At 70.4% G+C, this 220,138-nt stretch carries 234 protein-coding genes, 3 tRNA genes, 2 rRNA genes and 3 pseudogenes (2 of these 242 only partly in view); 86 read left to right on the top strand and 156 right to left on the bottom strand.

The window, feature by feature from the left end; all coding sequences use genetic code 11:
* Nucleotides 1-492, top strand: the 3' portion of a protein-coding gene (locus ACVW2K_RS15545) for a LysR family substrate-binding domain-containing protein (RefSeq protein WP_028638319.1). Its footprint begins 102 nt before the window's first position; only the last 492 of its 594 coding nucleotides appear in the window; its start codon lies off the left edge, out of view; its stop codon occupies nt 490-492.
* 15 nt (nt 493-507) lie between these two features.
* On the opposite strand, the gene ACVW2K_RS15540 is transcribed toward ACVW2K_RS15545, so the two are convergent.
* Entirely contained in the window at nt 508-1,947 is a 1,440-nt protein-coding gene (locus ACVW2K_RS15540) for a GuaB1 family IMP dehydrogenase-related protein (protein ID WP_457203135.1), read from the bottom strand.
* 11 nt (nt 1,948-1,958) lie between these two features.
* Nucleotides 1,959-2,309: an ankyrin repeat domain-containing protein gene (locus ACVW2K_RS15535; protein ID WP_457203134.1), complete on the bottom strand. Its 351-nt coding sequence runs from the start codon at nt 2,307-2,309 to the stop codon at nt 1,959-1,961.
* A gap of 26 nt (nt 2,310-2,335) precedes the next feature.
* Between ACVW2K_RS15535 and galK the strand changes: the two genes are divergently transcribed.
* The 3 genes from galK (at nt 2,336) to ACVW2K_RS15520 (ending at nt 6,126) form a co-directional block, all read left to right on the top strand.
* Nucleotides 2,336-3,502, top strand: coding sequence for a galactokinase (galK, locus tag ACVW2K_RS15530; RefSeq protein WP_457203133.1), 1,167 nt, complete (start codon nt 2,336-2,338; stop codon nt 3,500-3,502).
* 550 nt (nt 3,503-4,052) lie between these two features.
* Nucleotides 4,053-4,724 (top strand): hypothetical protein, encoded by a 672-nt coding sequence (locus tag ACVW2K_RS15525; protein WP_457203132.1) that lies wholly within the window; start codon nt 4,053-4,055, stop codon nt 4,722-4,724.
* A 37-nt stretch (nt 4,725-4,761) separates the two neighbouring features.
* Entirely contained in the window at nt 4,762-6,126 is a 1,365-nt protein-coding gene (locus ACVW2K_RS15520) for an LLM class flavin-dependent oxidoreductase (RefSeq protein WP_457204077.1), read from the top strand.
* A 1-nt stretch (nt 6,127) separates the two neighbouring features.
* Here ACVW2K_RS15520 and ACVW2K_RS15515 read toward each other — a convergent pair whose 3' ends face one another.
* Entirely contained in the window at nt 6,128-7,342 is a 1,215-nt protein-coding gene (locus ACVW2K_RS15515) for an acyl-CoA dehydrogenase family protein (protein WP_457203131.1), read from the bottom strand.
* Nucleotides 7,342-8,706 carry an acyl-CoA dehydrogenase family protein gene (locus tag ACVW2K_RS15510; RefSeq protein WP_457203130.1) on the bottom strand — a complete coding sequence of 455 codons (1,365 nt, stop codon included), beginning with the start codon at nt 8,704-8,706 and terminating at the stop codon, nt 7,342-7,344. The genes ACVW2K_RS15515 and ACVW2K_RS15510 overlap by 1 nt, the downstream gene beginning before the upstream one ends.
* Before the next feature lie 80 nt (nt 8,707-8,786).
* Here ACVW2K_RS15510 and def point away from each other — a divergent pair, with 80 nt between their 5' ends.
* Together def and ACVW2K_RS15500 are read left to right on the top strand one after the other, a co-directional pair.
* On the top strand, nt 8,787-9,362 hold the full coding sequence (gene def / locus ACVW2K_RS15505) for a peptide deformylase (protein WP_028638327.1): 576 nt from the start codon (nt 8,787-8,789) through the stop codon (nt 9,360-9,362).
* A gap of 46 nt (nt 9,363-9,408) precedes the next feature.
* Complete coding sequence (locus ACVW2K_RS15500; RefSeq protein WP_028638328.1) at nt 9,409-10,536, top strand: magnesium and cobalt transport protein CorA; 1,128 nt, start codon at nt 9,409-9,411, stop codon at nt 10,534-10,536.
* Between the two features lie 43 nt (nt 10,537-10,579).
* Here the strand turns inward: ACVW2K_RS15500 and ACVW2K_RS15495 are convergent, their stop codons facing one another.
* Together ACVW2K_RS15495 and cobA are read right to left on the bottom strand one after the other, a co-directional pair.
* Nucleotides 10,580-11,383 (bottom strand): TrmH family RNA methyltransferase, encoded by an 804-nt coding sequence (locus ACVW2K_RS15495; RefSeq protein WP_457203129.1) that lies wholly within the window; start codon nt 11,381-11,383, stop codon nt 10,580-10,582.
* Nucleotides 11,383-12,606 carry a uroporphyrinogen-III C-methyltransferase gene (cobA, locus tag ACVW2K_RS15490; protein WP_457203128.1) on the bottom strand — a complete coding sequence of 408 codons (1,224 nt, stop codon included), beginning with the start codon at nt 12,604-12,606 and terminating at the stop codon, nt 11,383-11,385. Before cobA ends, ACVW2K_RS15495 begins: the two co-directional genes overlap by 1 nt.
* Before the next feature lie 95 nt (nt 12,607-12,701).
* On the opposite strand from cobA, the gene ACVW2K_RS15485 reads away from it, so the two are divergent.
* Genes ACVW2K_RS15485 through ACVW2K_RS15470 form a run of 4 tightly spaced genes read left to right on the top strand, consistent with a single transcriptional unit; the run spans nt 12,702 to nt 16,248 of the window.
* On the top strand, nt 12,702-13,229 hold the full coding sequence (locus ACVW2K_RS15485; protein WP_457203127.1) for a YbhB/YbcL family Raf kinase inhibitor-like protein: 528 nt from the start codon (nt 12,702-12,704) through the stop codon (nt 13,227-13,229).
* 15 nt (nt 13,230-13,244) lie between these two features.
* Nucleotides 13,245-13,919: a hypothetical protein gene (locus ACVW2K_RS15480; RefSeq protein ID WP_457203126.1), complete on the top strand. Its 675-nt coding sequence runs from the start codon at nt 13,245-13,247 to the stop codon at nt 13,917-13,919.
* A complete protein-coding gene (locus ACVW2K_RS15475; protein WP_197025368.1) occupies nt 13,916-15,202 on the top strand; it encodes a glutamine synthetase family protein in 1,287 nt (428 codons plus the stop codon). The genes ACVW2K_RS15480 and ACVW2K_RS15475 overlap by 4 nt, the downstream gene beginning before the upstream one ends.
* Nucleotides 15,190-16,248 carry an amidohydrolase family protein gene (locus ACVW2K_RS15470; RefSeq protein ID WP_028638334.1) on the top strand — a complete coding sequence of 353 codons (1,059 nt, stop codon included), beginning with the start codon at nt 15,190-15,192 and terminating at the stop codon, nt 16,246-16,248. Before ACVW2K_RS15475 ends, ACVW2K_RS15470 begins: the two co-directional genes overlap by 13 nt.
* An 8-nt stretch (nt 16,249-16,256) precedes the next feature.
* Here the strand turns inward: ACVW2K_RS15470 and ACVW2K_RS15465 are convergent, their stop codons facing one another.
* Together ACVW2K_RS15465 and ACVW2K_RS15460 are read right to left on the bottom strand one after the other, a co-directional pair.
* Entirely contained in the window at nt 16,257-16,853 is a 597-nt protein-coding gene (locus tag ACVW2K_RS15465; protein ID WP_028638335.1) for an FMN reductase, read from the bottom strand.
* A complete protein-coding gene (locus tag ACVW2K_RS15460) occupies nt 16,850-17,974 on the bottom strand; it encodes an LLM class flavin-dependent oxidoreductase (protein WP_457203125.1) in 1,125 nt (374 codons plus the stop codon). The genes ACVW2K_RS15465 and ACVW2K_RS15460 overlap by 4 nt, the downstream gene beginning before the upstream one ends.
* Before the next feature lie 89 nt (nt 17,975-18,063).
* On the opposite strand from ACVW2K_RS15460, the gene ACVW2K_RS15455 reads away from it, so the two are divergent.
* Nucleotides 18,064-18,642 carry a hypothetical protein gene (locus ACVW2K_RS15455; RefSeq protein WP_028638337.1) on the top strand — a complete coding sequence of 193 codons (579 nt, stop codon included), beginning with the start codon at nt 18,064-18,066 and terminating at the stop codon, nt 18,640-18,642.
* On the opposite strand, the gene ACVW2K_RS15450 is transcribed toward ACVW2K_RS15455, so the two are convergent.
* The gene (locus tag ACVW2K_RS15450) at nt 18,620-19,228 is read right to left on the bottom strand and encodes a class F sortase (protein WP_457203124.1); all 609 of its coding nucleotides are present in this window, start codon (nt 19,226-19,228) and stop codon (nt 18,620-18,622) included. The genes ACVW2K_RS15455 and ACVW2K_RS15450 overlap by 23 nt on opposite strands.
* Nucleotides 19,221-20,201 (bottom strand): hypothetical protein, encoded by a 981-nt coding sequence (locus ACVW2K_RS15445; RefSeq protein WP_457203123.1) that lies wholly within the window; start codon nt 20,199-20,201, stop codon nt 19,221-19,223. Before ACVW2K_RS15445 ends, ACVW2K_RS15450 begins: the two co-directional genes overlap by 8 nt.
* Nucleotides 20,202-20,504: 303 nt before the next feature.
* Here ACVW2K_RS15445 and ACVW2K_RS15440 point away from each other — a divergent pair, with 303 nt between their 5' ends.
* Nucleotides 20,505-21,278, top strand: a complete 774-nt coding sequence (locus tag ACVW2K_RS15440) for a chitosanase (protein ID WP_457203122.1) — start codon at nt 20,505-20,507, stop codon at nt 21,276-21,278.
* A 36-nt stretch (nt 21,279-21,314) separates the two neighbouring features.
* Here the strand turns inward: ACVW2K_RS15440 and ACVW2K_RS15435 are convergent, their stop codons facing one another.
* Nucleotides 21,315-21,893 (bottom strand): TetR/AcrR family transcriptional regulator, encoded by a 579-nt coding sequence (locus ACVW2K_RS15435; RefSeq protein ID WP_457203121.1) that lies wholly within the window; start codon nt 21,891-21,893, stop codon nt 21,315-21,317.
* A 137-nt stretch (nt 21,894-22,030) separates the two neighbouring features.
* Between ACVW2K_RS15435 and ACVW2K_RS15430 the strand changes: the two genes are divergently transcribed.
* Entirely contained in the window at nt 22,031-22,828 is a 798-nt protein-coding gene (locus tag ACVW2K_RS15430) for an alpha/beta hydrolase (protein WP_457203120.1), read from the top strand.
* 3 nt (nt 22,829-22,831) lie between these two features.
* Nucleotides 22,832-23,599: an SDR family NAD(P)-dependent oxidoreductase gene (locus tag ACVW2K_RS15425; RefSeq protein ID WP_028638343.1), complete on the top strand. Its 768-nt coding sequence runs from the start codon at nt 22,832-22,834 to the stop codon at nt 23,597-23,599.
* 3 nt (nt 23,600-23,602) lie between these two features.
* Here ACVW2K_RS15425 and ACVW2K_RS15420 read toward each other — a convergent pair whose 3' ends face one another.
* The 4 genes from ACVW2K_RS15420 to ACVW2K_RS15405 form a co-directional block, all read right to left on the bottom strand.
* Entirely contained in the window at nt 23,603-23,866 is a 264-nt protein-coding gene (locus tag ACVW2K_RS15420) for a hypothetical protein (RefSeq protein WP_028638344.1), read from the bottom strand.
* Between the two features lie 254 nt (nt 23,867-24,120).
* Nucleotides 24,121-26,505 (bottom strand): GcvT family protein, encoded by a 2,385-nt coding sequence (locus ACVW2K_RS15415; protein ID WP_457203119.1) that lies wholly within the window; start codon nt 26,503-26,505, stop codon nt 24,121-24,123.
* Complete coding sequence (locus ACVW2K_RS15410; RefSeq protein ID WP_457203118.1) at nt 26,498-27,400, bottom strand: phosphotransferase; 903 nt, start codon at nt 27,398-27,400, stop codon at nt 26,498-26,500. Before ACVW2K_RS15410 ends, ACVW2K_RS15415 begins: the two co-directional genes overlap by 8 nt.
* A gap of 15 nt (nt 27,401-27,415) precedes the next feature.
* Nucleotides 27,416-28,999, bottom strand: coding sequence for an amino acid permease (locus tag ACVW2K_RS15405; RefSeq protein ID WP_457203117.1), 1,584 nt, complete (start codon nt 28,997-28,999; stop codon nt 27,416-27,418).
* A gap of 132 nt (nt 29,000-29,131) precedes the next feature.
* On the opposite strand from ACVW2K_RS15405, the gene ACVW2K_RS15400 reads away from it, so the two are divergent.
* The 7 genes from ACVW2K_RS15400 (at nt 29,132) to ACVW2K_RS15370 (ending at nt 35,858) form a co-directional block, all read left to right on the top strand.
* Nucleotides 29,132-29,872 (top strand): FadR/GntR family transcriptional regulator, encoded by a 741-nt coding sequence (locus ACVW2K_RS15400; RefSeq protein WP_457203116.1) that lies wholly within the window; start codon nt 29,132-29,134, stop codon nt 29,870-29,872.
* A 19-nt stretch (nt 29,873-29,891) separates the two neighbouring features.
* On the top strand, nt 29,892-31,271 hold the full coding sequence (locus tag ACVW2K_RS15395; protein WP_457203115.1) for a glutamine synthetase family protein: 1,380 nt from the start codon (nt 29,892-29,894) through the stop codon (nt 31,269-31,271).
* Nucleotides 31,272-32,633, top strand: coding sequence for an aldehyde dehydrogenase family protein (locus tag ACVW2K_RS15390; protein ID WP_457203114.1), 1,362 nt, complete (start codon nt 31,272-31,274; stop codon nt 32,631-32,633).
* 111 nt (nt 32,634-32,744) lie between these two features.
* The gene (locus tag ACVW2K_RS15385; protein ID WP_457203113.1) at nt 32,745-33,524 is read left to right on the top strand and encodes a 3-oxoacyl-ACP reductase; all 780 of its coding nucleotides are present in this window, start codon (nt 32,745-32,747) and stop codon (nt 33,522-33,524) included.
* A complete protein-coding gene (locus tag ACVW2K_RS15380; RefSeq protein ID WP_457203112.1) occupies nt 33,521-34,234 on the top strand; it encodes a gamma-glutamyl-gamma-aminobutyrate hydrolase family protein in 714 nt (237 codons plus the stop codon). The genes ACVW2K_RS15385 and ACVW2K_RS15380 overlap by 4 nt, the downstream gene beginning before the upstream one ends.
* Nucleotides 34,231-34,896: a glycerophosphodiester phosphodiesterase gene (locus ACVW2K_RS15375; protein ID WP_051549378.1), complete on the top strand. Its 666-nt coding sequence runs from the start codon at nt 34,231-34,233 to the stop codon at nt 34,894-34,896. Before ACVW2K_RS15380 ends, ACVW2K_RS15375 begins: the two co-directional genes overlap by 4 nt.
* The gene (locus tag ACVW2K_RS15370) at nt 34,893-35,858 is read left to right on the top strand and encodes an alpha/beta hydrolase (protein WP_457203111.1); all 966 of its coding nucleotides are present in this window, start codon (nt 34,893-34,895) and stop codon (nt 35,856-35,858) included. The genes ACVW2K_RS15375 and ACVW2K_RS15370 overlap by 4 nt, the downstream gene beginning before the upstream one ends.
* Before the next feature lie 75 nt (nt 35,859-35,933).
* On the opposite strand, the gene ACVW2K_RS15365 is transcribed toward ACVW2K_RS15370, so the two are convergent.
* A complete protein-coding gene (locus ACVW2K_RS15365; RefSeq protein ID WP_457203110.1) occupies nt 35,934-36,593 on the bottom strand; it encodes a nitroreductase family protein in 660 nt (219 codons plus the stop codon).
* A gap of 37 nt (nt 36,594-36,630) precedes the next feature.
* Here ACVW2K_RS15365 and ACVW2K_RS15360 point away from each other — a divergent pair, with 37 nt between their 5' ends.
* Nucleotides 36,631-36,987, top strand: a complete 357-nt coding sequence (locus ACVW2K_RS15360) for a DUF4267 domain-containing protein (protein WP_197025370.1) — start codon at nt 36,631-36,633, stop codon at nt 36,985-36,987.
* 9 nt (nt 36,988-36,996) lie between these two features.
* Here ACVW2K_RS15360 and ACVW2K_RS15355 read toward each other — a convergent pair whose 3' ends face one another.
* The 4 genes from ACVW2K_RS15355 to ACVW2K_RS15340 are packed head-to-tail and all read right to left on the bottom strand — an operon-like array spanning nt 36,997 to nt 40,174.
* Nucleotides 36,997-37,761, bottom strand: a complete 765-nt coding sequence (locus ACVW2K_RS15355; RefSeq protein WP_457203109.1) for a sulfite exporter TauE/SafE family protein — start codon at nt 37,759-37,761, stop codon at nt 36,997-36,999.
* Nucleotides 37,758-38,888 carry an SPFH domain-containing protein gene (locus ACVW2K_RS15350; protein WP_457203108.1) on the bottom strand — a complete coding sequence of 377 codons (1,131 nt, stop codon included), beginning with the start codon at nt 38,886-38,888 and terminating at the stop codon, nt 37,758-37,760. Before ACVW2K_RS15350 ends, ACVW2K_RS15355 begins: the two co-directional genes overlap by 4 nt.
* Nucleotides 38,889-38,908: 20 nt before the next feature.
* Nucleotides 38,909-39,370: an NfeD family protein gene (locus tag ACVW2K_RS15345; RefSeq protein WP_457203107.1), complete on the bottom strand. Its 462-nt coding sequence runs from the start codon at nt 39,368-39,370 to the stop codon at nt 38,909-38,911.
* A 9-nt stretch (nt 39,371-39,379) separates the two neighbouring features.
* Nucleotides 39,380-40,174, bottom strand: coding sequence for an ABC transporter ATP-binding protein (locus ACVW2K_RS15340; RefSeq protein WP_028638358.1), 795 nt, complete (start codon nt 40,172-40,174; stop codon nt 39,380-39,382).
* A 53-nt stretch (nt 40,175-40,227) separates the two neighbouring features.
* On the opposite strand from ACVW2K_RS15340, the gene ACVW2K_RS15335 reads away from it, so the two are divergent.
* Together ACVW2K_RS15335 and serB are read left to right on the top strand one after the other, a co-directional pair.
* Nucleotides 40,228-40,962 carry a hypothetical protein gene (locus ACVW2K_RS15335; RefSeq protein WP_457203106.1) on the top strand — a complete coding sequence of 245 codons (735 nt, stop codon included), beginning with the start codon at nt 40,228-40,230 and terminating at the stop codon, nt 40,960-40,962.
* Nucleotides 40,963-40,997: 35 nt separating this feature from the next.
* Nucleotides 40,998-42,212 (top strand): phosphoserine phosphatase SerB, encoded by a 1,215-nt coding sequence (serB, locus tag ACVW2K_RS15330; protein ID WP_036571183.1) that lies wholly within the window; start codon nt 40,998-41,000, stop codon nt 42,210-42,212.
* Nucleotides 42,213-42,345: 133 nt separating this feature from the next.
* Here the strand turns inward: serB and ACVW2K_RS15325 are convergent, their stop codons facing one another.
* From ACVW2K_RS15325 to ACVW2K_RS15310, 4 genes are read right to left on the bottom strand one after another with little or no spacing between them, the layout of a single operon-like run.
* Nucleotides 42,346-42,858, bottom strand: coding sequence for a SixA phosphatase family protein (locus ACVW2K_RS15325; RefSeq protein ID WP_457203105.1), 513 nt, complete (start codon nt 42,856-42,858; stop codon nt 42,346-42,348).
* Nucleotides 42,855-43,637 carry an enoyl-ACP reductase FabI gene (gene fabI, locus ACVW2K_RS15320; protein ID WP_457203104.1) on the bottom strand — a complete coding sequence of 261 codons (783 nt, stop codon included), beginning with the start codon at nt 43,635-43,637 and terminating at the stop codon, nt 42,855-42,857. Before fabI ends, ACVW2K_RS15325 begins: the two co-directional genes overlap by 4 nt.
* Before the next feature lies 1 nt (nt 43,638).
* A complete protein-coding gene (fabG, locus tag ACVW2K_RS15315) occupies nt 43,639-44,370 on the bottom strand; it encodes a 3-oxoacyl-ACP reductase FabG (protein WP_197025371.1) in 732 nt (243 codons plus the stop codon).
* A 38-nt stretch (nt 44,371-44,408) separates the two neighbouring features.
* Entirely contained in the window at nt 44,409-44,621 is a 213-nt protein-coding gene (locus ACVW2K_RS15310; protein WP_028638364.1) for a dodecin, read from the bottom strand.
* 30 nt (nt 44,622-44,651) lie between these two features.
* On the opposite strand from ACVW2K_RS15310, the gene ACVW2K_RS15305 reads away from it, so the two are divergent.
* On the top strand, nt 44,652-44,984 hold the full coding sequence (locus ACVW2K_RS15305) for a DUF3099 domain-containing protein (RefSeq protein WP_457203103.1): 333 nt from the start codon (nt 44,652-44,654) through the stop codon (nt 44,982-44,984).
* 133 nt (nt 44,985-45,117) lie between these two features.
* The gene (locus ACVW2K_RS15300) at nt 45,118-45,306 is read left to right on the top strand and encodes a hypothetical protein (RefSeq protein ID WP_028638365.1); all 189 of its coding nucleotides are present in this window, start codon (nt 45,118-45,120) and stop codon (nt 45,304-45,306) included.
* Between the two features lie 28 nt (nt 45,307-45,334).
* Here ACVW2K_RS15300 and moaA read toward each other — a convergent pair whose 3' ends face one another.
* A complete protein-coding gene (gene moaA, locus ACVW2K_RS15295; protein ID WP_028638366.1) occupies nt 45,335-46,330 on the bottom strand; it encodes a GTP 3',8-cyclase MoaA in 996 nt (331 codons plus the stop codon).
* Between the two features lie 44 nt (nt 46,331-46,374).
* Here moaA and ACVW2K_RS15290 point away from each other — a divergent pair, with 44 nt between their 5' ends.
* Nucleotides 46,375-47,343 (top strand): SURF1 family cytochrome oxidase biogenesis protein, encoded by a 969-nt coding sequence (locus ACVW2K_RS15290; protein ID WP_457203102.1) that lies wholly within the window; start codon nt 46,375-46,377, stop codon nt 47,341-47,343.
* On the opposite strand, the gene ACVW2K_RS15285 is transcribed toward ACVW2K_RS15290, so the two are convergent.
* The 5 genes from ACVW2K_RS15285 to ACVW2K_RS15265 are packed head-to-tail and all read right to left on the bottom strand — an operon-like array spanning nt 47,229 to nt 53,034.
* A complete protein-coding gene (locus ACVW2K_RS15285; protein ID WP_457203101.1) occupies nt 47,229-47,975 on the bottom strand; it encodes an SDR family oxidoreductase in 747 nt (248 codons plus the stop codon). The two genes, ACVW2K_RS15290 and ACVW2K_RS15285, sit on opposite strands and share 115 nt — an antisense overlap.
* On the bottom strand, nt 47,960-49,840 hold the full coding sequence (locus tag ACVW2K_RS15280; protein ID WP_457204076.1) for an ABC transporter ATP-binding protein: 1,881 nt from the start codon (nt 49,838-49,840) through the stop codon (nt 47,960-47,962). Before ACVW2K_RS15280 ends, ACVW2K_RS15285 begins: the two co-directional genes overlap by 16 nt.
* 22 nt (nt 49,841-49,862) lie before the next feature.
* Entirely contained in the window at nt 49,863-50,651 is a 789-nt protein-coding gene (locus ACVW2K_RS15275; RefSeq protein WP_457203100.1) for an enoyl-CoA hydratase/isomerase family protein, read from the bottom strand.
* Between the two features lie 31 nt (nt 50,652-50,682).
* Nucleotides 50,683-51,402, bottom strand: a complete 720-nt coding sequence (locus ACVW2K_RS15270; RefSeq protein WP_457203099.1) for a maleylpyruvate isomerase N-terminal domain-containing protein — start codon at nt 51,400-51,402, stop codon at nt 50,683-50,685.
* Between the two features lie 33 nt (nt 51,403-51,435).
* Nucleotides 51,436-53,034, bottom strand: coding sequence for an ABC-F family ATP-binding cassette domain-containing protein (locus tag ACVW2K_RS15265; protein ID WP_028638371.1), 1,599 nt, complete (start codon nt 53,032-53,034; stop codon nt 51,436-51,438).
* Nucleotides 53,035-53,127: 93 nt separating this feature from the next.
* On the opposite strand from ACVW2K_RS15265, the gene ypfJ reads away from it, so the two are divergent.
* The gene (gene ypfJ, locus ACVW2K_RS15260) at nt 53,128-54,051 is read left to right on the top strand and encodes a KPN_02809 family neutral zinc metallopeptidase (RefSeq protein WP_457203098.1); all 924 of its coding nucleotides are present in this window, start codon (nt 53,128-53,130) and stop codon (nt 54,049-54,051) included.
* Here the strand turns inward: ypfJ and ACVW2K_RS15255 are convergent.
* Both ACVW2K_RS15255 and ACVW2K_RS15250 read right to left on the bottom strand, forming a co-directional pair.
* Nucleotides 54,048-54,953 (bottom strand): phosphotransferase, encoded by a 906-nt coding sequence (locus tag ACVW2K_RS15255; protein WP_457203097.1) that lies wholly within the window; start codon nt 54,951-54,953, stop codon nt 54,048-54,050. The two genes, ypfJ and ACVW2K_RS15255, sit on opposite strands and share 4 nt — an antisense overlap.
* Nucleotides 54,954-54,963: 10 nt before the next feature.
* Complete coding sequence (locus tag ACVW2K_RS15250) at nt 54,964-55,149, bottom strand: hypothetical protein (protein WP_457203096.1); 186 nt, start codon at nt 55,147-55,149, stop codon at nt 54,964-54,966.
* A gap of 150 nt (nt 55,150-55,299) precedes the next feature.
* Between ACVW2K_RS15250 and ACVW2K_RS15245 the strand changes: the two genes are divergently transcribed.
* A complete protein-coding gene (locus ACVW2K_RS15245) occupies nt 55,300-55,641 on the top strand; it encodes a MarR family transcriptional regulator (protein ID WP_197025372.1) in 342 nt (113 codons plus the stop codon).
* Here the strand turns inward: ACVW2K_RS15245 and ACVW2K_RS15240 are convergent.
* The 10 genes from ACVW2K_RS15240 to ACVW2K_RS15195 form a co-directional block, all read right to left on the bottom strand.
* A complete protein-coding gene (locus ACVW2K_RS15240; RefSeq protein WP_457203095.1) occupies nt 55,638-56,135 on the bottom strand; it encodes a metallophosphoesterase family protein in 498 nt (165 codons plus the stop codon). The genes ACVW2K_RS15245 and ACVW2K_RS15240 overlap by 4 nt on opposite strands.
* Nucleotides 56,132-56,737: an acVLRF1 family peptidyl-tRNA hydrolase gene (locus ACVW2K_RS15235; protein WP_457203094.1), complete on the bottom strand. Its 606-nt coding sequence runs from the start codon at nt 56,735-56,737 to the stop codon at nt 56,132-56,134. The genes ACVW2K_RS15240 and ACVW2K_RS15235 overlap by 4 nt, the downstream gene beginning before the upstream one ends.
* Before the next feature lie 48 nt (nt 56,738-56,785).
* A complete protein-coding gene (locus ACVW2K_RS15230; protein WP_028638376.1) occupies nt 56,786-57,160 on the bottom strand; it encodes a metal-sulfur cluster assembly factor in 375 nt (124 codons plus the stop codon).
* Nucleotides 57,153-57,608, bottom strand: coding sequence for a Fe-S cluster assembly sulfur transfer protein SufU (gene sufU, locus ACVW2K_RS15225; RefSeq protein ID WP_457203093.1), 456 nt, complete (start codon nt 57,606-57,608; stop codon nt 57,153-57,155). The genes ACVW2K_RS15230 and sufU overlap by 8 nt, the downstream gene beginning before the upstream one ends.
* A gap of 3 nt (nt 57,609-57,611) precedes the next feature.
* Nucleotides 57,612-58,862 (bottom strand): aminotransferase class V-fold PLP-dependent enzyme, encoded by a 1,251-nt coding sequence (locus ACVW2K_RS15220; RefSeq protein WP_028638378.1) that lies wholly within the window; start codon nt 58,860-58,862, stop codon nt 57,612-57,614.
* Nucleotides 58,863-58,864: 2 nt separating this feature from the next.
* Entirely contained in the window at nt 58,865-59,623 is a 759-nt protein-coding gene (sufC, locus tag ACVW2K_RS15215; protein WP_457203092.1) for a Fe-S cluster assembly ATPase SufC, read from the bottom strand.
* Nucleotides 59,620-59,955 (bottom strand): non-heme iron oxygenase ferredoxin subunit, encoded by a 336-nt coding sequence (locus ACVW2K_RS15210; protein WP_028638380.1) that lies wholly within the window; start codon nt 59,953-59,955, stop codon nt 59,620-59,622. Before ACVW2K_RS15210 ends, sufC begins: the two co-directional genes overlap by 4 nt.
* Nucleotides 59,955-61,136, bottom strand: coding sequence for a Fe-S cluster assembly protein SufD (gene sufD, locus ACVW2K_RS15205; protein ID WP_036570855.1), 1,182 nt, complete (start codon nt 61,134-61,136; stop codon nt 59,955-59,957). Before sufD ends, ACVW2K_RS15210 begins: the two co-directional genes overlap by 1 nt.
* Before the next feature lie 144 nt (nt 61,137-61,280).
* Nucleotides 61,281-62,699 carry a Fe-S cluster assembly protein SufB gene (sufB, locus tag ACVW2K_RS15200; RefSeq protein WP_028638382.1) on the bottom strand — a complete coding sequence of 473 codons (1,419 nt, stop codon included), beginning with the start codon at nt 62,697-62,699 and terminating at the stop codon, nt 61,281-61,283.
* Complete coding sequence (locus tag ACVW2K_RS15195) at nt 62,699-63,403, bottom strand: helix-turn-helix transcriptional regulator (protein WP_028638383.1); 705 nt, start codon at nt 63,401-63,403, stop codon at nt 62,699-62,701. Before ACVW2K_RS15195 ends, sufB begins: the two co-directional genes overlap by 1 nt.
* Before the next feature lie 117 nt (nt 63,404-63,520).
* Here ACVW2K_RS15195 and ACVW2K_RS15190 point away from each other — a divergent pair, with 117 nt between their 5' ends.
* The 3 genes from ACVW2K_RS15190 to ACVW2K_RS15180 are packed head-to-tail and all read left to right on the top strand — an operon-like array spanning nt 63,521 to nt 66,128.
* Nucleotides 63,521-64,468: an ABC transporter ATP-binding protein gene (locus ACVW2K_RS15190; protein WP_028638384.1), complete on the top strand. Its 948-nt coding sequence runs from the start codon at nt 63,521-63,523 to the stop codon at nt 64,466-64,468.
* A complete protein-coding gene (locus ACVW2K_RS15185) occupies nt 64,465-65,229 on the top strand; it encodes an ABC transporter permease (RefSeq protein ID WP_457203091.1) in 765 nt (254 codons plus the stop codon). Before ACVW2K_RS15190 ends, ACVW2K_RS15185 begins: the two co-directional genes overlap by 4 nt.
* A complete protein-coding gene (locus tag ACVW2K_RS15180) occupies nt 65,220-66,128 on the top strand; it encodes a COX15/CtaA family protein (RefSeq protein WP_457203090.1) in 909 nt (302 codons plus the stop codon). The genes ACVW2K_RS15185 and ACVW2K_RS15180 overlap by 10 nt, the downstream gene beginning before the upstream one ends.
* A gap of 114 nt (nt 66,129-66,242) precedes the next feature.
* On the opposite strand, the gene ACVW2K_RS15175 is transcribed toward ACVW2K_RS15180, so the two are convergent.
* Complete coding sequence (locus tag ACVW2K_RS15175; protein ID WP_457203089.1) at nt 66,243-67,274, bottom strand: heme o synthase; 1,032 nt, start codon at nt 67,272-67,274, stop codon at nt 66,243-66,245.
* Between the two features lie 98 nt (nt 67,275-67,372).
* On the opposite strand from ACVW2K_RS15175, the gene tkt reads away from it, so the two are divergent.
* The 6 genes from tkt to pgl are packed head-to-tail and all read left to right on the top strand — an operon-like array spanning nt 67,373 to nt 75,425.
* Nucleotides 67,373-69,406, top strand: a complete 2,034-nt coding sequence (gene tkt / locus ACVW2K_RS15170; RefSeq protein WP_231496266.1) for a transketolase — start codon at nt 67,373-67,375, stop codon at nt 69,404-69,406.
* A gap of 39 nt (nt 69,407-69,445) precedes the next feature.
* On the top strand, nt 69,446-70,552 hold the full coding sequence (gene tal, locus ACVW2K_RS15165; protein ID WP_457203088.1) for a transaldolase: 1,107 nt from the start codon (nt 69,446-69,448) through the stop codon (nt 70,550-70,552).
* Nucleotides 70,549-72,222, top strand: coding sequence for a glucose-6-phosphate isomerase (pgi, locus tag ACVW2K_RS15160; RefSeq protein ID WP_457203087.1), 1,674 nt, complete (start codon nt 70,549-70,551; stop codon nt 72,220-72,222). Before tal ends, pgi begins: the two co-directional genes overlap by 4 nt.
* Complete coding sequence (gene zwf / locus ACVW2K_RS15155; RefSeq protein ID WP_457203086.1) at nt 72,219-73,757, top strand: glucose-6-phosphate dehydrogenase; 1,539 nt, start codon at nt 72,219-72,221, stop codon at nt 73,755-73,757. Before pgi ends, zwf begins: the two co-directional genes overlap by 4 nt.
* Nucleotides 73,758-73,791: 34 nt before the next feature.
* Nucleotides 73,792-74,703 carry a glucose-6-phosphate dehydrogenase assembly protein OpcA gene (locus ACVW2K_RS15150; protein ID WP_457203085.1) on the top strand — a complete coding sequence of 304 codons (912 nt, stop codon included), beginning with the start codon at nt 73,792-73,794 and terminating at the stop codon, nt 74,701-74,703.
* On the top strand, nt 74,700-75,425 hold the full coding sequence (gene pgl, locus ACVW2K_RS15145) for a 6-phosphogluconolactonase (RefSeq protein ID WP_457203084.1): 726 nt from the start codon (nt 74,700-74,702) through the stop codon (nt 75,423-75,425). The genes ACVW2K_RS15150 and pgl overlap by 4 nt, the downstream gene beginning before the upstream one ends.
* A 7-nt stretch (nt 75,426-75,432) precedes the next feature.
* Here the strand turns inward: pgl and ACVW2K_RS15140 are convergent, their stop codons facing one another.
* The 11 genes and pseudogenes from ACVW2K_RS15140 to uvrA form a co-directional block, all read right to left on the bottom strand.
* Nucleotides 75,433-75,792 (bottom strand): RNA polymerase-binding protein RbpA, encoded by a 360-nt coding sequence (locus tag ACVW2K_RS15140; protein ID WP_028638392.1) that lies wholly within the window; start codon nt 75,790-75,792, stop codon nt 75,433-75,435.
* Nucleotides 75,793-75,816: 24 nt separating this feature from the next.
* Nucleotides 75,817-76,047 carry a preprotein translocase subunit SecG gene (secG, locus tag ACVW2K_RS15135; RefSeq protein ID WP_028638393.1) on the bottom strand — a complete coding sequence of 77 codons (231 nt, stop codon included), beginning with the start codon at nt 76,045-76,047 and terminating at the stop codon, nt 75,817-75,819.
* 31 nt (nt 76,048-76,078) lie between these two features.
* Nucleotides 76,079-76,876, bottom strand: coding sequence for a triose-phosphate isomerase (gene tpiA / locus ACVW2K_RS15130; protein WP_036570862.1), 798 nt, complete (start codon nt 76,874-76,876; stop codon nt 76,079-76,081).
* Entirely contained in the window at nt 76,876-78,075 is a 1,200-nt protein-coding gene (locus ACVW2K_RS15125) for a phosphoglycerate kinase (protein WP_457203083.1), read from the bottom strand. The genes tpiA and ACVW2K_RS15125 overlap by 1 nt, the downstream gene beginning before the upstream one ends.
* Nucleotides 78,076-78,077: 2 nt before the next feature.
* Nucleotides 78,078-79,076 (bottom strand): type I glyceraldehyde-3-phosphate dehydrogenase, encoded by a 999-nt coding sequence (gene gap, locus ACVW2K_RS15120; protein WP_028638396.1) that lies wholly within the window; start codon nt 79,074-79,076, stop codon nt 78,078-78,080.
* A gap of 129 nt (nt 79,077-79,205) precedes the next feature.
* A pseudogene (gene whiA / locus ACVW2K_RS15115) lies at nt 79,206-80,193 on the bottom strand (DNA-binding protein WhiA).
* A 51-nt stretch (nt 80,194-80,244) separates the two neighbouring features.
* On the bottom strand, nt 80,245-81,216 hold the full coding sequence (locus ACVW2K_RS15110) for a gluconeogenesis factor YvcK family protein (RefSeq protein ID WP_457203082.1): 972 nt from the start codon (nt 81,214-81,216) through the stop codon (nt 80,245-80,247).
* Nucleotides 81,216-82,100 carry an RNase adapter RapZ gene (gene rapZ / locus ACVW2K_RS15105; RefSeq protein WP_028638399.1) on the bottom strand — a complete coding sequence of 295 codons (885 nt, stop codon included), beginning with the start codon at nt 82,098-82,100 and terminating at the stop codon, nt 81,216-81,218. The genes ACVW2K_RS15110 and rapZ overlap by 1 nt, the downstream gene beginning before the upstream one ends.
* Nucleotides 82,100-84,091 carry an excinuclease ABC subunit UvrC gene (uvrC, locus tag ACVW2K_RS15100; RefSeq protein WP_028638400.1) on the bottom strand — a complete coding sequence of 664 codons (1,992 nt, stop codon included), beginning with the start codon at nt 84,089-84,091 and terminating at the stop codon, nt 82,100-82,102. The genes rapZ and uvrC overlap by 1 nt, the downstream gene beginning before the upstream one ends.
* Before the next feature lie 35 nt (nt 84,092-84,126).
* A complete protein-coding gene (locus ACVW2K_RS15095) occupies nt 84,127-84,534 on the bottom strand; it encodes a Rieske (2Fe-2S) protein (protein WP_028638401.1) in 408 nt (135 codons plus the stop codon).
* Between the two features lie 95 nt (nt 84,535-84,629).
* Entirely contained in the window at nt 84,630-87,653 is a 3,024-nt protein-coding gene (gene uvrA / locus ACVW2K_RS15090) for an excinuclease ABC subunit UvrA (RefSeq protein WP_028638402.1), read from the bottom strand.
* Between the two features lie 146 nt (nt 87,654-87,799).
* Here uvrA and ACVW2K_RS15085 point away from each other — a divergent pair, with 146 nt between their 5' ends.
* Together ACVW2K_RS15085 and ACVW2K_RS15080 are read left to right on the top strand one after the other, a co-directional pair.
* Nucleotides 87,800-88,486: a maleylpyruvate isomerase family mycothiol-dependent enzyme gene (locus ACVW2K_RS15085; RefSeq protein ID WP_457203081.1), complete on the top strand. Its 687-nt coding sequence runs from the start codon at nt 87,800-87,802 to the stop codon at nt 88,484-88,486.
* A 2-nt stretch (nt 88,487-88,488) separates the two neighbouring features.
* Complete coding sequence (locus tag ACVW2K_RS15080) at nt 88,489-89,163, top strand: MBL fold metallo-hydrolase (protein ID WP_457203080.1); 675 nt, start codon at nt 88,489-88,491, stop codon at nt 89,161-89,163.
* Nucleotides 89,164-89,422: 259 nt separating this feature from the next.
* Here the strand turns inward: ACVW2K_RS15080 and ACVW2K_RS15075 are convergent, their stop codons facing one another.
* From ACVW2K_RS15075 to ACVW2K_RS15060, 4 genes are all read right to left on the bottom strand, one after another.
* Complete coding sequence (locus ACVW2K_RS15075) at nt 89,423-90,106, bottom strand: hypothetical protein (RefSeq protein WP_457203079.1); 684 nt, start codon at nt 90,104-90,106, stop codon at nt 89,423-89,425.
* A 189-nt stretch (nt 90,107-90,295) separates the two neighbouring features.
* Complete coding sequence (locus tag ACVW2K_RS15070) at nt 90,296-91,399, bottom strand: ferredoxin--NADP reductase (RefSeq protein ID WP_028638406.1); 1,104 nt, start codon at nt 91,397-91,399, stop codon at nt 90,296-90,298.
* Between the two features lie 4 nt (nt 91,400-91,403).
* Complete coding sequence (locus ACVW2K_RS15065) at nt 91,404-91,697, bottom strand: hypothetical protein (protein WP_457203078.1); 294 nt, start codon at nt 91,695-91,697, stop codon at nt 91,404-91,406.
* The gene (locus tag ACVW2K_RS15060) at nt 91,697-92,887 is read right to left on the bottom strand and encodes a Rieske 2Fe-2S domain-containing protein (RefSeq protein ID WP_457203077.1); all 1,191 of its coding nucleotides are present in this window, start codon (nt 92,885-92,887) and stop codon (nt 91,697-91,699) included. The genes ACVW2K_RS15065 and ACVW2K_RS15060 overlap by 1 nt, the downstream gene beginning before the upstream one ends.
* A gap of 98 nt (nt 92,888-92,985) precedes the next feature.
* Between ACVW2K_RS15060 and ACVW2K_RS15055 the strand changes: the two genes are divergently transcribed.
* The 3 genes from ACVW2K_RS15055 to ACVW2K_RS15045 are packed head-to-tail and all read left to right on the top strand — an operon-like array spanning nt 92,986 to nt 96,873.
* On the top strand, nt 92,986-94,173 hold the full coding sequence (locus ACVW2K_RS15055; RefSeq protein ID WP_457203076.1) for an acyl-CoA dehydrogenase family protein: 1,188 nt from the start codon (nt 92,986-92,988) through the stop codon (nt 94,171-94,173).
* A 25-nt stretch (nt 94,174-94,198) separates the two neighbouring features.
* On the top strand, nt 94,199-95,311 hold the full coding sequence (locus tag ACVW2K_RS15050) for an acyl-CoA dehydrogenase family protein (RefSeq protein ID WP_457203075.1): 1,113 nt from the start codon (nt 94,199-94,201) through the stop codon (nt 95,309-95,311).
* On the top strand, nt 95,308-96,873 hold the full coding sequence (locus tag ACVW2K_RS15045; protein ID WP_457203074.1) for a long-chain-fatty-acid--CoA ligase: 1,566 nt from the start codon (nt 95,308-95,310) through the stop codon (nt 96,871-96,873). The genes ACVW2K_RS15050 and ACVW2K_RS15045 overlap by 4 nt, the downstream gene beginning before the upstream one ends.
* Before the next feature lie 158 nt (nt 96,874-97,031).
* On the opposite strand, the gene ACVW2K_RS15040 is transcribed toward ACVW2K_RS15045, so the two are convergent.
* Together ACVW2K_RS15040 and ACVW2K_RS15035 are read right to left on the bottom strand one after the other, a co-directional pair.
* Entirely contained in the window at nt 97,032-98,036 is a 1,005-nt protein-coding gene (locus ACVW2K_RS15040; RefSeq protein WP_457203073.1) for a DUF4185 domain-containing protein, read from the bottom strand.
* 12 nt (nt 98,037-98,048) lie between these two features.
* Complete coding sequence (locus ACVW2K_RS15035; protein ID WP_457203072.1) at nt 98,049-98,840, bottom strand: spermidine synthase; 792 nt, start codon at nt 98,838-98,840, stop codon at nt 98,049-98,051.
* A gap of 22 nt (nt 98,841-98,862) precedes the next feature.
* Here ACVW2K_RS15035 and ACVW2K_RS15030 point away from each other — a divergent pair, with 22 nt between their 5' ends.
* Genes ACVW2K_RS15030 through ACVW2K_RS15020 form a run of 3 tightly spaced genes read left to right on the top strand, consistent with a single transcriptional unit; the run spans nt 98,863 to nt 101,139 of the window.
* Nucleotides 98,863-99,423: an AAA family ATPase gene (locus tag ACVW2K_RS15030; protein WP_457203071.1), complete on the top strand. Its 561-nt coding sequence runs from the start codon at nt 98,863-98,865 to the stop codon at nt 99,421-99,423.
* A gap of 5 nt (nt 99,424-99,428) precedes the next feature.
* On the top strand, nt 99,429-100,448 hold the full coding sequence (cobT, locus tag ACVW2K_RS15025; RefSeq protein WP_457203070.1) for a nicotinate-nucleotide--dimethylbenzimidazole phosphoribosyltransferase: 1,020 nt from the start codon (nt 99,429-99,431) through the stop codon (nt 100,446-100,448).
* Entirely contained in the window at nt 100,441-101,139 is a 699-nt protein-coding gene (locus ACVW2K_RS15020) for an adenosylcobinamide-GDP ribazoletransferase (protein ID WP_457203069.1), read from the top strand. Before cobT ends, ACVW2K_RS15020 begins: the two co-directional genes overlap by 8 nt.
* A gap of 34 nt (nt 101,140-101,173) precedes the next feature.
* Here ACVW2K_RS15020 and cobU read toward each other — a convergent pair whose 3' ends face one another.
* Complete coding sequence (cobU, locus tag ACVW2K_RS15015; RefSeq protein ID WP_457203068.1) at nt 101,174-101,683, bottom strand: bifunctional adenosylcobinamide kinase/adenosylcobinamide-phosphate guanylyltransferase; 510 nt, start codon at nt 101,681-101,683, stop codon at nt 101,174-101,176.
* Nucleotides 101,680-103,173 carry a cobyric acid synthase gene (locus tag ACVW2K_RS15010; RefSeq protein WP_457203067.1) on the bottom strand — a complete coding sequence of 498 codons (1,494 nt, stop codon included), beginning with the start codon at nt 103,171-103,173 and terminating at the stop codon, nt 101,680-101,682. The genes cobU and ACVW2K_RS15010 overlap by 4 nt, the downstream gene beginning before the upstream one ends.
* A 90-nt stretch (nt 103,174-103,263) precedes the next feature.
* On the opposite strand from ACVW2K_RS15010, the gene ACVW2K_RS15005 reads away from it, so the two are divergent.
* From ACVW2K_RS15005 to ACVW2K_RS14990, 4 genes are read left to right on the top strand one after another with little or no spacing between them, the layout of a single operon-like run.
* Nucleotides 103,264-104,076, top strand: a complete 813-nt coding sequence (locus tag ACVW2K_RS15005) for a siderophore-interacting protein (RefSeq protein ID WP_457203066.1) — start codon at nt 103,264-103,266, stop codon at nt 104,074-104,076.
* A gap of 54 nt (nt 104,077-104,130) precedes the next feature.
* The gene (locus ACVW2K_RS15000) at nt 104,131-106,152 is read left to right on the top strand and encodes a phage holin family protein (protein ID WP_457203065.1); all 2,022 of its coding nucleotides are present in this window, start codon (nt 104,131-104,133) and stop codon (nt 106,150-106,152) included.
* On the top strand, nt 106,145-108,493 hold the full coding sequence (locus ACVW2K_RS14995; protein WP_457203064.1) for a lysylphosphatidylglycerol synthase domain-containing protein: 2,349 nt from the start codon (nt 106,145-106,147) through the stop codon (nt 108,491-108,493). The genes ACVW2K_RS15000 and ACVW2K_RS14995 overlap by 8 nt, the downstream gene beginning before the upstream one ends.
* 17 nt (nt 108,494-108,510) lie before the next feature.
* Nucleotides 108,511-110,115, top strand: coding sequence for an FMN-binding glutamate synthase family protein (locus tag ACVW2K_RS14990; RefSeq protein WP_457203063.1), 1,605 nt, complete (start codon nt 108,511-108,513; stop codon nt 110,113-110,115).
* Here ACVW2K_RS14990 and ACVW2K_RS14985 read toward each other — a convergent pair.
* From ACVW2K_RS14985 to ACVW2K_RS14970, 4 genes are all read right to left on the bottom strand, one after another.
* Nucleotides 110,106-111,254 (bottom strand): NDMA-dependent alcohol dehydrogenase, encoded by a 1,149-nt coding sequence (locus ACVW2K_RS14985; RefSeq protein ID WP_457203062.1) that lies wholly within the window; start codon nt 111,252-111,254, stop codon nt 110,106-110,108. The genes ACVW2K_RS14990 and ACVW2K_RS14985 overlap by 10 nt on opposite strands.
* A gap of 85 nt (nt 111,255-111,339) precedes the next feature.
* Complete coding sequence (locus tag ACVW2K_RS14980; RefSeq protein ID WP_457203061.1) at nt 111,340-112,071, bottom strand: SDR family NAD(P)-dependent oxidoreductase; 732 nt, start codon at nt 112,069-112,071, stop codon at nt 111,340-111,342.
* Nucleotides 112,068-112,592 carry a protein-tyrosine phosphatase family protein gene (locus ACVW2K_RS14975; protein ID WP_457203060.1) on the bottom strand — a complete coding sequence of 175 codons (525 nt, stop codon included), beginning with the start codon at nt 112,590-112,592 and terminating at the stop codon, nt 112,068-112,070. The genes ACVW2K_RS14980 and ACVW2K_RS14975 overlap by 4 nt, the downstream gene beginning before the upstream one ends.
* Nucleotides 112,593-112,652: 60 nt before the next feature.
* The gene (locus ACVW2K_RS14970; protein ID WP_457203059.1) at nt 112,653-112,874 is read right to left on the bottom strand and encodes a DUF2188 domain-containing protein; all 222 of its coding nucleotides are present in this window, start codon (nt 112,872-112,874) and stop codon (nt 112,653-112,655) included.
* Between the two features lie 268 nt (nt 112,875-113,142).
* Between ACVW2K_RS14970 and ACVW2K_RS14965 the strand changes: the two genes are divergently transcribed.
* On the top strand, nt 113,143-114,360 hold the full coding sequence (locus tag ACVW2K_RS14965) for a LuxR C-terminal-related transcriptional regulator (protein WP_457203058.1): 1,218 nt from the start codon (nt 113,143-113,145) through the stop codon (nt 114,358-114,360).
* On the opposite strand, the gene ACVW2K_RS14960 is transcribed toward ACVW2K_RS14965, so the two are convergent.
* The 10 genes from ACVW2K_RS14960 to ACVW2K_RS14915 all read right to left on the bottom strand — a co-directional run bounded on the left by ACVW2K_RS14960 (nt 114,310) and on the right by ACVW2K_RS14915 (nt 128,257).
* On the bottom strand, nt 114,310-114,579 hold the full coding sequence (locus ACVW2K_RS14960; RefSeq protein WP_457203057.1) for a hypothetical protein: 270 nt from the start codon (nt 114,577-114,579) through the stop codon (nt 114,310-114,312). The two genes, ACVW2K_RS14965 and ACVW2K_RS14960, sit on opposite strands and share 51 nt — an antisense overlap.
* A gap of 116 nt (nt 114,580-114,695) precedes the next feature.
* Nucleotides 114,696-119,405 carry an OmpL47-type beta-barrel domain-containing protein gene (locus ACVW2K_RS14955; RefSeq protein ID WP_457203056.1) on the bottom strand — a complete coding sequence of 1,570 codons (4,710 nt, stop codon included), beginning with the start codon at nt 119,403-119,405 and terminating at the stop codon, nt 114,696-114,698.
* A gap of 168 nt (nt 119,406-119,573) precedes the next feature.
* A complete protein-coding gene (locus ACVW2K_RS14950) occupies nt 119,574-120,359 on the bottom strand; it encodes a prepilin peptidase (protein WP_457203055.1) in 786 nt (261 codons plus the stop codon).
* Nucleotides 120,356-122,575, bottom strand: a complete 2,220-nt coding sequence (locus tag ACVW2K_RS14945; RefSeq protein WP_457203054.1) for a hypothetical protein — start codon at nt 122,573-122,575, stop codon at nt 120,356-120,358. The genes ACVW2K_RS14950 and ACVW2K_RS14945 overlap by 4 nt, the downstream gene beginning before the upstream one ends.
* The gene (locus ACVW2K_RS14940) at nt 122,572-123,279 is read right to left on the bottom strand and encodes a PulJ/GspJ family protein (protein ID WP_457203053.1); all 708 of its coding nucleotides are present in this window, start codon (nt 123,277-123,279) and stop codon (nt 122,572-122,574) included. The genes ACVW2K_RS14945 and ACVW2K_RS14940 overlap by 4 nt, the downstream gene beginning before the upstream one ends.
* The gene (locus ACVW2K_RS14935; RefSeq protein ID WP_457203052.1) at nt 123,270-123,770 is read right to left on the bottom strand and encodes a PulJ/GspJ family protein; all 501 of its coding nucleotides are present in this window, start codon (nt 123,768-123,770) and stop codon (nt 123,270-123,272) included. The genes ACVW2K_RS14940 and ACVW2K_RS14935 overlap by 10 nt, the downstream gene beginning before the upstream one ends.
* A 1-nt stretch (nt 123,771) precedes the next feature.
* A complete protein-coding gene (locus tag ACVW2K_RS14930; RefSeq protein WP_457203051.1) occupies nt 123,772-124,977 on the bottom strand; it encodes a type II secretion system F family protein in 1,206 nt (401 codons plus the stop codon).
* Between the two features lie 2 nt (nt 124,978-124,979).
* Entirely contained in the window at nt 124,980-126,719 is a 1,740-nt protein-coding gene (locus ACVW2K_RS14925) for a GspE/PulE family protein (protein ID WP_457203050.1), read from the bottom strand.
* 10 nt (nt 126,720-126,729) lie between these two features.
* Nucleotides 126,730-127,830, bottom strand: coding sequence for a type IV pilus twitching motility protein PilT (locus ACVW2K_RS14920; protein WP_457203049.1), 1,101 nt, complete (start codon nt 127,828-127,830; stop codon nt 126,730-126,732).
* 82 nt (nt 127,831-127,912) lie between these two features.
* Nucleotides 127,913-128,257, bottom strand: a complete 345-nt coding sequence (locus ACVW2K_RS14915) for a competence type IV pilus major pilin ComGC (protein ID WP_457203048.1) — start codon at nt 128,255-128,257, stop codon at nt 127,913-127,915.
* Nucleotides 128,258-128,516: 259 nt separating this feature from the next.
* Here ACVW2K_RS14915 and ACVW2K_RS14910 point away from each other — a divergent pair, with 259 nt between their 5' ends.
* Nucleotides 128,517-128,876 carry a hypothetical protein gene (locus tag ACVW2K_RS14910; RefSeq protein ID WP_457203047.1) on the top strand — a complete coding sequence of 120 codons (360 nt, stop codon included), beginning with the start codon at nt 128,517-128,519 and terminating at the stop codon, nt 128,874-128,876.
* A 403-nt stretch (nt 128,877-129,279) separates the two neighbouring features.
* Nucleotides 129,280-129,453: a hypothetical protein gene (locus tag ACVW2K_RS14905; protein ID WP_155992195.1), complete on the top strand. Its 174-nt coding sequence runs from the start codon at nt 129,280-129,282 to the stop codon at nt 129,451-129,453.
* 153 nt (nt 129,454-129,606) lie between these two features.
* On the opposite strand, the gene ACVW2K_RS14900 is transcribed toward ACVW2K_RS14905, so the two are convergent.
* Together ACVW2K_RS14900 and ACVW2K_RS14895 are read right to left on the bottom strand one after the other, a co-directional pair.
* The gene (locus ACVW2K_RS14900; RefSeq protein WP_457203046.1) at nt 129,607-130,179 is read right to left on the bottom strand and encodes a hypothetical protein; all 573 of its coding nucleotides are present in this window, start codon (nt 130,177-130,179) and stop codon (nt 129,607-129,609) included.
* Nucleotides 130,180-130,806: 627 nt separating this feature from the next.
* On the bottom strand, nt 130,807-131,157 hold the full coding sequence (locus ACVW2K_RS14895; protein WP_457203045.1) for a hypothetical protein: 351 nt from the start codon (nt 131,155-131,157) through the stop codon (nt 130,807-130,809).
* 169 nt (nt 131,158-131,326) lie between these two features.
* On the opposite strand from ACVW2K_RS14895, the gene ACVW2K_RS14890 reads away from it, so the two are divergent.
* On the top strand, nt 131,327-131,686 hold the full coding sequence (locus ACVW2K_RS14890; RefSeq protein WP_457203044.1) for a hypothetical protein: 360 nt from the start codon (nt 131,327-131,329) through the stop codon (nt 131,684-131,686).
* An 11-nt stretch (nt 131,687-131,697) separates the two neighbouring features.
* Here the strand turns inward: ACVW2K_RS14890 and ACVW2K_RS14885 are convergent, their stop codons facing one another.
* The 6 genes from ACVW2K_RS14885 to ACVW2K_RS14860 form a co-directional block, all read right to left on the bottom strand.
* Nucleotides 131,698-132,123, bottom strand: coding sequence for a hypothetical protein (locus tag ACVW2K_RS14885; protein WP_457203043.1), 426 nt, complete (start codon nt 132,121-132,123; stop codon nt 131,698-131,700).
* The gene (locus tag ACVW2K_RS14880; RefSeq protein ID WP_457203042.1) at nt 132,120-132,392 is read right to left on the bottom strand and encodes a hypothetical protein; all 273 of its coding nucleotides are present in this window, start codon (nt 132,390-132,392) and stop codon (nt 132,120-132,122) included. Before ACVW2K_RS14880 ends, ACVW2K_RS14885 begins: the two co-directional genes overlap by 4 nt.
* Before the next feature lie 699 nt (nt 132,393-133,091).
* A complete protein-coding gene (locus ACVW2K_RS14875; protein WP_457203041.1) occupies nt 133,092-133,340 on the bottom strand; it encodes a hypothetical protein in 249 nt (82 codons plus the stop codon).
* A gap of 421 nt (nt 133,341-133,761) precedes the next feature.
* The gene (locus ACVW2K_RS14870; protein WP_457203040.1) at nt 133,762-134,991 is read right to left on the bottom strand and encodes a glycoside hydrolase family 25 protein; all 1,230 of its coding nucleotides are present in this window, start codon (nt 134,989-134,991) and stop codon (nt 133,762-133,764) included.
* A gap of 179 nt (nt 134,992-135,170) precedes the next feature.
* Nucleotides 135,171-135,241: transfer RNA gene (locus tag ACVW2K_RS14865), tRNA-Arg, on the bottom strand.
* Nucleotides 135,242-135,262: 21 nt separating this feature from the next.
* Nucleotides 135,263-135,333 (bottom strand) — tRNA-Glu (locus ACVW2K_RS14860).
* A 111-nt stretch (nt 135,334-135,444) separates the two neighbouring features.
* Here ACVW2K_RS14860 and ACVW2K_RS14855 point away from each other — a divergent pair.
* A complete protein-coding gene (locus ACVW2K_RS14855) occupies nt 135,445-135,684 on the top strand; it encodes a transposase (protein ID WP_457203039.1) in 240 nt (79 codons plus the stop codon).
* Nucleotides 135,669-136,271, top strand: a complete 603-nt coding sequence (locus ACVW2K_RS14850) for a transposase (protein WP_457203038.1) — start codon at nt 135,669-135,671, stop codon at nt 136,269-136,271. Before ACVW2K_RS14855 ends, ACVW2K_RS14850 begins: the two co-directional genes overlap by 16 nt.
* Nucleotides 136,272-136,309: 38 nt before the next feature.
* On the opposite strand, the gene ACVW2K_RS14845 is transcribed toward ACVW2K_RS14850, so the two are convergent.
* The 9 genes from ACVW2K_RS14845 to ACVW2K_RS14805 all read right to left on the bottom strand — a co-directional run bounded on the left by ACVW2K_RS14845 (nt 136,310) and on the right by ACVW2K_RS14805 (nt 143,058).
* Nucleotides 136,310-136,771 (bottom strand): Imm26 family immunity protein, encoded by a 462-nt coding sequence (locus ACVW2K_RS14845; RefSeq protein WP_457203037.1) that lies wholly within the window; start codon nt 136,769-136,771, stop codon nt 136,310-136,312.
* A 444-nt stretch (nt 136,772-137,215) separates the two neighbouring features.
* Nucleotides 137,216-137,881: a hypothetical protein gene (locus tag ACVW2K_RS14840; protein ID WP_457203036.1), complete on the bottom strand. Its 666-nt coding sequence runs from the start codon at nt 137,879-137,881 to the stop codon at nt 137,216-137,218.
* Nucleotides 137,871-138,215 (bottom strand): PadR family transcriptional regulator, encoded by a 345-nt coding sequence (locus ACVW2K_RS14835; RefSeq protein ID WP_457204075.1) that lies wholly within the window; start codon nt 138,213-138,215, stop codon nt 137,871-137,873. Before ACVW2K_RS14835 ends, ACVW2K_RS14840 begins: the two co-directional genes overlap by 11 nt.
* An 829-nt stretch (nt 138,216-139,044) precedes the next feature.
* Nucleotides 139,045-139,374, bottom strand: coding sequence for a hypothetical protein (locus ACVW2K_RS14830; protein ID WP_457203035.1), 330 nt, complete (start codon nt 139,372-139,374; stop codon nt 139,045-139,047).
* A gap of 392 nt (nt 139,375-139,766) precedes the next feature.
* Nucleotides 139,767-140,093 carry a hypothetical protein gene (locus ACVW2K_RS14825; RefSeq protein WP_457203034.1) on the bottom strand — a complete coding sequence of 109 codons (327 nt, stop codon included), beginning with the start codon at nt 140,091-140,093 and terminating at the stop codon, nt 139,767-139,769.
* 203 nt (nt 140,094-140,296) lie between these two features.
* The gene (locus ACVW2K_RS14820) at nt 140,297-140,857 is read right to left on the bottom strand and encodes a hypothetical protein (RefSeq protein ID WP_457203033.1); all 561 of its coding nucleotides are present in this window, start codon (nt 140,855-140,857) and stop codon (nt 140,297-140,299) included.
* Between the two features lie 529 nt (nt 140,858-141,386).
* Nucleotides 141,387-141,635, bottom strand: coding sequence for an excalibur calcium-binding domain-containing protein (locus tag ACVW2K_RS14815; protein ID WP_457204074.1), 249 nt, complete (start codon nt 141,633-141,635; stop codon nt 141,387-141,389).
* Nucleotides 141,636-141,760: 125 nt separating this feature from the next.
* Complete coding sequence (locus tag ACVW2K_RS14810) at nt 141,761-141,883, bottom strand: hypothetical protein (protein ID WP_457203032.1); 123 nt, start codon at nt 141,881-141,883, stop codon at nt 141,761-141,763.
* Nucleotides 141,880-143,058, bottom strand: a complete 1,179-nt coding sequence (locus tag ACVW2K_RS14805; protein ID WP_457203031.1) for an IS30 family transposase — start codon at nt 143,056-143,058, stop codon at nt 141,880-141,882. The genes ACVW2K_RS14810 and ACVW2K_RS14805 overlap by 4 nt, the downstream gene beginning before the upstream one ends.
* Before the next feature lie 110 nt (nt 143,059-143,168).
* Here ACVW2K_RS14805 and ACVW2K_RS14800 point away from each other — a divergent pair, with 110 nt between their 5' ends.
* A complete protein-coding gene (locus ACVW2K_RS14800) occupies nt 143,169-143,435 on the top strand; it encodes a hypothetical protein (RefSeq protein WP_457203030.1) in 267 nt (88 codons plus the stop codon).
* A 460-nt stretch (nt 143,436-143,895) separates the two neighbouring features.
* Here the strand turns inward: ACVW2K_RS14800 and ACVW2K_RS14795 are convergent, their stop codons facing one another.
* Genes ACVW2K_RS14795 through ACVW2K_RS14785 form a run of 3 tightly spaced genes read right to left on the bottom strand, consistent with a single transcriptional unit; the run spans nt 143,896 to nt 146,098 of the window.
* Nucleotides 143,896-144,663 carry a class I SAM-dependent methyltransferase gene (locus tag ACVW2K_RS14795; protein ID WP_457203029.1) on the bottom strand — a complete coding sequence of 256 codons (768 nt, stop codon included), beginning with the start codon at nt 144,661-144,663 and terminating at the stop codon, nt 143,896-143,898.
* Nucleotides 144,664-144,701: 38 nt separating this feature from the next.
* A complete protein-coding gene (locus ACVW2K_RS14790; RefSeq protein WP_457203028.1) occupies nt 144,702-145,523 on the bottom strand; it encodes an IS5 family transposase in 822 nt (273 codons plus the stop codon).
* A gap of 50 nt (nt 145,524-145,573) precedes the next feature.
* On the bottom strand, nt 145,574-146,098 hold the full coding sequence (locus tag ACVW2K_RS14785) for a hypothetical protein (protein ID WP_457203027.1): 525 nt from the start codon (nt 146,096-146,098) through the stop codon (nt 145,574-145,576).
* Between the two features lie 412 nt (nt 146,099-146,510).
* Here ACVW2K_RS14785 and ACVW2K_RS14780 point away from each other — a divergent pair, with 412 nt between their 5' ends.
* The gene (locus ACVW2K_RS14780; RefSeq protein ID WP_457203026.1) at nt 146,511-147,464 is read left to right on the top strand and encodes a trypsin-like serine protease; all 954 of its coding nucleotides are present in this window, start codon (nt 146,511-146,513) and stop codon (nt 147,462-147,464) included.
* A 63-nt stretch (nt 147,465-147,527) separates the two neighbouring features.
* Here ACVW2K_RS14780 and ACVW2K_RS14775 read toward each other — a convergent pair whose 3' ends face one another.
* Entirely contained in the window at nt 147,528-147,818 is a 291-nt protein-coding gene (locus tag ACVW2K_RS14775) for an excalibur calcium-binding domain-containing protein (protein WP_457203025.1), read from the bottom strand.
* A 75-nt stretch (nt 147,819-147,893) separates the two neighbouring features.
* Nucleotides 147,894-149,006 (bottom strand): DUF4236 domain-containing protein, encoded by a 1,113-nt coding sequence (locus tag ACVW2K_RS14770; protein WP_457203024.1) that lies wholly within the window; start codon nt 149,004-149,006, stop codon nt 147,894-147,896.
* 349 nt (nt 149,007-149,355) lie between these two features.
* Here ACVW2K_RS14770 and ACVW2K_RS14765 point away from each other — a divergent pair, with 349 nt between their 5' ends.
* Nucleotides 149,356-149,991 (top strand): thermonuclease family protein, encoded by a 636-nt coding sequence (locus ACVW2K_RS14765; protein ID WP_457203023.1) that lies wholly within the window; start codon nt 149,356-149,358, stop codon nt 149,989-149,991.
* A gap of 187 nt (nt 149,992-150,178) precedes the next feature.
* On the opposite strand, the gene ACVW2K_RS14760 is transcribed toward ACVW2K_RS14765, so the two are convergent.
* From ACVW2K_RS14760 to ACVW2K_RS14750, 3 genes are read right to left on the bottom strand one after another with little or no spacing between them, the layout of a single operon-like run.
* Complete coding sequence (locus ACVW2K_RS14760) at nt 150,179-151,384, bottom strand: calcium-binding protein (RefSeq protein WP_457203022.1); 1,206 nt, start codon at nt 151,382-151,384, stop codon at nt 150,179-150,181.
* Nucleotides 151,335-152,387, bottom strand: a complete 1,053-nt coding sequence (locus ACVW2K_RS14755; RefSeq protein WP_457204073.1) for a sulfatase-like hydrolase/transferase — start codon at nt 152,385-152,387, stop codon at nt 151,335-151,337. The genes ACVW2K_RS14760 and ACVW2K_RS14755 overlap by 50 nt, the downstream gene beginning before the upstream one ends.
* Complete coding sequence (locus ACVW2K_RS14750; RefSeq protein ID WP_457203021.1) at nt 152,329-153,135, bottom strand: sulfatase-like hydrolase/transferase; 807 nt, start codon at nt 153,133-153,135, stop codon at nt 152,329-152,331. The genes ACVW2K_RS14755 and ACVW2K_RS14750 overlap by 59 nt, the downstream gene beginning before the upstream one ends.
* A 134-nt stretch (nt 153,136-153,269) precedes the next feature.
* On the opposite strand from ACVW2K_RS14750, the gene ACVW2K_RS14745 reads away from it, so the two are divergent.
* Nucleotides 153,270-154,121, top strand: coding sequence for a response regulator transcription factor (locus tag ACVW2K_RS14745; RefSeq protein ID WP_457203020.1), 852 nt, complete (start codon nt 153,270-153,272; stop codon nt 154,119-154,121).
* A gap of 54 nt (nt 154,122-154,175) precedes the next feature.
* Here the strand turns inward: ACVW2K_RS14745 and ACVW2K_RS14740 are convergent, their stop codons facing one another.
* Nucleotides 154,176-154,571 carry a hypothetical protein gene (locus tag ACVW2K_RS14740; RefSeq protein WP_457203019.1) on the bottom strand — a complete coding sequence of 132 codons (396 nt, stop codon included), beginning with the start codon at nt 154,569-154,571 and terminating at the stop codon, nt 154,176-154,178.
* 898 nt (nt 154,572-155,469) lie between these two features.
* Here ACVW2K_RS14740 and ACVW2K_RS14735 point away from each other — a divergent pair.
* The 3 genes and pseudogenes from ACVW2K_RS14735 to ACVW2K_RS14725 form a co-directional block, all read left to right on the top strand.
* Nucleotides 155,470-155,895 (top strand): annotated as a pseudogene (locus ACVW2K_RS14735) (transposase); the annotation flags it as partial.
* A 52-nt stretch (nt 155,896-155,947) separates the two neighbouring features.
* Nucleotides 155,948-157,300 (top strand): IS256 family transposase, encoded by a 1,353-nt coding sequence (locus ACVW2K_RS14730; protein WP_457203018.1) that lies wholly within the window; start codon nt 155,948-155,950, stop codon nt 157,298-157,300.
* Between the two features lie 37 nt (nt 157,301-157,337).
* Nucleotides 157,338-158,069: pseudogene (locus ACVW2K_RS14725) on the top strand (IS30 family transposase); the annotation flags it as partial.
* 211 nt (nt 158,070-158,280) lie between these two features.
* On the opposite strand, the gene ACVW2K_RS14720 reads toward ACVW2K_RS14725, so the two are convergent.
* Nucleotides 158,281-158,772 (bottom strand): MarR family winged helix-turn-helix transcriptional regulator, encoded by a 492-nt coding sequence (locus ACVW2K_RS14720; protein ID WP_457203017.1) that lies wholly within the window; start codon nt 158,770-158,772, stop codon nt 158,281-158,283.
* A 107-nt stretch (nt 158,773-158,879) separates the two neighbouring features.
* On the opposite strand from ACVW2K_RS14720, the gene ACVW2K_RS14715 reads away from it, so the two are divergent.
* Both ACVW2K_RS14715 and ACVW2K_RS14710 read left to right on the top strand, forming a co-directional pair.
* A complete protein-coding gene (locus ACVW2K_RS14715; protein WP_457203016.1) occupies nt 158,880-159,452 on the top strand; it encodes an NADPH-dependent F420 reductase in 573 nt (190 codons plus the stop codon).
* Between the two features lie 74 nt (nt 159,453-159,526).
* On the top strand, nt 159,527-160,438 hold the full coding sequence (locus ACVW2K_RS14710; protein ID WP_457203015.1) for a DODA-type extradiol aromatic ring-opening family dioxygenase: 912 nt from the start codon (nt 159,527-159,529) through the stop codon (nt 160,436-160,438).
* Between the two features lie 312 nt (nt 160,439-160,750).
* On the opposite strand, the gene ACVW2K_RS14705 is transcribed toward ACVW2K_RS14710, so the two are convergent.
* From ACVW2K_RS14705 to ACVW2K_RS14695, 3 genes are all read right to left on the bottom strand, one after another.
* A complete protein-coding gene (locus tag ACVW2K_RS14705; RefSeq protein ID WP_457203014.1) occupies nt 160,751-161,074 on the bottom strand; it encodes a hypothetical protein in 324 nt (107 codons plus the stop codon).
* A 109-nt stretch (nt 161,075-161,183) separates the two neighbouring features.
* A complete protein-coding gene (locus ACVW2K_RS14700; protein ID WP_457203013.1) occupies nt 161,184-161,498 on the bottom strand; it encodes a hypothetical protein in 315 nt (104 codons plus the stop codon).
* Nucleotides 161,499-161,792: 294 nt separating this feature from the next.
* Entirely contained in the window at nt 161,793-162,956 is a 1,164-nt protein-coding gene (locus ACVW2K_RS14695) for a hypothetical protein (protein WP_457203012.1), read from the bottom strand.
* Between the two features lie 219 nt (nt 162,957-163,175).
* Between ACVW2K_RS14695 and ACVW2K_RS14690 the strand changes: the two genes are divergently transcribed.
* A complete protein-coding gene (locus tag ACVW2K_RS14690; RefSeq protein WP_457203011.1) occupies nt 163,176-163,616 on the top strand; it encodes a hypothetical protein in 441 nt (146 codons plus the stop codon).
* A gap of 14 nt (nt 163,617-163,630) precedes the next feature.
* Here the strand turns inward: ACVW2K_RS14690 and ACVW2K_RS14685 are convergent, their stop codons facing one another.
* From ACVW2K_RS14685 to ACVW2K_RS14655, 7 genes are all read right to left on the bottom strand, one after another.
* Nucleotides 163,631-163,885 carry a hypothetical protein gene (locus ACVW2K_RS14685; RefSeq protein ID WP_457203010.1) on the bottom strand — a complete coding sequence of 85 codons (255 nt, stop codon included), beginning with the start codon at nt 163,883-163,885 and terminating at the stop codon, nt 163,631-163,633.
* A gap of 119 nt (nt 163,886-164,004) precedes the next feature.
* Nucleotides 164,005-164,223, bottom strand: a complete 219-nt coding sequence (locus tag ACVW2K_RS14680; protein ID WP_457203009.1) for a hypothetical protein — start codon at nt 164,221-164,223, stop codon at nt 164,005-164,007.
* 208 nt (nt 164,224-164,431) lie between these two features.
* Nucleotides 164,432-165,400 carry a hypothetical protein gene (locus tag ACVW2K_RS14675; RefSeq protein ID WP_457203008.1) on the bottom strand — a complete coding sequence of 323 codons (969 nt, stop codon included), beginning with the start codon at nt 165,398-165,400 and terminating at the stop codon, nt 164,432-164,434.
* 218 nt (nt 165,401-165,618) lie between these two features.
* Nucleotides 165,619-166,584, bottom strand: a complete 966-nt coding sequence (locus tag ACVW2K_RS14670) for an IS481 family transposase (protein WP_457204072.1) — start codon at nt 166,582-166,584, stop codon at nt 165,619-165,621.
* Nucleotides 166,585-166,703: 119 nt separating this feature from the next.
* Complete coding sequence (locus tag ACVW2K_RS14665) at nt 166,704-167,213, bottom strand: RNA polymerase sigma factor (protein WP_457204071.1); 510 nt, start codon at nt 167,211-167,213, stop codon at nt 166,704-166,706.
* Nucleotides 167,210-167,812 (bottom strand): hypothetical protein, encoded by a 603-nt coding sequence (locus ACVW2K_RS14660; RefSeq protein WP_457203007.1) that lies wholly within the window; start codon nt 167,810-167,812, stop codon nt 167,210-167,212. Before ACVW2K_RS14660 ends, ACVW2K_RS14665 begins: the two co-directional genes overlap by 4 nt.
* A 158-nt stretch (nt 167,813-167,970) precedes the next feature.
* Nucleotides 167,971-169,125, bottom strand: a complete 1,155-nt coding sequence (locus ACVW2K_RS14655; protein ID WP_457203006.1) for an IS30 family transposase — start codon at nt 169,123-169,125, stop codon at nt 167,971-167,973.
* Nucleotides 169,126-169,274: 149 nt separating this feature from the next.
* On the opposite strand from ACVW2K_RS14655, the gene ACVW2K_RS14650 reads away from it, so the two are divergent.
* From ACVW2K_RS14650 to ACVW2K_RS14630, 5 genes are all read left to right on the top strand, one after another.
* Nucleotides 169,275-169,619: a VOC family protein gene (locus ACVW2K_RS14650; RefSeq protein WP_457203005.1), complete on the top strand. Its 345-nt coding sequence runs from the start codon at nt 169,275-169,277 to the stop codon at nt 169,617-169,619.
* Nucleotides 169,620-169,885: 266 nt separating this feature from the next.
* Entirely contained in the window at nt 169,886-170,281 is a 396-nt protein-coding gene (locus ACVW2K_RS14645) for a hypothetical protein (RefSeq protein ID WP_457203004.1), read from the top strand.
* Nucleotides 170,282-170,658: 377 nt separating this feature from the next.
* On the top strand, nt 170,659-170,892 hold the full coding sequence (locus ACVW2K_RS14640; RefSeq protein ID WP_457203003.1) for a hypothetical protein: 234 nt from the start codon (nt 170,659-170,661) through the stop codon (nt 170,890-170,892).
* Nucleotides 170,889-171,812: a hypothetical protein gene (locus tag ACVW2K_RS14635; RefSeq protein ID WP_457203002.1), complete on the top strand. Its 924-nt coding sequence runs from the start codon at nt 170,889-170,891 to the stop codon at nt 171,810-171,812. The genes ACVW2K_RS14640 and ACVW2K_RS14635 overlap by 4 nt, the downstream gene beginning before the upstream one ends.
* A complete protein-coding gene (locus tag ACVW2K_RS14630; RefSeq protein WP_457203001.1) occupies nt 171,809-173,200 on the top strand; it encodes a DnaB-like helicase C-terminal domain-containing protein in 1,392 nt (463 codons plus the stop codon). The genes ACVW2K_RS14635 and ACVW2K_RS14630 overlap by 4 nt, the downstream gene beginning before the upstream one ends.
* 51 nt (nt 173,201-173,251) lie before the next feature.
* Here the strand turns inward: ACVW2K_RS14630 and ACVW2K_RS14625 are convergent, their stop codons facing one another.
* On the bottom strand, nt 173,252-173,497 hold the full coding sequence (locus ACVW2K_RS14625; RefSeq protein WP_457203000.1) for a hypothetical protein: 246 nt from the start codon (nt 173,495-173,497) through the stop codon (nt 173,252-173,254).
* A 195-nt stretch (nt 173,498-173,692) separates the two neighbouring features.
* On the opposite strand from ACVW2K_RS14625, the gene ACVW2K_RS14620 reads away from it, so the two are divergent.
* The 3 genes from ACVW2K_RS14620 to ACVW2K_RS14610 all read left to right on the top strand — a co-directional run bounded on the left by ACVW2K_RS14620 (nt 173,693) and on the right by ACVW2K_RS14610 (nt 175,291).
* Nucleotides 173,693-174,361: a hypothetical protein gene (locus ACVW2K_RS14620; RefSeq protein WP_457202999.1), complete on the top strand. Its 669-nt coding sequence runs from the start codon at nt 173,693-173,695 to the stop codon at nt 174,359-174,361.
* A 121-nt stretch (nt 174,362-174,482) separates the two neighbouring features.
* Nucleotides 174,483-174,686 (top strand): hypothetical protein, encoded by a 204-nt coding sequence (locus ACVW2K_RS14615; protein WP_457202998.1) that lies wholly within the window; start codon nt 174,483-174,485, stop codon nt 174,684-174,686.
* Between the two features lie 41 nt (nt 174,687-174,727).
* Complete coding sequence (locus ACVW2K_RS14610) at nt 174,728-175,291, top strand: hypothetical protein (RefSeq protein ID WP_457202997.1); 564 nt, start codon at nt 174,728-174,730, stop codon at nt 175,289-175,291.
* Nucleotides 175,292-175,346: 55 nt separating this feature from the next.
* Here ACVW2K_RS14610 and ACVW2K_RS14605 read toward each other — a convergent pair whose 3' ends face one another.
* Entirely contained in the window at nt 175,347-175,601 is a 255-nt protein-coding gene (locus tag ACVW2K_RS14605; protein ID WP_457202996.1) for a hypothetical protein, read from the bottom strand.
* A gap of 313 nt (nt 175,602-175,914) precedes the next feature.
* Here ACVW2K_RS14605 and ACVW2K_RS14600 point away from each other — a divergent pair, with 313 nt between their 5' ends.
* The 5 genes from ACVW2K_RS14600 to ACVW2K_RS14580 all read left to right on the top strand — a co-directional run bounded on the left by ACVW2K_RS14600 (nt 175,915) and on the right by ACVW2K_RS14580 (nt 179,564).
* Nucleotides 175,915-176,076, top strand: a complete 162-nt coding sequence (locus ACVW2K_RS14600; RefSeq protein WP_457202995.1) for a hypothetical protein — start codon at nt 175,915-175,917, stop codon at nt 176,074-176,076.
* Nucleotides 176,073-176,357 (top strand): hypothetical protein, encoded by a 285-nt coding sequence (locus ACVW2K_RS14595; protein ID WP_457202994.1) that lies wholly within the window; start codon nt 176,073-176,075, stop codon nt 176,355-176,357. The genes ACVW2K_RS14600 and ACVW2K_RS14595 overlap by 4 nt, the downstream gene beginning before the upstream one ends.
* A 401-nt stretch (nt 176,358-176,758) precedes the next feature.
* Entirely contained in the window at nt 176,759-178,120 is a 1,362-nt protein-coding gene (locus tag ACVW2K_RS14590) for a hypothetical protein (protein ID WP_457202993.1), read from the top strand.
* Nucleotides 178,117-178,398: a hypothetical protein gene (locus tag ACVW2K_RS14585; protein ID WP_457202992.1), complete on the top strand. Its 282-nt coding sequence runs from the start codon at nt 178,117-178,119 to the stop codon at nt 178,396-178,398. The genes ACVW2K_RS14590 and ACVW2K_RS14585 overlap by 4 nt, the downstream gene beginning before the upstream one ends.
* A gap of 293 nt (nt 178,399-178,691) precedes the next feature.
* Entirely contained in the window at nt 178,692-179,564 is an 873-nt protein-coding gene (locus tag ACVW2K_RS14580) for a hypothetical protein (RefSeq protein ID WP_457202991.1), read from the top strand.
* 139 nt (nt 179,565-179,703) lie between these two features.
* Here ACVW2K_RS14580 and ACVW2K_RS14575 read toward each other — a convergent pair whose 3' ends face one another.
* Nucleotides 179,704-179,994, bottom strand: coding sequence for a hypothetical protein (locus ACVW2K_RS14575; protein WP_457202990.1), 291 nt, complete (start codon nt 179,992-179,994; stop codon nt 179,704-179,706).
* Between the two features lie 298 nt (nt 179,995-180,292).
* Here ACVW2K_RS14575 and ACVW2K_RS14570 point away from each other — a divergent pair, with 298 nt between their 5' ends.
* Entirely contained in the window at nt 180,293-180,820 is a 528-nt protein-coding gene (locus ACVW2K_RS14570; RefSeq protein WP_457202989.1) for a hypothetical protein, read from the top strand.
* Here ACVW2K_RS14570 and ACVW2K_RS14565 read toward each other — a convergent pair.
* Nucleotides 180,744-181,187, bottom strand: coding sequence for a hypothetical protein (locus ACVW2K_RS14565; RefSeq protein ID WP_457202988.1), 444 nt, complete (start codon nt 181,185-181,187; stop codon nt 180,744-180,746). The genes ACVW2K_RS14570 and ACVW2K_RS14565 overlap by 77 nt on opposite strands.
* Before the next feature lie 67 nt (nt 181,188-181,254).
* Between ACVW2K_RS14565 and ACVW2K_RS14560 the strand changes: the two genes are divergently transcribed.
* Complete coding sequence (locus ACVW2K_RS14560; protein ID WP_457202987.1) at nt 181,255-181,647, top strand: hypothetical protein; 393 nt, start codon at nt 181,255-181,257, stop codon at nt 181,645-181,647.
* Nucleotides 181,648-181,730: 83 nt separating this feature from the next.
* Here the strand turns inward: ACVW2K_RS14560 and ACVW2K_RS14555 are convergent, their stop codons facing one another.
* The 7 genes from ACVW2K_RS14555 to ACVW2K_RS14525 all read right to left on the bottom strand — a co-directional run bounded on the left by ACVW2K_RS14555 (nt 181,731) and on the right by ACVW2K_RS14525 (nt 186,783).
* Nucleotides 181,731-181,979: a hypothetical protein gene (locus ACVW2K_RS14555; protein ID WP_457202986.1), complete on the bottom strand. Its 249-nt coding sequence runs from the start codon at nt 181,977-181,979 to the stop codon at nt 181,731-181,733.
* On the bottom strand, nt 181,976-182,158 hold the full coding sequence (locus ACVW2K_RS14550) for a hypothetical protein (protein WP_457202985.1): 183 nt from the start codon (nt 182,156-182,158) through the stop codon (nt 181,976-181,978). The genes ACVW2K_RS14555 and ACVW2K_RS14550 overlap by 4 nt, the downstream gene beginning before the upstream one ends.
* Nucleotides 182,159-182,612: 454 nt before the next feature.
* On the bottom strand, nt 182,613-185,456 hold the full coding sequence (locus ACVW2K_RS14545) for a class I SAM-dependent DNA methyltransferase (protein WP_457202984.1): 2,844 nt from the start codon (nt 185,454-185,456) through the stop codon (nt 182,613-182,615).
* A gap of 144 nt (nt 185,457-185,600) precedes the next feature.
* A complete protein-coding gene (locus ACVW2K_RS14540; RefSeq protein ID WP_457202983.1) occupies nt 185,601-185,930 on the bottom strand; it encodes a hypothetical protein in 330 nt (109 codons plus the stop codon).
* A 77-nt stretch (nt 185,931-186,007) separates the two neighbouring features.
* Nucleotides 186,008-186,181, bottom strand: coding sequence for a hypothetical protein (locus ACVW2K_RS14535; protein ID WP_457202982.1), 174 nt, complete (start codon nt 186,179-186,181; stop codon nt 186,008-186,010).
* Entirely contained in the window at nt 186,178-186,426 is a 249-nt protein-coding gene (locus tag ACVW2K_RS14530; protein ID WP_457202981.1) for a hypothetical protein, read from the bottom strand. Before ACVW2K_RS14530 ends, ACVW2K_RS14535 begins: the two co-directional genes overlap by 4 nt.
* Before the next feature lie 24 nt (nt 186,427-186,450).
* Entirely contained in the window at nt 186,451-186,783 is a 333-nt protein-coding gene (locus tag ACVW2K_RS14525) for a hypothetical protein (RefSeq protein ID WP_457202980.1), read from the bottom strand.
* A gap of 145 nt (nt 186,784-186,928) precedes the next feature.
* Here ACVW2K_RS14525 and ACVW2K_RS14520 point away from each other — a divergent pair, with 145 nt between their 5' ends.
* The gene (locus tag ACVW2K_RS14520) at nt 186,929-187,144 is read left to right on the top strand and encodes a helix-turn-helix transcriptional regulator (protein ID WP_457202979.1); all 216 of its coding nucleotides are present in this window, start codon (nt 186,929-186,931) and stop codon (nt 187,142-187,144) included.
* Nucleotides 187,144-188,364, top strand: coding sequence for a tyrosine-type recombinase/integrase (locus ACVW2K_RS14515; protein WP_457202978.1), 1,221 nt, complete (start codon nt 187,144-187,146; stop codon nt 188,362-188,364). The genes ACVW2K_RS14520 and ACVW2K_RS14515 overlap by 1 nt, the downstream gene beginning before the upstream one ends.
* A gap of 27 nt (nt 188,365-188,391) precedes the next feature.
* Here the strand turns inward: ACVW2K_RS14515 and ACVW2K_RS14510 are convergent, their stop codons facing one another.
* The 11 genes from ACVW2K_RS14510 to ACVW2K_RS14460 all read right to left on the bottom strand — a co-directional run bounded on the left by ACVW2K_RS14510 (nt 188,392) and on the right by ACVW2K_RS14460 (nt 196,461).
* On the bottom strand, nt 188,392-189,147 hold the full coding sequence (locus tag ACVW2K_RS14510) for a hypothetical protein (RefSeq protein WP_457202977.1): 756 nt from the start codon (nt 189,145-189,147) through the stop codon (nt 188,392-188,394).
* A gap of 153 nt (nt 189,148-189,300) precedes the next feature.
* Nucleotides 189,301-189,374, bottom strand: a tRNA-Pro gene (locus tag ACVW2K_RS14505).
* Between the two features lie 69 nt (nt 189,375-189,443).
* Nucleotides 189,444-189,968: a DinB family protein gene (locus tag ACVW2K_RS14500; protein WP_457202976.1), complete on the bottom strand. Its 525-nt coding sequence runs from the start codon at nt 189,966-189,968 to the stop codon at nt 189,444-189,446.
* A gap of 38 nt (nt 189,969-190,006) precedes the next feature.
* A complete protein-coding gene (locus ACVW2K_RS14495; RefSeq protein ID WP_457202975.1) occupies nt 190,007-190,951 on the bottom strand; it encodes a hypothetical protein in 945 nt (314 codons plus the stop codon).
* 21 nt (nt 190,952-190,972) lie between these two features.
* Nucleotides 190,973-192,325 (bottom strand): ribosome biogenesis GTPase Der, encoded by a 1,353-nt coding sequence (gene der, locus ACVW2K_RS14490; protein ID WP_028638441.1) that lies wholly within the window; start codon nt 192,323-192,325, stop codon nt 190,973-190,975.
* Nucleotides 192,322-193,089: a lysophospholipid acyltransferase family protein gene (locus tag ACVW2K_RS14485; RefSeq protein WP_457202974.1), complete on the bottom strand. Its 768-nt coding sequence runs from the start codon at nt 193,087-193,089 to the stop codon at nt 192,322-192,324. The genes der and ACVW2K_RS14485 overlap by 4 nt, the downstream gene beginning before the upstream one ends.
* Nucleotides 193,086-193,757, bottom strand: a complete 672-nt coding sequence (cmk, locus tag ACVW2K_RS14480) for a (d)CMP kinase (protein ID WP_457202973.1) — start codon at nt 193,755-193,757, stop codon at nt 193,086-193,088. The genes ACVW2K_RS14485 and cmk overlap by 4 nt, the downstream gene beginning before the upstream one ends.
* Nucleotides 193,758-193,768: 11 nt before the next feature.
* The gene (locus ACVW2K_RS14475) at nt 193,769-194,833 is read right to left on the bottom strand and encodes a prephenate dehydrogenase (protein WP_457202972.1); all 1,065 of its coding nucleotides are present in this window, start codon (nt 194,831-194,833) and stop codon (nt 193,769-193,771) included.
* The gene (gene aroH / locus ACVW2K_RS14470; protein WP_457202971.1) at nt 194,823-195,209 is read right to left on the bottom strand and encodes a chorismate mutase; all 387 of its coding nucleotides are present in this window, start codon (nt 195,207-195,209) and stop codon (nt 194,823-194,825) included. Before aroH ends, ACVW2K_RS14475 begins: the two co-directional genes overlap by 11 nt.
* Nucleotides 195,210-195,286: 77 nt before the next feature.
* Entirely contained in the window at nt 195,287-195,679 is a 393-nt protein-coding gene (locus ACVW2K_RS14465) for a VOC family protein (protein WP_457202970.1), read from the bottom strand.
* A 5-nt stretch (nt 195,680-195,684) separates the two neighbouring features.
* The gene (locus tag ACVW2K_RS14460; RefSeq protein ID WP_457202969.1) at nt 195,685-196,461 is read right to left on the bottom strand and encodes a helix-turn-helix domain-containing protein; all 777 of its coding nucleotides are present in this window, start codon (nt 196,459-196,461) and stop codon (nt 195,685-195,687) included.
* Nucleotides 196,462-196,604: 143 nt separating this feature from the next.
* Here ACVW2K_RS14460 and ACVW2K_RS14455 point away from each other — a divergent pair, with 143 nt between their 5' ends.
* Complete coding sequence (locus ACVW2K_RS14455) at nt 196,605-197,195, top strand: hypothetical protein (protein ID WP_457202968.1); 591 nt, start codon at nt 196,605-196,607, stop codon at nt 197,193-197,195.
* Here ACVW2K_RS14455 and ACVW2K_RS14450 read toward each other — a convergent pair.
* The 6 genes from ACVW2K_RS14450 to ACVW2K_RS14425 all read right to left on the bottom strand — a co-directional run bounded on the left by ACVW2K_RS14450 (nt 197,149) and on the right by ACVW2K_RS14425 (nt 201,298).
* The gene (locus tag ACVW2K_RS14450; RefSeq protein WP_457202967.1) at nt 197,149-197,907 is read right to left on the bottom strand and encodes a pseudouridine synthase; all 759 of its coding nucleotides are present in this window, start codon (nt 197,905-197,907) and stop codon (nt 197,149-197,151) included. The two genes, ACVW2K_RS14455 and ACVW2K_RS14450, sit on opposite strands and share 47 nt — an antisense overlap.
* Complete coding sequence (scpB, locus tag ACVW2K_RS14445; RefSeq protein WP_457202966.1) at nt 197,904-198,602, bottom strand: SMC-Scp complex subunit ScpB; 699 nt, start codon at nt 198,600-198,602, stop codon at nt 197,904-197,906. The genes ACVW2K_RS14450 and scpB overlap by 4 nt, the downstream gene beginning before the upstream one ends.
* The gene (locus tag ACVW2K_RS14440) at nt 198,586-199,449 is read right to left on the bottom strand and encodes a segregation and condensation protein A (protein ID WP_457202965.1); all 864 of its coding nucleotides are present in this window, start codon (nt 199,447-199,449) and stop codon (nt 198,586-198,588) included. Before ACVW2K_RS14440 ends, scpB begins: the two co-directional genes overlap by 17 nt.
* Nucleotides 199,446-199,793, bottom strand: coding sequence for a hypothetical protein (locus ACVW2K_RS14435; RefSeq protein ID WP_028638450.1), 348 nt, complete (start codon nt 199,791-199,793; stop codon nt 199,446-199,448). The genes ACVW2K_RS14440 and ACVW2K_RS14435 overlap by 4 nt, the downstream gene beginning before the upstream one ends.
* Nucleotides 199,778-200,593 (bottom strand): ParA family protein, encoded by an 816-nt coding sequence (locus ACVW2K_RS14430; protein WP_457204070.1) that lies wholly within the window; start codon nt 200,591-200,593, stop codon nt 199,778-199,780. Before ACVW2K_RS14430 ends, ACVW2K_RS14435 begins: the two co-directional genes overlap by 16 nt.
* 396 nt (nt 200,594-200,989) lie before the next feature.
* On the bottom strand, nt 200,990-201,298 hold the full coding sequence (locus tag ACVW2K_RS14425) for a GNAT family N-acetyltransferase (RefSeq protein ID WP_457202964.1): 309 nt from the start codon (nt 201,296-201,298) through the stop codon (nt 200,990-200,992).
* Between the two features lie 140 nt (nt 201,299-201,438).
* On the opposite strand from ACVW2K_RS14425, the gene ACVW2K_RS14420 reads away from it, so the two are divergent.
* Nucleotides 201,439-202,689: a glycosyl hydrolase gene (locus tag ACVW2K_RS14420; RefSeq protein WP_457202963.1), complete on the top strand. Its 1,251-nt coding sequence runs from the start codon at nt 201,439-201,441 to the stop codon at nt 202,687-202,689.
* A 95-nt stretch (nt 202,690-202,784) separates the two neighbouring features.
* On the opposite strand, the gene ACVW2K_RS14415 is transcribed toward ACVW2K_RS14420, so the two are convergent.
* From ACVW2K_RS14415 to ACVW2K_RS14360, 12 genes are all read right to left on the bottom strand, one after another.
* Entirely contained in the window at nt 202,785-205,295 is a 2,511-nt protein-coding gene (locus ACVW2K_RS14415) for a DEAD/DEAH box helicase (protein WP_457202962.1), read from the bottom strand.
* Nucleotides 205,296-205,393: 98 nt separating this feature from the next.
* Complete coding sequence (gene xerD / locus ACVW2K_RS14410) at nt 205,394-206,332, bottom strand: site-specific tyrosine recombinase XerD (protein ID WP_457202961.1); 939 nt, start codon at nt 206,330-206,332, stop codon at nt 205,394-205,396.
* A gap of 10 nt (nt 206,333-206,342) precedes the next feature.
* The gene (gene ald, locus ACVW2K_RS14405; RefSeq protein WP_457202960.1) at nt 206,343-207,467 is read right to left on the bottom strand and encodes an alanine dehydrogenase; all 1,125 of its coding nucleotides are present in this window, start codon (nt 207,465-207,467) and stop codon (nt 206,343-206,345) included.
* Nucleotides 207,464-208,096 carry an NUDIX domain-containing protein gene (locus ACVW2K_RS14400; RefSeq protein WP_051549389.1) on the bottom strand — a complete coding sequence of 211 codons (633 nt, stop codon included), beginning with the start codon at nt 208,094-208,096 and terminating at the stop codon, nt 207,464-207,466. The genes ald and ACVW2K_RS14400 overlap by 4 nt, the downstream gene beginning before the upstream one ends.
* Before the next feature lie 4 nt (nt 208,097-208,100).
* A complete protein-coding gene (locus ACVW2K_RS14395; RefSeq protein ID WP_028638456.1) occupies nt 208,101-209,804 on the bottom strand; it encodes a CTP synthase in 1,704 nt (567 codons plus the stop codon).
* A gap of 11 nt (nt 209,805-209,815) precedes the next feature.
* Nucleotides 209,816-210,682 (bottom strand): copper transporter, encoded by an 867-nt coding sequence (locus ACVW2K_RS14390; RefSeq protein ID WP_457202959.1) that lies wholly within the window; start codon nt 210,680-210,682, stop codon nt 209,816-209,818.
* Complete coding sequence (gene steA / locus ACVW2K_RS14385; protein ID WP_457202958.1) at nt 210,679-211,842, bottom strand: putative cytokinetic ring protein SteA; 1,164 nt, start codon at nt 211,840-211,842, stop codon at nt 210,679-210,681. The genes ACVW2K_RS14390 and steA overlap by 4 nt, the downstream gene beginning before the upstream one ends.
* A gap of 58 nt (nt 211,843-211,900) precedes the next feature.
* On the bottom strand, nt 211,901-213,586 hold the full coding sequence (recN, locus tag ACVW2K_RS14380) for a DNA repair protein RecN (RefSeq protein WP_457202957.1): 1,686 nt from the start codon (nt 213,584-213,586) through the stop codon (nt 211,901-211,903).
* Nucleotides 213,579-214,517, bottom strand: coding sequence for an NAD kinase (locus ACVW2K_RS14375; RefSeq protein WP_457202956.1), 939 nt, complete (start codon nt 214,515-214,517; stop codon nt 213,579-213,581). Before ACVW2K_RS14375 ends, recN begins: the two co-directional genes overlap by 8 nt.
* The gene (locus tag ACVW2K_RS14370) at nt 214,514-215,353 is read right to left on the bottom strand and encodes a TlyA family RNA methyltransferase (RefSeq protein ID WP_457202955.1); all 840 of its coding nucleotides are present in this window, start codon (nt 215,351-215,353) and stop codon (nt 214,514-214,516) included. Before ACVW2K_RS14370 ends, ACVW2K_RS14375 begins: the two co-directional genes overlap by 4 nt.
* 1 nt (nt 215,354) lies before the next feature.
* Nucleotides 215,355-215,555, bottom strand: coding sequence for a hypothetical protein (locus ACVW2K_RS14365; protein ID WP_028638461.1), 201 nt, complete (start codon nt 215,553-215,555; stop codon nt 215,355-215,357).
* Nucleotides 215,556-215,564: 9 nt separating this feature from the next.
* On the bottom strand, nt 215,565-216,515 hold the full coding sequence (locus tag ACVW2K_RS14360; protein WP_081790571.1) for an HAD-IIA family hydrolase: 951 nt from the start codon (nt 216,513-216,515) through the stop codon (nt 215,565-215,567).
* A gap of 95 nt (nt 216,516-216,610) precedes the next feature.
* Between ACVW2K_RS14360 and ACVW2K_RS14355 the strand changes: the two genes are divergently transcribed.
* Nucleotides 216,611-217,735, top strand: a complete 1,125-nt coding sequence (locus ACVW2K_RS14355) for a DUF1015 family protein (protein ID WP_457202954.1) — start codon at nt 216,611-216,613, stop codon at nt 217,733-217,735.
* Here the strand turns inward: ACVW2K_RS14355 and ACVW2K_RS14350 are convergent.
* The 3 genes from ACVW2K_RS14350 to ACVW2K_RS14340 form a co-directional block, all read right to left on the bottom strand.
* A complete protein-coding gene (locus ACVW2K_RS14350) occupies nt 217,710-218,036 on the bottom strand; it encodes a single-stranded DNA-binding protein (protein ID WP_028638464.1) in 327 nt (108 codons plus the stop codon). The genes ACVW2K_RS14355 and ACVW2K_RS14350 overlap by 26 nt on opposite strands.
* A 259-nt stretch (nt 218,037-218,295) precedes the next feature.
* Nucleotides 218,296-218,412: ribosomal RNA gene (gene rrf, locus ACVW2K_RS14345) — 5S ribosomal RNA — on the bottom strand.
* 109 nt (nt 218,413-218,521) lie between these two features.
* Nucleotides 218,522-220,138, bottom strand: a 23S ribosomal RNA gene (locus ACVW2K_RS14340) (it continues 1,534 nt past the right edge of the window).

The raw sequence follows: 220,138 nt of genomic DNA, 5'->3' as shown, positions 1-220,138 counted from the left end.
GAGCTGGTCCCGATCGAGGAGGACGCGCAGGAGGACCGGGTCCGTGACGGGACGCTGGACATGGCCCTGGTGCGACTCCCGGTCGACCGCGACGGGCTGCACCTGATCCCGCTCTACGAGGAGCTCCCGGTCGCCGTCCTGGGCACTGAGCACCTGCTCACCCTGGCCGACGAGGTCACCACGGCAGACCTGGCGGACGAGCAGCTGGTGCTCCCCGAGCGGTCCGGATGGCGGCCGGCGGCCGAGCAGCTGGCCTGGCCGGCGATGTCGGTCAGGGACGCGGTCGAGGTGGTCGCGAGCGGCACCGGCGTCGTCGTCGTGCCGATGTCGATCGCCCGCCTGCACCACCGCAGGGACGTGACGTTCCGCATCGTGACGGACCTGCCACCCACGACCGTCGGCCTGGCCTGGCTCGTCGACAACGACGACCCGTGGGTGCAGCGGTTCATCGGCATCGTCCGCGGACGCACGGAGCGCAGCTCCCGCGGCTGACCGCCCGGTGCCCGGCTAGCTCCAGCTGGTCGGCAGCGGCCGGCCCTCGTGGAAGCCCGCCGCCGACTGCACTCCGACGACCGCGCGCTCGTGGAGCTCCGCGAGCGAGGTCGCGCCGGCGTACGTGCACGCGGAGCGGACGCCGGAGCAGATCTGGTCGATCAGGTCCTCGACGCCCGGGCGGGCCGGGTCCAGGTACATCCGCGACGAGGAGATGCCCTCCTCGTAGAGGCCCTTCCGGGCCCGGTCGTAGGCCGACTCGCCGCTGGTCCGGTTCGCGACCGCCCGGGCCGAGGCCATCCCGAACGACACCTTGTAGGCACGGCCGTCGGAGTCGACCATCAGGTCGCCCGGCGACTCGTGGGTGCCGGCGAACCAGGAGCCGATCATCACGGCGGACGCCCCGGCCGCGAGCGCGAGCGCGACGTCGCGGGGGTGCCGTACCCCGCCGTCGGCCCAGACGTGCTTGCCGAGGGCGCCGGCGGCCGCGGCGCACTCGAGGACGGCGGAGAACTGCGGCCGGCCCACGCCGGTCATCATCCGGGTCGTGCACATCGCACCCGGACCGACGCCGACCTTGACGATGTCCGCGCCCGCCTCGATCAGCGCCCGGGTGCCGTCCGCGGACACGACGTTGCCCGCGGCGATCGGCACCTGGGGGTCGAGCCCGCGCACGACGCCCAGCGTCTCGATCATCCGCTCCTGGTGGCCGTGCGCGGTGTCGACGACGAGGCAGTCGACCCCAGCATCGAGCAACTCCTTGGCGCGCTGGGCGACCTCGCCGTTCACGCCCACCGCAGCGGCCACGCGCAGGCCGCCACCGTGGTCGACCGCGGGGTCGTAGAGGGTGGCGCGCAGCGCGCCGGTGCGGGTGAGCACGCCGAGGAGGGTGCCGTCGCCGTCGACCGCGACCGCCAGGTGCGCATGCGTCGCGTCGAGGCGGTCGAACGCCTCCCGCGGGTCGGCGTCCTCCTCGAGCAGCACGGCGATCGGCTGCATCACGTGCTGGACCTGGGCGAACCGGTCCACCTCGACGCAGTCGGACTCGGCGACCACGCCGACGGGCCGCCCGTCGCGCACGACGACGGCCGCGCGGTGCGCGCGCTTCGGGATCAGGGCGAGCGCCTCGGCGACGGTCTGGTCGGGCCGCAGCTCGATCGGGGTGTCGAAGACCAGGTGCCGCGACTTGACGAACTGCACGACGTCGGCGACCACGGAGACGGGGATGTCCTGCGGGATCACCGCGAGCCCGCCTCGGCGGGCGACGGTCTCCGCCATCCGCTTGCCGGCGATCGCGGTCATGTTGGCCACGACGAGCGGGAGCGTGGCACCCGTGCCGTCGCTGGTCGCCAGGTCGACGTCGTACCGGCTGGCGACCGCGGACCGCCGCGGGACCATGAAGACGTCGTCGTAGGTCAGGTCGTGGGGCGGGGTGTTCGCGTCGAGGAACTGCACGTCCGACGAGTCTACGTCGCGAGTGGCCGACCGACCGCTTCCGCGGTGGCGCGGGCGGAGGGCGTCCCGTGGTCGGGGTCGGCGCCGAGGCCGAGAAGGGTGCGCACGACCGCATCCCGCCGCTGGTGGACCGCCCCCGTGAGCGGCGACTGGCCGCGGTCGTTGAGGCGGTCGACGTCGGCGCCGCGCTCGGCCAGCTGCGCGACGAGGAGCTGGTGGCCGTGGTAGGCCGCCAGCGTGAGCAGCGTGTTGCCCTTGCCGTCGGTGAGGTTGACCGGCACCCCGGCGTCGACGTGCGCCAGCAGCGCGTCGGCGTTCCCCGTGCGGGCCATCTCGAAGAGGTCGTGGGCGAGCGGGTGCACGACCCCAGTATCCCTAGGCTGGGGCCATGCCGTACGTCGCTCCCGGGGATCCCACGTCGCTCGCGTCCGCTGCCGCCTCGGCCTTCGCTGCGGAGTACGGCGACTCCCCCGCCGTCGTCGGCCGTGCGCCGGGCCGCGTGAACCTGATCGGCGAGCACACCGACTACAACGGCGGCCTGGTGCTGCCGGTGGCGCTGCCGCACGCGACGTACGCCGCTGTCCGCCCCCGGACCGACGACGTGGTGCGGATCGCGAGCGTCGAGGAGTCGACGCCGTGGGCCGGCACCCTGTCGTCGCTGTCGACGGCCACCGGGTGGGCGGCGTACGCCGCCGGGGTCCTGTGGGCGCTGCGCGAGGCCGGTGTCGAGGTGCCGGGCGTGGACGTCCTGGTGCACGGCACGGTGCCCCTGGGTGCCGGGCTGTCGTCGTCCGCGGCGCTGGAGTGCTCGGTGGCCGTCGCCGCGTGCGCGGTCGCCGATGTGCCCCTGGACCGGCCGCTGGTGGTCGCGGCCTGCATCCGCGCGGAGACCGAGGTGGCCGGCGCCCCCACCGGGGGGATGGACCAGACGGTGTCGATGCTGGCGTCAACCGGGACTGCGCTGTTGATCGACTTCGAGACCCCGTCGTCGTCCTCGTCGCCGGTGGCGGTCGACCTGCCCCTGTCGGACGTGTCGCTGCTCGTCACGGACACCCGCGTCTCGCACGCGCTGAACGACGGCGGGTACGGCGCTCGGCGCGCGGACTGCGAGAAGGCCGCCGCCGCACTCGGCGTACCGTCCCTGCGGTCGGCGTCGCTCGCGGACGTCTCCTCGCTCACCGACGTGCGGGTGCGCCGCCGGGCCCGGCACGTCGTCAGCGAGATCGCCCGGGTGTCGGCCGTCGTCGGGGCGCTCTCCTCGGGCTCGTGGTCGGCGGTGGGTTCGCTGTTCGCCGAGTCGCACGCCTCGATGCGCGACGACTTCGAGATCTCGAGCGCCGAGCTCGACCTGGCCGTCTCGACCGCGGTCTCCGCCGGCGCGATCGGCGCCCGGATGACCGGCGGCGGCTTCGGCGGCTCCTCGATCGCGGCCGTCCCCACCTCCTCGGTCCCGGACGTCGTCGCCGCCATCGACGCGGCGTTCGCCGCTGCCGGGTTCCGCGCGCCGCAGCACCTGCTCGCCGAGCCCTCTGGTGCCGCCGCTGTCGTCTCCTGACGTCGCGGATTGGTCACCAACCGCAGATGGGGAGCCCTCCCACCTGCGGTTGGTGACCAATCCGCGTGCATTTCGTGCCCCGGGCGCAGGCCGGCGGTGCGCCAGCCACCGTTTCGTGGCCGAGAACGGTGGCCAGCTCACCGCCCGCCCGGATGACCCCGGCGATTGGTCACGAACCGCACGCGAACGGCCTAACAATCTGCGGTTGGTGACCAATCCGCGTGCATTTCGTGCCCCGGGCGCAGGCCGGCGGTGCGCCAGCCACCGTTTCGTGGCCGAGAACGGTGGCCAGGTCACCGCCCGCCCGGATGACCCCGGCGATTGGTCACGAACCGCACGCGAACGGCCCGAGAATCTGCGGTTGGTGACCAATGCGCGTGCAATTCGGGGCCCGGCACAGACGCCGCGGAGCCGAGCCGCTGGCGCCGTCACCGGCCCACGACCCGGTCCGACGAGTGATGTTCGAGACAACGGCGCAGCATGCCCGACGCCGATGGGTACATGCTTCAATCCAGACACGACCGTCTCCATCGATCGAAGGGAAGCCCTCGTGGCCAACAAGAGCCCGATCAACAAGCTCCAGGACACCGTCGTCGGCACCGTGAAGGCGGTGATGACCCACCCCGTCGGCACAGCCGGCAAGGCCGTGGGACAGGCGCGAGGGGCGGTACTGCTCGGGCGCACGGTCGCGGAGCAGGTCGGCAAGACCGCAGTCGGCGCGGTCGCGGGCCGTCTCGGCCACGGGGGGACTCAGCAAGACACGCAGCATGCGACCCAGCAGGCGCCGGCACCGGTGCGCTCCGTGACCCCGACGCCGCCGGTGAAGAAGGCTCCCCCGGCGAAGAAGGCCGACCGGACCACCCCGACGCGGCCGCCGGTGACCGATGTCGTCACCGACCTGGTCAAGGAGCAGGCCGCGCACCAGCCGGTGCCGGCGGCCACGGCCGAGCCGGTGACCTCGATCGACGCGACAGCGGACGTGGAGCACGTCGACGCCACCCCGGCGGACGTCGCGAAGAAGGTCGCGAGGAAGGCGCCGGCGACGAGGGCGCCGGCGAAGAAGACCGCTGCGAAGAAGACGCCGGGCAGGAAGACGACCCCGAGCGCCAAGCTTCCCACGCGCAAGGCAGCGCCGAAGAGCGCCGCCGAGGTCGTCGAGGACGCCGACCTGCCGAGCCCGATCGAGTCGATCGGCAGCAGCACCGACCCCGGGCAGGGCTGAGACGGCCGAGCGGCTCCCCGACCCGGCGCTCGTCGTCCTGGTCGGTGCCTCGGGCTCGGGCAAGTCGACGTGGGCGCGCGCCCGCTACCGCCGGGAGGAGGTCGTCTCCTCGGACGACCTCCGCGGCGTGGTCGGCAGCGGCGCGCACGACCTGGACGCCTCCGACGACGCCTTCGCACTGCTGGAGCGGATCGTCGACGCCCGTCTCGGCCGCGGGCTCACCACGGTGGTCGACACCCTGGGCCTCGACGACGTACGCCGGAGCCGCTGGCTCGAGGCTGCCCGCGCAGCCGGACTGCCGGCGGTCGCCGTGCTCCTGGACACGCCGGACGACCTGTGCCGGTCCCGCAACCGCGAGCGCGACCGGCCGGTGCCCGCGCCGGCCCTCGCGGCCCAGCTGAGGAAGGTCGCCGCGGTCGACCTCGCCGGCTGGCAGGTGGACCGCGTCCGACCGGGCAGTGTGCCCGAGCGTGACCCGGAGGTAGGTCTCAGGCCCACGACCGGTTCAGCGGAGCGCCGCAACAGCCAGGGGCTGCGGTTCGTGCTGCAGGTGGGCCGGTTCCCGTGGGGCGAGAGCCCGACGCCGTGGCTGACACAGGTCGCCACCGCGGCCGACGAGGCGGGCTTCGCCGGCCTCGCCCTGATGGACCACCTGATCCAGATCCCGCAGGTCGGGCGGGCGTGGGAGGCGATCCCCGAGCCGTGGGTGACGCTCGGCCTGCTCGCCGGGCTCGACACCCGGCTGGACCTCGGCACCCTCGTGACGCCCGTGACGTTCCGGGCACCCGGCATCACCGCCAAGGCCGCGGCCACCCTCGACGCACTCTCCGGCGGGCGCGCGTTCCTCGGGCTGGGGGCGGGCTGGTGGGCGCGGGAGCACGCGGCGTACGGCCTGCCGTTCCCGCCGCCCCGCGAGCGCCTCGACGAGGTCGAGCGCGCCATCGCGACGATGCGGGCACTGTGGGCACCCGGCACCAGGGCGGCGGCCGGACTCCCCGAGACCACGAGCTACCCGCGGCCGGCGCACGACATCCCGATCATCCTCGGCGGCTCCGGGGACCGGATGCTGAGCATCGCGCGGCAGTACGCGGACGCGGTCAACGTCCGCACCGAGCACGTCGACCGCGCGGTCGACGCGCTCGAGGGATCGGACGTGACGGTCACGGTCCTCGACCTGCCGACCGTCGGACGCGACCGCGAGGACGTGTGGGCCCGGGTGGAGCGGCTGCGCGGGAGCACCCCGGCCGCGGCGTACGCCGAGCGCACGCATGCCGGCACCCCGGCGGTACAGCGCGACCGCTACGGCGCGCTGGCGGCCCGGGGTGTCGACACGGTGTTCCTGGCCCTGGCCGACCTCGACGGTCCCGACGACCTCGAGCGGTTGGCGCCGCTCACCGCCTGACCTACTTGAGCTGGGCGCTGGTCAGCCCGAGCACGCGCCGGGCCACGATCAGCTGCTGGATCTGCTGGGTTCCCTCGAAGATGTCCAGGATCTTGGAGTCACGCGCCCACTTCTCGAGCAGCTCGCCCTCGGCGTACCCGACCGAGCCCGCGAGCTCCACGCACGACAGCGTGATGTCGGAGCCGACCCGGCCCGCCTTCGCCTTGGCCATCGAGGCCTCGAGCGAGTTCGGCCTGCGGTTGTCCGCCATCCACGCCGCCTGCAGCATCAGCAGGTGCGCGGCCTCCCAGTCCGCCTCCATCTGCAGGAACTTCGCGGCCGCCGCGTGCTGCGTGATCGCCGGGCGGTCGTAGTCGACCTCCACCCCGGCCGTCTCGAGCAGCTCGCGCGTGAGGTCCAGCGCCGCCCGCGCACAGCCGACCGCCATCGCGGCGACCAGCGGGCGGGTGTTGTCGAAGGTCGCCATCGCGCCGGCGAACCCCTGCTTGGTGTCGATCTCGGGCGACCCGAGGAGGTTGGCGGCCGGCACGCGGCAGTTCTCGAACCGGATCGTCGCCGTGTCGGACGCCTTGATCCCGAGCTTGTGCTCGAGCCGCTCGACGGTCATGCCGGGCGTGCCCTTCGGGACCACGAACGACTTGATCGCGGCCCGGCCCAGGTCCTTGTCGAGGGTCGCCCACACGACGACGGCGTCGGACCGCTCGCCGGAGGTCACGAAGATCTTCTCGCCGTTGAGGACGTACTCGTCGCCGTCCAGTACGGCGGTGGTGCGGATGTTCGCCGAGTCCGACCCGGTGTCCGGCTCGGTGATCGCCATCGACGCCCACACGCCGTCGAACCGCTCGTGCTGCTCGTTGTCGGCCACCGAGGCGATCGCGGAGTTCCCCAGGCCCTGGCGCGGCATCGAGAGCAGCAGTCCGACGTCGCCCCAGCACATCTCGGCGATCGACATCACCGAGGCCAGGTTGGTGCCGTTCTTCACGGAGCCGTCGTCCCCGTCCTCGCTGCGCTTCACCCCGGCCGCGCCCGCGCCCTCGCTCGCGCCGGACTCCGAGAGCCCGTCGATCATCGCGGCGAGCATGTCGAGCTCCTTGGGGTACGCGTGCTCGGCCTTGTCGTACTTGCGCGAGATCGGCCGCAGCATGTTCATCGCGACCTGGTGCGCCTGCCCGACCAGGGGCCGGAACTTCTTCGGGTCGTCCAGATTGATGGGCATCAGACAAGCACCGCACCTTCCATCACGCCGATCGCACGCAGGTCGCGGTACCACCGCTCCACCGGGTGCTCCTTCACGAACCCGTGACCCCCGAGCAGCTGGACGCCGTCGAGGCCGATCTGCATCCCCTTGTCCGCACACAGCCTCCGGGCCAGCGCGACCTCCCGGGCGAAGTCCTTGCCGGCGGCGGCCCGCGCCGCGGCCTTCCACGTCAGGAGCCGCATCGACTGCAGCTCGATCGCGGTGTTCGCGACCATGAACGCCACCGACTGTCGGTGCGCCACCGGCTCGCCGAACGCCTCGCGCTCCTTCACGTACGGCACCACGTAGTCGAGCACTGCCTGCCCGGTGCCGACGGCGAGCGCGCACCAGGCGAGCCGGGCGAGTCGCACGCACTCGGCGTACGTCGACCCGTCGGTCTCCCCCAGCACCGCGTCGGTCGGGACGTGCACGTCGGTGAGGTGGATCTTCGTGAGCCCGGCCGCCCGCACGCCCATGGCGGGGTCCGCCTCGACCTCGATCCCGACGGCCGAGGACTCGACGAGGAACAGCACCGGAGCGCCGTCGAGCGCCGCGCCGATGACGAACAGCTCGGCGTCGGCGCCCCGAGGGACGGCTGACTTCACGCCGTTCAGGACGAAGCCGTCGCCGGTCCGGGTCGCCGTCGTGGCCGGCGCCAGGACGTCGAAGAGGACGGTCGGCTCGGTGAGCGCGATCGCGGCCGCCGGGACGGCGCCGTCGGTGAACGCCGGCAGGTAGGTCTGCTGCTGCGCGTCGGTGCCCCACAGCCCGATCGCGGTCGCGACCGACCCGGGTGCGAGGGAGGCGACGGCCAGGCCCAGGTCGCCGTGCGCGAGCGCCTCGGCGACCAGCGTGCCGGCCATCGCGGACCGCTCCTCGGAGATGCCGCCGAGGGCCTCGGGCAGGCCGAGGATCGGCAGCCCGACCTCGAGCCCCGCCTTGAGCACCGCCTCCGGGGCCGCGCACGCCTCGTCGGCCTCGGCCGCGACCGGCCGGAGCACCTCCGACGCGAGCTCGCTGACGACGTCGACGAGCATCTGCTCGTCCTCGGTGGGGGTCAGGTCGAACACGCCGCGACCGGCGGTCGCCGCCGGTCGAGTGCCGGCCTTGCCCGCGTTGCCCGCCTTCGCGAACGTGCGGCTGGCGGCCGTGATGGTCTTGAACCCGCTGCGCGTCGTGGTGAACACGGCCTGCTCGGCCTGCTTGCGCAGGCCCACCCGGTCGAGCACGTCGCTGCGGGCGAGCCGGCTGAGTGCGGCGACGGCGTACCCGATCGGGTCGCGGCTCTCCTTGCTGGACAGCCCGTGCTTCCCGCCGGGCCGAAGGCTGTGGATCAGGGACATGCGGTCAATGTAACTCGGAGTTACACTCCCGGCTACAGCGGGCGTCGTGGAGCCGGTCACACGGTCGCTACGCTCCCCGCATGCCTGACCAGCCCTCCGGCCAGCTCCCCGACGGCGGCCACGTCCGCCCGATCACCCGCTGGGGCACTCCGGTCATGCACCGGCCCCAGCAGCGCGTGACGGCGTACGACGACGCGCTCCGTGCCCTGGCCGCCGACATGGTCGCCACCATGTACGCCGCGGACGGCGTGGGCCTGGCGGCCTGCCAGGTCGGCGAGGACGTCGCGATGTTCGTCTTCGACTGTCCCGACGAGTCCGGCGAGCACACCGCCGGCGTGGTCTGCAACCCGGTGCTGACCCTGCCCGAGGGGCGCGACCGGCACCTCGACGACGGCGACGAGGGCTGCCTGTCGTTCCCGGGCGCCTTCGTCGAGTGCGCGCGGCCCGACGTCGCGACCGTCACCGGCACCGGCCTCGACGGCGAGCCGGTCGAGTTCTCCGGCGACGGCCTGCTCGCCCGGTGCCTGCAGCACGAGACCGACCACACCAACGGCATCGTGTTCGGCGACCGACTGCCCAACAAGGCCCGCAAGAAGCTCGAGAAGGCGCACGAGAAGGCGGCCCCCGACTTCCCCGCGGAGTGGCCGGCCGGCTGACCTCGCGCCTATCCTGCTCGGGGGTCGAGCGGGAGGAGGTCCAGCCATGTCCGACCGTTCCTTCAAGCCGATCCGGTCGCTGACCGGACGGGTGCGCCGGCGTACCCCGGCGGCTCCCGGCGCCCCGCTCGCCGTCGAGCGGACCCAGGACCGGGTCAGCATGGTCGACAGCGCGATCTACGTCGCCGGCGACCGCGTCGACTCACCCGCCACCCTGGCCGACACGTTCCGCTCGCTGAGCGAGCACGACGACGCCGTCGCCTGGATCGGGCTGTACCGGCCGGACCAGCACGAGCTGGGCGAGCTGGCGGAGGAGTTCGACCTGCACGAGCTCGCGGTCGAGGACGCGATCGTCGCGCACCAGCGGCCGAAGCTGGAGCGGTACGACGAGACGCTGTTCGTGGTGCTCCGGGCGGCGCACTACGTCGACTCCCGCGAGGAGGTCGAGTTCGGCGAGGTCCACCTGTTCGTCGGCCCGGACTTCGTGATCACCGTCCGGCACTCCGAGTCGCCGGACCTGTCCGCCGTACGCCGCCGGCTGGAGTCGAACCCCGACCTGCTCGCCCTGGGCCCGGAGGCGATCCTCTACGCGATCCTGGACCGGATCGTCGACGGCTACCTCCCCGTCGTCGCGGGCCTCGAGAACGACATCGACGAGATCGAGACGGAGGTGTTCGGCAGCGACCCGCAGGTGTCGCGGCGCATCTACGAGCTGACCCGCGAGGTGATCGAGTTCCAGCGGGCGACCCGTCCGCTCGCGACGGTGCTGCGCAACCTGTCCGCCGGCTTCGCGAAGTACGGCACCGACGAGGAGCTCCAGCGCTACCTGCGTGACGTCGAGGACCACCTCACCCAGGTCATCGAGCAGGTCGACGGCTTCCGGCAGCTGCTCCGCGACATCCTGACCGTGAACGCGACCCTGGTCGCCCAGCGGCAGAACGAGGAGATGCGCGCGCTGTCGGAGGCGAGCATCGAGCAGAACGACGACGTCAAGCGGATCTCGGCCTGGGCGGCGATCCTGTTCGCCCCCACCCTGGTCGGCACCGTCTACGGCATGAACTTCGACCACATGCCCGAGCTGCACTGGGCCGGCGGCTACCCCTTCGCGCTGGTGCTGATGCTGATGGTCAGCGTCACGCTGTGGGCGGTCTTCAAGTTCCGCCGCTGGATTTGACGCCGAGTCGGCGCAGTCTCAGCTGAGACTGCGCCGACTCGGCTCAGCGGCGCGCGGTGACGTAGCAGGCGACGGCGGTGGCGGCGGCGACGTTGAGCGAGTCGATGCCCTCGGCCATCGGGATGATGGCGCGGCGGTCGGCGGTCTGCTCCCAGCGCTCCGACAGGCCGTGCCCCTCGGAGCCGAGCACGAGCGCCACGCGGTCCAGGCCGGCCACGGCCTGCTCGATGGGTACGGCGTCCGGGGCGAGCGTCAGCGCGATGGTGGTGAACCCGAGGACGGTGAGCGCCGGCAGGGCGCCGTACCAGTCCGGCAGGCGGGTCCAGGGCGTGGTGAACACGGCGCCCATGCCGACCTTGATGGAGCGGCGGTAGAGCGGGTCGGCGCACCGGGGCGCCAGCAGCGCGGCGTCGAAGCCGAGGGCGGCGCCGGAGCGGAAGATCGCGCCGACATTGGTGTGGTCGACGATGTCCTCGAGCACCAGGACCGAGCGCGCGCCGGAGAGCACCGACGACACCGACGGCAGGGGCAGCCGCTCCAGCGAAGCCAGCGCGCCGCGGTGGACGTGGAATCCCGTGACCTCCTCGGCGAGTGCCTCGGTGACGACGTAGCAGGGCGCATCAGAGCGCGCGAGCTCGTCCGAGAGCCCCTCGAGCCAGCGCGGCGCCATCAGGAACGAGCGTGGGGTGAAGCCCGCGGCCACCGCGCGACGGACCACCTTCTCCCCCTCGGCGAGGAACAGCCCGTGGGTCGCCTCGAGGTGCTTGCGGAGCTCGACGTCGCGCAGGTCGCGGTAGTCGGCGAGCCGGGGGTCGGCAGGGTCGGTGATCTCGACGAGGGTGGCCATCACGCAAAGTGTGCGGGATGGGCCACGGCGACGACCTCGCCGACCACGATGATCGCCGGCGGGCGCACCGCCTCCTCCGAGAGCCTCGCGGCGAGGGTCCCGAGCGTCGCGAGCACGGTCCGCTCCCCCGGCATCGTGCCCTCGGAGACCACCGCCACCGGCGTGGCCGGCGAGCGGCCGCCGGCGACGAGGGCGGTGGCGATCGCGGGCGCGTTCTCGACCGCCATCATCAGCACGACGGTGCCGGACATCGAGCCGATGGCGGTCCAGTTGACCTGGGACTCGGGGTGTCCCGGCGGCAGGTGACCGGAGACGACCGTGAACTCGTGGGCGACGCCGCGGTGGGTCACCGGGATGCCTGCCACGCCGGGGACGGCGATCGGGCTGGACAGCCCGGGCACCACGGTCACCGGCACCCCGGCCTCGCGGCAGGCGATGACCTCCTCGAAGCCGCGGCCGAAGACGAAGCTGTCGCCGCCCTTGAACCGCACCACCCGCTTGCCCTCGAGCGCCCGCGCGACGATGACGCGGTTGATCTCCTCCTGCTGGGCGGACCGGCCGCGCGGCAGCTTCGCCACGTCGATCAGCTCGACGTCCGCGGGCAGCTCGCCGAGCAGCTCGCGCGGCGCGAGCCGGTCGGCGACCACGACGTCCGCCTCGACGAGCGCCTTGCGACCGGCGACCGTCATCAGCTCGGGGTCTCCGGGCCCGCCGCCGACCAGCACCACGCCCGGCGACCGGTCGCGCTGGTGCCGGGCCACGATCGTGCCCTCGCGCAAGCCCTCGAGGATCTCGTCGCGGACCGCCGCGGAGCGCTGCGGCTCGCGCTGGCCGAGCACCGCGACCGTCACGCCGGCGTGCCGACCGACCGCCGGCGTCCAGGCCGACGCCCGGGTGGCGTCGTCGGAGCGGACGCAGAAGACCCGGCGTACCTCCGCCGAGGCGGAGACCTGCTCGTTGACCGTGCGGTCGTCGGTGGCCGCGATGACGTACCACGCCTCGTCGAGGTCGGCGTCCTGGAAGCCGCGCCGGTGCCACGTCACCTCACCGGAGCCGACCATGCCCTCGATCGCCGGTGTCACGTCGGGGCTGACCACGTGCACGTCGGCGCCCACCGCGATCAGCTGCGGGACCCGGCGCTGCGCGACGTGCCCGCCGCCCACGACGACGACGCGCCGTCCGCCCAGCCGCAGGCCGGAGGGGTACGTCGGGAAGTCGTCCATGACGCCATCATCGTGGCCCCGCTCCGCTCGACCGTGGCGCAGGCTCACCCTCCGGACTACGTTGAGGTCCAAGCGTCCGCCGAGATAGGAGTGCCATGAGCCTCGACCGTCCGGTCAGCCCGAACCCGTACGACCTGCTCCCCGCCGTCGCGTCCTTCACCGTCACCAGTACGGACGTCACCGACGGCCAGCCGCTCAAGGACGACCAGGTCGCGGCAGCGGGCAACACGTCACCGCAGCTCTCCTGGGAAGGAGCGCCCGAGGACACCCGGAGCTACACGGTCACCTGCTTCGACCCGGACGCGCCGACCCCGAGCGGCTTCTGGCACTGGGTCCTCGTCGACCTGCCCGCCGACATCACCTCGCTCGACGCCGGCGCCGGCGCCGAGGGCGCCGAGCTGCCGGGCAACGCGTTCATGTGCCGCAACGACGGCGGCTCGAAGGCGTTCATGGGCGCTGCTCCGCCGGAGGGTGACCAGGTGCACCGCTACTACTACGTCGTGCATGCGGTGAAGGAGGACTCCCTCGGGGTCGACTCCGACGCCTCGCCCGCCGTCGTCTCCTTCAACCTGGCGTTCAAGACCGCCGCCCGCGCGATCCTGCACGGCACCTACCAGCACTAGGCGCCCGGGACTCTCATGCGGACCGTCGCCGCCCTCGCACTCACCGCGGGCCTGCTCGTCGGCCTCCCGCAGTCCGCGCAGGCGCAGGAGAGCTGCAACGGCGACCCCGCCACCATCGTGGGCACGCCGGGCGCCGCGATCGTAGGCACCACCGACCGCGACGTGGTGGTGACGAACGGGGCCGCGTCCGTCGACACGCTCGCCGGCATCGACGTCGTCTGCGTGACCGGCGGCGTGCCCACGACCATGGAGGGCGGCCCCGGGCGGGACCGGGCCGTCGTCGCCGTCCCGGGCGGCTTCGTGCGGATGGACCTCGGTGCCGGCACCCTCTCCTCCGGCCCCGGCGGCGACGGCTCGCTGACCGGCTTCGAGGACGCGACCGTCCGCGCCCACGGCGCGTTGGTGGACGGGACCAGCGGCCCGAACGACATCCGGTGGAACCTCTGCACCGGCACCATCACCGCCCAGCGCGGGCCGGACAAGGTGACCTGGGCCGGCGGCGAGGACCTCTGCGTGGCGGGCGACCAACGGACGTGGGGCGCCTTCGGCGGTGGCGGCCAGGACCTCCTGATCGGCAGCCCGTGGGCCGACACCCTGGTCGGGGGGCGTGGTCACGACGTCGGCGACGGGCGTGGCGGCTTCGACCGGTGCCGCGTCGAGGTCGCGCGCAACTGCGAGAGCGACCGGTGAGCGAGCCCGTCCTCGTCGGCGGCTCGATCGTCGACATGGGCGGGGTGGCCCGGGCGAAGTACGTGCCGGCCGCCCGCCTGGACGCGTTCCGCGAGATCGGGATGGGTGCGTCGCCGTCGTGGAGCGTCTTCACCGTCGACGGGTCCGTCGCGTTCACCGACGACCTCGGCGTGGTCGGCGACCTCCGGATCCACATCGACCCCGCCGAGCTGCGCGACGTCGCGGACGGCATCGCCTGGGCGCCCGGGGACCTGCACCACCAGAACGGCGAGCCGTCCGCGATGTGTGCCCGCCACGTGCTGCGTCGCGCGGTCGAGGCCGCCTCCGGGGCCGGGCTCACGGCCCGGGTCGGCGCCGAGCTCGAGTGCACGCTGCTCGCCCCGGACGGCTCGCACGCGACGACAGCGGGGTGGGCGCCGTACGGGCTGCGCTCGTCGCTGGAGCAGGCGCCGTTCCTCGTCGACCTGGCCCGGTCGGCCCAGGCCGCCGGGCTCGGCCTCGAGCAGCTGCACATGGAGTACGGCCACGACCAGGTCGAGCTGTCGCTCTCCCCCACCGACCCGCTCGCGGCGGCCGACGACGTCGTCCTGGCTCGCCTGGTGATCGGGCGCACCGCGGAGCGGCACGGCATGCGCGTGTCGTTCTCGCCGTTGCCGTTCGCCGGCGAGGCCGGCAACGGTGCGCACCTGCACCTGTCCCTCGCGAACGCCGACGGGCCGGTGTTCTCGGGTGGGGACGGGCCCCACGGCCTGACCCCCGCCGGCGCGGCCGCGATCGCGGGGGTGCTCGCGACGCTGCCGGAGCTGATCGCGGTGTACGCCGGGTCGGCACTGTCCGAGCGACGGCTGGTGCCCGGCAACTGGGCGGGCGCCGCCCTCTGCTGGGGGCTCGAGAACCGCGAGGCGGCGGTCCGGCTCGTCGAAGCAGGTACGGGCACCGCACACGGCGCCAACATCGAGCTCAAGGTGGTGGACCCGAGCTCGAACCCGTACCTCGCGATCGCCGCATTCCTCGGCAGTGCCCGGCTCGGCGTCGAGCGCGGCCTCACGCCACCCGACGAGGTGTCGGTCGACCCGTCCGGTTCCGGACTCGACCTCGCCCTCCTTCCCCCACACCAGGGGGCGGCCCTGGACGCGCTGGCCGGGTCCGGGGTGGCGCGCGAGCTGCTCGGCGGTCCGGTCGTCGACGGGCTGCTCGCCGTCCGGCGGCACGAGGTCAGGACGTTCTCCGGTCTCACCCTCGCCGAGACCGCCGAAACCCTGCGGATGGCATGGAGCTGCTAGTCGAGCATCTCGGCTCCGTCGGGCTCGTCGACCACCACGTGCACGGCTGGTTCACCGAGCCCGGCGACCGCGCGGCCTTCGAGGAGGCGCTGAACGAGGGCGCGACCGGGCCGGTCTCCTCGGGCTTCGACCTGCCCATCGGGGTGGCGGTACGCCGCTGGTGCGCGCCGCTGCTCGGCCTGCCCGCCCTGACCACCTCGGACGAGTACTGGGAGGCACGCTCCGCCACGCCGTACGACGAGCTCGTGCGCACCTTCCTCACCGCCGCGGGCGTCGACCACTGGGTTGTCGACACCGGGCTCACGCCGGGGCTCGTGACCGATCCCGAGCCGCGGTCCGAGGTGATCCGCCTCGAGCTGCTGATGGAGCAGGTGCTGGGCGAGGACGACGTGGTCGGTGCGTTCCGGGAGCGGCTCGGCCGCGCGGTCGCCTCCGGCACCGTCGGCGCGAAGACGATCGCGGCGTACCGGTGCGGCCTCGAGATCGACTGGTCGCGTCCCGACGACGCCGACGTCGCCGCCCGGGCCCGTACGGCGAGCACTCGGGTGGTCGATCCGGTGCTGGTGGCCTTCGGCGCCCACGAGGCGGCCGCTCTCGGGCTCCCGCTGCAGGTGCACACCGGCTTCGGCGACCGCGACCTCGACCTGTCGGCGGCGAACCCGCTCCACCTGACGCCACTGATCCGTACGGTCAGCAGCCCGGTGCTATTGCTGCACTGCTACCCGTACCACCGGCAGGCCGGCTACCTGGCCCAGGCCTTCGAGCACGTCTTCTTCGACGTCGGCCTCGCGATCAACCACCTCGGCGCGCGGTCGGTCCAGCTGGTCGCAGAGGCGATGGACCTGGCGCCGTTCGGCAAGCAGCTCTACTCCTCAGACGCCTACGGGCTGCCCGAGCTGCACTTCCTCGGCTCGGTCCTGTGGCGGCGGGCGATGGGTGAGGTGATCGGCGGGTGGGTGCGCCGCGGCGACTGGTCGACCGACGACGCGATCCGGGTGGTCGACCTGATCGGCCGCGACAACGCCGCGCGGGTCTACGACCTGTGAGCCGGTCCTCAGGCCCCGCGGAGCAGGTCCTCGAACGGCGTGGGCTCCGCGAACTCGTCCTCGACGGTGCGGCTGCGCCGGCGCGGCGAGCCGTGCAGCAGCCCGACCAGCTCGCCGGCCGCGCGGTCGATGCGCTCGTCGAGACCGCGGTCGCCGAAGTCCTCGCTCGCGGCGAAGACGCCGGTCGGCACCACGGTCGCCCGCAGGTAGCTGAACAGCGGCCGCAGGGCGTGGTCGAGCACCAGCGAGTGCCGGGCGGTGCCCGCGGTGGCGGCGACCAGGACCGGGGTGCCCTCGAGAGCACTGGGATCCAGCACGTCGAAGAACGACTTGAAGAGCCCGGAATAGCTCGCGGAGAACACCGGCGTGACCACGATGAGCGCGTCCGCCCGGCGTACCGTCTCGAGCGCGTCGGCCAGCTCTCCGGTGGCGAAGCCGGTGAGCAGGTGGTCGGCCAGCGGGTGCGCAAGCGGGCGCAGCTCGATGACGTCTACCTCCACGGGCTCGTGCGCGGCGGCCACCGTGGCGGCCGCCAGCCGGTCGGCGAGCAGCCTGGTCGAGGACGGCACGCTCAGGCCGGCGCTGATCACGGCGATGCGGGTCATACGGATGCTCCTGTCACGTCGTCGACCGCGTGCACGGTCGTGTCGTGCGCGCCGCCCGCGGCCTCGACCAGCGAGGCGTGGGTGGGCGCGTCGGGGATGTGGGCGGGACGGCCCTCGGCGAAGCCCTTGCGCATGTCGGGCAGGATCTCGCCGAGCAGGTCCAGCTGCTCCAGCACGGTCTTCAGCGGCAGGCCCGCGTGGTCGACCAGGAACAGCTGACGCTGGTAGTGGCCGGCGTAGTCGCGGAACGACAGCGTGCGCTCCAGCACCTGCTGCGGCGACCCGACCGTCAGCGGGGTCGCCTCGGTGAAGTCCTCGAGCGACGGGCCGTGGCCGTAGACCGGGGCGTTGTCGAAGTACGGCCGGAACTCGTCCACCGCGTCCTGGCTGTTCCTCCGCATGAAGAACTGCCCACCCAGCCCGACGATCGCCGTGTCGGCGGGGCCGTGGCCGTAGTGCTCGAAGCGACGGCGGTACAGCTCCACCATCTGCTTCGTGTGGCTGGCCGGCCAGAAGATGTGGTTGTGGAAGAAGCCGTCGCCGTAGTACGCCGCCTGCTCGGCGATCTCGGGGCTGCGGATCGAGCCGTGCCACACGAACGGGGCGACGCCGTCCAGGGGCCGCGGCGTCGACGTGTAGCCCTGCAGCGGCGTGCGGAACTTGCCCTCCCAGTTGACGACGTCCTCGTCCCAGAGCCGGCGCAGCAGCGCGTAGTTCTCGATCGCGAGGTTGAGCCCCTGGCGGATGTCCTTGCCGAACCACGGGTAGACCGGGCCGGTGTTGCCGCGCCCCATCATCAGGTCGACCCGGCCGTCGGTCAGGTGCTGGAGCTTCGCGTAATCCTCGGCGATCAGCACCGGGTCCGTGGTCGTGATCAGCGTGGTCGCGGTCGACAGGATGATGTTCTCGGTCTTCGCGCCGACGTAGGCCAGCGTCGCCGTCGGGTTCGAGGCGATGAACGGCGGGTTGTGGTGCTCGCCGGTGGCGAACACGTCGAGCCCGACCTCCTCGGCCTTCTTCGCGATCTCGACGGTCGCCTTGATCCGCTCGTGCTCGGTCGGGGTGCGACCGGTCGTCGGGTCCGGCGTCACGTCACCGACGGTGAAGATGCCGATCTGCATGTCCGCTCACTGTCCTCTGGTGGTAGTTGAATTCCGAAGTATCTACGGAACGACCACGGCCCGCCGGGTATTCCTGCCACCATCCTCGCGTGCGCCGCTGCCCCGCCTGGGTCCCCCTCCTGGTCCTCGCCCTCACGGTGGGCCAGCTCGCCGTCGCCGAGTGGTGGCCCGGGATCGAGCGGTTCGCCGACAAGGCGTTCGGCGCCCGGCTGCTCGCCTATCCCCTGCTGATGCTCGTGGCACCTGCCTGCTGGTGGCTCGCCAACCGGCGCCGCGAACCGCGGCCCACCCCGCCGTACGGCGCGTTCACACTCGTGATGCTGCCGTTCCTGGTCGACGTGACCGGCAACAGCCTCGACCTCTACGACGCGGTCGTCTGGTGGGACGACGCCAACCACTTCGCGAACTGGTTCCTGCTGCTGACCGGGCTCGGGCTGCTGGTGTGCGGGGCCGTCCGACCGCGCTGGGCGGTCGTGCTCGTGGTCTGCGGGCTCGGCGCGATCCTGGCGATCGGCTGGGAGGTCGGTGAGTGGTGGACGTTCATCCGGCACGGCACCGAGCTCGACACGGCGTACGAGGACACGCTCGGCGACGAGGTGCTCGGCACGCTGGGCGCGCTGTGTGCCGCCCTGCTGGTGGCGCGGCTCAGCCGCGCGGCGTCGCGGTGACGACGACGTTGCTCAGGTAGGCCTCGCCGTTCCAGTCCTCGCAGGTGAGGACCACCAGCCGCCCGGGCACGGACTGGCTGAAGAGCCGGCGGGCGTCGTCGGCGATCCGCCCCTTGCGGTAGATGTGCACGCTCTGCACGGCATACCGGAGCGTCCCGTGGTCGGTCCGGACCACGATCGCGTCTCCGCGGCGCAGGTCCTCGAGGTCGTCGAGGGCGCCGCCGCCGGTGTGCACGGTGTGCCCGGCGATCAGCGCACTGCCCCGCCTCCCACCGGGCTCGGCGCCGTCGGCCCACCACCCGAGCGTCGTGGGGTCGCTGGGCGGGATCAGCGTGCGGCCGGGGGCGTGCACGGGCAGCACCGGCGCACTCACCTTCAGCGCCGGGATCTTCACCCGGTCGGGCGCGCCGGGCACCCGCTTCGCCACCTCGGGCCTCGCGGTGGTGCCCGTGAGGGGGGCGGGCTGCGGATCCGACGCGGGGTCCGCGGAGACGGCGCCGGTGGGCTGCGACCACCACACGAAAGCGCCCGCGGCGGCCAGGACCAGCCCGGCCGCCGCGGCGCCTGTGGTTCGAAGGTCAGGCACGGGTCCCGTTGCGGCGCACGAGGCCGGCACCGGCCAGCGTCAGCCCGCCGGCGACGGCCACCAGCGGCCACGGGGAACGCGCCCAGTCCGGCAGGGCCGAGGAGTCCTGGCCCGCGTCGACCGAGGTCGGGACGGCCGCCGTGTCGGCGGACGTGCCGGGGCTCGTCGCGGTCTCGGTGTCCGGAGCCGTCGCGGTGGCGGCCTCGACACCGCGGTCGCCGTTCGCGTGGTGACGGCCGCCGTTGGCGGCGTGGTGCGCGGAGACACCCTGGCCCGCGGCGGTGTCCGCCTCGCACGGGGCGACCCAGAAGACCTTGGTCTTCGTGTCGTTGCCGAGCGAGTACGGCGTCGCCACGGTGAGCTTCACGTGGTAGCCCTGCTTCGGGTGCGGCTCGCCACCACTGAAGCTCAGCGTGTACTGCTGCCGGCCGTCGAGGTCGGTCCCGCCCCCGGCCGGGTCGCCGCCGACGAAGACCTGGTCCGGAGAGGTGCCGCCGATCGTCACGTCGGAGGTCGGGGCCTGAGCGGCGAAGGCGACCGTCGAGACGACGTCCTGGCCCTCGTCGAAGCCGAACCACTCCACGTAGAACGTGCAACCGGGGTGCGGGTTGTTGCTCGGGTGGCCGACCGCGTCGCCGGGGCCGGCGATCTTCACCGTGCCGTTGTTGCCGGGCGGGTTGTGCCCCTCCTGCTGGCCGATGCCGTTCGATCCCCCGCTGCCGTTCCCGTTCCCAACGCCGCTGCCGTTCCCGTGGCCGTGGTCGGCCTGCTGACCCGGCGCGTGGGCATGACCGTAGGCGTGACCGTGGTGCTGGTGCTGCGCGTGCTCGTGCTGCGGACCCTTCGGGTGGTCCTTGGTCTGGCCGAGGTGCTTCCCGTGGTCCGTGTGGTCGGACTTCGGGTCAGCGGCCGCGGCGCCGGCGAGCGCACCGCACGACAGCGTCATCAGCGTCGCCGCGGAAGCGAGCGCCATGCCATGGTGTATCCGAGACTTGCTCATCATTGGTAGCTCCCTGGTCAGGGCCGCCCGTGGCAGCCGTGCAGTCCCCCTGCGCCGGGGTTGTTGCCGGACCTGGAGGGTCCTGAACATCGGTCTAGACCAGAAAGGGATCACGCGTAACCTCACGGCGGTTTCGTCGTACGGCGGTGTTGTGTCGGCCGACGGGTGGACCGGGCACCGACGAGCCGCTCGACGTGACCCCGCACTTCCACGGGTACGGAGCGTGCCGCGAGACCAGGACCCGCGCCGGGCCGGCCTGTGACTAGGGTCGACGGCATGCGGCGTGTCCTCCTCGGGGTCCTGCTCCTGCTGCTGGTCGCGCAGCCGGCGTACTCCGCACCGGCCGGCCTCGACCGGCCGGGGCGCAAGGAGATCGCGATGGAGCTGGTGTCCAGCGCGGAGAACTCCACGCTGAGGTGGCGGCGGCAGTACACCTACCTCGAGGACATCGGGGACGGCCGCGGCTACACCGGCGGGATCATCGGGTTCTGCTCGGGCACCGGTGACCTGCTGGTCGTCGTCCGCAGGTACACGAAGGCGCAGCCGGACAACCCGCTCGCGCGCTTCATCCCGGCACTGCGCCGGGTGAACGGGTCGGACTCGCACCGCGGCCTCGGCCAGCCGTTCGTCCGCGCGTGGCACCGCGCCGCGCACGACGCGGCGTTCCGGCGCGCCCAGGACGCCGAGCGTGACCGTGTCTACTTCGACCCGGCCGTGCGCCGGGCCAGGGCCGACGGGCTGCGCACCTTGGGCCAGTTCATCTACTACGACGCGATGGTGATGCACGGTCCGGGCAGCGACGCGTCGAGCTTCGGCGGGATCCGGCGTGCTGTGCTGCGGGTCGCCCGCACCCCTGCCGAGGGCGGCTCGGAAGGCCGGTACCTGAACGCGTTCCTCGACGCCCGCACGCGGGTGATGGAGCAGGAGGAGGCGCACTCGGACACCTCCCGGATCGACACCGAGCAGCGCCGGTTCCTCCGCGAGCGGAACTTCGGGCTGCGACCGCCGCTCACCTGGCACGTGTACGGCGATCGCTACCACATCGGCTGAGGCAACCGCGGTGGAGGCAGCCGTGCCGGCGGCGGGCTAGCGAGGCTGGGGCAGCCCACCGTCGATCAGGCCGTCCCAGGCACGCAGGAAGTCGTCGGCGAGCCGGTCGTTGCCGTCGAGCGCGCACGAGACGACCGCCCCCGTCCGCACCATCATCAGCTGCTCGGCGGCGGACCTCGGGTCGCGGTGGTCCAGGCGCCGCAGGAGCTCCTCGAGCTGCCCGGTGACCCAGCCCCTGATCTCGCGCGCATGCACACGTGAGGTGTGGGAGCCGGTGAACTCGGCCGAGGCGTTGATGAACGGGCAACCGCGCCGTACGGCGCCGAAGTCGTCGCGGGTGAGCACCTCGGCCAGCTCGGTGAGCGCCCCGCGCGGGTCGTCGGCATGCTGCTCGACGACGCTGGCGACCTGCGCGCGATCAGCGGCGGCCCTGCGATCGAGGTACGCCGCGATCAGGTCGTCCTTGGAGGGGAAGTGCCGGTAGAGCGTGACCCGGGTGACCCGGGACTCCGCGACGATCCGCTGGATGCCGACGGCGTGGATGCCCTCGTCGTAGAACAGCCGGTCGGCGGTCTGCAGGATGCGTTCGCGAGCCGGCAGGTCCGAACCCTTCATCGCCCGTCCACTCCTTCGTCTGTCGCCGTCGGCCCCGACGCTCTTGCCACGGCCGGCGGACCGCCCTACGTTAGCCAGCAGGCAGGTAGAACGATCGGTATACACCCTCCATCCTCCCCCGCGACGAAGGATCCGTCATGGCCGCTGACCACCCCGTCCTGTTCATCCACGGTCTCTGGCTGCACGCCCGGTCCTGGGACGACTGGGTCGAGCTCTTCGCGAAGGCGGGGTACGACGCCTCGGCGCCGGGCTGGCCAGGCGACCCGGAGACGGTCGAGGAGGCGCGCTCGCGGCCCGAGGAGATCGCGGACCACGGCATCGACGACGTGGTCGCGCACTACGCCGACATCATCGTCGGGATGCCGGTGAAGCCGATCCTGGTCGGACATTCGTTCGGTGGCATGATCGCGCAGCGGCTCCTGGGCGAGGACCTGGCGGCCGCGGCGATCGCGATCGACGCCGCCCAGATCAAGGGCGTCCTCCCGCTGCCGCTGTCGGCCCTGAAGGCGACGCTGCCGGTGTTCAAGAACCCGGCCAACAGGCACCGCGCCGTCTCGCTGACCGCCGAGCAGTTCCGGTTCGCGTTCGGCAACGCGATCCCCGAGGAGGAGTCGGACGCGCTCTTCGAGAGGTGGGCGATCCCGGCACCCGGCAAGCCGCTCTTCGAGGCCGCCGCGGCGAACTTCAACCCGCACTCGCCGGCCAAGGTCAACACCGAGAACTCCGGCCGGGGTCCGCTCCTGCTCGTCATGGGCGGCAAGGACCACACCGTGCCCGAGGCCGTCACCAGGTCCACGCTCAAGCAGTACCGGCACAGCGAGGCGGTCACCGACATCCTCGAGCTCGAGGACCGTGCCCACTCGCTGACCATCGACCACGGCTGGCGCGACGTCGCGGACGCCTGCCTGTCGTGGCTCGGCAAGCAGGGACTCTGACCGATGGATCTCGGGCTGGCCGGCCGGACCGCGGTCGTCACTGGCGCGAGCAAGGGCATCGGGCTGGCGATCACCCGCGCGCTGGCCGCAGAGGGAGTCACGGTCGTCGCAGGAGCGCTGCACGGCAGCGAGGAGCTGAGCGCGGTCGCCGGGGCACGTCCGGTCGCGGTCGACCTCACGACGCCGACCGGCCCGGCCGAGCTGGTCGCGGCCGCGGGCGACGCCGTCGACATCCTCGTCAACAACGTCGGGGCGGTGCGGGCGCGACTCGACGGCTTCGTCGCGCTCTCCGACGAGGAATGGGAGTGGTCGCTGACGATCAACTTCCTCGCCGCCGTCCGCACCATGAGGGCGGCGATCCCGCGGATGACCGGGCGGCCGGGGGCGAACATCGTGACGGTCAGCTCCGTCAACGCGTTCCTTCCCGATCCGGGCGTGCTCGACTACAGCGCGGCCAAGGGCGCGCTCAGCAACGTCTGCAAGTCGCTCTCGAAGGAGCTCGGCCCCGGCATCCGGGTCAACACGGTCAGTCCCGGCCCGGTGCGGACCGACCTGTGGCTGGGCAGCTCGGGCGTCGCCGCGACGGTGGGAGGCGCGAGCGGGAGCGATCCCGCCGACGTCGTACGCCGGCAGGAGGCCGCGGCTCCCTCGGGGCGGTTCACGCGACCCGAGGAGGTCGCCGACCTGGTGGTCTACCTGGCGAGCGACCGCGCCGCGAACATCACCGGCAGCGACGTCACGATCGACGGAGGCCTGATCACGACGCTCTGAGGATCATCCCTGTTCGCGACGCTCGTGCAGGCGCTGCTGGGCGGCCGGCAGGAAGGCCAGGCAGGGCGCCTCGGCGCCCGGGTGCTTCTCGACCAGGTGGAACGTCCACCGGTCCATCGCGGCCAGGTAGCCGTTGTCCGCGCCGGCACGATACGTCGACCAGGGCCGCTTGGTCCTGGTGAGGCACGTCGTGCAGGTGATCTTGTAGACGAACTGCCGGTCGCCGTCCAGGTCGATCCTGACCGTCGCCAGCGGACCGGCCTCCACGGAAGCCTTCCGCTCGCGCGCTGATCGGCTCGCCACCATCTCGTACCCCTGTCGTCCTCGGCAGGCGAGCCTACGCGGTGGCCCGTCGACCGGTGCCGCCGCTCGCGTGGCGTCGCCACGGCTTCACCATGGGATCCGGTCGGACCTGCACGTCCCACGGCGAGCACACCATGGCACGTGTCGGTTTCCCCGGAGACCGTGGTGAACCGACAGCAGCGCTGGCGCGACCCCACCCCAACAGCCCCCCAGGGCGGTCATGCCAACGGAGCGCGGAGAGAGCAGCGCACGGGATACCGCTCCCCCGCGACGTCGACCTCGAAACCACCGCCGGCGAGCCAGTCGCCGGTGACCGGACCGTCGTGGCGCAGGTAGGCGAGCCCGACGCTGGAGCCGACGGTCGCGCCCCAGGCTGCGCTGGTGACCTGGCCGGCGGGTACGCCGTCGCGCAGCACCAGCTCACCGCCCCACAGCATCGGCTCGGGTGACCCGACCACGAACGACACCAGCCGGCGGCGAGGGCCGGCCGCGGCCAGCCGATCACGGTGGTCCGACAACGCCGCGCGGCCCAGGAAGTCCTTCGACCCCGACAGCGCGGTCGCGAACACCAGCCCCGTCTCGACCGGCCCGAAATCCGGTGTGAGCTCACGGCCGAAGGCGCGGAAGCCCTTCTCGAGCCGGAGCGACTCGATGGCGTAGTAGCCGGCGTCGGTCGCGTCCAGGGCGTCGTACACGGCGCCGGCGTCACCGACGGGCACCAGGAGCTCCCAGCCCAGCTCGCCGACGTACGTCATCCGGGTGGCGCGCAGGTCGACGCCGGCCACCCGGACGACACGCGACGTGGCGAACGGGAAGCCCTCCTCCGACCAGTCGTCGCCCGACAGCGACGACAGCAGGGCGCGGGACCGTGGGCCCATGACGCCGAGCACGGCGTACCGCTCCGTGACATCGTCAGCCGGTACGCCGTGCCGCGCGAGCCAGTCGAGGTCGCGGATGGTGGTCGCCGAGCTGGAGACGAGGAGGAAGGACGAGGCGCCGGTCCGGGTGACGGTCAGGTCCGCCTCGTACGTCCCGCGCTCGTTGAGGAACGGTGTGTACACGCACTGCCCCACGGGCACGTCGACGTCGGCCGCGCACACCCATTGCAGCCCCTCGAGCGCGGACGGACCCGAGACGACGTACTTCGAGAAGGAGGTCTGGTCGAAGACCGCGACGTCGGTGCGGCAGGCGGCCTGCTCGGCGGCCGACCACGGGAGCCAAGACGGCTTGCCCCACGAGTACTCGAGGACCGGGCCGAAGACGTTGGGGCGCTCCCAGCCCATCCGGGTGCCGAAGAGCGCGCCCGCGCGACCCAGCCGGGAGTGGAGGGGCGAGGTGCGCTGGGGCCGACCGGACTCGAGCTCGCGGTTCGGCCACGGGAGCGCGTAGTGCAGCCCGAGCACCTCCGAGACCCGCGAGCGCAGCCAGCCGTTGTCGCCGTGGAACGGCGCGAACCGGCGTACGTCGACCGCGACCAGGTCGTCCTGTGGCTCACCGGCCACGATCCACTCGGCCAGTGCGCGCCCGGCGCCGCCGGCGGAGGCGATGCCGACCGAGTTGAAGCCGGCGCCGACGAAGTACCCCCGGGGTGACGGGGCCTCGCCCAGGAGGAACTGGTTGTCCGGGGTGAACGACTCCGGCCCGTTGTAGAACTTCCGGACCCCGGTCTCCTCCAGGGCCGGGACCCGCAGCACGGCCTCGTCCATGAGGACCGAGAAGTGGTCCCAGTCCTCCTCGAGGAGCTGGAACTCGAACGGGTACGGCAGGTCGTCGGGTGACCGCCACGGCTTCGCCTCGGGCTCGAAGCCACCCACCACGAGCCCTCCGGTCTCCTCCTTGAAGTACGTCCAGCCGTCGGGGTCGCGCATGATCGGCAGGTCCGGGTGCACACCTGGCACCGCCTCGGTCACGACGTAGAAGTGCTCGGCCGAGTGCAGAGGCACCGTCACGCCGGCCAGATCGCCGAGCGCCTTCGCCCACTGGCCGGCGCAGTTCACGACCACCTCGGCCTCGACGTCGCCCGCGTCGGTGCGCACGCCCGTCACGCGGCCGTCGGCGACCGGGAAGCCCATGACGCGCACCCGCTCGACGACCCGTGCACCGCCGCGCCGCGCGCCGCGCGCCAGCGACTGGGTGAGGTCGGCGGGGTTCACCTTCCCGTCCCCGGGCAGCCAGATGCCGCCGAGCAGGTCGTCCACGCGCATCGGCGGCCACAGCTCCTGGGCACGCTCGGGTGAGACGAGCTCGCAGGGCATGTCGTACGCGACCGCGTTGGCGGCCGTACGCCGCAGCTGCACCATCCGGTCCTCGGTGCGCGCGACGACGAGCCCGCCGACGTTGCGGTAGCCGGTCGCCAGCCCGGTCTCCGCCTCGAGCGAGGCGTACAGCTCCGCGGAGTACTGCACCAGCCGGGTGCCGCTCTCCGAGGCCCGAAGCGGGCCGACCAGCCCGGCTGCGTGCCAGGTTGTCCCGCACGACAGCGTGCCCTGCTCGAGCAGCAGCACGTCGGTCCAGCCGAGCCTGGTGAGGTGGTAGGCGACCGAGGTGCCGATGACACCGCCACCCACCACCACGACGCGGGCACGCGACGGTAGGTCAACCACGGGCGACATCCTCCAGCAGCCGGGGGAACGCCGGGCCTCGGAACGTCTCGACCGCCTTCTCGTAGCGGTCCGTCCCCCAGCCGCGGAAGTCGTACGCGATCGGGCTCGCGGCGGACTGGATGAATCCCCACAGAGACCAGCCGTACTCGCTGCACAGCATCTGCAGCAGCACCCGCGCGAGGTCGGCGCGCGTCGGCGCTCCGAAGTAGTGCGCGACGTACGCCTCGACCTGCTCGGGGGTGAAGCCGCACTCGGTCGCGGTGTTGCCGAGCTCGAAGCACGGGTCGTTGTTGCCGGAGTACTCGTAGTCGATCAGCCACACCTGCCGGCCGTCGTCGATGAAGTTCGCGGCCAGCAGGTCGTTGTTGCACGGCACCGTCGGCCGCGGCGCGACGGCGAGCGCCCGGCGCACGTCCTCCCACGCGGCCGCGTGGTCGTCGTACCCCTCGGGCAGCCAGTAGCCGTTCTCGCGGACCGTGCGCAGGTACGCCGCCTGCCGGGCGAACATGTCGAAGTCACCGGTGAACCGCGGACCGGCGTGCAGCCGCCGGCACGCGTCCGCCGCGCGCGCGAGGACCGGCGGCTCCGAGAACGACGGGTCGCTGAGTGCGTCGCCCTGCAGGTAGGTGATCACGAGCATGGACAGGTCCGGCCGGTACTCGACCACCTCCGCCCCCACGCCCGCGGCCGCCGCGGCCGCGGTGTTGTCCGCCTCGGCGTCCCGGTCGATGCCGAGGAGCGAGGCGTCGCCCTGCGACCACCGGACGACCAGGTCCAGCTCCCCGTCGTCGGTGGTGACGTGGAGGTTGCGGTTGGTCAGCCCGCCCGGGAGGTCCGAGACCCGCCAGGACCGCCCCGCCAGGCAGGCGAGGCGGTCCAGCGGTGGTACCCCCACGTGGTTGGTCGTCGGTCAGTCGTCGAAGGCGTCGACCACGGCCTGGTCGATCGTCTGGACCGGGCCGGTGAACCAGTTCTTCGCCGACACCGACCACCAGATCGCCAGCAGGAGCAGGACGCCGACGGTCATGATCGGCGCATAGTTGACGCTGGCCCAGTCGAACTCGTCGCGCCACGGCGCGCCGGCTGGGACGGTGGGCAGCATCAGCATGATGCCGACGACCAGGATCTCGACGACCGCCACGGGGTTCATCCACTTGTACTTGCTGCCGTTGTTCCAGCCGCCGACCTGGAACTTGTCGCCGTGGCGCCACCGCAGGAAGATCGGGATCGCGAACGAGAAGTACAGGCCGATGACCGACACCGAGACGACGGCGTAGAACGCGGTCGGGATGCCGTTCACGGACTTCAGCGCCGGCAGCGTGATGATGCCTCCGATCACGGCCGCGCAGACGACAGCGTTGACCGGCGTCCTGCGCGCGTTGACCTTGGACCACAGTCGCGAGCCGGGCACGGCGCGGTCCCGGCTGAAGGCGAACATCATCCGCGAGGTCGACGTGAGGCAGGCCGTGGCGCAGAAGAGCTGGGCGGAGGCGGAGATGAACAGCAGCGTCCCGGCCCAATTGGCCCCGAGGGACGCGTCGAAGACGTAGGCGACCCCACCGGCCGGGATGCTGGCGTAGTCGGGCTTCCCGTCGACCTGCGGGATCGCGAAGGTGACCGCGAGCAACAGCAGGTAGCCGCCGATCGCCGAGTAGAAGATCGACCGCCACAGCCCCTGGGCCGCGGCCTTCGCCGCGCCCTGCGTCTCCTCGGACAGGTGGACCGAGGCATCGAAGCCGGTGATCGTGTACTGCGTCAGGATGAAGCCGAACGGAATGATCACGAAGAAGAAGGCCAGCGAGCCGGTCGACCCGCCGTCCCAGCCCGAGCCGTTGAACTTGTCGGTGAAGACCTGGGACACGCTCAGGTGCTGGTCCGGGACGACCAGCAGGACGCCGATCAGGACCGCCGCACCGACGACGTGCCACCACACCGAGATGTTGTTGAGCAGCGCGAGCAGGTGGCTGGAGAAGATGTTGATCAGCGTGATGAGGGCGAGGATCACGACGAAGAACACGAAGATCCGGTTCAGGGAGAACGTGTCGTACCAGCCCCACTCGAGGAAGGTCAGCTCGAAGAACGTGGCGCACCCGTAGGCGACCGAGGCGGTGACCGCGACGAGCCCGATGAGGTTCAGCCAGCCGGTGAAGAAGCCCGCTCGCGCCCCACCGAGCTTGGAGGCCCAGTAGTAGATGCCGCCGGACGTCGGCATCGAGGAGACGAGCTCCGACATCGTGAAGCCGATGATCAGGATGAAGACCGAGATGATCGGCCAGGACCAGGAGATCGAGATCGGTCCACCGTTCGCGATGCCCGCGCCGTACGTCGTCAGACAGCCGGCGAGGATCGAGATGATCGAGAACGAGATCGCGAAGTTCGAGAAGCCGGACCAGGTCCGGGAGAGCTCCTGCTTGTAGCCGAGCTTGGCCAGGTGCTGCTCATCGGCGTTGAGGTGAGGATGGGGAGCCTCGACGGGCTCGTGCGCTTCGGGCATGCGACACACCTTCCGGGGCGATCGTGCGAATGTGAACCGGACGCTAGACCCCGCCCGATTCGGGTGTAAAGACATCCTGATAAAAATGGTATGAACTCAGACCATTGACACGTGCTCCGCACGATCCGAAGGATGACCCCCGTGACCGCTCCCGCCGAGCACCTCCCCGAGGCGGTGCTGCGCCCCGTGCGCGGGCACCACGCCTTCGAGGCGTGCGTGGAGCAGCTCGCCACGGCGATCCGACTGGGGGTCTACCCGCTCGGCACCGCCCTGCCGCCCGAGCGCGAGCTGGCCGCGATCCTGCAGGTCTCCCGGGCCACGCTGCGCGAGGCGATGGCCGCGCTGCGGGAGGCCGGACTGGTCGAGACCACACGTGGCCGCGGCGGCGGCACCGTCGTCACCCTCAAGCCCCGGACACCGTCTGCGAGAGCCGCGGCGCGGATCTCCCCCGAGCGGCGCCGGGACTGGCTCGACGCCCTCGAGTTCCGCCGCGTGGTCGAGCCCGGAGCGGCGTACCTCGCGGCGCGGATCCAGCCCGCCGGCGTACGCCGCGAGCAGCTGGAGCGAGCGCTCGCGGACGTGGATGCCGCTCGCAGGCCGGCCGCGCACCGGCAGGCCGACTCCCGGTTCCACCTGACCGTCGCCTCGCTCGCGGACTCGCCGCGCACGATCGAGGCGGTGACGTCGGTGCAGGCGACGCTGCACGAGATGCTGCTGGCGATCCCGGTGCTCGGCACCAACATCGCCCACTCGGACCGCCAGCACGCGGCGCTGGTGAAGGCGATCCTGGCCGGCGACGCCGACCGGGCCCGCCGCGTGATGGAAGAACACTGCGACGACACGGCCGCGCTGCTGCGCGGCCTCCTCGGATAGACCCCGACCAGGAGCTGGTGTGACCGAACTCCGCAACAACCGCCACCTGACCATCGAGCAGCTGCTCGACCGGATCGGCACCGGCAGGATCGACACGGTCGTCGTCGCGTTCACCGACATGCAGGGCCGGCTGCAGGGCAAGCGCCTGCACGGCCGGTACTTCGCCGACGTCGTCGTCCCGCACGGGACCGAGGGCTGCAACTACCTCCTCGCGGTCGACGTCGAGATGAACACCGTCGACGGCTACGCGATCTCCTCGTGGGAGAAGGGCTACGGCGACATGGAGTTCGTGCTCGACGAGCGCACGATCCGGGTGCTCACCCACCTGCCGGCGACGGCGATGGTGCAGTGCGACCTGGTCTGGCCGCCCGACGAGTCCGGGCAGCACTCCCCCGTGGTCCAGTCGCCGCGCGCGATCCTCCAGCGGCAGCTCGACCGGTGCGCCGAGAACGGCTGGCAGGCGCTCGCCGGGACCGAGCTGGAGTTCATCGCGTTCGACACGTCGTACGAGGAGGCGGGCCTCCGGCACTACCGCGACCTCACCCCGGTCAACCAGTACAACGTGGACTACTCGATCCTCGGCACCTCCCGGGTCGAGCCGCTGCTGCGGGCGATCCGGAACACCATGTACGACGCGGGTCTCGACGTCGAGGGCGCCAAGGGCGAGTGCAACTTCGGCCAGCACGAGATCGGCTTCCTGTACGCCGACGCGCTCACCACCGCCGACAACCACGCGGTCTACAAGACCGTCGCCAAGGAGATCGCCGCCCAGCAGGGCAAGTCGCTCACGTTCATGGCGAAGTACAACCAGCGCGAGGGCAGCTCCTGCCACATCCACCTGTCGCTGCGCGGCGAGGACGGCGACCTGGTGTTCTGGAAGGACGGCGCGCGGACGCCCCTGTACGACCACTTCGTGGCCGGGGTGCTGGCGACCGCGGCCGACTTCACGCTGCTCTACGCGCCGAACATCAACTCCTACAAGCGCTTCGCGGACGGTTCGTTCGCCCCGACCACGATCGCGTGGGGCCTCGACAACCGCACCTGCGCGCTGCGGCTCGTCGGCCACGGCGCCGGCGCCCGGATGGAGAACCGGATCCCCGGCGCCGACGTCAACCCCTACCTCGCGCTCGCCGCGATGCTCGCCGGCGGCCTGCACGGGATCGAGAACGAGCTGCCCCTGGAGCCGGAGCTGGTCGGGAACGCCTATCACTCCGCCAAGCCCAGGGTGCCGCACACGATGGGGGCCGCACGGGAGGCGTTCGTCGCGTCGAAGGCCGCGCGAATGGCCCTGGGCGACGAGGTCGTGGAGCACTACGCGAACATGGCCGCCGTCGAGCTCGCGGCGTACGACGCGGCCGTCACCGACTGGGAGCTGCACCGAGGGTTCGAGAGGCTGTAAGTGACTGCTGAGACCTACACGGTCATCAACCCGGCGACCGCGTCGCCGGTGACCGACGTCCACCTGGCCTCCGTCGCCGAGACGGATGCTGCCATCGAGGCCGCGCACGCGGCGTTCCCCGCGTGGCGGGCGATGCCGCCCGGCGAGCGCGCCACCCTGCTGCGCCGCTTCGCCGCGGTCGTGGACGCGCACGTCGAGGAGCTCGCCGAGCTCGAGGTGCGCAACGCCGGCCACACCTGGGGCAACGCGCGCTGGGAGGCGGGCAACGTCCGCGACTGCCTGAACTACTACTCCGGTGCTCCCGAGCGGCTCTTCGGGCGCCAGATCCCGGTCGCCGGCGGCGTGGACGTGACGTTCCACGAGCCGCTCGGCGTGGTCGGGATCATCGTGCCCTGGAACTTCCCGATGCCGATCGCCGGCTGGGGGTTCGCGCCGGCCCTGGCGGCCGGCAACACCGTCGTCCTCAAGCCGGCCGAGCTGACGCCACTGACGGCGATCCGGCTGGGCGAGCTCGCCCGCGAGGCCGGCCTGCCCGAGCACGTCCTCACCGTGATCCCCGGCAAGGGATCGGTGGTCGGGGAGCGGTTCGTGACGCACGAGCTGGTGCGCAAGGTGTGCTTCACCGGCTCCACCGAGGTGGGCAAGCGGATCATGGCCGGCTGCGCCGAGCAGGTGAAGCGGGTGACGCTCGAGCTCGGCGGGAAGAGCGCGAACATCGTGTTCGCGGACGCCGACATCGCAGCGGCCGCGGCCAGCGCGCCGTACGCCGTCTTCGACAACGCCGGCCAGGACTGCTGCGCCCGCTCGCGCATCCTGGTCGAGCGACCGGCGTACGACGAGTTCATCTCGAAGCTCCAGCCCGCGCTCGCGAGCCTGCGGGTGCTGGACCCGAGCGACGAGTCGTCCGAGATGGGCCCGCTGATCTCGGCACAGCAGAAGGCCACCGTCACCGGCTACCTCGACGGGGCGGAGGTCGCGTTCGCCGGCAGCGTCCCGGGTGGCGACGGCTTCTGGGTGCCGCCCTCGGTCGTGGCCGTGGACGACCCCGCCGCGCGGATCTGGCGCGAGGAGGTGTTCGGCCCGGTGGTGGCGGTGATGCCGTTCGACGACGAGGCCGACGCGGTCGCGAAGGCGAACGACACCGAGTACGGCCTGTCCGGGTCGATCTTCACCAACGACCTCGGCAAGGGTCTCCGGGTCGCCCGCGGCGTCGAGGCCGGCAACCTCAGCGTGAACTCGCACTCGTCGGTCCGCTACTGGACGCCGTTCGGTGGCTACAAGCAGTCCGGTCTCGGCCGGGAGCTCGGTCCGGACGCCCCGATGGCGTTCACCGAGGAGAAGAACGTCTTCATCGCTCACTAGGGGAGTCCGCGGGATCCCCGGTTAACCGGGGATCCCGGCACTTCTCGGGCGTTGCAACACCCCCGAAGTGCCAGAAGAGGCCGGGAAGTACCGAACCAGAGAGGTGCCAACGTGGCAGGGAGAATCCAGGACCGGGTCGCGGTCATCACCGGAGGCTGCTCCGGGATCGGGCTCGCGACGGTCGAGCGGTTCGTGCAGGAGGGCGCGAAGGTCGTCATCGGCGACATCGACGACGAGCGCGGGCACCAGCTCGCCGACCGGCTCGGCGGCGAGTCCGTCGCGACGTACGTGCACGTGGACGTGACGTCGAAGGAGGAGGTCGACGCCCTCTTCCGGACCGCGAAGGACACCTACGGCTCGGTCGACATCGCGTTCAACAACGCCGGGATCAGCCCGCCCGAGGACGACTCGATCCTGGACACGGACCTGGACGCGTGGCGCAAGGTGCAGGAGGTCAACCTGACGTCTGTGTACCTCTGCTGCAAGGCCGCGCTGCCGTACATGCTCGAGCAGGGCAGGGGCTCGATCATCAACACCGCGTCGTTCGTCGCGGTGATGGGGGCGGCCACCTCGCAGATCTCCTACTCCGCCTCGAAGGGCGGCGTGCTGTCGATGACGCGTGAGCTCGGCGTGCAGTTCGCACGTGAAGGCGTCCGCGTCAACGCGCTGTGCCCGGGGCCGGTCAACACGCCGCTGCTCCAGGACCTCTTCGCCAAGGACGCGGAGCGCGCGGCCCGGCGCCTCGTGCACGTGCCGATGGGTCGCTTCGGCGAGCCCGAGGAGATGGCGGCTGCCGTCCTGTTCCTCGCCTCCGACGACTCCTCGTTCATGACCGCCAACACGTTCCTGGTGGACGGCGGCATCTCCGGGGCCTACGTCACGCCGCTGTGAGCACGCCCCTCATCGGTCTCACGACCTACCGGGAACAGGCGGCCTGGGGCGTCTGGGACCAGCGGGCTGACCTGCTCCCGACGCAGTACGCCGCCGCGGTCGAGGCGACCGGCGGCGTACCGGTCCTGCTTCCTCCCGTGGGCCAGCCCGGCGCAGCGGACGCGGTCGTCGCCCGCCTCGACGGCCTGGTGATCAGCGGGGGTGCCGACGTGGACCCCGGCCGGTACGGCGAGGACGCGCACCCGAGGACGGCGAGCTGGCGCGCCGACCGCGACGCGTGGGAGTCGGCGCTGCTCGGCGCCGCCGGCGCCGCGGGGCTGCCGGTGCTCGGCGTCTGCCGCGGCATGCAGGTGATGGCCGTGCACGCGGGCGGCGTGCTGGACCAGCACGTGCCCGACCTCGTCGACCACGAGCAGCACTCCCCCGGCGGCGACGAGTTCGGCGCGATCACCGTGTCGACCGTCGCGGGCACCCGGCTGGCCGGCCTCGTGGGCGAGCGGCTGTCGGTGAACTGCCATCACCACCAGTCGGTGCGGAGCCACCCGGGGTTCGACGCCGTCGCCCACGCCGCGGATGGCACGCTGGAGGCCATGGAGGCACCCGGCCCGCGGTTCTGCGTCGGCGTCCAGTGGCACCCCGAGACCGCCGCGGACGTCGGCCTGCTGGCCGGGCTGGTCCGCGCGGCGGCGGCGTACGCGACCGGTCGATGACGCTCGTCAGCGCGCACCGCTGCCTCACGAGCGCGGACATCGAGGCCGCGATCGCACTGGGCGCGGACTACGTCGAGATCGACGTGCAGCGCACCGCGGACGGAGCGCTCGTGCTCCACCACGACCCGGTCGACGTGGCGCCGCCCGACGTGCTCCGGTACGCCGACGCGCTCGATCTGATCGCCGGCCGCAGCCGGGTGCACCTCGACCTGAAGTTCCGCGGCGACGAGGTCGCGGCCGTGGCGCTGGCCGTGGACCGGCTGGGCACGGACCGGATGCTGGTGACCACCGGCCACGACGACGGGGTGCGCGCCGTCCGCGACTGGTCGGACGCCCACGGGCACCACCTGATGGTGGGCCTGTCGCTGGGTCGCGGCGTGCCGGGGTTCGCGCTCTGGCAGATGGCGAAGGTGCGCGCCTCCGAGCTCTGGCCGGGGGTCCGCTACCGGCACTCGCGGGCGAACATCGTCGTCGCCCACCACTGGCTGGCCCGGCTGCGGGTGCGCCGGTTCGCCCGTCGGCACGGCCTGCCGCTGCTGGTCTGGACGGTCGACACACCGCGCTCCCTGGCGTACTGGATGCGCCCCGGCCGCGCCTGGTTGGTGACGTCCAACGAGCCGGCGGTGGCGCTCCGGCTCCGGGCTGACAGAATTTCGCCATGACCCGTGGAGCGTTCGACGAGCTCGTGCCCGACGTCCTGGGCGAGCCGTACCTGGCCGAGACCATCAGCCTCCCGCCCGACGAGGAGGGACCGGTCGTCGTCACGCTCGTCGTACGCCGGCCGCCGGAGCCCACCGGGCGGGCGGTCCTGCACGTGCACGGGTTCTGCGACTACTTCTTCCAGACCGACTACGCGGAGTGGTGGAACGAGCGCGGCTACGACTTCTACGCGGTCGACCTGCGCAAGTACGGCCGCTCCCTGCGTCCCCACCAGACGCCGAACTTCGTCACCGACCTGCGCCAGCACTTCCCCGACCTGGACGCGGCGTTCCAGCGGGTGGTCGAGCGCGACGGCCACGACCACGTCGTGATCAGCGCACACTCGACCGGCGGCCTGATCGCCGCGCTGTGGGCCGACGAACGCCGGCCCGCCATCGCTGGCATGGCGCTCAACTCGCCGTGGCTGGACATGCAGGGCGGCGCGATGATCCGCGGGATCGGGACCACGGTGATCAAGCAGGTCGGTGCGCGGCAGCCGAAGCGGGTGATCCCGCGCACGGTCGGCGGTCACTACGGCCGGAGCCTGCACGTCGACCACGACGGCGAGTGGATGTTCAACACCGACTGGAAGCCGCTCGACTCGTTCCCGGTCACGTTCGGCTGGCTGCGGGCGATCCGGCTCGGCCACCACGAGCTGCAGACCGGGCTCGACGTCGGCTGCCCCGTGCTGGTGCTCTCCTCCGCCGGCACCCGCTGGCCCCGGGAGATGGGCGATGACGCCCACGGCTACGACATCGTGCTCGAGGTCCCGCAGATCCGGCAGTGGGCGACCGCGATCGGCAGCCACGTCACGTACGTCGCCATCGAGGGCGCTCGTCACGACGTGGTGCTGTCGCGGGCCGAGCCGCGCGCCACGGCGTACGCCGAGCTGGGCACCTGGCTGTCGTCGTACGTCGCCGGCTGACCGGATCGGCCGGGGCCTGCCTCCCGGCGCCGTCGGCGGCTCGCCCACCGCCCGCGCGGTGACAGGACCCCGGGGTCAGAGCGGTGCGCCGTCGAACCGCTCCCGCGTGGCCAGCTCCTCCACGGGGACCCGGCGGAGCTTCGTGAGCTGGCGGACGGGCTTGCCGATCGGCACGACCGCCGCGACGGCGTACTGGTCGGGCAGCCCGAGCAGCTCCTTCACCGCCGGCTCCTGGGCGACCGCCATCGTGGTGATGGTGCCGCCGAATCCCTCGTTGCGCGCCGCGAGCAGGGTGTTCCAGACCAGCGGGTAGACCGAGGCCCCGCTGATCAGGCCGATCCGGTCGAGGTGCTGGTCCAACGCGGCGACGACGCCGAGGTCGACCACGAAGACCAGGACGGCGGCCGCAGTCAGCACCGGCTTCGTGAACGACTCCGGCACCTCGGTCGCCTCGATCTCGGCCTCGGAAGCGGCCGGCGCCTCGAGGGGGTTCCACGGGCTCTGGCCCGCCTTGATCTGGGCCACGTAGCGGCGTACGCCGGGCTTGTTCAGCTCGGCCAGCCGCTCGCGGGTGGCGGGGTCGCGGACCACGATCACCCGGGTGCCCTGGCGGTTGCCGCCGCTGGGTGCGAACCGGGCGTTGTCGAGGATCCTGCGCAGCGTCTCGTCTGGCAGCGGGTCCGCCGTGAACTCGCGTACGGCCGGGGTGGTGCGCATGACGTCGTACAGGTCCATGACCCGAGCCTGTCACGAGGCCGCTAGCGTGCACACCATGAACCCTGTGATCGGACTGTCCCTCGGCCGGATCGCGGTCGGTGCCGTGGCGGTGGCGGACCCGGAGCGTGCCGCCCGCCTCTTCCAGCTCGACCCGGTGTCGAACCCGCAGCTCCCCTACGTCACGCGGCTGTTCGGCGTCCGCGAGGTCGCGCTCGGCCTCGCGACGCTGATGAGCAGCGGCCGGACCCGCAAGGGCATGATCGGCCTCGGCATCGTGGTCGACGCGGCCGACGGGGCGACCGGCTACCTCGCGATGCAGGACGGCACGGTCTCGCGGAAGACCGCGATGACGCTGATGGGTCCCGCGGTCGGTGCCGTGGGCTCGGGTCTCCTCGCGCTCGTCAAGCGCTGATCCACCGGGTCAGGTCAGCAGGAACACCGACAGCGCAACCACGCCGACCACGACGATCACCACGCGCAGCACGGCGCTCGGCAGTCGGCGGCCTACGGTCGCGCCGAGCTGGCCGCCGATCACCGAGCCGATGCCGATGATCAGCACGACCCACCAGTCGACGGGCGCGACGATCGCGAAGATCAGCCCGGCGACGGCGTTCACGAGCGCGGCGAGCACGTTCTTCACGCCGTTGAGGCGCTGGAGCGTCTCGTTGATGCCGATGCCCATCACGGCCATCAGCAGCACGCCCTGCGCCGCGCCGAAGTAGCCGCCGTACACGCCGGTCACGAACACGGCCGGCCACACCCACCACGTGCCGTGGTACGGCAGGCCGCCGATGCCCTCGTGGCGGCGGGCGACCCAGGCGGAGATCCGCGGCTGGAACACCACGAGCACGAGGCCGAGCAGGATCAGCACCGGCACGATCGCCGTGAACGCGCCTTCCGGCAGCACCAGCAGCAGGGCCGCGCCCGCCGTACCGCCGAGCAACGAGGCCCCGCTGAGCCGGAGCACGCGAGGGCGCTGGCCGTCGAGCTCGCGGCGGTAGCCGATCGCGCCCGACACGGATCCGGGCACCAGGCCGATCGTGTTCGAGACGTTGGCAGTGACGGGCGGGACACCGAACGCCAGCAGGGTCGGGAACGTGATCAGCGTTCCCGACCCCACCACGGTGTTGATCGTCCCGGCCGCGACCCCGGCGAGCAGGATCGCGACGACCTCGAACGGCGTCACTGGGCGGGCGGCACCTCACCCGGGTTGACGGCCGGGTCGGTCTCGGCCGCCTCCGCGGCAGCGGCGCCCCTGCCCGGGTGGGCGGCACTGGCCGCCTCGGCGATCGCCGCCTCGACCGCCGCGTTGGTCTTGCTGAGCTCCGAGTCGGAGCGCGGCTCCTGGGGCTCGCTCGGACCCATGTCGACCCGCTTGAGCGGACCCTCGACCTTCTGCGGGATGCCCTGGAGGTTCGTCATCGTCGACCCGAGTCCCTCGAGCGCCTTGCCGATCTCGCTCGGGACGATCCAGACCTTGTTCGCGTCGCCGTCGGCGATCTTCGGCAACATCTGGAGGTACTGGTAGGCCAGCAGCGACTGGTCCGGCTGTCCGTCGTGGATCGCCTGGAACACCGTCTGGATCGCCTGTCCCTCACCCTGGGCGCGCAGGATCTGCGACTCCCGGTCGGCCTGGGCGCGCAGGATCTGCGACTCGCGGTCACCCTCGGCGTTCAGGATCGCGGCCTGCTTCGAGCCCTCGGCGGTGAGGATCGCGGCCTGCCGCGAGCCCTCGGCGGTCAGGATCACCGCGCGCTTCTCCCGGTCCGCTCGCATCTGCTTCTCCATGGAGTCCTTGATCGACGGCGGCGGGTCGATGCCCTTGAGCTCGACCCGGTTGACCCGGATGCCCCACTTGCCGGTCGCCTCGTCGAGCACGCCGCGCAGGCCGGAGTTGATCTGGTCGCGGCTGGTCAGCGTCTCCTCGAGATCCATGCCGCCGACGATGTTGCGCAGCGTGGTCATCGTGAGCTGCTCGATCGCCTGGATGTAGTTGGCGATCTCGTACGTCGCCGCGATCGGGTCGGTGACCTGGAAGTAGATGACGGTGTCGATCGAGACCACGAGGTTGTCCTCGGTGATCACCGGCTGCGGCGGGAAGCTCACCACCTGCTCGCGCAGGTCGATCAGGTAGCGGACCCTGTCGACGAACGGCACCACGATGTTGAGGCCGGCGGGCAGTGTCTTCAGGTACTTGCCGAAGCGCTCGACGACGCCGGCGCGGGCCTGCGGGATGATCCGCACGGTCTTCGCCAGCAGCACCACCACGAAGAGCAGCAGCAGTGCGAGCAGGATCAGGATGACGAGCGGCACGGAAATCTCCTATCGGTCGGTCATTCGCCGAGCTCGGCGACCGGGTGTACGTACGCCGTGGCGCCACGGATCTCGAAGACCTCCACGGTCGCGCCCGGTTCGATCGTCAGGTGCTCGTCGTACGGCGCCGCCGACCAGGTCTCGCCGCCCAGCTTGATCTGGCCGATGGCCAGGCCGGTGATGCGCGAGGTCACGACCGCCCGCTGCCCGACCAGCTTGCTGTGGCCGAGCTGGAGGTCCGGCCCCTGGTGCAGCCTGGCGACCAGGTTGGGGCGGACCAGCGCCAGCATCGCGATCGAGGCGAGGCCCGCCACGAGGATCTGGGCGATCACGGCGGCGCCCAGCACGGCCGTCACCGCACCCGCCAGTGCACCCACGGCGAGCATGATCAGCACCAAGTCGAGGCTGACCAGCTCGGCCGCACCGAGGACGGCGGCGACCCCGAGCCAGGCGGCCCAGGCGTTCTCGCTCAGCCAGTCCATGACCCGAGCCTATCTGTGCCGGGTACGACGACGCGCGCTCCAGCGTCCTTCCTCGTGCGACAGCACGAGCGGCATCCCGAAGGTCGTCGCGAGGTTGTGCTCGGTGACGACGTCCGCGATCGGCCCCGCGGCGACCACCCGGCCGCCGCGCAGCAGCAGGGCGTGCGTGAAGCCCGGCGGGATCTCCTCCACGTGGTGCGAGACCAGCACCGTCGCCGGCGACCCCGGGTCCGCGGCCAGGACGGACAGCGTGGAGACCAGATCCTCGCGCCCGCCGAGGTCGAGCCCGGCGGCCGGCTCGTCGAGCAGCAGCAGCTCCGGGTCGGCCATCAGGGCGCGGGCGATCTGCACCCGCTTGCGCTCCCCCTCGCTGAGCGTCCCGAAGGTGCGGTCCACCAGGTGCACCGCGCCCACCTCGGTGAGCAGCTGGCTCGCACGCTCGTGGTCGAGCTCGTCGTACGCCTCCCGCCAGCGACCGACCACGCCGTACGACGCGGACACCACGACGTCGTGGACGCGCTCCGAGCGCGGGATCCGCTCGCCGAGCGCCGCGCTCGTCAGCCCGATCCGCGGCCGCAGCTCGAACACGTCGACGGTCCCGAGCACCTCGTCGAGGATCCCGGCGACCCCCGCGGTCGGGTGGATCTGGGCGGACGCCACCTGGAGGAGCGTCGTCTTGCCGGCGCCGTTCGGCCCGAGGATCACCCACCGGTCCTTCTCCTCGACCCGCCAGGAGACGCCGTCGAGCAGGGTGGCCTGCCCGCGCCGGATGGTCACCTCGGCGAAGTCGAGCACGGCGGTCATGTGGATCACCCTATCGACCGCCGGTACGACGCTCGCGCGTATCCTCGGCGGCCGTGACAACCGTGCTGCCCGCCTCCGCGCGCCTGGCCTGGTGGGGCACGGCCTGGCTGCGCGGGCACGCCGTCCCCGACCTCGTGCTGGACGCCGTCATCGGCGAGGACGCCACCCACGTCGTGGTGGGTCTGCCGGAGAGCGACGGCACCGCGACGCTCGTGCAGGGACTGGCCGCGCTGCGCCGGCGTGGGGCGACGGGCTTCGGGGCGGCGTTCCCGGCCGAGGGCGACCCGGTCGGCCTCGGCGGGCCGGCTGAGTTCAACCGGGACGCGCTCGAGGTGGGTGAGGCGGTCCTCGTCGACGGAACCGGACTCGGGCTGGTCCCGGGTCGCACGGGCGCGGCGGTGGTCTGGACGGTGCAACCGGCCGGGCGCCGCCAGCTGCCGGACGTCGGCGAGGCCGACCGGACCCTGCGCAGCGGCCTGCTGGAGACGGCGCAGGCGCTGGCCGACCTCGACGTCGCACGCTGGCGTCCGGAGGTCGCCGACCGGCTACTGGACCTGCGGCACCGGGAGGCGGTCGACGCGCCGGACGGCGTCCCCACCCGGTGCGTCGAGCTCGCCGCACGGGCACTCCAGGCGACCGCGATCGTCGAGCTCGCGCTCGAGGACGACGGCGGCGCGCTCTCGGCGTACGAGATCCAGCAGCGGCGGGCCGCGCTCGTCCCGCTCGAACGGGCCGGACGAGGGGCACTGACCGCGGCCTGCTCTCCCGAGGTGTGGCCGCCGCACTGAGCGCGGGCCGGCCGGACGATAGCCTCGCGACCGAGATGACTGAAGCGAAGCCGGAGACCCTCCTCATCACGCTCAGCGGCAAGGACCGCCCCGGCGTGACCTCGTCGGTGTTCACCGCGCTGTCAGGTGTCGGGGTCGAGGTGCTCGACATCGAGCAGATCGTGCTGCGTGGCCGGCTGATCCTCGGCGTGCTGGTCACCGCACCCCGCAACGTCCGCCGGGCCACCGATGCGGTGCAGGCGACGGCGCAGCAGCTCGGCATGACCGTCGACGTCGAGAGCGGTGTCGGCGACAACCGGTCGCGCGGGTCCGGACGATCCCACGTGACCGTGATCGGCGCGCCCCTGCGCGCTTCCGCCATGGCCGCGGTCGCCGGCCGGATCGCCGACTCCGGTGCCAACATCGACCGCATCGAGCGGATGGCGCGCTACCCGGTCACCGCGATCGACCTGCACGTCAGCGGGGCCGACACCGAGGTGCTGCGCTCGGTGCTCGCGGTCGAGGCGGCTCGGCAGTCCATCGACATCGCCGTGCAGCCCGCGACCCTGCTGCGGCGCGGCACCCGGCTGATCGTCATGGACGTCGACTCGACCCTCATCCAGGGCGAGGTGATCGAGATGCTCGCCGCCCACGCGGGGTGCGAGGCCGAGGTCGCGAAGGTCACCGAGGCCGCGATGCGCGGCGAGATCGACTTCGAGGAGTCGCTCCTCGCGCGGGTGGCGCTGCTGGAGGGGGTGCCCGAGATGGCGCTCGACGAGGTGTACGACGCGATCGTGCTCGCCCCGGGTGCACGGACCATGGTGCGGACCCTGCGCCGGCTCGGCTACCGGTTCGCCATCGTCTCGGGCGGGTTCTCCCAGATCGCCGACCGGCTGGCCGCCGACCTGGGCATCCACTTCGCGCGCGCCAACGAGCTGGAGATCGTGGACGGCCGGCTCACCGGCCGGATCGTCGGTCCCGTCGTGGACCGGGCCGGTAAGGCCGCGGCGCTGCGCGAGTTCGCCGCCGAGATCGGCGTGCCCGACGCCGCGGTGATCGCGATCGGCGACGGCGCGAACGACCTCGACATGCTGAACGCGGCCGGCCTCGGCATCGCGTACAACGCCAAGCCCCTGGTCCGCGACGCCGCGGACACCGCGGTGAACGTGCCGTACCTCGACACGATCATGTACCTGCTCGGGATCAGCCGCGAGGAGGTCGAGGCCGCCGACGCGGAGGTGGGCATCGTGACGCCGGCGCCGCCGGTCTAGGCGCCTTCGTCCCGGGTTCACCAGGGGATCCCGTCGAACCGGCACTTCCCACGGCCTGCCCGCCGTGGGAAGTGCGAGCTTCAACGGAGACCATGGTGAAGCGACAGCCGTCGGTCAGCCGCGAGCCCGCGACTCAGCCGCGACCCACGTGGTAGCCGACCAGCCGGACGACCCCCTCGGCGAGGTCGGCCCAGGAGCCGTCGTAGGAGAAGACGGCCGTCGCGCTGGTCGGGAAGCCGCTGAGCAGCTCGTTCTCGAGCTCCGGGTCGCCCTCGCCGTCGCCGAGCAGCTGGGCGAGGGAGGCCATCGTCGGGTTGTGGCCGATCACCACGAGCGCCTGCACCGCGTCGTCCACCCGCGTGATCAGGTCGACCACCGTGTCGGGCTCGGCGGCGTACAGGCCGCGGTCGACGTCGGGTGCCAGGTCCCAGCCGCCGCCCTCGGTGAGCGACGCCCACGTCTCCCGGGCGCGGGTCGCGGCCGACACGAGGGCCCGGTCGGGCGTGAATCCCTGCCGTGCGAGCCAGGCGCCCGCGTCCGCGGCATCGGCGCGGCCGCGGGGGGTGAGCGCACGCTCGAAGTCGGTCGGCCCGCCCTGCTCGGCCTTCGCGTGGCGCACCACCACCAGGCGGCGACTCACGCTCACGCCCCCATCGCGTGGAACCCGCCGTCCACGTGGACGATCTCGCCGGTGGTGGCCGGGAAGAAGTCCGACAGCAGAGCGCACACGGCCTTCGCGGTGGGCGTCTGGTCGGTGTTGTCCCAGCCGAGGGGCGACCGGTCGCTCCACATCGCCTCGAGGTCCTCGAACCCCGGGATCGCCTTCGCGGCCAGCGTCTTGAGGGGTCCCGCGGACACGAGGTTGACCCTGATCCCCTCGGGTCCCAGGTCACGCGCGAGGTAGCGCGAGCAGGACTCCAGCCCGGCCTTCGCCACGCCCATCCAGTCGTACGCCGGCCAGGCGACGGTCGCGTCGAAGGTCAGCCCGACGACCGAACCGCCGCCGGGCATCAGCGGCCGACAGGCCTGGGTCAGCGACATCAACGAGTACGCCGAGACCTGGACGGCCTGCGCGACGTCCGGCCACGGACCGGTGAGGAACTTGCCGCCGAGAAGCGTCTCCGGGTTGCCGTAGGCGATCGAGTGTACCACCCCGTCGAGCCCGGCGTCCGGGCCCAAGTGCTCGCGCACCTGGTCGGCGAGGCCGGCGAGATGCTCCTCGTCGGTCACGTCCAGCTCCAGCACCGGCGGCTCGACGGGCAGCCGCCTCGCGATCCGGCGGGTGATGCCGAGCGCGCGACCGAAGTTCGAGATGAGGACGGTCGCGCCCTGCTCCTGCGCGACCTTCGCGGTCGCGAAGCCGATCGAGGAGTCCATCGTCACACCCGCGACGAGGATGCGCTTGCCCTCGAGGATTCCACTCATGTCAGTGCCCCATTCCGAGTCCACCGTCGACCGGGATGACCGCCCCGGTGACGTACGCCGCGCCGGGGCCGGTCAGCCACAGCACCGTCTCCGCGATCTCGTCGACCGCGCCGTACCGGCCCAGCGGCACCTGCGCGAGGATCGCGGTCTTCTGCTCGTCGCTGAGCACGCCCGTCATGTCGGTGTCGATGAAGCCCGGCGCGACGACGTTCGCGGTGATCGACCGGGATCCCAGCTCGCGAGCGATCGAGCGGGCCATGCCGACCAGGCCGGCCTTGGAGGCCGCGTAGTTGACCTGCCCCGCCGAGCCGAGCAGTCCGACGACCGAGGAGATGAAGACGATCCGGCCCCGCCGGAGCCGGAGCATCCCCTTGGAGGCGCGCTTGGCGAGCCGGAAGGAGCCCGTCAGGTTGGTGTCGATCACCGTCGACCAGTCCTCGTCGGACATCCGCAGCATCAGGGTGTCGGCGGTGATGCCGGCGTTGGCGACCAGCACCTCCACGGGCCCGTGCGCCTCCTCGATGGTGGCGAACGCCGCCTCCACCTGGGCCGGATCAGTGATGTCGCACCGGACGTCGAGCGCGCCGTCGGGGGCGCCGCCACTGCGTGTGGTGACGGCGACCTGGTCGCCGTTGCGCACGAAGGCCTCCGCGATGGCGCGACCGATGCCGCGGTTGCCGCCGGTCACCAGGACCGACCTGGGCTCCTGGGCCGTGCTGTCTCCTGGGCTCACGTCACGTGACGCTAGCGACTACCGCCGAGTACGGGGAATCAATCATCCTCGAGACGGAAGCCGACCTTCATGCCGACCTGGAAGTGCTCGACGGTCCCGTCCTTCACCTGCCCCCGGACCTGGGTGACCTCGAACCAGTCGAGATGGCGCAACGTGCGGCCGGCCCTCTCGACGCCGTTGCGGATGGCCTCGTCGATGCCGTCGGGCGAGGTGCCGACGATCTCGGTCACTCGGTAGGTGCGATTCGTCATGGTCCGACACTACCGACGTACGATGGATCAATGGCCCGAGACCTTCGTCGGAAGCAGGACGAGGCGGTCCGCATCACGACGGCCTCGTCGAGCCGTGACGCCGACATCGCGGCGCGCCAGCGCCGGTACGTCGTGTCGATGGGCATCCGCACGGTCTGCTTCGTGGCCGCCATCGTCGCGGCGCTCGCCGGCCTCGGCTGGCTGTGGCCGATCTTCATCGCGGGGGCGCTGGTCCTGCCGTACGTCGCGGTGGTGATGGCCAACGCGACCGCATCGAGATCCGACGGGTTCGAGCTCCGGGACGGTCAGTTCGGACGACCCGAGCTGGAATCCGGCGCGGATCCGTCGGAGGAGCGCGACTGACACGCTTGGACTCCGAACCGCCGCGTGACAGAATCTCCCGCGCGAGCCGAGTCTCCCCCGTCTCGGTTCGCAGCGGTGCCGGACGGCTTCCCCCGTGGCTGTCCGGCACCGCTCATTCCCCAGGAAGGTGCACATGAGCGAGCCCGCCATCTGCTCCGCGAAGGGCTGCCAGGAGCCGGCCGTGTGGGAGCTGCTGTGGAACAACCCCAAGCTGCACACGCCGGACCGCCGCAAGACCTGGCTCGCCTGTGACGAGCACCGCCAGTCCCTCTCCGACTTCCTCGCCGCGCGCCAGTTCCTGAAGGACGTCGTCCCGCACTGAGCGTCGGGAAGACCTTCCGGACGGTGTCCTAGCCGCCGATGGCGGACATCGGCCGGTCGGGCTGGAGGAACGTCGGGTCGTCGATCCCGTGCCCGGCGCGCTTGCCGGCCATCGCGACCAGCCAGCGGTCCGCGAGCTCCTCGTCGGTGGCCCCCGACCGCAAAGCCCCGCGGAGATCGGACTCCTCGCGGGCGAACAGGCAGTTGCGGACCTGGCCGTCGGCGGTGAGCCGGACCCGGTCGCAGTCGCCGCAGAACGGCCTCGTGACGCTGGCGATCACGCCGACCGTCGCCGGTCCACCGTCGACGAGGAAGAGCTCGGCGGGCGCGCTCCCCCGCGGCTCGGACGCCGGCGAGAGCGAGAACTCCGCCTCGAGCCGCGCGAAGATCTCGTCCGCGGTGACCATCCCGTCGCGGCTCCAGCCGTGCTGGGCGTCCAGCGGCATCTGCTCGATGAACCGGAGCTGGTAGCCCTCGGCGACCGCCCAGCGCAGCAGCTCCGGCGCCTCGGCATCGTTCACGCCGCGCAGCAGGACGGCGTTGACCTTGACCGGGCCGAGCCCTGCCTCCCGAGCCGCCGCCAGCCCGGCGAGCACGTCGTGGAGCCGGTCGCGCCGGGTGATCGTGCGGAACGACTCCCGCCGGACGCTGTCCAGGCTGACGTTCACCCGGTCGAGGCCCGCCTCGGCGAGGGCGTGCGCGGTCCTCGCCAGGCCGAGGGCGTTCGTGGTCAGCGACGTCTCCACCCCGAGCGCGCTGGTCCGCCTGACGATGTCGAGGAGGCCGCGGCGTACCAGCGGCTCACCACCGGTGAAGCGGACCTCGCGCACGCCGAGCAGCTCGACGCCGATCCGGACCAGCCGGACGACCTCGTCGTCGGTGAGCACCTCGTCGGTCGGCAGCCAGTCCAGGCCTTCGGCGGGCATGCAGTAGGAGCAGCGCAGGTTGCAGCGGTCGGTCAGCGACACGCGCAGGTCGGTGGCGACCCGGCCGAACCGGTCCTCGAGGCTCCTCGTCTGCACCACCCCTGCAGTCTAGGCGAGCGCTGGGCGCCGGATAGCCTCGACGGGTGCGGTCGTTCCGGTTCCTGCTGAGTCGGCGGTGGCTGCTGTTCGCACTGATCGTGGTCGTGCTGTGCTACGCCACCTGGTGGCTGGGCGAGTGGCAGTTCCACCGCCTCGCCGACCGCAAGGCCAGCAATGCCATCATCCGCGCCAACGAGGACCGCGCCCCCGCTCCCGTCGCCGACGTCCTCGCGCCCGGGGCGGCGGTGCCGGACCGGGACGAGTGGCGGCTGGTGACGGCCACCGGCAGCTACGACACCGACGACACCGTGGTCGTCCGCTACCGCACCCGCGACGGGCAGTCGGGCGTGGACGCCGTGGTCCCCCTGGTCACCGCCGACGGAACCGCGCTGCTGGTGGACCGCGGCTGGATGGCCGCCGACAACCAGGGGACCAGCCCGACCGACCTGCCCGAGCCGCCCGCCGGCGACGTCACGGTCGAGGGTTGGGTGCGCGCGGACGCGAGCGGCGACAGCACCGCCGTCGAGGACCACTCGACGCGGGCCGTCTCCAGCGAGGAGATCGGCCAGGTCATCGACCGCCCGGTGTTCGGCGGGTTCGTCGAGCTGCACTCCGAGGACGGCCACGCCGCCGAGGGGCTGGAGCCCGTGGAGCTGCCGGAGCTGGACAACGGTCCGCACTTCTTCTACGGCCTGCAGTGGTGGTTCTTCGGCCTGCTGGCGATCACCGGATTCCTCTACCTCGCGTGGGACGAGTGGCGCAGCCGCAGCCGCGGCGAGGAGTCGACCCGCGAGAAGGTCACGGACGAGCGCAAGCAGCGGCGCGCGGAGAAGAACGCCAAGAAGCAGGCGGTACGCGCGGCGTACCAGCGCGCCTACGAGCAGGAGCGGCAGGAGCGTCAGAGCGCGCGCAGCATGCCGCCGTCGACCGGCACCATGGCGCCGGAGACGAACGACGCCGCCGGCGAGAGCACGAACGCCGCGACGCGGCCGAACTCCTCCGGCTCGCCGTAGCGGCCGAGCGGGATCGTCCGCACCGCGGCCGCCCGCGCGGCCTCGGGGTCGTCAGCGGCGGCGTCCAGCTCGGCGACCCGCTCGGTGCCGACCCGCCCGGGCAGCAGCCCGTTCACGCGGACGCCTGCCGGGCCGAGCTCGTCAGCGAGCGTCTTCGCCACCATCGCGAGGCCCGGGCGCAGGCCGTTGGAGATCGCCATGTCCGCGAGCGGGGCGCGCACGCTGGAGGAGAGCACGAACGCGAGCGACCCACCCGACGGGAGCGCCCGGCCGATCTCCCGACCGAGCCGCACGGCGCCCAGGAACACCGACGAGAACGCCGTCGTCCACTGTTCGTCGGTGATCGCGGTGACCGGGCCCTTCGGCGGGCCACCGACGCTCACCAGTGCGCCGTCCACGCGACCCCATCGCTCATGGGCGGCGTCGAGGAGCCGCTGCGGGGTGGCCGTGTCGGCGTTGTCGGCGACCACGATCTCGACGGAGTCGCCGCGGGCGGCGGCCAGCGTCTCCTCGGTCCGGCCCGAGAGCACCACCCGGGCACCCTCGGCGACCAGCACGTCGGCGGTCGCCCGGCCGAGCCCGCGCGCGCCGCCGGTGACCAGGTAGACACGGTCGGTCAGGCCGAGGTCCACACGTCCTCCGACGGGGTCTCCATGAACTGGGTCCGGTAGAGGTCGGCGTACAGCCCACCCTCCGCGAGCAGCTCCGCGTGGGTGCCGCGCTGCACGACCCGGCCCTCGTCGACGACGAGGATCTGGTCGGCGTTGCGGACCGTCGACAGCCGGTGCGCGATCACCAGCGACGTCCGGCCTTCCAGGGCGGCGTCGAGCGCCCGCTGCACGGCGGCCTCGGACTCGCTGTCCAGGTGTGCCGTGGCCTCGTCGAGCACCACGATCGCCGGCGCCTTGAGCAGCAGCCGGGCGATCGCGAGCCGCTGTCGCTCCCCACCGGACAGCCGGTAGCCGCGGTCGCCGACGACGGTGTCGAGGCCGTCCGGCAGGCTGCGGACGAGTGCGGCGATCTGTCCCGCCTCGAGGGCCGCCCAGATGTCCTCGTCGGTGGCGCCGGGACGGGCGTAGAGCAGGTTCGCGCGGATCGTGTCGTGGAACATGTGGGCGTCCTGGGTGACGTAGCCGACCACGTCCTCCAGCGACTGCAGGGTCACGTCGCGGACATCGTGCCCGCCGACGCGCACGGCTCCTCCCCCGACGTCGTACAGCCGCGCGACCAGGTGCGTGATGGTGGTCTTGCCGGCGCCGGACGGGCCGACGAGGGCCACCATCCGCCCCGGCTCAGCGGTGAAGGTGATGTCGGAGAGCACCGGGCCGCTGTCGCGGGAGTCGGCGCGCGCGATGACCTCGAGGGACGCCAGCGAGATCTCGTCGGCGCGCGGGTAGGAGAACGCGACGTGGTCGAACTCGAGCCGCGAGGCGGTCGGGGCGAGCGCAACCGCGCCGGGCTTCTCCTCGATCAGCGAGGGCAGGTCGAGGACCTCGAAGACCCGCTCGAAGCTGACCAGGGCCGTCATCACGTCGATGCGGACGTTGGACAGCCCCTGGAGCGGGCCGAGGAGCCGGACGAGCAGGGTCGCGAGCGCGAGCAGGGTGCCGACGGTCAGCGACCCGTCGAGGGCGAGGTGACCGCCCACGCCGTACACGAGCGCGGTCGCCAGCGCCGGCACCGCGAGCATGGCCGCCATGAAGACGCGCTGGACGAGCGCGATCCGAACACCGAGGTCACGGACGACGGATGCCCGGGTCGCGAACGTGCGGTCCTCCTCCTCGCGACGCCCGAAGAGCTTGAGGAGCATCGCGCCCCCGACGTTGAAGCGCTCGGTCATCACGTTGCCCATGTCGGCGTTGCCGTCCATCTGCTGGCGGGTCAGCCCCGCCAGCCGGCTGCCGACCCAGCGCGAGCTGAGGTACAGCACCGGGAACAGCACGAGGCAGAGCAGGGTGATCTGCCAGCTCAGGGCCAGCATCGCGACACCGACGACCGCCACCGAGATCGCGTTGGAGACCGTGCCGGACAGCGTGGAGGTGAAGGCGCGCTGGGCGCCGATCACGTCGTTGTTGAGGCGCGAGACCAGGGCACCGGTCTGCGTCCGGGTGAAGAAGGCCAGCGACTGGCGCTGCACGTGTGCGAAGACCTCGGTGCGCAGGTCGTAGATGAGCCCCTCGCCGATGCGGGAGGAGAGGTAGCCGATGAGCACCGTCAGGACCGCGTCGACGACCGCGACCGCCGCCATAGCGAGCGCGAGCACCGTGACCAGCCCGCCGTCACCGGCCAGGATGCCGTCGTCCACGATCCGCTGCACGAGCAGCGGGGAGACGACCACCAGGCCGGCGTCGATGACGGTCAGCAGCAGGAAGAGGACGATCAGGGGACGGTGTGGGAGGGCGTAGGCGAACACGCGGCGCACGGTGCCGCGCGCCAGACGCTGCTGCGCGGCACTGCGGTCGGCGCGCAGGGACCGGAACGCCGGTCCCATCCCCATCCCTGACACGAGCCCTCCTCCGTCACTGTCCCATCAACGCTGCGAGCTCCCGGAACCGCCGGGTCTGTGCTTCCCGCTCGAGGCGCCGCTGCTCCTCGAGGCTCCGCTCGGAGGCCCCCTGCAGCAGCGCCTTGGTCTCGGTGACCGCGCCGGCCAGCGGTGCGGTCATGGCGCCGACGAGATCCGCGACGGTCGCGTCCAGCTCCCCGGCAGGTACGGCGGCGAGCGCGAGCCCGATGTCCACGGCCTCGGCTGCGCCGACCATCCGTGCGGTCGCACAGATCTCCAACGCCCTGGCGTATCCAACGCTCTCGACGAGCGGCTTTGTTCCCGTCAGGTCTGGCACCAGCCCGAGCGCTGACTCCTTCATGCAGAGCTGCGCGTCGTCCGCGAGCACGCGGAGGTCGCAGGAGAGGGCCAGCTGGAAGCCGGCGCCGATCGCGTAGCCCTGGACCGCGGCGATCGACACGAACCGCGGGTCGCGCAGGAACGTGAAGCCCTGCTGGTAGGCGTCGATGGTCGCCGACACCTCCTCGTCGGAGAGGCCGAGCAGGTCCGCGACCGACTCCTGGTCACCGGAGCTGGTCGGGTCGAGCATCGCGCGGTCGAGTCCGGCGGAGAACGAGTGGCCCTCGCCCCGCACGACGACCACGCGGACCTCGTCGGGGATCGAGGCGCCCAGCTCGGCGAGCGCGCGCCACATCGTCGGCGTCTGCGCGTTGCGTACGTCGGGGCGGTGCAGCGTGATCGTGGCGACGGGGCCGGTCACGTCGTACCTCAGCCCGGCCTGCTCGAGGGTGGTGTCGTCCATACCCGGAACCCTAGGGTGCGCCCCGTCGCCCTCAGCCGAGGGCCGGTAGTCGCTCCCCGACGGCACCCAGGCCGTCGGGGACCGGGAGCCGTCCGGCACCGATCAGCACCGCCTCCTCGGCGCTCGCTGCCGGCAGCGGGCCGCCGGCGAGCGCCTCGATCGTCGCGCGGGTCAGGGAGAGCGCGCTGTCCGGGACGGGCTCCTCGCTCAGCAGGTCGAGCTGGTGGATCGCGTCCTCGACGGCCCAGATCGTGAGGAAGTCACCAACCGCGAAGACGTGGCCCTGCCAGAGGTAGGAGGCGTCGGCCAGGCCGGCACAGCCGCGCTGGACCGCCGCCGCGACGTCGTTGAGCTCGGCTCGCGCCGAGGCCGGCCGCGCGAAGGCCGCGGTGCGGCGACGTTGCGACATCAGGGGTGCGACGGGGTCGTCCTGGCGGTACTCGGCGGCGAACGCTGGCCAGTACGACGCCGCGTCGACGGTCGGCGCCCGGTCGACGACCGAGACCATGCCGCCGAGCATCTCCTGCCAGCCCGCGATGACGTGCACGACGACGTCCAGCCGTGTCCACCCGTGGCAGCGCGACGCCCCGAGCAGCTCCCACTCGTCGAAGCCGTCGACCGCCCGGACGAACGACGTCACCGACTCGGCGAACGCGCGGCGGCCGGTCTCGGCGTCCACGCTGAGGTCCACATTGGGGTCCACGTCGGGGTCGACGTCGGGGTCGACGTCGGGGTCCACGCTCGGGTCCATGGAAGGACCCTAGGACGCGGCGCCGACAACGGCTCAGGCCAGCGACACCAGGTCGGCGTACTCCGCGTTCCAGAGGTCCTCGACGCCGTCGGGCAGGATCAGCACCCGGTCCGGCTCGAGCGCCATGACCGCGCCCTCGTCGTGGGTCACCAGGACGATCGCGCCCTCGTAGCTGCGGATCGCGGCGAGCACCTCCTCGCGCGAGGCGGGGTCGAGGTTGTTCGTGGGCTCGTCGAGGAGCAGCACGTTCGCGCTGGAGACGACGAGCGCCGCCAGCGCCAGCCGGGTCTTCTCCCCGCCCGAGAGCACCTTGGCGGGCTTGTGCGCGTCCTCGCCCGAGAAGAGGAACGAGCCGAGCACGGACCTCGCCTCGGTGTCGGTGAGCTGCGGCGCGGAGCTCTGCATGTTCTCCAGCACCGTGCGCTCGACGTCGAGGGTCTCGTGCTCCTGGGCGTAGTAGCCGATCTTGAGCCCGTGCCCGGGCAGCACGGCGCCGGTGTCCGGCTGGTCGACGCCGGCCAGGATGCGCAGCAGCGTGGTCTTGCCGGCGCCGTTCAGGCCCAGGATCACCACGCGGGAGCCCTTGTCGATGGCCAGGTCGACGTCGGTGAAGACCTCGAGCGATCCGTACGACTTCGACAGCTCGGCGGCGGTCAGCGGCGTCTTGCCGCAGGGCGCTGGCGCGGGGAACTTGATCCGGGCGACCTTGTCGGCCTGCCGCTCCCCCTCGACGCCGGCCATCAGCTTCTCGGCCCGCTTCAGCATCGACTGCGCGGCCTGGGCCTTCGTGGCCTTCGCGCGCATCTTGTTCGCCTGGTCGGTGAGCGTCTTCGCCTTGTTCTCGGCGTTCATCCGCTCCCGCTTGCGGCGCTTCTCGTCGGTCTCGCGCTGGGTGAGGTACGCCTTCCAGCCCATGTTGTAGACGTCGATCTCGCCGCGGTTCGCGTCCAGGTGCAGCACCCGGTTGACCGTCGCCTCGAGCAGCGCGTTGTCGTGGCTGATCACGATCAGCCCGCCCTTGTGCGCCCGGAGGAACTCGCGCAGCCAGACGATCGAGTCCGCGTCGAGGTGGTTGGTCGGCTCGTCGAGCAGGAGCGTCTCGGCGCCGGAGAACAGGATCCGGGCGAGCTCGACGCGACGGCGCTGGCCGCCGGACAGCGTCTTCAGCGACTGGGCGAGCAGCCGGTCCTCGATGCCGAGGCTGTGCGCGATCTGCGCCGCCTCCGACTCCGCGGCGTACCCGCCCCCGGCGTGCAGCTCCGCGTCGGCGCGCTCGTAGCGCCGCATCGCCCGCTCCCGGACCTTGACGTCGTCGCTCCCCATCTCGGTCTCGGCCTGACGGAGCCGGCGTACGGCGTCGTCGAGGCCGCGCGCCGACAGGATCCGGTCGCGGGCCAGCACCTCGGGGTTGCCGATCCGCGGGTCCTGCGGGAGGTAGCCGACCTCGCCGGTCGTCTGGACGGTTCCCGAGGCGGGCAGCGCCTCGCCGGCCAGGATCTTCGTGAGCGTGGTCTTGCCGGCACCGTTGCGCCCGACGAGACCCACCTTGTCGCCGGCGGCGACGCGGAAGCTGACGTTCTCCATGAGCAGACGCGCGCCAGCACGGACTTCCAGCTGGTGGGTGGTGATCATGAGGGTCCGAAGTCTAGATGTGGGTACGGTCCTCCCTGACATCGGCGAACATCGGCGGACGGCGCCGGACATCGGCACAGGCGTGGAGGTCGGATGCGGTTCAACCCGAAGGCGCGGCTGAACACGCGGCGGATGGGCGACGCGGGTCGCTCGGGAGCGGCCGGCGGCGGTGGCGGCGGCATGCCGATCCCGGGCGGTCTCGCCGCCGGAGGAGGCGTCACGGGACTGATCATCGTCGTGGCGATCATCGCGATCAGCATGTGGGCCGGCGGGGGCTCCTCCTCGAGCGGGTACGACGACTCGCGGATGTCGGACACCGGCCGCTACGAGCATTGCAAGACGGGCGAGGACGCCAACAACGACCCCGACTGTGCCCGCGTGGCGGTCGAGAACTCGCTCTACGACTACTGGTCGGACACGCTCCCCGCGCAGTCGTCGGCGTCGTTCACCCCGGAGAAGAAGGTGGAGACCTTCAGCGGCGGCATCGGCACCGGCTGCGGGCAGGCCACCTCGGACGTCGGGCCGTTCTACTGCCCGAACGACCAGGTCATCTACCTCGACACGACCTTCTTCGACGACGTGCTTGAGAAGCAGCTGGGCGGGCCGAGCGGCGCGTTCGTGGAGCCGTACGTGATCGCCCACGAGTACGGGCACCACATCCAGAACCTGCTCGGCACCATGGCGAAGGTCAAGACCCAGCAGGGCCCGCACAGCGACAGCGTGAAGCTCGAGCTGCAGGCGGACTGCTACGCCGGCATGTGGGCCCACTCCGCGACCACGACCCAGGACGAGGACGGCAACGTGCTGATCTCCGACCTGACCCAGCAGGACATCCAGGAGGCCATCGACGCGGCCACCGCCGTCGGCGACGACCGGATCCAGCAGAGGTCCGGCGGTGGCGTCGACTCCGACTCGTGGACGCACGGCTCCTCGCAGGAGCGCGTGCAGTGGTTCCGGACCGGCTACGACCAGGGCACGCTCCAGGCGTGTGACACGTTCGCTCCCGGAGCCGTCTAGGAGACGAGCGCCTCGATGTGCTGGAACTGCCGCTGCAACGCGCGCAGATGCGGGGCCACGGACGGGTGGCGGTACTTCCCCGCGAGCGCGCCCTCGCCCCCGGCGACCCGGGCCAGGGCCCACTCGGCCCGGTTCAGCACCGTGTAGACGGCGGTGATCCGCGCACCGAGCGTCACCTCGTCGCGGGTGGCGAGGCCCTCGGGCATGCCCATCAGGTACGCGTCGAGCAGTGGCTCGAGCTCCTCACGGGCGGCGAGCGCGTAGTAGCCGAGGTCCGAGCCGACCGAGCCGGTGCCGAGCATCGCCCAGTCGATCGCGACCACCTCGTCACCCTCCCGCCCCGGCAGGTTCGCGGGTACGGCGTCGCCGTGGGTCGGGACCTGCACGAGTGCGTCGGCGGCGGCGAGGAGCTCGGCGCGGCGCGACCAGAGGACGTCGGCGACGTCCGCGACCGTCGTCCGTGCGAGGGTCCGCCAGCCGCCGTGCCGCTCGACCCGGGTCATCCGGTCCCGGAGCAGGTTCCTGGCCAGCCACGGCGCCGGCGCGAGGTGCCCGCCGGCGAACCGGCCCAGCGCGTGCGCCACGAACAAGCCGCTGGTGGCGGCGTCCTCGACCCACTCCTGGGTGATCGTAACGCCCTCCGGGTCCTCCTCCACCGCGCCGAGCGCCGGAGCGCGGAGGCCAGGGGTGTCCACCACGAGCCCGGCGGTGATCACGTCGGCGGGACGGCGCCAGTACGCGAAGTGCCGCGGGCTGGAGAGCTCGGGCGGGTCACCCTCGACGGGCGCGGCGATCCGCTTGACGACCACGGCCTGGTCCCCGAGCACCGTGCGCCACACGCCGACCGTCGAGCCACCGGAGCCGCCGGGAATCGCGACCCACCCGGGCTTGGGCTGCCACATGGCTCGCACGTTAGTGCAGGTCACGCCGCCGGAAGGCGTACTGGCCCGCGACACTCAGGAGCGCCGCGACCACGGCCAGGCCCGCCACCGCCGCCCGGTCGACGCTCTGGGCCGGCACCAGGGCGAGGTGCTCGAACGGCGAGAGGTCCAGCACCCACTGCGGGATCGACAGCAGGTCGCCGAAGAGCATCACCACCGCGGCGAGCGCGAGCGGGAGCCACGCGGCGACCCTCAGTCGCGGCGCGACGCCGTACAGGAGACGGGCGACGCCGCTGAGGACCAGGACGGCCGGGACGTACTGGAGCTGCGGGGCCGACAGCCGCCACAGCTCGTCGACGACGGCCGGATGACCTCGGCAGAGCTCGTCGAGGCGCTCGCGATCAGCCCCGCAGCGGTCTCGGGCGCCGTGCGGGTGCTGGAGCAGCTGGGCTGGACCCGGCGCGAGCGGGAGCGCGGCACCCGTCGCGACGTCTACGTCGTGGACGACGACGCCTGGCGCAGCGCGCTGCTCCAGGGCGACCGGACCTACGAGGCGATCGAGGTGGCGTTCGCGGCGGCCGCGGCGGTCGCCGCGCCCGAGGCGAAGGACCGCCTGGACCTGTCCCGGGAGTTCCTGGTGTTCGTGCGTGAGGAGCTGGTGGCGATTGCGGCGCGCTGGGACGAGCGGAAGCGCGAGCTCGGCCACTAGGACAGGCGGTGCAGCACGACCTCACCCAGCCGCCCGCCATCGACCGTGGCGGTCATGTAGGTGCAGTACGGCTGGCGGCGCCGGTCCGTCGGCGAGCCCGGGTTGAGCAGGCGCAGGCCGGTGGCCGCGGTGGTGTCCCACGGGATGTGGCTGTGGCCGAACACGAGCACGTCGACCTCGCCGTACGCCGACGCGCAGCGACGCTCGCGCCCGTCCCGCCCACCAGTCTCGTGGACGACGGCCAGGCGCAGCCCGTCGATGTCCGCACGTGCGACCTCGCGGAGACGCTCGCGCAGGGCGGGTCCGTCGTTGTTTCCGTAGCAGGCGACCAGCCGGCGCGCCCGCGCCTCGAGGTCGTCGAGCAGTGCCACGTCGACCCAGTCACCGGCGTGGACGACCACGTCCGCCGCGTCGACCGCGTGCCACACCTCGACCGGGAGGTCGCGCGCCCGTCGGGGCACGTGCGTGTCGGCGAGCAGCAGCAGGCTCGTCATGCGTTGTGCACCTCCACCTGCGCGGACTGCGCGTCGGCGACGGCCTGCTCCAGGACGCCGCGACGCGGGTCGGGCACGGCGAGCCACGGCTCGACCGGGGTCAGCGCACGCAGCCTCGGATCGGTGAGCACCTCCTCGACCGCCGGCCGGTCGCCACCGGTGACGAGCGGTCCGCGCAGGTCACCGATGATGCGGGCCGCGTGGTCCGCCGCTGCCTCGTAGGCCTGCCGCGCCTGGTTGTCCCGGCGGCGTGCGAACCGCTGCTGGCTCTGGCCCCCGGCCTTGGTCCGGCCCTGGACGTGTCGCTGCCCGACCTTGCTCTCCGTGATCGTCGCGCCGTGCAGCCGGGCGACCGCGAAACCGCCCTTCCGCACGAGCAGCACCCCCCAGTCCTCGGGCAGGTGCATCTCAGCCCGGAACGCAGCCGGGTCCGGGACCCCGTCGTACCGCCGATCGAACGGCAGCCGCGCCGCGAACGTCGACCCGTCCTCCGCCGCGCCGGTCAGGGCGCCGCCCACCACCCGGAGCCCGGTCTCGCCGTGCCGCCCCCGGAAGTTGACGACCCACCTCTCGAACCGGTCGGCGGGCACGAGCACAGGCATGCCGAGACGCTAGCCGAGCCCCCGGTCGAAACGTCGGGGACTCGACCCTCAGACGTTGAAGCCGAGGGCGCGCAGCTGCTCGCGACCGTCGGGGGTGATCTTGTCGGGGCCCCACGGCGGCATCCAGACCCAGTTGATCGCGACGTCGTTGACCAGGCCCTCGAGGGCGCCGTTGGTCTGGTCCTGGATCACGTCGGTGAGCGGGCACGCCGCGGAGGTGAGCGTCATGTCGATGACGCAGTTGGAGCCCTCGTCGAGGTGCACGCCGTAGACGAGGCCGAGGTCGACCACGTTGATACCGAGCTCGGGGTCGACGACGTCCTTCATCGCCTCGGTGACGTCGTCCACGGACACGGTGGAGACGCCGCCACCGCCGGACGGGGCGGCCTCGGGGACGTCGGGAAGGTCAGAGTGGTCAGGCATGAGAGGTCTCCTCCAGGGATCGGGCGGTGGCGTCCTTCCAGGCCATCCACGACAGTAGTGCGCACTTCACGCGCGCCGGGAACTTCGCGACGCCGGCGAACGCGATGCCGTCCTCCAGGACGTCCTCGTCCGGCACCACGGTGCCCTTGCCCTGCATCAGGGTCAGGAACTCCTCGTGGATCGACATCGCCTCCTCGACGGGCTTGCCGATGACGAGGTCGGTCAGCACCGAGGCCGACGCCTGTGAGATCGAGCAGCCCACGGCGTCGTACGACACGTCCTCGACCTTGCCGCCGGCGACGTGGACGCGCAGCGTCACCTCGTCACCACAGGTCGGGTTCACGTGGTGCACCTCGGCCTCGAAGGGTTCGCGCAGGCCCTTGTGGTGCGGGTTCTTGTAGTGGTCCAGGATGATCTCCTGGTACAGCGCGTCGAGCTCTTGAGTCATCGATCAGCCCAACCTGAAGTACGAACGGGTGTATTCCAGGCCATCCACCAGCGCGTCGATCTCCGCGGGCGTCGTGTAGAGGTACGACGACATCCGGGTCGAGCTCTGCACCCCGAACCGGGCGTGCGCGGGCTTCGCGCAGTGGTGGCCGGCCCGGACCGCGACGCCGCGCGAGTCCAGCACCTGCGCGACGTCGTGCGGGTGCACGCCGTCGATCTCGAAGGAGATCGCTCCCCCGCGCTCCGCCGCGTCCGGCGGCCCCAGCACGGTCAGCCCGGGCACGGTGGCCAGGCCCTCGAGGGCGTACGCCGTGATGGTCTGCTCGTGCCGGTGGATCGCGTCCATGCCGATGTGCGACAGGTAGTCCACCGCCGCACCCAGGCCGACGGCCTCGACGATCGGCGGCGTGCCGGCCTCGAAGCGGTGGGGCGCCGAGGCGTACGTCGAGCGGGCCATCGTCACCGTCTCGATCATCTCGCCGCCGCCGTGGAACGGCGGGAGCTGGTTGAGCAGCTCCTCCCGGCCCCACAGCACGCCGATGCCGGTCGGTCCTACGGTCTTGTGGCCGGTGAAGACCAGGAAGTCGCAGCCGGTCGCGGCCACGTCGACCGGCAGCTGCGGCGCGGCCTGGGAAGCGTCGATGACGGAGTAGGCACCGAACGCCCGGGCGCGCGCCACGAGGTCGCTCACCGGGTTGATCGTGCCGAGCATGTTGGAGACCCAGGTGAAGGCCACCACCTTGGTGTGCTCGTCGATGAGGGCGTCGGCGTTCGACAGGTCGAGCCGGCCGTCGTCGGTGAGCCCGAACCAACGCAGCTCGGCGCCCGACCGCTCGCAGGCCAGCTGCCACGACACGATGTTGGAGTGGTGCTCCATCTCGGTGATCACGACGTTGTCGCCGGGGCCGAGCTCGATGGTGCGCGCCAGCAGGTTCAGCGCCTCGGTGGCGTTCTTGGTGAACACCACCTCGTTGCGCGAGCGCGCGTGCAGGAAGGCAGCCACCTTGTCGCGAGCCGCCTCGAACGCCTCGGTCGACTCCGCGCCGAGGGTGTGCATCGCACGGGCGACGTTCGCGTTGTGCCGCTCGAGGTGGTCGACCATCGTGTCGATGACGACCTGCGGCTTCTGCGAGGTGTTGGCGCTGTCGAGGTAGACCAGCGGCAGGCCGCCTGCGAGGGTCCGCTCGAGGATCGGGAAGTCGGCGCGGATCACCTCCAGCTCGGGGAGGAGTCCGGGCAGCTGCGTGGTCGTCATGCTCAGACCGCCGCCGTGAGGTACTTCTCGTAGCCGTTGGCCTCGAGCTCCTCGGCGAGCTCCGCGCCGCCGGACTCGGCGACCTTGCCGTCGACGAACACGTGCACGAAGTCGGGCTCGATGTAGCGCAGGATCCGGGTGTAGTGCGTGATCAGCAGGACGCCCTTGCCCTCCTGGGCACGGAACCGGTTGACCCCCTCGGACACGACCTTCAGCGCGTCGATGTCCAGGCCCGAGTCGGTCTCGTCGAGGATCGCGACCTTCGGGTTCAGCAGCTCGAGCTGGGCGATCTCGTGACGCTTCTTCTCACCACCGGAGAAGCCCTCGTTGACCGAGCGGGTCCCGAACGTCGGGTCGAGGTTGAGCTGCTGGAGCGCGGTGTTGACGTCCTTGACCCAGGTCCGGAGCTTGGGGGCCTCGCCGTCGAGCGCGGTCTTCGCGGTGCGCAGGAAGTTCGACACCGAGACGCCGGGCACCTCGACGGGGTACTGCATGGCCAGGAACAGCCCGGCCCGTGCGCGCTCGTCGACCGACATCGCGAGGACGTCCTCGCCGTCGAGGGTCACGGTGCCGCCGGTCACGGTGTACTTCGGGTGTCCCGCGATGGAGTAGGCCAGGGTCGACTTGCCGGACCCGTTCGGTCCCATGATCGCGTGGGTCTCGCCGTCCTGGATGGTCAGCGTGACGCCCTTGAGGATCTCCTTGGGACCGTCGTCGGTGCTCACCGACACCTGCAGGTCCTTGATCTCCAGCTTGCTCATGAGGGGGTGACTCCGTTCAGGGTGGTGGTGGTGTCGACGTACACGTCCGCACCGCGGATCTCGACGGCGAACGTCGCGACGGGTTCGGTGGCCGGGAGGCCGGTGGGCTTGCCGGTGCGCAGGTCGAAGCGCGAGCCGTGCAGCCAGCACTCGACCGTGCAGTCCTCGACCTCGCCCTCGCTCAGCGCCACGGCGGCGTGGGAGCAGAGGTCCTGGATCGCGAAGACCTCGTCCTCGTGCCGGGCGATGGCCACGTCGTAGCTACCGACCGTGACGCCGAGCGCCTCGTCGGTGGGTACGTCGCCCAGCGCGCATGCCTTCTCGAAGGCCATCAGTCGAAGTCCTTCAGGACGTTCTTCGCCAGCTCCGCCTCGACGGTCTCGAGCAGCTGGTCCTCGATCGAGGGGATGCCGACCCTGCGGATCAGGTCGTTGAAGAAGCCGTGCACCACGAGGCGCCGCGCCTCCTTCTCCGAGACGCCCCGCGAGCGCAGGTAGAACAGCTGCTCGTCGTCGAACCGCGCGGTCGCGGACGCGTGGCCCGCGCCCTCGATCTCGCCGGTCTCGATCTCGAGGTTCGGCACCGAGTCGGCCTGGCAGCCGTCGGACAGCACCAGGTTGCGGTTCTCCTCGTAGGTCTCGATGCCCTCCGCGACCTTGCGGATCAGCACGTTGCCGATCCAGACCGTGTGCGCGCCCTGACCCTGCAGCGCGCCCTTGTAGAGCACGTGGCTCTTCGTCTTGGGTGCGGTGTGGTCGGCGAACAGACGGTGCTCGAGATGCTGCCCCTGGTCCGCGAAGTACAGGCCGAGCAGCTCGGCGTCGCCGCCCGGGCCGGCGTACTCGACGTTCGCGTGCATGCGTACGACGTCGCCGCCGAACGAGATCGACGTGTGCTTGACGGTGGCGTCGCGGCCGACCCGGATCGCGTCGCGTCCGAGGTGGACCGCGTCGTCATCCCAGTCCTGGAGCGACAGGACGTTCGCGACCGCACCGTCGCCGACCAGCACGCTGGTGAGCGCGGAGTAGCGCGCGGACCCGGTGTGCACGATCGCAACCGTGGCCCGCGCATGCCGACCGACGCGGATCAGCAGCCGGCTCCAGACCAGGTCGTCGACCGACTCGCCGTGCAGGCGCAGCTCGATAGGCTCGCCGATCTCGGCGTCGGCCGGGACGTCGAGCAGCAGCGCCCCACCGGCGTTCGCGGCGGCGAGCGCGGACGGCCGGTCGTTCGGCGCGAGCTCACCGAGCTCCAGCGCCTGCTCGGCGGTGATCTCGGTGAGCGTGACGCCCTCCGGCAGCGTGGTCGTCCAGGTGAGCCCGGCGTCGGACGCCTCGCCGTCGAGGATCCCGCGCAGCCGCTTGAGCGGCGTGAAGCGCCAGATCTCCTCGCGGCCGTTCGGCAGCGGGTGGTCGGCCAGGTCGTAGGACCCGGGCGGGTTGAGGTGGCTCTCGGTCCTGGGCATCTCCAGGCCGGACGCCACGCTCTCGCGCGCCGTGTCAGTCACAGTCATCTAACTAGGTCTACTTTCTTTGCTACGTGCGGAAGGCCGAAGAACGACTCACCCGCGAACGAGAGAAGGGGGCCCGCGTGGCGGAGCGAAGCGACGACACGCGAGTCCGTGTGGGCCGGCGTGGCGGAGCGAAGCGACGACACGTCAGCCCACAGCCCCCTCCATCTGCAGCTCGATCAGTCGGTTGAGCTCGAGGGCGTACTCCATCGGGAGCTCCTTGGCGATCGGCTCGACGAACCCGCGGACGATCATCGCCATCGCCTCGTCCTGCTCCATGCCGCGCGACATGAGGTAGAAGAGCTGGTCGTCGGAGACCTTCGAGACGCTCGCCTCGTGACCCATGGACACGTCGTCCTCGCGGATGTCGACGTACGGGTAGGTGTCGGAGCGGCTGATCTGGTCGACCAGCAGCGCATCGCAGAGCACGTTGGACTTCGAGCCGTGCGCGCCCTCGTTGACCTGGATCAGGCCGCGGTACGACGTGCGCCCACCGCCCCGCGCCACCGACTTCGACAGGATCGAGGACGAGGTGTGCGGCGCCGCGTGCACCATCTTGGCGCCCGCGTCCTGGTGCTGGCCCTCGCCGGCGAACGCGATGGAGAGCGTCTCACCCTTGGCGTGCTCGCCCATCAGGTAGATGGCGGGGTACTTCATCGTCACCTTGGAGCCGATGTTGCCGTCGACCCACTCCATGGTCGCGCCGGCCTCGCAGGTCGCGCGCTTGGTGACGAGGTTGTAGACGTTGTTGGACCAGTTCTGGATGGTCGTGTAGCGGCACCGGCCGCCCTTCTTCACGATGATCTCCACCACCGCGGAGTGCAGCGAGTCGGAGCTGTAGATCGGCGCCGTGCAGCCCTCGACGTAGTGCACGTAGGCGTCCTCGTCGACGATGATCAGGGTGCGCTCGAACTGGCCCATGTTCTCGGTGTTGATCCGGAAGTAGGCCTGGAGCGGGATGTCGACGTGCACGCCCTTCGGCACGTAGATGAACGAGCCACCCGACCACACCGAGGTGTTCAGCGCGGCGAACTTGTTGTCGCCGACCGGGATGACGGTGCCGAAGTACTCCTTGAAGAGCTCCTCGTGCTCCTTCAGCGCCGTGTCGGTGTCGAGGAACAGGACGCCCTTCTCCTCGAGGTCCTCACGGATCGAGTGGTAGACGACCTCCGACTCGTACTGCGCGGCGACGCCCGCGACGAGGCGCTGCTTCTCCGCCTCCGGGATGCCGAGCTTGTCGTAGGTGTTCTTGATGTCCTCGGGGAGCTCCTCCCACGAGGTCGCCTGCTTCTCGCTCGAGCGGACGAAGTACTTGATGTTGTCGAAGTCGATGCCCGAGAGGTCGGAGCCCCAGTTCGGCATCGGCTTGCGGCCGAAGAGCTTCAGGCCCTTCAGGCGCAGGTCGAGCATCCACTGCGGCTCGCTCTTCTTCCCCGAGATGTCGCGTACGACGTCCTCGTTCAGGCCGCGCTTGGCGTCGGCACCCGCCACGTCGGCGTCCGCCCAGCCGAACTCGTAGCGGCCGATGCCCTGGAGCTCCGGGTTGAGTTCTTCGATCGAGGTCATCAGCTGACCCGCTCCTTCTTCTCGGTGGACTTCTCGGTGGGTGTGCTCGGGATGCAGGTGGTGCAGACCCCGTCGCCGTGGGCGATGGTGGCCAGGCGCTGCACGTGGCGGCCGAGGACCTGGCTGATCGCCTCCGTCTCCGCCTCGCACAACTGCGGGAACTCGTGGGCGACGTGGGAGACCGGGCAGTGCTGCTGGCACAGCTGCTCCCCCACCGGCAGGTCGCGCACCGACGCGGCGTACCCCTCGTCGGTGAAGATCCGGGCCAGCACCTCGGCCGACCCGAGCTCGGGGTGCTCCGCGCGGACGCCTTCGAACCGCTCCCCGATGAACGCCGCCCGGCGGACCGCGAATTCCCGGACCGCCTGGTCGCCACCGGTCTCGGCGAGGAAGCGGAGCGCCTGGACGGCGAGGTCGTCGTACTGCTGGTCGAAGCCGTCGCGGCCCGCCTCGGTCAGCGCGAACAGCTTGGCGGGACGCCCGCGACCGCGGTGGGCCTGGGTGCGCGGCTCGCGCGCCTCGAGGGACCCGTCGTCAAGCAGCTGGTCGAGGTGCCGGCGTACGGCGGCCGGGGTGAGGTCGAGCCGCTCGGCGAGCGCCGCGGCGGTCGAGGGGCCGTTGACGAGGATCGACCGGACGACGCGCTCACGCGTCGGCTGGTCATGCCCGGCTCCGCCGCGGGCGGGGACCTCGTCGAATTCCACAACACCAGTGTGCCGTTAATGCGCGGGCCCCTTCAAGGAAGGTCACCCTTACCTCCCGCGGGGTCACTGTCGGGGCGTGACCCGGGCCACAGCGGGCCGCTCCCTACACTGGCGGGCGTGCCCGACGCCTCCCCTGCCGACGCGGCCGTCGCGGTCGACGGCCTGGTCATGCGGTACGGCGACAAGGTGGCCGTCGACGGGCTGTCGCTCACGGTCGGGCGCGGGACTATCACGGCGGTCCTCGGGCCGAACGGTGCCGGCAAGACCACGACGCTCGAGACCTGCGAGGGCTACCGGCGGCCGCAGGGCGGCTCGGTCCGGGTGCTCGGGCTCGACCCCGTGCGCGACCGGCGCGCGCTGCTGCCCCGCATCGGTGTGATGCTCCAGGGCGGTGGCGCGTGGAGCGGCGTGCGGGCGATGGAGATGCTCGACCACGTCGCGCGGCTGCACGCGCACCCGCTCGACACCGCGATGCTGGCCGAGCGGCTCGGGCTCGGCGACTGCGGCCGGACGCCGTACCGCCGGCTCAGCGGCGGCCAGCAGCAGCGGCTCGGGCTCGCGCTGGCGCTCGTGGGCCGCCCCGAGATCGTGTTCGTGGACGAGCCGACGGCCGGGATGGACCCACAGGCCCGGCGGACGACCTGGGAGCTGCTCGAGGAGCTCCGCGCGGACGGCGTCACCGCCGTGCTGACCACGCACTACATGGACGAGGCCGAGCGGCTCGCCGACCACATCCACATCATCGACCGCGGCCGCCTGATCGCGTCGGGCACGCCGCTGGAGCTCACCCGTGGCGGCACGCACGCGACGATCCGGCTCGTGGTGACCCGGCCGTTCCCGCCCGGCTCGCCCGAGTCCCTCCGGGTGGCCCTCGGCGCGGGCACCGAGGTCACCCAGCTCGACGAGCTGAGCCTGCTCGTGACCGGTCCGGCGGACGCCTCGACGCTGGCGAAGGTCTCGCGGTGGTGCGAGGAGAACGACGTGCTGCCCGAAGGGCTCACCCTGGGCCAGCGCAACCTCGAGGACGTGTTCCTCCAGCTGACCGGACGGGAGCTCGCCCCGTGAGCGGCACGTTCACCGCGATGCCCGGCGCCGCGCCACTGCACCGGCAGGTGCTCGCCCAGGCCCGGATGGAGGCGCGGCTGATGATCCGCAACGGGGAGCAGCTGCTGCTCGCCGTGGTGATCCCGGTGATCGTGCTGATCGGGGGCGTCACCGGGTCCGAGCACCTCGGCATCTCGCTCGAGCACGACCCGATCGACGTGTTCGCCCCCGGCGTGCTCGCGCTGGCGATCATGTCGACGGCGTTCACCTCGCTGGCGATCGCGACCGGCTTCGAGCGGCGGTACGGCGTGATCAAGCGCCTCGGCGCCTCGCCGCTCCCCCGCTCCGGGCTGCTGATGGGCAAGGTCGGCGCGCTCCTGCTGGTCGAGGCCATGCAGGTGGTCGTGATCGCCGCCGTGGCGTTCGCGCTCGGCTGGGACCCCTCGACCGACGTCGTCGGGTTCCTGCTCGCGGTGGTGACCGGGACGGCCGCGTTCGCGTCGCTCGGCCTCTTCCTCTCGGGAGTGCTGCGGGCCGAGGCCACCCTCGCCGCCGCCAACCTCGTCTACCTGCTGCTGCTCGCCGGCGGCGCCGTCGTGCTGCCGATCTCGGCGTACGGCGCGTTCGGCGACGTGGTGCGGTGGCTGCCGTCCGGGGCCCTCGGCAGCGCGATGCGTGCGGCCCTGATCGACGGTGCCACGTCGTGGCGCGACCTCGGGGTGCTCGTGCTCTGGGCCGGCGTCGGAACGACCCTGACGGCGAGGACCTTCAAGTGGGAGTGACGTCCCGGCTCCGACGTCTCGACGAGTGGCTGACCGGGTGGGCCTGGGCGTCCATCGTCGCCAACGCCGTGCTCGTCGTGACCGGTGGCGTGGTCCGCCTCACCGGCTCCGGCCTCGGCTGCCCGACCTGGCCGCGCTGCACCGACGAGTCGTTCACGCCGCACGGCGCGTACAACATCCACTCCGCGATCGAGTTCGGCAACCGGATGCTGACCTACGTGCTGGTGGCGGTCGCGGTCGGCACGTTCCTCGCCGCGTGGCAGTCCGGCCGCCCGGACCTCCGCAGGCTCGCCCTCGTCATGGCACTGGGCATCCCCGCGCAGGCGGTGATCGGCGGCATCACGGTCCTGACCGACCTCAACCCCTGGGTCGTCTCGCTGCACCTGCTGTGCTCGCTGGCGATCATCGGCGTGGGGATGCTGTTCCTGCACCGCATCACGCATCCGGCCCCGGCCCAGCGGCCCCGGGGCGCCGTGGTCGGGCTGGCCTGGGCGACGTTCGTCTCCGCCTGGGCGGTCCTGTACGTCGGCACGGTGGTCACCGGCTCCGGGCCGCACGCGGGCGACGCGCACTCGGCGCGCAACGGTCTCTCGCCGCTGCAGATGAGCCAGCTGCACGCAGACCTGGTGTTCCTCTTCGTCGGGCTCACCCTCGGCCTGCTCTTCGCCGTGCTCGCGGGCGGCTACCCGCGCGCCACGCGCAACGCCGTGGTGCTGCTGCTGGTCGTCGAGGTCGCCCAGGGTGCGGTCGGCTTCGTGCAGTACTTCACCGACCTGCCGGTCGTGCTCGTCGGCTTCCACATGCTCGGCGCGGCCCTGGTCTCCGCGACGGTGACGTGGGCGCTGATCCAGGTGCGCGAGCCGCAGGCTGCCCGACAGCCGGCCCGGCAGCCGGCGTAGCGCGGCCGGGACATGGCGACAGCGGCCGCCCGTACCCCCGTGGACGGGACGACCGCCGTCAACACCTCTGACGCAGTGGGACGCGGATCGGTTGCGTCGGGAGCCGAGAAATCTTCATCGGCTGATGAGCGGGTCGAGCGCGACCGCCACGAAGAGCAGCGAGAGATAGAGGTTCGAGGAGTGGAACAGCCGCATCGGCTGGATCACCGAGAGGTCCTCGGTGCCACGCGCGCGGCCCCACATCCGGTGCGCCTCGAGCAGGAACACCGCGCCCAGCACCGCGGCGGCGACGGGGTAGAACAGCCCGGTGTCGGCGACCGGCCACAGCAGCAGCGAGGTGGCGACCATCAGCCAGCTGTAGACGACGATCTGCCGGCCCACGACGGCGGCCGGCCTGACGACCGGCAGCATCGGCACGTCGACGTTCGCGTAGTCCTCGCGGTAGCGCAGCGCCAGCGCCCAGGTGTGCGGCGGCGTCCAGAGGAAGAAGACCACCAGGAACAGCACGACCGGCGTCCACGAGAGCGAGCCGGTGACCGCGGTCCAGCCGATCAGGGTCGGGAAGCAGCCGGCGATGCCGCCCCACACGATGTTCTGCGTCGTCCGCCGCTTCAGCAGCATCGTGTAGCCGAACACGTAGAAGGCGTTGGCGAGCACCGACAGCAGCGCGGACAGCGGGTTGACCCAGACGTAGAGGATCACCGTCGAGGCGATCCCGAGTGCGAAGCCGAACAGGAGCGCGGCCCGCGGGGAGACGATGTGGCGCGGCAGCGCCCGGCGCCGCGTCCTGCGCATCTGCTCGTCGATGTCGCGGTCGTAGACGCAGTTGAACACCGACGCCGAGCCGGCGGAGAACGTGCCGCCGATGACGGTCGCCACGACGAGGCCGAGGTCCGGGACACCGCGAGCGGCGTAGAACATCACCGGGACGGTGGTGAGCAGCAGCAGCTCGATGACCCGCGGCTTCGTCAGCCCGACGTACGCCGCGACCACGTCCTTGAGGCTCGCCCGCTCGTCCGCTGGCTGCCTCGCGGCAGAGGCGGACTGACCGACGTACGTCACGGGGTTCCTCGGAGGGGAATGTGGGCACCGGAATGGTGCTGGGACCGATGGGAGTCTATCGCCCGACGTGAGTAGGCTCGGCATTGGCCGAACCCCCCGAAAGGAACCCTGTGAGCAACACCTCTGCACTCGACTGGACCGACCTCGACGACAAGGCGGTGGACACGGTCCGGGCCCTGTCCATGGACGCGGTGCAGAAGGTCGGCAACGGGCACCCCGGCACCGCGATGAGCCTCGCTCCAGCCGCGTACCTGCTCTTCCAGAAGGTGATGCGGCACAACCCCGCCGACCCGAGCTGGCCCGGCCGCGACCGCTTCGTGCTGTCCGCCGGCCACTCCTCGATCACGCTGTACAACCAGCTGTTCCTCGGCGGCTGGGGCCTCGAGCTCGACGACCTCAAGTCCCTGCGGACCTGGGGCTCGAAGACGCCCGGGCACCCCGAGCACGGCCACACGGCCGGCGTCGAGACGACCACCGGGCCGCTGGGCCAGGGCGTCGGCAACGCGGTCGGCATGGCGATGGCGGCCCGCCGCGAGCGCGGCCTGCTGGACCCCGGGAGCGCCGACGCCGGCTCGGTGTTCGACCACCACATCTACTGCATCTGCTCCGACGGCGACCTCGAGGAGGGCGTGAGCGCCGAGGCCTCGTCGATCGCGGGCGTGCAGCAGCTCGGCAACCTCACCGTCGTCTACGACGCCAACCGGATCTCGATCGAGGGCGACACCAACGTGGCCTTCACCGAGGACGTCGGCAAGCGCTTCGAGGCCTACGGGTGGCACGTCCAGACCGTCGACTGGACCAACGACGGCACCGAGTACGTCGAGGACGTGCCGGCGCTGTACGCCGCGATCCGTGCGGCCGAGGAGGTCACCGACCAGCCCAGCATGATCGTGCTGCGCACGGTGATCGCCTGGCCGGCACCCGACGCCCAGGGCACCGGCAAGTCCCACGGCTCCGCGCTCGGCGAGGACGAGGTGCGGGCCACCAAGGAGATCATGGGCCTGGACCCGGACCAGCACTTCGCGGTGCCGGACGACGTCCTCGCGCACACCCGGTCGCTGATCGAGCGCGGCAAGCAGTGGCAGGCGGAGTGGGAGGTGCAGTTCGAGGGGTGGAAGGCCGCCGCGGACGACGCGACCCTCGCCACCTGGGAGCGCATGCAGACCCGCGCCCTGCCGCCGGAGCTCGACGAGGTGCTGCCCACGTTCGACGCGGACCCGAAGGGCATGGCCACCCGGAAGGCGTCCGGCGCGGTCATCAACGCGGTCGCCGGCGTGATGCCCGAGCTGTGGGGCGGCTCCGCCGACCTCGCCGAGTCGAACAACACCACGATCGAGGACGCTGCGTCGTTCGTCCCGAAGGACCGCTCCACCGACCAGTGGTCCGGCGACCCGTACGCCGGCCGGGTGCTCCACTTCGGCATCCGCGAGCACGGCATGGGCTCGATCCTGAGCGGCATCACGCTGCACGGCGGCACCCGCGTCTTCGGTGGCACGTTCCTGACGTTCTCCGACTACATGCGCGGCTCCGTGCGGCTCGCCGCGCTGATGGGCCTGCCGGTCACCTACGTCTGGACCCACGACTCGATCGGCCTCGGCGAGGACGGCCCGACCCACCAGCCGATCGAGCACCTGGCCGCGCTGCGCGCGATCCCCGGCCTCGACGTGGTCCGGCCTGCCGACGCCAACGAGACGGCCGCCGCGTGGAAGGCCGTCCTCCAGAACACCGACCGTCCCGCCGGCATCGCGCTGACCCGGCAGAACGTCCCGGTCTTCCCGCGCGGCGAGGAGGGGTTCAGCGACACCAGCAACGTGCACCGCGGCGGCTACGTCCTGATCGACGCCGAGGGCGGGGCCCCCGACGTCGTCCTCGTCGGCACCGGGTCCGAGGTCCAGATCGCCGTGGCCGCGCGGGAGCTCCTCGCGGCCGACGGCATCCGGGCCCGCGTGGTCTCGATGCCGTGCCGCGAGTGGTTCGACCGGCAGGACGAGGCGTACCGCGCGACCGTTCTCCCGCCCACCGTCAAGGCGCGCGTCTCGGTCGAGGCCGGGGTCGCGCAGGGCTGGCGGGAGGTCGTGGGCGACCACGGCCGGATCGTGTCCATCGACACCTACGGCGCGTCGGCCGACTTCAAGCGGATCTACGAGGAGTACGGCATGACCGGCGAGGCGGTCGCCAACGCGGCGCGGGACAGCCTGCGCTCGCTGAGCGACTGACCGCCCCCACAGCACCCACACCCGACCTGGGAGGAACCCATGAGCGACCGACTGAAGCAGCTGTCCGAGGCGGGGGTGTCGATCTGGCTCGACGACCTCTCGCGCGAGCGGATCGAGACCGGCAACCTCGCCGAGCTCGTCCAGGAGAAGCAGGTCGTCGGCGTGACGACCAACCCGACGATCTTCGCCGGCGCCATCGCCAACGGTGAGCGCTACGACGAGCAGGTCGCGCAGCTCGTCGACAAGGGCGAGGGCGTCGACCGGGTCGTCTTCGAGGTCACCACCGAGGACGTCCGCAACGCGTGCGACATCATGCGCCCCGTGTACGACGCGGCGCCGTACGACGGGCGCGTGTCGATCGAGGTGGAGCCCCTGCTCGCCAACGACACCGAGGGCACGATCGAGTCCGCGCGGGCGCTGTGGGCCGCGGTCGACCGGCCGAACGCGCTGGTCAAGATCCCCGCGACGCAGGAGGGACTGCCCGCGATCACGGCCGCGACCGCCGAGGGCATCAGCGTCAACATCACCCTGATCTTCGGCGAGCAGCGGTACCGCGAGGTCATGGACGCCTACCTCACGGGCCTCGAGCAGGCCCGCGAGGCCGGGGTCGACCTGTCCGGGATCCAGTCCGTCGCGTCGTTCTTCGTGTCCCGCGTGGACACCGAGGTCGACCGGCGGCTGGAGGAGATCGGCTCCGACATCGCTCTGGCCCTGCGCGGCAAGGCCGCCGTCGCCAATGCGCTGGTCGCCTACGGCGCCTTCGAGGAGATCTTCGGCTCGGACCGCTGGCGTGAGCTCGAGGCGGCCGGAGCCAACCGCCAGCGACCCCTCTGGGCGTCGACCGGCGTGAAGAACCCGGACTACGACGACACGATGTACGTCCGCGACCTCGTGGTCGCCGAGACGGTCAACACGATGCCGGAGAAGACCCTCGACGCGTTCGCCGACCACGGGGAGGTCCTCGGTGACCTCGTCACCGGGAAGGCCGGCGAGGGCCGCGCCGTCCTGGACCGGCTCGTCGAGGTCGGCATCGACTGGGAGGACGTCCTCGTGGTCCTCGAGACCGAGGGCGTGGACAAGTTCAAGAAGTCCTGGGACGACCTGCTCGAGACCGTGTCCGGCCAGATGGAGAAGGCCAAGGCGTGACGGGGCCCGTCGACCCGTCGTCGACGGGGGCGTGGGCGCGGCTCGGCGCGCTCGCGGCCGAGTTCGAGCCCGACCTGCGGGGCTGGTTCGAGGCCGACCCCGGGCGGGTCGAGCGGCTGACGTTCACGGCGGCCGACCTGTACGTCGACCTGTCCAAGTCCCTGGTCGACGACCGGGTGCTGGGCGCCCTGCTCGAGCTCGCCGACGAGGTCGGGCTGGCGGACCGCCGCGACGCGATGTTCCGTGGCGACCGGATCAACGTCACCGAGGACCGTGCCGTGCTGCACACCGCTCTGCGGCTCCCCGCCGACGCGGGGCCCGACGAACGACCGAGCGTCGACGGCGAGGACGTGGTCGCCGAGGTCCACGAGGTGCTGGACCGCGTCTACGACTTCGCGGACCGGGTCCGCAGCGGCGCCTGGACGGGCGTCACGGGCGAGCGGATCCGGACCGTCGTCAACATCGGGATCGGTGGCTCCGACCTGGGTCCGGTGATGGCGTACGAGGCGCTGGCGGCGTACCGCCAGGACGGCCTCGAGTGCAGGTTCATCAGCAACATCGACCCGACCGACGCGGCGACGACGCTGGCCGGGCTGGACCCGGCGAGCACGCTGTTCATCGTGTCGAGCAAGACGTTCGGGACGCTCGAGACGCTCACCAATGCGCGCCTGTGCAGGGCCTGGCTGCTCGACGGGCTGTCGGACCAGGACAAGACCGAGGCCGTCGCGCGGCACTTCGTCGCGGTGTCGACCGCGCTGGACAAGGTCGCGGAGTTCGGCATCGACACCGACAACGCGTTCGGCTTCTGGGACTGGGTCGGGGGCCGCTACTCGATGGACTCCGCGATCGGGTTGTCGCTGGTCGTCGCGATCGGGCCGGAGCGGTTCGCGGAGATGTTGGGCGGGTTCCACGCGATGGACGAGCACTTCCGCCGTACCGACCTCGCGCACAACGTGCCGGCGCTGATGGGCCTGCTGAACGTCTGGTACACCAACTTCCTGGGCGCCGGGACGCACGCGGTGCTCCCCTACGCCCAGCTGCTGCACCGCTTCCCGGCGTACCTCCAGCAGCTCACGATGGAGTCCAACGGCAAGGGCGTGCGCTGGGACGGCTCGCCGGTGTCCACCGACACCGGCGAGGTGTTCTGGGGCGAGCCCGGCACCAACGGTCAGCACGCGTTCTACCAGCTCATCCACCAGGGCACCCGGCTGGTCCCGGCCGACTTCATCGCTTTCGTGAACCCGGCCTACCCGCTCCAGGACACCGTCGACGGGCACAGCACCGACGTGCACCAGCTGTTCCTGGCGAACTTCCTGGCGCAGACCCGCGCGCTGGCGTTCGGGAAGACCGCGGAGGAGGTGCGCGCGGAGGGGACGGCCGAGGCCGTCGTACCGGCGCGGGTGTTCCCGGGCAACCGGCCGACCGCCTCGATCATGGCGCCGGCACTGACGCCGTCGGTGCTGGGCCAGCTGGTGGCGCTGTACGAGCACATCACGTTCACCCAGGGCGCGGTGTGGGGCATCGACTCCTTCGACCAGTGGGGCGTCGAGCTCGGGAAGCAGCTCGCCCAGCAGGTCGCCGCCGCGGTCGCCGGCGACACCGCCGCCGCCGGCGAACAGGACGCGTCCACGCAGCAGTTGCTCGGCTACTACTGGAGGCACCGGCAGTGACCCACACGAACCCGCTCCGCGATCCGCGCGACCGACGCCTCCCCCGCATCGCGGGACCGTGCGGCATGGTCCTGTTCGGGGTCACGGGCGACCTGTCCCGCAAGAAGATCATGCCCGCGATCTACGACCTGGCGAACCGTGGCCTGCTGCCCCCGGGCTTCAGCCTGGTCGGGTTCGCACGGCGCGACTGGGCCGATCAGGACTTCGCCCAGATCGTCCACGACTCGGTGAAGGCGCACGCGCGCACCGAGTTCCGCGAGGAGGTCTGGAAGCAGCTCGCGGAGGGCTTCCGCTTCGTGTCGGGCGACTTCGACGACGACCACGCCTTCGAGCACCTGCGCCGCACCATCGACGAGCTCGACGAGCTGCGAGGCACCCGCGGCAACCACGCGTTCTACCTCGCCATCCCGCCCGGGTTCTTCGGCAACGTGGTCGGCCAGCTCAAGGAGCACGACCTGGCCGTGGGACGCGGCGACTCCTGGCGCCGGGTGGTGATCGAGAAGCCGTTCGGCCACGACCTCCGGTCCGCCCGCGAGCTCCAGGCGGTGCTGGGCGACGTCTTCCCGTCCGGCTCGATCTTCCGGATCGACCACTACCTCGGGAAGGAGACGGTGCAGAACATCCTCGCGATGCGCTTCGCGAACGAGATGTTCGAGCCGATCTGGAACGCCAACTACGTCGACCACGTGCAGATCACCATGGCCGAGGACATCGGCATCGGCGGCCGCGCCGGCTACTACGACGGCATCGGCGCCGCACGGGATGTGATCCAGAACCATCTCCTGCAGCTGCTCTCGCTCGTCGCGATGGAGGAGCCGACGTCGTTCGACGCCGACAGCCTGCGGATCGAGAAGCAGAAGGTGCTCTCCAGCATCACCCTCCCCCGCCGGCTCGACCTGACCACGGCGCGGGGGCAGTACGCCGAGGGCTGGGCCGGCGGCGAGAAGGTGATCGGGTTCCTGGAGGAGGAGGGCATCAAGCGCACCTCCACGACCGAGACGTTCGCGGCCGTGAAGCTCAACGTGGAGACCCGTCGCTGGGGCGGCGTCCCGTTCTACCTCCGGACCGGGAAGCGGCTCGGCCGTCGGGTCACCGAGGTGGCGGTCGTGTTCAAGCGGGCGCCGCACCTGCCGTTCGCCGACGCCGCCATCGAGGAGCTCGGCCAGAACGCCCTGGTGATCCGCATCCAGCCCGACGAGGGCGTCACCCTCCGGTTCGGCTCGAAGGTGCCGGGCACCGCGATGGAGATCCGCGACGTCAACATGGACTTCGTGTACGGCGGCGCGTTCACCGAGTCCTCCCCGGAGGCGTACGAGCGACTGATCCTCGACGTCCTCCTCGGCGACCCGCCGCTGTTCCCCCGGCACGAGGAGGTCGAGCTGTCCTGGAAGATCCTGGACCCGATCCTCGAGCACTGGGCGAAGCAGGACGAGAGCGGCAAGGGCAAGCCCGAGCCGTACGAGTCGGGCACCTGGGGCCCGGCGTCGGCGGAGACGATGCTCGCCCGCGACGGACGGACCTGGAGGCGACCCTGATGAGTTCACGCCACATCTCCGAGGGGACCCCGACATGATCGAGCTGATCAACACGAACTCGTCCCAGATCGCGGCGGAGTTGCAGCGCGCGCGGGTGCGCGCCGGCAGCCCGGCGATGGGGATGGTGATGACGCTGGTGATCGTCGTCGACGAGGACGACGCCGAGGGAGCGATGCTGGCGGCGCGGGCCGCGTCGCACGAGCACCCGGCGCGCGTCCTGGGGGTGATCCTCGGCGATGCCCGGGGCGCCTCCGAGATCATCGCGCAGGTCGGGACCGGCTCCGGGTGGACCGGCGAGACGGCCCTGATCCGGCTCAAGGGCGAGGTCGTGAAGCACTCGGAGTCCGTGGTGCTCCCGCTGCTGCTTCCCGACTCGCCGGTCGCGGTCTGGTGGCCCAACCACCCGCCGGAGGACCCGGCGAACGACGCCCTGGGCAGGCTCGCGCAGCGGCGGATCACCGACGCGGCGGCCGCCTCCCGCGGCAAGACCAGGGCGATGCTGCAGCAGTGCTCGGCGTACACCGTGGGCAACACCGACCTCGCGTGGACGCGGATCACCTCCTGGCGCGCGCTGCTGGCGGCGGCGCTGGACCAGCAGCCGCTCAAGGTCACGCACGGGTCGGTCACCGCGGAGCGGATCAGCCCCAGCGCCGACCTGCTGACCGCGTGGCTCGCCGACCGGCTGAAGATCACCGTCGACCGCAAGAACTCCGCCGGCCCCGGGATCACCGAGGTGGTGCTCGAGACCAACGAGGGCCCGATCCGGATCAGCCGGACCGACGGCAAGCTGGCGACGTTCTCCTCCCCGGACCGCCCCGACCGACCGGTCGCCCTGAAGCGCCGTGACCTGCCCGAGCTGCTCGCCGAGGAGCTCCGCCGGCTCGACGAGGACGACGTGTACGCCGAGACCGCCCGCGCCCTGCTGAAGCTGGAGGCGAAGAAGTGACGGCGACCCCCCGGATCGAGGTCCACCCCGACGCGACCACGCTCGCGACCGCCGTCGCCGGCGAGCTGCTGAGCCGGATCGGCGACGCCCAGGCCGCGGGCGGCGTGCCGCAGATCGCGCTGACCGGTGGCACCATCGCCGAGGAGATCCACCGCGAGATCGCCCGGCTGTCGCCGGCGTCCGAGGTGGACTGGTCGCAGGTCGTGGTCTGGTGGGGCGACGAGCGCTTCGTGGCCCCCGACTCCCCCGACCGCAACGCGCGCCAGGCCCGCGAGGCGTTCCTCGACGCGGTCGGGGCCGACCCGGCGAAGGTGCACGAGATGCCGTCGACGGCCGATGCCGCCGACGTCGACGCCGGCGCCGCGTCGTACGCCGCGGAGCTCCGGGATCACGGCTCCGGTGCCTTCGAGGTCGTCATGCTCGGGATCGGTCCGGACGGCCACGTCGCGTCGTTGTTCCCCGGCTTCCCGCAGCTCGACTCGACCGACATCGCGGTCGGCGTGACCGGCTCCCCGAAGCCGCCCCCGGAGCGGATCAGCCTCACCTTCGCGCCGCTGAACCGGGCGCGGTCGGCGTGGTTCCTGGTCAGCGGCGAGGGCAAGGCCGCCGCCGTGGCCGCCGCCCTCGGCGGCGCCGACCCCCACGACACGCCCGCCGCCGGCGTCACCGGCCTCGAGGAGACGATCTGGTTCCTCGACCGGGCCGCCGCGTCCCAGCTCTGACGTCGGGCTAGAAGATGATGTCGCCGGACTTGCGGCGGGAGCGCAGGAGCGCGAGCGCCTCGTCGAGGATGTCGGCCGCCTCCTTGTCGGAGCGCCGCTCCTTCACGTAGGCGAGGTGCGTCTTGTAGGGCTCGATCTTCGGCGCGGGAGGCGGGTTCTCGGAGTCGAGGCTCGCCGGCAGGCCGCACTTGGGGCAGTCCCACGTGTCCGGCACCTGGGCCTCGATCGAGAACGTCACCACCGAGCGGTGCTCGTTCGCACAGAAGTACGTCACGGGCTGCCGCGGGGCGGCCTCGCCGCGCTCTGCCTCGCCCATCGGGCCGGCCCCCACCCGGCTCCCGCGAATAGCGTTTCCTCCACCAGCCACGGAACGGTTCCCTTCTCAGAAAAGTCAGTACGCCAGCAGGAGCCCGAGGGCGATGACGCAGGCAAACCAGATGACGCCGACCCCGACGGTGAGGCGGTCGAGGTTGCGCTCCGCGACGGAAGATCCGCCGAGTGAGCTCGAGACGCCACCGCCGAACATGTCCGAGAGGCCGCCCCCACGACCCTTGTGCAGGAGCACGAGCAGGATCATGACGGCGCTGGCGATCATCAGCACGATGGTGAAGAGCAGTTGCACAGTCGAGAATCCTACGTCAGAGGGTCGGCGATCAGATGATCGGCATGTCGTAGAAGCGGCAGATCGCCCCGAACTCGTCCGCCTGGAGGCTCGATCCGCCCACCAGACAGCCGTCCACGTCGGCCTGCGCCATGATGCCGCCGACGTTGTTCGCCTTGACCGAGCCGCCGTACAGGATGCGTACGCCGTCCGCGGCGGCGTCGCCGTGCGCCTCGCGGATCCGGTCCCGGAGCGCCGCGCAGACCTCCTGCGCGTCCTCCGGGGTCGCCACCTCGCCGGTGCCGATCGCCCAGACCGGCTCGTACGCGACGACCAGCCCCGCGATCTGCTCGGCCGTGAAGGCCGCCAGCGACCCGTCGACCTGGTTGAGGCAGTGCCCGACGTGCTCACCGGCCTGCCGGATCTGCAGCCCCTCGCCCACGCACACGATCGGCGTCATGCCCGCGGCGAGCGCCCGCTGCGCCTTGGCACTGACCAGCTGGTCGGACTCGCCGTGGTACTCGCGGCGCTCGCTGTGCCCCACCACGACGTACGAGCAGCCGAGCTTGGCCAGCATGCCGGCGGAGATCTCCCCGGTGTACGCCCCGCCCTCGTGCTGCGAGACGTCCTGGGCGGCGTACCGCACCAGCAGCCGGTCGCCGTCGACCAGCGTCTGCACGGACCGCAGGTCGGTGTAGGGCGGCACCACGACGACCTCGCACCGCGCGTAGTCGTGCTTCTTGTCCGCGAGTGTCCAGGCGAGCTTCTGGACGAGGACCACGGCTTCCTGGTGGTTCAGGTTCATCTTCCAGTTCCCCGCCATCAGCGGGGTGCGGGATGCAGACGCCATCAGTCCTCCAAGACCTTGATGCCGGGCAGCTCCTTGCCCTCGAGGTACTCCAGGCTCGCACCGCCACCGGTCGAGATGTGGCCGAAGGCCGCCTCATCGAAGCCGAGGGTGCGTACGGCGGCCGCGGAGTCGCCGCCGCCGACCACGGAGAGGCCGTCTGTCTTCGTGAGCGCCTGGGCGACCGCTCGGGTCCCCTCGGCGAACGCACCCACCTCGAAGACGCCCATGGGGCCGTTCCAGAACACGGTGCGGGCGTCTGCGAGCGCGGCGGCGAACGCCGCTCCGGACGCGGGTCCGATGTCGAGGCCGAGCGCGTCCGGCGGGATGGCGTCCGCGGCGACGACGCGCGGATGCGGCTCCCGGTCACCGGACGGGAACTCGGTGTCCACGACGATGTCGGTCGGCAGCAGGATCTCCACGCCGGACTCGGCCGCCCGCTCCAGGTAGGACCGGCAGGTGTCGAGCTGGTCCTCCTCGAGGAGGCTCTTGCCGACCTCGTGGCCCTGGGCCTTGAGGAACGTGAAGACCATGCCGCCCCCGATCAGCAGCCGGTCGGCCTTGCCGAGCAGGTTGTCGATCACCCCGAGCTTGTCGGAGACCTTCGAGCCGCCGAGCACGACGACGTACGGACGCTCCGGCTCCTCGGTGAGCCGGCGCAGGACGCCGATCTCGGTGGCGACCAGCTGTCCCATCGCGTGCGGCAGCCGCTGCGCGACGTCGTACACGGAGGCCTGCTTGCGGTGCACGACGCCGAAGCCGTCGGACACGAACGCGTCGGCGAGCTCCGCGAGCTGGTCGGCGAAGGCCCCGCGCTCCCGCTCGTCCTTGCTCGTCTCCCCGGCGTTGAACCGCACGTTCTCGAGCACCGCGACCTGGCCGTCGGACAGGCCGGCGACGGTCTCGCGGGCGCTGTCGCCCACGGTGTCGGTCGCGAACGCGACCTCGGACCCGAGCAGCTCTCCCAGACGCTCGGCGACCGGGCGCAGCGAGTAGCGCTCGTCCGGCGCACCCTTCGGGCGGCCGAGGTGGGCGACGACCACGACCCGGGCACCCGCGTCCGCGAGCTCCCGGATGGTCGGGACGCTCGCGCGCACCCGACCGTCGTCGGTGATGCGGGTGCCGTCGAGCGGCACGTTCAGGTCCGAGCGGACGAGGACGCGCTTGCCCGCCACGTCCCCCAGGGAGGAGTACCGACCCACGGTCAGAGGGTCTCGCCGACGTACGCGATCAGGTCCGCGAGCCGGTTGGAGTAGCCCCACTCGTTGTCGTACCAGCCGAGCACCTTGACCTGGTTGCCGATCACCTTGGTCAGCGGCGCGTCGAAGATGCAGGACGCCGGGTCGGTCACGATGTCGGTCGAGACCAGCGGGTCGGTGGAGTACCGGAGGTACTTGCCGTCGGCCGCGGCCCTGACGATCTCGTTGATCTCCTCGACGGAGGTCTCGCGAGCGGCCTCGAACGACAGGTCGGTCGCCGAGCCGGTCGGGACCGGGACGCGCATGGCGTAGCCGTCGAGCTTGCCCTTGAGCTCGGGGATCACCAGGCCGATCGCCTTCGCGGCGCCGGTCGAGGTCGGGACCAGGTTGAGCGCGGCGGCGCGGGCGCGGCGCGGGTCCTTGTGGATGTTGTCCTGGAGGTTCTGGTCCGCGGTGTAGGCGTGGATCGTCGTCATCAGGCCCTTGTTGATGCCGATGCCGTCGTGCAGCGCCTTGGCCATCGGGGCCAGGCAGTTGGTGGTGCAGGAGGCGTTGGAGATGACGGTGTGCGCGGCCGGGTCGTACGTCGCGTGGTTGACGCCCATGACCACCGTGACGTCGTCGTTGGACGCCGGCGCGGAGATGATGACCTTCTTCGCCCCGCCGTTGTCGACGTGGGCGCGCGCCTTGGTCGCGTCGGTGAAGAAGCCGGTCGACTCCACGACGACGTCGACGCCGACGTCGGCCCACTTCAGGTTGGCCGGGTCGCGCTCGGCGAACGTCTTCACGACCTGGTCGCCGACCCGGATCTCGTCCTCGGTGGCGGTCACGTCGGCGTCCAGGCGGCCGAGGATCGAGTCGAACTTCAGCAGCGGGGCCAGGGCCGTGTTGGACGTCAGGTCGTTGACGGCCACGATCTCGATGTCCAGGCCGGAGGCCCGGACGGCACGGAAGAAGTTGCGGCCGATCCGGCCGAACCCGTTGATACCTACACGAACAGTCACTGGTTGCTCCTGCTTGTCGTTCAGGGCGTGCAAGGGGACGTCACGACCCTATCGCTTGGGGGGATGCGCCCAGACTGCCGTCCCGGCGTACGTGCCAGTAACGAGCGGAGGTCCCGGACCGAGGGGACCTCAGGCCTCGTCCGCGAGCATGTCCGGGGTCAGCGACGCCTCGGTGTCGGGGATGCCGAGATCTTCGGCGCGCTTGTCCGCCATCGCCAGCAGCCGGCGGATCCGGCCCGCGATCGCGTCCTTGGTCAGCACCGGGTCGTGCAGCTGGCCGAGCTCCTCCAGCGAGGCCTGCTTGTGCTCGAGGCGCAGCTCGCCGGCCATCTTCAGGTGGTCCGGGACCTCGTCGCCGAGGATCTCCATGGCGCGGCCGACCCGCGCGCCGGCGGCCACCGCGGCCCGCGCAGATCGGCGCAGGTTGGCGTCGTCGAAGTTCGCGAGCCGGTTGGCCGTGGCCCGCACCTCGCGGCGCATCCGGCGCTCCTCCCAGGCCATCAGCGACTCGTGGGCGCCGAGCCGGGTGAGCAGCTGCCCGATCGCGTCGCCGTCGCGGATGACGACCCGGTCGACGCCACGGACCTCGCGGGCCTTCGCGTGGATGCCGAGCCGCCGGGCGACTCCGACCAGGGCCAGCGCGGCCTCCGGACCCGGGCAGGTCACCTCCAGCGCCGACGAGCGGCCCGGCTCGGTGAGCGAGCCGTGCGCCAGGAACGCGCCGCGCCAGGCGGCGACGGCGTCACAGCCACCCCCGGAGACGACCGCGGGCGGCAGGCCGCGCACGGGCCGACCGCGCTGATCGAGCAGCCCGGTCTGCCGGGCGAGCGCCTCGCCGTCCTTGACCACGCGGACGATGTAGCGGCTGCCCTTGCGGATCCCGTTGCCCTGCACCATGACCACGTCCGACTGGTGGCCGTAGACCTCGGCGATGTTGGTGCGCAGCCGTCGTGCCGACGCGCCGGTGTCGAACTCCGCCTCCACCACGATCTTGCCGCTCACGATGTGCAGGCCCCCGGCGAAGCGCAGCATCGAGGCCACCTCGGCCTTGGCGGCAGCACGTCTTGGTGATCTGGGTGTTGGCCAGCTCCGCCTTCACCTGTGCCGTCATCGCCATGAGTGCGATCCTTTCACGCCCGTCAACGACCCTCCGCCCGTGGATCAGGGGTCAGCGACCGCCCATGATGGAGGAGTACGCCGCGGCCAGCTTCGCGGGGTCGTGCCGGGCAGTCCCGTCGTCGCGCGCGAGGTCGGCGACGACGAGCTGGGCGCCGGTCGCGCGCACCACGTGCTCGAGCTCGGCCAACCCGTCGCCGGCGTGCCGGGCATCAGCCAGCACGGTGTGGACGGCCAGCTCGGGTGCGTGCTCGGCGAGGACGGCGAGGTGGTCCGCGGCGTCGAAGCCCGGCGTCTCGCCCGCCTGCTCGTCGAGGTTCAGCGTGAGGACCACCCGCGCGTCGCTGCCGACGATCGCCTCGCACAGCGCCGGCACCATCAGGTGCGGGATCACCGACGTGAACCAGGAGCCCGGGCCCAGGACCACCCAGTCCGCGGCGTCCACGGCGGCGATCGCCTCCGGGCACGGTGTCGGGTCCGGCGGATCCAGGGCGATCGACGCGATCACGCCGTCCGTGGTGGCCACCTGGACCTGTCCCCGCACGACGGTCAGCAGGTCCGGCTCCGTCGCGTCGAGCCCCCGCACCTCGGCGGTGATGTCGAGCGGGGTGAGTGCCATCGGCAGCACCCGCCCGGAGGTACCGAGCAGCTTGCCCACCCAGTCCAGGGCGGCGACCGGGTCGCCCAGCTGCTCCCAGAGGCCCACGATCAGCAGGTTGCCGATCACGTGACCGCGCATCTCCCCCTGGCCCGCGAACCGGTGCTGCAGGACCCGGGCCCAGGTGTCGCCCCACTGGTGGTCGCCGCACAGCGCGGCCAGCGCCATCCGCAGATCGCCCGGCGGCAGCACCCCGAACTCCGCGCGCAGCCGGCCCGACGAGCCGCCGTTGTCGGCGACGGTCACGACCGCAGTGAGGTCGTCGACCACCAGGTCGTCGACGAGCATGCGGAGCGCGTGCAGGGTCGCGGACAGGCCGTGGCCGCCTCCGAACGCGACGACCGCCTGCGCACGGTCGTGGGCCATCACTCGCGCCCGAGATCGCGGTGGCTGGCCCGCGTCTCGTAGCCCGAGGCGTTCAGGCGGCGGGTGATCTCCTCGGTCATCGCGACGCTGCGGTGCTTGCCGCCGGTGCACCCGATGGCGACGGTCATGAACCGCTTGCCCTCGCGGAGGTAGCCCCCGGCGACGCCCTCGAGGACGGGGACGTAGGCGTCGAGGAACTCCGCGGCACCCGGTTGGGTCAGCACGTAGTCGGAGACCGCCTTGTCCTTGCCGGTGCCGGCCCGGAGCTCCGGGAGCCAGTGCGGGTTGGGCAGGAACCGCATGTCGGCCACGAAGTCCGAGTCGACGGGGATGCCGTACTTGAAGCCGAAGCTGATCACCGTGACCTTGAGCCGCGTCGCGTCCGGGCTGCCGAACGCCTCCGCGATCCGCTCGGTGAGCTGGTGGACGTTGAGGCTGGTGGTGTCGATGACGAGGTCCGCGTCGCTGCGCAGGTCGGCGAGCACGTTGCGCTCGCGCTGCAGGCCGTCGAGCAGCCGGCCCGCGCCCTGGAGGGGGTGTGGGCGGCGCGCGGCCTCCTGCCGGCGCACCAGCACGTCGTCACCGGCCTCGAGGAAGACCAGGGTGGCGTGCCGGCCGGTGGCGCCCTGCGCGAGGTTCGCCTGCAGGGACTGGAAGAACGAGCCCGACCGCACGTCGACCACGACCGCGATCGGCTGCTCGGTGCCACGACTCTCGTCGACGAGCCGGACCACCTCGCGGAGCAGGCTCGGCGGCATGTTGTCGACGACGTAGTAGCCCAGGTCCTCGAGCTCCTTCGCGGCCGTGCTGCGACCGGCGCCGGTCATGCCGGTGACGACGACCAGCTCGCCGTGGCGGGGCTGGGGGTGGTCCGCTTCCGACATCAGGACTCCTCGATCTCGCCGGTGGCCGTGTTCACGCTGACGCCAGTCTTGCCGCTGGCGTGGGCGACCGCATCCTTGATCGCACCGGCGGTGCGGGGACCGATCCCCGGGACCACGGCGATGTCGTCGGCCGAGGCCTCGCGCAGCTTCTTCAGCGAGCCGAAGTGCTTGAGCAGCGTCTTGCGGCGTACCTCGCCCAGGCCGGGTACGTCGTCGAGGACGCTCTCGACCATCGACTTCGACCGCCGGGACCGGTGGTGGGTGATCGCGAACCGGTGCGCCTCGTCACGCACCCGCTGGAGCAGGTAGAGCCCCTCGCTGGATCGCGGCAGGATCACCGGGTCCTCCTGGCCCGGGAGCCAGACCTCCTCGAGACGCTTGGCCAGGCCGCAGACCGGGATGTCGACGACGCCGAGCTCCTCCAGCGCACGCTGCGCGGCCGCCACCTGCGGCGGGCCGCCGTCGACGACCACCAGGCCCGGCGCGTAGGCGAACTTCCGCGGACGGCCGGTCTCGGGATCGACCAGCATCGGGCCGTTCTCGGTGATCTTCTCCGTCGAGGTCGCCTGCTCGTCCAGGAGCCGCCTGAACCGGCGGGTGATCACCTCGTCCATCGAGGCGACGTCGTTCTGCCCGTCGACGCCGCGGATCACGAACCGGCGGTACTCCCCCTTGCGCGGCAGACCGTCCTCGAAGACCACCATCGACGCGACGACCTCGGTGCCCTGGAGGTTCGAGACGTCGTAGCACTCGATCCGCAGCGGGACCTCGTCCAGGCCGAGTGCCTCCTGGATCTCCTCGAGCGCGCGGTTGCGGGTGGTCAGGTCGCTGGCTCGCCGGGTCTTGTGCAGGGCGAGCGCCTGTCCGGCGTTCTGCGCCACCGTCTCCTGGAGCGCCTTCTTGTCGCCGCGCTGCGGGATCCGGATCGCGACCTTCGACCCGCGCAGGTCGCTGAGCAGCTGTTCGTACGTCGCGTGGTCGGGCGGGAGCGCCGGCACCAGGATCTCGCGCGGGATCTCGTCGGGGCCGGCGCCGGCGTACAGCTGAAGCAGGAAGTCGTCGACCAGCTTCGCGGTGTCGCCCTCGTCGACGCGGTCGGCGACCCAGCCGCGCTGGCCGCGGATCCGGCCGCCGCGCACGTAGAAGATCTGCACCGCGACCTCGAGCGGGTCCTCGGCGAGCGCGATGACGTCGGCGTCGGTGCCGTCGCCCAGCACGACGGCCTGCTTCTCCAGCGCCTTGTGGAGCGCGCCCAGGTCGTCACGCAGCCGTGCGGCCTTCTCGAAGTCGAGGGCGTCGCTCGCGGCGTACATCTCCTTCTCGATGCGGCGCACGAACGCCGTGGTCTGACCCGCCATGAAGTCACAGAAGTCGTCGACGATCGCCCGGTGCTCCTCGGCGGTCACGTTGCCGACACAGGGCGCCGAGCACTTGTCGATGTAGCCCAGCAGGCAGGGCCGGCCGATCTGGGAGGACCGCTTGAACACCCCGTTGCTGCACGAGCGCATCGGGAACACCCGCAGCAGCAGGTCGACGGTCTCGCGGATCGCCCAGGCGTGGCTGTACGGGCCGAAGTAGCGGGTGCCCTTCCGCTTCGCGCCGCGGCCCACCATCACCCGCGGGAACTCCTCGCCCACGGTGACCGCCAGCCACGGGTAGGACTTGTCGTCGCGGTACTTGACGTTGAAACGGGGGTCGAACTCCTTGATCCAGGAGTACTCCAGCTGGAGCGCCTCGACCTCGGTCTTGACGACCGTCCACTCCACGCTCGCTGCCGTGGTGACCATCGTCGCGGTGCGGGCGTGCAGGTTGCCGATGTCCTGGAAGTACGACGACAGCCGGGCGCGCAGGTTCTTCGCCTTGCCGACGTAGATCACGCGGCCCTTGGGGTCCCGGAACCGGTAGACCCCCGGCTGGGTCGGGATCGACCCGGGCTCGGGCCGGTAGGACTGCGGGCCTCGAGTGGGGCGAGACGGTGGAACGGGAGGCACCCCCCAACCCTACGGGCGGGCACCGACGGCGCCCCTCAGGCCGTGGTGATCTGGCCGCCGTCGTCCTTGACCTCGACCCGCGACAGCGGTGAGGTCGCCGGACCGTGCTCGACCGAACCGTCCTGGATCGAGAACTTGCTGCCGTGACAGGTGCAGTTGATCGTGCCGTCCGAGACGGTCGACACCAAGCAGCCCTGGTGGGTGCAGACGGCCGAGAAGCCCTCGAAGGTCCCCTGGCTCGGCTGGGTCACCACGATCCGCTGGTCGGCGTAGATGGTGCCGCCGCCGACCGGGACGTCGGACGCCGGCCCGAGCTTCTCACCGGCCGCCGCGGTCGGCCCGGCCGAGGCGTTCGAGCCGCCCTTTCCGCATGCGGCCAGCAACGGGACCCCGACCCCGGTGGCGGCCGCTCCGGCCAGTGTGGTGCGGCGGGTGATCCCCACAGTGTCGGTCCCCTCAGGATGGCGGTCGTTGAATCTTCACCGTACCCAGCGGGTCCTGGGAACCACCGGTGCGGGTCGTGAGAGTCTGCTGAGAGTCAGCTGGCCCTCGTCCTGGCCGCCACCTTCTTCGCCGCCACCTTCTTCGCCACTGCCTTCTTCGTCGCTGCCTTCTTCGCCGGCGTCTTCCTGGCTGCCGCCTTCTTCACCGGCGCCGGTGCCGCGCTCGGGGAGCGCCGTCCCTTCGGCTGCGCCGCGGCCCGGCCCTCGAGCAGCGGCGCCAGGAACTGGCCCGTGTAGCTGTCGGCGTTGGCCGCGACCGCCTCGGGCGTGCCCTCGGCGACGACCATGCCGCCGCGCGAACCGCCCTCCGGACCCATGTCGACCAGCCAGTCGGCCGTCTTGATGACGTCGAGGTTGTGCTCGATGACGAGGACCGTGTTGCCCTGGTCGACCAGCCGGCCGAGCACCAGCAACAGCTTGCGGATGTCCTCGAAGTGCAGGCCCGTGGTCGGCTCGTCGAGCACGTAGACGGTGCGCCCGGTCGAGCGCTTCTGCAGCTCCGAGGAGAGCTTCACCCGCTGTGCCTCGCCTCCGGAGAGGGTGGTCGCGGGCTGTCCGAGCCGGACGTAGCCGAGGCCGACCTCGACGAGGGTCTTCATGTGCCGCGCGATCGCGGGCACCGCGGCGAAGAACTCCGCGGCCTCCTCGATCGGCATGTCGAGGACCTCGGCGATGGTCTTGCCCTTGTAGTGGACCTCGAGCGTCTCGCGGTTGTAGCGCGCACCGTGGCAGACCTCGCAGGGGACGTAGACGTCCGGGAGGAAGTTCATCTCGATCTTGATCGTGCCGTCGCCGGCGCACGCCTCGCAGCGGCCGCCCTTGACGTTGAACGAGAACCGACCCTGCAGGTAGCCGCGCATCTTCGCCTCGGGCGTCGACGCGAACAGCTTGCGGATGTGGTCGAACACGCCGGTGTACGTCGCCGGGTTGGACCGCGGGGTGCGGCCGATCGGCGACTGGTCGACGTGGATCACCTTGTCGACGTGCTCGAGGCCGGTGATCTTCTGGTGCCGGCCGGGCACCGCGCGGGCGTTGTAGATCTGCTTGGCCAGCGACGTGTACAGGATGTCGTTGACCAGCGTGGACTTGCCCGACCCCGAGACGCCGGTGACCGCGACGAAGAGCCCGAGCGGGAAGCTCACGTCGACGTCGCGGAGGTTGTGCTCGCGGGCGCCGTGCACGGTGAGCTCGCGGCCCTTGGTGCGGGGACGGCGTACCTCCGGCACCGGGATCTCCCGGCGTCCGGAGAGGTACTGCCCGGTCATCGAGTCGGGGTGCGTCAGGAGGTCGGCGACGTTGCCGCTGTGCACGACCTGGCCGCCGTGCTCGCCGGCGCCGGGACCGATGTCGACGACCCAGTCGGCCACCCGGATGGTGTCCTCGTCGTGCTCGACGACGATCAGCGTGTTGCCGAGCTCCTTGAGCCGGACCAGGGTCTCGATCAGCCGGTGGTTGTCGCGCTGGTGGAGACCGATGGACGGCTCGTCGAGCACGTAGAGGACGCCGACCAGTCCGGCTCCGATCTGGGTGGCCAGCCGGATCCGCTGGGCCTCACCACCGGAGAGCGAGCCCGACGGCCGGTCCAGGGAGAGGTAGTCGAGGCCGACGTCGAGGAGGAAGTTCAGCCGTTCCTGGATCTCCTTGAGCACCCGCTCGCCGATCTGCCGCTCGCGGGCCGACAGGTCGAGGTTGCGGAGATAGTCCGCGGTCTCGTTGATCGGCATCGCGCAGACTTCGGCGATGTTCTTGCCGCCGTCCTGGAGGGAGGCGCCGAGCGTCACCGACATGGAGACCGGCTTGAGGCGGCTGCCGCCGCAGACCGGGCACGGCACCTCGCGCATGAAGCCCTCGAACCGCTCCCGGCTTACGTCGGACTCGGCCTCGTGGTGGCGCCGCTCGATGTAGGAGCCGACGCCCTCGAACTCGGCGTAGTAGGCGCGCTGGCGGCCGTACCGGTTGCGCGTGACGACGTGCACCTTCGTCGGGTGACCGTTCAGGATCGCCTGCCGGCCCTTCGCCGGCAGGTCCTCCCACGGGGTGTTCAGGTCGAAGCCGAGCTCGTCGCCGAGCGCGCCCATCAGCCGCAGGAAGTAGTCGGCGACGTGCGCCTGGCTCCACGGCTGGATGGCACCCTCGCCGAGCGTCGCCTGCGGGTTCGGGACGACCAGCTCGGGGTCGACCTCGAGGCGGGTGCCGAGTCCGTGGCACGTGGGGCAGGCGCCGAAGGGCGAGTTGAACGAGAACGACCGCGGCTCGAGCTCGTCGGTGTCGATCGGGTGGTCGTTCGGACACGCCATCTTCTCGCTGAACTTCACCTCACGGCCCGGGTCCTTGGGGTCGAGGTCGACGAAGTCGAAGAGCACGAGGCCGCCCGCGAGCTGGAGCGCGGTCTCGACCGAGTCGGTCAGCCGGCGCTTCGAGGACTCCTTGACCGCGAGCCGGTCGACGACCACCTCGATGGTGTGCTTCTTCTGCTTGTCCAGCTTCGGCGGCTCGTCGAGGGAGTACGTCTCGCCGTTCACCCGGGCGCGCGAGAAGCCCTGCGTCTGGAGCTGCTTGAAGAGCTCGACGTACTCGCCCTTCCGGCCCCGGATCACCGGCGCGAGCACCTGGAACCGCAGCCCCTCCTCCATCGCGAGGACCCGGTCGACGATCTGCTGCGGGGTCTGCCGCTCGATCGGCGCGCCGCAGGTCGGGCAGTGGGCGCGACCGGCCCGCGCGTACAGCAGACGCAGGTAGTCGTAGACCTCGGTGATGGTGCCGACCGTCGAGCGCGGGTTCTTCGACGTCGACTTCTGGTCGATCGACACCGCCGGTGAGAGACCCTCGATGAAGTCGACGTCGGGCTTGTCCATCTGGCCGAGGAACTGCCGGGCGTAGGCCGAGAGCGACTCGACGTACCGCCGCTGGCCCTCGGCGAAGATCGTGTCGAACGCCAGCGAGGACTTGCCCGAGCCGGACAGACCGGTGAAGACGATGAGCGAGTCGCGTGGCAGGTCGAGCGAGACGTCCTTCAGGTTGTGCTCCCGGGCTCCCCGGATGATGAGCTGGTCCGCCACTGACTGATTCCCCTCGCTTCGAACAGGTGTTCGCCATCCTAACGGGCGCGAACAATGCACAACACATCCGCACGGGCCCGTGTTCCCCACCCTAGGGCGGGGCACCGACATCCGGTTCCTGCCCCGCTTTCCGGCAGGATGGGGCCATGGCCGACCCCCTGGACCTGTCCGAAGCCACCCGGCGACTGATCCGCTCGGCGGACGCGCTGACCGAGGACCAGTTCGCCGAGCCGAGCGGGCTGCCCGGCTGGACCCGCGCGCACGTGCTCGCCCACCTGGCGCTGAACGCCGAGGGCCTGGCCGGCGCGCTCACAGGCGTCGTCGAGGGCCGCCGCGTGCCGATGTACGCCTCGCAGGAGGCGCGCGACGGCGACATCGAGGACCTGGCCGGCCACGAGCCGTCCGTGGTCCGCACCCGCCTGCTCGCCGCGTGCACCGACCTGGCCGACGCGATCGCCGCCGTACCGGAGGACCAGGCGGACGCCGTCATCGACCGGGTGCCGGGCGGCCGGACCTTCACGGTGGGCGACGTCCCGTGGATGCGGCTGCGCGAAGTCGAGATCCACCACGCCGACCTCGCCGCCGGCTACGACCGCTCCTCCTGGTCGCCGGCCTTCGCGGTGCACGTGCTCGACGGGATGCTCGCGAGGGACGCCGCGGCCCAGCCGTTCACGGCCCGGGCCACGGACCTGGACCGCGAGTGGGCGCACGGCGACGGCGGACCGGTCGTGTCCGGCCGGGCCGTCGACCTCGCCTGGTGGCTGACCGGGCGCGGGTCCGGTGACGGTGTGACGAGCGAAGGCGGCGCCTTGCCGCAGATCGGAGCGTGGTGATCATGGGTTCCTACACCGGCGACGTCTCGGTCGGGGGCGCTCCCGACGTCCGGGAGCTCGAGCACCTGAGGATCACCAAGGTCGCGGTCGACGAGAAGATGTCGAACAACTGCTACCTGCTGACCTGTCGTGACACCGGTGACCAGGTCCTGATCGACGCCGCCGACGCCGCGTCCGTCCTGCTGCCGCTGATCGGCGACGCGGGCCTGACCACCGTGATCACGACGCACCAGCACTGGGACCACCACCGGGCGCTGGCCGAGGTGGTCGCCGCGACCGGTGCGACCGTCGTCGCCGGCGTGCCCGACGCACCGGCGATCACCGAGCAGACCGGGGTACCCGTCGAGCGGGCGGTCGCCCAGGGCGACACCGTCGCCGTCGGATCGTGCTCGCTCTCGGTGATCGCCATCGCCGGCCACACCCCCGGCTCGATCGCGCTGCTGTACGACGACCCGGCCGGTCACCCGCACCTGTTCACCGGCGACTCGCTGTTCCCCGGCGGCGTCGGCAACACCTTCGGTGACGAGGCGGCGTTCGTGCAGCTCATCGACGAGGTCGAGACCAAGGTCTTCCAGCGGCTCCCCGACGACACCTGGTTCTACCCCGGCCACGGCGGCGACTCGACGCTCGGCGCCGAGCGGCCGGCGCTCCCCGACTGGCGGGCGCGGGGCTGGTAGGCACGCGGATTGGTCACCAACCGCAGAGAGGGAGCGCTCCCACCTGCGGTTCGTGACCAATCGACGAGGTCAGTGGCCGACGGGTGAGTGCGCCACCGCACCGCCCGCTGACGGGTCGCCGGCCGCACCGGCCGGTCGCGTCGGACGTGCGGATTGGTCACCAACCGCAGAAATGGAGCGCTCCCACCTGCGGTTCGTGACCAATCGACGAGGACACGAGCCCCGTCAGGCCGAGGTCAGACCGACCCCCGGGTAGAGGTCACGCGACCGCCGGCCAGTCCGGACCGGCGGGGGCTGGGCCTGGGCCGCTGGGGCCACCGGGGCTGCCGGGGTCCCCGTGGTCGTCGTCCCAGGCGGCGATCGGACGGAACGGCGCGAGGCCGGGGCCGGCGATCGGGGGCAGGTTGTCGAACTGGCGCAGCTCCAGCGGGTCGGCCGTGACCGTCGACCAGTCGGCCAGGTCCTCGAGGAAGGTCAGGTCGCCGTGGTCGGGCACGACATCCAGGTCGATGAGCTCCTCGACCGGGATCCCGTTCGGCAGGCGGTCGTTGGCGAGCGTGGCGAAGACTGTGAGCGCCGCCCAGTCGGGCGCGGTACCGGCGTCGAGGTGGTCCAGCAGGGAGTCCTCCGCGACGCCCGCGTCGATGACCATCACCAGCCGTGAGGTGCCGTGGACGCCGGCCCAGCGCCACATGGTCCGGGCACCGATCCGGTGGGCCGTGGCCCGGTCCAGGACCCGGATGACGGTCGTCTCCGGGAGGGACTCCGAGAGCATCAGGTTCTCCACGTCGAGGAAGGTGACGCGCTCGGGGTGACGGTAGACCTGGCGGAACCGGCGGTCGAGGTCACGCTGCCGGGCAGCCTGGCTCGCAGGCTTCGTCATGGTCGCGGCGATGCTCCACCCCACCAGGGCCACGATGATCAAGCACATTCCGAGAAACATGGCTCATCCCTCATCCCTCATCCGGACCCCGGCGCCCGGTCCGGCGATCAGGAAGGAACGGCGATCACGGCCGCTGGTCGGGGCTGTATCGATGCATGGTTGAGCATCAAACTTCCCTCGGGTCCTCACCGTTACGCGCGTGAGCACGATCACGTCCGCTGGTCTGGACCTCGCGTTTGGAACGCGCTCTCAGTGATAGGTCACCTTGACGGTGTCGGTCACCGGGACGGACTGGCACCCGAGGCGGATGCCCTCGGCGAGGTCGTCGTCGTCCAGCACGTCGTTGTGCAGCATCTTGACCTCACCCTCGAGGAGCCGGATGGCGCACGCCGAGCACTCCCCCTCACGGCAGGAGTACGGCGCCTTGACGCCCTTCGACTCGAGGTGGTCGAGCAGCTTCGTGCCGGGCGCCCAGTCGTCGAAGACGTAGTCCTGGCCGTCGAGCTCCACCTCGAGGCGCACCGGCCCCTGCGGCCGGCCCTCGTTCGCGGCGGCGTCCAGGGCGGCATCGTCCTCGTCGCGCTCGGCGTCCTCGATCTCGTGCTCGGCGACCTCCTGGTCGTGCAGGTCGCCGAACGGGTTCCCGCCGAGGGACACGAACTTCTCCTGGTGCCGCCGCTCGCGCGGGAACTCCAGCTCCTTGAGCGCGGCGATCGTCATCTTCATGAACGGCGCCGGGCCGCAGACGAAGGCGTCGTACGACGTGAAGCTGCTCGCGAAGGCCTTCAGCTGCTCCTGGCTGGGCAGTCCCTGCACCGACTCGAGCCAGTGCACGACCACCAGCCGGTCCGGGTTCTCGGCCGCGAGGCGGGTCAGCTCCTCGGCGAAGATCACCGACCTCTCGTCGCGGTTGGCGTAGAAGAGCACGATCCTCCCGGTGCCCTGCTGGAGCGCCGTGCGGGTGATCGAGATGACGGGGGTGATGCCGCTGCCGCCGGCGAACAGCAGCAGGTCGGCCGACAGCGAGGCCGGCGTGAAGATGCCGCTGGGCGGCAGCACCCGCACCGAGTCGCCGTCGCGGACGTGGTCGCAGATCCAGTTCGACGCGTAGCCGTCCGCGGTCCGCTTGACGGTGATCGTCAGCGGGCCGCCGCCGACGGGGCTGCTGGAGAGTGAGTAGCAGCGGGCTGCCACGCCCGTCCGGTCGCTCGGCACGGCCAGGGTCAGGAACTGCCCCGGCCTGTAGGCGAACTGCTCCTCGGCGCCGGCGGGGACCTCGAAGGAGATGGAGTGCGCGTCCGCGGTCTCCTCGACCACGTCCACGACCTTCAGCTCGAAGGACTCGTCGGACATGTGACTAGTAACCGTCCTCGGCTCCGATGGCGACCTGCCCCTCGCGTACGGCGGCCTCGATGCTGGCGGCCAGGCGCGGGCAGCCGGGGTGGGCGTCGCGTCCGCCCCTGCGGCGCGCGAGCTCCGGGCACTGCCTGCGGGACTCCGTCGTCCACTGGATCGAGGTGTGGTGGTCGCTGTTCTTCTTCACGCCCACCCGAGCCAGGCAGTCGAGGCAGGCGACCTCGACCAGCCGTGCGGACGTGTAGAGACGCTGGTCCTCGAGCGTGTCGGCGCTCGTCGGGACGAAGGAGGCCATCAGGTCCCCGACATCATCTGGGGAGTCTCCGTCGAGTCGCCGGACGAGTGCGACTCGCCGTCCTCGTCGGCCTTCCTGCGGAGGTTCTCGGCGACCTCCTCCTGCCAGAACTCGTTGGCCCTCGTGGTGTCCACCTCGAACTCGAACCGGTCCACCATCTCCGGGACGACGTCGGCCTTGTCCACGTAGAACTGCTCGTACCAGCGGCGCAGCTGGTAGACGGGGCCGTCCTCCTCGCAGAGCAGCGGGTTCTGGACGGGCACCTTGTTCTTCCAGATGTGCACGTCCTGGAGGAAGCCCTCGCCGAACATCTGCGCGTACTTCTTCGCGATGTACTGCGCGGTGTCGTCGTCGATGCCCTCCGGCTTCTTCACGGTGATGCCGTACTGCAGCGTGAAGGAGTCGGGCCCGGTCGGGATGTGGCAGTTGATGAGGATGACCTCGGTCTCGAAGCCCTTGTAGTCGACGTCGAGCCAGTTGATCATGTACGCCGGTCCGTAGTACGTCGCCTCGGACTTGAGGAACAGCTCGGCGCTGCCGTACCCGCCGGACTTGTCCGGGCGCCCCTTCGACTCCATGTACTGGGTCGCCTCCGTGCCCTCGAAGACGTTGCGGAAGCTGGTCGGGAACGAGAAGTGCACGTAGTAGAAGTGCGCCATGTCCACGACGTTGTCGATCAGCTCGCGGCAGTGTGAGTCGGTGATCGGCACGACCTCCCACGACCAGTCGGTGTACTCGCCGTCCGCCACCCCGGGCAGCACCGGCGGCAGGATGTCCAGGTCCGGCTCGGACCCCTCGACGTCGTGCCAGATCAGCACCTGGCCGTTGCGGATCTGCACCGGGTACCGCTGGGTCCGGGCGCGCAGCGGGACGCGGCGGGCGTAGGGGATCTGCTTGCACTTGCCGTCCCCGCCCCAGCGCCAGTCGTGGAACGGGCAGGCGATCTCGTCGCCCTTCACCTCGCCCTGGGTGAGGTCGCCGCCCATGTGCCGGCAGTAGCCGTCCAGGACGTTGATCTCGCCCTTCGAGTCCTCCCAGACCACGACCTTGCCGCCGAAGGCCTCGATGCCGTGCGGCTTGCCGTCCCGGAAGGAGTCGGCGAGGCCGAGACAGTGCCAGCCGCGCGCGAACCGCTCCGGCGGAGTGCCCTGGTCGAGGCTCCGCGCCTTCCCGTGGGTGGTCTCACTCATGCCGTGCCTCCAGACCTGTGGACCAAAACGAGAACAGGTTATAGTTTTCCAGCGGCGGATACCAGCGCCACCCCTCACCTTCCCACCGGGAGTCCCCGATGCACATCGCCCTCACGCCCGAGCAGGAGAGGCTCCGCGAGGAGCTGCGCGAGTACTTCGCCGCGCTCGTCACGCCCGAGGTGAAGGCCGGCCTCGCCTCGGCGACCGGCGAGTTCGGCGAGGCCGGCGTCTACAAGGACGTGATCCGCCGGCTCGGCGCGGACGGCTGGCTCGGCATCGGGTGGCCGAAGGAGTGCGGCGGGCAGGCGCGGTCGATGACCGACCAGCTGATCTTCACCGACGCGGCGGCGGTCGCCGGCGTACCGATCCCGTACCTGACGCTCAACACCGTCGGGCCGACGATCATGCGCTACGGCACCGACGAGCAGAAGGAGTACTTCCTCCCGCGGATCCTCCAGGGCGAGCTGCACTTCTCGATCGGCTACTCCGAGCCGGGCTCCGGCACCGACCTCGCCTCCCTGAGGACCCGCGCGGTGCGCGAGGGCGACGAGTGGGTGATCAACGGCCAGAAGATGTGGACGTCGCTCATCCAGTACGCCGACTGGCTCTGGCTCGCCTGCCGCACCGATCCCGACCTGCCGCGCCACAAGGGCCTCTCGATGATCCTGGTGCCGGCCGACTCCCGCGGGTTCTCCTACACGCCGGTGCACACGGTGGCAGGCGTGAGCACCAGCGCGACGTACTACGAGGACGTCCGGGTGCCGGCGTCGAACCTGGTGGGCGAGCTGAACGGCGGCTGGTCGCTGATGACGAACCAGCTCAACCACGAGCGGGTCGCGCTCACCTCCGCCGCCCCGCTGACCTACTCCATCGAGATGGTCCGGCGCTGGGCGCAGGAGACGAAGAACCCCGACGGGCAGCGCGTCATCGACACCGAGTGGGTGCAGATCGCGCTCGGCCGTGCCCATGCGCGCGCCGAGGCGCTCCGCCTGATCAACTGGAAGCTCGCTGCCGATGCCGACGCCGGCGTGGACCTCTCACCCGCCGAGGCGTCCGCGACCAAGATCTACGGCTCGGAGCTGGCGACCGAGGTCTACCGCACGCTGATGGAGGTGGTCGGCCCGAACGCCGGCGTCACCGGCGACTCCGAGGGCGCGGTCCTGCAGGGCCGGCTCGAGCGCTTCTACCGCTCCGCGCTGGTGATGACCTTCGGCGGCGGCACCAACGAGATCCAGCGCGACATCATCGGGTACGTCGGCCTCGGCCTCCCCGCTGCACGGCGTTGAATTCAAAGACAGGGAGCTGAACGGCATGGACTTCCGGTTCACCCAGGAGCAGGACGAGGCCGCGGAGCTCGCGGCCGGGATCCTCGAGGACCGCGCCACCAACGAGCGGCTGAAGGAGGTCGAGGCGGCCGGCGACCGGTTCGACCGCGACCTGTGGGCCTCGCTCGGTGGGGCGGGCCTGCTCGGCCTCGCGCTGCCGGAGGAGCACGACGGGGCGGGGCTCGGCATCGTCGAGCTGTGCCGCGTGCTCGTCGAGGTCGGCCGCACGGTCGCCCCGGTGCCGCTGGCCGCGCACGGTGCCGCCTCCCGGCTGCTCGCGGAGCTCGGCTCGGACGAGCAGAAGTCCGCGTGGCTACCCCGCGCCGCGTCGGGTGCCGCCGTGCTGACGGCCGCCATCGCCGAGGAGCGCGCCTGGGCGCCGAGCCGGCCCACCACCGTGGCGACGCCCCACGGCGACGGCCACCGGCTCACCGGGAGCAAGGCCGTCGTACCCGCCGGGCCGTACGCCGACCTCTTCCTGGTCCCCGCCGAGACGCCGTCCGGCGTCGGCGTGTTCCTCGTCGAGCCCGGCGACCCCGGCGTGACCGTGGTCGCCCAGACGTTCTCCGACCGCGACGCCGTCGCCCGCCTCGACCTGGACGGGGCCGTGCTCGGCGCCGACCGCCTCGTGGGCGACGCGGACGGCATCGCCGACCACCGCCTGCGCCAGCTCGTGGTGCTGACCGGCGCGGCCGAGCAGCTCGGCATCACCGAGGGTGCGCTGCGGCTGACCTCGACGTACGCGAAGACGCGCGAGCAGTTCGGCCGGCCGATCGGCACTTTCCAGGCCGTCTCGCAACGGCTCGCGGACGGCTACATCGACGTGCTCGGCCAACGGCTCACGCTCTGGCAGGCGGCCTGGCGGATGCAGGAGGGCCTGCCCGCCGACACCGAGGTCGCGATCGCCAAGCTGTGGGCGGCGGACGCCGGCCACCGGCTCGCGCACACGACCGTGCACGTGCACGGTGGCGTCGGCATCGACCTGGACGGCGAGGCACACCGGTACTTCACCAGCGCCAAGCGGTTCGAGTTCCAGGGCGGCGGCGCCACCGAGCAGGCGCTGACGATAGGACGGGCGCTGGCGGCCGAGCCGGCATGACCATGCCGACCGTCCGCGAGCAGCTGCTCGCGAGGTCGGGTGACGACTCCCCCGGGCTGCTGTTCGAGGACGTGTCGTGGACGTGGGACGAGGTCGTGCGCGAGTCGTGCGTGCGGTCGGCCGTGCTCGCGACGATGCTGCCGGACGGCGAGCCGCCCCACGTCGGCGTGCTGCTGGAGAACGTCCCCGAGTTCGCGTTCCTCCTCGGCGGCGCGGCGCTGGGTGGCCAGGTGGTCGTCGGGCTGAACCCGACCCGTCGTGGCACGGCGCTCGCTGCGGACGTCGCGCGGGCGGACGTGCAGGTCGTCGTCACCGACGCGACGTACGCCGACCTGCTGTCGGAGGTGGACGTCCCGGTGCTGCCGGTGGAGTGCCCGGACTGGGCGGCGCTGCTGGAGGAGCACGCAGACGCACCGGTGCCGGCGGTCGAGGTCGGGCCCGACGACCTGACGATGCTGATCTTCACCTCGGGCACGTCCGGCGACCCCAAGGCCGTCAACGTCACGCAGGCGAAGGTCGCCTACCCGGGCCAGTTCCTCGCCGAGCGGTTCGGGCTGTCCCCCGCGGACACGGCGTACCTGTCGATGCCGATGTTCCACTCGAACGCGATCATGGCCGGCTGGGGTCCCGCCCTGGCAGCAGGCGCGACGGTGGCGCTGGCGCGGCGGTTCTCGGCGTCGGGCTTCCTCCCCGACGTGCGGCGGTACGGCGCGACCTACGCGAACTACGTCGGCAAGCCGCTCACCTACGTGATGGCCACGCCCGAGCGGGCCGACGACGCTGACAACCCGCTGCGGCTGGTCTTCGGCAACGAGGCGAACGACCGCGACATCTCGGGCTTCGCGCGCCGGTTCGGCTGCGTCGTCGTCGACTCCTACTCCTCCACCGAGAACGCCGTCATCGTGCAGCGGGTCCCGGAGATGCCGCCCGGATCGCTCGGGCGCCCGGTCGAGGGCGTCAAGGTGCTGGACCCGGAGACGATGGCGGAGACGGCGGACGCGGCGTTCGGGCCGAAAGGTGAGCTGGTCAATGCGGACGAGGCGACCGGTGAGCTCGTGAACACGCTCGGAACCGGGGCGTTCGCGGGCTACTACCAGGACCCGGACGCCGAGGCCGAGCGGATGCGCGGCGGCATGTACTGGTCGGGAGACCTGGCGTACCGGGACGCCGACGGCTTCGTCTACTTCGCCGGTCGCACCGCCGACTGGCTCCGCGTCGACGGCGAGAACCTCGCCGCCGCTCCGATCGAGCGCATCCTGCTGCGCCACCCCGCCGTCTCCGAGGCGGCCGTGTACGCCGTCCCGGACGAGTCGGTCGGCGACCAGGTGATGGCCGCCGTGGTGGTCACCGCGCCTCTCGAGCCGGCCGGCTTCGAGGCCTTCCTCGCCGCTCAGCCGGACCTGTCCGAGAAGGCCTGGCCGAGATACGTCCGCGTGGTCGACACGCTCCCCCGCACGGCCACGAACAAGGTGCTCAAGCGGACCCTCGCCGCCGAAGGACCGGTCGCCGGCGACGGGGTGCTCTGGATGCGCGAACCGCGCGCCACGACGTACTCCGCCTGAGTCGCGAAGACCTGTCCCTACGGCCGCTCGACCTCGGCGAACACCGGCCGGCCCACCTCGGGGTCGTCGAACAGCCGCTGCGGGTCGGTGGTGTTCCGCGAGATCGAGACGAGGAGCTTCCCGTCCGCGAGCGGCACCTCAGGGTGCGCGAGGGGTGCCTACGTGAGGTGTCCGGTGTCGAAGCCGGCCGGTGCGGCCACCCCCTTGCGCGGCGTCCAGGGTCCGTACGGCGTCGGCGCCGTCCAGACGTACACGAAGTCACCCAGGTCGCCGTCCCGCTTGGAGACCGCGACCCACTGTCCGTCGATCCGGTCCACGGACAGCGTCTGCGACACCCCGCCCGGGGCGGGGAGCACGGCGGCCGCCCGGCTCATGTCGGAGCCCCACCGGCCGCCGTGCCAGAACTCCCACCGGCTGCGGTCGGTCGGGTCGGAGATCGGAGCGCGCCCGACGTACAGCTCACGCCCGAAGTCGTGACCGGTCCGGCGGGTGCCGAACATGTAGAACCACCGGCCGTGGACCGCGGCCGCCGCGCCCCAGTTGACCTGGTCGAGCGAGTCGTCGTCCGGCGAGATCCGCATGATCTCCGACAGCTGCGGGGTGCCGTCGGTCGCCACGGTGAAGACGGCGGCGTCGGTCCCGAGGAAGGTGTAGTCCAGGCCCTCGCCCGTCCCCCGGCGGGTGCGCGCGCAGAACACCACCAGGACCTCGTCGACGCCCGGCTCCGCCCGGCTCTCGATGGGTCGGATGGCGACGATCGACATCGGCCAGCGGACCACGCCCGGAGCGGCGTCCGGCACCACCGGGCCGTCGGCGGGCGCCCGGACCTGCGCGATACAGGTGCCCGACGAGACCAGCATCGAGTTCGCAACCAGGCGCGGGGAGATGCAGGCCGAGCGGACCGTGTCGCCGAACACCCACACCACCCGCTGGTCGCGAAGCTGCGCGCTCGCGCCGATGTCGGCCGCCTGCCATGCGGGCAGGTCCGCCGAGGCGACCACGCGGTTCAGGCCGTCGACGGTCAGGCCGGGGATCCGCCGGCGGCCGTCGGGGCAGGCCGGTGCGGTGCGGTACGCCGTGTCCGTCGCCGGCCGCGGCCCAGCGGACGCGCTGCAGGCGGTCGCGAGCACGCCCACCAGCAGCAGGCCCACGATCCGGCGCACGCGACCAGCGTGTCACCGATCGGCGGGCGGCGGGGACGGTTCGGTGTCGCCGGTCGTGAACGGCGTGCCACCTCCGAACCCGTCCCGGACCTGGGCGGCATCGAGGACGCGGTACGGCGCGGCAGCGGTGGCCGACCGCCGCCGCAGCTCGGCGACCGGCACGGGCCCGCGCGAGGCGACCACGACCAGGTTGCCCAGCCGGCGGGCCCGCATCGTCGCAGGCTCGGCGGTCAGCATCAGCTCGGGGAAGACGGTGCGCAGCCCGGCGACCACCCGCCTGGCCCAGCCGAACGGCGCCCGGTCGGTCAGGTTCAGCGCGAACAGGCCGGTCGGCTCGAGGACCCGGCTGACGTCACGGAAGAACTCGGCCGTGACCAGGTCGCCGGGCACCCGGGCATCCGCGAACGCGTCGAGGACGACCAGCTCGGCGTACCCGTCCCGCAGCTCGGCGACGCCGCGCCTGCCGTCGAGCGGACGCACCTTGATGCCGCTGCGCGGCGGCAGCGGCAGCTGGGCCCGGACCATCTCGGTGACGTCGGCGGCCGGCTCCAGGACGACCTGGGCGGAGCGTGGCCGGGCGGCCGCGACGTACCGCGGCAGCGTCAGCGCGGCGCCGCCGACGTGCAGGACCCGGAGCGGCGCGCCGGGGGGCGCGGCCGCGTCGATCACGTCCCCGATCCGGCGCACGTACTCGAACTCGAGCCGCAGCGGGTGGCGGAGGTCGACGTGCGACTGGTTCATCCCGGCCATCCGCAGCACGAACGTGCCCGGCCGGTCACCCGGCACGATCTCGGACGGCTCCACGGCTGCACCGTACGATGCCGCGGTGCTCAGCGCGTCCGACCCGCTCCCCTCCCGACCCGAGCGGGTTGCCGTCGCCGGCGTGAGCGGCTCGGGCAAGAGCACGCTCGCGCGGCGCGTCGCTGAGGTCCTGGACCTGCCGTACGTCGAGATGGACTCGCTGTTCCACGGACCGGGATGGGTCCCCCGGCCGACGTTCGAGGCCGACGTCGAGGCGTTCCTGGCGGCCGGCCGCTGGGTGACGGAGTGGCAGTACGACCGTGCTCGTCCCCTGCTCACCGCCGGCGCCGACCTCCTGGTCTGGCTGGACCTACCGTTCCCGCTGACGCTGAGCCGGCTGGTCCGCCGTACCGTCGGCCGACGGCTGCGCCTGGAGGAGCTCTGGAACGGCAACCGGGAGGGCCCGCTGCACACCTTCTTCACCGACCGCGAGCACGTCGTGCGGTGGGCGGTCCGCAGCCGGAACGCGTACGACACCCGGGTGCCGGCCGTGGCGGCGCAGCGACCCGAGCTGCCGATCGTGCGCCTGGGCAGCCGGCGCGACGTGGACCGCTGGGTCGAGGAGGTGCTCGCCTCGTTAGCCTGACGGCCATGCGTCCCCCGTCTGCCGAGGTCGCGGCCCTGGCCGCAGCGCGCCTGTCGGCCCTCGCGACGCCGCCGGGTGCACTCGGCAGGCTCGGTGACCTCGCCGTCTGGCTGGCCGCGGCGCAGGGAGAGGTCCCGCCGCGCGAGCTGACGAACGTCCGCCTGGTGATCTTCGCGGGCGACCACGGCGTGGCGCGACACGGTGTCTCGGCGTACCCGCCCGCGATCACGGCCGCCATGGTCCGCTCGTTCGTGGCCGGCCGGGCCGCGGTGAACGCGCTGGCCCGGGCGCACGACGTGCACGTCCGGGTCCTCGACCTCGGCGTCGACGACGAGCTCGGCGGCGTGCCCGACGACGTCCGCCTCCACAAGGTGCGGCGCTCCTCGGGCGCGATCCACCTCGAGGACGCCCTCACGGCAGCGGAGACCCGGACGTCGCTGGCCGCCGGCGCGACGGTCGCCCGTGAGGAGGTCCACGCCGGCGCCCAACTGCTGCTGAGCGGCGACATGGGCATCGGCAACACCACGCCCGCGGCGGCCCTGGTCGCGGCCGGGCTGGGACTGCCGGCCGTCGAGGTCACCGGCCGCGGCACCGGCGTGGACGACCCGACCCTGGCGCACAAGCAGGCGGTGGTGCAGCAGGCCCTCGACCGGGCAGGCGGGCGCGCCGAGGATCCCGTCGCGGCGCTCGCGGCGTTGGGCAGCGCGGACCTCGCGGCCAGCACCGGGTTCCTGCTGGAGGCCGCGCGCCTCGGCGTGCCCGTGCTGCTCGACGGGCTGATGGCCGTCGCGTGCGCGCTGACCGCCGACCGGATCGAGCCCGGCGCCGCCGCGTGGTTCGCCGCAGGGCACCGCTCCACGGAGCCCGCGCAGTCGCTCGCACTCGGCAAGCTCGGCCTCGAGCCCGTCCTGGACCTGGGCATGCGGCTCGGCGAGGGCAGCGGCGCGGTCGCCGCAGTGCCGGTGCTGCGGAGCGCCGTCGCCCTGCTGCGCGACGTCGCGCTGCTCGAGGAGCTCAGTGGCTGACGCCTGGCGGCTGGCGGTCGGCACGCTCACGGCGCTGCCGGTGAAGCCACCGCGGCACGTCGACGCACGCACGTCGCGGCGCGCGATGCTGCTCGCGCCGCTGGCGGTGGTCCCGCTCGGACTCCTCGTCGTGGCCGTCCTGGCCGCCGGTCAGGCGCTCGAGCTGCCGCGCCTCGCGACCGGCTTCCTCGCCGTCGGCGCGCTGGCCGCTGGCACCCGTGCGCTGCACTGGGACGGCCTCTCCGACACCGTGGACGGCCTGTCGGCATCGTACGACCCGGACCGGTCGCTCGCCGTCATGCGGACCGGCACCAGCGGGCCGTCCGGCGTGCTCGCGACGATCGTGGCCGCCGGCGTGCAGGCGACCGCCCTCGGGGCGCTCGCCGACGACCTGCTCGTGGCGGGCGCGCTGGTCTGCCTGTCCCGGTGCGCGCTGTGGATCGTGTGCTGCACGCGGGTGCCGGCCGCGCGTCCGGACGGCCTCGGCGCCGGCTTCGCGGGCACCGTGCCGGTCCCCGTGGCAGCAGTGGGCGGACTCCTGCTTTCGGTCACCGGCGGACTCGCCGTCCTGGTGCTGGTGCGGCACGCAGTGCGGCGTCTCGGCGGTATCACCGGAGACGTGATGGGCGCGGCGGTCGAGATCTCGCTCGCGACGACGCTGCTGACCTGGTTGGCGTTCCGGGGGGCGTAGCCCGAGGCGGCGTCGCGCGACGGCGGCCCCGGGGCTACAGCCGCAGCACCCGCCCGGCCACCACGAGGTGGACCTCGTCGGCCGAGGCACCGAACTGCTGGTTGACGGTGCCGAGCAGGTCGCGGAACACCCGCCCCGAGCGGTGCTCGGGCACGACGCCCCAGCCGACCTCGTTGGTCACCAGGACGACGTCGTCACCCAGCGAGGCCACCGCGGCGGCCACCTCCTCCTCCACGTACGCCGAGATGTCCTCGGTCCGGGCGTCCCACATCCCCGCGTCGTCGATCAGGCGCACCAGCCAGGTGCCGAGGCAGTCGACGAGCACCGGTCCGGGCGTGCGCAGCGCAGCGACCAGGTCGCCGCTCTCGAGAGTGGTCCAGGACCGTGGCCGGCGGGCGCGGTGCGCGTCGATCCGGGCCTGCCAGTCGGCGTCGTCGTGCACCGGTCCCGGCGCCACGTAGGTGACCGCCGGCCGGTCGGCGAGCAGCCGCTCGGCATGGCTGGACTTCCCGGAGCGCACTCCCCCGGTCACCAGGATCCTCATCGCGGCGCTCCGGGCGGCAGCACGGGCACGTCCGGCGGCCCGGAGAGGGCCAGCGCGTGCAGGGCGTCCAGGTCGAGGTGGTGCTCGACCAGGTCGGCCAGCAGCTCGAGCCGACGCTCCCGGGCGCCCGCGAAGCTGACACCGGACGGTGCCCACGCCTGCCCCGTCGCGCGGGCGACCTCGGTGAGGAACGCCGTCCGGAACGCGTCGGTCTCGAGGCTGCCGTGCCACATCGTCCCGAACACGTGACCGTCCCGCGCCCCGTCCAGGAACGGCTCGGCGCCGGGACCCCGCGTCACCCGGCCGTGGTGGATCTCGTAGCCCGTCGTGGCCGCGCCCCACGCCGTACCGCCCGAGAGCCGGAGCACCTTCTCCGCGGCGAACTCCGTGCGGACGTCGAGGAGCCCGAGCCCGGCGACCTCGCCGGGCTCACCCTCGACCCCGTGCGGGTCGGCGACGGAGCGGCCCAGCAGCTGGAAGCCGCCGCAGACGCCGAGCACCGGGCGGCCCGCTGCCGCGTGGGCCACCACCGCGCGGTCGAGGCCGCGCTGCCGCAGCCACGCCAGGTCGGCGACGGTCGCGCGGGTCCCGGGCAGCACCACGAGGTCGGCGCTGGCCAGCGCCCGGGGGTCGCTGGCGAAGGCAACGTCCAGGCCGGGCTCCAGCCCGAGCGCGTCGACGTCGGTGAAGTTGCTGATCCGCGGCAGCCGGACCACCGCGACCCTCAGCGCCGGACCGCCGTCCCGGACCCGGCGGGCGTCGAGGTCGAGCGCGTCCTCGGAGTCGAGCCACACGTCCGGGTGCCATGGCAGCACGCCGTACACGCGGCGGCCGGTCAGCGCCGAGATCTGGTCGAGCCCCGGCTGCAGCAGCCCGCGGTCGCCTCGGAACTTGTTCACCACGAAGCCGGCCACCAGCCGCTGGTCCTCCGCCGAGAGCAGCGCGACCGTGCCGTACATCGCCGCGAACAGGCCGCCCCGGTCGATGTCCCCGACCACGACGGTCGGAAGGTCGGCGTGCCGGGCCAGCCCCATGTTCACGTAGTCGCTGCCGCGCAGGTTGATCTCGGTGGGGCTGCCGGCGCCCTCGGCCACCACGACGTCGTACCGCGAGGAGAGGTCGTCCCAGGCGTCGTACGCCGCCCGCGCAAGGTGGGCGCGGCCCTCGGTGAAGTCACCGGCGCCGAGCTCGCCGGCCGGCTGGCCCATGACGACCACGTGGCTGCGGTGGTCGCTGCCCGGCTTGAGCAGGACCGGGTTCATCGCGGCCTCGGGTTCGGCGTTGGCGGCGACCGCCTGGATCCACTGGGCCCGCCCGATCTCGGCCGTGCCGTGGACCGCGTCGGCGCAGACCATCGAGTTGTTGGACATGTTCTGCGCCTTGAACGGCGCGACCTTCACCCCGGCGCGTGCGAGCGCCCGGCAGATGCCGGTGGTCACGACGCTCTTGCCGGCGTCGGACGTGGTGCCGGCGACCAGCAGTCCGCTCACGGGAGCCTCCTCGGAGAGGCTCCGCAGCCTAGCGACGCACGCAGCGGCCCGGACCTCGGGCCGGCTTTCTGGTAAGGCTACCCTTACCTCATGGTTCACCACGGCACGGTCGACACGGTCGAGTGGCTCACCCCCACCCTGGTGCGGATCGTGCTCATCGGACCCGGCCTGAGCGGCCTTCGGGCACCGGAGCACACCGACGCCTACGTGAACGTGGCGATCCCGCCCGCGGGGGCGCCGTACGCCGGGGTGTTCGTGCCCGCCGAGGTGCGCGAACGGCACGAGGAGCGGCACTGGCCGGCCCGCCGGCGCTACTCGGTCCGCGACTGGGACGGCACCCGGCTCACGCTCGACGTCGTGGTGCACGGTGACGCGGGCGTGGGCGGCCCCTGGGCCGCCAGCGCCGCCCGCGGCGACGTCCTGGTCCTCGAGGGCCCTGGCGGCGGCTACCGCCCGGACCCGGCGGCCGACTGGCACCTGCTCGTCGGCGACGAGTCCGCCCTGCCCGCGATCGCGGCGTCCCTGGAGGCGGTGCCGGCGGACAGCCGCGCCGTCGTCCGACTGGTCTGCGACGGCCCGGACCACGAGGTCGCGCTGACCTGTCCGGGCGAGCTGGACCTGACCTGGCTGCACCGCGGTGGCACGCCGGAGGACGTCGAGCTGCTCCCGCACGCCGTCGAGGCGCTCGTGTTCCCCGAGGGCCGGGTCCAGGCGTTCGTCCACGGCGAGGCCGACGAGATCCGCGCGATCCGGCGTCACCTGCTGACCGAGCGCGGCCTGGCCCGCTCCGACATGTCCTGCTCGCCGTACTGGCGGCGCACGATGACCGACGAGGCCTGGCGTCGGGTCAAGCGCGACTTCGTCGCCCGGATGGACGCGGACGTGGAGTCCGGCGCCGCCTGAAAGTCACCCGCAACGGGCCAACTGGCCGGGTCGCGCGGCCACTAGCGTCGCGCCATGCGGTGGCGTCTGCGCCGGGGTGACCTCGGGCGAGCCCTCCTGGGCCTGGTCGGGGCGACCCTCGGCCTGGTCATCGCGTCCTGGGTGCTCCCGGGCTTCGACGTGCAGGGCTGGGCCGAGGCCTTCGTCGTGGCGATCCTGGTGGCGATCATCGGCGCCGTCCTGCGCGTGCTGCTCATCGAGGGCGCGATCCGACTGGGCTGGGTCGGCTCGGTGCTGCTCGGGCTGATGGGCCAGGCGCTCGCGGTCTGGCTGGTCGTCTACGCACCCCGCGGGCTGGACGCCGCCGACCTCGGCTGGGCCCTGCTCGCCTCCTGGATCGTGGCCATGGTGTCCACCCTCTTCGTCTGGGTGGCCACGGCCGGCACCGACGACGCCGTCACCGCGACCCTCCTCCGCAAGGCGCGGCGTGCGCGGCCGGTCGCCGACCCGCAGCTCGAGGGCGTGGTGTTCGTGCAGGCCGACGGCGTCCCGTACCCGGTGCTCGACTGGTGCGTCCGCGCCGGCACCCTGCCGACGCTCTCCCGCTGGATCCGCAGCGGTTCGCACCGCGCGGTGGAGTGGCGGCCGAAGCTGCCCGCGACCACGCCCGCCAGCCAGATGGGCATCCTGCACGGCACCATCGAGGGCATCCCCGCCTTCCGCTGGGTCGACCGCGCGACGGGCAAGGTCTTCGTCGCGAACCGGCCTGCCGACGCGGCCCTCATCGAGGCGAGCCACTCCGACGGCCGCGGCCTGCTCGCCGACGACGGGGTCTCGGTGAGCAACCTGTTCACCGGCGACGCGACCACGGCGTACGCCACGATGAGCGCGATCGGCCGCGGCCACGAGACGCGCGAGTCGCGGCGCACGATCTCGGAGTTCCTCAGCCGGCCGGCCGGCTTCGCGCGCAGCGTCACCAGGGCGCTCAGCGAGATCGCGCGCGAGCGCTTCCAGGCCTCCCGCGCCCGGCGACGGGACGTGCGGCCGCGGGTGCACCGCGGGTGGGCGTTCGCGCTCGAGCGGGCCGCGCTGAACGGCGTGGTCCGCGACCTCAACACGACCCTGGTCTGCGACGCGATGCTCAAGGGCAAGCGCGCGATCTACGTCGACTACGTGGACTACGACGCGGTCGCCCACCACGCCGGGATCCTGCAGCCCGAGTCCCTGGACGCACTCGCCGGGATCGATGCCGTGCTCGCCCAGATCGAGGCCGTGGCCGCAGTGGCGCCGCGGCCGTACCGGATCGTCGTGCTCTCGGACCACGGCCAGTCCCAGGGCGAGATCTTCGCGGAGCGGTACGGCGAGGACCTCGCCGCGCTCGTGTCGCGGCTCGCCGACGCGGCCGCGATCGCGGCGGTCGAGAACGCCGAGGGCAACGGGTCGCTCAACTCCATGGTCGCCGGCAACGCCGACCGGGAGACCGTGATGGGCCGGGCGCTGGACCGGGCGTCGACGCGGCTCGCCGCGGACGGCTTCGAGAAGGAGGGAGAGGGCGGCGCGGAGTTCCTCGTCTTCGGATCCGGCAACCTCGGCCTCGTCTACGTCGCCGGTGAGGACCACCGCTGGACGCTCGACGAGCTCGCCGACCGGTTCCCGGCCCTGGTGCCGGGGCTGGTCGCGCACGAGGGCGTGGGCTTCGTGGTCGTCGACACGGCCGAGCACGGGCCGGTCGCGCTGGGCCGCGAGGGTGAGCACCACGTGCGGGACGGCGTGGTGATCGGCACCGACCCGCTGGCGCCGTTCGGGCCGATGGCCGCGGAGTTCGTGCTACGCGCGGCGTCCATGCCCGAGGCCCCGGACATCTACGTCAACAGCCTGCTCGACGACCTCGACGAGGTGGCGGCGTTCGAGGGCCTGGTCGCCTGCCACGGCGGCCTCGGCGGCTGGCAGGACCGTGGCATGGTGGTGCACCCGGTCGACTTCGAGATGCCCGGCGACCTGGTCGTCGGCGCGGACGCGCTGCACCGGGTGCTCGTCGGGTGGCTGGAGCAGCTCGGCCACCGCACCGAGCTCGCGCGGGAGGCCGTCCGTGACTGATCCCTCACCACGCTCGCGCCGGTTCTTCGTCAGCGACACCGGCTCCTCGCGCCGTCCGATCGACCTGACCATCGCGGCCGCCGGCGTCGTGCTGGTGCTGCTGAGCGGGCTGGCGGCCTCCGACGGGGGCGGCCCGCTCGACTCGGCCGTGCAGCGCGTGGCGGGCGACCTGCCCGACTGGGTGACGAGCCTGTTCGACGCGGCGTACGCCCTCGGTGCGGCGTACGCCGCGGTCGCCGTCCTGCTCGCCCTCGCGACCGCCCCGAGACGGCGTCGGCTGTTCCTCACCCTGCTGGTCGCGGCCGGCATCGCGGCCGGCACGGTGCTGCTGACCTCGTTCCTCGTCGGCGCGGGCTGGCCGGACCTGGCGCCCGGGCCGGTGCGGTCCTCGACGCCCGACACGTTCCCGACGGTGCGGGTGGCCGCCATGACCGCGGTGCTGCTCGCGATGCGGCCCTGGCTGGTGCTGGCCTACCGCAGGCTGAGCATGTTCATCGTCGCGGTCCAGTGCCTGGCGGCCTGGATCATCGGCACCGGCGGTCCCACGGACGTCATCGGCGCGCTGGGTGTCGGGATGGTGGCGGCCGGTGCCGCGCTCGTGCTGCTCGGCTCCCCTGCCGGGCACCCCGACCTCGCGCAGGTACGCCGGAGCCTGGCCGAGCTGGGCGTCGAGGCCCACGACCTGCGGTTCGCCGAGCGCCAGCCGTGGGGGGTGCGGGTCGTCGAGGCGGTCGACCCGGCCGGCACCGCGCTGACGGTCAAGGTGTACGGCCGCGACGCCACTGACGCCCACCGCGCCGCCCGCTGGTGGCGCACGCTGGTGTACCGCGACCAGGCGGCACCGGACGCCAGCCGGCTCCAGCTCGTCGAGCACGAGGCCCTGGTGACCGTCCTGGCCAGCCGGGCAGGCGTCGTCGTGCCCGACGTCGTCGCGGCCGCGGCCACCGAGGGCGACGCGGTGCTCGTGCTGACGGCCCCGCCGGCCCGTCCCACCGAGCTCGACGACGCGACGCTCCGGGCGCTGTGGGACGCCGTCGGGCGCCTGCACCGGGCCGGCATCGTGCACACGCGCCTGACGCTCGAGCGGATCGGCGTGGCCACGGACGGGACCGTCACCCTCGCGGACTTCGCCGACGGCCGGATCGCGGCCACCGAGCCTGACCGGAACCGGGAGGTCGCCACGCTGCTCACGGCCCAGGCCGTGCAGGTCGGGGCCGGCCGCGCGGTGGACGCGGCGCTCGACCGGCTCGGCCCGGACGCCGTGTCCGGGGTGCTCCCCTACCTCCAGCGGGCCGCGCTGCCCCGCACCCTGCGCGCCGAGCCGGGCGTGAAGGCCGCGCTCGCGGACCTCGGCTCGACGATCGTCGAGCGCACCGGCGTCCCGGCCCCCGCGCCTGCACCGATCGTCCGGCTCAAGTGGCAGGACCTGCTCCAGACGGGCCTCATCCTGGTGGCGGCGTACGCCCTCCTCACCACCCTGATCGGCCTCGACTGGCCAACGGTGCTGGAGACCTGGCAGCACGCCACCTGGACGTGGGTCGCGATCGGCCTGGTGATCGCGCAGGCGACGGCGCCCGTCGATGCCGTGTCCACGATGTCCGCGGTGCCGAGCCGGCTGCCGCTGTGGCCGCTGACCCAGCTCCAGTACGCCATCAAGACCGTCGGTCTCGCGATCTCGGCCACCGCGGGCCGGATCGCGCTGACGACGTCCTTCGTGCGCAGGTTCGGCGAGGGTCCCGCGGTTGCCGTGACGGCCAGCGCACTCGACTCCTTCGCGGCGTCCGTGTGCAACGTGCTGGTCGTGCTGATCGGGGTGCTGCTCGCCCAGAACCTGCCCTCGCTCGACATCGGCGGCCCGGACGACCTCAGCCAGATCATCGAGCTGCTGGTGGGTGCCGTGGTGCTCAGCGTGCTGGTCGTCGTGCTGGTGCCGCCCGTGCGGCGCAAGGTGGCCCAGGCGGCCCGCAGCTCCTGGGAGTCGCTGAAGGTGGTGACCGCCAGTCCGGCGCGGGCGCTGCTGATGTTCGGGACCAACCTGGCGTCGCTGCTGATCACGGCGGTCGCGCTGTCGTGCATGGTCGCCGGCCTGCAGCCCGGCCCCGGGTACGCCGCGTGCGTCTTCGTCGTCGGCGGTGCGGCGCTCTTCTCCGCGCTGATCCCGGTGCCGGGCAACGTCGGCGTGGGCGAGGCCGCGCTCGCGGCCGGGCTGGTCGCGGTCGGCGTACCGAGCGGCGCGGCGTTCGCGATCGCGGTCACCCAGCGGATCGCCACGTCGTACCTGCCGCCCGTCTACGGGGCGTGGGCACTTCGCTGGCTCCGCAAGGAGGACTACGTGAGCTGACGGGGTACGGGCGGACCATGAAGAGGAAGCTCGTCGCCGCCGTACCAGCCGCCGCGGTCGCCGCGGTCGCCGCCCACGACCTGCTGCAGAAGCGGCACTCGCTGCTGCGCAACTTCCCGGTCGTCGGTCACGCCCGGTACTGGCTGGAGCGGGTCGGCCCCGAGCTGCGGCAGTACGTCGTGGCGAGCAACGACGAGGAGCGTCCCTTCAGCCGCGACCAGCGCCGGTGGGTCTACGCGTCGGCGAAGCTCGAGAACAACTACTTCGGCTTCGGCACCGACAACGACCTCGAGCACACCTCCGGCAACGTGATCGTGCACCACCGGACCTTCGGTCGGGCCCATCCCACGCACGGGTCGGTCGGCCAGGAGGCGCGACTGCCGTCGGCGAAGGTCCTCGGCGGCCCGAGGGGGCGCCGGCACGCGTTCCGGCCGGAGTCGGTGGTGAACGTCTCCGGGATGAGCTTCGGCTCCCTGTCCGGCAACGCGATCGAGGCCATCAACCGGGGCGCCGCTGCCGCCGACTGCCTGCACAACACCGGCGAGGGCGCGGTGTCGCCGTACCACCGCAACGGCGCCGACCTGGTGTTCCAGATCGGCACCGCCTACTTCGGCTGCCGGGACGACGACGGCCGCTTCAGCCTCGACCGGCTCAAGGAGCTCGTCGAGAGCGCGCCGGTCCGGGCGCTGGAGATCAAGCTCAGCCAGGGTGCCAAGCCGGGCCTCGGCGGTGTGCTCCCGGGGCCCAAGGTCTCCCGGGAGATCGCCCGCACGCGCGGCGTCCCCGAGGGGGTGGACTGCCTGAGCCCGTCGCGGCACTCGGAGTTCGACGACGTCGACTCGATGCTCGACTTCGTCGAGCTGCTGGCTGCGGAGACCGGCCTGCCGGTCGGGATCAAGTCCGCGGTCGGCGACCTGGGGTTCTGGGAGGAGCTGACGGCTGCGATGGCCCCGGGCGCCCGGGGCGTCGACTTCGTGACCGTCGACGGCGGCGAGGGCGGCACCGGCGCCTCACCCCTGATCTTCACCGACGCGGTGTCGCTGCCCTTCCGGCTCGGCTTCGCACGGGTGTACGCCGAGTTCGCCCGCCGCGGCCTGCACGAGCAGGTGACCTTCATCGGCTCCGGGAAGCTCGGGCTGCCCGACAACGCCGTGGTGGCCTTCGCCCTGGGCGCGGACCTGGTCAACGTCGCCCGGGAGGCCATGCTCGCCGTGGGTTGCATCCAGGCCCAGAAGTGCCACACCGGCGAGTGCCCGACCGGCGTCGCGACCCAGAACCCGTGGCTCGCGCACGGCCTGGACCCGGACCTGAAGTCCCAGCGGGTCGCGAACTACGTCAAGACCCTGCGTCGTGACCTGCTCAAGGTCGCCGAGGCGTGCGGGGTCGAGCACCCCGGGATGATCGGTCCGGACAGCGTCGAGGTCCTCGACAACCTGGCCGACGGACGGCTGCTGGACGCGGTGTACGGCTACCAGCCGGGCTGGGGCTTCCCGTCTGCGCGCGACCGGGAGCAGATCGCCGCGATCATGGCCGCCACCGACGAGCCGGAGGCGCCGACCGAGGGACCGCCGGAGACGGCCGAGCCGGGCGACGAGGACGCAGACGCGTCCGGTCAGTCGTAGACGATGACGCCGCGGATGTTCTTGCCGTCGCGCATGTCCTGGTAGCCCTGGTTGATCTCGTCGAGCGTGTAGGTCGTCGTGACCATCTCGTCGAGCTTGAGCCGGCCGTCCATGTAGAGGTCGAGCAGCCGCGGGATGTCGTAGCGCGGATTGGCGTTGCCGAAGATGCAGCCCACCAGCTCCTTGCGCATCATCGACATCTCGAAGAGGTTCAGCTTCACGTCGTCGGCCATCATGTTGGCCACCGAGGTCACGACGCCGCGGCCGGCCTTCTTCACCAGGCTCATCATCGGCGCGATCAGGTCACCGGTGGCCAGGCCGACCGCGAGGATCGCCTTGTCCGCCATCGCGCCCTGGGTGATCTCGCTGATCAAGGGCTGCGCGTCCATCATCGACGCCGCGGTGTGCGTCGCCCCGAGGGTGAGCGCCTTCTCGCGCTTCCACTCGACCGGGTCGATCGCGATCACGTGCCGGGCACCGGCCATCGCCGCGCCCTGGACGGCGCTCATCCCGATGCCGCCGAGGCCGACCACGGCCACCGACTCGCCGGACTGCACGTCGGCGGCGTACGTCGCGGAGCCCCAGCCGGTCGTCACCCCGCAGCCGACGAGCGCGGCCCGCTCCAGGGGGACGTCCTGGCGGATCTTCACCGCGGAGTCGACGTTGACGACCGTGTACGGCGAGAACGTGCCGAGACCGACCATGATGCCGAGGTCGCGGCCGTCCTTGGAGTGGTGCCGGTACGAGAAGTCGCTGAGCTGCATCCCGCTGAGCAGGAACGCGCCGAGGTCGCACAGGTGCTGGTGACCCGTGGAGCAGGACGGGCACTTGCCGCAGGACGGGATGAAGCTGAAGACCACGTGGTCGCCGACCTCGAAGCCGACGGTGTCGGGTCCGACCTCCTGCACGACGCCTGCACCCTCGTGGCCGCCGATGACCGGGAACTGCTTGAGGCCGAACGCCTCCGCGAGCTCGGGGTCCAGGACCATGTCGCCGGTGACCATGTGCTCGTCGGAGTGGCACAGGCCGGAGGCCGCCAGCTTGACCAGCAGCTCACCCTTCTTCGGCGGGTCCAGCTCGATGTCCTCCACACTCCAGTCGGTGTGCGGCTCCCACAAGATGGCGGCGCGAGTCTTCATGCTGTGCTCCCGGTGAACTAGAACGTGTTCTCGGAGCAACGTAACCCTCCGGCCCCGTCCCTGTCAGCGCTCTGCGTGAAAGTCGTCACAGCAGATTGAGGCCGCCGTCGAGGACGACGACCTCGCCGGTGAGGTAGTCGCTCGCGACCAGGTCGGCCACCAGGCCCGCCACGTCCCCCGGCGTCGCGGCCCTGCGCATCGGGGACCGTTCGCGCCACAGCTCCTGGGCCTCGGACCAGCCGGCGGTGAGCGGCGTGTCCACGAGGCCGGGAGCCACCGCGTTGACGCGGACCTCGGGCCCGAGCGCGGCCGCCAGCAGCCTGGTCACGTGGTTCAGGGCGGCCTTGCTGGCGGCGTACGGGATGGAGGAGCCCTTGGGTCGCACGCCGGCATGGCTGGTCACGTTGACCACGCAGCCGCGGCTCTCCCGGAGGTACGGCGCCGCCGCGGTCGTCAGCGCGAACGGGCTGACCAGGTTGACCTCGAGCACGTCACGCCACTTCTGCGGGGTCGCGGCCGCGAGGTCCGCGTGCGGGATCGGCCGGCTCACGCCGGCGTTGTTGACCAGCACGTCGAGCCGCCCGAGGTCCGCCAGCGCGCCCGACACGGTGGCCAGCGCCGCGTCGGCGTCGGACAGGTCCGCCTGGAGGTAGTAGCCGTCGAGCTCCTCGGCGAGCCGCTCCCCGTCCGCGACGCTGCTGCCGGAGTGGACGACCACGCGGTACCCGTCGGCCGCGAAGCGCCGGGCGATCGCCTCGCCGATCCCGGACGTGCTGCCGGTGACGAGGGCGATGCGCTGCGCCGGCGGCTCGGTCATGCGCCGGATCCTCGCAGATGGGCCACGAAGCCGGGGTTCGTGAGCGCCCACGGCCCCCGGGCGGCGCGGACCAGCCGCAGCGCCTCCTCCGGGTCGTGGCCGAGGTGCGTGAGCGCGGCCGCGACGACCAGACCGGAGCGGTTGAGGCCGCCCGAGCAGCGCACGAGCACCCGGCGGCCGTCGCGGACGGCGCCCGCCACCGCCGTCGCGAGCTCGTCGATCCGGCGCGCGAGGTCCGGGCCGACCCCGGCGTCCGCCATCCGCAGCACGAGGTGCTCGACACCCTCGGCCGTTCCGTAGCCCTCGCGGCTGGCCAGGCTCACCACCAGGTCGAACTCGTCGCCGACCACGCACGCGGCCCGGTCCTGCGAGCGCACGTCGTGGCCGCCCTGCCAGAGCCCCGGGACCACCTCGTCCCAAGGGTCGTCGCACAGCGGCATCCGGGTCGCCCGGCCGGTCCCGTGGCACGCGGCGCAGTCGGCGACAGCCTCCGGGTCGGCGTAGCAGGCGTGGCACAGCATGACGGTGATCCTGTCACCGCGCGGACCCCGGTCCCCCGACCCGGGCCCGCGCCGTGCCGCCTAGAACGGCAGCTCGTTGCTGCGCCGCGGGTACCGGTTCCGCTCGGCCACGGTCCCGTCCTCGCGACGGATCACGTGGACCACCCCGCGGATCCGCGCCTCGCTGCGGCCGACCTCGACCGCCGCCGCGCAGCACCCGTACTCCCCCGGCAGGGGCTTGCTGCTGCCCACCCGGTTCCGCCACACGCCGTCGCGGCAGTACGTCTCGACTCCCTCTCCCATGCTCCCTCTCTCCCGTGACCGGCGCTGTACCCGATCAGTGAGAGTCCGAACCGTCCCTCCGGCGCCGGCCGTCGGAGGCCGGATCAGACCGCGGTACCCGGAACGGGGTATGCGGACGGCGACGGAGTGTGAACCCGGTGGTGCCCGCGCACGATGCGGGCATGCTGGTGGGGACTGTGCGAGGCGCTGTCGGTCGCCGTCGCGCGCTTCCCGTCGCAGTGGGGCTGACGGCAGGGGCTGGGCCATCGGGCTCGTCACGACCGCGGTGGTGGCGTCGTCCACCTTCCTGACGTTCGGGATCGACAGCCGGAGTGCGCACCTGATGCTCGACACCGCCGACACGTGCGTGGCGTTGCTGCTGACCTACCTGCTGTGGGGACGCTTCCGGCGGACGCGTCGACTTCAGGACCTGCTGCTGGCGCAGGGATTCCTCCTGCTGGCCGCGTCGGGCGGGGTGCTGCTGCTCGTTCACCTGGCGGCGGGTGTCGAGCGACCCGGCCGATGGGACGTCTGGTCGGCCGTCGCGGTCCGCGTGGCCGCAGCCGGCCTGGTCCTCGCGGCCGCCGCCGTCGGACGCGACCGGCTGGTGGCCTCCGGCGTCCGGCTCGTCGTCGCTGGGCCGTTCGTCGTCCTGGGACCGGTGCTCGCCGGACTGGTGGTGCTGCGCGAGCACCTGCCGGGGGCGTTGCCAATCGCCTCTCCGGCCGGCGCCACTCACCCCGACATCATCGGGCCGACCGCCCTCCTCGTGGCCCAGGCCGCCGGGGCGGTCGCGTTCGGCGTGAGCTCGATCCTCTTCGCCCGCCAGGCCGCGCGGCGGCACGATGCCCTGGTCCTGTGGCTCGGTCCCGCCTGTGCCCTGGGCGCCTTCGCCCGGGTGAACTACGTCCTCTTCCCGTCGCTGTTCACGGACTGGCTCTACCCCGGCGACGTGCTCCGCACCGCCTCGTACGCCGTCCTGCGCGAGATCGGCGAGCACTGGCCCGGCTGGGCGTCGGCGGTGGTCCTCGAGGACCGGCGCCGCCTCCCACGCGAGCTGCACGACGGGGTGGTGCAGGAGCTCGGGTTGATCCGCAGGACGACACTCGGCGACGTACCCGCCGGCGCCGTCCGCGAGGAGCTTTCGCCGCCTGCGACCGTGCCATCGACGAGGCACGCGCGGCGGTCGACGCCCTCGGCCGCAGTCCCGTTGAACCGTTGGGTACGTGTTGCACCGCCGGTGTCCCCGCGCATGGTCATGCGGATCATGGACGAGTTCCGGGCCGCACCCGAGCGGCGCTTCGGGCGCAGGTCGCCGGCTGCCGCCCGGCTCAGCCCGCGCGAGTGGGAGATCATGAACCTCCTCGCGGCCGGCCGGACGACCGAGGAGACCGCGGCCGAGCTCTTCCTGTCCCCCACCACGGTGCGAGTGCACGTCTCGACGGTGCTGAAGAAGCTACGCGTCAAGGACCGGGAGAGCGCCCTGCGGGTCCTGCGCGGCGAATGACCGCTGGCCCTGGTCGACGAGCTGGGTGACGGCGGCCAGCAGCGACTCCGCCTCGTGGAGGGTGAACTCGTCGTCGCCGACCAGGACGAACGGACCGTCCTCGGTGCCGGTGACGGCGTCGATGGTGGTGCACAACCGCAGCACGGTCCGCCGCGCCATCAGTGCACCGCCGATGTGCACGACGCCGGCATCGCCGGTGCCGTCCGGGGCGTGCCGCACGACGCACCATGAGGGGCATCCGTCGGTCACCGTCGCCTCCCTTCCGCGGACAGGATCGGGGTTCCGCGTCGTCGACGCGGGACCCCGATCCCCCTTGTCCCCCCGAACGGCCCCGGTCAGCGCAGGCCGATGTTGACGAAGTAGGTCTGCCCGTCGTCGAGCTTGACCCCGATCCGCCAGTAGTTACCGCCCGTCCCCGTCTTCCAGTTGTAGATGTACTGGTTCGCCGAGGCGTCGTACCGGTACGTCGAGCCGCTGTCGGCGGACGCGGTGTACACGGTCTCGTCGACCGGCGCCGTGGTCGCCCCGCCCTTGACCGGCGTGAGCCAGGTCGGGGCGGCGACGGGCTGGACCGGTGTCCCGTCGACACGGAGCAGCTGGAACTTCACCGGCACGGTGCTGCCGGCCTTGAAGGTGCTGGTGCTGCCCTGGTCGTGGGCCGTGTCGTTGATCGGCTGCAGGAAGCCGCCGAACCTGTAGACGACCTGGTAGGACCCGGTCACCGTGCTGGAGTTGCCGGCCTTGTCCGTCGCGGTCGCGGTGTAGGCGAACGTGCCGGTCCCGTTGGTGTTGCCGCCGGAGACCTTGACCGTGCAGGACGCCAGCCCGGAGACGGTGTCCTTCGCAGTGCAGGTCGCCGCCGGGACGCCACCCAAGGTGTACGTCGCGCCCTGGACGTTCACGTCCGCGGTGGTCAGCGTCGGTGCGTCCGTGTCGACCTTCAGGCCGGTGATCGAGGCGGTCGCGGTGTTGCCGGCGCGGTCGGCGACGGTCCCACTCGCTCCTCCTGTGGTGCCGTTGGTCGTCACCGTGACCGGGCTCGGGCAGGCCGTCGCGGCGATGCCGGACAGCGTGTCGGAGCAGGTGAACGTCACGGTCGGCGCGGTCCGGTACCAACCCTCGCTGCCGAGCGTGCCACCGGTGACGGCGCCGGAGATGGTCGGCCTGGTCTTGTCCAGCTTGACCGTCACCTTGTCGGTGCCGACGTTGCCCGCGGTGTCCTTCGCGGTACCCACCACTTCCTGGCCGGCCGTCTCCGTCGAGACCGTGACGGGCTGGGTGACGCCCGCAATCCCGGAACCCTTGTCGTCGTCGGTCGCGGCGAAGGTGACCGTGACGTTGCTGTTGTTCCAGTCGTCGGCGTTCGGGACCGGGGACAGACTGTGGCTCACCGTCGGAGCGATGTTGTCCCACTTGAGCGCGACCGTGTTCACCGGCTCGACGTTCCCGGCATTGTCGACCGCGTGGTACTTCACGCTGCCGGCACCGGTCCCGGTCAGCGGGACGCTGACCGTCGTCGAGCTGCCTGGCACGGTCTGCTCGGCACCGCCGTCGACGCTGTACCGGAGCTCCCTGACCCCGGAGAGCCCGGCCTGGTCGGTCGCGGAGATCACCACGTCGGCGGTGTCGCCCGTGCACCACTCGTTGACGGCAGTGCAGGTGTTGTCGGCCGTGCTGGTCGGCGCGCTCCCGTCGACGTTGATGCCATCGACCGTCCGGGCCGCACCGATGTTCCCCGCCACGTCCCGAGGTCGGTCGCTGGTCACCGACTGGCCGGCACCGTCGCCTCTCACGGTCTTGCTGGTCGGGCAGGACGCGACACCGGACAGGTTGTCCGTGCAGGTGAAGTCGACGACGACCTGGTCGCGGTACCAGCCCGCGGCGTTCGGCTGCATCGTCGGCCCGCCGGTGACCACCGGCGCCGTGCGGTCGATGTTGATGCCACCGACCGCCACAGGAACGCTCACGTTGCCGGCCTTGTCCGCGATCGTGACCGGGTCGGTGGACAGCCCCGTGCCCTCGCCCGTCACCCGGCTCGGAGCAGGCTGCGTCTCCGGGTCGATCCGCGAGAGCCCGTCGTCCCCTACCCACGTGACGGACACATCGTCGCGGTACCAGTCGACGTCGTTCCTGGATCCGCTCGCAGCGGGGAGGACTCCGGTGAGCGTCGGCCGGACGGTGTCGATGTCGATGCCGGACACGGTCGCCGAGCTGCTGTTGCCTGCGACGTCGACGGCGTCACCGGTCACGCTCTGGTTGACCCCGTCGTTGGGGAGGGTGGTGTCCCCGGCGCAGCCGGCCACCCCGGTCTGGAGGCCCGAGCCGACGTCGGCGCAGGTGAACTTCACGTCCACCGGTGTGTTGTTCCACCCGGCCGCGTTCGGAGCGGGCGTCGCCTTCCCGGTGATGGTCGGCGCGTCGGTGTCGACGTTGACCGCGATCGTGTTGGTGGTGGCGCGCGCCTCGGTGTTACCGGCGAGGTCGGCGCTCCAGTACGTGATCGTGTGCTCACCGGTGGAGAGGTTCTGGATGAACGGGTCTCCGTAGGTCAGGACCGGCCCACCGTCGACCTGGTAGTAGGTCGCGGCCACACCCGAGCCGTTGTCGGTCGCCTTGAAGGCGACCGGGATGCCGCTGACCACGAACCAGCCGGACTCCGGGGAGATCGGGTTGACGACGGTGGTCTCGGGGGCGGTCTTGTCGACCTTGAGCTCGAGCGGCGTACCGGCGACCTCGGTGTTGCCGGCCGCGTCCACGCTCCAGAACGAGACGGTGTGCTCACCCTCGCCGACCGAGAACGGTCCGCCGTAGGTCTTCGTGTCGTCGCCGTCGATCCGGTAGTAGGTGGTCACGGCGCCGCGGAGGTTGTCGCTGCCGTGCAGCGTCACCTGGACGTCGTCGCCGTACCAGCCGGCCTCGTTGGCGCCGGCCACGTCGGCGGTGGTCACCGGAGCCGTCCGGTCGATCTTGATGCCGCCGACCGTCCGGACGACGCTGTTGCCCGCGACGTCGGTGCAGCTGGCGGTGGCGGACAGGTTGTCGCCCTCGCCGCTGACCCGGCTGTCGGCCGGGGCGTCCGCGACGCCTGAGAGGCCGTCGGTGCAGGACCAGGAGACGGTGACGTCGTCGGTGTGCCACCCCGACGGGACGTCCGCAGTGAGGGTCGGCGCCGTCGTGTCGATGTCGATGCCGGAGACGCTGACGCTGCTGGTGTTGCCGGCGGCGTCGGTCGCCGAGGCGCTCGCCGTCTGCTGAGCGCCCTCGCGGAGCACGGTCGGCTCCGGCCCCCCAGTCACGCCTGAGAGCGCGTCGGTGGCGGTGTAGGTGACGGTGACGTCGTCGCGGTACCACCCGGCAGCGTTCTTGGTGCCGGCGACGTCCGCCGTCAGCGTCGGGCGGGTCTTGTCGATCCGCACGGTGGTGGAGTCGCTCGCCGAGTTGCCCGCGTTGTCGCGGGCCGTTCCCGCGATGGTGTACTCGCCCTCGGCGCTCTTCGAGACCGGCGCGGTGCAGTCCGCGACCCCCGAGCCGCCCTGGTCGCCGCACACGAACGTGACGGTGACGTCCTGGTTCGTCCACGTCCCGGCGGTGTACGACGGCGGCGCGACGGTGTGGGTGATGGTGGGCGCGGTCCTGTCGATCCGCACGACCGCTGTCTGCAGCGCCTCGGTGTTGCCCGCCCTGTCGGTGCTGCGGTAGGTGACGGTGTGCTCACCCTCGGTGGCGAGGCTGATGCTGGTGCCGTCCTGGAGCGGGCCGCCGTCGACGGCGTACTGGGTCGAAGCGACGCCCGAGCCGGCGTCGGCCGGGGTCAGCTTCAGGGTGACGTTGCCGTTGGTCCAGGTGTTCGAGCCGCCGGTGATCGCGGTGGTCGGCGCGGTCCGGTCGATGTTGACCGGCGGAGCGCTCGTGGCGGTCGTGCCGAGGCCGGCTCCGTTCTTCACGGTCACACTGCTGGCGAGGTTGCTGCCCTCACCGGAGATCGTGGTGTCGGCCGGCTGGGTCGGGATACCGGACTCGGCGTCGGACGCGGTCCAGTGGATCGTGACGTCGTCCCGGTACCAGCCGGAGGTGTTCGGCTGGGTCGTCGGCGAGCCCGACAGCTGCGGCGGGCTGGTGTCGCCCGCTTGGACCGCGATCGTCGTGGACGCCGTGTTGCCGGCCTTGTCGGTGGCCGTGCCGGTGACGTTGCCGGAGGCCCGCACCGTCACCTGGTTGGTCGAGCTGCCGGCGGCGAGGCAGGTGGCGACCCCCGACGCCTGCTGCTGGCCCGAGCTGCTGTCGCTGCAGGTGAAGGTCACCGTCACGCTGCCGTCGGGGTTGCGGACCGACGCGCCGCTGATGGACGGGTTCGCCTTGTCGATGCGCACGACCACCGTGCCAGTGCCCGTGTTGCCGAGCCTGTCGGTGGCGGTCGACGTCCTGGTGACGATGCCGTTCGACGACTCGGTGCTCGAAGCCGGCGACGGACCCGACGCCACGCCCGCGCCCGCGTCCGCGGCGGACCAGGTCAGCGTCGTGTTGCTGTTGTTCCAGCCGCTGGCGTTCGCGGCCGGGGCGAGGGTCGGACTGACCGCGGGGCCGGTGTTGTCGGACCAGTACGTCGCCTCGGCACTGGTCGAGGCCCCCGTGCAACCGTTGGTGTTGAACTTCGGTGACGCGACGACGGTGAAGGCGCGCGCACCGTCGCCGCCGCTGGCCGTGCCGGTGAATGTCCAGCTGCTCTTCCCGCTCGGTGACGTGGTCGCGCCCGTGAACCCTGCCGGCACGGTCATGCACGTCGTGTCGCTCGGGGCCACGACGGTCAGCGTCAGTGCGGCACCCGCCTTCGCGAAGAGGATCCCTCCGCTGGTCACGGTGCCCGTCCCCCCGCTGAAGCTGGCGGTGGCCGTGCCTGTGGCGGCCGAGGCCGGGACGACGGCGGCGCCGCCGAGCGCGGTGGTCGCGGCCGCGGTCAGGGCGAACAGCGCGCGGCCCGTTCGACGAGCACTTCCCCGCGGCGTCCTCGTGAGCCGCCGCCGTTGAGCTTCATGGAACGATGACATGGGTCCCCCTCCGGATTACTTCCCTCGTCGCTGCACGTCGTTTGACGGCGGCGTGATCGAACGTATGAACCGCGCCGCGTCGCTGGGACGCGATCCGGCGTTCAACAACCTGAACGCCGGATCGCTCCGCCTGGAGCCCGCGTTCAAAGACCTGGACACGTGCTGTTCCTAAGCATTCAGCCGGTCGAGGTAGACCTGACCGATACCGCTCGCGCCGAGGATCGACGCCCACGCCGCGAGCAACATGAACGGGCCGAACGGCACCGCCGTCTTGCGACCCGCTCGCTGCGAGACCATCAGCAGGACTCCCGCGACGGCGCCGAGGAAGAACGCTCCGAACGCACCGACGAGGAACGCTCCCCACGAGATCGCGGCGGTCATCCCACCGATCACGCCGGCCAGCTTGACGTCCCCGAGCCCCATCCCTCGCGGGGCGACCATGGCCACCACGAAGAACAACCCGAACAGCACCGCAGCTCCGATCCCGGCCCTGAGCAGCGCAGGTCCGCCCAGCCCGATCGCCAGGAGGACGCCCAGCACCGGGTACGCCGGCAGCACGATCACGTTCGGCAACCGGTGGACGTCGAGGTCGATCAGGGCCAGCGCCACGGCGATCCCGGCGAACGACAGGTACGCCGCCAGCAGCAGCGGCTCCGCCGCGAACCGCCACCCGGCCAGCGCGAACAGCGCCCCTGTCGCCGCCTCGACGGCCGGGTACCGAGCGCTGATCGGCAGTCCGCAGTCGTAGCAGCGCCCACGCAGCACCAGCCAGCCCAGCACCGGCACGTTGTGCCGCGCCCGGATCAGCTTGCGGCAGTCGGGGCACGCCGACGGCGGCCTCATCACCGACTCCCCCCGCGGGACCCGGTAGGCCACCACGTTGACGAAGGAGCCGATGCACATGCCCAGCACGCCGGCCAGCACGGCGATGACCGCAGGAGCGACGCCGGTCATCGCTGCACCGCCCAGCTCAACACCCTGATCTGCCGCTTTCCCACGACGGGGTGGTCTGTGTACGGCGGATCGGTGATCAGTACCCGAGATCGCAATGTTTCGACGCCGCCGCTGGCGCAGTTCGAGGAGTTCACACAGACGAAGACCGTGAGGTCCACCGCGGTCGTCGTGTTGCCGACGCCCGGCCCCAGGGCCGGGATGGACACGAGCGGGTACCCGAAGATGTTCTGCGGATAGGTCTTGAAGTCAACGCCCGCGGCGACCAGCCCCCACCGGAAGGCGACGAGGTCCGCGTTGCTGTCCTCGATGTGAACGACGCCGTTCGGGGCGTACGTCGCGCCCTGGATGACGAACTTCGCAGGCTGGGCGGTCGCACCTCCGGTGCTGTCGATGAAGTTGGAGGTCGAGGACCAAGGCTCCAATGGGACGGTGGTGACCACCGGCGGAGGCGTTGTCGTCGTCGTCTTCGTGTAGGTCACCGTCAGCGTCACTTGGTCGAGCGTGACGTTGCTGTTGACCGCAGGCTTGTTCCCGCTGTTGGCGATCGCGATCTGGACCTTGGGGCTCGACCCGCCACTCTTTTCCAGGGCCGTTCTCAGCGCGTTCGAGGACACGTCCACGTTTGGATCGAAGTTGTTGCCCACCTGGCTGCCGTTGACGGAGACGCCGAACTTGACGTCCGCTGACGGCGTCCCGCTCGATGCAATGTGCAGTACGGCGGACGTGACTGTGGCGCCGGCAGGGATGCTGTCTGCGAACGCGGAGAGATCGAGTGTCCCGCCGTTGCCGGCGGCGGTCGCCTGCCACTTGGCCCCGAAGGAGTCGCCCGGCTTCTGAAGCGCACCGGCCAGCGTGTCCGACGTACCGATCGGCGCTGTGCCACTCTTCACGAAGTCGTTGGCATTGCCTGCCACATTGGTGGCGATACCCGGCGCCTCCGGTCCGAAGGAGGTCGTTGTCGTCGTCGTCACGGGAGCTTGGGGCTCGCTGATCGTCGCCGACGGACCAGTGGTCATCTGCTGCGCGATCGTGATCGGCGCCCCAGTCCCCGACGGTCCACACAATTCGACCGCGGCGTTCTTGGTGAAGGTGATCCGGCTCTCTCCACCGAAGACGAACTGCACGCCGCTGCCACCGTTGTTCTCGTTGATGGGGCTTCGGCATGCACCGGGGACGTTCGCGCTCCCGGTGGTCCGGACGCCTCCGATGACCTTGGAGGCGATGTCCCACACGCGGTCGGCGGGGTTCGCGTCCTGGAAGTGGAAGTAGTACTTGCCGCTCGCGAAGTGCGCGAGGGGACAGGCCGTCACGGCATCCGTCAGGGCCTTCCCGCTCGCATACGTACCTGCCGTGAACGAGCAGGTCCCCGACGCATCCTTCACCGGGTACGGCGTCGTCGACGTGTAAACGGGGGTCGGCGCTGCCGTCAGGACCGCCGGAACGGGAGCTGGTGCAGCGGCAGACCCGGGCGAGCACTTGAGGTCGCTGGAGAGGATGGTGCCGGTGCAGGTCTGGTTGGCGTGGACGTAACCCTCGGCCGTGACCGTGCCGTTCTCGGCCGTCACCCCACCAGCGGAGTCGACGCCTCCCCCGATGTTCACCGTGTTGTTGCCACCGCCTCCGAGCACCTTCAGGTAGACCCCGCTGCACGCCGCGATCGTGGAGTTGGAGCACGCGGGCGAGGCCGAGCTCGTCGTGCTGAGTGCTTGCGCGAAGGGATCGGTCGAGTTGAGGACGACTCCCGATCCACCACCCAGGATTCCCGTGCCTGCAACGGGACCGCATTCCACACGGACCGATGTGCTGCCGGTCTGATCACCGGACGCCGGAGCGAGGTTGTTGAGGAGCAACGTATCTCGTGGCGCTGACCCGTCGGCGCCGAAGCAGCCCGTGCCATCGGCGTAGTTCGTGTACACCCACCCGTTCCACGTGGAGTCGTTCCAGGTGCCCCCGAACGCGGGGGTCGTCCAGTCCGGCGCGGTCGAGCCGAGCCTCAAGTTGTTGATGGCGACCTTCGCTCCGGCGTCCGCAGCGTAGGACGTGCTGGCCACACCTCGGAGCACGATCGTCGAGCGCAGGTTCGCCGATCCGTGGGACAGGACGGCTCCGGTCACCACCGCGACTGCGGTGATCACGATGATTGCGATGATGAGCATCGCTCCGTCATCGTTGCCTCGACGAAGATGCGTTCGCCGGCACAAGTGCAGAACCTTCACGACGCCTGCCTCCGTTCACCCGTAAGCGTGACGTCAGCGCCCGTCTGATTGGCGCCCGCGTTCTTCGGGTCCGACTTGTCCTGGACGTGGAGCGTCAGAGTCACGACCTGAGGAAGTGACGCTCCGCAACCCCCTCCGTCGCAGAGGACCGACCAGGAGGTGACATTCCGGGCGATCGTGAGCGTGGGCACGGAGACGAGGTTCGTTCCGCACCACACCCTCTTGATCAGGTAGTCGCCCGTCCCGCCGGTCGCGGGCACGGCTACGTAGGTGACCCGCTCCGTCGACGCGGTCCATGCGTTGGCAGGGACGCTCCCGCCGGTGGTGTAGCCGTTCCACGCGAACGACACGACCGCCTGGGCGCCGGCGATGATGTCGCCGCACCCCTGGAAGCTTCCGGTCCAGACCGACTTCGTCGACGGCACCGGATCGGGGCTGGCAGCGGAGAAGCTCCGGATGCCGATGCTGCTCACGTCGTTCTGCCAGTACGTCGAGACGAACTGCACGTCGTTCGACTCGCTGAGACGTGTCTCGGTCGAGCTCGTCACCAGCAGGTACTGCATGACGATCCCGACGAGGGCCACCGCGACGATGCCGAGGATCGACACCGCGATCACGAGCTCGACGAGGGTGAACCCGTCGTCCGCGTGCGCCCGGCGGCTGCGCAGGGCTCGTGCCTCGACGGGCCGTCCGGTCAGGCACATGGCGTGGCTCCTGCGGCATCACACGGCTGACGCAGGACGAGATACATCGTCTCCACCGAGCCGTGGGTCGAGTTCCCGGGGGTCGTCAGCTGCAGCTTGATCCGCTGGATGCCGTTGGGGTCGCAGTTCGACCACTGAGATACGCCAGCCACCCGGGCCCAGGACTCGACGGGGCCAACGGTGATGGAGTAGCCCTTCGACACGTCGGTCGAGCTGATGACGGAGTTGGCGGCGGGCGTGTAGGTGGCGACGGCGCTACCACAGCTCGCGTACGTTCCTGCGCGATCGACCTGCTTCTGGATGGCCTCTGCCGCGCTCCTGAGGTAGGCACCCCCGCCGGCCTGGTTCCGGTTGACGGCCGACGCTTGGACGCTGAATGCCATGCCGGCCAGGATCGCGACTCCGGCGATGCCGAGGATGGTGATGGCCACCAACAGCTCGATCAGGGTCTCGCCGCAGTCGTTGCGCTGCGGTGTCGGTTGGGCGCCCATGTCACACCTGCACCTGGCGGAAGATGCCGTACATCGCCGAGACGAGCGCCACCGCGACGAAACCGACGATCAGGCCCATGACGATGATGACCAGCGGCTCGAAGAGCGCCGTGAGCTTGGCGATCTTGTAGTCGAGCTCGGTCTCGTAGTACTCGGCCGTGACCTCGAGCTGCGTGTCCAGAGACCCGGTGTCCTCGCCCACCCGCAGCATCTGGATCGCCGTGCCCGGGAACAACCCGGTACGGCCGAGCGGACCGGCGATGCCCTGACCTTCGAGCATCTGCTCCGTCACCTCGTTCAGGCGCCGGATGTAGACCCGGTTGCGCAGGGAGTCGGTCGTGACGGCCAGCGCCTCGGTGAGGTTCACGCCGGCGCCCACCATCGACGCAAGCACGCGGCAGAACCGCTCGACCAGGGCGTACTGGATGGTGGTGCTCAGAACCGGGATCTTGAGGAGCAGCGCGTCGCGTGCGTACTTGCCGCGGTGGAATCGGGTGACGACGACGTAGCACACCGCCACGACGACGAACCCTGCGACGAGCGCCCACCACCAGGTGCCCATGAAGTCGGTCAGTCCGAGCAGCATCCTGGTCGGGAGCGGGAGCTTGGCATCCAGGCTCGCGAAGAAGTCCTTGAACTTCGGCAGCACGTAGATGGACAGCACCAGCACCGTCACCATCGACATCGCGGCGACGACGATGGGATAGATGAGTGCGGACTTGATCTTGCGGCGCGCCTCGAGGTCTCGCTCGATGTAGGTGGACAGCCGGGCGAGCACGATGTCCAGCTCGCCGGTGAGCTCCGCCGACCGGACGATCCCTCGGTAGAACTCGGGAAAGACCTTCGGGAACTTGTCCAGGCAGTCGGAGAACCGTTCGCCGCCGCGCAGCCCGTCCTCGATGTCGTTCATCATCCGGCGCACCGATGAGTTCTCGGCCTCGGCGCCGATGGTGTGCACCGCGTCCAGGATCGGTAGGCCGGCACGGAGGAAGGCTGCGATCTGGCGCGAGAGGTGCATGACCTCCTCGCGCTTGATGCGCGGACCGGACAGCTCGTAGTTCAGCAGGCTCTTCTTCTCGGTGACGCGGAGTCCGCGCACCTCACGCTCGTAGAGCGCGACCTCGGCGTCCGAGCGGTTGGCGGCCTTCTGCGTCCCCTTGACCTCCTGGCCCTCGAGGGTGACGCCGACGTAGGCGAATTTCGGCATGGTCAGACTCCTGCCACGTAGATGGAACGCATGACTTCGGCAGCGGTGGTCGTCCCGTCACGGACGAGGCGCACGGCCTGCTCCTGGAGGGTGCGCATGCCTTGGCTGCACGCCAGCTTGCGCATCTCGTCGTGGGGTGCGCGGTCGACGATCAGCTCGCGGACCTCGTCGGTGACCGTCAACAGCTCGTACACGCCGATCCGTTCGAGGTAGCCGGTGTGCGCACAGAAGTGGCAGCCGACGCCGTGCCGGTATCCGTCGGCCGGCTCCCCCGAGCTCCCGAAGCTCCGCAGGAACGCGAGCTCCTCGGGCGAGGGCGAGTACGGCTCCAAGCAGCTCGTGCAGCTGCGTCGCACCAGGCGCTGGGCGACCACCGCGGTCACCGAGGATGCGATCAGGAAGGGCTCGATCCCCATGTCCAGGAGGCGGTACATCGCCGAGACCGCCTCGGTGGCGTGCAGTGACGACAGGACCAGGTGGCCCGTAAGCGCGGACTGGACGGCGATCCGTGCAGTGTCGACGTCGCGGATCTCGCCCACGAGGATGACGTCGGGATCCTGCCGCAGGATGGACCTGAGGCCGCCGGAGAACGTCACGCCGGCCTGCTCGTTGATCTGGATCTGGTTGATCGAGTCGAACGTGTACTCGACCGGGTCCTCGATCGTCATGATGTTCCGGTCGGGCGTGTCCAGCTCGCCCAGCGATGCGTACAGCGTCGTGGTCTTGCCGCCGCCGGTCGGCCCGGAGCAGATGACCATCCCGTACGGCGAGTGGATCAGCCGGCTGTACCGGGTGGCCGTGTCGGGCTGCATGCCGAGCTGCTGGAGGAGCAGCAGTGAGCGGGACTTGTCGAGCAGCCGCATCACGACCTTCTCACCGCCGACGACAGCCGTGCTGGACACGCGGATGTCGACCTCCCTTCCCTCGACATCCATCGAGATCTGACCGTCCTGCGCCCGGCGCCGCTCGACGATGTTCATCCCACCGAGGATCTTGATCCGGCTGACGATCGCCGGCCCGATCGAGCCCGGCAGGTCCAGCACGTCCGTGAGCGAGCCGTCGATGCGGAAGCGGACCCGAACGCGGTCGCCCGCAGGCTCGATGTGGATGTCGGAGGCGCGGTCGCGCAGCCCCTGGGTGATGACCTTCTGCACGACTTGGACGACCGGGGCGTCCTCGTTGACCTGGGCGGCCTCGAGCTTGTCGGCCTCACGTCGTAGTCCGTCGCGCGCCTCGAACGCCTGGATGTGGCCGGTGACCTCGCTGGTGGCCCGGTACTCGGTGTCGAGCGCACGGTCCAGAGCCACGTGCGTGGTCACGGCGGCGTCGACCGGTCGCCCGAGAGCTGCCGCGACCTCGGCGACGTGGTCCGGCGAGGGGTCGACGAGCGCCACGACGACCCGGTCGTCCACCATGCTGATCGGCACTGCGCGCAGGGCTCTGGCGAGGTCCTGCGGCAGCAGGGCGACCGCCTCCGCGTCAGGATCGGTGCGCCTGAAGTCGACCTCTTCGACCTGGTAGTGCTGGGCCAGCACCCGAGCAAGCTCGTCGTCGCTGATGATCCCGGCACTGATCAGACTCTCGGCCAGAGTGCCGCCTGCCTCGGTGCTGCGCGCGGCCTCGACCTGGTACGGCTCCAGCCGACGCGACGCGACGAGGGCGCCGGCGAGGCGCTCATCGGCGACCTCGTCCCTCGACAACGTGAGGGTCGTCGACTCCTCGCTCCGGTGGCGGGTGCGCATCTTCATCTCGTCACACCCCCGCCATGGATGCGAGCCGCGGACGGGTCTCGATGTCCTTCGGATACAGGCTGCGAGCGATCGCGTCGCTCTCGGCGACGATGCCGTCCTGGACCAGCCGCGAGAGGGACTGCTCCAGGGTGACCATGCCGTCCTGGGCCCCGGTGATCAGCGAGTTCCGCAGCTGGTGGGTCTTGCCCTCCTTGATGAGGTTGCGCACCGCCGGCGTGGCCGTGAGGACCTCGTACGCCGCGGTCATGCCACCCCCGATCTTCGGGATCAGGCGCTGGTAGACCACGCAGCTGAGCGCCGCGGCCAGCTGGACCCGGATCTGGGCCTGCTGCTCGGCAGGGAAGACGTCGATCATGCGGCCGATCGACTGGGCGGTGTCATTGGTGTGCAGGGTGGCGAAGACGAGGTGCCCGGTCTCCGCGACGGTGAGGGCGAACCGGATGGACTCCAGGTCGCGCATCTCACCGACGAGCAGCACGTCGGGGTCCTCGCGGAGGACGCTGCGCAGCGCGTCGGGGAAGTTGGCGGTGTCGGTGCCGACCTCGCGCTGGTTGACGGCCGACATCTTGTGGTCGTGGACGTACTCGATCGGGTCCTCGATGGTGATGATGTGGCAGCCGCGGTTGCTGTTGATCACGTCGACCAGCGAGGCAAGCGTCGTGGACTTGCCGGAGCCGGTCGGGCCGGTCATCAGGATCAGGCCTTGGTGCCGCAGGGCCAGGTCCCGCAGCACTTGCGGCAACCCGAGCTCGTCCGGCGACGGGATCGAGCGCGGGATCATCCGCAGCGCCACCGCGGTCAGTCCGCGTTGGGTGAACGCGTTGCCGCGGATGCGGGCGTTCTCGCGCCACGAGAAGGAGAAGTCGTACTCGTGGCTGGCGTCCCAGGCGTCGGTCTGGTCCGGCGTCAGCACTTCGGCGAGCAGCGCATTGGTGTCCTCCGCCGAGAGCGCAGACGCTCCCGGTACTGGAGTCAAGGTGCCGTCGACCCGGAGCATGGGCGGGAGGCCGACGGAGAGGAGCAGGTCGGTGCCGCCGGCCTGCCACAGGGCGGCGAGCAGCCCGTCGATCCGGCTGCCGATCTGGTGGACGGTGGTCTGCATGGTGGCGGCGCTCCTGGGTTGTGGGCTGGTGAAGGACTGGATCGGGAGGGCCGCGGCGGCCCGCGGCCCTCCCGTCACGCGATCAGACGGTGCAGCCGGTGGCCAGACCGGTGGCGCCGTCGATCGTGGTGGTGGTGGTCATTCCGTCGGGAAGGCTCTTCAGGTACTTGGCGGTGACCAGGGCCTGGACGGTGGCCGGGTAGTTGCCGTTCTTGGCGTTCCACGCCTCGGCAGCGGTCGAGACGGTCTTGCAGCTAGTCGCCTTCGCCGTGTCAGTCGCGTCCTGCCGGAACGTGCCGACGCCGAACACGACGATGGCGGCCAGGATGCCGAGGACGGTGATGACGATCAGGAGCTCGATGAGAGTGAAGCCGCCCTCGTTGTTCTTCCGGAGCTGACGGCTACGAGCGATTGCGTTGTTGAGCATGATGGATTCCTTTGCCTGGATGAATGTGATGGGCAGCCCCCGAGCGCCGGGGCTGAGTGGATCGCGAACCGTCCCGGCGTTGGGGGCTTGCCCGGCCGCGTATCCCCAAATCCGGTGATGGAAGGGCCCGCGGACCAGTCACTGGTCCAGACGTCCAGAGCCGTTGCGGGCCGCCGGCTCAGCGGGTGTGCCTCACCCCGGACGGCACCTGGCTGACACGCATCCCAGCGGACCGGCGCGCCGACCCGGAGCGCCAGTGATGAGCAACGAGATCGAGATCGCCGTGGCCGTTTCCGCCACGGCGCCCGCGGGTACTCCACAGCTCATGGGCGCAGACCCAGCACTCATCCGCATGCTCCGCGCGGGCCGCGACGAAGGCCGCGATCTCGAGGAAGCGCTGGAGTGGCTCGCACGCACGTTCGGCCGTCACTCGTCCGCGGCCCGGGTCGGAGCGCACGTCACCTGCCGCGAGGCCAACGTCATCGCGTACGTGCTGGCCGCCGGCCGTCACCTCGATGCCGCGGTCGTCTGGCTCGACGGGCACGCTGCGAGCGACACCGAGGAGGACACCCACGGGCGTCCGGGATTCGACGCGGCGCACTACATCACCGGTCGCTGAGCCGTCGGCTCGCGCGGCTCGCCTCAGCGTCGGACACTGAGCCTGCGTGCCGTCCACGTCGCGACGCGGGCAGCGTGCGCTCCCGTCCCGACCCGCGGGCCGGGGGTAGAGGTCGCACTCCCCCAGACGGAGACACCCTGGGACCCTTCTCGGATCTGTAGCGGTGTCGGCGCGCAAGGAGGGCTCGGAGCGCGTCTCCGGGCCCTTCTCGCACTCCCGAGGGCCGCGGCACCACGCGTCGTTCAGATCGTCGCAGGTGGGCGTCATGTGAGCGCAAATTTGCTGACAACAGGTCGGCAATGCCCTAGCCTCCCTGCGGACGGCTTCCCCGCCCTCGGCGTGATCCAGGGTTCCCGCCGCGCCCAAACATCGTCACGCGAGAACAAGCGGGGTTCGCACGCTCATGGACACGATCCGCATCCTGACCATCTCGGACTCAGCCCCGGTCGCTGTGCTCGACAAGGTGCTCACTGCCGCCGAAGATGCCCTCGAGGCAGCCGGCGCTCAGCGCATCTGGGTCGAACGTGACTCGATGGCGCTTGCCGTGATGGCTCAGCTCCCCCCAGCAAAGCGCTGAAGCGCCGCGTTGGGCACACGCAGGGGCGGGGAGCGCGTGTCCGGGCCGCTTCTCGCACCCCAGCCGGTCAATAACGGCCACGACGCCGCGAACTCCGTGTGGGGTTCGCGGCGTCGTGCTGTGCGTCAGCCCGGGACGGACCAGGCGGGGCGGTCAGGCGGCGGGGACGGTGATGTAGAGCTCCGGGCTGACCGAGTCGAAGATGAGGCGTCCGCCGTCGTCGGGCAAGTCGCTGGAGTCGCAGCCCTGGACGAACTGGCCCGGGTCGATGGTGTCGGAAGGCAGGGAGTCGTCGAGGCAGAACACGCCGGCGAAGTCGAGGACCTGACCGTCGTCGGTCTCGAAGTGGGAGTTGGTTGTCGGGCTGGCCGGGGTGTCGCCGGCGTTCTCGACCTTGAGCCGATAAGACAGGTTGCGGGTCAGTGTCTCGTCCGCGGCGGCCTTGTTCTTGAGCTCGCTGCTGAGCAGCGTGTAGGTCATCGTGCCGTCGTAGGTCTGGACCTCGACAGGGGTGTTCTCGGTCAGCTCGACCGGGTCCGGGGCGTCCCCGCCGTCCGTCGTACCGCCGTCGCTGCCGGTGGAACTGTCACCGAGGTCGCCAAGACCGGAGAACGCTTCTTCGATTCCGGTCTTGATGCGGTGGTCCTCGTAGGCCGTCCCGGCGTAGAAGGTCAGCGCGAGCACGATGAGGGCGCCGAGCGCTGCTACGACCCATTTGAGCGGCACGCTGCGCCCCGACGACGACCCCGCAGGCTGACTTCCGGCAGGTGCGCTGGGTGGGATGTTGGTGGGTGGGATGCTGCCGGGTGGTCCCGACGTAGGCGTCTGGTCGCGTACAGGCGACTGGTCGTGCTCGTCTGGCTGATGGGTGCGTCGGTCGCTCATCAGGTCCTCTCCGGTGTCGACGGACAGTGCTCTCTCACCGGCAGCCCCGTGCCCACCCGTCTGGGGAGCCATTCCTTCGCGCGGCTCGACTCAGGCCACCTGTTGTGGAGCAGGCGTGGGGCAGGTTTGTGGGTTTGCCGGACTCTGGGCCCACCCGCAGACCCCCAAATGAACAACACCCGGACCTGCATTCGCAGGTCCGGGTGTCGCCGATGTCCTGAGACATCACACGGTCGGGCTGACAGGATTTGAACCTGCGACCCCTTGTAATCAGCCACGTGTTTCCGGCGTTGGTATCGATTGGACAGCCGAGGACGAAAGCTGGTCTGACGTGCCCGTATGTCCACCGCTACTCCCCCGCTGTCCACGGGAGTCCACGGTTGAAAAGTGTGAGTAAATCGTGAATGGCTCAAATTGGGTGCCGAAGCTACGTGCACGGGGTGCACGGCCTCCGGACGGTTCTAGGGGTCAAACCCGATCAGGGCAACCCAACCAACCGGAGATCCCCTCATGGACTACTGCGACATGCACGGCGTCATCGACGACGACGGCCCCACCTGCGACGACTGCGACACCAACCGCATCGAGCGGATCCGGCCCGGCTACCTCAACCGGATCGCGAAGTTCGCTGACCAGGGCGACGAACACGCACAGCAGCTGCTCAACGACACCTGCCGAGCCACCCAGGACCGGTACGCCCAACTCATGTACGAGTCCATCTACGAAGCGGTCTCCGAGGGCCGTGCCGCAATGATCGCGGCCGAACTCGAAGACCTCATCCCACGACTCGGGGAAGTGCTGCGCATCCTGGCGCGGCACGAGATGACGATCGATGAAGAGCTCGAGATCCTTCAGCTAACCCTCCCCAACACCAAGACCCCTCCCGCGTGTATCGAGACGCGGGAGAGGTCCTTCATGTCTTGCGGGCGTGGTCCCTGGGGCCACGGAACGGAGGACCAGAAGCGGATATCTGCACTACGGTCGCGCCGTGGGTTTGTTTACGGGGGCGCAGCAGAAGCGGATGCATCGTACGTTTGTGCGGCACTTCAACGACACGATCGCTGTCAAGCGCGTCGGCGGGGTTCCGCTGGCGCTGTCAGACGCCGCGCAAGCGTTCACGGTCGCTCGCTCTCAAGCAACGAAGAACGAACGCTTGACTCCGGACACGGAGGGCCCGTTCATCGCTGCGGCCGTCGACCACGCGCTGAGGGTGACGCCCTTCGATCGCGACCAGCTCGTCGAAGCCATCGACATCAACCTGTTCATGAAGCATCCCAAGGACAGCGAGCACGCGCGTCAGATGCGGACGCGTCTCGCAGAACTGGACGCGGCGGCGGGGACCATCTGACGATCCGGCCCTCAGTACAGGTCTTCGGTGAAGTGCGGGTCACCGAGCAGGTTGGCGAGGAGACCTTGGATGTGCGCGATCCCGTGCTCGCCACCGAACCGGACCTCTTCGGCCAGGTGCTCCCAACCCTCGTCGGTCAGCAGCAGGTGCAGCGACCGCAGGTACTTGGCGACCGCAGCGGCCTGGATGGTCTCGGCGGCGCGGTCCTCAGGGCAGGCGTACTCGTGCCAGAAGCAGCGCCCGGGGGTGACCAGTTGGTTCCCGCACCAGCAGCAGTAGGCGCACTGGCCGTAGCCGGACGGGTGGAGGTGCTTCCCAATGCCCGGACGTACGTCGTCGAGCACCGTAGAGGCGAGGGCACGGCGGGCAATGTCGGCGCAGTCCTCGCAAGTGAGGAGCGACGCACCGGTGGCAGGGTCGGGGAGGCGAAGGATCATGACGTTGCGGCCTCGGTCGCTTCGAGCAGCTCCCAGAACTCGTCGTAGTCGCCAACCCAGATCTCGAGGACAGCGTCTCGGGTCGCGTCGGTTGCGTTGTCGAGCGCTTCCACGATCTCGGAGGCTGCGGCGGCGACCGTGGCAGCGTCAGCTGCCGCCAGGACTGGGAAGCGGTTGCCGTGGACGGCGATGTAGGACAGCCAACGATCCCGTGAGCCTCGCCGCGGCGGTACACGGTCGAGGACGATGCGGGCGTCGGTTAGGGCCATGGCCGGCAGAGTGCCTACGCCGCGGGCTCGTGCAGTGGGTCAGAACAGGCAGAGTTGCCCGTCGACTAGGAGGTCGTCCTCGAGGAGCGCGGCGAACTCGTCCTCGCTCAGCATCATCGGGTCAACCGCACCGGGCCGAAGGTAGTTCTGTTGCGCCCTTGCGGAGGTCAAGAGATCTGCCGTCACGGTGCCGACGACCCGCGGCCACACACCAGAGTCGATGGACCGTTTCGCTCGCTCTGGCGCCGGTCCCTCAGCGAACACGAAGTCGAGCTCTCCTGGTGACAGCATCGCCTCCAACTCATGCCCGCGTGCGTGTGCCTCGTCGATCTCGTAGTCGCGATGGATGCCATCGAGCTCGCGGCGGACGACCTAGAGGGTGTGAGGGTCGAGGCCGTCAGGGTGTTCTCGGCTGCAAATGACGTAGAGCCGGAACCGGAGCGCGCGTCCGGACACGAGCAGCTGCATGTCGCTGCACGGGGGCGGGGTCGCGGACAAGGTGGCTCCGAAGGGTGCTGGCGACCGGAGGGGTAGTCACCACCTGAACTGTTCCGGCGCACCAGGCCTACAGCAACGAGCTGACCAGCAGTTTCTCGGTCACTCGGAAGAAGCAGATGACGCATTCGACAAGGAGCCGTGCGGCCACGTGTAGACGACGCGGAGGCGGTGCGTCCCGTCGTCGCACTCGCCGTACACGGGTCAGTACTCGAAGTCGGACCGGTCCGCGCCACCGACACCGGGGTCGACGTCGTCGCTGCCGGCGTTCGTGTTGGACGCCGCGGTGAGGGCCAGGGCACCGCCGAGGTAGGCGAGCACGTCGGCGGCCTTCCCGGTGCTGACACCGGCAACGGCGAGGGCACCGACTGCGATGACGGCGGCGGTGTAGATCGCGTACATGTACCGGCGGTAGGCGGCCGGGAGGATGTCGGTCAGGGGGTTCGTGTTCATGTCCCGGACCGTGCGCACCGACGGTGGGGCGGCCACGGTTCACGAGGCGCAGCTGTGGGACTCCATGACCGGGTCATGGCACCACTTTCCGCACTGCGGGCACGGTCGGCACCCGAACAGCGACCAGCACGGCGCACAGGCCGGCAGCGGCTTCTCGACGGCGCCGTCTCCGCAGCAGGGACAGACGAGGTACAGGTGGACCACGTGGCCAGTGTGCGCGATCCGCGGCCGATCACAGTCCCGTCATCCACAAGCTAGGAGGACGAGATGAAGCATCCGAAGTGTGACCGGTGCGGAGCCCACGTGAGGACGTGCACCAGATGCGGCGGTGACGGCCGAGCGGTCTTCGGGACGTGCGCGTACTGCGCCGGTACCGGCTATCAGTGTCCGGAGCACGAAGAGCGCTGGACCTGACCTGACGTCACTTGACCTCGACCTTGCCGAGCGCCGCCCCGACGTCACGGAGTTTGGGAAGCGCCGCGGCTGCGGTCTTCCGCACGTCCTGGGTCGCGCCGTACTTGGAGGCGGTCAGAAGCGCCTTGTCGGCCCGTGCCACGGCTGCGAGCGCCTCAGTGACCCTCGGGGTCTTCGCGGGCATAGTGACGTGCTTCCCGGGGATCCGCAGGGTCGCGAGCTGGACGCCGTTGCAGAGCGTGTTGATGTCACACGGCCCGACACCGTCAACCGACTTAGGGTTGCCGTACTGGCCGTTGCTGAACTGCCAGATCGACCAGGACTTCCACGGCGCGGGGATGCGCGGCGGCTCCATCGCGTTGTTGTAGCGAGCCACCCACAGCGGGTACTTCGCGACCGCCGGTCCCAGGTCGAAGTTGGTGTACAGGATGATGTCGACGCCGAGCTGGCGCTTCACCTCAGCGGCGAACGCGACCGTCCACGCCGTCAGGGTGGCCTGGTCCTTGCCGCCGCGGTCCTCGAGGTCGAGGACGGGCTGCATGTCGCCTGGCGCCGGCTTCGCTGTCGCGAGGAAGTGGCGGGCCTGCGTGACGCCGTCGGAGGCGCCGGGGCGAGCGAAGTGGTAGGCACCGAACGAGATCCCGGCCCGCTTCACCTCTGCACGCCGTTGGGCGTACTTCGGGTCGACGTATGTCTTGCCCTCGGTGGCCTTGTGGAAGACGAACTTGACTCCGTCCTGGCGGGCGAGGCCGAAGTTGATGGTGCCGGACTGCCAGTGCGAGATGTCGATGCCGTCGATGATCGACTTGGTCGCCACCCGTGTCGGGGGCTTGGTCGGTACGGTCAGAGCACGGACGCCGTCGATGTCCTCAGACCAACCCACTAGGGTCAGCCCCCACTTGGTGTGGATGAGGTCGAGGTCGACCAGGTCGAAGTAGCCGCTGCGGCCGATGTCGGTTGACCAGCACTTCCCGTCGCCTGCGGAGATGGCGACGTGTCCCCAACCGTGGCTGCCGCCGGTCCACCAGATGAGGGCCCCTCGCGGGATGTCCTTGACGTTGGTGACGGCGTGCTTGTGCCGGGCGCGGGACCAGGCGTCCGCCGCGGATGGGCTGCCGTCGGACGGGACGTTGTAAGCGTCCCGGCACCGCATCTTGCACTCACCGACACCGAACTTGGGTCCGTGCTGGGACTGGTTGCGGGCAGCTGCGATGGCCTGCTCGGGCGTGCGTGGCATGGGTCCTCCTCGGGTTCGAGAAGGACGGTCCGGACGGTGCGTGCGCCGGCGGGGATACAGAGAACCCCGCGACGCTCTCTGAGATGCGCTACGTCGCGGGGTTCCTGCGTGTGGCCCGGTGTCCCGGTGTGTCGGAGCCGGTCGTATCTGGGTGGTGCGGGGTAGGACCTTCCATCCCGTGCCTCGCCAGGGATCGAACCTGGGTCTCCGGTTTCGTAGACCTGCGTCGTGTCCTCTGGACCACGAAGGCAATGGCCCACGCGGGGCCGCGTACCCCCGACGGGATTCGAACCCGCGTTGCCCAGTTGAGAACCGGGAGGCCTGCCGTTAGCCGACAGGGGCAAGTTGGAGAACCGACCGGGACTTGAACCCGGAACCAGCTTCGACATCTAACTGGGTGTGTCCCATTTGGTTGGCACTGCGGTGGCGGGCGTCGTCGGCACCGTTGGCGGCATGGCGTACACGAGTGACCTGAGCGACGACCAGTGGGCACTGCTGGAACCGGTGTTCAACACGCCCAGCAAGCGCGGACCCAAGCACGCACCGGACCTCCGGCGCGTCGTGGACGCGATGCTCTACGTCTCCCACACCGGCTGCCAGTGGCGGTTCCTGCCCGACTCGTTCCGGCCCTGGACACGGGTGTGGTCGCAGTTCCGGCGATGGTCACGCAACGGCACGTGGGCCGAGCGCTGACCGTGCTCCACGCAGCAGCACGGGAGGCCGACGGTCGCGCCGAGGCGACGCCGTCGATGGTGGTCATCGACACCCACCTGGCGCGCGGCGCATCCAACGGTGGGTTCACCTTCCACGACCGCGGCGGCCCCTACGGCAGCACCAAGGGCGCCAAGCGCATCGTGGCCGTCGACGTCACCGGGCTCCCGGTCGGCGCGCTCGTCGTACCGGCTTCCACCCACGAGAACGTGACGACCGAACTCATGTTGGCGTACCTCACCGAGCAGGACGTCGCCGGACGGCTGGACCTAGTTCTGGTCGACCGCGGGGTCACGGCCGCTGCGGCCCGCACTCTCGGCCGCGACCACGCCGCCGAGGTGCGCCGTGTCGGGTGGGACGACAGGCAGCCGGTGTTCCGTCCCATCCGGCACGCTTGGCGCGTCGAGGCCGCCCACGGACGCCTTGGCCGCTCCCGGCGACTCGCGAAGTCGTTCGAGAACACCACCGCCTCCGCGACCGGCTGGCTCCAGGTCGCCTGTATCGCCACCACCCTGCGCCATCTGTCGCGTGCTGAGGCTCCCCGGCACGCACTCCCAGCCGCAGCCTGACCGCGCGGAATGCGGTATGTGAGTGCGTTTCTCCCCTCCTACGTGAGTAGGGCGGTGAGGCGAAGTTCGACGTATCCAGCGCCCATGAGCCCATCGCGTGGTCCCTGTTCCGCGAGGCCGCGGGCCACCAGCGTTTCGCCGATGAGGCGTGCGGGATCGGCGTCGTCGTAGTGCACGTGGAAGGTGCGCCCTGTTAGTTCCTCGTACCGGACGAAGATCGGAGTTGGCCAGGCCGAACGATCCCAGCCCGGTTCTTGTCGGAGCAGCGGCCACGAGCCGCCTCGAATGCCGAGATGGCTGAACCTTCCCACGAGGATCGCTTGGTGCGGCAGTAACTCGGTCGTGTCATCCAGTCCAGGCGGGTGAGGTCGTAGTGGCCCGAAGAAGTATCCGAGCAGCGCTGCCTTGGGGTTGGCGCGCGCAATGATGCCTAGCGCGAAGCCGGTCGTCCGGAGCGGCACGGCGAACCAGTCGCCCTCCGCGTAGTTGAGCTTGACCACAACAGACTTGTATCACCGAGTGTCCCGCTACGACCGCTCATCGGCATGTGCGTGACCTCAACGCGGCAGATGAGCGCGTTCTGTCTGCGCTACGGCTGGCATGTCGGGAGGACATGCTTCACGTTCCCGCGCGCCGGTGGTCGGCGGCCCGGCTCCGTTCCAACCCGCAGGCCACGGATTGCGTCCTTCGAGCGTGACCGATGAGCCTGACGCGCATCTCGAACGGCTTCTCCGGCGAACATTGAAGGCGCTGGCTGATCGCGGAGTACATCGTGCTCGACGACTCTCACTCCGCGAGGTTCAGCAAAAGGCTCGGCTACTAGCACGTCGTCGGCGTCGGTATTGGTAGGGGCGAGGGAGTCAGGTGTTCTCGACTTGTCACCGCCCGCACATCGGCATGGGTGGACGCAGTCATCGCGCTGCCAGATCCGGGCGTCGGCGACGCTACTGCGCCGTCGGTGCAACCGTTCTCCGCGATGCGAGTCGGTTCGCTAGGTAGATGCCGCCGACGGCTAGACCGAGCATGGGAAGTGCCTCGATCAGGACCAGTGCCAGGTTGGTGGGGTAGGAGAGGCCGCGTGCGATGAGCAGCGTGACGGGCAACGCCAGGAGACAGCCGACCGCCATGCCGATCAAACTCGAAGCCACGACACGTAGTGAGGCATGGGTGCGGAACCGCAGGCGAAGTGCGACAGCGGCCCCGAGCACGACGACGACTACTGCAACCGGATAGGCGACCGCGACCATGGCGTTGTCGCTGGCCGTCGGGAGAACTTGGAGCAAGATCGGCCAGACGATGAACCACGCCACCGCTGCGCCTACGAGAGCGCCCGCCAGTGTTGTGGCCGCCACGCTCCCGAGTGAGGGCTGATGGATGGCAGGCGCCGAGGAGTGCCCGTGCGCCCGGGCGACCTGGTCGGCGAACTCATCGGGGTCGGACGTCGTGAGGTCACGCGTGCCAGCGCCACTACGAACAGCATCGGCTACGTCCCGCTCCAGTTCGCGTCGCAGCCGACCACGACCAATGGCGGGAACGCCGGTCCGTCTCCAGCGGTCATTTACATCGTCAATCCACTCCTGAATCGGCCTGTGCATCTCGTCATCCTGCATGGGATCGCTCCGCGCTCTCGGCCGTGGAGTCCAGAAGTGCCGAGACGCGGCCCTGGTGGGCGCGCCACTGGTCGGTCCAGCGCCGCAAAGCAGTACGGCCCTCCGGCGTCAGTGACAAGACATTGCGGACGGGACCACCCCGACCCCGAGCAGCGTGCTGCTGCACCATGCCAAGCCGTCGCAACCTGGTGACCAGGGGATAGACCGTCCCATAGGACACGTCTAGGAAGCCATGCTCCGCAAGCCTCTGAACCACTCCATAGGCGTGCAACGGTTCCTCTCGCAGAACCGCTAGAACGCAGAGGTCGAGCGAGCCACGATGCAGCAGGCTCATCCGGTCCGACGCATCCTCGCTCGATACCATGCACCACACAGTACTAGGTTGAGCCAGACAGTGTCACTGTTCGCGACGCGGCCGGGTTCGAGCCGCCCGGTTGAAGCGACCGGATCTGCCGCGAGGTGCGCGCTCATGCCGATGAGTCAGTTGCGAGGCCCGCTCAAGGGACCCGTAATCCTTAGCAGTCAGGTAAGCCAAAGGTTCGTCGCAGCGAATTCGCTCGCGATCTCAACGCCTAAGCCCGCATCGCGGCAGATCCGTACGGTTTCGGTTCAGTCACTTGGAGCGCGGGACCGCACCGTCACGTCTAATGTCAGACGCAGACTGGAGGAGTGCCTGTGCGCAGACCGCAAGTCGACACTTCAGTGGTTGTGCTACTCGTTGGCGCGCTCGCGATCTGGGTAGGAACGGCGGCATTCGGCGACGGCGATGAGGGGAAGACGGACGGACCGGTTATCACTGTGGCGGGATGGAACGGGTACCCCACCGCCCAGATCACCGGCCAACTTCGACTCATCCAGGGCTGCCTCCTCATCGGCAACTCAGTCGCCTTCTGGGCAGCGGGTACGTCCTGGGACGCTGACAACCAGGCAGTCGAGTTTGAGAATGCCGAGCCAGTTCGCGTAGGTGACAACGTTTCCGGTGGTGGAGGCCACTACTCGGGTGCCAATCTGGACGGCTTGGACGGTGTGGATACCGCGGCAGTCTCCGCCTGCCTTCGCCGAACAGGCGCTGACGACGCAGTGATCGCCACGCCGTCATAGTCGGTCGCTCATCGGCAGATCCCGTCGAGCTGATCGCGGCATGTGCGGATGTTTGTCGCCCGTCATAGCGACGGCCAGACATCGCCGGAGTCTGAGTCGGCATCGGCTCGTTGAAGCCATTCCTCCAAGTCGGTGACCATGCCGGAGGGCACCGGGCGACCGGCAGCGGCAAGAGCGCGAAGGGCTTCCAGATGCATCTCGACATCTGCTCGGTCCCAGGCGAGGACGAGGAAGCGGCGAGGGTCGACAGGCAAGGCGTCAACATGAGGCACGGCGACACGGATAGCGTTGGCGGCTTGGCGCGCCTCCTCCGCGTTCATCGGCTCTGTCAGCAATCGCCAGGCCCCCTCGGGGCCCACGCTCCACCGTTCGCTATTCGGTTGCTCGCGCATGTGCACAGTGTGGAGGAACTGCGGACAGGACACAGGCATCCGCACATCGGCATGTGCGTGAGCTCAACGCGGCAGATCCGGTCACTCACCCCACGCCGACGCCGATGACGACATCTCGCTCGTCGACGTGCAAATTTGCGCGGTCGGCACGGAACGGACCTGCGGGGTAGATCTCGCCGGGACGCTTCACGCGAACCACCCAACCCAGGTCGCGCGCCTGTCGCTCAGCGTCCGCGGCGGGGAGCCCCGCCAAATGCTTGGGCAGTGGGCCGAGTTCGCCGGAATCCATCCACGCCTCCCTTCAACTCAGCCAGCGTAGAGCCGAGGAGTCGCCCTCATCTCGGCATGTGCGTGAGCTCAACGCGGCAGATCCGGTCGGATGGATCGCACCCTCAGTCGCTCAGATCGACGACTTCCGAGGCGACCACGGTGCCTTCATAGGTGTAGGTGACTCGCAGGGCAGTCAGTCCGTTGTCGAGGTAATTGAAACGGAGTTCCTGCTCGTCGTCGCGGCCTCCACCCCCGCTTCCTCGGCCCACCAGGGTCGCGCCTACGCCGTCCAGCCTGACCCGCTCACGAAACTCCTGGTGAAAACCAGTCGCTCGCGGCGGTTCGCCAGCGAGGAAGTCCGCGCCGGACGCCACGAATGCCACTCGCCATACACCGCGTGCCAGCCCGACTGGTAAACGTTCGAGGACGAGGCCGTCAGGCATCTCCACGCGAAACTGATTAGGACGAGCAGGGGTCACATTCACAACGGTAGGGGCCGCTCGCCTTGGATCGGTGCATCCGGGCTAATCGCGGTAGATCCGTTCGCCGGGGCACTCACTTTTGCCTGCGTGACCTGGGCGCTGCCAGAGCCAGGAGAGGTTTGACAGGGGTTTGCACAGCTCGGGGGTAGCGCTGCGAACCGGCCGGGTCCTCAGCACAGGTCGTAGCTGACGCCGCCGTCGTTTGGGAGCCGGAAGACGGTTCCGTTGAGGTAGAGGTGCCCGGTGGTGGTGGGGTTGGTATAGCTGCAAGCCTCGCCGTGACCGGCCAACTCAAGGCCCTGCTCTCCGTGCGGCGGGACGGTCATCGACCCGGCCTCGTAGGTGGTTCCGCGATAGCTGTACGCGTCGGTGCGGACCTCCATGGGCTCGTCGGTGGGGTTCCCGACGTACACCTCGAAGATGAAGTCACCGTCCGGCTCCTCGTGCGGGACCCCGACGGTCACTGACGGCGGCCTCGGGCGGCAGAACTCGTCGACCGAGGCCAGGTACGCATCGACGTCCTTCGGCTTGTATGTGTCATGGAACGTGGTCCCGTCCTCGCCGCGGGAGGTCACCGTCACGACGGGGATCGGGTCACGGTTGTCGCAGTCGGGCTGCAAGCGCACCACGAGCTGGTACCTGGTGCCGGCAGCGACGGGGAACGGGTCCGGCTTCGGGTAGTAGTCGTCGTACTTGACCGACCACAGCGCCGCCTCGTCCACCGTCTTCACTGGCGACTCGTCGACGGCCGTCACCTCGCGGTCCTGCGGGTACCGCAACCACACGCTGAGGTCCCCGGGGCCAACGTCCAGCACCGGGTCCGCCGTTTCAGCCGACGGCGCACCGCCGACGACCTCGCTCTGCGGTCCTTCACTGCCGCAAGCCGACCCCGCGGCCAGCACGACGACAGCCACCAGCACCCCAACCCATCGCACCACGCCACTCTCACCTGGACAGCTCACCCGCCGCACCCCGTTGCCGACACGTACCCGAAAATGACGAGCCGTCCCATCCCCGTGCGTCGCCAACCCCGATCACGCGCCACTCCCAGGCGGGACTGGCGGCTCAGTTGGACGCGGAGAGCGTCCCGGCCGGCAGCGACGAAGTGCCGAACATCCACTTCACTCCATCGAGGCTGTCCTCGATGAAGTCGGCAACCTGCCTCGCCTCCTCCCTGGCCATGGGCGCGCCCTCATTGGGGCTGTGATGGCGCGACATGGACCGAAGTAGAACCAACCGCCGCCGACGTAGCGGACTCGGCTAGCGGCTGACCTCGCAAGCGGTGCCGTCGTGGTCCGCGTCGCTTTCGCGGTTGACCCGGTAGACCCTGGGCCGGACGGCGGGCCGGTAGTGCCCGGTGCGGACCTGTCGGTCGGCGGCGGCCGCAGAGCGGGCGACACCGTGCCTGTAGACCCGGTGCATGGCTGTGCAGTTAGGGAAGTCGTGGACGGCCTCAGCCGGTCCAGCGGTGATGGCGAGGGTGCTGGCTGTCAGAGCCAGCGCAACCATTCCAGTCTTACCGGTGCGGAGCATGTGGAACCTCCGGTGACGTGGGAGATCAGCGACGCTACGCCTCTCCGCGGGCCCGTGAAACCCCCCTCGAGGACGGCTGGTCAGGCATCGGCATTGACAGGTCAGTCCTCGGTGTCGTCGTCCAGCGGATCGCCAGCCCAGTACTCCCGGTTGCGTTCCTCGAGGACGTCCTGGAGGTCGCGCCAGGCCTCGTAGTCGTCGAACTCGGGCGCCGACTGGGTCACGGTTCGATGATCGGTCGGGATTTCGGTCGATTCAAGAGCCACTGACGACCCGGCCCCGGGTGGAAGCTGGAACGGCGTGACGATCTTGGGGTCGAGAGTGCGATGGCGTCGAGGTCGTCTTGTGTGAGAGTGCGGAAGTCGAGTCGTCGGGGCATGTACTGGCGCAGCAGCCCGTTGGTGTTCTCGTTGCTGCCGCGCTGCCAGGGCGACTTCGGGTCGCAGAAGTAGACGTCGATGCCGGTCTGGTTGGTGAACCGCTTGTGCTCGGCCATCTCGTGGCCCTGGTCCCAGGTCAGCGACTTCGCCAGGTGCTTGGGCAGGTGCTGCACTGCTGCGGCCAGGGCGTCGGCGACGGCGTCGGCCTTGTGGTTGCCGGCCGGCAACCCGACCAGCAGCAGGTAGCGGGTGGACCGTTCGACCAGGGTGGCGACCGGACTCATGCCCCGGCCGAAGACCAGGTCGCCTTCCCAGTGACCGGGCACGGCACGGTCCTCGGCTTCAGCTGGGCGTTCGCTGATGTTGACGATCCCCGGCCGGGAACCTCGACCATCAGGCAGCCGCATCCCGTGCGAGCGTCGGATGACCCGGCCGGTGCGCAGGTAGGCGGTCAGCTCCTTGCGCAGGGCACCGCGGGACTGCACGAACAGGGTGCGGTAGATGCTCTCGTGCGACACGTGCATCCCTGGGTCGTCGGGATAGGTCAGCTTCAACCAACCGGCGATCTGTTGGGGCGACCACCGGCATTGAAGCTTCTCGGTCACGATGCCAGCCAGCACCGGGTTGCCGGCCAACTTGCACGTCTTTGGACGGGTCGACCTGGCCCACGCGGCTTGGTCAGCGACCGTGGCCCGGTACCGGCGCCGGCCGCCGTTGCCGCTGACCTCACGGCTGATCGTCGACGGCGACCGACCCAGACCTGCCGCGATCGCCCGAAGCGACAACCCGGCGGCCAGACCACGCGAGATCTCTTCGCGCTCTTCGAGGCTCAATCGACCGACTGCTCGATGTCGTGGATCAGGTCTGATCCCACCGCACCGAATCAGGTAGGTCCGCACCGTGCTGGTCGGCAGACCCAGAGCCCGAGCAGTCGGCTTGACCGAGTGCCCGGACCGCAACCGCCTCCAGATCTCGTCGATGTCTGCAGGCGACAACCGCTGATAGCTCTGACGCGCCATCGCGACCTCCTTCAATCAGGAAGTGTTGCGATGACTCATTGAGAGCGCCGGCATGTCCGGATGCTCGGGTCGCGGCATGAGCGGGCGTTGGGTCAGGGATGATCGGAATCATGACCACTCTGGGTGACAGCGTCGAGCAGGTTCTGCGGGCAACGGAAGGCGTCTTGGCCGAGTCGCCCGACCAGCCGACCTCATCGACTGCATCGTCTGTGAGGGATCTGCTGGCCGCAGGCGAGGACGTGGTGGCCTACGAGGTCCTGTGCGACAACCTCTACGAGGTTGACGTCCGCCCACCGGTCGACCTTGGTCGTGAACTACGGCAGGCGGTCGTCGACGCTGGAGCCGATCCCGCTCGTGCGGACCTGCTTCTCGACTGACTCCACGCGCCCGCTCATCGGCATGTGCGTGCACCTCATCGCGGCAGATCCGGTAACTCGGTTCGTGAAAACGCTCAGCCTCGGGGACAAAGGACTGCATCCCGGGCACTATGTGTCCATGGGTGTCTCGGGGAGGTTCGGATGGTTCTACCTGCCGGGCACTGCGTTGGTCATCTTCGTCGCCTTCGGGCTGGGCTCGGCGCACGCAGACGCACGGTGCACGCCTGAGTCAGCAGACTGCGACCTCGGCCCCCTCTTTGGGGTCGTGTGGACTCTCGTCGCTCTCGCGGTATGGGTCGGCGTCATCGTGGTCGTCGAACTACTGCTCCGCACCAAGTCTCGGAGTTGACGCTCATCGGCATGTGCGTGGACCTCATCGCGGCATGACCGTGCGGTCTCACTGGGCGTGTCCCTATTGAGACCGACATGCGCCGACGCGCGGACGTGCCCCCAGCAAACGTCAGCGTGTTTGCGACGAGGGAGCCCCGACTCGCCTCAGGACAATGAGCGGGGTGACGTAGTGTTCGAGCACCCGACCACCGAGGTCATCGACAGCCTGCGCCGCCTCTTGCACCTCACTGGGGTGCCAGTCGCTGAACGTGGTGAACAGGTCGCGAACCTCCTCCGTTCCCAGTTCGATCGTCCAGTGGAACTGCTCGACATGGGTGTCGATGAAGAGTCCACCGACGGTCAGTCGACTTACCCACGCCTCCGTCTGAAGTCCGCCCGGGCCGGGGTTCGGCGGCTCTTCGCCACGTCGGGCCATGATCTCTGCGACGCGCTCGCGGAAACGGGTGACCGGCGCTGAGGGGTCTCCGAACACCGTGCGCCACACGGCGAAGTGACCACCAGGGACAATCGCGCGGTGCAGCTTCGGGAGTACCTCGTCGAGGTTGAACCAGTGGACCGCCGTCGCTGCAACGGCGAGATCAAAGGAGGCCGACGGCAACGCTACTGACTCCGCGGTACCGACGTGCACGGTGACTCCAGGCCAGCGGTCTTGCAGGCGGTCGGCGAGCGAACGGCCGGGCTCGACAGCTGTGACGGCGGCGCCCGCCCGCACCATCGGACCGGTCGCCTGCCCGGTACCGGCGCCGAGTTCGATCACTCGGGTGCCTGCGCCCAGCCACCCCAACTCCCTCAGGCGCGCCCAAAGCGCGGATGGGTACGGTGGTCGTGCGCGGGCGTAGACCTCAGCATGCGCGTCGAAGTGCAGTGGGTCGGGCATCGCCGGCAGCCTAGCCCCGGATCGTGGCTGGGAGCCGCTCACGCCGCGACCGCTACCGTGCGAACCCGTTGGGCCGAGAGATGGCGCAACATGGTCGCGATGCAAGCCACCTGGAGCCAACCCGTCGCCGACGTGGTGGTGTTCTCGAACGACTTCGCCAGCCGGCGAGAGCGGCCCAGGCGCCCGTGGGCCACCTCGACCCGCCAGGCGTGCCGGATGGGGCGGAAGACCGGCTGCTTGTCATCCCACCCGACCCGGCGGACCTCAAGGTCGTGGTGCCGGCCGAGCGTGCGAGCAGCAGCCTCGGTCACGCCGCGGTCGACCAGGACCAGCTCGAGCCGGCCGGTGACGCCCTGCTCGGTCAGGTGCTCCAGCATGAGCTCGCTGGCGCGGTTCTCATGGATGGAGGCCGGCACGACCAGCGCACCCACCGGCAGCCCGGTCACGTCGACCGCCACGACGCGCTTGGCGCCCTTGGTGCGGCCGTAGGGGCCTCCGCGGTCGTGGAAGGTGAGGCCGCCGTTCGAGGCGCCGCGGGCCAGGTGCGTGTCGATGACGACCATCGAGGGCGTCTCGTGCGCCCTCCCGTGCTCCTGCCGTACGGCCGCGTGCAGCACAGTCAAGACTTGCGCCCAGGTGCCGTTGCGCGACCAGCGGCGGAACTGCGACCACACCCGCGTCCAGGGCCGGAACGACTCCGGCAGGTAGCGCCACTGACAGCCGGTCTTGGCGATGTAGAGCATCGCGTCCACCACCGTGCGCAGGTCATCGGCATGCTTGCGGCCGCGTTTGCCGGGCGCGTTGAACACCGGCTCCAGCAGTTCCCAGTGGTCATCGGTCAGGTCACCTGGGTACGACATGCCTCGCACGGTGACGGTGCGCTCGATCCGGGCAATAGGGACACACCCAGTCAGACGGACACCCAGCAGTACACGGACTCGCCGCGGGTCCGTGCATCGCGAGCGAGTGCGGACAGATCACGGAGGATTGCTCCAAGTTCTTCCGGATCACCCGCACCCCAGAACTCCTCGGTCTGCGACCACGGAATTGCTGCTGCGGCAAGTTGATCCGGGCTGGACTGCGCCAACGCATCGATCAAGCCGTCGGTGAGCGTGAGAACCAAGCGTTCACCCCCATCGCGGACTGCCAACGAATGGCCCGAACGCGGGTCCTGCTCGATCTCCTCGTAGGTGCGCCCTGTGAGCAGTTCTTCGAGGGTGCCGCCCTGGACCACAGGGTCGATGCCCGTATCGGCGACTGTCGCGTAGACCACCGCATCGATGTCCGGACCCTCCTGCTGCCGACGGCGGGCGAAAAGTCCGCGACCCTTCACCGGCACAGGCAGGTCGGGCTGCCCCGGACCCCCGCGGCGATCGATCGTGGCCGCTGCGTCAGCGTCACTCGGAGCGATGAAGTAGTCGTAGAGCACTCCCATGACGGCACCCTAAGCAGGTGCGACTACAGACGCACGCTCATCGGTGCGGGCTCAGGCGGTCAACGCAACACCTCGGCTAGTGCGGACGCCCGAGGAGCTATCCAACTGAGTCCAACGACGACAGCCCCGCGCCCGAGGGGTCTAGGCGTGCCTCGGGCGCCAGCGACGGTCCCAATCCGGATGGTCTCCGGTAGAGAAGACCCAGAGTCCGGAGCTGATCGCACGGCCATCAAGGCGACACTCGACGCACTCGAGGATGTCCCGCCCCGGCGTGTCCGTCTCCGCGACGTGGGCTTCGAGCAGCTGACGCTGCGCCTTCACTTGACCGGTCAGGGATCGAGCCGCCCGCAGCGCGACGTCATCGTCATGACGACCGAGATAACCACGCTCACGACGAGGGACACCAGAATCGGTGACCATCACGGTTGAGAGTGCGTCAGGTACAACCGGCGCGAAGAGTTCATCCATCCTGCCGATTGTCAGCGCCCGATCATCGTGGTGCACTGCAAGGACCAACGGGAGGGTGATCTTCGTGCAGAGCAACCGGTTCGGCCCAGTGGGCGTGGTGCTCACGGGACTCTTCGTCGTCATCGGGTTGCTCGCGAGTGCGCAGCCGGCTTCGGCGATCGTGGATGGTACGCGCGACGAAGTGCACACCAATGTCGGCGTTGTCCGCTTCACCACCGCAGACGGAAGGTTCCGCTGCTCGGGCACGCTGATCTCGCCCACGGTCGTGCTGACGGCGGGCCATTGCACCGGGGACGACGCAGCGCACCCGGCCACCAACGTCTACGTCTCCTTTGACACCGACCTCCCCGGTGACCCGCTGGCGGCCAACATCAGCGCCGCGGACAGGTCGGCCCGCGCCGCGCACTACATCACCGGCACGCCCCACCCGGACCCTGGGTGGACGGGCGGGATCAGCATCTCGAAGCAGCACGACCAAGGGGTCGTCGTCCTCGATGCGCCGGCCACGAGCAAATGGCCGAACATCTCCCCGGCCCCGCTGCTCCCGGTCGGCACCCTGGATGCCAACCAGGGTGCGCTCAAGAACCAGACCTTCACCCTGGTTGGGTACGGCGTGGAGATCGGCGACAAGAAGGCGCAGGTTGTCATCACGGAGCGACGCTCGACCACGTCGTTCCTCAAGAACGTCCAGAGCGAGGTCGTCGTCTTCCAGATCAACGACCGCGACTCCAAGGCCGGGGGTGGATCGTGCTTCGGTGACTCCGGGGGCGCGGCATTCCTCGGGCCGTACGTGATCGGCGACGCCTCGTACGTGAACTCGTTGACGTGCAACGCCACCGGGAGCTACCAGCGAGTCGACACGGCGTACTCGCGGGCATTCCTGAACCGGTTCCTCTGACCAGTCTGCTTCCGTCGGACGAAGCGCCTCGTACCGCAGCAGCCGGTGGGCTCGCCCGGTTCCCTAGGCTTCGCAGGCGATGCCGTCCTTGTCGCGGTCCAGGCGCGAGTGGTTGGTGTTGTAGACCGCTCGGGCGCGCTTGCCGTAGGCGGGCAGCCCGTAGCCGTCGCGGACCTGCTTCTTGGCGGCCTTCTTCGACTTCGAGACACCGTGCTTGAAGTCGCGGTGGAGCGCGTCGCAGCTGGAGTAGTACTTGCCAGCCGCGACAGCCTCGCTGGCGGTGGTCGTGACGACGGCGAGCGGGGCGACGGTCAGGGCGGTGGCGGCAAGGATGGTCTTGGTGCGAGTGAACATGTCATCTTCCGGGGTTCGTACGACGGTTGGTGTGCGGAGATGGGACGTGGCCCAGGACGGTTCGTGACGGCGTCATTAGAGGAGTTCTTCGAAGTCGACCGCGTCTACTACGTCGGCGAGTTCGGGTTCGGTCTTGAGCTCGATAGAGACCAGTTCCTTGGAGGCGCCCTTCTGGGCCAGAAGTTTCTCGGTGGCGGCGTCGTTGACGACCTGGACGGCGTCGGCGGTGCCCCACTGGATGCCGTGCAGGCTGATGCGTTCGAACCGGGCGGCGAGCATCACCTCCGGCTTGACCTTGCCGTACGCGTCGGGCCCGGTGGCGCGGAGCGCGACGATGCGGGCGTGGCTGATGGCAGGCGCAACCGCAAACGCCTCCTTGAGCGTGACGAGAACGTGGCCGCACACGAGGTGCTTGTACATGTCGGCGGTCTCGGACTTGGTCAGCTTCTTCAACGACAGGTTCCCGGCGGCGGTGGTCGTGGGCTTGCGGTCCGGGATGGACGATGCGCCGGGCACCACGACGACGAGGGTGACCTCGGAGCCGTCGACCCCGACGGCCGCGGCCGCGGCGTCGTTGTCCTCGAACGCCTCGGCCAGCGTTGCCAGGACAGTGTCGGGGTCGTTGCGGTTCAGCGCTGCCCACTGCTCGTTGAGCTGGGTTTGCCAGGCCTGCCGTTCCTGCTCGTAATGCGCGTTCACGTGCGCCACCTCGGCCTGCGCGCGCTGGGTCGCCTCGGCGAGCGCGTTCTTGCGGGCGGCGCGGGAGAACACGCTGGTGCCGGCCTTGGCCTCCTTGGCGTGCTTGGCGTGGATGGCGGCCACGTCGACCGGTGGCAGTGGCGGTGCGACCGGAGGCTGGGCGGCGGCGAACTCGCCGCGATGCAGGTCGAAGATGGCGACCAACGCGTCGCGTAGGGCCCGCGCCTCGTCAGCCTTGTCGGCGGCACGTTGCGCGGCGGCGAGCTGCCGGCTCGCAGTGGCGCTGCCGGCACCGCTGGTGCGACGTGCCGTGGATCGGGATGACCCGCCGACCGACGTGTAGTAGCCAACCGGTCCGACACCGGTGGAGAAGCCAGTGCGGCCACCGCCGACGTGGACGCGTGCGGCGCGGGGGCCGAGGCTGGTCCGTACCCCGCGAGACGAGGCGCGTACCCGGACGCCGGGCGCCAGCTTGACCGAGAAACCCATCGTGCACTCCTCCCCGTAGCTTGCTCGACGAGCCGGGTGCGAGGCTCGACGGCGGTGACCGTACCCCTCGGCCCCGACAGCCGCACGGAAACCGTCCAGGCGGTCAGGGTCGAAGTGTGCAGCCGGTAGGCACTTCGCCGGATCGTCTGACACGGGCGCGCCCGCGACCTAACCTTCCTCGGGTCACAACGATCGACTTCGGGGAGCTCTCGTGACTTGGTGTGCTCGCATTGTCGCCACGGTTGCCAGCATGGCGCTGGTGGTCGGCGGTCTACTGGTCGTCACGAATCCGGCGGCCACGGCCGCCACGCAAGGCCCAGCCGCCGCTGCGGCGGTTGGCGGTGCGCGGGTGGCTGGGTTGGTCGCGGACCGCGACTGCGGCGACTTTGCCACCCAGGCCGCTGCCCAGCACTTCTTCCTCGACCAGGGCGGCCCGCAGCGGGATCCGCACGGCCTCGATGCCGACGGTGACGGCATCGCGTGCGAGTCGAACCCGTGCCCCTGCTACTACGGCACCGGCGGTGGCGGCGGCGGTGGCGGTGACGGGCACCAGTCACCCCCGCCGCCGAAGGCGAAGCGGCAGAAGGCCATCGTCACCAACGTCGTCGACGGCGACACCATCGACGTGAAGCTTCTGCCGCGCGGCCCCAAGGTCCGCGTCCGGCTGCTCGGCATCGACACGCCCGAGGTCTACGGGGGCCGGGAATGCTGGGGGCCACAGGCCTCTGCGGCGACGAAGCGGATCTTGCCGCGCAAGACGCGGGTGCTGCTGGTCTCGGACCCGTCGCAGGACCTCAAGGACCGGTACGGGCGGTTGCTGCGGTACGTGATGAAGGGCCACCGGGACGTGAACAAGACGCTCGTCGCTCGAGGCCACGCCCGTGTGTACGTCTACCAGCACCACCCGTTCAAGCGCGTCAAGGGGTACAACAAGGCCCGCGACGCCGCGAAGCGGCACGATCGTGGCCTGTGGGGCCACTGCTGACTCGCGGAGGTGGCTCGGGCCGGTTGCCACCCTCGCGGCCGGGCACGCTTGGCCGCTGGTCCATGCCCTTGGCCGAATCGCCGACGGCGCGGGCCAGGAACGCGGCGCTAGTGCCCGCCGCACTGTCAGGTCGCGACGGGCAGCGGTCGCCGCGGTTGGTTGTCCGTCCTGGTCCAGGCAGTCGGGGTCAGGGGTGTTCGCAGGCAACTGCTCCCTGAGCGGGGCCGGGTCGTCGGCATTGGTCGCTTCCGAGGCCGCCGTCGTTGTGGTTGGTTCCCTTGCCGCCATCGAGTGTGTCGGCGCCGCTGGACCCGCTCAATCTGTCGTCACCGGCTCCGCCGTAGAGCAGGTCAGCGCCCTGCCGCCCGACAAGAAGGTCGTCACCACCTCGAGCCGCGATGACATCGCCGTCGTCGACCGACCCTCCTGCGCCCGTGAGCACATTGGGTCCATCCGTGCCCACGATGCGGTCGGGCCCGTCCGACCCGACGACGTTCTCGACGGAGGTGAACCGATAGCGGTTTGTCCCGTTGAACTCCCAGCGGCCGCGACCATGTGCCAAGTCGATCCGCGCACCGCGAGTACCGCTCGCGCCCTCGACGGTCTCGCTGTCGAGCGTGAGTGTGTCGCTGCCTCCACGTCCGAATACCCGGTCAGTACTCGTGGGCTTCCCGCATGCCACGAACCCCGTGTAGAAGGTGTTGTTCCGTGAGTCCCCGACGAGCAGGTCGTCGCCTCCGCTGCTCCAGACGTCCTCGATGCCTTGCAGCGTGTCGTGACCGAAGCCGTTGGCGCGGCCGGTGTGGCTGGACAGGTTGACCTTCACTTTGTGGCAGTGGCTGCCTGTGCTGGTCCAGATGTAGGAGACGACGTCCTGACCTGGACCACCCACAATGTGGTCATCGGCATCTCCGCTATCGAGCTCGTCGTCGCCCGGACCCCCGCGCACCGTGTTGGGGCCGCTGAGGTCAGCCAGCGTGTCAGCGCCGCGCCCGCCATCAACAAGATCACCGCCGCCGTCGTCGCCGCCGCCGAGCCGGTCTGAACCTCCGCCGCCCCGGAGGACATCGGCACCACCACCACCGAGCATCAGGTCAGGTCCGGGGCCACCCAGGATGAGGTCGCGGCCACTGCCGCCGTTGAAGCTGTCCAGGCCGCTCCCGCCGTCCAGGACGTCGTTCCCAGCGTCCCCGTTGATGAAGCTGTAACGGGGGTAGTCCTCGTCGTCCAGGGCGAAGGGCGTGGGTCCCTCGCAGATGAGATCGTCGCCGCCCGCACCCGCGATCTGGTCGATTCCCGATCCGCCGACGATGACGTCAGGGCCGGGGGTGCCTACCAGCACGTCATCTCCAGTGGTGCCCGTGATGGTCGCCGGCTTTCCATGGCAGGTCATCGGTGTGACCGCGGCACTCGTCCCTCCCACAGGGAGAGCCCAAAGTCCGGGGCACGTGACCGCCAGTGTCGTCACGATGCCGCACATCATCTTCCCTCGCATGACCGCCTCCTAGTGTCTGCATGCCATGTGTGTTCCAAGTCCCGGCACCTACAGGGGAGCTCACTCCTCGAGGGCTCTGAGGGCAAGACCTTTGGGAGGCTCGCAGCGCTGCGAGCAGGCGTGCGTACTCGCCCACCGCGGGCGGCCCCAACGTGGACGCCGTTGCGGTGGCGGGGCCGCGGGCCCCTGGTCGACTCACCTCGCTGGACAGCTCATGAGCGTCGGTAGCGAGGTGGTAGAGCTCTTGTTCGCCCCTGGAGTAGTAGTCGACGAATGCGTCGTCGCCTTCGCGTAGCAGCGCCCACTGCTTGTGTGGGTTCTCGACCATGAGGCGCCGGCGCCAGCCTGCCCACTGTCCTGTTTGCAGGTGCGGAAGCAGGTTCCGGCCGTCGAGGACACGTCCAGCGTCGGGGTCGAGTCCGGCGATGGCGAGCGTGGTCGGCATGAGGTCGACCTGGGAGACCAGGGCAGTCGGGGTGCCGGCTGTGATACCCGGTTCGTGGATCACAAACGGGATGCACACCGACGGCTCGTACGGACGGGCTTTTCCGAACAGGCGGTGCTCGCCGAGCAGGTAGCCGTTGTCGGAGATCATCATCACGATCGTGTCGCGTTCGACGCCCGGCCCATGGACTGCGTCGAGGATGGCGTCGATCTGGTCGTCTGTGTCTTCCAGTTCCTCGAGCTTGCCTTCCCAGGCGGTGCGCATCTCCTCGTGGGACTGCGGAGCCGGGTTGCGTAGCCACGTGGGCTTGTCAGACATGTCCCGCTCGTTGAACCCGGCCGGGTGCCACCTCACGTGGTCGAAGTCATGTCGGTGCGTCCGGCTGGGGTTGTACGGATCATGAGGGTTGGTGGGGGCGAAGACCGCGAAGAACGGGCCGGACGCGTGCGCACGGATGAAAGCGGCGCAGTTCCTTGGCCACGACTTGGTCGCCCGAGCCGTAGGCCGCGGTAACGGCTCGCGGGTCGCCGTCGTACGCGACTGGAATCCGACCGCGACTGCCCCCGAACAGCACCACGAACCGGTCCCAGCCCGGCGCCACGTACGTCGGGTCCTGCCCTTGCTCGTTCATGTACTTGCCGAAGTACCCGGTGGTGTAGCCGGCGTCATGCATGCGGGTCGCAACCGTGTCCCGGTCGAGTCCCGCTGCGACGAAGGCGGTGTGCGTGTGGTTGGTCAGACACCCGTGGTTGTGGGGGTACATGCTGGTCAACATGCTGGCGCGTGCCGGCCCACACCACGGCACCGCCGTGTAGCCGTTGGTGAAGCTCGAACCGGCCCGGACAAGTCGACGCGTGGCCGAACGCATGTACGGCAGCTGCCGCCGAGTCATGTCGTCAGTGATGACCCACAGCACGTTCGGCCGGCGGTTCGAGGTGCTCGGGTAGGCCGCGGTGGCCTGGGCTGCCGCCGAAGCTGGAGAGGCGGACGAGCCGTAGCCGGACGCAATGGTGCCGGTGACGGCTCCGGTCGCAGCGCCGATGAGCATGCCCCGACGGCCGATCCGCTGGCCCGACCCCTTTGCAGGCCCGGCTTCTCGACGCCGCCGGCCACCTGTGCCGGCCCGGTGGGAGACGGCACCGTCGCGCGTCTTTGACCCGGCGGGATCACGGCCCGTCTGGGTCCGATTGGCGATCTTTTCCATGTGGCCATGGTCGGCCGAGATGGCCTGCTTGGGCTATTCGCAGATGTGCGTACTCCGGGGCTACCGTCGATGGGTGAATGCGATCTGGCGTCTGTCGCCCGCGCGGCGGTGGCACCGCCGGGATGGGACTCACCATGACTGACGACCGCCGGCTTTGCGAATGGCTCGATCTGGCATCGGACGTCTTCGCTCGGCCGCAGCCGGACTTCCCGCGCGGCAGGATAGCGTCGCAGTTCTTGCTCTCCTTCGACGTCCCGGCCGTGTCGCTGGACTGGCGCGACGACTCCGGTCGATCGGGATTTCAGGTCTGGGGAGAAGTCGACTTCACGCCGGCCGCCGACCTGCCACCGTGGCACCAGAAGGAGATCATGGATCGCCACCCGCTTCTTCAGTGGTTCGCCGCGACCCAGGACCCAACAGCGCAGGCCATCGACAGGGTGCCCAGCCAGGTGGCCAGCCAACGCGACCGAGACTTCACCAACGAGTACATGAAGCCAGTCGGTATCGAGAAGCAGCTGTCGATGCCGTACGTGGTCGGAGCATCGACCTACGAGGCGTTCGTGCTCGGCCGTCCAGACGACGACTATTCCGACGACGACCTCGACCTGGCACGCCACCTGCAGAAGCTCATCGCCGGCCTGCATCGGCACACCAGCCGCATCGCCGCCACGCCCGACCCCGACGTCGCGTGCGCCGCGGCCGCCGACTCCGGACTGACGGCCGCGGAGGTCACCGTCCTCCTCCTGCTGGCTGACGGTCACACCGCCTACGCGATCGCGCGCCGCCTCACGATCTCGCCCCGGACCGTCAACAAACATCTCGAACACGTCTACCGCAAGCTCGGCGTCAACGACCGCCTCCGCGCCCTCGTCGTGGCCCAAGAACGCGGGATCGTCCAGCGGCGGTCGGCCCCTATGGCCCCGTCAACGGCCTTTGGAGCCGGAACGCACCACCCGGGACCCGAGCCCTCCGGACGCCAGCACTAGGCCATCGCGCCGCGAGTCCCCGAGCAGCCACGGCCTAACGGGCGTCCGGGTGCCTTACTCCTCCTGGGCCGACGTGCCCGATCGGCCCGGGTGGTTCGGGTACTCGATTCGGACCGGGAACACCGCGACGTACCGTTGGCCGTCGCTGGTCCGGTAGTGCACGTTAACCGCGTTGTTGCGGCTGAACTGGTGCCCGGCCACTTGGGCTGGCGCGGACGGGCCGACGCGCAAAGCGAGCACGGGCGCCTCGGCATCGGCGGTGGCGGGAAGGCAGTAGCCGGCGGCAGCTGGCCAGTTGGCGGCGGCGTGGATGCGGCCGACGTGCTGCACGACGTCCGGGGGCGCGATGAGGGCCTTGGCGAGCCGCACCGGTGAGGCGCCTCGATCCGTGACCAGGTCAACGGAGTCGATGAGCGCCGGCGCCTGATCGGAGTTGGCCAGGTTGATCACGGTCGCGTCTTGCCAGGTGCCGGGGCGGATCTAGTTCATTCCGAACGTCAGTGCGTTCGACTGCCGTTGTAGCGGTCCGCCAACCTTCTCCTCGCCACTTCGTCCGTAGTCTTCGCATCGCGCAGCTGCCGGGCCGGTTGCCGCGGAGTCCGGCGACGTGTGGGCGGTGGTGGAACTGGTCGAGGGGTTCGGTGGCGTGGTGTCCGGGTCGGAGTCGCACGCCGCGGCCGCCAGGACCGTCACGAGGCACATGGCGGCCGCGCCGAGGCTGGTGGTCAGTCTCGGCGGGGGCACGGAAGGTGCGGCCGGCACGGTGGTGGGCGTCCTTGACCTGGTTGATGTACAGCTTGGCCGATTCCGAAACGTAGCGCGCGTTCCCGCCGACGCAGAACCGGTGCTTCTTCCCGCCCTGGTCGATGGCCAGGTTCACGGTCGTGCCGCTGCCGTAGGAGGCAGTGACTTTCAGCGAGCTGCCCAGGGACCCTTCCCGTGCTCTTGTTCTCGGTGACCATGGTTCTCGCGCTCGCTGTGACGGACAGCGATGTCGTGAAGAGGCGCGGCTGACCAACGGAGCATCGACCTTGGCCGACCTTTCGTGTGGCTTCACCAAGACCAGAGGGGTTACGACCCGCCTTTGCCGACGCACCTCGGTCTGTCGTCGCCTTGGGAAAACCCGACCAACCTGTCCGGTACGGGGTTGCTCTTGAACGTCGTGGTCGTGTTCGCCTCCACCGCCATCGTTCTGACGCTGCTGTGGGCCCTCGCTCTTCCGTTAGTCCGGATACTGAGGCGACCGCGTCGCGTGTGACGCACTCGCCGAGACGGACTCGGCGACCGTCCGCTCATCGGGGCGCTCTCAATGAGTCATCGCAACACTTCCTGATTGAAGGAGGTCGCGATGGCGCGTCAGAGCTATCAGCGGTTGTCGCCTGCAGACATCGACGAGATCTGGAGGCGGTTGCGGTCCGGGCACTCGGTCAAGCCGACTGCTCGGGCTCTGGGTCTGCCGACCAGCACGGTGCGGACCTACCTGATTCGGTGCGGTGGGATCAGACCTGATCCACGCCATCGAGCAGTCGGTCGATTGACCCTCGAAGAGCGCGAAGAGATCTCGCGTGGTCTGGCCGCCGGGTTGTCGCTTCGGGCGATCGCGGCAGGTCTGGGTCGGTCGCCGTCGACGATCAGCCGTGAGGTCAGCGGCAACGGCGGCCGGCGCCGGTACCGGGCCACGGTCGCTGACCAAGCCGCGTGGGCCAGGTCGACCCGTCCAAAGACGTGCAAGTTGGCCGGCAACCCGGTGCTGGCTGGCATCGTGACCGAGAAGCGGGGGTGTCAGATCTTCTGTGTAAGCGGTTGGTCCGTCTGAAAGGAACATGATGGACCTCGTGACAGAAGTGCCGGGCTCGACTCCGGTGTCGGGCAGGGACGTGGCTGCTGAGCTGGCTGCGTCGGGCGCCCTGGATGAACTGTTCGCGCGGATCGACTCTGGTGAGGTCGAGATGACCGGCGCGGACGGGTTGATCCCGGGCTTGATCAAGGCCGCGCTGGAGCGTGGTCTGCAGGCCGAGCTGACCGATCACCTCGGCTATGAGAAGGGTTCGGTGGAAGCGTCGGCGTTCACCAACTCCCGCAACGGGTCGACGCCGAAGACGGTGGCGAGCCAGGTCGGCGACGTCGAGCTGGCCACGCCCCGGGACCGCGACGGGACGTTCACGCCGCGGCTTGTGCCCAAGGGCAGTCGCCGGCTGGGCGGGCTGGACGAGATGATCGTCAGCCTCTACGCCGGCGGGATGACGATGCGCGACATCGGCCATCACCTGGCCACCACGATCGGCACCGAGCTGTCCCACGAGACGATCTCCAAGATCGTCGACGAGATCAGCGAGGAGGTCCTCGCGTGGCAGCGCCGCCCGCTGGAGGCGTTCTACCCGGTGATCTACCTCGACGCGATCGTGGTCAAGGTCCGCGATGGCGCGCACGTGGCCAACAAGGCCGCGCACATCGCCGTCGGGGTCGACATCGACGGCGTCAAGCACGTGCTGGGGATCTGGGTCCAGACCACCGAGGGTGCGAAGTTCTGGGCCGGGGTGTGCGCGGACCTGGCCAACCGCGGCATCCGCGAGGTATTGATCGTCTGCTGCGACGGCCTGACGGGGCTGCCCGAAGCGATCGAGGCCACCTGGACCAACGCGACGGTGCAGACCTGCGTCGTGCACCTGATCCGGGCCTCGATGAGGTTCGTCGGCTACACCGACCGGAAGACGGTCGCGGCGGCGTTGCGGCCGATCTACACCGCCGTCGATGCCGACGCCGCGAGAGTCTCCTTGGACGCCTTCGCCGACTCGAACTGGGGCAAGAAGTACCCGCACACGGTCGCGACCTGGCAGGCAGCCTGGGAGCGGTTCATCCCGTTCCTGGCGTTCCCGCCCGAGCTACGCAGGGTCATCTACACCACGAACTCGATCGAGTCGCTGAACTACCAGCTACGCAAGATCATCAAGAACCGCGGCCACTTCCCCAACGACACCGCCGTGGTCAAGCTGCTGTGGCTGGCGATCTGCAACATCGAGGACAAGCGAGCCCGAGAACGCGAGAAAGAGCGCGGCATCCCCGCCAACGACCGCAAGGCCCCCGGACGACTCGTCGAAGGACAGATCGTCACCAACTGGAAGAAGGCACTGGCCCAACTCGCCCTGGCCTACCCCGACCGCATCAACCCCTACCTGTGACCAACAGGCTTACACAGAAAAGTTGACACGCTCCGAGAAGCTTCAATGCCGGTGGTCGCCCCAACAGATCGCCGGTTGGTTGAAGCTGACCTATCCCGACGACCCAGGGATGCACGTGTCGCACGAGAGCATCTACCGCACCCTGTTCGTGCAGTCCCGCGGCGCGTTGCGCAAGGAGCTGACCGCCTACCTGCGCACCGGCCGGGTCATCCGACGCTCGCACGGGATGCGGCTGCCTGATGGTCGAGGTTCCCGGCCGGGGATCGTCAACATCAGCGAACGCCCAGCTGAAGCCGAGGACCGTGCCGTGCCCGGTCACTGGGAAGGCGACCTGGTCTTCGGCCGGGGCATGAGTCCGGTCGCCACCCTGGTCGAACGGTCCACCCGCTACCTGCTGCTGGTCGGGTTGCCGGCCGGCAACCACAAGGCCGACGCCGTCGCCGACGCCCTGGCCGCAGCAGTGCAGCACCTGCCCAAGCACCTGGCGAAGTCGCTGACCTGGGACCAGGGCCACGAGATGGCCGAGCACAAGCGGTTCACCAACCAGACCGGCATCGACGTCTACTTCTGCGACCCGAAGTCGCCCTGGCAGCGCGGCAGCAACGAGAACACCAACGGGCTGCTGCGCCAGTACATGCCCCGACGACTCGACTTCCGCACTCTCACACAAGACGACCTCGACGCCATCGCACTCGAGCTCAACGACCGTCCTCGACAGACCCTCGCCTTCAAGACACCATCACAAGCACTAGCCGAGGTGTTGCGTTGACCGCCTGAGCCCGCAGGCAGATCCGCGCGGATCGCGGCAGAGCCGGGCGAGCTTCGCCGCCCTCAACGCGGCAGATCCGGTTGCCGCAGCGCACGCTATCTGCGGCAGATCCGGACGTTCAGCGCCCACCACCACTGGCCGCTGCCGGGCCCTAGATGGCACCGCGCGTCCTCGAGAGGCGGGGCGGACGCCACACAGGTTCGGAGCGGGCCTAGGTACGTTCGTGCTCTTGGACGGGTCTCATCGTCCCGTCCGGGTCGAGCCGTCGGAGCATGGCGTGAGTCAGCTCGGTGAGTTGTGAGATCTGGTTGGCGCTGAGAGCGTCGATGACGTGCTCTCGGACGTTGGCAACGTGTCCGGGCGCGGCGTCGCGGACCTTCGTCCAGCCGGCCTCGGTGAGCGTGGCGTTGGTGGCACGCCCGTCGGTGGGGCAGGGGCGCTTGTCGACCAGGCCCCGGTCCGCCAAGCGCCGGACCACGTGCGACAGACGCGGCAGCGTGGCGTTGGTGATGGCGGCCAGCTCAGTCATCCGCATGGTCCGCTCCGACGCCTCCGACAGCATCGCCAGCACGTAGTACTCGAACTGGGTCAGGTCGGCGTCGCGACGCAACTGGGCGTCCAGGACGCCCGGCAGCAGCTCGAGTACCGCGGCCAGACCCAGCCACGCCTCGCGTTCGTCCGGTGTGAGCCACTTCGATTCCATGCGTCCATGGTGCCACAAATAGTTGTTGGAACAACCATCTGTCTGTTACAGTTCAGTTGTAGCAACAACAAACCGCTACCCACCTACACACAGCAGGAGCTCCTCACATGACCAACGCCAACATCTTCGGGCAGGGCAACATGGGCCAGGCCATCGCCGGCCTCGCCGAGAAGGCCGGCCACAGCGTCGAGTTCTTTGGCCGCGCGGACAACGACAAGCCGGTCACCGGCGACATCGTCGTCCTGGCCGTCCCGCACACCGCCGTCGCCGACATCGTCGCCGAGCGCGGCGAGCAGCTCGCCGGCAAGGTCGTCGTCGACATCACCAACCCGCTCGACTTCGCCACCTTCTCCCTCACGGTCCCTGCGGACTCCTCGTCCGCCGCCCAGATCGACGAGGCGCTGCCGACCGCGCGGGTCCTCAAGGCGTTCAACACCAACCTCGGCCCCACCCTGGCCGCGGGCACCGTCGGCGACCAGACCACCACGGTCCTCATCGCCGGCGACGACGCCGACGCGAAAGCCCTGCTCGCTGACATCGTCACCGGCGCCGGTCTCAAGTCCGCCGACGTCGGCCCCCTCGCCCGCGCCCGCGAGCTAGAGAGCCTCGCGCTCCTCCAAATCGGTCTCGCCGCCACCGAGCAGACCTCGTGGACCGGCGGCTTCGCCCTCCACGCCTGAACCACCCGCAGGCCCAGCCGGGACACCGCACACAACCAGACCGCACACCACCAGCAAGAGACGGAGCACCACCCATGAGCACCCTCCGCACCAGCACGACAGCCCTCGCAGACGCGCGGGTCCCGGCTGCCCACCCGTTCGCGGCTCACCTGCGCCGAGTCGCCAAGCTCGAAGCGCAGAACCCGCACCGGGCCTGGACCCCGGCCGACGGCGCGCTGCCCAGCGTCTACCTGTCCCACGGCGGCGGCCCGCTACCGTTCGAGCGCCAGGAGTGGCTGAACCCGCTGCACGCCTGGGCACGCGACCTGCCGAAGCCGAAGGCCATCCTCATCGTGTCGGCGCACTGGGAGTCCGCGCCGCTGTCCATCAGCGCGGTGCGACCGGCCGAGCTCGTCTACGACTTCGGCGGCTTCGACCCCATGTACTACACCATGCGCTACGACACCCCCGACGCCACCGAGCTCGCCGCCCAGGTCGCGTCGTTGATGCCGGACAACGACAAGGCGCACCAGCACTCCTCCCGCGGCCTCGACCACGGGGCGTGGGTGCCGCTGAAGGTGATGTACCCGGACGCCGACATCCCCGTCGTCCAGCTCTCCCTGCCCACCGAGGACCCCGACAAGCTCCTCGCCCTCGGTCGGCGCCTGCAGCCGCTGCGCGAGCAGGGCGTCCTGGTCGTCGGCTCCGGCCACATGACCCACGGGCTGCCGTACATCACCCGCGAGATGATGACCGAGAACAAGGTCCCCGGCTGGTCAGCCGACTTCGACGCCTGGGCCGCCGAGGCGCTCGCGCGCGGTGACGTCGACCAGCTCTCGCGCTACCGCAGCGAAGCCCCCGCCCTGGCCTACGCCCACCCGACCGTCGAGCACTTCACCCCGCTCTTCGTCGCCTTGGGTGCCGCCGCCGACCCGACCACTCAGGTCACCACCACCCTCGACGGCTACAGCTTCGGCCTGTCGCGTCGCTCCTTCCAAGCCGCCTGACCAGCCTCCACCCACATCGAGCAGCAGGAGACATCCCATGAGCACCACCCCCACGACCTCCACGCCCACCGCCTCGACGACCAGCGGAATCGCTGCGACCCCTGGTCCCGCTCGCGCCGGTGCCTCGAAGGTCGTCCTGGCCGGCCTCACGCGCAACTCCTCGGCGGAGGGGAGGCCCTTCCGCTGGGACTCATGCCCCGAAAGGTTATGAGCCGGAGCGGCGACAAATGTACTGACACGGTGTCGGTACTCCCGGGCTAGTGCGCGCGTCGCGGCATGAGGGTGCGTTTGTCACCACTCCGCTGGGTGGCGTCAGGAGAGTTCGTGACCACCCGGCGCGATGAAGTAGGTGACGAAGAAGATCACGAAGAGCACGAAGTACGCGAAGCCGGACACGGCGGTTCCGGCAAGGCATCCCACCCCGAACCGACGTGTCCGGCGACGCACGAGAGAGCCGAGGCCGACCACGCCAGACAGCGCAAGCGACGCGGTAGGAAGCCACAAGGGCCCCGCTGGGTCGTCGCCTAGCCCGATGAGAGCCACAGCGACCATCAGGACAAAGAGGTTGAACGCGACGGTCAACCAGAGTGTCGGAGCCGCACGAAGCCAGGCACCCGAGGCCGGTTGACTGGTCACAGGCAGACCCTAGAAGGTCATCGGCCGTACCGTCGGCTCATCGGCATGAGCGGACGTCCGAGTCGCGGCAGATCCAGCGGCACCGATCAGTGCGCCACCGTTCTAGCGGCTACGTCCAGGTGTTCGTGGCGCCGTCGTAGATGAGGATGTGCTCGTCGGTCACGCCCGCCTCGTGAGCGATCCGGAGGAGGTCCTCCTTCTCGCCCTCATGGTCGGTGTGGCCATCATCGGTCTGCATCTTCATCGTCCACGGCGGCACGTCGCCTTCGCGTTCCTCGAGCCAAGGCTCAGCCGGTCTGGTCGGCCCGTCGCCCTCAACGATCGTGGTCGCGAGGTGACGGTGAGGATGCTCGTTAGATTCGGCGATCAGGTCCTCCATCGACATGAGCTGCGCGGTGGCCGCCGACCCCTTCGTCCTCACCATGTGTCCCTCCTAGTTCGGTCCACCTCCATCGTAGGAGTTGTTGAAGCGGGTGAACGGGGCGATGTACTGGTAATCAGCCGAGCCCGTGCCGGCGTGCGCGATGTTCGCCTTCATCGGCAGATCCGGTAAACACCACAGTGCGCGGCATTCAATAGGGACACACCCAGTTACACATTGTCCGATGTGTAACAACGGCTGTCGACGAGTCGCGCACGAGGCCAGCCTCGCAGCCGATAGCCGACGGGGTCTGCTGTCCGAGTGAACGTACCGGGCGGCGCCCAGATCGGTAGGGCGCTACTTCGGGACCCCGAACCCGGCGTGGTCGGCGATCGAGAGCTGGTAGCCCCAGTAGGTCTCCATGTCGTCGAGCCACTCCACCGGCAGGCCGTCGTGCTCGATGACGATAGTCGCCCAGGGCTCGCCGGCCTCGTCTCGCGACTGGGTCAGCTCGACGGCCAGGACCGTCGGCTCAGGAAGAAACGGGACCCTGTTCCACAGGACGAGGTCCCCTCCGGGCGGGGGAACAACCCAGTCCCACTGCCGGACGGCCCGAGCGGGCTTCTCGACCTCTAGGTAGGAGGTGCGGATGGCGCCGCTCCGGCCGCTCATCTGGTCTGGGTGGTCGTGCGCCGTCGCGTAGTCGGGGTGTCCCGGCGCGTACTCGTCGTGGTACGCCCCGCCGCCGGACCAGCTCCAGCTGGGCGGGTCGAGCCAGACGTGGCTCCATGTCACGAGGTGGGAGCACAGGCCGAACAGCCGGCGGCGGGTGCCGCGGATGGTGCGCTCGACGCGCACCGTCCCCGTCTCGCCAGACAGGGTCCGCGTCCCGGGTGCGCCGTCGACGTCGCGGCCGATCCGCCCAGCGGCGGCCAGGCCCGCTTCGCCTTCGGGGATGACCAGGCGCGGCGGCGGGTTCAGCACGCGGTCGGCGAACGGGCTGGTCAGGCGCACCACGACCGGATCGGTTGCCGGCGCCGGCCATGCCTCGAGGAGGTACCACTCCTTGGGCGGCAGCTCGGCATCAAGGTCGAGGTCGTCGTCCTCGCTGATGTCGTGAATACGCCTCCCTCGTGCCGAGACCCGGAGGCGGTACTCCCCGGGCTCGGGCGCCAGGATGATCTGGGGCTCGTTGTCGACCATCTCGGTGGCGAACAGCCCGGTGCCCGAGGTGACGCTGAGCTCGACCACGTCCTCCCACTCCTCGCCCGGGTCCGCCGGTCGGGCGCTCCACAGCCTGGTGGTCACAGAGAACGGCCCCCACTGGTCGGCCGTGTTCACCCACAGGTCGCCTTCGCCCTCCTCGAGCTCGGGGACCGTGACCAGGGTGTTGTCCTCCGGTGCCGTCGCTCCCAGCTCACCCCAGTCGAAGGTACGGACCACCACGCACGAGTAGCTGGTCTCGACGACGCCTTCGTCCGAGTGCAGGATTACCGCGTCGTCTGAGCCATGCTGGGTCACGTCGCCTCTCCTCGCCTGGTGTTGGGGCAGCCATCTTGTCGTGCGCGTGCTGTTCAGACGCGCGAATCGCACTACTCGGGTTCGCGCCGCCCACGTCTGGAGCTCGCCGCCGGGCCGGCACCATCCGGCTCTGCCGAACTGACTGTTTCGACCCGTCCCGGCCTTCGAGCACCTACCGTGGCGGCAGTTCAGCAGACCGTACGGGGAGAGTGTGTGGCGATGTCGGTTGAGTACGACGCTCAGAGCAAGGTCCTTTGGCTCGGTGTGGGCGGCTTCATCCTGGCTGCCGTCAGCGCGTTCGTGGCGGTTCAGCAGTGGCCGGACACGTCGCTTGCGACCGGCGAGGAGTCCGGCAACGCGGAGAATGCGTTTCTCGCGCTCGCGGTGTGCGGGCTCGCCCAGACAGCGGTCTTCATCGCCGTGGTGGCGTGCGGGGTACGGCTCGGGGTGCGGTGGTCCGGCCTGTCCGACGCGCTCTCCTCAGCCGCACGGTCTACGGAGCTTGCCGCAGCCGGCGTTGCTGCAGCAACCGGTACGTCCCGACCTGGAACCGGGGCGGTCGGCGCTCCGCCGGTGCACCGTCAGCGCGGCGATTTGTCCGGCATCGAACCGCTCGGACCGGTCGTGGACCGGGCGCACATGGACCGCGACGGCCTCTGACCCGTGCTGACGAGCTATCCGTTCGGGCGGCGGCCGACTTCTTTGACGAGGTGCGCGACTCGGGTCTTCGACAGCCCGGTCGCGTCGATGATGCGGTTGTACGACCACCCCGGTGCCCGGAGCCGTGCGATGGCCTCGAGGCGCGGCTGCGCGATGGCGAGGATGGCGTCGTCGAGCGCGTTGAACGTCTCGCCGACGGCGCGGATCGTCTCTACGTCGTCCTCGATGGCGGTCAGCCGTTCAGCTTCCGCCGCGATGGCGTCCCGCATCTGCTGGGACAGCTCGCCGGGTTGGTATCCGGAGCGGCGGCGCCGAGGAGGCACGCTCCAACCTCATCGGGTCCACTCCGGTGGACCCCCGGAGGCTCGCGGCGCGGTTTCGATCTGGGTCAAGGGTGCAGCTGGGCGGCTTCGTCGCCATCGATTGACCCGCCCAGCATCGCGTCTGCCCGGGAAGCGCGGCGGTCTGAAGCCGTGGACAGCGCGGTATCGAGTTTGCGGGCCGTCGAGCGCCCCTGGAACGGTTGCCGGCCCTCCGTGCGGTTTTCCCTAGGGTCGTCGGTGTGCTGACGCTGGAGGAGCTCGAGGAGCTCCTCGCGCTCGGTCACGAAACGCGGCCCTTTGAGGTCAAGGGCAAATCGGTCCGGAGCAGATGCGGGACCTGTTCTGGATCTCGCCGTTCGAGGACAGCGACCCCGACTCGCCGGCCACGTCCAACGCACTCCTCTGCCGCGACCAGTGGCGCTCCTCCGTGGTCTGCCCAGCAAAGGTCAACGCCGTGCTTGACGGGAACGACGCGCCCGATGGGGGACTGCTTCAGTGGGTGGGGGCCCACTGCGGGAAGCGTTCGGTCGAAGCCGTCTGGGTGACTTGGGTGACGTTGGTTCCGTCGGGGTTCATCGTGAACAGGTCTCGGGACCCGTCATCCAGCACTCGGCTGAAGACGACCTTGGTTCCATCGGGTGAGTAGGAGGGGTTCAGGCTGGCGCCGTCGTTCGTCAGGTTGGTGAGCCCAGTTCCGTTCGGGTTCACCGTCCAGACGTCGACTCCCGCGTCATCGTTTCCTTGGAAGACGATGCGTCGGGCGTCGGGCGACCAGTTAGGGATCTGGCCATCCAGGTCCCCGGGTGTCAGTTCGCGGAGCTTTCCGCCGGCGAAGTTGACCGTCGCGACCCGGTTCGCGTCGGAGTTCCGATGAAAGACGATCGCCCGACCATCTGGCGACACCTGCGGCAGGTTGTCCGACGGTCCCTCCGCCTTGGGGCCGACCGTCTCGGTGGTGACGATGCGAAGGCCTGTCCCGTCTGGGTGGACCCTCCAAAGTCCGTAGCCCGAGGGTCGGGGGCAGCATCGGGTGAAGATGATCCACTGCCCGTCGGGCGTGAACGCGGGCCCGTCATCCAGACCCGTCCCGTCCGGGGGCGCGGCAAAGACTCGATGGAAGCCGGTGCCATCAACGTCGACCTGCCAGATCGACGGCCCACTGCCGAGGTCGGCCATGAAGATCAGACTGCGGCCGTCCGGCGACCAGTTCGCGATGAAGTGGTCATCCCAAACGCCACGCGGGTAGGGGCCGGCGACCACCGTCTCCTGGGTGTCGGAGGCGTCCGCGACCACGATCTCCCAGCACGGATCTTCCTCCCCCTGACAGATCTGTCGAGCGAACAGCAACTGGCCGTTCGCGCCCGGCACGACTGCGCCCGCGTTGCTTGCGCTCCCGGCTACAGGTGCAACCGCTGCTGTAATGCCGAGAAGCGCCGAGAGAAGACATAACTTGACCGACATGCCAACCAGTCCTTAGCGACCGGATCTGTCACCGGCAGCTCCGGCGCGATCAGGCCATCTACCCAGACAACGCTTGCCAGTTGTTCGGGTCAAGAGGTAGGGGACGCGAAGCTGCCGGATCGGCTGGCCCGCACTCATCTCGGCAGATCCGCGCGGATCGCGGCAGATCCGTGCGGTGACGCGCACGCTGTGCGGCTAGATGTACCAGGCTGACAGGTTCATGACAGTCGGCTGATCGGGGTTTGGCCTCCGAGGGCTGAGTGGCGTCGTTGAGTGTTGTAGTGGTCGAGCCATGGGTCAAGGGCGTTGGTGCGGGCTTGGTTGTCGGCGAAGGCTTCGCGGTAGGCCCATTCGGTCTGGAGGGTTCGGTTGAATCGCTCGGCTTTGCCGTTCTGCCAGGGGCAGTGCGGGCGGATCGTGAGGTGGCGTGCTCCGATGGCGGCGAGTGCTTCCTTGAAGTCCAGGGAGAGCGTGTAGTTGCGGGCGTTGTCGGTGATGACCTCGCGGATCGTGATGCCGTGGCTGAGGAAGAACAGGGCCGCCCTGAGCAAGAAGGCCGCGCAGGTGGGTCCGGTCTCGTCGGGGAGGATCTCGGCGTAGGCCAGTCGGGAGTGGTCGTCGACGGCGACGTGGACGTAGTCGAAGCCGATCTTGGCCCGCTTGTGTCGCTGCGCGGCGGTGGCAGCGCGGCCGTGTGCACGCCAGCCGCCGCCTGGAGGGATGCGGCCGATCTTCTTCACGTCGATGTGGATCAGGTCGCCGGGGTGTTCACGTTCGTAGCGCAACGCGGTGGCCTTCGAGGCTCGGATGAGCTCACCGGTCAGCGGGTCGCACTCGCGCAGGTAGGGCACCTGGTTGCGGCGCAGGATGGCTGCGACTGTCCGCGGAGCCAAGCCGACCTCGGGCCCGATCCAGTCCTGCCCGCGACGGTGAGTGCGGCGCAGCTCGAGGACTCGTTGCTCGATCTCGACCGGGGTCTGTCGCGGGCAGGTTCGTGGACGCGAGGACCGGTCGGACAGTCCGGGCTCACCCTCGGCGTGGAAACGGGCGATCCAGCGATGCGCGCACTGCCGCGAGATGCCAAGCTCCTTGGCGACGTGGGAGACAGGACGGCCGTGTTCCATCACCCGCTCGACGAGCAGACGGCGACCATGCAGGTTCAGACGAGCGTTAGCGTGGGCCACGAGGACCTCCTGGTTGGTGAAGACGTCAGACATCTCCACTAAGCCGGGAGGTTCTCCTCATTCACAAGACCCAGACCGTCACGAACGTCCCTGCCGGGTACAGCTAGAGCGGGCCGGTTCTAGTCCCGCGTGCTGGCCGCGTCCGCCAACGCACCTCTGAGTGTGGCTCGTGCGGCTGAGTAACGTCCTCGTGCCGTCGAAGGGTTGAGTCCGAGTAGTTCGGCGGCCTCGACCACGTTGAACCCATCCCAATGGATCAGCATGACGAGTTCTCGTTGCGCGTCGGCAAGTCGGAGAACCGCGTCGCGTACCGCATAGTTCTCAGTCGGGTCGGGCTCGATTGCAGAGTTGGTGATGTGGGCTCGGAGGCGATCGTTGAGCGCCGCGCGCCGACGGTGTGAACGATGGTGGTTGGCGAGGACGTACGCAGCGATGGTGAACAGCCACATCCGTTGTCGCTTCGCCTCGTCGGGCAACGCGTCGCTGCGCCGCCATGCCTGAAGCAGCGTATCGCTGAGCAGGTCGGCGGCGTCCTCCCGAACGTGGACGCGTCGCTCGAAGTAGGCCAACAGGTCATCGGATGTGTCGCGGAGAGCCGTGCGGAGCGAAGCGCGCCGATCGGGTGTCACAGCACGCACCCGCTGCTGGTGGTGGCGACATTGATTGCTCGGATGTCGAGCCCTTTGACTGCCAGGTCGGCGCGCAGTTCGTTGACAACCCAGAAGGAAACTGCCGTGACCTCCAGGTCGTCGCCCACCAGCTTAGGCTGGCGCTCGGAGGGGTCAGATTGCTCGGTGCGTGCCTTGGACTCCTCTGTCCGCCACCAGTCGATCGCCTGCTGGCGGTCGACCGAGTCGTAGTCGAAGTCCGCGAGAAATGCCCGTGCCTCCGCGAGTGTGGCCCGCTTCTCCGTTGAGTTGAATGTGGCGGAGATCGGTTCCCCCTCGCCGGGCGGGAGCGCGGACGCGAGAATCTCGACGTCGCACGTCTGTCCGGACGAGGTAGCGAACGACGGCCACCCGGGCAGGACGCCAGCGGCAGAGGCGACTGCACCGATTCCAAGCACACCGGCCATGGCCCCTCCGACGAGAACGGCGCGGACCGGCCACCGCCGCTGCGACTCGGATGCCTCGCATGCGGCGACCAGGTCGTTCAGTTCGCGTGTCAGTTCCGGAGTACGCGCGATCACCGGAGGCGCTGATTCTGTGAGCAAATCGTCGAGGTTCATCGTCGGGTCCTTTGTTCATAGCGGCGCTTACACCACGTACATGTCCAGCACCGGTAGGAGTGTCCACTGGCGAGGCCCAGAACTTGCGGCGTTGCGTCCGACACGCCCCTGGCGAGCCGCGAACGAGAGTGCCCTCTCATCGGTGCGGGCTCAGGCGGTCAACGCAACACCTCGGCTAGTGCTTGTGATGGTGTCTTGAAGGCGAGGGTCTGTCGAGGACGGTCGTTGAGCTCGAGTGCGATGGCGTCGAGGTCGGCTTGGGTCATGGTGCGGAAGTCGAGTCGTCGAGGCAGGTACTGACGCAGTAGCCCGTTGGTGTTCTCGTTGCTGCCGCGCTGCCAGGGCGACTTCGGGTCGCAGAAGTAGACGTCGATGCCGGTCTCGTTGGTGAACCGCTTGTGCTCGGCCATCTCGTGGCCCTGGTCCCAGGTCAGCGACTTCGCCAGGTGCTTGGGCAGGTGCTGAACAGCGGCGGCCAGGGCGTCGGCGACGGCGTCGGCCTTGTGGTTGCCGGCCGGCAACCCGACCAGCAGCAGGTAGCGGGTGGACCGTTCGACCAGGGTGGCGACCGGACTCATGCCGCGACCGAAGACCAGGTCGCCTTCCCAGTGACCGGGCACCGCGCGGTCCTCGGCTTCGGCCGGGCGTTCGCTGATGTTGACGATCCCCGGCCGAGCGCCGCGACCATCAGGCAGCCGCATCCCGTGCGAGCGTCGGATGACCCGGCCGGTCCGCAGATACGCCGTCAGCTCCTTGCGCAGGGCACCGCGGGACTGCACGAACAGGGTGCGGTAGATGCTCTCGTGCGACACGTGCATCCCTGGGTCGTCGGGATAGGTCAGCTTCAACCAACCGGCGATCTGTTGGGGCGACCACCGGTGTCGAAGCTTCTCGGTCACGATGCCAGCCAGCACCGGGTTGCCGGCCAACTTGCACGTCTTTGGACGGGTCGACCTGGCCCACGCGGCTTGGTCAGCGACCGTCGCGCGGTACCGGCGCCGGCCGCCGTTGCCGGCGACCTCACGGCTGATCGTCGACGGCGACCGATCCAGTCCCGCCGCGATCGCCCGGAGCGACAACCCGGCGGCCAGACCACGCGAGATCTCTTCGCGCTCTTCGAGGCTCAGTCGACCAGCTGCTCGATGTCGTGGATCAGGTCTGATCCCACCGCACCGAATGAGGTAGGTCCGCACCGTACTGGTCGGTTTCCCCAGCGCACACGCAGTCGGCTTGACCGAGTGCCCGGACCGCAACCGCCTCCAGATCTCGTCGATGTCTGCAGGCGACAACCGCTGATAGCTCTGACGCGCCATCGCGACCTCCTTCAATCAGGAAGTGTTGCGATGACTCGTTGAGAGCGCCGGCATGTCCGGATGCTCGGGTCGCGGCATGTGAGTGCGTTGGGCTGGGAGCCCGGACGCGGACCACCACGACTGGCATCGTCCGGGAGGAGAATGCCGCCATGCGGCTCGAGTTCACGCTTGATTGCTCAGATCTGGACCGGATGGCGGAGTTCTGGCAGGCCGCGGTCGGATTCGTCGTGGACGGAAGCATCGAGGGTCGGTACGTGTCCTTGAGCGGGCACGGCGTCACTCTCACCTTGCAGCGCGTCGCAGAGCCAAAGACTGTGAAGAACCGGATGCATCTCGACCTGCTCGTGGACAACCTCGAGCAGGAGCTCCGTCGCCTCGAGAACATAGGCGCGTCTCGGGTCACGCGGACTGCTCGCCAGGAGTTCGGCCAGACATGGTTCGTGCTCGCGGACCCCGAAGGCAACGAGTTCTGCATGGCCCAAGACCAGCGCTAACTGATGCACGGATCTCGGCATGAGAGTGCGTATGGACTTCCAGGCCTGGAACCGGCCCGAGGAAATGGGACACACCCAGTAAGGACGCACTGCCATTGCGCTAACGCCGCAGAGCGACGCCTGGGACTCGAACCCAGACCTTCCACGGGCCGCTCTTCCTGTTGAGCTACCGGCTCTCCGAGACTGACTGTGCGGCTCGCCCATCGACCGCGCAGGTATCTCGGTTGGGGAGCGCGTGGAGCGCCGCGGTGGCACACTCACGCCTCGTGAGCGAACAGACCGGACCTCCGCCGACCCGACGGGAGATCTTCGCGTCCTGGCACCAGGAACCGTCCCTGTACCGCGAGATCTACGCCCGCACCGTCGCGACCCTCATCGCGGCCGGGGTCATCTATCTCATCGCGGTCGCAGCCGGCTACGTCAGCAAGAAGCCTGCACAGGTAGCGATCGTGACGGTCGTCGCGGCCGGTGTCGCAACACTGGCCTACGCCTGGGTTGCGATGTTTGGGGAGTATTTGCGGAACCGTGATGCGGCGACCAGGAAGGTGCACAACGAGCGGCGTATCGCGGTCATCCGGATCGCCATCCGGGCCGTCTTCAGCGGAGTGACTATCTTCCTGGTGCCGCTCATCCTGTCCGCGATCTACCAGTTGCTCAAGTGACTGGGGCGAGCGTGTTGTCGGCCGGACCAGACCGCGCACGGTAGGAGTCAGACCCCGCTGGTAGTCGCGTCCCGGCGGGGTCGTCTCACGCCTGGAACTCAGTACTGACGACAACGAAGACAATCATTGTCTCAATGGGTGTCGGCCATTGAGTTAGTCGGAGACAACGATTGCGTCCCACTTAGAGGAGACGAGACGAAACGACACTAGAAGAGACGTAATCCTCCGCTTCGCGGATGTGGTGGCTCCTTCGAAACTGGCCGAAAGAAAGCCCGCCAACCTACTTGGCGGGGGGCCAATCCCCCGGACGGTGATAGAGGCCGGAGACGCGCACAGGTCCACGTAGGACCACCGGCAGGGCCGAGGAGGCCCACCTCATGTCTCAGCCACTCTCCACCCGCGCACAGCGGGTCCTGACCCACCTGCGGGAGATCCGGAGCACCTCCGACACGAACACCGTTCTCGGTGACGCCATCGGTGCGAAGAAGTCGACCATCAGGGCCGCCATCTCTGAACTCGAAGACGCCGGCCTCGTCGACGTCGAACTCGTTCGGTGCAGTCCTGAACTCCCGTCCGGCCGCATCGTCACCCTCGCCGAGGTGACGGCATGACGCGCCCGAAGACCCCTCGCGTCGGCCGTCCGTACGTCGCCCGGCACACGTCGACGCTGCTCGACACCCAGCTCATCCTTGGCGGCAACACCGTGCGCCTGGTCAACGCGGACCTGCAGCTCTTCTCCGCTATGCAGGGACTCGAAGGGCTCGTCCCGAAGAACTCGCGTGAGCTCAACATCGCACTTCAACTCGACGGCGGCCCTGCCGAGGTTGAGACTGCCACCGCGGCCCTGGTCCGCATGGGGAAGCTCGTCGACAGTGCCCGCGACGGGTTCTGGACGCTGACCGACTGGGAGCTTACTCAGGCGGACCTCAGCGGCTCCCTGACCCGTTCGGACTCGGAGAAGAAGGCGCAGCCCATCCGCCGTCACAACGAGGGCGCACACGCCGACAAGAAGCGCGACAACTGCGAGCTGTGCCAGCAGGGCGTGCCGTCCGTCGACCTGCGAGAGCAGCAGGCTCCGCTGACCCAGGAGACGCCGAACGACCAACCAGCACCGGTAGCGACGCCAGCCGCGCCCGCCAAGAGGACCATGAAGGCGGCACTCGCCGACTTCCGGGAGGCCATCGCCACCGACCTACCCTCGTTCCCCACCCCGTTCGAGGGATACACGGCCATGCTCGACGCCGCCGACGAACTCGCGCCGCTCCTAGCCGACCTGTCGAAGGACCCCCGCGCTGCACTGCGGAACGAGGTCTTGGCTCACGCTCTACGGAACCTGGTCGACGAGGAGATGACGTACTCCGGCATCGCCCGCGCGAACAAGTCCGCGAAGGCACTCGGCGCCGACGGGCACAACTGGTGGCTACACGCTGCCGTGCTCCGCGCCGGCCAGCCGTACGAGGACGAGAAGCACTGCCTCAACGACCTGACGACGGTCGCCCGTGGCGAGCGCAGCAAGAAGGTGTCGGCATGAGCGCCGAGATGGTCGAGTGGACCCCGGAGCCTACCGAGTACGACGAGCCGTCGCTGCCGGTCGAGTTCGTGCGCCTGACTCCCGCTGAGCAGGCCATCACGAACGAACGGAACCGACGCAACGCCATCGAGGTTGTCAATCTTGAGAAAGCCGCCCGGGTCCCAACGCGGACCGGCCGGGTCAAGATGCGCAACCTGGTCGCCCAGGCGGTCACAGAGCTCGAGGTCCGCCGCGAGCACGGCCTGACTGGCCTCAAAACCGGTGTTCCCTCGTTCGACAAGGTCGCCTGCCCCCTGTTCCAGCCGTCCCGTGTCGTCGGTGTCGCTGCGAGCACCAAGGTGGGGAAGACGACCCTGCTCTGGCAGTGGGCCGTCGCCTTCGCAGTCCAGGACATCCCGGTCATGATCTTCTCGTTCGAGGACGAGGGAACTGACTCGGTGTACCGAGGTATCGCGAACATCAGCTCCGGTGACGTGGCAGCCATCCGTGCCGGGTTCGTGGTCGACGGGGAGAAGACGGACATCCCCGAGGCGTTCGACGAGGGCGCTGAGACTCTCGCTGACCTTGACATCGAGGTCTCGAACACTCCGGCCACCTGCGAGCAGCTCGGGCATGAGGTCGGCGACTGGAAGAAGTCGTGGCCCGAAGGGAAGCACGCCGGCGTGGTCATCGTCGACCAGCTCTCCCACCTGGTAGCCGACGACCCGGCGACGTTCGCCGCGCGGTGGCCCGGTTTCGCTCCTCCGCCTCCGCGCGACAACCTCGTGCAGCTGCTCGAGTGGCAGACCGCAATGCTGCAACGGATAGGCCGCCGGTGGAACGTGCTCGTCATCGTGGCCCACCAGCTCAACGAGAACGCGAAGGAGCACGAGGAGCCCTCGGAGCGGTCGCTGCGGAACTCCCGCGGCATCGCCCACAAGCTCGACGGTCTGGTCATTCCGTGGCGGCCGTCTCGGCTGCTGAACCCGAACCCGGGCCCAGGTCTGCCGGAGACGGTGCCGAATGACGAGCAGCGGATGTGGCTGTGCGTGCCCATCGCCCGCCAAATTGGTGGCGGCTTCAAGGTCGAGGTCGAGTGGCAGGGAACGCACCAGCGGGTCGCTGACCTCGGCACCGGACTCGGGACTCCTTGGACGGCGCCGGAGAAGGCGTCGCCGGAGAAGCTGGCGGGCATGGCTGCGTACGCGGACGTGCGCCGAAAGTGGCAGAACCACGTGGACGCTGTCCAGGACGCCGCGAACGGAGTCGGAGAGGCCCCGAAGGAAGCGCCGGTTCAGCTGCGTGCCATCGGGACGTTGGGCGCGAAGTGGGCCTTGCCAGCGGCTCCGGTGCCGGCAGCTCCTGCGGAGCCGGAGGAGTTCACCGGAGTAGACCCGTTCGGGTACTGACGCATCGACCACAACGACCCCGCCGAAGCATTCGGCGGGGGTCGTTGTGTCTCAGTGCAGGGTCTCGTCGACGACGTTCCCGTCCGGATCGAGCAACCTCTTCCGCCTCCAACCCAAAGGGGCGCCCATCGACAGGTTCCGGAACTCGATGCGCGCGTCCTCCTCGGTCACGAGTGGCTTCGGCTGGCCATTGGCCCACGTGGTCGGGTGCTCTTGCCAGCTCGGCCGCCACCGGGCCTTCGGAGCTACCTCGATACGCCACCGGCGCTGGGTCATGTCGTAGATCGGGTCAGTCACGGTTACGGACCTTACGGGCAAAGAAGGCGGTGCCGGCGCCCCCCTCAGAGCGTCGGCACCGCCGGATCAGCGACCGATCCCGCGGTCGTCTTGACCCTGACTGTGCGACCGCCGAGGACCGCCGCAATGAACCATGTTGGGGATGCGCCAGAGGGCAGTCCCATGGGTGGCTTGACCCGACAAGAGGCGGAACACGTGGCGGACGACAAGGAACGTCAGAAGCTCGACTGGCGGCAAGTATTTTTCGGCATGGTCTCCGTCGTGCTGGCGGGCACCATTGCTGGCGCATTCGCTCTGGGGGGTATCTGGATGCAAGCCGGGAAAGACCGTTCCGCGGCTGACGATCGGGCGCATGATGCGTTGGTCGAGGACCGCGAGGTTGCCAAGCTGCAACGCGGCGAGCGACTGTGGGAGTTCGAATACGAGCAGAAGCGCGACGCGTACCAGGGGTTCTACCGATCGTTCAACAGGTGCGCCGGGACAGCCGACCCGGGTGTAGAAAAGTTGGCGGCTTCGATCGTCAGGTCGGTCGTAAACGAGGGCTACATCTTCAAGCGGCGGCTGCCGGATTCGGTGTTCCTGAGGATGTCAACGCAACTGCACCAGTGCAGCATCGCGGCCGCGACGAGCGCCGGCCCGATCGACCTGGTCGGACCCCCCGAGGTCCGTCGCGCCGTCTATGCCACCCTCAGGTCGCTCGAGAGTGTCAGTCGAGAACTCGTTGCGATAACGAAGACTGAGTCATTGACGGACTACGCCCGCCTGATGAACCGCTTCTTCATGAAGAACTTCTTCCCTAGCTCTGAGGTCCCGGGCTGGCAGAAGTTCGTGCGAGCTGCGCGCAAGGCCCTGAAGTCCGAGTAGCTGTCGGCGCCGAAACTCGTCGAAGAAACCTTGCCTGAGCTAGTGGTCCCGGGGACCACGAACGGGACTGTCTCTAGGTGTCAGTGGATCCCGCCGCTGCACATCCCCTCAGGAGTCACCCGTGTCCCAGCCCCTTGTCGCCTCCGGTCCCCAGGCCAAGTTCCTCGTCCTCGTCGCCGAGTGCGGCTGCCGTTTCCAGGGCCGCTTCTACGACAACGCCGAGTGCACCGTGCTCGACCTCGCGACGGTCACTGGGTCCGAGCGTGTCCGCCACTCCGTCGCAGCCGAGAAGCGTGCCAAGAAGGCCGCCGCCAAGGCCGCCTGACCAACCATCCCTTCACCAACCCACCATCAGGAGATCCCCTCATGTCCGACGACCTGTTCCCGCGCATCACGTTCCTGGAACAGCAGGCCGCAGCCTCGCTCGCCACCTACCACCGCGACCGCGACAACGTCCGGGCCGCCTACCTCGCCGCCTTCCGAGCCGGCGCTACCTTGCAGGACCTCGCCGACTACTCCGGCAAGCACCCGCGCACCATCCGCACTCTCATCGACACTGCCGAGAACGACGAGAAGCTCGAGCAGCAGCGCGCCGAGGGCCAGACGCTCGCGACGCGTGTTCCCACCAGGGACGACGGCCGCGCAGCTCGCGCACACCGGGACCGCAAGAAGCCGAAGGCAGAGGCCGCCACCAACGTGCTCGCCGAAGCTGACACACCCACCCTCGACGACGTGCGCGACCAGATCGGCATCGTAACTGACCGCGGCTACGCCACTGGCGTCGACGGCGAGGTGTACGAACACACCACGACGGGCGTCGAGCTCGTCTGCGCCTGGTGGGACACCGCCGGCGACGAAACCACCGACGAGTACGACGACGTATCCGGGTTCATCCCGGACGACGTCGGCAGTCTCGCGGCCCCGTTCTGAACGGAGACGGAAAGCAGCCCCTCACCAAGTGTCGGTGAGGGGCTGCTGAGTTACGTCAGTAATTCGCCTCGTCCCGGAGGCGGCGGTACACATTCTGGGCTTCCTGCGCCCGGGCCTTGGCCTTCGCGGACGCCTCGGACTTCGTCGCCAGCAGACGAGCGATGGACGACCGGTGAGCGCCGCTCTTGATGACGTTCTTCTTCTCGTGTGCGACCTTGTCGCGGACCTCGCGATAGCGGGCCCACGCCTGGTCGGCGCGCTCCTTCGCCTCAGCGACGGTCAAGTTCTCGGGATTCGTTGTGTCAGTCATGGGGGCTTCTTCCTTGTGAGATGCAGAGAGCCCGTATCCGAAGACACGGGCTCTCTGTCGTCCTTGGGACGATCCACCGGAACAAAGCCGGCGGGGCAGGGACCGGAGTCCCCGCGGTGGGCCGCAAGCGACCCAGCGACGAGAACCGTATGCGCTCCACCGGACGGCCCAAGGCCGCTTTCACGGGATGTGTGCCAGATCACACGGCCAAACGGCCTCATTTCGGGGTTGCCCCGGCACAGATGTACGCCCAGCGCTCCCGTCGATCCCGAGACGGGGGCCAAACCCGCTACAGGAATGGACCCCCTCCCCCATGATCAGCAACCAGTTCACCGTCCGAGACATCTGCCCCGACTGCGGCAGCACCGACCTCAGCCAGGTCATCCACCTCAACAGCCGGGTCGCCCCCGTCGCTGTCGCGACCACGTGCGAGGACTGCGCCTTCGTTCTCCGCTGGACGGACCTTGCGGCATGACCGCCACGGTGACCGTCTTGGTCCCGCGTACAGCAGGGCTCACTGCCCACCAGGCACGCGCCTACGCAGCGTTCGAGTACATGCACTTCCGCGCTTACCGAGACAAGAAGCGTGCCGAGTACCGGCGTTACCGCGACACGCCGGACCGAGACCCGGCAAGCATTCGGCGGCACCAAGACGCCACGGACCGGCGCATAACCAAGCGCCGGCGCGACGCCGAGGCGCGCGCCCGCTACTGGCTCGAAGTCGCCGAGCAACTCGACAAGCGGGAGTCCGCATGAGCCCCGGTTTCGTCGACGACGAAGGCTTCCTCGTCTGCCCTGACTGCGGCGCGAGCGGCGTTACCGCGACAACTCCGGCCATCGCGAAGTACACGCCCGTGCCCTCCACAGACAGGACGGCGAGTGGCTGCCGCCGCCGACGTTCCAGGTTGTCGACTTCACGGCGTCCGACGAAGACCCGCAGATGCTGCGCTGCTCCGCATGCGGCTCGTGGTGGGACTGGGAAGGAGACGTCGAGAAACAGGTCGACGCGCTCCTGCGCTGAGTCGACGCGAGGGCCCCGGGAGAATTCTCGGGGCCCTCGCACATTTCTGCCCTGAGATGCGTGCACCCCGTGCACGGTTTCGGACCTTCAGAGGGGACCCGGATCCCGCCGGGCACTTCCCCTCTCAGGAGACCACGTGTCCAACCTCCCCGCAGTCCAGAACGCCCCCACGGCTTCCCTCTCCGTCATGCCGACCGACAGCGAGTTCGACAGCATCGTTCGCCAGGCCCAGATGCTCGCCCGCTCCACCATCGTCCCGAAGAGCTACCAGTCCCAGATCAACCCGAACAACGGCCACATCATCAAGGACGGCGCCGCCAACGTCGTCGTCGCCGCTCTCACCGGCCGCACCTTCGGCTGGGACGCCCTCACCGCGATGCGGAACATCCACGTCATCGAAGGCACGGCCTCTCTCAAGCCCGAGGCCATGCTCGGCATGATCCGCGGCCGCGGCCACTCGGTCAGCATCCAGCGCGGCGACGACCGCGTCACCGTGACCGGCAAGCGCGCCGATACCGGCGACACCCTGACCGTCACCTTCTCGTTCGACGACGCGTACCGAGCCGGCCTCTGCACCCGCGGCCAGGACGGTCGACCGGTCGCCAAGAGCAGCAACGGCGGCGTGAAGCCCTGGCAGGCCTACCCCATCGACATGTGCCAGTGGCGCGCCGTTGGCGCCCTCGCTCGCGGTCTGTTCGGCGACGTGGTCCTCGGCCTGGGCTACTCCCCGGAGGAGCTCGGTGCGAACGTGACGGCGGACGGCAACATCGTCGAGGGTGAGGTCGCTGCCAGCCAGGTGACGCCGGTCGAGCGTCCCGAGGTTCTTGCCCCCGACCTCGAGCCGCGCGACCTGGTTTCCGTTGGTATGGCCAAGTCGGCGCTCGTCCACGCCGCCGGAGGTGACGTTGAGCTCGCCTCCAAGCTGTGGAACGACGCGGGCCTTCCCTCCGAGAAGAACGAGAGGGTTGACACCTCTGCCGTGGACCCGCTGCTCGACCGGGCACGCCGCATCGCCGCTGTTGACCCCGCCGACACGGCGCAGGACGACGTCGACGCGGTCGACGCCGAGCTGGTCGAGGACGAGGTCACCGAGAAGCCCCTCCCGCCGAAGGCCACCAAGTTCGACGGCGTCGACCCCCTTCGGCCTGTGAGGAGCGAACACGTGAGAGACACGAACCGCCGACTCAGCTACCTGCGGTCCCGGGCAGCTAGCAACTTTTACGACAAGAGCACGTACGCCGGCCAGGAGGCAACGAAGGACGTTCGCTGGCTCCTCGCCGAAGTCGACCGGCTCACGGTCGAGAACGCCACCCTGCAAGACGAGAACGAGCGTGCCTGGTCGGTCACCGCAGACGCGAACGAAGACATGGGCGACTGGATCCGACAGACCGTGAAGGTCGAGCGCGAGAACGAGAAGCTGCGCCGCAAGCTCGCCGCCATCCCGGACGTCATCTGCGGCCATAGCAGCTACCTGCCGAAGGGAGGCGACTGCGAATGAGCATCGAGGAGGAGACCCGCGACGAGAGGCACGCACACCCCGAGGAGTTCCCCGCACTAAGCGACCGAGCCGAGAAGCTCCTGGGGTTGCTCCGGATGTACTCCGACCATCGAGGACGGTGCACCCATACCCGCGTCGAGCTCGGTCGGCTCATGGAGTCTAGGGCCACCGGTGTTCCTCGTGTCGTCTCGGCCGCGATCGGCGAACTGCGCGCCCAGGGCTACGTCAAGTGGGAGCGAACCTTGAAGGGCAGGGAGTACCTGCAACTGCTCGACTGACGAACCAAGCACACGAACCACCGCCCGCAATGGGTGGTGGTTCGTTGCTGTTGTTGCTCTTCTTGTTCAGCTCGCGGCGTCGCGTCGCTTCGGACTTCGGTTCTAGGCCGTCCTTGCAGGTCAGACCGGACCTGCACCTTGCACGCAACACCGGCCCCAACCCGGCCAGTCACACAGACACCAGGCAACATCACATACGGCGGTTTCAGCATTCACACCCGCACCCCCGAACGAGCCTTTACCTTTCTCCGGGCGGACCCACGCCGCTCCACACCAGCTAGCAAGGAAACCAATTGAAGACTCGCACGCGTCGAGCGGCGCTCGCCCTCGCGCTACCCGCACTCCTGAGCGTCACCGCAGCCTGCGGAAACAAAGCCACCGACCCTGAGTCTGAAAGCAACGCCAAGCCCGAGACAGCCCTCGACCAGGCTTGGGACAACTTCGAAGACGTGCTCGCGACCGGTAACCCGACGAAGCTCGAAGACGTTAAGATCCCGCAGGCACCGACCGGCTACACCAAGTTCGACGTCGCAGGACTCGCCGCGCCCCTCATCATGATGATGAACCGGTCCACCGATCCCAGGCTGAGCCGCATGACTCCCGACCAAGCCGTCGACTACGTGTACCTGACGGTGCCGAAGGAGACCGTCCAGTCCCTTCGAGACGGCATCACCGGCTTCACTGCGTCGCTCAACTGGCAGAGCGCCATCGCCTCACGCTTCCCGAGAAACGCTCAGGTCGGTCAACCGGTGTTCATCAACCCTAGCTTCACAGCCAGCCGCGCAGTCGACGACACGTCCCGGCCGTACCTGCGGCTTAACCTGCAGACGTTCATCCGAACCGACGTCACTGTCGACGGCGTCACCCGCCCCACCGTCGTCTTCCGATCTCTGCGACTGAACAGCTACTCGCCGCAGAACATCCAGGACGGTTGGCCTGCTACCGCGTTTGAAGGCAGCCCGTACGGGCTGAGCTACTGCCACCTGTATCGCCAGGACGGAACGGTTGTCCCGCTCACAGATGTGAAGTACTTGGAGAAGGACGCCAAGCGGCTGAAGAACAAGCTTGACGCCGCGGACACGAGGGAGGGAGGCGAGACCGGCGAGACCGGCGAGACCGACGCTCCTGCGGTGAAGAAGCGGTTCGCCGCCGAGGGGTGCAGCTGACCCTCGGCCCGTCGGTGTCAGGCGGCCCGTCAGTAGCGCTGCAAGCTGCTGCTTCGCCTCCGGCGACAGGTTCGCGAGCGCGGCTGCCATGAACTCCGCCAGGAGCTGCTGCTGAGCCTCGGTCGCCGCGACAGCACGCTCAGCCATACCCGCCTTCACACCATCGATCGACGTCCCGCCCGTGATCCGACGCGATCTTCTGCAAGGCCACAGCCTCCACAGCAGTCAGACCCCCGTCACTATCCATCAGATCCCGGGCAGCGGCCACCGAAGCCGACGACAGCTCCAACGCCTCCTGGTACGCCGCCTCCGGGCTCACACCCTTCACGTCGGTCAGGTAGTCCGACAGGCGACGGCGGACCTTCTCCTCAGCGACCGCTGCGCAGCCTTCGCCCGCACCTGCGGAGCCGCACCACCATGCGACGTGCACACCTCCGCACCCTTCAGAGGCGGCTTACGACACGGCGCACCATCAGAACGCCTAGCCGTGCAACGACGACGCTCCTTGGGTGCCTGACCGGACTGGGTCTCCATGGTCAGACCGTCCCGTCGACGACGGCCGCGGCAGGGATCGACTGGACCGATAACTCTACACAAACTCAACACGTACAGAGGTCTTGTGTATCCGTGTTGAGTTACGGTACAGTTCCTGTCATCGAACAAACCAGCCCCGGGGCGGTGATCTCTTGGAGGAGACGCCCCGGGGCCAGCACAGGAAGGATTCCACAATGAGTGGAACCAACATCACGGTCGACGTGACCAACTGGCCCACGCCGGCACGCATCGAGCTCCTCGAGCTCATCGACACCATCGAGGCGCGTCTCTCCGAGGACACCCCCGTCCCCGCCCCCGCGCTGGAGATCCCCGATGAGGTGGAGCCTTCTGGGTGGAACCAGGAGGCCTACCACACCGTCATCCGCGGCCTCCTGGACCGCTACCCGGCGCAGATCTCCGTGATCTTCGAGGCGATCAAGAACGGCACCGGGTACGTCTCCCGCGACCGCGTCTACGAGCTGGGGCACTTCTCGGACGGCCGGTCGCTGAAGGGGTTCACGCGTCCGGTGAACCGCCTGACGGCGGAGGCGGTCGAGAAGGGTCTGCTGCCGGACGAGGACGTCGAGGACCTGCTGCTGCCGGACTACGACCCGAACGTGAAGGGCTTCCAGCGCGCGAGGGGGTTCATCGTCCCGGCGGAGGTCGTGAAGATGGCGAACGAGTGGCGGCGGGAGGCGCAGCGGTCCCGCGAGGCCAGCTGACGAAGTACAACGAGGCCCCCGACAGATGACCTGTCGGGGGTCTCGTTGCGTGTCGTTTGCTCTTGTCCGGGCTAGGCGGTGGCAGCTCCGCCGCCTCGAAGGCCGGCGCCATGTCGAGGTAGGTCGCGGCGTCCTCAGCCGACATCCAGCCGCGGCCGTTCGCGAACATGTGCCGCAGCAGCGACTCGGGAGCCGCTTCGAGCCGGTCCCCAAGGGCGTGCCCTTCGGCTTCGACTTGGGCGCGGTCGAGGCCGACGGTGTAGATGTCGAGGACATCGCCGTCGCAGTAGATGCCGCAGAGGTGCTGCCAGCCTCCGGCGTACTCTTCGGCTTCTGCGTCGGCGCTCGTGTAGATCTCGTCCTCCACGCATTGAGGGTAGTTCGGACACGGCGAAGCCCGGATGTGGGTGTGCTCCGCGTGCGAGACTCCCGGCGTGACGGAGCAGGGGCCGCGGGACCACTGGGACACGTTCAAGTCTTGGCACGGCCAGGAGTCGTTGTACCGCGAGATCTACGCCCGCACGGTGGCGACGCTGGCGGCAGCTCTCGTGATCTACCTGGTGGCGGCGATGGCGGGTCTGGTCGATCGGGAACCGGCAACTCTCGTGGCCGCGGTGGCGCTCATCCCTGGCGTACTGATGCTGATCTTCTCGGTGCCTGGTCTCGTGAAGCACTGGAAGCTCGTGCGGCCGCTCTTCGTGGTCTGGAACGACGATGAGTCGCCTGAGATGCAGCATGCGAAGCGGCTGTACAACAGGTTCACGTGGGGCTGGATCTTCACCGTGGCGCCGGGTTTCATCCTCGCTGCGTTGGTCTTCGGAGCGTGACGAGACCCCCGGCAGGTGGTCTGCCGGGGCTCTCAGGTCACACGGTCCTGCCGGCGAGTTCCTCGCAGTGGGCCAGGTCCTCGTCAGACGGGCGGCTCATCGGACGCACTCCGGGCTGTTCGGTACGGCATCTCTCGGGTTCCCTGGTAGAGCAGCGTCGTACCGTCGCACTCCTTGACGACGCCGTGGACCCGAACCGGGCCCTCCTTCGGGTCGGTGTAGACCGGAAGCGGGTCGGCGATGAAGAAGATCCACACGATCCAGGCCACTACGAGCGGGGTGATGGCGGCGGTGGTGACGATGAGGGCCCGCTCGTAAGGATCGCTACTCATCGGCCAGCCGCCTGGATCGCCTTCGGCGCAGAGAAGACGAGCGCGGCGAGGAGTAGGTCGGCCGTGCCGAGGACCGGCGACGTGATCGCGAGCCAGGACCAGTCGATCTTGCCGACCAGCTCAAGCACGACGAACGCGACGGTCAGCGGTACCGCGAACGAACCTGCGATGCAGGCCAAGACCTAGAAGATGCCACCCAAGACGGCGGACAGGTTGGTGAGCATGGGGACTCCTGAGGGGTGGTGCCCGCCGGGATGCGGGTCCCCTTTGACAGTCCGGTTCGTGCACCCGGTGCGCCACCAGCTTCGACCGAAACCGGACACGACTCGGTCGCCCGTGCCAACATCGGGTCATGGACCAGCAGCCGCCGGCCAAGACGACCTCGCCGACGACCATGAAGTGCGGCTCGTGTAAGCGACTAGTTCGCGAGGGCTGGCCCGCCGGTGAGATGGAGCCGGACGTCTGGTGGCACTGGTCGTGCGTTCAGGCGTGGTGGCGTGAGTCGTCGAAGCTTCCAGGGTCTCAGCGGGACGCGATGGTGCGCGCCGCGGAAGCTGACAAGGCCCATCGCCCTGGTCCCGGGCGTTCGGTGCAGACCGTGAGCGGCGGCCTGCCCGGTCTCGGGAAGCGCCGCTAGGCAGTCATCTCCGCGTACCGCTCGAACAGAACCTGCTGCCGGTCTGCCTCCGCCGGCTGTCGCTTCGTCGACCCGAACGCCCTGTCCACAACCCGATCGAGTGCCCGGTGCGCCTTCAGCAGGTCCGGGTCCATCGCCAACGGGTTGTAGTGCGCCGCCAGCGACCGCTCTGGATGCTTCGCCCGTGCGTCGAGGACACCCTTGCCGGCCGCGATGATCTCCTTCCGCAGCGCCGCCTTCACCGCAGGCAGCGGCAGCGTGTTCCACGTCGTCGTCCCAGCGAACCTGGGGTCGGACTTCAACCGGCCGCCGACCGTCTTTTGCCAGGTGATGAACATGGCCGACGAGATGATTGCGAACCCGAACCCGTCCGGGTCGGGGCACGTGAAGTTCGCGTCCCCGGCGATGACCTCGGGACCGAACCTGGCGACGGTCGCGTACAACCGGTCTTCAGCGAAGTGCCGCGGAATGCACAGGTACGGGACGGTCGGCTGCCGGAGCTCGCCGAACAGGTGCGGCGTCTGCGCGAGTTCTTTTGTGGTGGCCCGGTTACTGGCTGCTCGCTTCTCCCGGACGCTGCCGATGCGTTCCTTCAGCACGGGTGAGTTCGCCACGTCGGCCGGGTCCAGGTCGACGAGCCACAGGCACCACCGGTCGAGGTTGTTGATGAGTTCCCTCGCGCCGACGAACTTGCGGACGTACTTCGCGGCGACCGGGTCCGCGACCACGGCCGCGTGCTCGTCCGGTGAGATGAGCAGCCCGCCGCCGTCGTTCGCCATCGACCCGAACGCGACGACCGGCAGGTCAGCCGACAACGGCTTGCTGCGGGAGGTGACGTACACGGTCGGCGCGTCGACGAGGTACCCGTTGATGCCGGTCGTGACCTTCCGCTCCACCGGTGCGCCGGTCAGCTGCGGGTAGTCGAATAGCCGGCCCTTGTCGGTCCTCGTCGCAGGCGTGCGGGTGAACCCGATGATGACGCAGTGGACGGCGGCCTTGTCTCTCGACGCCGACTCGCTGTTCCACTTGAAGGTTCGGTGCGCGAACTTGATGCGCCACCCCTTCTCGTGGATTCGGGGAAACAGTTCAGGGACGGGCTCACCCTGGGTGATGCTGTTTGTGGTGACGAACGCGAACTCGCCGGCTTTGTTGGCGAGGTATCCGAGCGCCTTCGCGTGCCAGGCGGTCACAAAGTCCAGGTGCCCGACCCTGCTGGTGCCCCACGCAGCCTCAAGCTCTTTCCCCTGCTCGGCATTGCGCGTGTAGTGGCCGAGGAACGGGGGGTTCCCGAAAACGTAGGTGGTGGGCCCGGCCGTCGGCAGGACGGTGTCCCAGTCGGTCGTGAGTGCGTTGCCGTGGTGGATGTTGGCCTTGATGTCGATCGGTAGCCGCTTCGGGAACAGGCCAAGGGTCTTGGCCATCTGCTGGTTCGCCTGGTGATCGACGAGGAACATCGCAGTTTCGGCGATTTTGGCGGGCCACCAGTTGAGTTCGATGCCGTAGAACTGGTCGAGGGTGACGTTGAGCACGTCGGCCGGGTTCAGCATCGGGTCGAGGTCTTCGCCCTTCTTGATGCGGAGCTTCACTAGCAGGTCGAGTTCGAGCTGCCGCAGTTCCCGGTAGGCGACGATGAGGAAGTTCCCGCACCCGCAGGCGGCGTCCACGTACCTGTACGTCTTCAGCGCTGTGTGGAACTCGCGGAGTTTTGGCTCGGTGTGCGTGTTGTCGAGGCGGGCGCGGAACTCGTCGAGGAACAGCGGTCGGAGCGTTTTGAGGATGTTCTCTTCGGAGGTGTAGTGCTCGCCGGCGGCGTGCCGCGCCTCCTTTGACTTGACGGTCTGGAACAGCGACCCGAACACGGCGGGCGAGATGCGGGACCAGTCGAAGTCGCAGCATTCGAGGAGGGCGTCACGCATGCTGGAGTCGAAGTACTGCATTTTGGTGGGGCCGGCGTACAGGTCTCCGTTGACGTACGGGAACGCGGCCATGTCTTCGTCGACGCGCTTGTCACGCTTGTTCTCGGGCGTGTTGAGGACGTCGAACAACGCGGCCAGCATGGGGCCGAGATCGGACCCGTCGGCCAAGGTGCGCGTCTTGATGAACTTGTGGAACAGGCCGCGTTCCCACAGGTTCGCGTCGTCACCGAACAGCAGGAACAGGAGCCTGGTGAGGACGATGGATGCTTCCATTGTCTCGTCGTCCTCCTCTTCGGCGTTCTCGATGTCGTTGTCGACGTCAGCGTCACCGGTGAGCGCGGAGTACAGGGTCCCCATGAGCTTGGCGGCCTGAATGGACGCTTCGGCCTGGTCGGCCGCGATGAGGTCGCCGGGGTCTTCGTCGGCAAGGAACAGGAACGTTTCGACGTGGTCGATGAGGTCCCTGGTGGCGATGGTGATGGTTCGGGTGGGGTCTTCACGCTTCTTCGACAGGTCGGACACCTGGATCGTGGCGAAGTCGGAGGTGACGACCCACCGGGGTTCCATCTGGCGGGTGATGTCGCCACCGAGGAGGTAGTCGCGGGCCTGCATCTCGGCGTTGCTCATGCCCCCGGGGACGGGCCGGGTTATCTTGCCGTCCGACTTCTGCTCGATCAGGAACTGGCCGGGCTTGAACACGTCGATGTAGCCGATGCCGGCGGTGGAGGCGCGGCGGGCTTGGTATTCGAAGATGACGCCGTGGAGGTAGGAGTCCTCGATGCCGTAGCAGCGCATGAGGGCTTTCCAGAAGTCGCCGGTGTGTTGTTTCTCGTTCTTGACGTCGGCGTAGTCGACGACGAACTTGGCGACGCGGTCGCGGATCTCGTTGAGCGAGAGGCGTTTGCTGTTCGACGTGGTAGGCACCAGTGTTCTCCCCGTTGTTGGCTGCCGGGCCATTCTGGACTACGGGTGCCTGCGACGGGCCCGGTTAGTGGTCCCAGGGACCACTCGTTAGTCGGTGTCGCGAAGAGGCTCGACGGCCGTGGTCGACTCGTTCGCGGTTGTCGCTCACCGGTCCTCGGGCCACCAGTCCTGGCCTAGGGGTTCGGTCGAGTCGGTCATCCATCCGGGCACGTCCCAGTCCCATCCGCCCTCCAGCCCTGCCGCCTTCACTGTCGGCAGCCATCTGCGGTCGTAGTGGCGGTGGAACTCGCTCGACGCCCAGGCGCGGGCTTCTGCACGGTCGCGTTCAAGCCGTCGCACCTCGTCGAGGAGGGCCAGGCACGCGTTGGCGACCTCCTCGATGATGTCGACAAGGGCCGGGTCGTCGTCGAGGCCGAGCTGGGCCAGGAACGCGGCGTGCTGGTACCAGTGCCGGCGCTGTTCGGGAGTGCTCATGTGGTCGATGGTGACGCAGGGCGAGACCCCGCAGCGGGTGCTACGGGGGTCTCTCGTCGCAACCGTGGGGCTGCGGTTCAGTTGATGAAACTTGATGAAGGCTGTTTACAGTGCACCGCCTTCCCGACCTTGAACGACGGGCCGACGAGGCACCGGAACGACCGGCGGTGCTGCCAGGCGCGACGCCTGGCGATGACGATGCTGACCGGCAGCTTCGGCAGCTGGTCCTCAGTGGTGATGTTGTCGCTCATGCAGCCACCTCGGTCTGGGGGCAGTCGGTGACGTGCTCGTCGGGACCGCAGCCGGGGTCGCACGGCGGGAGAACCGCCGCGGCCTTGGCGGCCTTCTCCGCGGCACGCGCCTCGCGCTCGGCATCGCGGCGCTTGTTCGCAGCGAGCTGCTGCTCACGAGCGGTGTACGCGTCGAGCTCCATGACGGGCCCGATGAGCCGGCCGGTGAACTCCTCGCCGGCGAGATCGGCGTCCCGGGCCTGCATCAGCACCTCACGGCGGCGGGCCCCCTAGGACGCCTCGAGCTCGGCTTGGTGGGCGCAGAACGCGCCGGTCCGCTGCCGGTCGACACGGACCTTGACGGCGGGCACGAGCTTGCCGACCGAACCGCCGTTGAGGATGGCGCGGTAGGCGGCCTTTTTCTTCTCGGTGAGGGCGTCAGCGGCCCTCGCGGCTGCGACGCCCTCTCGGACGGTCTGCCGGGAGGTCTCGTCGACCTCGACGCCGGGGACGGTGACTCGGGGAAGCGGTTGCGCATGTGGCACTCCGGAGGGGAAGTGGAGGACCGGGATGTCCTCACGCCCCTGGACGGTGCGGAACGGCGTCGACCGATCAAGCAGCATTCGACCCGATCTGCACCCGCGCACACCGTTACCGAACCGTTACCGTGCGTGTTTGCGGCCGTCCAGCCGATCTCCACAGTGACCAGCGGAGTCCAACACCGGACCCAGCGGTCCACACCGCACACACCACCCCGGGACAAACAAGATGAGCACCACCAACCTGGAAGCCCTCGGCATCGACCCGCTGTTGACCATCGACGACGTCGCCGCCTGGCTCGGCAAGTCACGGGCCTCCCTCTACAAGTGGGCGCAGCGCGGCTACGGACCCCGCCCCATCAAGATCGGCAGCGAGCTCCGCTACCGGCGCTCCACGGTCGACACGTGGCTCGACGCACAGACCGAGAACGACGAGGCCGCCTGATGGGCCGCCCGTCCCTCCCCATCAGCACCTGGGGAGTCATCAAGCGTCGCCAGCTCGGACCCGGCAAGTGGCAGGCCCGTGCACAGTTCCGCGACCACGACGGCGTCACCCGGCCTGTCACCGCCCAGGGCAAGACGGGTGCGGCCGCGGAGCAGGCCCTCAAGGAGCTGCTGGCGAAGCGCGCTACCCCGATGGGTGGCGAGGACCTGAACTCGGAGACGACGCTCGCGGTCCTGGCGGACATGTTCATCGAGGAGATTCGCACCGAAGGAGTTCGCAAGACGTCGACCATCGAGGGCTACGAGGCCGTCATCAAACGGTCCATCAAGCCGGCCCTCGGGCAGGTCCGCATCCGGGAGGCGACCACCGGGCGCCTGGACCGGGTCGTGAAGCGGATCCGCGACGTGCACGGCAAGCCGGCGGAGGCCCGCCACGTGAAGGTCGTCCTCGGGCTCATGTTCGACATGGCGATGCGTCACGACGCGACCGCGATCAACCCGGCCCGTGGTGTCACGCGCCTGTCGAAGAAGAAGCGCGAGGTGCAGACGCTCGAGGTGGCCGACCTGGCCGCCATCCGCGAGCTCATCGACGCGTGGGTTCGCCGGCAGCGTCCTGGGCCGAAGACGAACCGCGACTTGGCGGACATCGTCGGTCTGCACCTCGCGACCGGGTGCCGTATCGGTGAGGTCCTGGCGTTGCGCTGGGAGGACGTCATCGACGAGGGCGACCGGGTCCTGGTCGCGGTCACGGGCACGGTAGTGACGCCGAAAACGAAGGGCGGCGGGCCGACGTTCCGGCAGCCGACCCCGAAGAGCGACGCTTCGCACCGCATCATCGTGCTCCCGCCGTTCGCAGCCGCCATCTTGCGTCACCGGCGCGAACTGACCGGTGGTTCCGCTATCGGTGGTGTGTTCACGACCCGCAACGACACGTGGAAGTCCCCGAACAACGTCCGCCGGCAGTGGCGTGAGGCTCGCAAGGGGTCGGCGTACGAGTGGGTCACTCCCCACGTGTTCCGCAAGACGGTCGCGACGCTCGTCGACCGGGAGACCGACACCAAGACCGCGTCGGGACTGTTGGGGCACGCGTCGGAGGACGTGACCCGCGACTTCTACTTGAAGAAGGCGGCGATGGCTCCGGACGTCGCGGACATTCTGGAGCAGTTCGCTCCCCCGCCCGACGACGAGGACGGGGATGAGCCTGACGAGCGGGCGAGCTGACGACGAGTCACCAGGGACCGACACCTCTTACGGGGTGTCGGTCCCTTTGTCGTTATCGGCCTGCTGCCGTGCTTGGCGTTGTTCGCGCATCTGACGCAAGGTCTGCTGCCGCTGCTGGCGCTCCTGCGCTTCGCGTGCCCCACGATCCGCCAGGGTCTCGACGGTGGCGTCGACCTCTCCGCGGAGGAGCGGCGAGTTCTTCAGCTGGGTGCGGATGTCGCGCAGCGCGTCGGCGACGTGGTGGGCGTTGTACACCTCGCTGAACAGCAGATCGTGTTGGAGGCCGAGGTCGACGACGTTCTCCTCGGTCCATGAGTGCCCATGACCGTCGTCGTAGCTGACGGTGAACGTGTACCGCTCGGGTAGCGGCGGGTCGGCGTCGCAGCGTTCGGACATGCGGTCGAAGAACGTGATGAGCTCGTAGCCGGGCGGCATGAGCGGGATCGGCTCGTTGAAGTACCGGACCCCTGAGATGGCAGGCACGACGTTCTGCGTCTGCTGCGCCCGTTCCAGGGGCGGGTCAGGCTTGATGGTGACGTTGAGGGCCGGTCCGGCGCCGACGTTGCGGACGACGAGGTCGATCAGACCGAACATGGTGCGGCCCTGTTCGAAGGTGACGACGACGTACGGGCGGGTCTGGTCGAGCCGTGCGGCTTGTCCCTGCTTCCACTGCCCGTACGCGAACCACGAGCCGGCGGCCGCGGCGAGGACACCGGCTGCGGTGGCGATACTTCCGATGGCGTCCCACGTCTCGACGGTGACCCCGAGGACCTCCTGGCTCATGTGTCCATGGTCGCGGGTGCCGCCGACAGTCCGGGCCTGACGTGGCCGTTCTGGCAGTGAAAACTGTGAGTAAAGTGCGAATCTGGCTAAGCGGTTCGGAAACCACGGAGGCCGGTCCCCCGCGTTTCCGCAGGTGAACCGGCCTCTCATGCGTCGGGCTGACAGGATTTGAACCTGCGACCCCTTGACCCCCAGTCAAGTGCGCTACCAAGCTGCGCCACAGCCCGAACAGCCCCTCATCGGGGCCGCGTGAACACTATCGCAGCGGGCCGCACTCGCTGGAATCGGGTCAGCGCTCAGCCCATCGACTTCTGGCCGTCGATCGTCTCGCGGAGGATGTCGGCGTGGCCGGCATGCTGGGCGGTCTCGGCCACGATGTGGACGAAGGCGCGCCGGGCCGACCAGGAGGCGCCGGGCTCGAACCACGGCGCGGCCGGCAGCGGGTGCCGGCTGTCGAGGTCGACGGTGCGCACCAGCTCGTCGGTGGCGGCCGCGACCTCGTCGTACTCCTCCAGCAGGCCGTCGAGGGTCTCGTCGTCGAGCATCCGGAAGCCGTCCCGGTACGCCAGCACCTCGGCGGGCGGGTTGCTCCAGTCGATGTTCGCCCAGTCGACGTCCGGCTGCTCCGCCGGCCCGTGCACGACGAAGCCGGCCCAGTTCTTCTCGACCGCGGCCACGTGCTTGACCAGCCCGCCGAGCGAGAGCTCACTGACGGTCGGACGGGAGCGGGCGGCCTCGTCGGTGAGGCCACGGACGGTGAACCGGAACAGCTCCCGGTGCTTGCGGAGGAGGTCGAGGAGGTCGTCGCGTTCAGTGGTCATGCGAGCAGCCTAGGAAGTCATCCGGCCAGTTCCTGGCCTCAATCGGAAACCTGTCCGGAGTCCGGTGAGACCTGCAGCGACGACGTGTCGACCGCCACGAACGACGAGGCCGGGATCTGCTTGAGCTCCTCGATCAGCCGCGCCGGCCAGCGCGCGCTCTGCTCGCCCTGGAAGTACCACGGCGACCCGTTGTCGGCGAGCACCAGTCCGTACTTCTTCATCGCCTTGATCACCGTGACGGCGTAGGCCGAGTAGCCGCTCGTCGAGAAGCCGGCCCGCAGCCGGAACCGCGCGCCCATCGGCGGGTAGGACAGCGACGACTCCGATCCCGCGTCGTGCCGGGCCGGCCAGAGGTGGTGCTTGCTGGAGACGTCGGTCGTGAACCGGATCGCGTGGTCGACCCGCCCGGCCTTCACCTCGTTCCACCGCAGCAGCCCCGGCAGGATCGGCAGGCCGGCGGCGTCGGCCGACGTCCAGCCGTCCGGGCGGAGGTCGTTCGAGCGCAGCGACCACACCGCCCCGGAGCCGGCCACCCAGTGCCCGTCGCGGATCCGGGTGTTCCAGGTCTCGTACAGCCGGCAGGCGCCCTTGTCGACGACGATCGTGTGCTTGTCCCCCGAGGAGCCACGGCCGCCCTCGACCCGGGTGTCGGCGCCGAGCGGGTACCGGACCCGGTCGCTCTCGGAGGCGTAGTCGAACCGCACCCGCACCTTCGGGTGCGACGAGCTCACGACCGTGATCGGGATGCCGTAGTTCGGTCCGTCACCGAAGGACGGCCCGAAGTCGGGGTGCAGGTCGACGTCGGTCGACATGTGCGAGAGCCACTGCCGGCTGCGCGCGTGCACCGGGAGGTGGCTCACGTCAGCGTGCCACCAGTTGTCCGAGGGGAACTCCGAGCAGTGGGTGCCCGCGACCGGCGTCGCGGAGACGGGCGCCGCGACGAGCGCGGTCGCCGCCAGGATCAAGACGAGCAGTCGTCGCATGCGCCGACGGTAACGCCACTGTCAGCGCTTGCGCTTCTCCCGCGGGCGCTGCTGGAGCACGATCGGGGTGCCGACGAAGCCGAACTCCTCGCGCAGCCGGCGCTCGATGAACCGCTCGTACGACGCGTCGAGCTTGCCGCTCGTGAACAGGATGAACGTCGGCGGCGCGGTCGTGGCCTGGGTGCCGAAGAGGATCCTCGGCTGCTTGCCGCTGCGCACCGGGTGCGGGTGCTCGGCGACCAGGCGGCCGAGGAAGCCGTTCAGGGTGCCGGTGGAGATGCGGGTCTCCCAGCCCTCCAGGGCCCGGTCGAGCGCCGGGACCAGCCGGTCGACGTGCCAGCCGGTGCGAGCCGTGACGTTGATCCGCGGCGCCCACTGCACCTGCACCAGCTCGCGCTCGATCTCGCGCTCCAGGTAGTGACGACGCTCCTCGTCGACGAGGTCCCACTTGTTGAACGCGATCACCAGCGCCCGGCCAGCGTCGCGCACCGTCTGGAGGATCCGGACGTCCTGCTCGGAGATCGACTGCTCGGCGTCCAGGACGAGGACGGCGACCTCCGCGCGGTCGATCGCGGTCGAGGTGCGCAGCGAGGCGTAGTACTCGTGCCCGGACGCCTCCTTCACCCGCTTGCGGATGCCCGCGGTGTCGATGAACCGCCAGGTCCGCCCGCCGAGCTCGACCAGCTCGTCGACCGGGTCGACGGTGGTGCCCGCCACGTTGTCGACGACGACGCGCTCGGACCCGGCCAGCTTGTTCAGCAGCGAGGACTTGCCGACGTTCGGCTTGCCGACGATCGCGACCCGGCGCGGGCCACCGACCTCGGGATCACGCTCGGGCGGCGCCTCCGGGAGCGCGGCGAGCACGGCGTCCAGCATGTCGCCCGAGCCGCGGCCGTGCAGCGCGGAGACCGGGTAGGGCTCGCCGAGGCCGAGGTTCCAGAGCCCGTAGGCCTCCGCCTCGGCGCGCTGGTCGTCCACCTTGTTGGCGGCCAGCACGACCGGCTTGCCGGACTGGCGCAGGATCCGCACGACCGCCTCGTCGGCGTCGGTGATGCCGACCGTCGCGTCGACGACGAACAGCACGGCATCGGCCAGGCCGACGGCGATCTCGGCCTGGGCGGCGATCCGCTCCGCGAGGCCACGGGCGTCGGGGTCCCAGCCTCCGGTGTCGACGACCGTGAACGCCCGGCCGTTCCAGTTCGCGTCGTACGACACCCGATCGCGGGTCACGCCGGGGACGTCCTGGACGACGGCCTCGCGACGGCCGATGATCCGGTTCACCAGCGTCGACTTGCCGACGTTGGGCCGGCCCACGATGGCGAGGACGGGTACGGGGCCGAGCGCCTCCGCGGCGGCAGGCTCGAGCTCGGTCATGGTGCTCCTTCATCGGTGACCCCGGTGGCGGGGTCTGGATCTACGTCGGTCGGCGGCAGCGGACCCGGGAGCTCTCTCCCGGTCGACGCTCGCGCCCGGTTCAGCTGGACCAGCATGTGCTCCCGCAGGAACAACGAGGCCTTCTCCACTTGTTCCCGCGTCCTCGGCCACGGCTCGGGCTCGGTGCGCCACACCTCGCCGAACACCAGGTCGATCGTGGCGCCGCGCCGGGGCAGCGACCCGCTGGTGCCACCGGGCTCGCGGGTCCCGAGCATCGTCACGGGTACGACGGGCGCTCCGGACACCAGCGCCAGGTACGCCGCCCCGCGGTGGAACCGCTCCAGGTCGCCGGCCCCACGGCTGCCCTCCGGGTAGATGCCGATCGCGCGGCCGTCGCGCAGCGCCTTCAGGCAGGTCCGCACCGCCCGCGGGTCGGCGTCGTAGCGGTCCAGCGGGATCTGCCCGGAGTGCCAGAGGAAGTGGCCCAGGGGGCCCCTGAACATCTCGACCTTGGTCAGCACGTGCGCGGGCCGCGGCGCGAAGACCGCCAGCAGCGGGCCGTCCATCACCCCCACGTGGTTGGACGCGTAGATGATGGGACCGGACGCGGGCACGTTGCCGGGGTCGGCGACGCGCACGTCGTACCGCCGCCGGAACAGCCAGCGGGCCAGCGGGCGGAGCGGTGAGTGCAACAGGTACCGCGGCGCACCCTTGACCCGGTCGCTCCGCGGCCGGTCCAGGTGAGCCAGGGTGCTGCTCCTCACGTGCGCGCCTCGGCGTCCTCGACCAGTGCGACGACCAGGCCGATGACCTCGTCGAGCGTGTGCCCGGTGGTGTCGATCTGCACGGCGCCGTCGGCCATCACCAGCGGTGCGGTGGCGCGGCCGGAGTCGATCTGGTCGCGGGCGAGCAGGGACTCGCGGGTGGCCGCGACGTCCGCGGCACCCTGCTCGGCGGCCCGGCGCTCGGCGCGGGCGCCCGGGTCGGCGCTCAGGTACACCTTCACCGGCGCGTCGGGTACGACGACCGAGCCGATGTCGCGGCCCTCGACGACGATCCCGCCGTCGGTCGCGATCACCTCACGCTGGAGCTCCAGGAGGCGCGCGCGCACCTCGGGCACGGTGCTGACCGGTGAGACGGCGGCGTTGACGTCGTCCTGGCGGATCGCGACCGCGACGTCCGCGCCGTCGACGGTGATGGTCGGCGCGAGCGGGTCGGTGCCGGAGACGATCCGGGGCTCGGTGCAGCGGGCGGCGACCGCGGCGGGGTCGTGGACGTCCACGCCGTGGCGGAGCATCCACCAGGTCATCGCCCGGAACATCGCGCCGGTGTCCAGGTAGCGCAGCCCGAGCCGGTCCGCGACACCCCGAGAGGTGCTGGACTTGCCGGATCCGGAGGTGCCGTCAATCGCGACGACGAGGGGGCTGCTCACGGAGCGTCAGCCTACCGGTGGGTCACCCATCCCCGGGATTCGAGCGAGCCGAGCAGGTGCTCGGCGCGGGTCTCGTCGACGATCAGCTCGACCAGGCCGACCGGGCGTCCGGGGTCGTGGTCGATGTGGATGTCCTCGATGTTGACCTCGCTCGCGCCGGCGTCCGCGAACAGCCGCGCGAGCTCGCCCGGGTGGTCGGGGACCGACACGAAGACCGAGCGCATCGGCCGCACCGGCGCGCCGTGCTTCCCGGGGATCGCCGCGGTCCCCGCGACACCTTCGCGCAGCACGGCCTCGAGGCCGCCGCGATCGGCGGTCGCGACGGCGTCGATCAGCGTGTCCAGCTGGCTGCGGATCTCGCCGAGCAGGCCGAGCACCGCCTCGGCGTTCTGCGTGACGATCTGCCCGTAGAGCGCCGGGTCCCCCGCCGCCACGCGGGTGACGTCCCGGACGCCCTGCCCGGTGAGCGCCAGGTGGCCCTCCGGTGCGTCGGCAAGGCGGGCGGCCACCAGGGAGGCGAGCAGGTGGGGTACGTGCGAGGTCCGCGCGACCGCCCGGTCGTGCTCCGCGGGGGTGAGCCGCACCGGCACGCCGCCGCAGACGCCGACGAGTGCCTCGACCAGCGCGACCGCCTCGGGCGCGGCGCCGTCGTGCGGTGCGACTGCCCACGGCCGGCCGTCGAAGAGCGCCGCGCTCGCGGCCAGCGGCCCCGAGCGCTCGCTGCCGGCCATCGGGTGGCTGCCGACGTAGCGCTCGGCACCCGGACGCCCGGTGACCGCGGCGAGCGGGCCGGTCTTCACGCTGCCGACGTCGGTGACGTACGCGTCCGAGCCCTCCAGCGCGCGCACGATCTCGGCGCCGAGGTGGTCGGGCGGCACGGCGACCACGACCAGCTGCGGCCGGTCCTCGGGGCGACGCGGCCGGCCGGCGCCGAGACCGGACGCCGTGCGCACGTGCTCGGGCGCGGAGTCGGTGAGCAGCACGTCGATCCCGGCGCGGCGGCAGGCCAGGCCGATCGACGTGCCGAGCAGGCCGGTGCCGACGACCTCGACGGGTCCGGCCAGCTCACTCCGCATCGGGCACCGCCCGCACCCGCGTCAGGTCGCGGCGCAGCGCAGCGGCTCCGTGCAGGTAGACGTGCGTGACGTCCGAGCGCGGCAGGTCGGTCTCGACGTGCGCCATCATCCGCACGACCCGCGGCATCGACCCCTCGATCTCCAGCTCGCGGGCGCAGATCAGGGGGACGTCGCCGAAGCCCAACCGGCGGGCGGCGTACGCGGGGAACTCCGAGTGCAGGTCGGAGGTCGCGGTGAAGACCACCGAGATGAAGTCGTCCACCTCGAGCCCGTTGGCCGTCATCACGTCGGTCACCATCTCGGCCACCCGGTCGAGCATGTGGTCGCGCACGTCCTCGTCGAGCTGGGTCGCCCCTCGCACTGCCCTGACTGCCACGCGGCAAGGCTAGCGAGGCTCGACGGCCCGGCCGGTCCGGTCTCATGCGCCGCGGGCTGGTCGCGCGGCGAGCCGCCCTACGACGGCTGGTAGCTCCCGAACGACCAGTGGTTGCCCTCGGGATCCTCGACGCTGCCACCGCGACCGCCGTAGTCCTGGTCGACCATCTCCCGGACCACGGTCGCGCCGGCGCCGACGGCCCGGTCGAACACCTCGTCAGGGTCGTCGGTGACCAGGTACACCGCCGAGCCCCCGACGTTGGTCACCGCACCGTCGGGGCGGTCGCTGCCGAACATCAGGCCGCCCCCGCCCGGCCAGAGCCACTCGGCGTGCACGACCACCGACGGGTCGTTCTCGTCGCGGTACGTCGCGTGCTCGACGATTCCGATCGCGGACAGCCAGGCGATCATCGCCTCGGCGTCCCGGAAGGACATCGTGTACCAGAGCTTGATCTCGGCTGCAGTGCTCATGCGACTCACTCTTCCCCGGGTCGAGCACCCACGTCTTGGAGGAACGGGAACTCCTCGCGCAGCCAGGTCGTCGGCGGGCACCCGGCGAGCGCGACCCACTCGCGGGTGAGGTGGGCCTGGTCGGCGTACCCGCACCGGTGCGCGACCTCGGCCAGCGGCGCGCGGCCCACGAGCCGGCGCGAGGCCTGGAAGCGGCCGATCCGCTGCACGTGCTTGGGTCCGACACCGCACTCGGCGCGCACCAGCGAGCTCAGGTGGCGGCGGCTGTACCCGACCTCGTCCGCCACGGCCTGGACGGAGGTGCCCCGGGTCAGCCGCGCGAGCGCCCGCCCGACCTCGGCCCGCGGCGGGGGGACCTCCTGCAGCGCCCCGACCAGCGTGCGTTGCACCAGCGGGACCCGGGCGGCGGCCGGGGTCCCGGACAGCCGCTCCGGCAGGTCGCGCAGCCACGGCGCGACGTCGTCCAGCTCGAGCAGCTCCCCGGCCAGCGCTGCCGCCGGGACGCCGAACAACGCTCGGGCTCCGGCGGTCGTCAGGGCCAGCTGGACCCCGGCCTGGTGTCCGCTGTGGTGTATCTCGGCGGGTCCCGCGTGCAGCCCCGACACGGTCGACCACCGCGCCGTGCGACTGTCCGGCCGGCCGCGCCAGCCCACGTCCAGCGGCGCCCCCACCGGGAGCACGACGGTCAGGGTCGTGGACGGCAGCCCCCGGTGCACGCCCGGGCCGCCGAGGTCGACGTCGTACGCGACCACGGAGGCGACGTACGGCGCCAGCGCCCGCATGTACCGAACATTACCGATGACCTCTTGCGAATGCCGCGACACAGGCGGATCGTGGAGCAATGGTGGTCTCGTACGGTGTTCCAGACGGCCTTCCGACACTCTCCCGCGGCAAGCACAGGTCGCCCCGCAAGGGTGCCTGCTTCATGGAGATGGCGTCCGTCCTCGCTAACGAACCCTGGAGTGACAAGCCCCGCTGCACCGATCCGCTCCTCGCGCAGCTGGCCCGGCTGGTCAACGACCACAGCACCGACGCCGCGCGCAGCGACCTGGCGGTGCTGATCCCCTCGGTGATCGGCGTGCACGGCACCGGCCTGGCGTGGGACGTGCAGTTCGTCGCCGCGGTGGCCGGCGAGGCGATCGTGGACGTGCCGGAGTACCTCCAGCGCGCACTCGCCGGCGGCCTGATCCGCTGTGAGGAGCTCGCCGGCTCGCTCGGCCTGCTCGTCCCGGGCCTGCGCGACGCGCTGGACAGGGTGCCCGGCGCGGAGACCTGGGCCCGCCAGTGGCTGGACGGGAACCCGCTCACCGAGAAGCAGTTCCGCCGGCGCTCGGCGCCCCAGGTGGTCCGCTGCGCGGTGCGCGGGATCGCCACCGGCGCCGTGCCGGACCCCGACGCCCGGCTCGCCGACCTGCTCCGTGTCGGCATCGAGACCGGTCGCCGGCTCGCGCCGCCCGCCCCGGCGACGACTACAGCTGAGCGACGTCCAGCAGCTCGCCCAGCTCGGCGAGGCTGAGGTCGCGCATCTCCCCCACCGGCAGCCGGCCGAGCTGCACCGACCCGATCGCCGTGCGCGTGAGCCGGCGCACCGGATGGCCGACGTGGTCGAGCAGCCGGCGCACGATCCGGTTGCGGCCCTCGTGGACGACCAGCTCGACGATCGACTTCGACGCCGACGCCTCCACGATCCGCGCCCTGCGCACGGTCACCGGTCCGTCCTCGAGCGTGACGCCCTCGAGCAGCTGCTTGACGACCCGCCGGTAGACCTCCCCCTCGACCTCCGCGACGTAGGTCTTGTCCACCTCGTACGACGGGTGGGCCATCCGCTGCGCGAAGTCGCCGTCGTTCGTCAGCAGGATCAGCCCGGACGTGTCGGTGTCCAGCCGGCCGACGTGGAACAGCCGCTCGGGCCGGTCCGCGACCAGGTCGCCGAGGTTCTTGCGCCCCTCCGGGTCCGACATCGTGGAGACGACACCGCGCGGCTTGTTCAGCACCAGGTAGACCTTCTCCGAGATCGGCGGCAGCCGCTTGCCGTCCACCCGGATCACCGCCGTACGCGGGTCGACCTTGGTGCCCAGGCGGGTGACGACCTCGCCGTCGACCTCGACCAGCCCGCCGAGCATCAGCTCCTCGCACTTGCGCCGCGAGGCGACGCCGGACTGCGCGAGCAGCTTCTGCAGCCGGATCAGTCCGTCGTCGTCGGTCTCGAGGCCGACCTCGTCGCTCACGTCGGCTCGGTCCCCCCGTCGGGCTCGGTGCCGTCGCCGGAGTGCGGCGAGTGCGGGTGCGGCTGCTCGGGCTCGGCCTCCGGCGTCGGCGCGGACGACTGGCCGGACGACTGGGCCATCTCGGCGAGCTCGTCCTCGAGGTCGTCCATGTCCGGCAGGTACGGCGCCAGCTCCGGCAGCTCGTCCAGCGACGTGACACCGATCCGCTCCAGGAAGTAGCCCGTGGTGCGGTACAGGTTCGCTCCGGTCTCGTGGTCCTGCCCGGCCTCCTCGACCAGGCCACGGGTCAGCAGCGTGCGCATCACGCCGTCGACGTTCACCCCGCGGATGGCGGAGACCCGGGCGCGGGACACCGGCTGCTTGTAGGCCACCACCGCGAGCGTCTCCAGCGCGGCCTGGGTGAGTCGCGCCTGCTGCCCGTCGAGGACGTAGCCCTCGACCACCGCGGCGTACTCGTCGCGCGTGTAGTAGCGCCAGCCGCCGCCGACGTTGCGCAGCTCGAAGCCGCGGCCCTGCTCGGTGTACTCCGCGGCGAGCTCCCGGAGCGCCGCGGCCACGGCCTCCACGGGGTGGCCGACAGCCGTCGCGAGCGCCATCTCGTCCAGCGGCTGGTCCGCCACCATCAGCAGCGCCTCGAGGGACGGGCGCAGCTCCGCCACGGGTACGTCGAGGGTCTCGTCAGTCGTCTCGGTCATCATCGTTCCCCTCAGCTGCGGGCGCCGCCTCGGGCGGCGCGCCGTCGAACTCGTCGGTGATCAGGTCCTCGACGTCCGCGTCCTCGTCGCCGGTCCAGCGGACCGTGAGCTCGCCCAGCGGCGTCACCTGGTCGAACGCGACCGCGCCCTCGCGGAACAGCTCGAGCAGGGACAGGAACCGGGCGACCGTGGTCAGCCGGTCCGGTGAGTCGCCGCACAGCGCCCGGAACGTCATCGTTCCCTGCCGCTGCAGCCGCTCGACCACCAGGGCCGCCTGCTCCCGCACGCTGACCTTCGCGGCGTGGATGTGGTGCAGCGAGAGCTCCAGGACCGGCTTCGGCTCCATCGCCTTCGCCGCGAGCTGCGCGAACTGGTCGAGGCCGATGCCGATCAGCACCTCGGGCAGCAGCCCGGCGTACCGCTCCTCCAGCCCGACCATGCGCGGGTGCCGCTTCGCCTCACCGGCGAGCCGCTGCGCGAGCACGGCCGCGACCTGCTTGAACGCCTTGTACTGCAGCAGCCGCGCGAACAGGAGGTCGCGCGCCTCGAGCAGCGCCAGGTCCTCCTCGTCCTCGACGTCGCCCTGCGGCAGCAGCCGCGCGGCCTTGAGGTCGAGCAGGGTGGAGGCGACCAGCAGGAACGACGTCGTCTGCTCCAGGTCCCACGTCGAGCCGCCGGCCTTGACGTGCGCGATGAACTCGTCGGTGACCGTCGAGAGCGACACCTCGGTGATGTCGAGCTTGTGCTTGGCGATCAGGCTCAGCAGCAGGTCGAACGGGCCCTCGAAGTTGTCGAGCCTGACCTCGAAGGCGGGCGCGGTGTCCTGGGCTTCCTGCTGGGCGGTCATTCCTCGATCAATCGTCGCACCAGCGCGCTGTCGTCGCCATGGGACTCGAAGTCAGCGAGCACCATCGCGATCGCCTCGCGCACCAGGCGGCCACGGTCGACCGCCAGCCCGTGCGAGCGTCGCAGCACCAGCCGGGCGTGCTCGAGGTCGAGCAGCTCGTCGGAGGTGACGTACACCGTCATCTTCTCGTCGTGCCGGACCCGTCCGCTCGGCTTCTTCGGACCGGAGCGGTCCTCAGCGTCTGCCGGCTCCTCGTCGGCACGCTGCGACGTCGGCTGCGCGACAGCCGGGGCGGTGGGGCGGAACAGGTCGTCGGCAGCGGGAAGGCTCACTCGTCGAGACAACGAGCCAGCACCTCCTTGGCCAGCTGGCGGTAGGCCTCGGCGCCGGCGGACGCGGAGGCGTACGTCGTGATCGGCTCGCCCGCGACCGTGGAGTCGGAGAACTTCACGGTGCGCCGGATGACGGTGTGGAAGACCTTGTCACCCCACGCCTGCACCAGGCGCTCCATCACCTCGCGGCTGTGCAGCGTGCGGCCGTCGTACATGGTGCCGAGCACGCCGTCGATCTCGAGCTTGGGGTTGAGCCGCTCGCGGACCTTGTCGATGGTGGTCTTGAGCAGCGCGACACCGCGCAGCGCGAAGTACTCGCACTCCAGCGGCACGATCACGCCGTCCGAGGCGGTGAGCGCGTTGACGGTCAGCAGGCCGAGCGAGGGCTGGCAGTCGATCAGGATGACGTCGTAGTCCGCCATCGCCGGGGCGAGCACCCGCTGGAGGGTCTGCTCGCGGGCGACCTCGTGCACCAGCTGCACCTCGGCGGCGGAGAGGTCGATGTTCGACGGCAGCAGGTCCATGCCCGGCACGCCGCTCGGGACGACGACCTCGCGGATGTCGACCTCGCGGTCCATCAGCAGGTTGTAGATCGTGAGGTCCATCTCGTGCGGGTTCAGCCCGAGGCCGACGGACAGGGAGCCCTGCGGGTCGAAGTCGACGAGCAGCACCTTGCGGCCGTACTCGGCCAGCGAGGCGCCCAGGTTGATCGTCGTCGTGGTCTTGCCGACGCCGCCCTTCTGGTTGCACATCGAGATCACGCGGGCCTGGCCGCGCTCGGTCACGGGGCGCGGCTCCGGCAGGTCGGGCATCGGGCGCCCGGTCGGACCGAGCTTGGCCTCGGCCGGGGGGCGCTCGAAGGGAAGGGCGTCGGCCACGTGGTCCTCTCGGGGATCTGGTGCATCGGGGGAAGGAGGGACGGGGGTGCGGACGACGGGCGGCATCGTGCCGGCGACGCTGCCGCCGGGCGCCGAGGTCGGGCCTCCACCGAACGTGCCGCCTGCGTTCATCGAGCGCTCCCTCATCCATATGTCGACTCGACGACTTGTGGTCGACTCGCGGGCGACTCTAGGTGCGCCCCCCGACAGCGACAAGCCGAAGCGGGAAACCCCCAGCCCGATGGCGAAATCTGTTGATGGACTGTGCACTGCGCCGCCTGCAGTTGCACAGGCCACCCCCTGCCTGTGCACAGCCCTGTGGAGGACGGATCAGTCCGTCGCGGTGCTCCGGGGCACGGCGTGGACGAGGTCCTGGTAGTCCGGGTGCTTCTCGATCCAGCCCTTGATGAAGGGACACAGCGGCAGCACCTGCTTGCCGGTCCCGCGCACGTCGTCGAGACCGAACCGGGCGATCGCCGACCCGACGCCCCGGCCCTCGAACCGGTCGTCGACCTCGGTGTGGGTGAAGACCACCAGCCGGTCGGTGAGCTGGTACTCGGCGAACCCGGCCAGCTCGCCGTCGATGTGGGCCTCGTACCGGCCGGCCTGCGGATTCTTCGAAGTCGCGACGTCGCTCATGTCCTCGACCCTAGACTCCGGGTGTGCGACCACGGGGGGCCGTGACGGTCTTGCTGGCGGGGTTGCTCACGGGGGGATTGATCGCGTCCGGGGCCACCCCTGCGTCCGCGCGCCCGGAACGGGGCGGCCCGACGGTCAGCGTGCGCCTCGCTCCCCCGGTCGTCACCGTCGGCGAGCCGGCCGCGGTGGTGGCCCGGCTGACCACCTCCCAGCGGGGTCGCCCGCTGACGGTCGAGACCTACACCGACGGCGGCTGGGTGCCGCTCACCGACGGCACGTCCGACGCGGCCGGCCGCGCCGTCGTACCGCTGGACACCACGGCCGCGGGCACCCGGCGGCTGCGGGTGGTGGCCGAGTCGTGGAACGGCACGCCGGCCACGACCTCCAGCCCGGTGACGCTGAAGGTCTACGCGCCCTCGACGTGCACGCCGAGGCCGGCGCTCGCCGACCCGGGCGCCGGCCTCGCGGCGCGCTGCCTGGCCGCGCGGCTGGACCGCTGGCGCGGCGCCGGCCTGATGGGTGTCGGGCAGCAGCTCAACATGTCGAGCCAGCTGTACGCCGACCCGCTGACGGCGCTGGGCGGCCGGCGGGTCTCCGTCGTCGGCTTCGACCTGTGGGAGCTCGGCAAGACGAGGACCTACGAGTTCCCGTTCTTCGACCAGGCGTTCTCGGACCTGGTCGCCTGCGCTCAGGGCGGGGCGGTACTGACCGCGTCCTGGCACGCGCCGAACCCGCACACCGGCGGGGACTACCACGACCGGTCCTGGCACGACCTCGGCGCCCTGCTCCGGCCCTCGTCGCCGGAGGCGCAGACCTTCTGGGCCGGCTTCGACGAGCAGCTCGGCGTGCTCGCCGCGCTCCAGGACCAGGGCGTGGCCGTCGTCTTCCGGCCGTTCCACGAGGCGAACGGCGACTGGTTCTGGTGGGGACGGCCTAGCGCCACGGTCTTCAAGCAGGTGTACCGGGCGATGCAGCAGCGCGCCTGGGCCGCCGGCGTGCACAACGTGCTGTGGGCCTACTCGTTCGCCGCGGCGGACCGGACCGGCATCACCGCGCCTGAGAGGCTGGTCCCGGCCGCCGTGGACGTGGCCGGCATCGACTCCTACTACCCCTCGACCGGCTCGCACCGCGCCCAGGCGCCCTCGATGAACGGGTACGCCGCCGTGGCGAAGCGGGTGCCCCGGATGGCGATCACCGAGATCGGCCCGGCCGCGGACACCTCCCGCTCGTGGAAGGCGTCCACCGTCACCGCGACCGCGAAGGCGCAGGCCCGCAAGCCGCTGTGGGCACTGCTCTGGGTCGACGACGGGACCGGCGCCAAGCAGATCTCCTCCCTCAACGGCGGCCTGTCCTGGCTGGACTCCTGCCCCTTCGGCTACTGCCTCCTCTGACGACTGTCTGCTCGGCTGCGCCGAGACCGTCGAGTGACGCGAACTGGCTGGAAAATCGCCGTTCTGACAGCCAGTTCACGTCACTCGACGGGAGATCAGCCGCCCAGCCGCCGCATCGCGGTCGCCCGGAGCACCAGCTCACCGGCCTCGTCGGAGGCATCCAGGTCGGCCTCGGCCTCGATCACCCAGTCGTGGTGGCCCTCGGGGTCGTGGACGGTCTGGGTGACCTGCCAGGTGCGCCCGGTCTCGGCCACGGCCAGCAGGTCGGGGCCGCGGGCATCGGCGTCCAGCAGCACCCGGTCGTGCTCGGCGTAGTACTCCTCGATCGCCTCGTCCCAGGCCGACCGGGTCATCACGACCTCGCCCGGGGGGTCGGTGCGGTCCGCGGCGGCGCGCTCCATCGCCATCAGGCCGTCCAGGTCGTCGCGGGCGACCAGCTCGACCCGGCGGAACATCGCGTTGCGGATCATCACCGCGAACGCACGCGCCTGCTTCGAGATCGGCCGCGGCGACGGCGGCGGCTCGTGGTGAGCCACGTCCGACCGCACGTGTGAGGGGTCCGCCAGCGCCTCCCACTCGTCGAGCAGCGAGGAGTCGGTCTGCCGCACCGTCTCCCCCAGCCACTCGACCAGGTCCTCCAGCTCCGGCGTCCGGTGCTGGTCCGGGACGGTCTGCCGCAGCGTGCGGTACGCGTCGGTCAGATAGCGCAGCACCAGCCCCTCGGAGCGGGCCAGCTGGTAGCGCCCGACGAAGTCGGTGAACGACATCCCCTGCTCGTACATCTCCCGCACGACCGACTTCGGCTGCAGCGCGTCCTCGGGGAGCCACGGGTGGCGCTGCCGGTAGATCTCGTACGTCGCCTCGAGCAGCTCCGCGAGCGGCCGTGGCCACGTCACCTCCTCGAGGAGCGCCATCCGCTCGTCGTACTCGATGCCGTCCGCCTTCATCTCGGCCACCGCCTCACCCCGAGCGGCGAACTGCTGCTGCATCAGGACCTGCCGCGGCCCCTCCAGCACCGCCTCGATCACCGACACGATGTCGAGCGTGTGCTCCACCGCCTCGGGATCCAGCACGTCGAGAGCGGCGAGCGCGAAGTGCGCGAGCGGCTGGTTGAGCGCGAAGTCCACGGGCAGGTCGACCGTGAGCACGTAGCGGCGGCCGAGCGCGTCCGGCTCGTCCAGTCGCGTGAGTACGCCGGAGTGCACGAGCGACCGCGCCAGCCGGAGGGCGCGGCGCGCCAGCCGCCGCTGCTGGCGCGGGTCCTCGTGGTTGTCGGTGAGCAGCCGCCGCAGCACCGGGAACGCGTCCTCGTCCCGGGCCAGGACGTTGATCAGCATCGCGTTGTCGACCTTCATCCGCGAGACGAGCGGCTCCGGCTCCCCCGCCACGAGCTTGTCGAAGGTCTGCTCGGTCCAGACGACGGTGCCCTCCGGGGGCTTCCGCAGCTGCACCTTCGAGTTCTTCCTGCCCGCGGCCTGCCGCTCGGCGACCTTGGCCTTGGCCTTCTCGTTCTCGATGACGTGCTCGGGCGCCTGCACCACGACGTACCCGGCGGTGTCGAAGCCGGCTCGGCCCGCGCGGCCGGCGATCTGCAGGAACTCGCGGGTCCGCAGGATCCGCTGCCGGCTGCCGTCGAACTTCGTCAGGCCCGTGAAGAGCACGGTGCGGATCGGCACGTTGATGCCGACGCCGAGGGTGTCGGTGCCGCAGATGACGCCCAGCAGGCCGGCCTGCGCGAGCTGCTCCACGAGTCGGCGGTAGCGCGGCAGCATCCCCGCGTGGTGGACGCCGATCCCCCGTCGCAGCAGCTTCGAGAGCGTCTTGCCGAACCCGGCCCCGAACCGGACCTGATCCAGTCGGTCACCGAGGTCGGGCTTCGGCACCCAGCCGGCCTTGAGCAGCGTCGTGGCGTGCTCGACGGCGTCCTTCTGGGTGAAGTGCACGACGTAGACCGGACCCTGGCCGGTCGTGACCAGCTCCTCCAGGGTCTCCGCGAGCGGCGTCATCACCCAGGAGAACGTCAGCGGCACCGGGCGTACGGCGTCCGCGACGACGGTCGTCTCCCGCCCGTTGCGCCGGGTCAGGTCCGCGGCCAGGTCGGTGACGTCGCCGAGGGTCGCCGACATCAGCAGGAACTGCGCCTGCGGCAGCTCCAGCAGCGGCACCTGCCAGGCCCAGCCCCGGTCCGGCTCGGCGTAGAAGTGGAACTCGTCCATCACCACGAGGCCGACGTCGGCGGACGATCCCTCGCGGAGCGCGATGTTGGCGAGCACCTCCGCGGTGCAGCAGATGATCGGCGCGTCGGGGTTCACCGAGGCGTCGCCGGTGAGCATGCCGACGTCGGCGGCGCCGAACTCCTCGACCAGCGCGAAGAACTTCTCGCTGACGAGCGCCTTGATCGGCGCCGTGTAGAAGGACACGCGGTCCTCGGCCAGCGCGGCCCGGTGGGCGGCCTCGGCTACCAGCGACTTGCCGGACCCGGTCGGCGTCGCGAGCACCACGTTGTCCCCGGACAGGAGGGAGAGGATCGCCTCCTCCTGGTGCGGGTACAGCGTCAGCCCGCGGTTCGCAGCGGCCGCGGTGATGACTTCCAGCAGATCGCTCACGTCGACATCTTTCCCCTTGCACTCGCCAAGCCGTGGTTGCTCGATCGCATCATCTCGGCCACGTAGCGAGGCAGCGCGAGGCCTACGCGATCAAGACACTAGTCGCGGGCCCTCGGGTGGGCAGTGGCGAACACTTCCCGCAGGTTGTCCACGGTCACCAGCGTGTAGACCTGCGTGGTCGTGACCGACGCGTGGCCGAGCAGCTCCTGGACGACGCGGACGTCGGCGCCGCCGTCGAGCAGGTGCGTGGCGAACGAGTGTCGCAGGGTGTGCGGCGAGACGTCCTTGGTCACCCCGGCCCGCTCGGCAGCCTTGACCAGCACCGCCCACGCCGACTGGCGCGACAGCCGGCCGCCGCGCGCGTTGAGGAACAGCGCCGGCGTGCCTTTCCCGGCGGCCACCAGCTCGGGACGCCCGCGGACCAGGTAGCTGCCCACGGCCTCGCGGGCGTACGACCCGACCGGCACCAGCCGCTCCTTGCCACCCTTGCCGCGCAGCAGCACGGTGCCGACCACCTCCCCCGCGTCCGGGAGGTCCAGGTCGTCGACGTCCAGACCGACGGCCTCGGAGATCCGGGCACCCGTGCCGTACAGCACCTCCAGCAGCGCCCGGTCCCGCAGCGCCAGGGTGGTCGCCGGCGATCCGGCCGCCTCCAGGATGGCCTCGACGTCGGCCAGCGGCAGCGCCTTCGGCAGCCGCTTCGCCGGGGCGGGCGGCTTGACGCCGCTCGCCGGGTCGACGGTCGCGAGGCCGTCGGCGACCGCGAACCTGTGGAAGCCGCGCACCGCCACCACCGTGCGAGCGGCGGAGGTGGAGCTCAGCGCCGGATGACCCTGGTCGCCCTCACGGAGACGCATCAAGAAGCCCGACACCGTCGCCTCGCTGATGCCGGCCAGGTCCTCGATGCCGACCTCGGCGAGGTACTCCTGGTACCGCCGCAGGTCCCGGCGGTACGACGTCAGCGTGTTCGCCGCGAGGCCGCGCTCCACCGAGAGGTGGTCGAGGTAGGTCCGGACGGCGCGCTGGACGTCGTTCATGCCGCGACGTTCAGCTGAGCACCTCGTCGAGGGAGACGGCGTCGATGCCGACCGCCTCGCCCACGGGGCCGTTCGTGAGCCGCCCGTCGTAGGTGTTCAGGCCGAGGGCCAGCGAGTGGTTGTCGCGGCACGCCTGCTGCCAGCCCCTGTCGGCCAGCGCCACGGCGTACGGCATCGTCGCGTTCGTGAGCGCGTAGGTGGAGGTGTTCGGGACCGCGCCCGGCATGTTCGCCACGCAGTAGAACGTCGAGTTGTGCACCTGGTACGTCGGGTCGTCGTGCGTGGTGGCGTGACTGTCCTCGAAGCAGCCGCCCTGGTCGATCGCGATGTCGACGAGCACCGAGCCGGGCTTCATCCGCGAGACCAGGTCGTTGGAGACCAGCTTCGGCGCCGCCGCGCCCGGGATCAGCACCGCGCCGATCACCATGTCCGCCTCCATCACCTGCTGCTCGATGGCCAGCTTCGACGACGCCAGGCCGTGGACCCGGTTGTTGTAGCGCCAGAACGACATCCGCAGCTTGTCCAGGTCGGTGTCCAGCAGCGTGACGTCCGCGCCCATGCCGAGCGCGATGTTCGCGGCGTTCTGCCCGGAGACGCCGGCGCCGATGATGACGACCTTGGCGTTCGCGACACCGCCCACACCGCCCATCAGCACGCCGCGGCCGCCCTGGGCCTTCATCAGGTTGTAGGCGCCCACCTGGGGTGCGAGGCAGCCGGCGACCTCGGACATCGGGTACAGCAGCGGCAGCCCGCCCGAGGGCAGCTGCACGGTCTCGTAGGCGATGCCGGTGACCTTGCGCCGCATCAGCTCCTCGGTCAGCGGCTTGTCCGCGGCCAGGTGCAGGTAGGTGAAGAGCGTCAGCCCCTCCCGCATCCGCGGGTACTCCTCGGCGACCGGCTCCTTGACCTTGAGCACCATGTCGACGTTCCCGTCGGTGCCCCAGGCCTCCTCGGCGGTGCCGACGATCGTCGCGCCGGCCGCGACGTACTCCTCGTCGGTGATCTGGGAGCCCAGACCGGCGCCCTGCTGGATGAGGACCTCGTGCCCGTGCGCGATGAGCTCGTGCACGCCGATCGGCGTGATCGCCACCCGGTACTCGTGGTTCTTGACTTCCTTGGGGACGCCGACCTTCACGAATCCTGCTCCTTCTGGTGATCTGGGCCACTCCGTCGGGGCACCGGCGCGAGCCTACTCCCGGCGAGGAGGACGGCGAGCGCGAGGTGGGCGTCGCGCAGGCGCCCCCCGGCGACGGCGTCGTGGAGGTCCGCGAACGGGATCCACGCGAGCTCCATCTCGGCCTCCTCGTGCTCCGGCTGGAAGTCGCCGCGACCCACCTCGGTGAGGTCCCGGGCCAGGAAGTAGTGCGACATCTCCGCCGTGATCCCCGGCGAGGAGTACGCCGAGGTCAGGTGCGTCCAGGACCGGGCCTCGAGCCCGGCCTCCTCGGCCAGCTCGCGCCGGGCGACGTCGAGCGGTTCCTCACCGTCGACGTCCAGCAGCCCCGCCGGCAGCTGGACGAGCGTCTCCCGGACGGCGTGCCGGTACTGCCACAGGCACAGCGCCCGGTCCTGCGCGTCGAGCGCCAGCACGATCGCAGCGCCCGGGTGCTCCACGACCAGCCGGGAGAACGGCTCTTCGTCGGGGTGCCCAGGGCGGCGGATCAGGTCGTTGCGGAGCCGGACGACCCAGCCGCCCCCGTCGTACTCGAGGCGGCTCTCGGCCACCGGCCACTGCCCGGGGACGTCGGCGAGCTCGGGAGGCACCGGATCAGTCGTCCTCGGGCTCGCGACGCAGCCCGGTCTCGTCGATCGGGAACCGCAGCTCCTTCTGCCGCTCGATCGCGGCGCCGACCAGGCCCTTGAACAGCGGGTGCGGCCGGGTGGGGCGGGAGCGCAGCTCGGGGTGGGCCTGGGTCGCGACGTAGTACGGGTGCACGTCGCGGGGCAGCTCCACGAACTCGACCAGGTGGTTGTCCGGGGACGTGCCGGAGAAGACCAGTCCGGCGTCCTCCAGCTGGTCGCGGTAGGTGTTGTTGACCTCGTACCGGTGCCGGTGGCGCTCGTCGATCTGCGCCTCGCCGTACACCTGACGTGCGATCGAGCCCTCCTTGAGAGAGGCCGGGTACAGGCCGAGGCGCATGGTGCCGCCCAGGTCACCGGCGCCCTCGACGAACGCGACCTGCTCGGCCATGGTCGCGATCACCGGCTCGGGGGTGTCCGGGTCGAACTCGGTCGAGCCGGCCTTCTCCAGGCCCAGCACGGACCGGGAGTACTCGATGACCATGCACTGCAGGCCCAGGCACAGGCCGAGGGTCGGGATGCCGTGGGTCCGGGCGTAGGTCAGCGCCCCGAGCTTGCCCTCGATGCCGCGGACGCCGAAGCCGCCGGGCACGCAGATCGCGTCGACGTCGTGGAGGTTCTTCGCGGCTCCGGCCTCGGTCTGGCACTCGTCGGAGGCGACCCAGCGCAGGTTCACCTTGGCCTCGTGCGCGAAGCCGCCGGCACGCAGCGCCTCGGCCACCGACAGGTAGGCGTCTGGCAGGTCGACGTACTTGCCGACCAGCGCGACGGTGACCTCCTCCTTCGGGTGGTGCACCCGGCGCAGCAGGTCGTCCCACACCGTCCAGTCGACGTCGCGGAACGGCAGGTCGAGCCGGCGTACGACGTAGGCGTCGAGTCCCTCGCGGTGCAGCACCTTGGGGATGTCGTAGATCGAGGGCGCGTCCGCGGCCGTGACGACGGCGTCCTGGTCGACGTCGCACATGAGCGAGATCTTCTTCTTGATCGACGGCGGCAGCTCGCGGTCCGCACGGCAGACGACCGCGTCGGGCTGGATGCCGACCTGGCGCAGCGCGGCGACGGAGTGCTGGGTGGGCTTGGTCTTCAGCTCGCCCGACGGGCCGATGTAGGGCACCAGCGAGACGTGCAGGAAGAAGCAGTTGTCTCGGCCGATCTCGTGCCGGGTCTGGCGCGCGGCCTCGAGGAACGGCAGCGACTCGATGTCGCCGACGGTGCCGCCGATCTCGGTGATCACGACGTCGACGCGCTGCCCGTCCGGACCGGTCCCGCCCATCGCCAGGATCCGGTCCTTGATCTCGTTCGTGATGTGCGGGATCACCTGGACGGTGTCGCCGAGGTAGTCGCCGCGGCGCTCCTTGGCGATCACGCTCGAGTAGACCTGCCCGGTCGTCACGTTCGCGATCTGGCCGAGGTCGGTGTCCAGGAACCGCTCGTAGTGCCCGATGTCGAGGTCGGTCTCGGCGCCGTCGTTCGTCACGAACACCTCGCCGTGCTGGAACGGGTTCATCGTCCCGGGGTCGACGTTGAGGTAGGGGTCGAGCTTCTGCATCGTCACGCGTAGTCCGCGCGCCTTGAGCAGGCTGCCGAGGCTGGACGCCGTCAGGCCCTTCCCGAGCGAGGAGGCGACGCCTCCGGTCACGAACACGTGCTTGGTGGGCGTCCCGTTGATCACGGAACTCCATGCTACGTGAGAGGGACGGCTCCGTCCGACCCCGACGCACCGAAGGATCCACCTTGGACCGTGAAAGAACGGATCAGGGCCAGGGTGGCGGTCACCCGGCCGAGCGGTGTGTCCACCCCGTCGACGGTTGCGGCCTGCGCCGCGGACGGCTCCCCGCGCAGCCCGGCCAGGTCGCCGGAGCCGGTGGCGGACGTGGTGTCGCCCGCGACCACGACGCCCGTGGCCTTGTCGGCGAGGCCGCTCACGAGGCCGGCCAGGATCGCCGGGTCGGTCGACCGGCCGAGGACCACGAGGACGGCCGGCGCCCGGGGCGCGCCCTGGGGCGAGGTCAGCACGTCGGCGCCGTCCAGGCTCTGCCGCACCGACGCAGCGTCCGAGCCGGGCAGCTCGTCGCCGGACACGGCGAGACCGACCAGCTGGCCGATCCGGACGTACGTCGAGGCGTCCTGGCTGACCGCACCGGACCCGAGCTGCTGCGCGAGCTGGCTGCCGAGCGTGTCCACGAGCGACTTCTCCGAGGGGTCGGTGAGCGTCGGGTGCGCGTCGTACGTGCCGGCGACGGTGCCGCCCGCGGACTGGACCTCGGCGCCGAGCGCGCTGACCGTGTCCGCATCGGCCCCCGGCAGCACCAGGATCGAGACCGCCTTGCCGTCCAGGCCATTCGCGTAGAGCCTGCCGGCCGCAGCGCTGGCGAACGTGTCGCCGTACGACGCGGTCTGCCGCACCTCGTCCTGCTGGCGCGTGGTGGCCGCGGCCGGCTGGTCGTCGCGGCCGAGGTCGCTGAGCGGGCCGCCGCCGAGGACCACGCCGACGGCGAGCGCGAGGAAGACGGCGACGAGGGAGACGACGTGCTGGCGGAACGAGATCACGGGACGAGTCCTTGCAGTGTGTCGAGCCAGTCCTGGCCGACGGGGGTCACGGACAGGGCGGCCGCGAGCGCGACCAGACCGGCGAGCAGCACCAGCAGCAGGTGCCACGGGCGCACGCGGCCGGAGTACAGGTGCGGCACCGCGGCGGCGTCGACCAGGCGTGGGCCCACCTTGAGCCGGGTCAGGTAGGTGCTGGCCAGGCCCGCGCGCTGGCGGTCCAGGAAGTCCTCGAGCGTCGCGTGCATGCCGACGCCGACGATGACCGCCGCCTCGGCGGCGTCCGCGAGGATCAGGGCCGCGTCCTCGGGGATCGCGCCCGACTCGAACCGGAGCGCGCGTACACCGAGGCGCTCGAGCGACTCGACCTGCGTCCTGCCGCCGCCGCGCTCGGTGCGCAGCACGACGTCACGGGCCGATTTCAGGGTCTTCGCGCTCGGCTGCTCGGCGTCGTCGGCGTGCGCGTCCAGCACCACGACGTCCGGGGTGAACCCGGCCGCGCGCAGCGTCTCGGCTCCCCCGCCGACGCCGACCAGCACCGGGTCCTGCTCGCGCAGGAACGGGCGGATCGCGGACAGCTCGCGCTCGTGGTCGTGGCCACGCACGACCACGACGACCGGTCGCCCGGCGATCCGGGTGCGGAGTCGCGGGACGCCGCGCCCGTGCAGCAGCAGGTCCTCCTCGCGCCGCAGGAACTCCGTGGTGTTGTGCGTGAACGTCTCCAGCTGCGTCGCCAGCCCACTGCGCGCCGCATCCAGCTCGGCCGCGACAGTGGCACCGTCGAGCGCCCGCCCGCTGCAGAGCAGCACGTCGTCGGCGTACACCGACCCCTCGTGCAGCCGGACCGCCCGGCCGTCGCGGATCGCCGCGAGCCCCTCGGTGCCGACCCCGTCGACGACGAGCACGCCGGCGTCGACCAGCACCTGGGGTCCGAGGTTCGGGTAGCGGCCGGAGATCATCGGCGTGGCGTTCACGACCGCGGCGACCCGGGCGTCGACCAGTGCCTGCGCGGTCGCCCGGTCCAAGTCCACGTGCTCGAGGACGGCGATGTCGCCGGGACGGAGCCGGGGCACCAGGGCGCGGGTCCTCCGGTCCACGCGGGCGGTGCCGACGAGGCCGGGCAGGCCGACCGTGGAGCGTTGGCGAACGGGGTTCCTCAGCACTGACCCCATGCTGCCAAAGCAGACGGCCCGATCGGCGGACCGCGGGATGCCGGGCGCGTCAGCGCTCGGAGTGGGCCACGTCGAGCAGCTCGCGGGCGTGTGCCAGCGCGGTGTCGGAGTCGGCCAGTCCGGCCAGCATCCGGGACAGCTCGCGCTCGCGCTGCTCGTCGTCGAGGACGGTGAGGCCGGAGCTGGTGACGGTGCCGTCCGACGACTTCTCCACCACGACGTGCCGGTCGGCGTACGCCGCGACCTGCGGCAGGTGGGTCACGACCAGCACCTGGGCGCTCCGGGCCAGCTGCGCGAGCCGGCGGCCGACCTCGACCGCGGCCGCGCCGCCCACGCCCGCGTCGACCTCGTCGAAGACGAACGTCGGCACCGGGCTGGTGCCGGCGAGCGCGACCTCGAGGGCCAGCATCACGCGGGAGAGCTCGCCGCCCGACGCGCCCTTGGCCAGGGGCCGGGGCTCGGAGCCGGTGTTGGCGGCCAGCATCAGCTCGACCTCGTCCGCGCCGGACGCCGTGAACCGCTCCTTCGGGCGGACCTCCACGGTCAGCCGGGCGTGCGGCATCGCCAGCAGGGCCAGCTCTGCGGTGACCTCCTCGGCCAGCCGGCCCGCGGCCACGCCGCGCGCTGCGGTCAGTGCGGAGGCGGCGGCGTCCCGGTCGCGGCGCAGCACCTCCTGCTCGGCACGCAGCACCTCGATCCGCTCGTCGGTGCCGTCGAGCTCGAGCAGCCGCGTCGCCGACCGCTCGGCCCAGGCGAGCACCTCGTCGATGCTCTCGCCGTACTTCCGGGTGAGCGCGGTCAGCGCCGCGCGTCGCTCGGAGACGGCCGCCAGGCGGGTCGGGTCGGTGTCGATGCGAGTGGCGTAGGACGCGACGTCGGCCGCCAGGTCGGATAGCAGGTAGGTGATCTCCGCCAGCCGGTCGGCGAGCTCGCCCGCCTCGGCGTCGTGCTCGCGCACGCCGTCAAGCAGCGTGCGGGCCGCAGACGTCGCCGCCAGTGCGTCCGGGTCGCCCTGCTCGCTGGAGAGCGCCTCCCGGGCCTGCTCGGCCGCCGTGCGCAGCGTGTCGGCGAATCCGAGCCGTGACTCCTCGGCGGCGAGCGCGGCGTCCTCGCCCGGCTCCGGGGCCACCGCCTCGACCTCGCCGAGCCCGAACCGCAGCAGGTCGGCCTCCTGGGCCCGCTCCCGGGCGCGGGCGACGACGTCGGCGAGCTCCCGCTCGACGGCGTCGTGGCGGCGGTACAGGTCGGCGTACGTCGCGAGCAGCGTCGCCAGCTCGGTCCCGCCGAACCGGTCCAGCGCCTCGCGCTGGGCGCGCGCCCGGAGCAGCCGGTGCTGGTCGGACTGGCCGTGCACGGCCACGAGCGGCTCGCTGACCGCGGCCAGCGAGGACACGGGCACGGCGGCGCCGCCGACGAAGGCACGCGAGCGCCCCTCGGCGGAGACGTTCCGGGCCAGCACGACGCGGTCGTCCTCGACCTCGCCGCCGGCCTCCTCCACGGACGCCGCGAACTCCCGCAGCGCGCCCACGCGCACGACGCCCTCGACCCGGGCGTTCTTCGCCCCGGTGCGCACCGCGCCACTGTCCGCGCGTCCCCCGAGCAGCAGGCCGAGCGCGGTCACGATCATGGTCTTGCCGGCGCCGGTCTCGCCGGTGATCACGGTCAGGCCCGGACCGAGCTCCAGTGTCGAGGAGTCGATCACGCCCAGCTGGCCGATCCGGATCTCCTCAAGCACCGCTGTCCCTCCGCCGCCGCTCGGACGAGCCGCGCCAGCCCTCGACCGGAAGTCCGAACTTGGCCACCAGCCGGTCCGTGAACGGCGCCTCGTGGAGGCGCACCAGCCGGACCGGAGTGGTACCGCGACGGACCTCGATCCGGGCGCCCGGCGGCAGGTCGAACGAGCGTCGGCCGTCGGCCCACAGCACACCGAAGCCGTCGGTGCGGGCGAGCACCTCCACCGCGAGCACGGACGCCGGCGCCACCACGAGGGGGCGGGCGAACAGCGCGTGCGCGCTGATCGGGACCAGCAGCAGCGCCTCGACCCCGGGCCAGACGATCGGGCCGCCCGCGCTGAAGTTGTACGCGGTCGAGCCGGTCGGGGTCGCACAGACCACGCCGTCACAGCCCCACCGCGACAGCGGCCGGCCGTCGATCTCGACCACGACCTCGAGCATCCGCTCCCGCGCGGCCTTCTCGACGCTGGCCTCGTTGAGCGCCCAGGTCCGGGCGACGACCTCGCCCTCGCGGTGCATGGTGACGTCCAGGGTGAGCCGGTCCTCGATCGAGTACCGGCGGTCGACGATGGCCTCGATCGTCGACTCCATGTCTTCGTACTCCGCCTCGGCCAGGAAGCCCACGTGGCCGAGGTTCACACCGAGCACCGGCGTGCCCGAGCCGCGGCTCAGCTCCGCCGCCCGCAGGATCGTGCCGTCACCGCCGATGACGACCACGAGCTCGCAGTCGTTGCTGGCGGCCTCCTCGGGGACGATCTCGAAGCTCCCGTCCGGCTCCTCGAACCCGAGGTCCAGCGCCTCGCCGGTGAGCAGGCGGACCAGCACGCCGTTGGCGCTCAGCGCCTTCGCGAACGCACGGGCCACCTCGCGTGCGTCGTCGCGCCCGGTGTGGGCGACCAGCAGCACGCGACGGGTCGGCTCCGTGCTCGTCACGGGTCCACCTTCTCACCCGCCGCCCCCACCGGTGCGGCGGCGCGCACCGTGGTGTGGATGGCCTCCTCGTCCAGGGTCGCCGGGCCGCGACGCAGCCACAGGAAGAACTCCACGTTCCCCGACGGGCCCGGGAGAGGGCTGGTGGCCAGCTGGTGCGCGCCCCAGCCCCGGGACGCCGCGGCGGCGGCGACGTGGGCGACCGCCTCGGCCCGCAGTGCCGGGTCGCGCACGACGCCGCCCTTGCCGACCCGGTCCTTGCCGACCTCGAACTGGGGCTTGACCATCAGCGCGAGGTCGCCGTCCGGCGCGGTCACGCGGAGGAGGGCGTCCAGGACCAGCTCGAGGGAGATGAACGAGAGGTCGCCGACCACCACGTCGACGGGACCATCGGTGATCCGAGTCGTCAGCTCGCGGACGTTGACCCGGTCGCGCACCAGCACGCGCTCGTCGGACTGCAGCTTCCAGGCGAGCTGGCCGTAGCCCACGTCCACCGCGACCACCTGGGCGGCCCCGTGTCGCAGCAGCACGTCGGTGAAGCCGCCGGTCGAGGCGCCGGCGTCGAGGCAGCGGCGACCCTCGACAACGAAGCCCTCCGGCTCGAAGACCGCGAGCGCGCCCGCGAGCTTGTGGCCGCCGCGGGAGACGTACTCCGGGCGGTCGGGGTCGGTCGTGACCACGACTGCGGCGTCGGTCGTCACCCCCGTCGCAGGCTTGGTCGCGACGGCGCCGGCCACGGTCACCCGACGCTGCGCGATCAGCTCGCTCGCGTGCTCCCGCGACCGGGCCAGGCCGCGGCGGACCAGCTCGGCATCCAGGCGCAGCCGTCGCGGTGGCACGTCAGGCCGGGTGGTCGCCGGTGTCGTCGGTCGCGTCGAGCGCCCGGCGCAGCTGCTCGTGGGCGGTCTCGAAGACGCCCACGTGCTCCTCGATCGGGCGCTCCTCGAGCTCCTCGACGGCGACGATCACCTCGTCCACGCCGGAGACCCCCGTGCGCACGGCCTCCGGATCCGACGGCACCGTCTCGGGCTCCTCAGTCATGCTCCGAGGCTATCGCGCGGGCACCTCGAGGGCGGACACGTGCACCGGTTCGCCGCTCCGGTCCAGGTGGTCCCACGCCGTCTCGGCGACGACGCGCCACCAGTCCGCCGGATCGCCCGCGCCGGAGACGGCCAGGCTCCGGCCGTCGGTCGCGGCCCGCCAGCCCCCCAGCTCGAACCCGTCGCCGGCGGCCGCCGGTGCCCGGTGCGCAGCCAGGAGCCCGGCCAGGTCCGGTGCCAGGTACGTCGGACGCTGATCCGCCGGCGCCACCACGAGCTCGGCGAGCCCGGTGACCCCGGTCAGCACCAGCAGCGAGTCGAGACCTGCGTGCCGAGCGCCCTCGATGTCGGTGTCGAGCCGGTCGCCGACCATCAGCGGGCGCTCGCCGCCGACCCGGCGCACGGTCTCGTCGAGCAGTGGTCGAGCCGGCTTGCCCGCCACCTCGGGGTCGACCCCGGTGAACCGACGCAGCATCTCCACCTGCACGCCGTGTCCGGGCGCGACCCCGAACGCCGCCGGGAACGTGTGGTCGGTGTTGCTCGCCACCCAGGGCAGGCCGTCCCGGATCCGCACCGCGGCGCGCATGATCGCCGACCACCGCACGTCGGGCCCGTAGCCGGTGGTGATCGCGACCGCGTCGTCGTCGGCGCCCACGGGGACCAGGCCCTCGGCCTCGAGCGCCTCCCGCAGTCCGTCCGCCCCCAGGCACACGATCCGGGCACCGGCGCCGAACCGCTCCGCCACCAGGCGGGCAGCGGCCTGCGCCGAGGTGACGACGTCCTCGGTCCTCGCGTCCACCCCGAGGTCGCGCAGGTGCTCGGCGACGGTGGCCGGGGGCCGCGAGGCGTTGTTGGTGATGAACGCCAGCCGCAGGCCCTCCGCACGCGCCTGGGCGAGGTGCCCGGGGGCGCCCGGCACCGCGTCGCCACCGACGTAGACGACGCCGTCGAGGTCGAGCATCGCGAGATCGTAGGCTCGGCACAGGGCCTGCGCTGACGAGCCGAGCACGCGTGCCTCCTCGGGATGCGGATGTGCCCGCACCCTACGATGCTCCGATGGACGCCGGCTCCCTGGTCCCCCCGCCGCACGTGGCGCGGCCGCTGCGGCTCCTCCCCTTCCGGGGGCTGACCCTCGCCCCGTCGCGCATCGGAGCGCCGTCCTCGGTCCGGGCCTTCACGCGGCCCTACCAGGACGTCGCCGAGCGCCTCCAGCGGTGGGAGCGGCGGGACCAGCTCAGCCGTGACGACCACCCCGCCGTCTACCTGCACGAGTTCACCACCGGTGGGGTCACCGTGCGCGGCCTCGTCGGTGCGCTGGACATCTCGCACCGAGCGGCCGGGCGAGGCGACGTCGCGGTGTTCCCCCACGAGGGCGTGCACCCGGCGCAGGTCGAGGAGCTCGCCGCGCGGATGACCGAGATGCAGACGAACCCGGCGCCGATCCTGCTGGTGCACCGCGGCCCGGCCGCGGTCCGGGACCTGATGGACGCCACCCAGGCGGGCCCGACGCTGCGTGAGTTCACCGACCGGGGCGGCCAGCACCACCGGGTCTGGGCGATCCGCGACCCGGCCGACCTCGCCCCGCTCGAGGGCTGGCTCTCCCCCACCCAGGCACTGATCGCCGACGGGCACCACCGGTACGCCGCCTATCTCCAGATGCAGCACGACGACCCCCGTCCCGCGACCGACGCAGGTCTGGCGATGCTCGTCGACCAGGACGACACCCCGTTGTTCCTCGGCCCCATCCACCGGGTGCTCGGTCACGTCACGCTCGGCTGCCTGCGCGCCGCGGTGGAGCAGGTGGGCGCGACGTTCGGGGAGGTCGACGCCGAATCCGCGGTCGCCGCCCTCGCCCCGGACACGATGGCCGCCACCGACGGGCGGGCGTGGGCGACCGTGCGGCTGGAGCTGCCGCCGGGACGCGTGGCGGTCGAGGTCCTGCACGAGCGGGTGCTGCCCGCGCTGGCGCCGCAGCCGACCCGCGTCGGGTACCACCACGCGGTGGACGAGGCGCTGGCCAGCGTCGCCAAGCGCCCCGGCCTCGCCGTCTTGATGCCCGCACCGGAGTTCGCCCAGGTGCTCGCCACCAGCTCGGCCGACCGCCTGCTGCCCGAGAAGGCCACGTCGTTCCAGCCCAAGCCCAGCGTCGGCGTGCTCATCCGCTCGCTGCGCGACGAATGACGCGGCCCGACGCCATCTCGACCTCGACCCTGGACGCCGCCGCGCCACCGGCCCGGAAGAACCGCCGGTGCAGCGCGCCGACCACCTCGACGACGTCGCCGGCCGACCAGCCGCTCACCGACCGCCGGGCCCGGGCGGACCACGCCGCGCACTCGATCGCGTCGACGCTCTGACGCGACCTGCCGGCGGGGACGGTCCGGGGCACCACGACCCGGAACGTCCAGACGGTGTCGCCGCTGGGCAGCTCCCGCTCCTCGGGATCCTGGGAGACCCGGCCGACCAGCCGGACCTCGTTGCTCATGGCGGCCTCGGTCGCGGCTCTGCTCTTCGGCTCGGTCCTCGAGCCTGACTTCGGTGCGGACATCGCACATCACCTCCGCGAAGAACACTCCGCGGGAGGACGGACAACCGCGGCCGGGGCGGAGCCGCGCTGTGCAGAGCCCGGTTTTCATCCGCACTGTGGATCGAAGGTGGGCCGGACGTCGCTGGGAGGTCGGCCGAACATGCCCCGAAATGCCGAGCAGGGCCACCCTTATCGGGTGGCCCTGCTGGGAAAGAATGTCCGGCGGCGTCCTACTCTCCCACAACCTCTCGGTTGCAGTACCATCGGCGCTGAAAGGCTTAACTTCCGGGTTCGGGATGGGACCGGGTGTTTCCCTTTCGCCATGGCCGCCGTAACTCTTGCGACCGGTGTCGTGGTGTCTGCACACGACATCGACCAAGTATTCAGTTGATCAATCAGATCTCTAGTGGACGCGAGGCTTTGTAGGTTCAATTGAGGGTTTGTAAGACAAGCCCTCGGCCTATTAGTACCGGTCGGCTGGGCATTGCTGCTGTACACCTCCGGCCTATCAACCCAGTGTTCTGCTGGGGGCCTTACCCCCTCGAGGGGGTGGGAAACCTCATCTTGAAACGTGCTTCCCGCTTAGATGCATTCAGCGGTTATCACTTCCGAACGTAGCTAACCAGCCGTGCCCCTGGCGGGACAACTGGCACACCAGAGGTTCGTCCATCCCGGTCCTCTCGTACTAGGGACAGCCTTTCTCAAGTTTCCTGCGCGCGCGGCGGATAGGGACCGAACTGTCTCACGACGTTCTAAACCCAGCTCGCGTGCCGCTTTAATGGGCGAACAGCCCAACCCTTGGGACCTACTCCAGCCCCAGGATGCGACGAGCCGACATCGAGGTGCCAAACCATCCCGTCGATATGGACTCTTGGGGAAGATCAGCCTGTTATCCCCGGGGTACCTTTTATCCGTTGAGCGACGTCGCTTCCACATGCCGACGCCGGATCACTAGTTCCGACTTTCGTCCCTGCTCGACATGTCTGTCTCACAGTCAAGCTCCCTTGTGCACTTACACTCAACACCTGATTGCCAACCAGGCTGAGGGAACCCTTTGAGCGCCTCCGTTACATTTTAGGAGGCAACCGCCCCAGTTAAACTACCCATCAGGCACTGTCCCTGAACCAGATCATGGTCCTAGGTTAGACATCTAGTACGACCAGAGTGGTATTTCAACGTTGACTCCACACTCACTGGCGTGAATGCTTCACAGTCTCCCACCTATCCTACACAAGCCGAACCAAACACCAATACCAAACTATAGTAAAGGTCCCGGGGTCTTTCCGTCCTGCCGCGCGTAACGAGCATCTTTACTCGTAGTGCAATTTCGCCGAGTCCACGGTTGAGACAGCGCCCAAGTCGTTACTCCATTCGTGCAGGTCGGAACTTACCCGACAAGGAATTTCGCTACCTTAGGATGGTTATAGTTACCACCGCCGTTTACTGGGGCTTAAGTTCTCCGCTTCGATACCCGAAGGTATCTGACAGGTCCCCTTAACCTTCCAGCACCGGGCAGGAGTCAGTCCGTATACATCGTCTTACAACTTCGCACGGACCTGTGTTTTTAGTAAACAGTCGCTTGGGCCTGGTCTCTGCGGCCATCACCGCTTCGCAGAGCTAGTCTGCTCACGGATCCGGCCCCCCTTCTCCCGAAGTTACGGGGGCATTTTGCCGAGTTCCTTAACCATGGTTCGCTCGATCGCCTTGGTATTCTCTACCTGATCACCTGAGTCGGTTTGGGGTACGGGCGGCGCGTAGCTCGCTAGAGGTTTTTCTCGACAGCATAGGATCACCCACTTCACCCATACGGGCTCGGCATCACATCTCAGGGTCGTGATCGAACACAGCAGCCCGGATTTGCCTGGACTGCCCCCTACCTGCTTACCCGTGGACAACCATCGCCACGGTTGGGCTACCTTCCTGCGTCACCCCATCGCTTGACTACTACCAGATCGGGTCCCACGCTCCGCCCACCGGCCTCGCCCCGAAGGGTCCGGTCCGATGAGTTTCGGGTGGTTAGCATCACCGGGTTCGTCATGGGCGCTACTTTGCCGGTACGG

Source organism: Nocardioides sp. HB32 (genome assembly GCF_054058995.1).
The sequence above is the reverse complement of the archived record's forward strand: the minus strand, read 5'-3'. Positions and strand labels throughout refer to the sequence as shown.

What these genes read in the sequence shown, in the direction of transcription:
- galK (WP_457203133.1), top strand. Translation starts at nt 2,336, where the DNA reads ATGCCGTACGTCGCTCCCGGGGATCCCACGTCGCTCGCGTCCGCTGCC.
- ACVW2K_RS15515 (WP_457203131.1), bottom strand. Translation starts at nt 7,342, where the DNA reads ATGCCCATCAATCTGGACGACCCGAAGAAGTTCCGGCCCCTGGTCGGG.
- ACVW2K_RS15510 (WP_457203130.1), bottom strand. Translation starts at nt 8,706, where the DNA reads ATGTCCCTGATCCACAGCCTTCGGCCCGGCGGGAAGCACGGGCTGTCC.
- def (WP_028638327.1), top strand. Translation starts at nt 8,787, where the DNA reads ATGCCTGACCAGCCCTCCGGCCAGCTCCCCGACGGCGGCCACGTCCGC.
- ACVW2K_RS15500 (WP_028638328.1), top strand. Translation starts at nt 9,409, where the DNA reads ATGTCCGACCGTTCCTTCAAGCCGATCCGGTCGCTGACCGGACGGGTG.
- ACVW2K_RS15495 (WP_457203129.1), bottom strand. Translation starts at nt 11,383, where the DNA reads ATGGCCACCCTCGTCGAGATCACCGACCCTGCCGACCCCCGGCTCGCC.
- cobA (WP_457203128.1), bottom strand. Translation starts at nt 12,606, where the DNA reads ATGGACGACTTCCCGACGTACCCCTCCGGCCTGCGGCTGGGCGGACGG.
- ACVW2K_RS15485 (WP_457203127.1), top strand. Translation starts at nt 12,702, where the DNA reads ATGAGCCTCGACCGTCCGGTCAGCCCGAACCCGTACGACCTGCTCCCC.
- ACVW2K_RS15480 (WP_457203126.1), top strand. Translation starts at nt 13,245, where the DNA reads ATGCGGACCGTCGCCGCCCTCGCACTCACCGCGGGCCTGCTCGTCGGC.
- ACVW2K_RS15470 (WP_028638334.1), top strand. Translation starts at nt 15,190, where the DNA reads ATGGAGCTGCTAGTCGAGCATCTCGGCTCCGTCGGGCTCGTCGACCAC.
- ACVW2K_RS15465 (WP_028638335.1), bottom strand. Translation starts at nt 16,853, where the DNA reads ATGACCCGCATCGCCGTGATCAGCGCCGGCCTGAGCGTGCCGTCCTCG.
- ACVW2K_RS15460 (WP_457203125.1), bottom strand. Translation starts at nt 17,974, where the DNA reads ATGCAGATCGGCATCTTCACCGTCGGTGACGTGACGCCGGACCCGACG.
- ACVW2K_RS15445 (WP_457203123.1), bottom strand. Translation starts at nt 20,201, where the DNA reads ATGGCGCTCGCTTCCGCGGCGACGCTGATGACGCTGTCGTGCGGTGCG.
- ACVW2K_RS15440 (WP_457203122.1), top strand. Translation starts at nt 20,505, where the DNA reads ATGCGGCGTGTCCTCCTCGGGGTCCTGCTCCTGCTGCTGGTCGCGCAG.
- ACVW2K_RS15435 (WP_457203121.1), bottom strand. Translation starts at nt 21,893, where the DNA reads ATGAAGGGTTCGGACCTGCCGGCTCGCGAACGCATCCTGCAGACCGCC.
- ACVW2K_RS15430 (WP_457203120.1), top strand. Translation starts at nt 22,031, where the DNA reads ATGGCCGCTGACCACCCCGTCCTGTTCATCCACGGTCTCTGGCTGCAC.
- ACVW2K_RS15425 (WP_028638343.1), top strand. Translation starts at nt 22,832, where the DNA reads ATGGATCTCGGGCTGGCCGGCCGGACCGCGGTCGTCACTGGCGCGAGC.
- ACVW2K_RS15405 (WP_457203117.1), bottom strand. Translation starts at nt 28,999, where the DNA reads ATGCCCGAAGCGCACGAGCCCGTCGAGGCTCCCCATCCTCACCTCAAC.
- ACVW2K_RS15400 (WP_457203116.1), top strand. Translation starts at nt 29,132, where the DNA reads ATGACCCCCGTGACCGCTCCCGCCGAGCACCTCCCCGAGGCGGTGCTG.
- ACVW2K_RS15375 (WP_051549378.1), top strand. Translation starts at nt 34,231, where the DNA reads ATGACGCTCGTCAGCGCGCACCGCTGCCTCACGAGCGCGGACATCGAG.
- ACVW2K_RS15370 (WP_457203111.1), top strand. Translation starts at nt 34,893, where the DNA reads ATGACCCGTGGAGCGTTCGACGAGCTCGTGCCCGACGTCCTGGGCGAG.
- ACVW2K_RS15365 (WP_457203110.1), bottom strand. Translation starts at nt 36,593, where the DNA reads ATGGACCTGTACGACGTCATGCGCACCACCCCGGCCGTACGCGAGTTC.
- ACVW2K_RS15360 (WP_197025370.1), top strand. Translation starts at nt 36,631, where the DNA reads ATGAACCCTGTGATCGGACTGTCCCTCGGCCGGATCGCGGTCGGTGCC.
- ACVW2K_RS15345 (WP_457203107.1), bottom strand. Translation starts at nt 39,370, where the DNA reads ATGGACTGGCTGAGCGAGAACGCCTGGGCCGCCTGGCTCGGGGTCGCC.
- ACVW2K_RS15340 (WP_028638358.1), bottom strand. Translation starts at nt 40,174, where the DNA reads ATGACCGCCGTGCTCGACTTCGCCGAGGTGACCATCCGGCGCGGGCAG.
- serB (WP_036571183.1), top strand. Translation starts at nt 40,998, where the DNA reads ATGACTGAAGCGAAGCCGGAGACCCTCCTCATCACGCTCAGCGGCAAG.
- fabI (WP_457203104.1), bottom strand. Translation starts at nt 43,637, where the DNA reads ATGAGTGGAATCCTCGAGGGCAAGCGCATCCTCGTCGCGGGTGTGACG.
- ACVW2K_RS15310 (WP_028638364.1), bottom strand. Translation starts at nt 44,621, where the DNA reads ATGACGAATCGCACCTACCGAGTGACCGAGATCGTCGGCACCTCGCCC.
- ACVW2K_RS15305 (WP_457203103.1), top strand. Translation starts at nt 44,652, where the DNA reads ATGGCCCGAGACCTTCGTCGGAAGCAGGACGAGGCGGTCCGCATCACG.
- ACVW2K_RS15300 (WP_028638365.1), top strand. Translation starts at nt 45,118, where the DNA reads ATGAGCGAGCCCGCCATCTGCTCCGCGAAGGGCTGCCAGGAGCCGGCC.
- ACVW2K_RS15280 (WP_457204076.1), bottom strand. Translation starts at nt 49,840, where the DNA reads ATGGGGATGGGACCGGCGTTCCGGTCCCTGCGCGCCGACCGCAGTGCC.
- ACVW2K_RS15275 (WP_457203100.1), bottom strand. Translation starts at nt 50,651, where the DNA reads ATGGACGACACCACCCTCGAGCAGGCCGGGCTGAGGTACGACGTGACC.
- ACVW2K_RS15270 (WP_457203099.1), bottom strand. Translation starts at nt 51,402, where the DNA reads ATGGACCCGAGCGTGGACCCCGACGTCGACCCCGACGTCGACCCCGAC.
- ACVW2K_RS15265 (WP_028638371.1), bottom strand. Translation starts at nt 53,034, where the DNA reads ATGATCACCACCCACCAGCTGGAAGTCCGTGCTGGCGCGCGTCTGCTC.
- ypfJ (WP_457203098.1), top strand. Translation starts at nt 53,128, where the DNA reads ATGCGGTTCAACCCGAAGGCGCGGCTGAACACGCGGCGGATGGGCGAC.
- ACVW2K_RS15255 (WP_457203097.1), bottom strand. Translation starts at nt 54,953, where the DNA reads ATGTGGCAGCCCAAGCCCGGGTGGGTCGCGATTCCCGGCGGCTCCGGT.
- ACVW2K_RS15245 (WP_197025372.1), top strand. Translation starts at nt 55,300, where the DNA reads ATGACCTCGGCAGAGCTCGTCGAGGCGCTCGCGATCAGCCCCGCAGCG.
- ACVW2K_RS15240 (WP_457203095.1), bottom strand. Translation starts at nt 56,135, where the DNA reads ATGACGAGCCTGCTGCTGCTCGCCGACACGCACGTGCCCCGACGGGCG.
- ACVW2K_RS15235 (WP_457203094.1), bottom strand. Translation starts at nt 56,737, where the DNA reads ATGCCTGTGCTCGTGCCCGCCGACCGGTTCGAGAGGTGGGTCGTCAAC.
- ACVW2K_RS15230 (WP_028638376.1), bottom strand. Translation starts at nt 57,160, where the DNA reads ATGCCTGACCACTCTGACCTTCCCGACGTCCCCGAGGCCGCCCCGTCC.
- sufU (WP_457203093.1), bottom strand. Translation starts at nt 57,608, where the DNA reads ATGACTCAAGAGCTCGACGCGCTGTACCAGGAGATCATCCTGGACCAC.
- ACVW2K_RS15220 (WP_028638378.1), bottom strand. Translation starts at nt 58,862, where the DNA reads ATGACGACCACGCAGCTGCCCGGACTCCTCCCCGAGCTGGAGGTGATC.
- sufC (WP_457203092.1), bottom strand. Translation starts at nt 59,623, where the DNA reads ATGAGCAAGCTGGAGATCAAGGACCTGCAGGTGTCGGTGAGCACCGAC.
- ACVW2K_RS15210 (WP_028638380.1), bottom strand. Translation starts at nt 59,955, where the DNA reads ATGGCCTTCGAGAAGGCATGCGCGCTGGGCGACGTACCCACCGACGAG.
- sufD (WP_036570855.1), bottom strand. Translation starts at nt 61,136, where the DNA reads ATGACTGTGACTGACACGGCGCGCGAGAGCGTGGCGTCCGGCCTGGAG.
- sufB (WP_028638382.1), bottom strand. Translation starts at nt 62,699, where the DNA reads ATGACCTCGATCGAAGAACTCAACCCGGAGCTCCAGGGCATCGGCCGC.
- ACVW2K_RS15175 (WP_457203089.1), bottom strand. Translation starts at nt 67,274, where the DNA reads ATGCCGAGCCTACTCACGTCGGGCGATAGACTCCCATCGGTCCCAGCA.
- tkt (WP_231496266.1), top strand. Translation starts at nt 67,373, where the DNA reads ATGGACGCGGTGCAGAAGGTCGGCAACGGGCACCCCGGCACCGCGATG.
- tal (WP_457203088.1), top strand. Translation starts at nt 69,446, where the DNA reads ATGAGCGACCGACTGAAGCAGCTGTCCGAGGCGGGGGTGTCGATCTGG.
- ACVW2K_RS15150 (WP_457203085.1), top strand. Translation starts at nt 73,792, where the DNA reads ATGATCGAGCTGATCAACACGAACTCGTCCCAGATCGCGGCGGAGTTG.
- tpiA (WP_036570862.1), bottom strand. Translation starts at nt 76,876, where the DNA reads ATGGCGTCTGCATCCCGCACCCCGCTGATGGCGGGGAACTGGAAGATG.
- ACVW2K_RS15110 (WP_457203082.1), bottom strand. Translation starts at nt 81,216, where the DNA reads ATGGCCCACGACCGTGCGCAGGCGGTCGTCGCGTTCGGAGGCGGCCAC.
- rapZ (WP_028638399.1), bottom strand. Translation starts at nt 82,100, where the DNA reads ATGTCGGAAGCGGACCACCCCCAGCCCCGCCACGGCGAGCTGGTCGTC.
- ACVW2K_RS15085 (WP_457203081.1), top strand. Translation starts at nt 87,800, where the DNA reads ATGGCCGACCCCCTGGACCTGTCCGAAGCCACCCGGCGACTGATCCGC.
- ACVW2K_RS15080 (WP_457203080.1), top strand. Translation starts at nt 88,489, where the DNA reads ATGGGTTCCTACACCGGCGACGTCTCGGTCGGGGGCGCTCCCGACGTC.
- ACVW2K_RS15075 (WP_457203079.1), bottom strand. Translation starts at nt 90,106, where the DNA reads ATGTTTCTCGGAATGTGCTTGATCATCGTGGCCCTGGTGGGGTGGAGC.
- ACVW2K_RS15070 (WP_028638406.1), bottom strand. Translation starts at nt 91,399, where the DNA reads ATGTCCGACGAGTCCTTCGAGCTGAAGGTCGTGGACGTGGTCGAGGAG.
- ACVW2K_RS15065 (WP_457203078.1), bottom strand. Translation starts at nt 91,697, where the DNA reads ATGGCCTCCTTCGTCCCGACGAGCGCCGACACGCTCGAGGACCAGCGT.
- ACVW2K_RS15060 (WP_457203077.1), bottom strand. Translation starts at nt 92,887, where the DNA reads ATGAGTGAGACCACCCACGGGAAGGCGCGGAGCCTCGACCAGGGCACT.
- ACVW2K_RS15055 (WP_457203076.1), top strand. Translation starts at nt 92,986, where the DNA reads ATGCACATCGCCCTCACGCCCGAGCAGGAGAGGCTCCGCGAGGAGCTG.
- ACVW2K_RS15050 (WP_457203075.1), top strand. Translation starts at nt 94,199, where the DNA reads ATGGACTTCCGGTTCACCCAGGAGCAGGACGAGGCCGCGGAGCTCGCG.
- ACVW2K_RS15045 (WP_457203074.1), top strand. Translation starts at nt 95,308, where the DNA reads ATGACCATGCCGACCGTCCGCGAGCAGCTGCTCGCGAGGTCGGGTGAC.
- cobT (WP_457203070.1), top strand. Translation starts at nt 99,429, where the DNA reads ATGCGTCCCCCGTCTGCCGAGGTCGCGGCCCTGGCCGCAGCGCGCCTG.
- cobU (WP_457203068.1), bottom strand. Translation starts at nt 101,683, where the DNA reads ATGAGGATCCTGGTGACCGGGGGAGTGCGCTCCGGGAAGTCCAGCCAT.
- ACVW2K_RS15005 (WP_457203066.1), top strand. Translation starts at nt 103,264, where the DNA reads ATGGTTCACCACGGCACGGTCGACACGGTCGAGTGGCTCACCCCCACC.
- ACVW2K_RS15000 (WP_457203065.1), top strand. Translation starts at nt 104,131, where the DNA reads ATGCGGTGGCGTCTGCGCCGGGGTGACCTCGGGCGAGCCCTCCTGGGC.
- ACVW2K_RS14990 (WP_457203063.1), top strand. Translation starts at nt 108,511, where the DNA reads ATGAAGAGGAAGCTCGTCGCCGCCGTACCAGCCGCCGCGGTCGCCGCG.
- ACVW2K_RS14985 (WP_457203062.1), bottom strand. Translation starts at nt 111,254, where the DNA reads ATGAAGACTCGCGCCGCCATCTTGTGGGAGCCGCACACCGACTGGAGT.
- ACVW2K_RS14980 (WP_457203061.1), bottom strand. Translation starts at nt 112,071, where the DNA reads ATGACCGAGCCGCCGGCGCAGCGCATCGCCCTCGTCACCGGCAGCACG.
- ACVW2K_RS14975 (WP_457203060.1), bottom strand. Translation starts at nt 112,592, where the DNA reads ATGCTGTGCCACGCCTGCTACGCCGACCCGGAGGCTGTCGCCGACTGC.
- ACVW2K_RS14970 (WP_457203059.1), bottom strand. Translation starts at nt 112,874, where the DNA reads ATGGGAGAGGGAGTCGAGACGTACTGCCGCGACGGCGTGTGGCGGAAC.
- ACVW2K_RS14955 (WP_457203056.1), bottom strand. Translation starts at nt 119,405, where the DNA reads ATGTCATCGTTCCATGAAGCTCAACGGCGGCGGCTCACGAGGACGCCG.
- ACVW2K_RS14950 (WP_457203055.1), bottom strand. Translation starts at nt 120,359, where the DNA reads ATGACCGGCGTCGCTCCTGCGGTCATCGCCGTGCTGGCCGGCGTGCTG.
- ACVW2K_RS14940 (WP_457203053.1), bottom strand. Translation starts at nt 123,279, where the DNA reads ATGTGCCTGACCGGACGGCCCGTCGAGGCACGAGCCCTGCGCAGCCGC.
- ACVW2K_RS14935 (WP_457203052.1), bottom strand. Translation starts at nt 123,770, where the DNA reads ATGGGCGCCCAACCGACACCGCAGCGCAACGACTGCGGCGAGACCCTG.
- ACVW2K_RS14930 (WP_457203051.1), bottom strand. Translation starts at nt 124,977, where the DNA reads ATGCCGAAATTCGCCTACGTCGGCGTCACCCTCGAGGGCCAGGAGGTC.
- ACVW2K_RS14925 (WP_457203050.1), bottom strand. Translation starts at nt 126,719, where the DNA reads ATGCGCACCCGCCACCGGAGCGAGGAGTCGACGACCCTCACGTTGTCG.
- ACVW2K_RS14920 (WP_457203049.1), bottom strand. Translation starts at nt 127,830, where the DNA reads ATGCAGACCACCGTCCACCAGATCGGCAGCCGGATCGACGGGCTGCTC.
- ACVW2K_RS14915 (WP_457203048.1), bottom strand. Translation starts at nt 128,257, where the DNA reads ATGCTCAACAACGCAATCGCTCGTAGCCGTCAGCTCCGGAAGAACAAC.
- ACVW2K_RS14910 (WP_457203047.1), top strand. Translation starts at nt 128,517, where the DNA reads ATGAGCAACGAGATCGAGATCGCCGTGGCCGTTTCCGCCACGGCGCCC.
- ACVW2K_RS14905 (WP_155992195.1), top strand. Translation starts at nt 129,280, where the DNA reads ATGGACACGATCCGCATCCTGACCATCTCGGACTCAGCCCCGGTCGCT.
- ACVW2K_RS14885 (WP_457203043.1), bottom strand. Translation starts at nt 132,123, where the DNA reads ATGATCCTTCGCCTCCCCGACCCTGCCACCGGTGCGTCGCTCCTCACT.
- ACVW2K_RS14880 (WP_457203042.1), bottom strand. Translation starts at nt 132,392, where the DNA reads ATGGCCCTAACCGACGCCCGCATCGTCCTCGACCGTGTACCGCCGCGG.
- ACVW2K_RS14875 (WP_457203041.1), bottom strand. Translation starts at nt 133,340, where the DNA reads ATGAACACGAACCCCCTGACCGACATCCTCCCGGCCGCCTACCGCCGG.
- ACVW2K_RS14870 (WP_457203040.1), bottom strand. Translation starts at nt 134,991, where the DNA reads ATGCCACGCACGCCCGAGCAGGCCATCGCAGCTGCCCGCAACCAGTCC.
- ACVW2K_RS14855 (WP_457203039.1), top strand. Translation starts at nt 135,445, where the DNA reads ATGGCGTACACGAGTGACCTGAGCGACGACCAGTGGGCACTGCTGGAA.
- ACVW2K_RS14840 (WP_457203036.1), bottom strand. Translation starts at nt 137,881, where the DNA reads ATGCAGGATGACGAGATGCACAGGCCGATTCAGGAGTGGATTGACGAT.
- ACVW2K_RS14835 (WP_457204075.1), bottom strand. Translation starts at nt 138,215, where the DNA reads ATGAGCCTGCTGCATCGTGGCTCGCTCGACCTCTGCGTTCTAGCGGTT.
- ACVW2K_RS14830 (WP_457203035.1), bottom strand. Translation starts at nt 139,374, where the DNA reads ATGCGCGAGCAACCGAATAGCGAACGGTGGAGCGTGGGCCCCGAGGGG.
- ACVW2K_RS14815 (WP_457204074.1), bottom strand. Translation starts at nt 141,635, where the DNA reads ATGGTTGCGCTGGCTCTGACAGCCAGCACCCTCGCCATCACCGCTGGA.
- ACVW2K_RS14805 (WP_457203031.1), bottom strand. Translation starts at nt 143,058, where the DNA reads ATGGCGCGTCAGAGCTATCAGCGGTTGTCGCCTGCAGACATCGACGAG.
- ACVW2K_RS14800 (WP_457203030.1), top strand. Translation starts at nt 143,169, where the DNA reads ATGACCACTCTGGGTGACAGCGTCGAGCAGGTTCTGCGGGCAACGGAA.
- ACVW2K_RS14795 (WP_457203029.1), bottom strand. Translation starts at nt 144,663, where the DNA reads ATGCCCGACCCACTGCACTTCGACGCGCATGCTGAGGTCTACGCCCGC.
- ACVW2K_RS14790 (WP_457203028.1), bottom strand. Translation starts at nt 145,523, where the DNA reads ATGTCGTACCCAGGTGACCTGACCGATGACCACTGGGAACTGCTGGAG.
- ACVW2K_RS14785 (WP_457203027.1), bottom strand. Translation starts at nt 146,098, where the DNA reads ATGGGAGTGCTCTACGACTACTTCATCGCTCCGAGTGACGCTGACGCA.
- ACVW2K_RS14775 (WP_457203025.1), bottom strand. Translation starts at nt 147,818, where the DNA reads ATGTTCACTCGCACCAAGACCATCCTTGCCGCCACCGCCCTGACCGTC.
- ACVW2K_RS14770 (WP_457203024.1), bottom strand. Translation starts at nt 149,006, where the DNA reads ATGGGTTTCTCGGTCAAGCTGGCGCCCGGCGTCCGGGTACGCGCCTCG.
- ACVW2K_RS14760 (WP_457203022.1), bottom strand. Translation starts at nt 151,384, where the DNA reads ATGACCTGCCATGGAAAGCCGGCGACCATCACGGGCACCACTGGAGAT.
- ACVW2K_RS14750 (WP_457203021.1), bottom strand. Translation starts at nt 153,135, where the DNA reads ATGGAAAAGATCGCCAATCGGACCCAGACGGGCCGTGATCCCGCCGGG.
- ACVW2K_RS14745 (WP_457203020.1), top strand. Translation starts at nt 153,270, where the DNA reads ATGACTGACGACCGCCGGCTTTGCGAATGGCTCGATCTGGCATCGGAC.
- ACVW2K_RS14730 (WP_457203018.1), top strand. Translation starts at nt 155,948, where the DNA reads ATGGACCTCGTGACAGAAGTGCCGGGCTCGACTCCGGTGTCGGGCAGG.
- ACVW2K_RS14720 (WP_457203017.1), bottom strand. Translation starts at nt 158,772, where the DNA reads ATGGAATCGAAGTGGCTCACACCGGACGAACGCGAGGCGTGGCTGGGT.
- ACVW2K_RS14715 (WP_457203016.1), top strand. Translation starts at nt 158,880, where the DNA reads ATGACCAACGCCAACATCTTCGGGCAGGGCAACATGGGCCAGGCCATC.
- ACVW2K_RS14710 (WP_457203015.1), top strand. Translation starts at nt 159,527, where the DNA reads ATGAGCACCCTCCGCACCAGCACGACAGCCCTCGCAGACGCGCGGGTC.
- ACVW2K_RS14700 (WP_457203013.1), bottom strand. Translation starts at nt 161,498, where the DNA reads ATGGTGAGGACGAAGGGGTCGGCGGCCACCGCGCAGCTCATGTCGATG.
- ACVW2K_RS14690 (WP_457203011.1), top strand. Translation starts at nt 163,176, where the DNA reads ATGTCGGTTGAGTACGACGCTCAGAGCAAGGTCCTTTGGCTCGGTGTG.
- ACVW2K_RS14685 (WP_457203010.1), bottom strand. Translation starts at nt 163,885, where the DNA reads ATGCGGGACGCCATCGCGGCGGAAGCTGAACGGCTGACCGCCATCGAG.
- ACVW2K_RS14675 (WP_457203008.1), bottom strand. Translation starts at nt 165,400, where the DNA reads ATGTCGGTCAAGTTATGTCTTCTCTCGGCGCTTCTCGGCATTACAGCA.
- ACVW2K_RS14660 (WP_457203007.1), bottom strand. Translation starts at nt 167,812, where the DNA reads ATGAACCTCGACGATTTGCTCACAGAATCAGCGCCTCCGGTGATCGCG.
- ACVW2K_RS14655 (WP_457203006.1), bottom strand. Translation starts at nt 169,125, where the DNA reads ATGGCGCGTCAGAGCTATCAGCGGTTGTCGCCTGCAGACATCGACGAG.
- ACVW2K_RS14650 (WP_457203005.1), top strand. Translation starts at nt 169,275, where the DNA reads ATGCGGCTCGAGTTCACGCTTGATTGCTCAGATCTGGACCGGATGGCG.
- ACVW2K_RS14640 (WP_457203003.1), top strand. Translation starts at nt 170,659, where the DNA reads ATGTCTCAGCCACTCTCCACCCGCGCACAGCGGGTCCTGACCCACCTG.
- ACVW2K_RS14635 (WP_457203002.1), top strand. Translation starts at nt 170,889, where the DNA reads ATGACGCGCCCGAAGACCCCTCGCGTCGGCCGTCCGTACGTCGCCCGG.
- ACVW2K_RS14630 (WP_457203001.1), top strand. Translation starts at nt 171,809, where the DNA reads ATGAGCGCCGAGATGGTCGAGTGGACCCCGGAGCCTACCGAGTACGAC.
- ACVW2K_RS14610 (WP_457202997.1), top strand. Translation starts at nt 174,728, where the DNA reads ATGTCCGACGACCTGTTCCCGCGCATCACGTTCCTGGAACAGCAGGCC.
- ACVW2K_RS14605 (WP_457202996.1), bottom strand. Translation starts at nt 175,601, where the DNA reads ATGACTGACACAACGAATCCCGAGAACTTGACCGTCGCTGAGGCGAAG.
- ACVW2K_RS14600 (WP_457202995.1), top strand. Translation starts at nt 175,915, where the DNA reads ATGATCAGCAACCAGTTCACCGTCCGAGACATCTGCCCCGACTGCGGC.
- ACVW2K_RS14595 (WP_457202994.1), top strand. Translation starts at nt 176,073, where the DNA reads ATGACCGCCACGGTGACCGTCTTGGTCCCGCGTACAGCAGGGCTCACT.
- ACVW2K_RS14585 (WP_457202992.1), top strand. Translation starts at nt 178,117, where the DNA reads ATGAGCATCGAGGAGGAGACCCGCGACGAGAGGCACGCACACCCCGAG.
- ACVW2K_RS14570 (WP_457202989.1), top strand. Translation starts at nt 180,293, where the DNA reads ATGAGTGGAACCAACATCACGGTCGACGTGACCAACTGGCCCACGCCG.
- ACVW2K_RS14555 (WP_457202986.1), bottom strand. Translation starts at nt 181,979, where the DNA reads ATGAGTAGCGATCCTTACGAGCGGGCCCTCATCGTCACCACCGCCGCC.
- ACVW2K_RS14540 (WP_457202983.1), bottom strand. Translation starts at nt 185,930, where the DNA reads ATGAGCACTCCCGAACAGCGCCGGCACTGGTACCAGCACGCCGCGTTC.
- ACVW2K_RS14535 (WP_457202982.1), bottom strand. Translation starts at nt 186,181, where the DNA reads ATGAGCGACAACATCACCACTGAGGACCAGCTGCCGAAGCTGCCGGTC.
- ACVW2K_RS14530 (WP_457202981.1), bottom strand. Translation starts at nt 186,426, where the DNA reads ATGCAGGCCCGGGACGCCGATCTCGCCGGCGAGGAGTTCACCGGCCGG.
- ACVW2K_RS14525 (WP_457202980.1), bottom strand. Translation starts at nt 186,783, where the DNA reads ATGCTGCTTGATCGGTCGACGCCGTTCCGCACCGTCCAGGGGCGTGAG.
- ACVW2K_RS14520 (WP_457202979.1), top strand. Translation starts at nt 186,929, where the DNA reads ATGAGCACCACCAACCTGGAAGCCCTCGGCATCGACCCGCTGTTGACC.
- ACVW2K_RS14515 (WP_457202978.1), top strand. Translation starts at nt 187,144, where the DNA reads ATGGGCCGCCCGTCCCTCCCCATCAGCACCTGGGGAGTCATCAAGCGT.
- ACVW2K_RS14510 (WP_457202977.1), bottom strand. Translation starts at nt 189,147, where the DNA reads ATGAGCCAGGAGGTCCTCGGGGTCACCGTCGAGACGTGGGACGCCATC.
- ACVW2K_RS14500 (WP_457202976.1), bottom strand. Translation starts at nt 189,968, where the DNA reads ATGACCACTGAACGCGACGACCTCCTCGACCTCCTCCGCAAGCACCGG.
- ACVW2K_RS14495 (WP_457202975.1), bottom strand. Translation starts at nt 190,951, where the DNA reads ATGCGACGACTGCTCGTCTTGATCCTGGCGGCGACCGCGCTCGTCGCG.
- der (WP_028638441.1), bottom strand. Translation starts at nt 192,325, where the DNA reads ATGACCGAGCTCGAGCCTGCCGCCGCGGAGGCGCTCGGCCCCGTACCC.
- ACVW2K_RS14475 (WP_457202972.1), bottom strand. Translation starts at nt 194,833, where the DNA reads ATGCGGAGTGAGCTGGCCGGACCCGTCGAGGTCGTCGGCACCGGCCTG.
- ACVW2K_RS14465 (WP_457202970.1), bottom strand. Translation starts at nt 195,679, where the DNA reads ATGAGCACTGCAGCCGAGATCAAGCTCTGGTACACGATGTCCTTCCGG.
- ACVW2K_RS14460 (WP_457202969.1), bottom strand. Translation starts at nt 196,461, where the DNA reads ATGCGGGCGCTGGCGCCGTACGTCGCCTCCGTGGTCGCGTACGACGTC.
- ACVW2K_RS14455 (WP_457202968.1), top strand. Translation starts at nt 196,605, where the DNA reads ATGGAGATGGCGTCCGTCCTCGCTAACGAACCCTGGAGTGACAAGCCC.
- scpB (WP_457202966.1), bottom strand. Translation starts at nt 198,602, where the DNA reads ATGACCGAGACGACTGACGAGACCCTCGACGTACCCGTGGCGGAGCTG.
- ACVW2K_RS14440 (WP_457202965.1), bottom strand. Translation starts at nt 199,449, where the DNA reads ATGACCGCCCAGCAGGAAGCCCAGGACACCGCGCCCGCCTTCGAGGTC.
- ACVW2K_RS14430 (WP_457204070.1), bottom strand. Translation starts at nt 200,593, where the DNA reads ATGCCCGACCTGCCGGAGCCGCGCCCCGTGACCGAGCGCGGCCAGGCC.
- ACVW2K_RS14425 (WP_457202964.1), bottom strand. Translation starts at nt 201,298, where the DNA reads ATGAGCGACGTCGCGACTTCGAAGAATCCGCAGGCCGGCCGGTACGAG.
- xerD (WP_457202961.1), bottom strand. Translation starts at nt 206,332, where the DNA reads ATGAACGACGTCCAGCGCGCCGTCCGGACCTACCTCGACCACCTCTCG.
- ACVW2K_RS14365 (WP_028638461.1), bottom strand. Translation starts at nt 215,555, where the DNA reads ATGACTGAGGAGCCCGAGACGGTGCCGTCGGATCCGGAGGCCGTGCGC.
- ACVW2K_RS14360 (WP_081790571.1), bottom strand. Translation starts at nt 216,515, where the DNA reads ATGCTCGACCTCGACGGCGTCGTCTACGTCGGTGGCGACGCGGTGCCG.
- ACVW2K_RS14355 (WP_457202954.1), top strand. Translation starts at nt 216,611, where the DNA reads ATGGACGCCGGCTCCCTGGTCCCCCCGCCGCACGTGGCGCGGCCGCTG.
- ACVW2K_RS14350 (WP_028638464.1), bottom strand. Translation starts at nt 218,036, where the DNA reads ATGAGCAACGAGGTCCGGCTGGTCGGCCGGGTCTCCCAGGATCCCGAG.